This is a genomic window from Erythrobacter sp. W302b (assembly GCF_046452395.1).
In the GTDB taxonomy this organism is placed as follows: domain Bacteria; phylum Pseudomonadota; class Alphaproteobacteria; order Sphingomonadales; family Sphingomonadaceae; genus Erythrobacter.
The window spans coordinates 215,962-443,228 of the sequence record NZ_JBKFDH010000001.1 but is presented as its reverse complement, the minus strand read 5'-3'; the positions used below and the strand labels follow the sequence as shown (position 1 = coordinate 443,228).

General features: G+C 64.4%; 200 protein-coding genes, 4 tRNA genes, 1 other RNA gene and 4 pseudogenes (2 of these 209 only partly in view). 98 read left to right on the top strand and 111 right to left on the bottom strand.

Annotated features, from left to right (window positions below; genetic code table 11):
- Window positions 1-172, top strand: the 3' portion of a protein-coding gene (locus tag ACLBKT_RS02135; protein ID WP_410181333.1) for a hypothetical protein. The gene continues 143 nt to the left of window position 1, outside the view; 172 of the gene's 315 nt are visible here — the last part of the coding sequence; its start codon lies off the left edge, out of view; the stop codon is at window positions 170-172.
- The gene (locus tag ACLBKT_RS02130; RefSeq protein WP_410181332.1) at window positions 123-1,469 is read left to right on the top strand and encodes a hypothetical protein; all 1,347 of its coding nucleotides are present in this window, start codon (window positions 123-125) and stop codon (window positions 1,467-1,469) included. The genes ACLBKT_RS02135 and ACLBKT_RS02130 overlap by 50 nt, the downstream gene beginning before the upstream one ends.
- A 165-nt stretch (window positions 1,470-1,634) precedes the next feature.
- Here ACLBKT_RS02130 and ACLBKT_RS02125 read toward each other — a convergent pair whose 3' ends face one another.
- From ACLBKT_RS02125 to ACLBKT_RS02110, 4 genes are all read right to left on the bottom strand, one after another.
- Window positions 1,635-1,838 (bottom strand): hypothetical protein, encoded by a 204-nt coding sequence (locus ACLBKT_RS02125; RefSeq protein WP_410181331.1) that lies wholly within the window; start codon window positions 1,836-1,838, stop codon window positions 1,635-1,637.
- Entirely contained in the window at window positions 1,838-2,758 is a 921-nt protein-coding gene (locus tag ACLBKT_RS02120) for an IS1595 family transposase (protein WP_410183628.1), read from the bottom strand. The genes ACLBKT_RS02125 and ACLBKT_RS02120 overlap by 1 nt, the downstream gene beginning before the upstream one ends.
- Before the next feature lie 196 nt (window positions 2,759-2,954).
- Window positions 2,955-3,446: a hypothetical protein gene (locus tag ACLBKT_RS02115; RefSeq protein ID WP_410181330.1), complete on the bottom strand. Its 492-nt coding sequence runs from the start codon at window positions 3,444-3,446 to the stop codon at window positions 2,955-2,957.
- Window positions 3,447-3,511: 65 nt separating this feature from the next.
- Window positions 3,512-3,588, bottom strand: a tRNA-Arg gene (locus tag ACLBKT_RS02110).
- Window positions 3,589-3,663: 75 nt separating this feature from the next.
- Between ACLBKT_RS02110 and ACLBKT_RS02105 the strand changes: the two genes are divergently transcribed.
- Window positions 3,664-4,542 carry a queuosine precursor transporter gene (locus tag ACLBKT_RS02105; RefSeq protein ID WP_410181329.1) on the top strand — a complete coding sequence of 293 codons (879 nt, stop codon included), beginning with the start codon at window positions 3,664-3,666 and terminating at the stop codon, window positions 4,540-4,542.
- A gap of 50 nt (window positions 4,543-4,592) precedes the next feature.
- Here ACLBKT_RS02105 and ACLBKT_RS02100 read toward each other — a convergent pair whose 3' ends face one another.
- The 11 genes from ACLBKT_RS02100 to ACLBKT_RS02050 form a co-directional block, all read right to left on the bottom strand.
- A complete protein-coding gene (locus tag ACLBKT_RS02100; protein ID WP_410181328.1) occupies window positions 4,593-6,122 on the bottom strand; it encodes a Ppx/GppA family phosphatase in 1,530 nt (509 codons plus the stop codon).
- A complete protein-coding gene (locus ACLBKT_RS02095; RefSeq protein WP_410181327.1) occupies window positions 6,119-8,269 on the bottom strand; it encodes an RNA degradosome polyphosphate kinase in 2,151 nt (716 codons plus the stop codon). The genes ACLBKT_RS02100 and ACLBKT_RS02095 overlap by 4 nt, the downstream gene beginning before the upstream one ends.
- Before the next feature lie 178 nt (window positions 8,270-8,447).
- The gene (gene virB11, locus ACLBKT_RS02090) at window positions 8,448-9,473 is read right to left on the bottom strand and encodes a P-type DNA transfer ATPase VirB11 (protein ID WP_410181326.1); all 1,026 of its coding nucleotides are present in this window, start codon (window positions 9,471-9,473) and stop codon (window positions 8,448-8,450) included.
- A 4-nt stretch (window positions 9,474-9,477) separates the two neighbouring features.
- On the bottom strand, window positions 9,478-10,623 hold the full coding sequence (locus ACLBKT_RS02085) for a TrbI/VirB10 family protein (RefSeq protein ID WP_410181325.1): 1,146 nt from the start codon (window positions 10,621-10,623) through the stop codon (window positions 9,478-9,480).
- A 39-nt stretch (window positions 10,624-10,662) separates the two neighbouring features.
- A complete protein-coding gene (locus ACLBKT_RS02080; protein ID WP_410181324.1) occupies window positions 10,663-11,469 on the bottom strand; it encodes a TrbG/VirB9 family P-type conjugative transfer protein in 807 nt (268 codons plus the stop codon).
- Window positions 11,466-12,668 (bottom strand): type IV secretion system protein, encoded by a 1,203-nt coding sequence (locus tag ACLBKT_RS02075; protein ID WP_410181323.1) that lies wholly within the window; start codon window positions 12,666-12,668, stop codon window positions 11,466-11,468. Before ACLBKT_RS02075 ends, ACLBKT_RS02080 begins: the two co-directional genes overlap by 4 nt.
- Complete coding sequence (locus tag ACLBKT_RS02070; protein WP_410181322.1) at window positions 12,665-15,106, bottom strand: VirB4 family type IV secretion/conjugal transfer ATPase; 2,442 nt, start codon at window positions 15,104-15,106, stop codon at window positions 12,665-12,667. Before ACLBKT_RS02070 ends, ACLBKT_RS02075 begins: the two co-directional genes overlap by 4 nt.
- Window positions 15,096-15,380, bottom strand: a complete 285-nt coding sequence (locus ACLBKT_RS02065; protein WP_410181321.1) for a type IV secretion system protein VirB3 — start codon at window positions 15,378-15,380, stop codon at window positions 15,096-15,098. Before ACLBKT_RS02065 ends, ACLBKT_RS02070 begins: the two co-directional genes overlap by 11 nt.
- A gap of 6 nt (window positions 15,381-15,386) precedes the next feature.
- Window positions 15,387-15,698 (bottom strand): TrbC/VirB2 family protein, encoded by a 312-nt coding sequence (locus ACLBKT_RS02060; protein ID WP_410181320.1) that lies wholly within the window; start codon window positions 15,696-15,698, stop codon window positions 15,387-15,389.
- A gap of 38 nt (window positions 15,699-15,736) precedes the next feature.
- Entirely contained in the window at window positions 15,737-16,375 is a 639-nt protein-coding gene (locus ACLBKT_RS02055; RefSeq protein WP_410181319.1) for a lytic transglycosylase domain-containing protein, read from the bottom strand.
- Between the two features lie 195 nt (window positions 16,376-16,570).
- Window positions 16,571-16,969: a tetratricopeptide repeat protein gene (locus tag ACLBKT_RS02050; RefSeq protein ID WP_410181318.1), complete on the bottom strand. Its 399-nt coding sequence runs from the start codon at window positions 16,967-16,969 to the stop codon at window positions 16,571-16,573.
- A gap of 320 nt (window positions 16,970-17,289) precedes the next feature.
- Here ACLBKT_RS02050 and ACLBKT_RS02045 point away from each other — a divergent pair, with 320 nt between their 5' ends.
- The 3 genes from ACLBKT_RS02045 to ACLBKT_RS02035 all read left to right on the top strand — a co-directional run bounded on the left by ACLBKT_RS02045 (window position 17,290) and on the right by ACLBKT_RS02035 (window position 22,387).
- On the top strand, window positions 17,290-18,855 hold the full coding sequence (locus tag ACLBKT_RS02045; RefSeq protein ID WP_410181317.1) for a hypothetical protein: 1,566 nt from the start codon (window positions 17,290-17,292) through the stop codon (window positions 18,853-18,855).
- 98 nt (window positions 18,856-18,953) lie between these two features.
- Complete coding sequence (locus ACLBKT_RS02040) at window positions 18,954-21,674, top strand: TonB-dependent receptor domain-containing protein (protein ID WP_410181316.1); 2,721 nt, start codon at window positions 18,954-18,956, stop codon at window positions 21,672-21,674.
- A gap of 155 nt (window positions 21,675-21,829) precedes the next feature.
- Window positions 21,830-22,387 carry a GNAT family N-acetyltransferase gene (locus ACLBKT_RS02035; protein WP_410181315.1) on the top strand — a complete coding sequence of 186 codons (558 nt, stop codon included), beginning with the start codon at window positions 21,830-21,832 and terminating at the stop codon, window positions 22,385-22,387.
- 605 nt (window positions 22,388-22,992) lie between these two features.
- Here ACLBKT_RS02035 and ACLBKT_RS02030 read toward each other — a convergent pair.
- From ACLBKT_RS02030 to ACLBKT_RS01995, 8 genes are all read right to left on the bottom strand, one after another.
- Window positions 22,993-23,667, bottom strand: coding sequence for a response regulator transcription factor (locus ACLBKT_RS02030; protein WP_410181314.1), 675 nt, complete (start codon window positions 23,665-23,667; stop codon window positions 22,993-22,995).
- Window positions 23,668-23,758: 91 nt separating this feature from the next.
- Complete coding sequence (locus tag ACLBKT_RS02025) at window positions 23,759-24,784, bottom strand: aldo/keto reductase (protein ID WP_410181313.1); 1,026 nt, start codon at window positions 24,782-24,784, stop codon at window positions 23,759-23,761.
- 13 nt (window positions 24,785-24,797) lie between these two features.
- Window positions 24,798-25,538 (bottom strand): SDR family NAD(P)-dependent oxidoreductase, encoded by a 741-nt coding sequence (locus tag ACLBKT_RS02020; protein WP_410181312.1) that lies wholly within the window; start codon window positions 25,536-25,538, stop codon window positions 24,798-24,800.
- A 122-nt stretch (window positions 25,539-25,660) separates the two neighbouring features.
- Window positions 25,661-26,803 (bottom strand): acyl-CoA dehydrogenase family protein, encoded by a 1,143-nt coding sequence (locus tag ACLBKT_RS02015; protein ID WP_410181311.1) that lies wholly within the window; start codon window positions 26,801-26,803, stop codon window positions 25,661-25,663.
- 135 nt (window positions 26,804-26,938) lie between these two features.
- On the bottom strand, window positions 26,939-27,475 hold the full coding sequence (locus ACLBKT_RS02010; protein WP_410181310.1) for a contact-dependent growth inhibition system immunity protein: 537 nt from the start codon (window positions 27,473-27,475) through the stop codon (window positions 26,939-26,941).
- A gap of 215 nt (window positions 27,476-27,690) precedes the next feature.
- A complete protein-coding gene (locus ACLBKT_RS02005) occupies window positions 27,691-28,506 on the bottom strand; it encodes a ferredoxin--NADP reductase (RefSeq protein ID WP_410181309.1) in 816 nt (271 codons plus the stop codon).
- A gap of 160 nt (window positions 28,507-28,666) precedes the next feature.
- Complete coding sequence (locus ACLBKT_RS02000) at window positions 28,667-29,710, bottom strand: Fe(3+) ABC transporter substrate-binding protein (RefSeq protein WP_410181308.1); 1,044 nt, start codon at window positions 29,708-29,710, stop codon at window positions 28,667-28,669.
- A 65-nt stretch (window positions 29,711-29,775) separates the two neighbouring features.
- Window positions 29,776-30,795, bottom strand: a complete 1,020-nt coding sequence (locus ACLBKT_RS01995) for an ABC transporter ATP-binding protein (protein WP_410181307.1) — start codon at window positions 30,793-30,795, stop codon at window positions 29,776-29,778.
- A gap of 47 nt (window positions 30,796-30,842) precedes the next feature.
- Between ACLBKT_RS01995 and ACLBKT_RS01990 the strand changes: the two genes are divergently transcribed.
- From ACLBKT_RS01990 to ACLBKT_RS01970, 5 genes are all read left to right on the top strand, one after another.
- On the top strand, window positions 30,843-32,495 hold the full coding sequence (locus ACLBKT_RS01990) for an ABC transporter permease (RefSeq protein WP_410181306.1): 1,653 nt from the start codon (window positions 30,843-30,845) through the stop codon (window positions 32,493-32,495).
- A 122-nt stretch (window positions 32,496-32,617) separates the two neighbouring features.
- The gene (bchI, locus tag ACLBKT_RS01985; protein WP_410181305.1) at window positions 32,618-33,619 is read left to right on the top strand and encodes a magnesium chelatase ATPase subunit I; all 1,002 of its coding nucleotides are present in this window, start codon (window positions 32,618-32,620) and stop codon (window positions 33,617-33,619) included.
- On the top strand, window positions 33,616-35,316 hold the full coding sequence (locus tag ACLBKT_RS01980) for a magnesium chelatase subunit D (protein ID WP_410181304.1): 1,701 nt from the start codon (window positions 33,616-33,618) through the stop codon (window positions 35,314-35,316). The genes bchI and ACLBKT_RS01980 overlap by 4 nt, the downstream gene beginning before the upstream one ends.
- Window positions 35,313-36,203: an alpha/beta fold hydrolase BchO gene (gene bchO / locus ACLBKT_RS01975; RefSeq protein WP_410181303.1), complete on the top strand. Its 891-nt coding sequence runs from the start codon at window positions 35,313-35,315 to the stop codon at window positions 36,201-36,203. The genes ACLBKT_RS01980 and bchO overlap by 4 nt, the downstream gene beginning before the upstream one ends.
- On the top strand, window positions 36,196-36,372 hold the full coding sequence (locus tag ACLBKT_RS01970) for a hypothetical protein (protein ID WP_410181302.1): 177 nt from the start codon (window positions 36,196-36,198) through the stop codon (window positions 36,370-36,372). Before bchO ends, ACLBKT_RS01970 begins: the two co-directional genes overlap by 8 nt.
- Window positions 36,373-36,600: 228 nt before the next feature.
- Here ACLBKT_RS01970 and ACLBKT_RS01965 read toward each other — a convergent pair whose 3' ends face one another.
- A complete protein-coding gene (locus ACLBKT_RS01965) occupies window positions 36,601-37,416 on the bottom strand; it encodes a hydroxyneurosporene dehydrogenase (RefSeq protein WP_410181301.1) in 816 nt (271 codons plus the stop codon).
- Between the two features lie 23 nt (window positions 37,417-37,439).
- A complete protein-coding gene (gene crtD / locus ACLBKT_RS01960; protein WP_410181300.1) occupies window positions 37,440-39,008 on the bottom strand; it encodes a 1-hydroxycarotenoid 3,4-desaturase CrtD in 1,569 nt (522 codons plus the stop codon).
- Between the two features lie 94 nt (window positions 39,009-39,102).
- Here crtD and ACLBKT_RS01955 point away from each other — a divergent pair, with 94 nt between their 5' ends.
- From ACLBKT_RS01955 to pufM, 9 genes are all read left to right on the top strand, one after another.
- Entirely contained in the window at window positions 39,103-40,227 is a 1,125-nt protein-coding gene (locus ACLBKT_RS01955; protein ID WP_410181299.1) for a methyltransferase, read from the top strand.
- A gap of 128 nt (window positions 40,228-40,355) precedes the next feature.
- Window positions 40,356-41,303 carry a chlorophyll synthesis pathway protein BchC gene (bchC, locus tag ACLBKT_RS01950; protein WP_410181298.1) on the top strand — a complete coding sequence of 316 codons (948 nt, stop codon included), beginning with the start codon at window positions 40,356-40,358 and terminating at the stop codon, window positions 41,301-41,303.
- Window positions 41,303-42,292, top strand: a complete 990-nt coding sequence (locus ACLBKT_RS01945) for a chlorophyllide a reductase iron protein subunit X (RefSeq protein WP_410181297.1) — start codon at window positions 41,303-41,305, stop codon at window positions 42,290-42,292. Before bchC ends, ACLBKT_RS01945 begins: the two co-directional genes overlap by 1 nt.
- On the top strand, window positions 42,289-43,818 hold the full coding sequence (gene bchY, locus ACLBKT_RS01940; RefSeq protein WP_410181296.1) for a chlorophyllide a reductase subunit Y: 1,530 nt from the start codon (window positions 42,289-42,291) through the stop codon (window positions 43,816-43,818). The genes ACLBKT_RS01945 and bchY overlap by 4 nt, the downstream gene beginning before the upstream one ends.
- Window positions 43,815-45,275, top strand: coding sequence for a chlorophyllide a reductase subunit Z (bchZ, locus tag ACLBKT_RS01935; RefSeq protein ID WP_410181295.1), 1,461 nt, complete (start codon window positions 43,815-43,817; stop codon window positions 45,273-45,275). The genes bchY and bchZ overlap by 4 nt, the downstream gene beginning before the upstream one ends.
- Before the next feature lie 171 nt (window positions 45,276-45,446).
- Window positions 45,447-45,587: a light-harvesting antenna LH1, beta subunit gene (gene pufB / locus ACLBKT_RS01930; protein ID WP_160761937.1), complete on the top strand. Its 141-nt coding sequence runs from the start codon at window positions 45,447-45,449 to the stop codon at window positions 45,585-45,587.
- A gap of 76 nt (window positions 45,588-45,663) precedes the next feature.
- Complete coding sequence (gene pufA / locus ACLBKT_RS01925) at window positions 45,664-45,858, top strand: light-harvesting antenna LH1, alpha subunit (protein WP_160761936.1); 195 nt, start codon at window positions 45,664-45,666, stop codon at window positions 45,856-45,858.
- A gap of 99 nt (window positions 45,859-45,957) precedes the next feature.
- A complete protein-coding gene (gene pufL, locus ACLBKT_RS01920) occupies window positions 45,958-46,782 on the top strand; it encodes a photosynthetic reaction center subunit L (protein ID WP_410181294.1) in 825 nt (274 codons plus the stop codon).
- A 14-nt stretch (window positions 46,783-46,796) separates the two neighbouring features.
- On the top strand, window positions 46,797-47,771 hold the full coding sequence (pufM, locus tag ACLBKT_RS01915) for a photosynthetic reaction center subunit M (protein WP_410181293.1): 975 nt from the start codon (window positions 46,797-46,799) through the stop codon (window positions 47,769-47,771).
- A 128-nt stretch (window positions 47,772-47,899) separates the two neighbouring features.
- Here pufM and ACLBKT_RS01910 read toward each other — a convergent pair whose 3' ends face one another.
- The 7 genes from ACLBKT_RS01910 to ACLBKT_RS01880 all read right to left on the bottom strand — a co-directional run bounded on the left by ACLBKT_RS01910 (window position 47,900) and on the right by ACLBKT_RS01880 (window position 54,791).
- On the bottom strand, window positions 47,900-48,181 hold the full coding sequence (locus ACLBKT_RS01910; protein WP_410181292.1) for a hypothetical protein: 282 nt from the start codon (window positions 48,179-48,181) through the stop codon (window positions 47,900-47,902).
- A gap of 13 nt (window positions 48,182-48,194) precedes the next feature.
- Window positions 48,195-48,677 carry a TspO/MBR family protein gene (locus ACLBKT_RS01905; protein WP_410181291.1) on the bottom strand — a complete coding sequence of 161 codons (483 nt, stop codon included), beginning with the start codon at window positions 48,675-48,677 and terminating at the stop codon, window positions 48,195-48,197.
- Window positions 48,678-48,732: 55 nt separating this feature from the next.
- On the bottom strand, window positions 48,733-49,926 hold the full coding sequence (locus tag ACLBKT_RS01900) for a geranylgeranyl diphosphate reductase (protein WP_410181290.1): 1,194 nt from the start codon (window positions 49,924-49,926) through the stop codon (window positions 48,733-48,735).
- A complete protein-coding gene (locus tag ACLBKT_RS01895) occupies window positions 49,923-51,281 on the bottom strand; it encodes a BCD family MFS transporter (protein ID WP_410181289.1) in 1,359 nt (452 codons plus the stop codon). The genes ACLBKT_RS01900 and ACLBKT_RS01895 overlap by 4 nt, the downstream gene beginning before the upstream one ends.
- Window positions 51,281-52,219, bottom strand: coding sequence for a chlorophyll synthase ChlG (chlG, locus tag ACLBKT_RS01890; RefSeq protein WP_410181288.1), 939 nt, complete (start codon window positions 52,217-52,219; stop codon window positions 51,281-51,283). Before chlG ends, ACLBKT_RS01895 begins: the two co-directional genes overlap by 1 nt.
- 241 nt (window positions 52,220-52,460) lie before the next feature.
- Window positions 52,461-53,882, bottom strand: a complete 1,422-nt coding sequence (gene ppsR / locus ACLBKT_RS01885; protein WP_410181287.1) for a transcriptional regulator PpsR — start codon at window positions 53,880-53,882, stop codon at window positions 52,461-52,463.
- Between the two features lie 12 nt (window positions 53,883-53,894).
- Window positions 53,895-54,791: a B12-binding domain-containing protein gene (locus ACLBKT_RS01880; protein ID WP_410181286.1), complete on the bottom strand. Its 897-nt coding sequence runs from the start codon at window positions 54,789-54,791 to the stop codon at window positions 53,895-53,897.
- A 251-nt stretch (window positions 54,792-55,042) separates the two neighbouring features.
- On the opposite strand from ACLBKT_RS01880, the gene bchF reads away from it, so the two are divergent.
- The 14 genes from bchF (at window position 55,043) to hemA (ending at window position 70,768) form a co-directional block, all read left to right on the top strand.
- Window positions 55,043-55,591 (top strand): 2-vinyl bacteriochlorophyllide hydratase, encoded by a 549-nt coding sequence (gene bchF / locus ACLBKT_RS01875; protein WP_410181285.1) that lies wholly within the window; start codon window positions 55,043-55,045, stop codon window positions 55,589-55,591.
- A complete protein-coding gene (locus tag ACLBKT_RS01870) occupies window positions 55,588-56,901 on the top strand; it encodes a ferredoxin:protochlorophyllide reductase (ATP-dependent) subunit N (protein ID WP_410181284.1) in 1,314 nt (437 codons plus the stop codon). Before bchF ends, ACLBKT_RS01870 begins: the two co-directional genes overlap by 4 nt.
- A gap of 4 nt (window positions 56,902-56,905) precedes the next feature.
- On the top strand, window positions 56,906-58,543 hold the full coding sequence (gene bchB, locus ACLBKT_RS01865; RefSeq protein WP_410181283.1) for a ferredoxin:protochlorophyllide reductase (ATP-dependent) subunit B: 1,638 nt from the start codon (window positions 56,906-56,908) through the stop codon (window positions 58,541-58,543).
- Entirely contained in the window at window positions 58,533-62,174 is a 3,642-nt protein-coding gene (locus ACLBKT_RS01860) for a magnesium chelatase subunit H (protein WP_410181282.1), read from the top strand. The genes bchB and ACLBKT_RS01860 overlap by 11 nt, the downstream gene beginning before the upstream one ends.
- Window positions 62,175-62,193: 19 nt before the next feature.
- Window positions 62,194-63,090 (top strand): ferredoxin:protochlorophyllide reductase (ATP-dependent) iron-sulfur ATP-binding protein, encoded by an 897-nt coding sequence (gene bchL, locus ACLBKT_RS01855; protein WP_410181281.1) that lies wholly within the window; start codon window positions 62,194-62,196, stop codon window positions 63,088-63,090.
- Window positions 63,090-63,794: a magnesium protoporphyrin IX methyltransferase gene (bchM, locus tag ACLBKT_RS01850; RefSeq protein WP_410181280.1), complete on the top strand. Its 705-nt coding sequence runs from the start codon at window positions 63,090-63,092 to the stop codon at window positions 63,792-63,794. Before bchL ends, bchM begins: the two co-directional genes overlap by 1 nt.
- On the top strand, window positions 63,791-65,230 hold the full coding sequence (locus tag ACLBKT_RS01845; RefSeq protein ID WP_410181279.1) for a BCD family MFS transporter: 1,440 nt from the start codon (window positions 63,791-63,793) through the stop codon (window positions 65,228-65,230). Before bchM ends, ACLBKT_RS01845 begins: the two co-directional genes overlap by 4 nt.
- A gap of 73 nt (window positions 65,231-65,303) precedes the next feature.
- Window positions 65,304-66,110, top strand: a complete 807-nt coding sequence (gene puhA, locus ACLBKT_RS01840; protein WP_410181278.1) for a photosynthetic reaction center subunit H — start codon at window positions 65,304-65,306, stop codon at window positions 66,108-66,110.
- Entirely contained in the window at window positions 66,101-66,868 is a 768-nt protein-coding gene (gene puhB, locus ACLBKT_RS01835; protein ID WP_410181277.1) for a photosynthetic complex putative assembly protein PuhB, read from the top strand. The genes puhA and puhB overlap by 10 nt, the downstream gene beginning before the upstream one ends.
- The gene (puhC, locus tag ACLBKT_RS01830; protein ID WP_410181276.1) at window positions 66,865-67,353 is read left to right on the top strand and encodes a photosynthetic complex assembly protein PuhC; all 489 of its coding nucleotides are present in this window, start codon (window positions 66,865-66,867) and stop codon (window positions 67,351-67,353) included. The genes puhB and puhC overlap by 4 nt, the downstream gene beginning before the upstream one ends.
- Window positions 67,353-67,655, top strand: coding sequence for a hypothetical protein (locus ACLBKT_RS01825; RefSeq protein WP_410181275.1), 303 nt, complete (start codon window positions 67,353-67,355; stop codon window positions 67,653-67,655). The genes puhC and ACLBKT_RS01825 overlap by 1 nt, the downstream gene beginning before the upstream one ends.
- Window positions 67,652-68,713: a magnesium-protoporphyrin IX monomethyl ester (oxidative) cyclase gene (gene acsF / locus ACLBKT_RS01820; protein ID WP_410181274.1), complete on the top strand. Its 1,062-nt coding sequence runs from the start codon at window positions 67,652-67,654 to the stop codon at window positions 68,711-68,713. The genes ACLBKT_RS01825 and acsF overlap by 4 nt, the downstream gene beginning before the upstream one ends.
- A complete protein-coding gene (puhE, locus tag ACLBKT_RS01815) occupies window positions 68,707-69,516 on the top strand; it encodes a putative photosynthetic complex assembly protein PuhE (RefSeq protein WP_410181273.1) in 810 nt (269 codons plus the stop codon). The genes acsF and puhE overlap by 7 nt, the downstream gene beginning before the upstream one ends.
- A 31-nt stretch (window positions 69,517-69,547) precedes the next feature.
- A complete protein-coding gene (hemA, locus tag ACLBKT_RS01810) occupies window positions 69,548-70,768 on the top strand; it encodes a 5-aminolevulinate synthase (RefSeq protein ID WP_410181272.1) in 1,221 nt (406 codons plus the stop codon).
- A gap of 406 nt (window positions 70,769-71,174) precedes the next feature.
- Here hemA and ACLBKT_RS01805 read toward each other — a convergent pair whose 3' ends face one another.
- Window positions 71,175-72,011 (bottom strand): oxidoreductase, encoded by an 837-nt coding sequence (locus tag ACLBKT_RS01805; protein ID WP_410181271.1) that lies wholly within the window; start codon window positions 72,009-72,011, stop codon window positions 71,175-71,177.
- Window positions 72,012-72,084: 73 nt separating this feature from the next.
- On the opposite strand from ACLBKT_RS01805, the gene ACLBKT_RS01800 reads away from it, so the two are divergent.
- The gene (locus ACLBKT_RS01800; RefSeq protein WP_410181270.1) at window positions 72,085-72,519 is read left to right on the top strand and encodes a MerR family transcriptional regulator; all 435 of its coding nucleotides are present in this window, start codon (window positions 72,085-72,087) and stop codon (window positions 72,517-72,519) included.
- A 396-nt stretch (window positions 72,520-72,915) separates the two neighbouring features.
- Here ACLBKT_RS01800 and ACLBKT_RS01795 read toward each other — a convergent pair whose 3' ends face one another.
- Genes ACLBKT_RS01795 through ACLBKT_RS01785 form a run of 3 tightly spaced genes read right to left on the bottom strand, consistent with a single transcriptional unit; the run spans window position 72,916 to window position 77,965 of the window.
- Window positions 72,916-74,988 (bottom strand): glycoside hydrolase family 97 protein, encoded by a 2,073-nt coding sequence (locus ACLBKT_RS01795; RefSeq protein ID WP_410181269.1) that lies wholly within the window; start codon window positions 74,986-74,988, stop codon window positions 72,916-72,918.
- 32 nt (window positions 74,989-75,020) lie between these two features.
- Entirely contained in the window at window positions 75,021-76,385 is a 1,365-nt protein-coding gene (locus ACLBKT_RS01790; RefSeq protein WP_410181268.1) for an alpha-amylase family glycosyl hydrolase, read from the bottom strand.
- Complete coding sequence (locus ACLBKT_RS01785) at window positions 76,385-77,965, bottom strand: MFS transporter (RefSeq protein ID WP_410181267.1); 1,581 nt, start codon at window positions 77,963-77,965, stop codon at window positions 76,385-76,387. Before ACLBKT_RS01785 ends, ACLBKT_RS01790 begins: the two co-directional genes overlap by 1 nt.
- A 312-nt stretch (window positions 77,966-78,277) precedes the next feature.
- On the opposite strand from ACLBKT_RS01785, the gene ACLBKT_RS01780 reads away from it, so the two are divergent.
- Genes ACLBKT_RS01780 through ACLBKT_RS01765 form a run of 4 tightly spaced genes read left to right on the top strand, consistent with a single transcriptional unit; the run spans window position 78,278 to window position 84,362 of the window.
- Entirely contained in the window at window positions 78,278-80,128 is a 1,851-nt protein-coding gene (locus ACLBKT_RS01780) for an alpha-amylase family glycosyl hydrolase (RefSeq protein WP_410181266.1), read from the top strand.
- Window positions 80,128-81,810: an alpha-glucosidase gene (locus ACLBKT_RS01775; protein WP_410181265.1), complete on the top strand. Its 1,683-nt coding sequence runs from the start codon at window positions 80,128-80,130 to the stop codon at window positions 81,808-81,810. Before ACLBKT_RS01780 ends, ACLBKT_RS01775 begins: the two co-directional genes overlap by 1 nt.
- A 6-nt stretch (window positions 81,811-81,816) precedes the next feature.
- Entirely contained in the window at window positions 81,817-82,848 is a 1,032-nt protein-coding gene (locus ACLBKT_RS01770) for a LacI family DNA-binding transcriptional regulator (RefSeq protein WP_410181264.1), read from the top strand.
- Entirely contained in the window at window positions 82,845-84,362 is a 1,518-nt protein-coding gene (locus ACLBKT_RS01765) for a tryptophan halogenase family protein (protein ID WP_410181263.1), read from the top strand. Before ACLBKT_RS01770 ends, ACLBKT_RS01765 begins: the two co-directional genes overlap by 4 nt.
- Before the next feature lie 117 nt (window positions 84,363-84,479).
- Here the strand turns inward: ACLBKT_RS01765 and ACLBKT_RS01760 are convergent, their stop codons facing one another.
- Window positions 84,480-87,305 (bottom strand): TonB-dependent receptor, encoded by a 2,826-nt coding sequence (locus ACLBKT_RS01760; protein WP_410181262.1) that lies wholly within the window; start codon window positions 87,303-87,305, stop codon window positions 84,480-84,482.
- A gap of 336 nt (window positions 87,306-87,641) precedes the next feature.
- Here ACLBKT_RS01760 and ACLBKT_RS01755 point away from each other — a divergent pair, with 336 nt between their 5' ends.
- Both ACLBKT_RS01755 and ACLBKT_RS01750 read left to right on the top strand, forming a co-directional pair.
- Window positions 87,642-88,433, top strand: coding sequence for a DUF6445 family protein (locus tag ACLBKT_RS01755; RefSeq protein ID WP_410181261.1), 792 nt, complete (start codon window positions 87,642-87,644; stop codon window positions 88,431-88,433).
- Entirely contained in the window at window positions 88,430-89,953 is a 1,524-nt protein-coding gene (locus ACLBKT_RS01750) for a tryptophan halogenase family protein (protein ID WP_410181260.1), read from the top strand. The genes ACLBKT_RS01755 and ACLBKT_RS01750 overlap by 4 nt, the downstream gene beginning before the upstream one ends.
- A 101-nt stretch (window positions 89,954-90,054) precedes the next feature.
- Here ACLBKT_RS01750 and ACLBKT_RS01745 read toward each other — a convergent pair whose 3' ends face one another.
- Window positions 90,055-90,564: a c-type cytochrome gene (locus ACLBKT_RS01745; RefSeq protein WP_410181259.1), complete on the bottom strand. Its 510-nt coding sequence runs from the start codon at window positions 90,562-90,564 to the stop codon at window positions 90,055-90,057.
- Window positions 90,565-90,767: 203 nt separating this feature from the next.
- Here ACLBKT_RS01745 and ACLBKT_RS01740 point away from each other — a divergent pair, with 203 nt between their 5' ends.
- A complete protein-coding gene (locus ACLBKT_RS01740) occupies window positions 90,768-91,580 on the top strand; it encodes a DUF1499 domain-containing protein (protein ID WP_410181258.1) in 813 nt (270 codons plus the stop codon).
- 20 nt (window positions 91,581-91,600) lie between these two features.
- Here the strand turns inward: ACLBKT_RS01740 and ACLBKT_RS01735 are convergent, their stop codons facing one another.
- The 4 genes from ACLBKT_RS01735 to ACLBKT_RS01720 all read right to left on the bottom strand — a co-directional run bounded on the left by ACLBKT_RS01735 (window position 91,601) and on the right by ACLBKT_RS01720 (window position 96,921).
- Window positions 91,601-92,206 carry a CDP-alcohol phosphatidyltransferase family protein gene (locus ACLBKT_RS01735; RefSeq protein WP_410181257.1) on the bottom strand — a complete coding sequence of 202 codons (606 nt, stop codon included), beginning with the start codon at window positions 92,204-92,206 and terminating at the stop codon, window positions 91,601-91,603.
- Window positions 92,207-92,329: 123 nt separating this feature from the next.
- A complete protein-coding gene (locus ACLBKT_RS01730) occupies window positions 92,330-93,601 on the bottom strand; it encodes a NupC/NupG family nucleoside CNT transporter (RefSeq protein WP_410181256.1) in 1,272 nt (423 codons plus the stop codon).
- A 6-nt stretch (window positions 93,602-93,607) separates the two neighbouring features.
- A complete protein-coding gene (locus tag ACLBKT_RS01725; protein WP_410181255.1) occupies window positions 93,608-95,749 on the bottom strand; it encodes an FAD-dependent oxidoreductase in 2,142 nt (713 codons plus the stop codon).
- 41 nt (window positions 95,750-95,790) lie between these two features.
- Complete coding sequence (locus ACLBKT_RS01720) at window positions 95,791-96,921, bottom strand: FAD-dependent oxidoreductase (RefSeq protein WP_410181254.1); 1,131 nt, start codon at window positions 96,919-96,921, stop codon at window positions 95,791-95,793.
- Window positions 96,922-97,189: 268 nt separating this feature from the next.
- On the opposite strand from ACLBKT_RS01720, the gene ACLBKT_RS01715 reads away from it, so the two are divergent.
- Genes ACLBKT_RS01715 through ACLBKT_RS01705 form a run of 3 tightly spaced genes read left to right on the top strand, consistent with a single transcriptional unit; the run spans window position 97,190 to window position 101,471 of the window.
- Window positions 97,190-98,935, top strand: a complete 1,746-nt coding sequence (locus ACLBKT_RS01715; RefSeq protein ID WP_410181253.1) for an ABC transporter transmembrane domain-containing protein — start codon at window positions 97,190-97,192, stop codon at window positions 98,933-98,935.
- Between the two features lie 2 nt (window positions 98,936-98,937).
- Window positions 98,938-99,969 (top strand): HlyD family secretion protein, encoded by a 1,032-nt coding sequence (locus ACLBKT_RS01710; protein WP_410181252.1) that lies wholly within the window; start codon window positions 98,938-98,940, stop codon window positions 99,967-99,969.
- 2 nt (window positions 99,970-99,971) lie between these two features.
- Window positions 99,972-101,471: a TolC family protein gene (locus tag ACLBKT_RS01705; RefSeq protein WP_410181251.1), complete on the top strand. Its 1,500-nt coding sequence runs from the start codon at window positions 99,972-99,974 to the stop codon at window positions 101,469-101,471.
- A gap of 88 nt (window positions 101,472-101,559) precedes the next feature.
- On the opposite strand, the gene ACLBKT_RS01700 is transcribed toward ACLBKT_RS01705, so the two are convergent.
- The 7 genes from ACLBKT_RS01700 to rpsU all read right to left on the bottom strand — a co-directional run bounded on the left by ACLBKT_RS01700 (window position 101,560) and on the right by rpsU (window position 106,540).
- Window positions 101,560-102,018, bottom strand: a complete 459-nt coding sequence (locus ACLBKT_RS01700; RefSeq protein WP_410181250.1) for a tRNA (cytidine(34)-2'-O)-methyltransferase — start codon at window positions 102,016-102,018, stop codon at window positions 101,560-101,562.
- Between the two features lie 12 nt (window positions 102,019-102,030).
- Window positions 102,031-103,527 (bottom strand): Asp-tRNA(Asn)/Glu-tRNA(Gln) amidotransferase subunit GatB, encoded by a 1,497-nt coding sequence (gene gatB, locus ACLBKT_RS01695; protein WP_410181249.1) that lies wholly within the window; start codon window positions 103,525-103,527, stop codon window positions 102,031-102,033.
- Window positions 103,524-103,682, bottom strand: coding sequence for a glutamyl-tRNA amidotransferase (locus ACLBKT_RS01690; protein ID WP_410181248.1), 159 nt, complete (start codon window positions 103,680-103,682; stop codon window positions 103,524-103,526). Before ACLBKT_RS01690 ends, gatB begins: the two co-directional genes overlap by 4 nt.
- Window positions 103,679-105,160, bottom strand: coding sequence for an Asp-tRNA(Asn)/Glu-tRNA(Gln) amidotransferase subunit GatA (gatA, locus tag ACLBKT_RS01685; RefSeq protein WP_410181247.1), 1,482 nt, complete (start codon window positions 105,158-105,160; stop codon window positions 103,679-103,681). The genes ACLBKT_RS01690 and gatA overlap by 4 nt, the downstream gene beginning before the upstream one ends.
- A gap of 104 nt (window positions 105,161-105,264) precedes the next feature.
- Entirely contained in the window at window positions 105,265-105,567 is a 303-nt protein-coding gene (gatC, locus tag ACLBKT_RS01680) for an Asp-tRNA(Asn)/Glu-tRNA(Gln) amidotransferase subunit GatC (protein WP_160761893.1), read from the bottom strand.
- A 14-nt stretch (window positions 105,568-105,581) separates the two neighbouring features.
- Window positions 105,582-106,196 carry an FKBP-type peptidyl-prolyl cis-trans isomerase gene (locus tag ACLBKT_RS01675; RefSeq protein WP_410181246.1) on the bottom strand — a complete coding sequence of 205 codons (615 nt, stop codon included), beginning with the start codon at window positions 106,194-106,196 and terminating at the stop codon, window positions 105,582-105,584.
- A gap of 137 nt (window positions 106,197-106,333) precedes the next feature.
- The gene (rpsU, locus tag ACLBKT_RS01670) at window positions 106,334-106,540 is read right to left on the bottom strand and encodes a 30S ribosomal protein S21 (protein ID WP_067402220.1); all 207 of its coding nucleotides are present in this window, start codon (window positions 106,538-106,540) and stop codon (window positions 106,334-106,336) included.
- A 239-nt stretch (window positions 106,541-106,779) separates the two neighbouring features.
- On the opposite strand from rpsU, the gene crcB reads away from it, so the two are divergent.
- The 6 genes from crcB to ACLBKT_RS01640 are packed head-to-tail and all read left to right on the top strand — an operon-like array spanning window position 106,780 to window position 110,617.
- Window positions 106,780-107,193 carry a fluoride efflux transporter CrcB gene (gene crcB, locus ACLBKT_RS01665; protein WP_410181245.1) on the top strand — a complete coding sequence of 138 codons (414 nt, stop codon included), beginning with the start codon at window positions 106,780-106,782 and terminating at the stop codon, window positions 107,191-107,193.
- Window positions 107,190-108,413 (top strand): RluA family pseudouridine synthase, encoded by a 1,224-nt coding sequence (locus ACLBKT_RS01660; protein ID WP_410181244.1) that lies wholly within the window; start codon window positions 107,190-107,192, stop codon window positions 108,411-108,413. Before crcB ends, ACLBKT_RS01660 begins: the two co-directional genes overlap by 4 nt.
- Complete coding sequence (locus ACLBKT_RS01655; RefSeq protein ID WP_410181243.1) at window positions 108,413-109,012, top strand: FMN-binding negative transcriptional regulator; 600 nt, start codon at window positions 108,413-108,415, stop codon at window positions 109,010-109,012. The genes ACLBKT_RS01660 and ACLBKT_RS01655 overlap by 1 nt, the downstream gene beginning before the upstream one ends.
- Window positions 109,009-109,668, top strand: coding sequence for an HAD-IA family hydrolase (locus ACLBKT_RS01650; RefSeq protein WP_410181242.1), 660 nt, complete (start codon window positions 109,009-109,011; stop codon window positions 109,666-109,668). Before ACLBKT_RS01655 ends, ACLBKT_RS01650 begins: the two co-directional genes overlap by 4 nt.
- Window positions 109,665-109,904 carry a hypothetical protein gene (locus tag ACLBKT_RS01645; protein ID WP_410181241.1) on the top strand — a complete coding sequence of 80 codons (240 nt, stop codon included), beginning with the start codon at window positions 109,665-109,667 and terminating at the stop codon, window positions 109,902-109,904. Before ACLBKT_RS01650 ends, ACLBKT_RS01645 begins: the two co-directional genes overlap by 4 nt.
- On the top strand, window positions 109,904-110,617 hold the full coding sequence (locus tag ACLBKT_RS01640) for an ATP12 family chaperone protein (RefSeq protein ID WP_410183627.1): 714 nt from the start codon (window positions 109,904-109,906) through the stop codon (window positions 110,615-110,617). Before ACLBKT_RS01645 ends, ACLBKT_RS01640 begins: the two co-directional genes overlap by 1 nt.
- On the opposite strand, the gene ACLBKT_RS01635 is transcribed toward ACLBKT_RS01640, so the two are convergent.
- From ACLBKT_RS01635 to ACLBKT_RS01610, 6 genes are read right to left on the bottom strand one after another with little or no spacing between them, the layout of a single operon-like run.
- A complete protein-coding gene (locus ACLBKT_RS01635) occupies window positions 110,607-110,894 on the bottom strand; it encodes a hypothetical protein (protein ID WP_410181240.1) in 288 nt (95 codons plus the stop codon). The two genes, ACLBKT_RS01640 and ACLBKT_RS01635, sit on opposite strands and share 11 nt — an antisense overlap.
- A 17-nt stretch (window positions 110,895-110,911) precedes the next feature.
- Window positions 110,912-111,112, bottom strand: coding sequence for a hypothetical protein (locus ACLBKT_RS01630; protein WP_410181239.1), 201 nt, complete (start codon window positions 111,110-111,112; stop codon window positions 110,912-110,914).
- 57 nt (window positions 111,113-111,169) lie between these two features.
- Window positions 111,170-111,769 carry an ABC-type transport auxiliary lipoprotein family protein gene (locus ACLBKT_RS01625; RefSeq protein ID WP_410181238.1) on the bottom strand — a complete coding sequence of 200 codons (600 nt, stop codon included), beginning with the start codon at window positions 111,767-111,769 and terminating at the stop codon, window positions 111,170-111,172.
- A 14-nt stretch (window positions 111,770-111,783) separates the two neighbouring features.
- A complete protein-coding gene (locus tag ACLBKT_RS01620) occupies window positions 111,784-112,734 on the bottom strand; it encodes an MlaD family protein (protein ID WP_410181237.1) in 951 nt (316 codons plus the stop codon).
- Window positions 112,735-112,784: 50 nt separating this feature from the next.
- Window positions 112,785-113,579: an ABC transporter ATP-binding protein gene (locus tag ACLBKT_RS01615; RefSeq protein WP_410181236.1), complete on the bottom strand. Its 795-nt coding sequence runs from the start codon at window positions 113,577-113,579 to the stop codon at window positions 112,785-112,787.
- A 15-nt stretch (window positions 113,580-113,594) separates the two neighbouring features.
- A complete protein-coding gene (locus ACLBKT_RS01610) occupies window positions 113,595-114,707 on the bottom strand; it encodes an MlaE family lipid ABC transporter permease subunit (protein ID WP_410181235.1) in 1,113 nt (370 codons plus the stop codon).
- Window positions 114,708-114,818: 111 nt separating this feature from the next.
- Here ACLBKT_RS01610 and ACLBKT_RS01605 point away from each other — a divergent pair, with 111 nt between their 5' ends.
- Window positions 114,819-117,563, top strand: coding sequence for a valine--tRNA ligase (locus ACLBKT_RS01605; RefSeq protein WP_410181234.1), 2,745 nt, complete (start codon window positions 114,819-114,821; stop codon window positions 117,561-117,563).
- Between the two features lie 170 nt (window positions 117,564-117,733).
- On the top strand, window positions 117,734-118,468 hold the full coding sequence (locus ACLBKT_RS01600; RefSeq protein ID WP_410181233.1) for a 7-carboxy-7-deazaguanine synthase QueE: 735 nt from the start codon (window positions 117,734-117,736) through the stop codon (window positions 118,466-118,468).
- 44 nt (window positions 118,469-118,512) lie between these two features.
- On the opposite strand, the gene ACLBKT_RS01595 is transcribed toward ACLBKT_RS01600, so the two are convergent.
- The 10 genes and pseudogenes from ACLBKT_RS01595 to ACLBKT_RS01550 all read right to left on the bottom strand — a co-directional run bounded on the left by ACLBKT_RS01595 (window position 118,513) and on the right by ACLBKT_RS01550 (window position 130,605).
- Complete coding sequence (locus ACLBKT_RS01595) at window positions 118,513-120,207, bottom strand: ATP-binding protein (RefSeq protein WP_410181232.1); 1,695 nt, start codon at window positions 120,205-120,207, stop codon at window positions 118,513-118,515.
- 102 nt (window positions 120,208-120,309) lie between these two features.
- Window positions 120,310-121,068, bottom strand: a complete 759-nt coding sequence (locus ACLBKT_RS01590; protein WP_410181231.1) for a TIGR02186 family protein — start codon at window positions 121,066-121,068, stop codon at window positions 120,310-120,312.
- Between the two features lie 16 nt (window positions 121,069-121,084).
- Entirely contained in the window at window positions 121,085-122,002 is a 918-nt protein-coding gene (locus ACLBKT_RS01585; protein ID WP_410181230.1) for a sulfite exporter TauE/SafE family protein, read from the bottom strand.
- A 109-nt stretch (window positions 122,003-122,111) separates the two neighbouring features.
- Window positions 122,112-123,263, bottom strand: a complete 1,152-nt coding sequence (locus tag ACLBKT_RS01580) for a hypothetical protein (protein ID WP_410181229.1) — start codon at window positions 123,261-123,263, stop codon at window positions 122,112-122,114.
- Window positions 123,260-124,039: pseudogene (locus tag ACLBKT_RS01575) on the bottom strand (glycosyltransferase family 2 protein); the annotation flags it as partial. The pseudogene ACLBKT_RS01575 and the gene ACLBKT_RS01580, both read right to left, overlap by 4 nt.
- Window positions 124,040-124,333: 294 nt before the next feature.
- Window positions 124,334-125,968 (bottom strand): tetratricopeptide repeat protein, encoded by a 1,635-nt coding sequence (locus tag ACLBKT_RS01570; RefSeq protein ID WP_410181228.1) that lies wholly within the window; start codon window positions 125,966-125,968, stop codon window positions 124,334-124,336.
- The gene (locus tag ACLBKT_RS01565; RefSeq protein WP_410181227.1) at window positions 125,958-127,610 is read right to left on the bottom strand and encodes a glycosyltransferase family 2 protein; all 1,653 of its coding nucleotides are present in this window, start codon (window positions 127,608-127,610) and stop codon (window positions 125,958-125,960) included. Before ACLBKT_RS01565 ends, ACLBKT_RS01570 begins: the two co-directional genes overlap by 11 nt.
- Before the next feature lie 236 nt (window positions 127,611-127,846).
- A complete protein-coding gene (locus tag ACLBKT_RS01560) occupies window positions 127,847-128,845 on the bottom strand; it encodes a sugar-transfer associated ATP-grasp domain-containing protein (protein ID WP_410181226.1) in 999 nt (332 codons plus the stop codon).
- A 4-nt stretch (window positions 128,846-128,849) separates the two neighbouring features.
- Window positions 128,850-129,620, bottom strand: a complete 771-nt coding sequence (locus tag ACLBKT_RS01555) for a 7TM domain-containing protein (RefSeq protein WP_410181225.1) — start codon at window positions 129,618-129,620, stop codon at window positions 128,850-128,852.
- A complete protein-coding gene (locus ACLBKT_RS01550) occupies window positions 129,610-130,605 on the bottom strand; it encodes a hypothetical protein (protein WP_410181224.1) in 996 nt (331 codons plus the stop codon). Before ACLBKT_RS01550 ends, ACLBKT_RS01555 begins: the two co-directional genes overlap by 11 nt.
- Before the next feature lie 374 nt (window positions 130,606-130,979).
- Here ACLBKT_RS01550 and ACLBKT_RS01545 point away from each other — a divergent pair, with 374 nt between their 5' ends.
- Window positions 130,980-132,071: a porin gene (locus ACLBKT_RS01545; protein WP_410181223.1), complete on the top strand. Its 1,092-nt coding sequence runs from the start codon at window positions 130,980-130,982 to the stop codon at window positions 132,069-132,071.
- 76 nt (window positions 132,072-132,147) lie between these two features.
- Here ACLBKT_RS01545 and ACLBKT_RS01540 read toward each other — a convergent pair whose 3' ends face one another.
- Both ACLBKT_RS01540 and ACLBKT_RS01535 read right to left on the bottom strand, forming a co-directional pair.
- Window positions 132,148-132,942, bottom strand: a complete 795-nt coding sequence (locus tag ACLBKT_RS01540) for a hypothetical protein (protein ID WP_410181222.1) — start codon at window positions 132,940-132,942, stop codon at window positions 132,148-132,150.
- Window positions 132,939-133,460 carry an RNA polymerase sigma factor gene (locus tag ACLBKT_RS01535; RefSeq protein WP_410181221.1) on the bottom strand — a complete coding sequence of 174 codons (522 nt, stop codon included), beginning with the start codon at window positions 133,458-133,460 and terminating at the stop codon, window positions 132,939-132,941. Before ACLBKT_RS01535 ends, ACLBKT_RS01540 begins: the two co-directional genes overlap by 4 nt.
- A 198-nt stretch (window positions 133,461-133,658) precedes the next feature.
- Between ACLBKT_RS01535 and ACLBKT_RS01530 the strand changes: the two genes are divergently transcribed.
- Both ACLBKT_RS01530 and ACLBKT_RS01525 read left to right on the top strand, forming a co-directional pair.
- Complete coding sequence (locus ACLBKT_RS01530; protein ID WP_410181220.1) at window positions 133,659-135,266, top strand: S8 family serine peptidase; 1,608 nt, start codon at window positions 133,659-133,661, stop codon at window positions 135,264-135,266.
- Between the two features lie 20 nt (window positions 135,267-135,286).
- A complete protein-coding gene (locus ACLBKT_RS01525) occupies window positions 135,287-135,943 on the top strand; it encodes a hypothetical protein (protein ID WP_410181219.1) in 657 nt (218 codons plus the stop codon).
- Window positions 135,944-136,430: 487 nt separating this feature from the next.
- On the opposite strand, the gene ACLBKT_RS01520 is transcribed toward ACLBKT_RS01525, so the two are convergent.
- The 4 genes and pseudogenes from ACLBKT_RS01520 to ACLBKT_RS01505 all read right to left on the bottom strand — a co-directional run bounded on the left by ACLBKT_RS01520 (window position 136,431) and on the right by ACLBKT_RS01505 (window position 143,519).
- A complete protein-coding gene (locus ACLBKT_RS01520; protein WP_410181218.1) occupies window positions 136,431-137,882 on the bottom strand; it encodes an amidohydrolase family protein in 1,452 nt (483 codons plus the stop codon).
- Between the two features lie 325 nt (window positions 137,883-138,207).
- Window positions 138,208-141,672 carry a M10 family metallopeptidase C-terminal domain-containing protein gene (locus ACLBKT_RS01515; protein WP_410181217.1) on the bottom strand — a complete coding sequence of 1,155 codons (3,465 nt, stop codon included), beginning with the start codon at window positions 141,670-141,672 and terminating at the stop codon, window positions 138,208-138,210.
- A gap of 408 nt (window positions 141,673-142,080) precedes the next feature.
- The gene (locus tag ACLBKT_RS01510; protein WP_410181216.1) at window positions 142,081-142,737 is read right to left on the bottom strand and encodes a phosphatase PAP2 family protein; all 657 of its coding nucleotides are present in this window, start codon (window positions 142,735-142,737) and stop codon (window positions 142,081-142,083) included.
- Between the two features lie 149 nt (window positions 142,738-142,886).
- A pseudogene (locus ACLBKT_RS01505) lies at window positions 142,887-143,519 on the bottom strand (tyrosine-type recombinase/integrase).
- A gap of 351 nt (window positions 143,520-143,870) precedes the next feature.
- Here ACLBKT_RS01505 and ACLBKT_RS01500 point away from each other — a divergent pair.
- The 3 genes from ACLBKT_RS01500 to ACLBKT_RS01490 all read left to right on the top strand — a co-directional run bounded on the left by ACLBKT_RS01500 (window position 143,871) and on the right by ACLBKT_RS01490 (window position 146,132).
- Complete coding sequence (locus tag ACLBKT_RS01500) at window positions 143,871-144,440, top strand: sigma-70 family RNA polymerase sigma factor (protein ID WP_410181215.1); 570 nt, start codon at window positions 143,871-143,873, stop codon at window positions 144,438-144,440.
- Window positions 144,433-145,140, top strand: a complete 708-nt coding sequence (locus ACLBKT_RS01495) for an anti-sigma factor domain-containing protein (protein ID WP_410181214.1) — start codon at window positions 144,433-144,435, stop codon at window positions 145,138-145,140. The genes ACLBKT_RS01500 and ACLBKT_RS01495 overlap by 8 nt, the downstream gene beginning before the upstream one ends.
- Before the next feature lie 179 nt (window positions 145,141-145,319).
- Complete coding sequence (locus ACLBKT_RS01490; protein WP_410181213.1) at window positions 145,320-146,132, top strand: outer membrane protein; 813 nt, start codon at window positions 145,320-145,322, stop codon at window positions 146,130-146,132.
- Window positions 146,133-146,523: 391 nt separating this feature from the next.
- Here the strand turns inward: ACLBKT_RS01490 and ACLBKT_RS01485 are convergent, their stop codons facing one another.
- The 3 genes from ACLBKT_RS01485 to ACLBKT_RS01475 form a co-directional block, all read right to left on the bottom strand.
- Complete coding sequence (locus ACLBKT_RS01485) at window positions 146,524-146,787, bottom strand: hypothetical protein (protein ID WP_410181212.1); 264 nt, start codon at window positions 146,785-146,787, stop codon at window positions 146,524-146,526.
- 142 nt (window positions 146,788-146,929) lie between these two features.
- A complete protein-coding gene (locus ACLBKT_RS01480; protein WP_410181211.1) occupies window positions 146,930-148,612 on the bottom strand; it encodes an alkaline phosphatase D family protein in 1,683 nt (560 codons plus the stop codon).
- Window positions 148,613-148,749: 137 nt separating this feature from the next.
- A complete protein-coding gene (locus ACLBKT_RS01475) occupies window positions 148,750-151,086 on the bottom strand; it encodes a TonB-dependent receptor (protein WP_410181210.1) in 2,337 nt (778 codons plus the stop codon).
- Window positions 151,087-151,548: 462 nt separating this feature from the next.
- Here ACLBKT_RS01475 and ACLBKT_RS01470 point away from each other — a divergent pair, with 462 nt between their 5' ends.
- From ACLBKT_RS01470 to ACLBKT_RS01455, 4 genes are all read left to right on the top strand, one after another.
- Window positions 151,549-152,784 (top strand): glycosyltransferase, encoded by a 1,236-nt coding sequence (locus ACLBKT_RS01470; RefSeq protein WP_410181209.1) that lies wholly within the window; start codon window positions 151,549-151,551, stop codon window positions 152,782-152,784.
- A gap of 98 nt (window positions 152,785-152,882) precedes the next feature.
- Complete coding sequence (locus tag ACLBKT_RS01465; protein ID WP_410181208.1) at window positions 152,883-153,890, top strand: YbhN family protein; 1,008 nt, start codon at window positions 152,883-152,885, stop codon at window positions 153,888-153,890.
- A 121-nt stretch (window positions 153,891-154,011) separates the two neighbouring features.
- A complete protein-coding gene (locus ACLBKT_RS01460) occupies window positions 154,012-154,839 on the top strand; it encodes an FkbM family methyltransferase (protein ID WP_410181207.1) in 828 nt (275 codons plus the stop codon).
- Between the two features lie 186 nt (window positions 154,840-155,025).
- Window positions 155,026-160,038, top strand: a complete 5,013-nt coding sequence (locus tag ACLBKT_RS01455; RefSeq protein ID WP_410181206.1) for a Calx-beta domain-containing protein — start codon at window positions 155,026-155,028, stop codon at window positions 160,036-160,038.
- A gap of 521 nt (window positions 160,039-160,559) precedes the next feature.
- Here the strand turns inward: ACLBKT_RS01455 and ACLBKT_RS01450 are convergent.
- The 3 genes from ACLBKT_RS01450 to ACLBKT_RS01440 all read right to left on the bottom strand — a co-directional run bounded on the left by ACLBKT_RS01450 (window position 160,560) and on the right by ACLBKT_RS01440 (window position 164,090).
- Window positions 160,560-162,122, bottom strand: a complete 1,563-nt coding sequence (locus ACLBKT_RS01450) for a recombinase family protein (RefSeq protein ID WP_410181205.1) — start codon at window positions 162,120-162,122, stop codon at window positions 160,560-160,562.
- Window positions 162,123-162,406: 284 nt separating this feature from the next.
- Window positions 162,407-162,811: a hypothetical protein gene (locus ACLBKT_RS01445; protein ID WP_410181204.1), complete on the bottom strand. Its 405-nt coding sequence runs from the start codon at window positions 162,809-162,811 to the stop codon at window positions 162,407-162,409.
- Window positions 162,812-163,829: 1,018 nt separating this feature from the next.
- Window positions 163,830-164,090, bottom strand: a complete 261-nt coding sequence (locus tag ACLBKT_RS01440) for a hypothetical protein (RefSeq protein WP_410181203.1) — start codon at window positions 164,088-164,090, stop codon at window positions 163,830-163,832.
- A 638-nt stretch (window positions 164,091-164,728) separates the two neighbouring features.
- On the opposite strand from ACLBKT_RS01440, the gene ACLBKT_RS01435 reads away from it, so the two are divergent.
- Window positions 164,729-164,815, top strand: a tRNA-Val gene (locus ACLBKT_RS01435).
- Window positions 164,816-164,827: 12 nt separating this feature from the next.
- Here the strand turns inward: ACLBKT_RS01435 and ACLBKT_RS01430 are convergent.
- Complete coding sequence (locus tag ACLBKT_RS01430) at window positions 164,828-165,628, bottom strand: glycosyltransferase (RefSeq protein WP_410181202.1); 801 nt, start codon at window positions 165,626-165,628, stop codon at window positions 164,828-164,830.
- Window positions 165,629-165,806: 178 nt separating this feature from the next.
- Window positions 165,807-166,244: a VOC family protein gene (locus ACLBKT_RS01425; RefSeq protein ID WP_410181201.1), complete on the bottom strand. Its 438-nt coding sequence runs from the start codon at window positions 166,242-166,244 to the stop codon at window positions 165,807-165,809.
- 179 nt (window positions 166,245-166,423) lie between these two features.
- Between ACLBKT_RS01425 and ACLBKT_RS01420 the strand changes: the two genes are divergently transcribed.
- The 3 genes from ACLBKT_RS01420 to ACLBKT_RS01410 all read left to right on the top strand — a co-directional run bounded on the left by ACLBKT_RS01420 (window position 166,424) and on the right by ACLBKT_RS01410 (window position 169,442).
- On the top strand, window positions 166,424-167,074 hold the full coding sequence (locus ACLBKT_RS01420) for an SIMPL domain-containing protein (RefSeq protein WP_410183626.1): 651 nt from the start codon (window positions 166,424-166,426) through the stop codon (window positions 167,072-167,074).
- Window positions 167,075-167,270: 196 nt separating this feature from the next.
- Window positions 167,271-168,065: a metallophosphoesterase gene (locus ACLBKT_RS01415; RefSeq protein ID WP_410181200.1), complete on the top strand. Its 795-nt coding sequence runs from the start codon at window positions 167,271-167,273 to the stop codon at window positions 168,063-168,065.
- A gap of 54 nt (window positions 168,066-168,119) precedes the next feature.
- The gene (locus ACLBKT_RS01410) at window positions 168,120-169,442 is read left to right on the top strand and encodes a UDP-glucose dehydrogenase family protein (RefSeq protein WP_410181199.1); all 1,323 of its coding nucleotides are present in this window, start codon (window positions 168,120-168,122) and stop codon (window positions 169,440-169,442) included.
- Between the two features lie 56 nt (window positions 169,443-169,498).
- Here the strand turns inward: ACLBKT_RS01410 and ACLBKT_RS01405 are convergent, their stop codons facing one another.
- From ACLBKT_RS01405 to ACLBKT_RS01380, 6 genes are all read right to left on the bottom strand, one after another.
- Window positions 169,499-171,025, bottom strand: a complete 1,527-nt coding sequence (locus ACLBKT_RS01405) for a pentapeptide repeat-containing protein (protein WP_410181198.1) — start codon at window positions 171,023-171,025, stop codon at window positions 169,499-169,501.
- A gap of 159 nt (window positions 171,026-171,184) precedes the next feature.
- Window positions 171,185-171,594, bottom strand: an RNA gene (gene rnpB, locus ACLBKT_RS01400) — RNase P RNA component class A.
- A gap of 63 nt (window positions 171,595-171,657) precedes the next feature.
- The gene (aqpZ, locus tag ACLBKT_RS01395) at window positions 171,658-172,389 is read right to left on the bottom strand and encodes an aquaporin Z (RefSeq protein ID WP_410181197.1); all 732 of its coding nucleotides are present in this window, start codon (window positions 172,387-172,389) and stop codon (window positions 171,658-171,660) included.
- A gap of 61 nt (window positions 172,390-172,450) precedes the next feature.
- Window positions 172,451-173,164 (bottom strand): N-acetylmuramoyl-L-alanine amidase, encoded by a 714-nt coding sequence (locus ACLBKT_RS01390; protein ID WP_410181196.1) that lies wholly within the window; start codon window positions 173,162-173,164, stop codon window positions 172,451-172,453.
- Between the two features lie 10 nt (window positions 173,165-173,174).
- Entirely contained in the window at window positions 173,175-173,828 is a 654-nt protein-coding gene (locus tag ACLBKT_RS01385) for a histidine phosphotransferase family protein (RefSeq protein ID WP_410181195.1), read from the bottom strand.
- Window positions 173,829-173,837: 9 nt separating this feature from the next.
- Window positions 173,838-174,236, bottom strand: coding sequence for a M67 family metallopeptidase (locus ACLBKT_RS01380; RefSeq protein WP_410181194.1), 399 nt, complete (start codon window positions 174,234-174,236; stop codon window positions 173,838-173,840).
- A gap of 165 nt (window positions 174,237-174,401) precedes the next feature.
- On the opposite strand from ACLBKT_RS01380, the gene ACLBKT_RS01375 reads away from it, so the two are divergent.
- Both ACLBKT_RS01375 and rpoH read left to right on the top strand, forming a co-directional pair.
- A complete protein-coding gene (locus ACLBKT_RS01375) occupies window positions 174,402-175,367 on the top strand; it encodes an RluA family pseudouridine synthase (protein WP_410181193.1) in 966 nt (321 codons plus the stop codon).
- 114 nt (window positions 175,368-175,481) lie between these two features.
- Window positions 175,482-176,402, top strand: coding sequence for an RNA polymerase sigma factor RpoH (gene rpoH / locus ACLBKT_RS01370; protein ID WP_410181192.1), 921 nt, complete (start codon window positions 175,482-175,484; stop codon window positions 176,400-176,402).
- A gap of 150 nt (window positions 176,403-176,552) precedes the next feature.
- Here rpoH and ACLBKT_RS01365 read toward each other — a convergent pair whose 3' ends face one another.
- Window positions 176,553-177,887 (bottom strand): amidohydrolase, encoded by a 1,335-nt coding sequence (locus ACLBKT_RS01365; RefSeq protein WP_410181191.1) that lies wholly within the window; start codon window positions 177,885-177,887, stop codon window positions 176,553-176,555.
- A gap of 100 nt (window positions 177,888-177,987) precedes the next feature.
- Here ACLBKT_RS01365 and mtgA point away from each other — a divergent pair, with 100 nt between their 5' ends.
- The 6 genes from mtgA (at window position 177,988) to ACLBKT_RS01335 (ending at window position 182,322) form a co-directional block, all read left to right on the top strand.
- Entirely contained in the window at window positions 177,988-178,656 is a 669-nt protein-coding gene (gene mtgA / locus ACLBKT_RS01360) for a monofunctional biosynthetic peptidoglycan transglycosylase (protein ID WP_410181190.1), read from the top strand.
- 6 nt (window positions 178,657-178,662) lie between these two features.
- Window positions 178,663-179,607, top strand: coding sequence for a cation diffusion facilitator family transporter (locus ACLBKT_RS01355; protein ID WP_410181189.1), 945 nt, complete (start codon window positions 178,663-178,665; stop codon window positions 179,605-179,607).
- Window positions 179,607-180,194, top strand: coding sequence for a sigma-70 family RNA polymerase sigma factor (locus ACLBKT_RS01350; protein ID WP_410181188.1), 588 nt, complete (start codon window positions 179,607-179,609; stop codon window positions 180,192-180,194). The genes ACLBKT_RS01355 and ACLBKT_RS01350 overlap by 1 nt, the downstream gene beginning before the upstream one ends.
- Window positions 180,191-180,970 carry a hypothetical protein gene (locus tag ACLBKT_RS01345; RefSeq protein ID WP_410181187.1) on the top strand — a complete coding sequence of 260 codons (780 nt, stop codon included), beginning with the start codon at window positions 180,191-180,193 and terminating at the stop codon, window positions 180,968-180,970. The genes ACLBKT_RS01350 and ACLBKT_RS01345 overlap by 4 nt, the downstream gene beginning before the upstream one ends.
- Before the next feature lie 141 nt (window positions 180,971-181,111).
- Window positions 181,112-181,669: a fasciclin domain-containing protein gene (locus ACLBKT_RS01340; RefSeq protein WP_410181186.1), complete on the top strand. Its 558-nt coding sequence runs from the start codon at window positions 181,112-181,114 to the stop codon at window positions 181,667-181,669.
- Between the two features lie 281 nt (window positions 181,670-181,950).
- On the top strand, window positions 181,951-182,322 hold the full coding sequence (locus tag ACLBKT_RS01335; protein WP_410181185.1) for an endonuclease domain-containing protein: 372 nt from the start codon (window positions 181,951-181,953) through the stop codon (window positions 182,320-182,322).
- 159 nt (window positions 182,323-182,481) lie between these two features.
- On the opposite strand, the gene clpX is transcribed toward ACLBKT_RS01335, so the two are convergent.
- Both clpX and clpP read right to left on the bottom strand, forming a co-directional pair.
- Window positions 182,482-183,747: an ATP-dependent Clp protease ATP-binding subunit ClpX gene (clpX, locus tag ACLBKT_RS01330; RefSeq protein WP_410181184.1), complete on the bottom strand. Its 1,266-nt coding sequence runs from the start codon at window positions 183,745-183,747 to the stop codon at window positions 182,482-182,484.
- Between the two features lie 209 nt (window positions 183,748-183,956).
- Window positions 183,957-184,661, bottom strand: coding sequence for an ATP-dependent Clp endopeptidase proteolytic subunit ClpP (gene clpP, locus ACLBKT_RS01325; RefSeq protein WP_410181183.1), 705 nt, complete (start codon window positions 184,659-184,661; stop codon window positions 183,957-183,959).
- Between the two features lie 174 nt (window positions 184,662-184,835).
- Here clpP and ACLBKT_RS01320 point away from each other — a divergent pair, with 174 nt between their 5' ends.
- Window positions 184,836-186,374 carry an amidase gene (locus tag ACLBKT_RS01320; protein WP_410181182.1) on the top strand — a complete coding sequence of 513 codons (1,539 nt, stop codon included), beginning with the start codon at window positions 184,836-184,838 and terminating at the stop codon, window positions 186,372-186,374.
- 86 nt (window positions 186,375-186,460) lie between these two features.
- Here the strand turns inward: ACLBKT_RS01320 and tig are convergent, their stop codons facing one another.
- Together tig and ACLBKT_RS01310 are read right to left on the bottom strand one after the other, a co-directional pair.
- Window positions 186,461-188,038: a trigger factor gene (tig, locus tag ACLBKT_RS01315; protein WP_410181181.1), complete on the bottom strand. Its 1,578-nt coding sequence runs from the start codon at window positions 188,036-188,038 to the stop codon at window positions 186,461-186,463.
- A 61-nt stretch (window positions 188,039-188,099) separates the two neighbouring features.
- Window positions 188,100-188,184: transfer RNA gene (locus ACLBKT_RS01310), tRNA-Leu, on the bottom strand.
- Between the two features lie 136 nt (window positions 188,185-188,320).
- Between ACLBKT_RS01310 and ACLBKT_RS01305 the strand changes: the two genes are divergently transcribed.
- The 3 genes from ACLBKT_RS01305 (at window position 188,321) to ACLBKT_RS01295 (ending at window position 190,618) form a co-directional block, all read left to right on the top strand.
- Window positions 188,321-188,632: a DUF3297 family protein gene (locus ACLBKT_RS01305; RefSeq protein WP_410181180.1), complete on the top strand. Its 312-nt coding sequence runs from the start codon at window positions 188,321-188,323 to the stop codon at window positions 188,630-188,632.
- Window positions 188,633-188,696: 64 nt separating this feature from the next.
- Complete coding sequence (gene der, locus ACLBKT_RS01300; protein WP_410181179.1) at window positions 188,697-190,109, top strand: ribosome biogenesis GTPase Der; 1,413 nt, start codon at window positions 188,697-188,699, stop codon at window positions 190,107-190,109.
- 5 nt (window positions 190,110-190,114) lie between these two features.
- Window positions 190,115-190,618, top strand: coding sequence for a DUF2721 domain-containing protein (locus ACLBKT_RS01295; RefSeq protein WP_410181178.1), 504 nt, complete (start codon window positions 190,115-190,117; stop codon window positions 190,616-190,618).
- Window positions 190,619-190,687: 69 nt separating this feature from the next.
- Here ACLBKT_RS01295 and bfr read toward each other — a convergent pair whose 3' ends face one another.
- The 4 genes from bfr to ACLBKT_RS01275 form a co-directional block, all read right to left on the bottom strand.
- A complete protein-coding gene (gene bfr, locus ACLBKT_RS01290; RefSeq protein ID WP_410181177.1) occupies window positions 190,688-191,170 on the bottom strand; it encodes a bacterioferritin in 483 nt (160 codons plus the stop codon).
- A gap of 138 nt (window positions 191,171-191,308) precedes the next feature.
- Entirely contained in the window at window positions 191,309-191,509 is a 201-nt protein-coding gene (locus ACLBKT_RS01285) for a bacterioferritin-associated ferredoxin (RefSeq protein WP_234031848.1), read from the bottom strand.
- Window positions 191,510-191,657: 148 nt separating this feature from the next.
- Entirely contained in the window at window positions 191,658-192,956 is a 1,299-nt protein-coding gene (locus tag ACLBKT_RS01280) for a DUF418 domain-containing protein (RefSeq protein ID WP_410181176.1), read from the bottom strand.
- A 96-nt stretch (window positions 192,957-193,052) separates the two neighbouring features.
- Window positions 193,053-194,081 carry an SPOR domain-containing protein gene (locus ACLBKT_RS01275; RefSeq protein WP_410181175.1) on the bottom strand — a complete coding sequence of 343 codons (1,029 nt, stop codon included), beginning with the start codon at window positions 194,079-194,081 and terminating at the stop codon, window positions 193,053-193,055.
- 249 nt (window positions 194,082-194,330) lie between these two features.
- Here ACLBKT_RS01275 and ACLBKT_RS01270 point away from each other — a divergent pair, with 249 nt between their 5' ends.
- Genes ACLBKT_RS01270 through ACLBKT_RS01260 form a run of 3 tightly spaced genes read left to right on the top strand, consistent with a single transcriptional unit; the run spans window position 194,331 to window position 197,206 of the window.
- A complete protein-coding gene (locus ACLBKT_RS01270; protein ID WP_166546098.1) occupies window positions 194,331-195,053 on the top strand; it encodes a ParA family protein in 723 nt (240 codons plus the stop codon).
- 21 nt (window positions 195,054-195,074) lie between these two features.
- Window positions 195,075-195,779 (top strand): hypothetical protein, encoded by a 705-nt coding sequence (locus tag ACLBKT_RS01265; protein ID WP_410181174.1) that lies wholly within the window; start codon window positions 195,075-195,077, stop codon window positions 195,777-195,779.
- Window positions 195,780-195,832: 53 nt separating this feature from the next.
- Window positions 195,833-197,206, top strand: coding sequence for a tetratricopeptide repeat protein (locus tag ACLBKT_RS01260; protein WP_410181173.1), 1,374 nt, complete (start codon window positions 195,833-195,835; stop codon window positions 197,204-197,206).
- Between the two features lie 69 nt (window positions 197,207-197,275).
- Here the strand turns inward: ACLBKT_RS01260 and ACLBKT_RS01255 are convergent, their stop codons facing one another.
- Together ACLBKT_RS01255 and ACLBKT_RS01250 are read right to left on the bottom strand one after the other, a co-directional pair.
- Window positions 197,276-198,511 carry a dihydroorotase gene (locus ACLBKT_RS01255; RefSeq protein WP_410181172.1) on the bottom strand — a complete coding sequence of 412 codons (1,236 nt, stop codon included), beginning with the start codon at window positions 198,509-198,511 and terminating at the stop codon, window positions 197,276-197,278.
- The gene (locus ACLBKT_RS01250; RefSeq protein ID WP_410183625.1) at window positions 198,508-199,527 is read right to left on the bottom strand and encodes an aspartate carbamoyltransferase catalytic subunit; all 1,020 of its coding nucleotides are present in this window, start codon (window positions 199,525-199,527) and stop codon (window positions 198,508-198,510) included. Before ACLBKT_RS01250 ends, ACLBKT_RS01255 begins: the two co-directional genes overlap by 4 nt.
- Before the next feature lie 116 nt (window positions 199,528-199,643).
- On the opposite strand from ACLBKT_RS01250, the gene sppA reads away from it, so the two are divergent.
- From sppA to ACLBKT_RS01235, 3 genes are all read left to right on the top strand, one after another.
- The gene (sppA, locus tag ACLBKT_RS01245; RefSeq protein WP_410181171.1) at window positions 199,644-201,536 is read left to right on the top strand and encodes a signal peptide peptidase SppA; all 1,893 of its coding nucleotides are present in this window, start codon (window positions 199,644-199,646) and stop codon (window positions 201,534-201,536) included.
- Between the two features lie 100 nt (window positions 201,537-201,636).
- Window positions 201,637-201,711: transfer RNA gene (locus ACLBKT_RS01240), tRNA-Val, on the top strand.
- 212 nt (window positions 201,712-201,923) lie between these two features.
- Window positions 201,924-202,103 (top strand): hypothetical protein, encoded by a 180-nt coding sequence (locus tag ACLBKT_RS01235; protein ID WP_410181170.1) that lies wholly within the window; start codon window positions 201,924-201,926, stop codon window positions 202,101-202,103.
- Here the strand turns inward: ACLBKT_RS01235 and ACLBKT_RS01230 are convergent.
- The 7 genes from ACLBKT_RS01230 to ACLBKT_RS01200 form a co-directional block, all read right to left on the bottom strand.
- Entirely contained in the window at window positions 202,100-203,230 is a 1,131-nt protein-coding gene (locus ACLBKT_RS01230) for a tyrosine-type recombinase/integrase (RefSeq protein ID WP_410181169.1), read from the bottom strand. The two genes, ACLBKT_RS01235 and ACLBKT_RS01230, sit on opposite strands and share 4 nt — an antisense overlap.
- Before the next feature lie 215 nt (window positions 203,231-203,445).
- Window positions 203,446-203,769, bottom strand: a complete 324-nt coding sequence (locus ACLBKT_RS01225; protein WP_410181168.1) for a hypothetical protein — start codon at window positions 203,767-203,769, stop codon at window positions 203,446-203,448.
- A 166-nt stretch (window positions 203,770-203,935) separates the two neighbouring features.
- Window positions 203,936-204,115, bottom strand: coding sequence for a hypothetical protein (locus tag ACLBKT_RS01220; protein ID WP_410181167.1), 180 nt, complete (start codon window positions 204,113-204,115; stop codon window positions 203,936-203,938).
- Window positions 204,102-204,659: a hypothetical protein gene (locus ACLBKT_RS01215; protein ID WP_410181166.1), complete on the bottom strand. Its 558-nt coding sequence runs from the start codon at window positions 204,657-204,659 to the stop codon at window positions 204,102-204,104. Before ACLBKT_RS01215 ends, ACLBKT_RS01220 begins: the two co-directional genes overlap by 14 nt.
- Window positions 204,656-205,984 (bottom strand): hypothetical protein, encoded by a 1,329-nt coding sequence (locus ACLBKT_RS01210; RefSeq protein ID WP_410181165.1) that lies wholly within the window; start codon window positions 205,982-205,984, stop codon window positions 204,656-204,658. The genes ACLBKT_RS01215 and ACLBKT_RS01210 overlap by 4 nt, the downstream gene beginning before the upstream one ends.
- Window positions 205,985-206,127: 143 nt before the next feature.
- A complete protein-coding gene (locus ACLBKT_RS01205) occupies window positions 206,128-207,132 on the bottom strand; it encodes a phage late control D family protein (RefSeq protein ID WP_410181164.1) in 1,005 nt (334 codons plus the stop codon).
- Window positions 207,129-207,530 carry a phage tail protein gene (locus ACLBKT_RS01200; RefSeq protein WP_410181163.1) on the bottom strand — a complete coding sequence of 134 codons (402 nt, stop codon included), beginning with the start codon at window positions 207,528-207,530 and terminating at the stop codon, window positions 207,129-207,131. Before ACLBKT_RS01200 ends, ACLBKT_RS01205 begins: the two co-directional genes overlap by 4 nt.
- A gap of 102 nt (window positions 207,531-207,632) precedes the next feature.
- On the opposite strand from ACLBKT_RS01200, the gene ACLBKT_RS01195 reads away from it, so the two are divergent.
- From ACLBKT_RS01195 to gpM, 4 genes and pseudogenes are all read left to right on the top strand, one after another.
- Window positions 207,633-207,800, top strand: coding sequence for a head completion/stabilization protein (locus tag ACLBKT_RS01195; RefSeq protein ID WP_410181162.1), 168 nt, complete (start codon window positions 207,633-207,635; stop codon window positions 207,798-207,800).
- The gene (locus ACLBKT_RS01190) at window positions 207,800-208,009 is read left to right on the top strand and encodes a tail protein X (RefSeq protein WP_410181161.1); all 210 of its coding nucleotides are present in this window, start codon (window positions 207,800-207,802) and stop codon (window positions 208,007-208,009) included. The genes ACLBKT_RS01195 and ACLBKT_RS01190 overlap by 1 nt, the downstream gene beginning before the upstream one ends.
- Before the next feature lie 220 nt (window positions 208,010-208,229).
- Window positions 208,230-208,499: pseudogene (locus ACLBKT_RS01185) on the top strand (P2 family phage major capsid protein); the annotation flags it as partial.
- A 166-nt stretch (window positions 208,500-208,665) separates the two neighbouring features.
- Window positions 208,666-209,145, top strand: a pseudogene (gpM, locus tag ACLBKT_RS01180) (phage terminase small subunit); the annotation flags it as partial.
- 116 nt (window positions 209,146-209,261) lie between these two features.
- Here the strand turns inward: gpM and ACLBKT_RS01175 are convergent.
- From ACLBKT_RS01175 to ACLBKT_RS01165, 3 genes are read right to left on the bottom strand one after another with little or no spacing between them, the layout of a single operon-like run.
- Window positions 209,262-212,576 (bottom strand): phage tail tape measure protein, encoded by a 3,315-nt coding sequence (locus ACLBKT_RS01175; RefSeq protein ID WP_410181160.1) that lies wholly within the window; start codon window positions 212,574-212,576, stop codon window positions 209,262-209,264.
- Window positions 212,577-212,586: 10 nt separating this feature from the next.
- Window positions 212,587-212,709 (bottom strand): GpE family phage tail protein, encoded by a 123-nt coding sequence (locus tag ACLBKT_RS01170; RefSeq protein WP_410183624.1) that lies wholly within the window; start codon window positions 212,707-212,709, stop codon window positions 212,587-212,589.
- An 8-nt stretch (window positions 212,710-212,717) separates the two neighbouring features.
- Window positions 212,718-212,966 (bottom strand): phage tail assembly protein, encoded by a 249-nt coding sequence (locus tag ACLBKT_RS01165; protein WP_410181159.1) that lies wholly within the window; start codon window positions 212,964-212,966, stop codon window positions 212,718-212,720.
- Between the two features lie 18 nt (window positions 212,967-212,984).
- On the opposite strand from ACLBKT_RS01165, the gene ACLBKT_RS01160 reads away from it, so the two are divergent.
- The 6 genes from ACLBKT_RS01160 to ACLBKT_RS01135 all read left to right on the top strand — a co-directional run bounded on the left by ACLBKT_RS01160 (window position 212,985) and on the right by ACLBKT_RS01135 (window position 219,505).
- Window positions 212,985-214,898 (top strand): terminase large subunit domain-containing protein, encoded by a 1,914-nt coding sequence (locus ACLBKT_RS01160; RefSeq protein ID WP_410181158.1) that lies wholly within the window; start codon window positions 212,985-212,987, stop codon window positions 214,896-214,898.
- Window positions 214,891-215,931, top strand: a complete 1,041-nt coding sequence (locus tag ACLBKT_RS01155; protein ID WP_410181157.1) for a phage portal protein — start codon at window positions 214,891-214,893, stop codon at window positions 215,929-215,931. Before ACLBKT_RS01160 ends, ACLBKT_RS01155 begins: the two co-directional genes overlap by 8 nt.
- Window positions 215,932-216,076: 145 nt before the next feature.
- A complete protein-coding gene (locus tag ACLBKT_RS01150) occupies window positions 216,077-216,898 on the top strand; it encodes a DNA adenine methylase (protein ID WP_410181156.1) in 822 nt (273 codons plus the stop codon).
- 276 nt (window positions 216,899-217,174) lie between these two features.
- Entirely contained in the window at window positions 217,175-217,390 is a 216-nt protein-coding gene (locus tag ACLBKT_RS01145; protein WP_410181155.1) for a hypothetical protein, read from the top strand.
- 819 nt (window positions 217,391-218,209) lie between these two features.
- A complete protein-coding gene (locus ACLBKT_RS01140) occupies window positions 218,210-218,986 on the top strand; it encodes a phosphatase PAP2 family protein (protein ID WP_410181154.1) in 777 nt (258 codons plus the stop codon).
- 159 nt (window positions 218,987-219,145) lie between these two features.
- Window positions 219,146-219,505: a hypothetical protein gene (locus ACLBKT_RS01135; RefSeq protein ID WP_410181153.1), complete on the top strand. Its 360-nt coding sequence runs from the start codon at window positions 219,146-219,148 to the stop codon at window positions 219,503-219,505.
- A 53-nt stretch (window positions 219,506-219,558) separates the two neighbouring features.
- Here the strand turns inward: ACLBKT_RS01135 and ACLBKT_RS01130 are convergent, their stop codons facing one another.
- The 3 genes from ACLBKT_RS01130 to ACLBKT_RS01120 form a co-directional block, all read right to left on the bottom strand.
- Window positions 219,559-219,807 (bottom strand): hypothetical protein, encoded by a 249-nt coding sequence (locus ACLBKT_RS01130; RefSeq protein ID WP_410181152.1) that lies wholly within the window; start codon window positions 219,805-219,807, stop codon window positions 219,559-219,561.
- 171 nt (window positions 219,808-219,978) lie between these two features.
- Window positions 219,979-220,275: a hypothetical protein gene (locus ACLBKT_RS01125; RefSeq protein WP_410181151.1), complete on the bottom strand. Its 297-nt coding sequence runs from the start codon at window positions 220,273-220,275 to the stop codon at window positions 219,979-219,981.
- A gap of 155 nt (window positions 220,276-220,430) precedes the next feature.
- Window positions 220,431-220,850 (bottom strand): hypothetical protein, encoded by a 420-nt coding sequence (locus tag ACLBKT_RS01120; RefSeq protein WP_410181150.1) that lies wholly within the window; start codon window positions 220,848-220,850, stop codon window positions 220,431-220,433.
- 370 nt (window positions 220,851-221,220) lie between these two features.
- Between ACLBKT_RS01120 and ACLBKT_RS01115 the strand changes: the two genes are divergently transcribed.
- From ACLBKT_RS01115 to ACLBKT_RS01105, 3 genes are all read left to right on the top strand, one after another.
- Complete coding sequence (locus ACLBKT_RS01115; RefSeq protein WP_410181149.1) at window positions 221,221-222,639, top strand: hypothetical protein; 1,419 nt, start codon at window positions 221,221-221,223, stop codon at window positions 222,637-222,639.
- A gap of 462 nt (window positions 222,640-223,101) precedes the next feature.
- Window positions 223,102-225,690, top strand: coding sequence for a M14 family zinc carboxypeptidase (locus ACLBKT_RS01110; RefSeq protein ID WP_410181148.1), 2,589 nt, complete (start codon window positions 223,102-223,104; stop codon window positions 225,688-225,690).
- A gap of 43 nt (window positions 225,691-225,733) precedes the next feature.
- Window positions 225,734-226,468, top strand: coding sequence for a hypothetical protein (locus ACLBKT_RS01105; RefSeq protein WP_410181147.1), 735 nt, complete (start codon window positions 225,734-225,736; stop codon window positions 226,466-226,468).
- Here the strand turns inward: ACLBKT_RS01105 and ACLBKT_RS01100 are convergent.
- On the bottom strand, window positions 226,442-227,119 hold the full coding sequence (locus tag ACLBKT_RS01100) for a Fe2+-dependent dioxygenase (RefSeq protein WP_410181146.1): 678 nt from the start codon (window positions 227,117-227,119) through the stop codon (window positions 226,442-226,444). The two genes, ACLBKT_RS01105 and ACLBKT_RS01100, sit on opposite strands and share 27 nt — an antisense overlap.
- Before the next feature lie 99 nt (window positions 227,120-227,218).
- Window positions 227,219-227,267 carry the final stretch of a DUF6607 family protein gene (locus ACLBKT_RS01095; RefSeq protein ID WP_410181145.1) on the bottom strand. The gene runs 953 nt beyond the window's last position, so the window shows 49 of its 1,002 coding nt (coding positions 954-1,002); its start codon lies off the right edge, out of view; the stop codon is at window positions 227,219-227,221.

The following is a 227,267-nucleotide window of genomic DNA, read 5'->3' as shown; positions in this document are numbered from 1 at the left end:
GAGCGCTGACATATCCATGATCGTCGTGCAGCAGCAAGGAATGGGTAAGACGCACGCGACGAACGCTGCGAACTTTCTGCTCAGCCAGTACGATGTTGGCCTGATGATTTGCTTGGGTAGCCGTGGACGGGTTTCTCACCTTCATCGTCGCAGGAGACAAGTCCGACGTTAATCTAGGGCGGACGACGCGCGCGCGTTTCCTCAGAAGCCTCGCATACGAGATGCGACTTGAGAAGCGTACGTTCGGCCAGGCTGATCTGATAGCCTTCACGAAGGAGTTCGCGGAGCGGCACGACTTCGACATCAATCCACTCAATTTCATCCGGGGCTTCGAGGACCAAGGTATCCTGCACTTCGAAGCCGATAGGGTGCAGATCTCGCTGCCGTTTATCGAAGCCTATCTCTTGGCCGTCGAATTGGCTTCCCGACCGGAAGATGCCCAACGCCACTTTGTGATCGGGGAAGACTTCGACTTCGTGACCTTTGACCTTTACGCTGAGATCGGAGCCTCACGATCGATGTTCAATCGGGTCTGTGAGTCATTGGAAGCGTCTATCACGGAGTTGAGGGACAAAAACGGCACGGCCCACATCCTTCTCGGTGAAGACATCGCGCCTATGAGGGTTCGCGACCGCAAGGCTACGGACCGGCTGAAGAAACGTCTCCAAAACGCCATTGAAGCCGTCAAGAAGGGCGCTAGCGATCTAGAGGATAAGCAAAATCTTCTCGATCTTCAGGATCGTGTCCGCGAAGAAGCTGGGCGCCAGCGAGAAACTCAGGATAATGAAGAGAACGTCGCCTGGTCGGAGCGGATAGCACCGCTGGATCGGATGGGGACGGCCTGGACTATTGCCACAGTGCTGCTCGGTGCGGGAGCCGAACATCTCGAGGCGAGCGAGAAGAGGCGCCTGAGTGCTCTGCTAATCGAAGGTGCGGCGGCTTTCACAGACGAATGGAGCCGAATCCAATCCGAATTCGACTTCAAGGGCCTCAAGGAGGCGATCACGACAGACCAGGCCTTAGAAGACTTGCCAGGTCCTGACGACATCGAGGAGAAGAGGAAATTCGTCGCTGCGCTTGTGGACCTCTTCGAATACCAAGCGATGGCTAGTCCGATCCACCGGACGCTAACCTTCCTCTGCGAACAGGCGAGGCACAGGGTTTTGTCGACCAGCGTCGAAGCGGCGGTGTCCGACGGTTTGATCCAGAACCTGATCAAGGGGACATGGCTTATTGACATCGACCCAGCAAAAGGTCGCAAGCCCCTGCGTGAAGCCATGAAAGCATTGCCGCGCTCTACTTTCCTAAGGATGACGATGGTGAGCCATTACATGACGAGGATGTACTGGGCGCACGGCAAAAAGGAGGACAAGCTTGCACTCCTCGACGCCGCCGACGACATGTTGAAGCCGCTGGAGATTGACCTGGACAAGGCACGGTTGAAACGAATGATCGAAAGCGAGGGCTAGATCAGCCTCATTGAAACTGCACGACCAAATTGACGAACGGTCTGGCGGAATTTGGGCTTGCGGTGTCGGCTTCCGCGTCGCACTCGCCCTTAACTGTGCGGTTTGCAGACGGACCTGTGCAGTATCAGTTAGCGTGGTCAGATCGGTGAGTGTCAGTTGTAGTGGTCAACTCACTTCAATAGCGCAGGAGATCCGTCCCGCTGCGATCATGACCCTTGGATTGCAGCCTTGTTCGTCCACTGAGACCAGATTACCAATAAGAAAGCGAGATTGGGCGGCCAACTCGGCCAGATGATCGACGTTGGGGCAATCAAGCTCGACGTGGATTGGCTCCCGCTGTCCCTGCAATTGTATCAGGTAGAGGGTCATCAAGCCGCCTCCTTCCGGCGCTGCCAGTAGCCCTTCCAGAGCCGTGACACCGGATGCTTGCATCCAAGCGCAACCACCTGTGCGTAGCGCGTCGCAGAGTCAGTCCTGCGATTGTCTTCGCGCCAGCACGCATCGTTGGCGTAATAGAGTGTGTAGGCCCCTGCGATCTTGTGGTGTGTACCTAGCTCAACGCGCCGGAGGCGGGAAAAGAAGGACTCGGCATGATTGGTTGAAATCCACCCGTCAGCATACTGCTTCGAGTGATTGACCCTGAAGGCTTGGTAGCGCGCTCCGATCTTGGATGAGCCGCTAAATGAGTCGGAGAAGATAAACGATCCCTCCTCCACCACGTTCGGCAGAATATCGGGCATCTTGCTCTCATGGGCCACCATGAATGCGCGCGAGCGCCCGTGCCGCTCGCGAGCCACCATCACGACTTTTGCCTTTTCCTTGTTCCGGTTGAGCTTACGGCGGTTGCGGCGTGCGGGATTATCAGTTCCGGGCTTGATGTATCCGCCGCAATGCATCGCATCGATCTCTACCTCGCCGCTTAAGCGGAAGCTGGACTGATGCGCAGTAACTACCTCACGAAGCTTGTGGGCGATGACGAAAGCGCTCTTGTAGTGAATTTCAGCATCTTGGCTCAGTTCGATCGCAGAAATGCCTTTGGCTTTCACGACGAAATGCGCAACCACGAGCAGTAAACTCTTGTACGAGAGCTTGCGGTCTTGGAATACGGTGCCCGATGTAGCGGAGAAGCTTGCTCGGCAAGACTTGTCCGCGCACTTCCACCGGCGACGCGAAGAAATCTGATAGAGGTGTGTGCTGCCGCATTTGGGGCAGAAGGGCTCGCCGTTGTTCTCCGCGAAGCGAAGAGAGACGAACTCGGCGTATGCCTCGTCGTCGGAAAGGGCATAGATACGCCTGAAGCTAAGCGTCCTTGCCTTTGGCGAGAGAAGAAAATGCTGCGACGTAACCTCCTTTGCTCGATCGCAGCGCAGGAAGAATACAGATTGGCAGCCAAAGGCAACAGGTTTGTTTTCTCAGTTAACTTTCGGCAGATTTGTGCGGGGTTCCACATTAACCATGCGGTTATTCTCAGATTACTTTCTCAGATTAGTCGACCCCCTTGCGAATCACTCTCCATTCCTTGGGATAGTCGCGCCGCGATTCGACCAACTCATCCTCATACTTTTTCAGGTAGGTCGTGACGCTGTTGGCAGTCCGATCAAGCGTGTCCTTGTCATCGGTATCGTGCCCGATCTTCTTGAGCATCCGCTCGGCGATCTCACGGGCACGCAACCAATCGCTCGCTTCGCGCAGGACGGCCAAGGCCGTCATGCCGAGATCGCCTGCGGGGAATGGGCTGGACCAACTCCCCTTGCGCGCCGGCTTGATGTGGCCGCCAGACCAACTCGCGTCGTCAAGCTTCAGGATCGTCTCCGCGGCGGCAATCAGTGCTTGCTGCTCGCGGACCTTCTCACGGAGCGAGATCATTCGCTTGAGCCCTGCCTGAATTTGAGCGATCTCTTTCTGAGCGGCTTCAAGCTCGCCCAGCGCCTGAGCGATCTTGCGCTCCAAGCCGTACTTGATGTTCGTCTTTCCCATGCTGGGAAATATAGCGACGACAGGCACTTATCGCTTGGTGCAATTGCGCCATAATACCGAGAAATTGGCGCGCCCGGCAGGACTCGAACCTGCTGCCTCAAGATTAGAAGTCTCGCGCTCTATCCAGATGAGCTACGGGCGCGCACCCGAAACATGGGAGACGGCTGCCCAATAGCGCGCTTTGCCGCACAGGCAAATCGCGCTAATCGGTCAAGCGATGGAAAACACCGCTCCTGCTGATCCAGCCGCCGCCTTTGACCGCGATCCGACCGACGGCATTGTCGCCACCAGCCGTCCGCCGATCACCTTCCGGTATTACGATCTGGTGATGGCGGGTTTCGTCGCGATCCTGCTTCTGTCGAACATCATCGGCGCGGCCAAGCTGACCTTTGTCGACGTGCCGTTCTGGCCGCAAGGCTGGTGGCCCGCGCCGGACGGCGTGTTCATCTATGGCGCGGGGATTCTGTTCTTCCCGCTGGGCTATGTCATCGGGGACGTGCTGACCGAGATCTATGGCTTTGCCAAGGCGCGCCGGGTGATCTGGGTGGGGACGGCAGCGATGCTGTTCCTTGCCTTCATGTCCTATGTCGTCACCGCCCTACCGCCCTTCGCCGGATGGGAATGCGCGGCCAGCGGGTTCGGCGGCCCCCGCCCGGACACCGCCACCGCCAATGCGGCCATCACCGGCGGCCAAATCTGCCAGAGCACGTATGAAAGCGTGTTCGGCAGCACCTGGCGGATCGTCGTCGCCTCGATCACCGCCTTCTGGGCGGGCGAGTTCGTCAATTCCTTCGTCATGGCCAAGATGAAGGTGCTCACCAAGGGCCGCGCCTTGTGGACCCGCACCATCGGCTCGACCTTCGTGGGACAGGGCGTCGACAGCCTGATCTTCTACCCGGTCGCCTTCTACGGCATCTGGACGACCGAGGCGGTGCTGACCGTGATGGTGACCAACTGGGCGCTGAAAGTCGCATGGGAAGCGTTGCTGACCCCGGTGACCTATGTGGTGGTGAACCGGCTGAAGGCCGCCGAAGGTGTCGACCTGTTCGACATCGACACCGACTTCTCGCCCTTCGGGAGCGCGCAAAAGGGGTGACAGCCCCGCAGTCCCTCCCCGTTGCGAAGCCATGGGAAGTGACGTGAGGGCTACATCACGATTTCATCGACGATATCGACCCGCCAGCCGATCCCCAGCCGTCCGGCGAGCAGTTTCATGTCCTTCTCCGTCGGCGAGCCGAACAGCGCCGCATGGCTGGCAGCGAGTTCGAGCACCAGCGTGCCCTCCTCCACCCGCAGCCGGCTCACCTCAAGCGAACGGGCCGATTGCCCGCCGAGCCGCCGCGCGAGGCGCAAAGCGAGGCCCCAGCACACGGCTTCATCGATCGCTTCGGGACAGGCCAGCGCGCGCACCTCTGCGGGGAGGTTCAGCTGGTTGCCATTGGCCGCAATCGCCGCGGCCAGCATCGCCCGGCCCTTGCCATCAATCCCGACCCAACGCTTGTGCAGCGCCCAGTTGATCGCCTGCGGCAGGCGGATATTGGGTTCGATCTGCATCGCGGCGAGCGCGAGCATGGTCGCCGCCAGCCGCAGCCGCTCGCTGCCATGTTCGCGCGCGGGGGCGGCATCCAGCGTCCAGGCTGCCATCCGGGTGGCGAGCGTCGGGGCAGAGCCGCGCTGGCTGGCGAACACCGCCACCCCCGCCAGCAGCGGGTCTTGCGCCTTGGTGTGCGCCGGCAGACGATCATAAAGCAGCCCCTCGCGCAGACCCCAGGACGAGAACACCACCTGCTCCGGTGCCAACCGCGTCAGCAGTGCTTGCAGCAGCACGGCGGCATCGGGGAGCTTCTCGGCCCGCATCGCCGAAATCCGCTCGCGGCCCTTCAGGACATCGGCTTCACTCAGCGCAAGGCCGGTGGCGAGTTCGAGTGCCGCGGCGCCTTCGATCGCGAAGCCGTGCGGATCGCTCAGCGGATAGCCGCGCGCCGCCATCGCATAGACCGCCATCGCCCGCCACGTCCCGCCGACCAGATAGAGCGTGCCATTCTCCGCCGCAGGCGTCGCTGACAGATCCCAGCCAGCCTTGCGGATCACCTTGTCGAGGCTCTTACGCATCTCGCCCCGCCCACCCTTGCGGTGTTCGGGCAGGCGCAAGGTGCCGAGCGGGAGGGTGCTGGCGCTGTCGGTCTGGCCTCCTGCCACGCGGACCAGCTCAAGGCTGCCGCCGCCAAGGTCGGCCACGATCCCCCGCGCATCAGGGAAGGCTCCGATCACACCGTGGGCGCTCAGCAGCGCTTCTTCCTCGCCCGAGATCACGCGCGGGTTGAGGCCGATCGCCCGCAGGCTCTCGACAAACTCGGGGCCGTTGGCCGCCTCGCGCACAGCGGCGGTCGCCACGGTCTCGATATCTTTGATCCCGAGATCGGCGAGCAGCAGCGCAAAGCGTTTCAGTCCGCGCAGCGCCAGCGCCATCGCCTCGTCCGCCAACCGGCCGGTCGCCGCAATCTCGCGCCCGAGCTTCGCTGTCACCTTCTCGTTGAGCAGCACCGTGGGCGCGCGCATCGTGCCGCCATAGACCACGAGGCGCACCGTGTTCGAACCGATGTCGATGATCGCGCGCTCGGCGGAGTTGCCGCCAAACGCACTGTCGCGGCTTTCGCGCCGCCAACGCCAGATCATGCTGCTGCTCCCCGGCGCAGCGAAAGCTTGGGAACGGCCCCCGCTTCCAGCGCTCCGCCGCGCCCGGAGAGCGACGGGTTGGTCATGAAGTACCGGTGGCAGTTGAACGGCTTGCGCCCCTCTTCAACCGTAAAGCGGGAATAGCTGCCGTCAGGATGCAGCCACCAGCTTTGTTCGGTATCGAGCATATTGGCGAGCAGCACCTGCTGAAGCACCTGATCGTGCACCGTGCGGTTGAGGATGGGGATGAGCGCTTCGACCCGCCGATCGAGATTGCGGCTCATCATGTCCGCCGATGCGATGAACACCGCCGCATGGGCGCTCGGCATGGCGTGGCCATTGGCGAAGGCGTAGATGCGACTGTGTTCGAGGAAGCGGCCGATGACCGATTTCACGCGGATGTTCTCGGACAGGCCCGCGATGCCCGGCCGCAGGCAGCAGATGCCTCGCACCACCAGTTCGACCTGCACGCCGGCATTGCTGGCGGCATAGAGCCGGTCGATCACGCCCTCATCGGTCAGCTGGTTGCACTTGAACCAGACCGCAGCAGGCTTTCCGGCTTGCGCATTGGCGATTTCGGTATCGATGCGGCTGTAGATTTCCTCGCGCAGATCAATCGGGGCGATGTGGATGCGTTCGAGCGCGTGGGGCTCGACATAGCCGGTGACGAAATTGAACATCTTGGCCGCATCGCGCGCCAGCTTGGGATCGGCGGTGAAGAAACTGAGATCGGTGTAAACCTTGGCCGTGACCGGGTGATAATTGCCGGTGCCGAAGTGGCAGTAGGACCGGAACCCGTCGCCCTCGCGCCGCACCACCATCGCGACCTTGGCGTGGGTCTTCCAGTCGGTGAAGCCATAGATCACCTGCACGCCCGCGCGTTCGAGCTTGCTCGCCCACTTGAGGTTCTGCTCCTCGTCGAAGCGGGCCTTCAGCTCCACCACGGCGGTGACGGACTTGCCCGCTTCGGCCGCCTCGATCAGCGCGCCGACCACGGCCGACTGCGACCCGGCGCGGTACAGCGTCTGCTTGATCGCCACGACATCGGGATCGGCCGCGGCCTGCCGGATGAAATCGACCACCACTTCGAAACTTTCGTAAGGGTGGTGGATGATGATGTCCTTTTCCCGGATCGCGGAGAAGGCGTCGCCGTCATGCTCGCGGATCCGTTCCGGGAAGCGCGGGGAATAGGCATCGAACTTCAGGTCGGGCCGGTCTTCGCGGACGATTTCCGCAAGGCCATCGATCCCGATCATGCCATCGGTCTTGATCACCGCGGCCTCGTTGATGCCGAGCTGTTCGAGCAGCAGCTGTTCGGCGGCGGGATCGAAATCCTCCTCGATCTCCAGCTGGATCACCTGCCCGCGCCGCCGCCGCTGGATCGCGCTGCGGAAGGTGCGGACGAGGTCCTCGGCCTCTTCCTCGATCTCGATATCGCTGTCGCGCAGCACCCGGAACAACCCGTCGCCCTGAATCGTGAAGCCGGGGAACAGCGCCTCGGCATAGCGCTGGATCAGCCGCGCAATCGAGATGTAGAGCACGCTGCCGTCCCCGCTGACCGCATCCGGCACCCGCACGAAGCGGGGCAGCGCGCTGGGGATCAGCACCATCTCGATCAGCTGCTCGCCGCCAGTATTGCGGGTCAGCGTGAACAGCAGACCCATGCCCTCGTTCTGGACGAAGGGGAACGGGTGCGCCGGATCGAGCGCCTGGGGCGTGATGATCGGCAGGATCTCGTTGAGGAAATAGGTCTTGAGCCACTTGTGCGCGGCCGGGCTGACGCGCTGTTCGTCGGCAATGTGGATATCCGCGCCTGCCAGCCCTTCCTGCACCGAGCGCCAGATCGTCTGCTGGATGGCGCTGAGTTCGGCCAGCTTCTCACGGATCGCGGCCAATTGCTGCGAGGGGCTGCGCCCGTCGATCGACGGGATCGCCATGCCGCGCTGCACCTGCCCCACCAGCCCGGCGACGCGGATCATCATGAATTCATCGAGATTGCTGCCCGAAATTGACAGGAACCGCAGCCGTTCGAGCAGCGGGTAGGCCGGATTGCAGGCCTCTGCCAGCACGCGCTGGTTGAATTGCAGCCACGACAGTTCGCGGTTGAAATAGGGGGATTCGTCATGAGCCAGCTCGGCCATCTGCATGGGGGCCGCGCCTGCGGAAACATCCGCGTTGCCTATCGGTGACGTGCTCATCGCTTTCCTGTTCTGCCCTGCGCCGGTTCACGGGACGCGGCGCTTGACCAGCGCATGTGTTCGCTCGGCCCAGGGGTGTAAATCAGGAAGATGGGCTTGTCACACCAATGTCAATCTGACGGGCGGTTCACACCAGTTCGCGGCTCTCGGCAATCTGGGTGATGCCGCGCTTGCCATTGGCGTCGCGGCCCAGTTGCACGATCACGTCGATCACGCTGGCGGCATAGGCGATGGTGTCCGAGCGGGTGAGGCCGATGCCGGTCTGCATCACCATCAGCGACAGCTGTTCGAGCGCGCCGCGCAGGGAGTTGGCGTGGATGGTCGAGAAGCTGCCCGGATGCCCGGTGTTGATCGCGCGCAGGAAGCTGACGCTCTCCGCGCCGCGCAGCTCGCCCAGCACGATGCGGTCGGGGCGGAGGCGCAGCGCGGCTTGCAGCAATTCGTTGGCGGTGACCTTGGCCTCCCCCAACTCGCCCTTGACCGCAACCAGGCCGACCGCGTTCTCGCCGGGGAACTTCAGTTCGGGCGTGTCTTCGACCAGCACCACACGCTCCTGCGCCGGAATCTCGCCGAGCATGGCGTTGAGGAAAGTGGTCTTGCCGGTGCTGGTTCCGCCCGAGATCAGGATCGTGCGCCGCGCGCGGATCGCGGCGCGGAGGTAGGCGATGGGCTGGCTTTGCGGATCGGGCAGAGCGCAGGGCATCTCGCCCGCGAGCGGGCCGGTGTCATAGGCGTCGAGCGGCAGGTCGAGCCGGCGGTGGCGGCGGATCGCCATGACCCAATGCTTGCGGCTGGCGGGCGGCCCGCAGAACTGCACACGCGCACCGTCCGGCAGGGTCGCGCCCAGCAGCGGGTGTTCGCGATTGATCCCCTGGTGCGAAACCCGCGCGACCTGTTCGGCGAGGCGCTGCACCAGCCGGTCGTCGATCTCCGGCGTTTCGATCCTTTGCATTCCGGGGCTGGCGGCATCCTCGATCCAGACCTCGCCCGGGCGATTGACCATGATTTCGGTTACAGTGTCACGGTCGAGCCAACGGCGGAACGGCGCGAGATAGGCGTCGAGATAGACGCTGCGTTCGGCCGAAAGCGGCACCGCCCCCTCGGCCGGGGTCTCGCTCTCTCCCATGCCGAGCCGGTGGATATCCGCGCTCATGCCGTCAGTTGCCGACCATGCTGAAATCGAGATCGCGGGCGGTGTAGACCTTGATCGGCTCCCCGGCGCGGACCCTGATCGTCGGGCTGATCTGCCCCTGCGATTGCACAGCCGAATTGGCCGCACCTTGCGCGCCGCCCGCGACGATCACGCCGCCCACGCCGCCGGTTGCCAGCGCGCCGAGGCCGCCGACCACCGACAAAAGCAGGCCCGAACCAAAGCGCTTGAGGAAGTGGCTGTTGACGTCGCCCTCAAGCCCGGTCGTCCCGTCGAACCCGATCGCGGGGGATGCAATATTGACCGAGACGCCATCGGGCCGGATCAGCCGTGTCCAGATCACATAGGCGCGGCGCTGGCCCTGTTCGACGCCCGCCTGATACTGCCCGATCAGGCGCGACGAACGCGGGACGAGCACGCGCTTGCCATCGAAGCTGCGGATATCCTGGCTCACCACCGCGCGGACATAGCCCGGCACGTCGGTGTTGATCGCGGTTTCGAGCACGGCCGGGATCAGCGTGCCTTCTGTCACTGTGGTCGAAGGATTGGTCATCGCCCGCGCCTGTGCGGGCCCGCCGCCGACGCCGCCGATCTGGCCTGCGAAAGCGGCCGCACCGCCAATGCCGGCCACATTTCCTGTCGTCCCAGCCGCCGGAACGCCCAGCGGCGCTTCGGCAAGGCGCGCGCTGCCCGCGGCACGGCTCGCATCGAACACCAGCTGCGGGGTGGCATAGGGATTGACCGCCATGCCGGGCACGACCGAGGGATTGTTGGCGAGAACCGGCATCGGCGCAGGATCGCCCTGCGGTGCCATCGGCACGGCACCGGGCTGCTGCGCGGGATTGCCCACGGGCGGCACTGCCGCAGGCGCGGCAGGCGGCGGCGGCGCAACGGCGGGATTGCCGATCCCCTGTGGCTCAGGCGTGCGCGCCGCGTTCATCGCCCAGAAGGTCACAGCGCCGAGCAGGCCAACGACCGCGACCCCAGCCGCCATCTGGAACCCGTCACCCTTGGCCTTGCGGTCAGTAACAGCGGGAAAGGCCGCGCGGCTGGCGAGATCGATGATCTCGGCGGATTCCCGCTCGCGCGGATCGCCGCTTTCGCCGGTTGAACCTTCGCCCTTCCTGGGCGGCAAACGCATGGCCAGACGCATCAGATGCTCTCCTTGGCGGATTCGATGGCAATGATCATGTTACGACCCCCCCTTGCGCGGCGCGGCCAGCTCCGCCTGCCGGGCCGAAGGCGCCATCGGGCCGGTGTTGGTGAGGGTCGCGCTATCGCGGCCAGCGCGCAGGATGATCTGCGGCGGCACCCCGTCCACCACCAGGGTATCGCCGCGCACGGTGTAATTGATCGGCCCTTCTTCACCCGCCGCATTGGTGACGAGGATCGCCGGAATCGCGACGCCTTTCGGCCAGGTCAGAAACACCGCATTGCCATTGTCATAGGCGCGTGACGGCAGCAGGTCGCGCGCGCCTGCGCTGGCCCAGGCGAAGTTGAGACTGGCCGGATCGCTCACCGCATAGGGATCAGCCGCAAGCGCCACCTCCGCCGGAGCCTCCAGCGCCCGCACGGCCTGCGCCTCGGCTTCGGCGATGGCGGCAAGACGCGCTTCCTCGGCCGCCCTCTCCAGCTCGGGATAGCGGAATTGCAGCACATAGAGCGCGGCGTTTCTCGGGGACGCAACCAGATCGAACAGGTAGGTGCGCTTGTCCGTCACCACGGTCATATTGGTGCGGGCCTCGGGTTCCAGCGGCTTCACGAACAGAATCGACTGCGCCTTGTTCGGCTGCACCTGCCACGCGGCGGAATCGCCGATCGCGACATTCTCGATCACTTCGTCGGGCCCGAACTTGATCGTGGTCTGGACCTTCACCTTGCCGTCGATTCGCACCACCGCGTTCTCGTCGAACACGCGTGTTTGCAAGCGGTTGTCCTGCGCCGCGACAGGCGCGGAGAGGCAGAGAGCGAGGCTCGCGAAGAGCACGGCGCGGGTCATTGGTAGGTCTCCGAAGGGGGGGCTTTCGGCGCAGGCGCAGGCTTGGCGGGCGATGCCGAACGGAAGCGGTTGCCGATGCCGCGGGTGCGCGAGGTTGCCGGATTGAGCGGCACCACCTGCCCGCTTCCCCCGCCGCCGGTCGCATAAACCCGGGTCTCGCGCGCCACGGTGCCCGCAGGCCCGGTATCATTGGCGGCGGCCACGGTCTGGAGCGCGCCCAGATCCACCCGGCGCGGGGCCAGACCGGGGCTTGGCGGCGCGACGTTGGTGTTGCGCGGCACCGAGCCGACCGCTTGCGGCACCGCTACGGAGCGCGCGCTGTCATGGCTGCGGCTGTGTTCCTTGTCCGGCACCAGGCCGAACACCTGCCAGCCCGCCACCATGCTGGATGCGACCTTGAGCGACAGCAGCATCAGCGCCATGTGCACCGCGCCGATCACGAAGAACGCCATCGCGGCCTGCTGGTCGATCTGCCCCGGCACCGCCACCAGTGCGGCGAGCACCGGCACGGCCATCTCCAGCATGATCGACCCGCCCAGCACCGCAAACAGCGGCGCCAAAGCCATCATCGTCAGCCCTTTGAGCCAGCCGGTGAACAGCTCGCGCGTGCCTTCGAACAGCGCCAACACGACGAAGATCGGTCCCACGGCGAGCAGCAGCGCCAGCGCGATCCGCGCCGTCACCAGCAGCCCGACCGTGCCGAGCAGCAACAGCATCGCACCCATCCACATCATGCCCGGCGGCGAAAAGGCGGAGATATCCTTGGTATCCCCGCTCGCCCGCTGGATCGCCATGAACACCACGTCGAGCTTCTGCGCGAACACCGCCGTTGCACTCTCGCCCTGCGTCCCGGTGAGGATGCCGGCGATCTGGTCCGGCCCACCGATGAAGATGTTGTAGAAGATGGTCGAGAAGGCGACGAAACTGGTCGCGAAGGTCAGCACCAGCCCCAGGGTTATCGCCTTGGGCAGCAGCGCGCGCACACCCAAGCTCGAACGACCCAGCATAAGGGAGATCGCGAAGAAACTGACATACAGCCCCAACAACACAGTCAAGGCAAAGGCCAATTGCCCCTCGGTCCCGAACAGGCGGTTGAAGGCCTGTTCCGAGACGGTGGCGGCGATGCAATCGACCGCGCTCAGCGCCGCGGCGACGCCCGTGCCCATCGACTGGGCGGCAAGATCACAGGTGGTCGTCATTCGGCGGCCTGCCACATCGGCTGACCGTCCTGATCGCCGTCGCCATCTGGCCAAGCGCGACCCGTGAGCGCCGGGAACCATGCCGCAGGCGCATCGCCCACCGCCTCGCGCAGCAGATCGAGCCGCCGCACCGCGCTTTCGCGGCCCGAGAGGATCGTCAGCACCTCCGGCGCGCCCGACAGGTCGAGGCGCACCACCACGCTCGCATCGGGCTGGCGCACGAGGAAACACCGGCTGTGCGCAGGCAGCGAGCGGATCAGCGCGAATTCGTGGCTGGTGAGGCCGAAGCCGTCGCAATAATCCTCAGGCCGGGCGCGGCTGTTGGGCATGAACACCATCGTCGCGGTCTGTTCGACCAGCGCGGTGGAAATACGGCTGTCGAGCGCATCGCGCGCCGATTGCGTGGCGAACCCGACCAGCGCGTTGCGCTTGCGCAGCGTCTTGAGCCAGTCGCGGATGCGCGCGGCAAAGACCTCGTCGTCAAGCGCCTTCCAGCCTTCATCGATCAGGATCATGGTCGGCTGCCCGTCCAGCCGCTCGTCGATGCGGTGGAACAGGTACATCATCGTCGGCGTGCGCAGGCGCGGGTTTTCCAGCAGCGCGGTCATGTCGAAGCCCAGCACCCGCTCGGCGAGGTCGAGCCGGTCGCGTTCATTGTCGAACAGCCACGCGTGCTCGCCGCCATCTCCGCTGGGCGATCCGATCCACGCCGCCAAGCGATCCGCCAGATCACCCGGCTGCGGGCGGCGGGTGCCCGAAAGCAGCTCCTTGAAGTGCCTGAGGCGGCGCAGCGAAGGATCATTGGCATAAGTCGCATCGACCGCCGCGCTGATGGTCGAAAACTCCTCCGGGCCCTCGGCCTTGAGCAGCACGGCCAGCCAATCTCGCAGGAAGGCGCGGTTGGCGGGGGTGTCGGGGAGCGAGAGCGGATTGAACCCGGTCGAGTCGCCGGGAGCGATGCGGCTATACCGCCCGCCGATCCCGCGAATGAACAGCTCCGCGCCGCGATCCTTGTCGAACAGGATGGTGCGGGGGCGGAATTTCTGTGCTTGCGCCGCAAGGAAGTTCATCACCACGGTCTTGCCCGAGCCGCTCGGCCCGATGACCGAGAAATTGCCCAAGTCGCCGTGGTGGAAATTGAAGAAGAACGGCGTGGCGCTGGTCGTCTCCAGCAGCGTCACCGCATCGCCCCAGTGGTTGCCGGACGCCTGCCCCAACGCAAAGCCGTGGAAGCTCCCGAAGCCCGCCATGTTGGCCGAGGAGATCAGCGCGCGGCGCACGATATATTCCTCGTTCCCCGGGAACTGCGCCCAGAAGGCGGGTTCGAGATTGGTGTCCTCGCGCACCGCAATCGCGCCGGTGTCCGCGAGGGCGGCGGCACAGGCCGCCATCGCATCATCGAGGCGCGGCAGCGTGGTCTCGCGCACCAGCACGGTCAGGTGATGGTCGCCAAAGCCGACCGCCCCGTTACCCAGCGCATCGCGCGCCGCGAGCATGTCGGCGCGTTCGGCGGCAGCCTCTTCATCGACCGAGCGCGAGCGGCGCAGCGCGAGGTCGATCCGCTCCTTGGCCGTGGTGCGCTCGTTGGGGGCGTAGCTTTCGGTGACGACCATCTCGAACGGCAGGCGCAGCAGATTGTCGAGCAGGCCGGGCGAGGTCGCCTCGGGGTAATCCTTCAGCCCGAGGATCGCGGCGAAATCGGGCGCAGCCGAGCCGCGCAGCTCCATCGCATCGAGCCCGAAGGAGGCGCGGCGATAGGGGAGCATGTGGCCGATGTCGGTATCCTCCGACGGCCGCCTGACGGGGCGCATCTCGCCGTTATACAGCGCGGAGAGCAGCTCCAGCATCTCCGAATTGGTGCCGCTCGAACCGGGTGCCTGATAATCTCCCAGCACAGCCGCGCCATAGTTCTGCAAGCTGGCGACGAGCCCGGTAATCGCGGCCTTGAGGCTGCGGATATCCTTGGGATCGGCCTCAAGCTCATCCTGCCCCGCCCGCGAGAAGAACTTCGAGAACCGCTCGGGCAAGCCGGTCTTGCCGCGCGCAGGGCGGCGGATCAGGGTGACGAACTGGTCGTTGATGAACAGCGAACCACCCGCCAACCGCTGTTTCCAGCGCGCGTCGATATGGCGGCTGAGGGGATCGGGAAACTCGGCCTCCAGCTCCACCTCCACCCGGCGGCGGATGACGTGGTGATACATCACGAAGCGCGCATCGAGCGTCGAGCGCAGCATCACCTCGCGCGTGGCGGCGTGGGCGTTCAAGGCATCGCTGTCCTCGGTCTCGAACAGCAGGCCCGGCACCTGGATCGCGCTCATTACCGAGCCGTCACGCAGCAGCACGGTGTTCTCGTCGATCAGGCGGGCATAGGGCAGGCGGTCGCCAACCTTGGCTTCCTTCGCACTCCACGCGGCGGCGCCGATCCATTTACGGGGCATAGGAATTGCACCCCCAGCGATTGAAATTGGGCACCCGCGGGCACTTCGAGACCTTGGTGATCCACAGATCGAAGATGCGCGGTTCGCGCAGCGAAGCGAAGTAGCCGATCCCGTGCATCACCATCGGCACCGGCAGGATCCACCAGCTCTTGAGGATCAGGAAAGCGATCGTCGTCACCATCAGATTGATGATGAAAAAATTCATCGTCACGCCCGCAAACATCTGCGGGCGGGTGAGCGCGCGGTGCACCGGGTTGCGGATGAGCTCGCTCACGGACGCTTACCCCGCGGCTGACTGAATACCGGCGACGATGGTGGTCGCGCCGAAGAGAATGAACACGCCGATGATCACGGTCGCGCCGAAGCGCCAGTTCATCCGGCCCGTCAGCATCATGAAGCCGATCGCCGCAACCGCCATCACCGCAATCGTGGTCGCCACCGTCCCGAGCAGCGTGCCTTGCAACCACAGCAGGGCATTGTTGATCGGGCCGGAGCCGGCCGGATCGGCAGTTTGCGCAAAGGCGACGCTCGGCGTGAGCGCCAGTGCGAGGGCAGCAGCAAGACGGGCAGGAAGGCGGAACAGCGACATCATTTCTCGGTCATTCTTTCATGTGATCTGAACGCAGCCGGTCACTGGCCGACGATACGCGAATGGTTGGCAAGCCGCCCCATGATGGCGGCGACATATTGCTTTGTCTCACGGATATTGGGGATGCCCCCGGCCCGCTCGACCCGTCCCGGCCCGGCGTTGTAGGCCGCCAGCGCCTTTTCCAGATCGCCGTCAAACCGGTCGAGCTGTTCGCGCAGATACCGCGCGCCGCCTTCGAGATTGGCGAAGGGGTCGCGCGGGTCAACGCCGAGATAGCGGGCCGTGCCCGGCATCAGCTGGGCGAGGCCCTGCGCGCCGACCGGCGAGCGGGCGTTCTCGTTCCAGCGGCTCTCCTGCCACACCAGCGCTTCGAGCAAGCTGGGTGACAGATCGAACCGGGCGGCGAGTTCAAGGATCTTGGCGTGATAGCGCAGCGGAATCCCGGCAGCATGGCGCGCCGGATCGGCAATGGCGTGTTCGGGGATCGAAGGCGCCCCTGCAAAGTCCAGCTCTGCCGCGGTGAGCGGCATGGAAGAGGCAGCCCCGGGATCGACCGCAGTAGCGGGGGCGAGCGACTGGCCCGCAAGCGGCCCTGCCACCCAGCGCGCGCCGTCAGCACCCAGTTCGAGCACATCTGCCTGAGCCTGGGCGGCCAGCCCGAGTGCAGCAGTCCCAATCATGACGCGGCAAGCCGCGGCGAGAATCATGTCTCGGCCCTCCAGAATGTCTCCCTTTGTCTATCCTAAATGACACGCAGGTGACAGTCTTGCGAAAGCCCCGCCTTCAGTCTCCGGCGCGCGCAGCAAAACGGGCGGGCTGCTCCCCTGCAGCCCGCCCGTTTGCGGCTTCAGTGCGACCCGAGGGCCACACGGCAATCAATCGCGAAGGGTCAGCTGTTCACCGCGCATCGCGGGCTCGCGGAACTCGCCGCGCTCAAGCATCTTGATCGCCTTGCGGGCCAGACGGCGCGAATCGGTGGCAGTGCCATCGGCGGTGTCGAGCTCGACCACTTCGTGACAGGCCAGCGCCGCTTCAAACGCGTCCCGTGCTTTCACATCGTCGCCCGCCTGCGCATAGGCGATGCCGAGATTGATCAGCACCGCGGCGTCATGCGGATCGGCCGCGCTTGCCTTCTGAAGCGTCGCCAAGGCCTGTTCGGCCCGGCCAGCGGCCAGCGGCTGCACCGCCAGTTCGGCATCCTTGATATGAGCGGCAGGGGCCCCTGCCAACGGGGTCGCAGCGATCAGCGCGAGTGCGAAAGCGGTAACGGACATCGGCATGGCTCCTGTGTGAACGCCGCAGAAGATGACTCACTTGCCGTGCCGATGCAACAAAACTGAAACATTGTAATTTATTTGTAATCTAAGCCGCCATCTCTCTGCTTTTGCGCCATTTTAATGTTACGGTCGTGCGCGCAGCATCCCGCCGCGTTTCGCGCGGCTTTGTCGCATTTGTCTTTCTTCGGTCATAATCGCCGAACTGACACACGCCTGTCATCATGCAAGAATTCTGTCACGACCGCCCCCTAGCGAGCCCCCAGCGCAACAAGCTTCGCGCCTAACTCGATTCTCGGCTCAAGAGGGGACCGCTCGCTGTGAAAAACTTTCAACGCACTCTGATCATGGGTTGCAGTCTGGTCGCTCTGGCTGGCTGCGGCGCGGATGAAATCGTCTCGCCGGGCACCAGCGGCGATGTCATCATCAACAATCCGGCCCCGACGCCCACCCCGACGCCGACCCCGACCCCGACTCAGTCGCTGGTCACCCCGGCGGCTGGCTGCCCGACCATCGCGACGGCGGGCGGGCTGGTCGATGCCAGCACCATCTCCGGCCCGACCGGCACCTACCGCGTCTGCCAATTGCCCGCACGCTTTACCTCGACCGACACCCTGCCCTACATCCGCGGGCTGGTGTACCAGATCAACGGCCGTGTCGAAGTGGGCGCGGATCGCGGCTTTTCCAGCACCGGCACCACTGTCACCCTCACCATCGAACCCGGCGTGATCCTGTTCGCGCAGCAGGATTCCTATCTGGTGGTGAACCGTGGCAACGCGATCCAGTCGAACGGTACCGCAGACCGCCCGATCATCTGGACCAGCCGCGACAACATCCAGGGCGTCGCCAGCGACAACAGCCAGCAGCAGTGGGGCGGCGTCGTGCTGCTCGGCCGCGCGCCGGTTTCCGACTGCTCGACCGGCGTGTTCAACACCACTGCCAATCCGACCGCCAACCCCACCTGCGAAGGCCGGTTGGAAGGCGCGGCGGTTGCCACCCCGTTCGGCGGTGCCAACGCGGCTGACAGCTCGGGCTCGTTCCGCTTCAACCAGATCCGCTTCTCGGGCTTCGAACTGGCGCCTAACAACGAACTCCAGTCGCTGACCACCGGCGGCGCGGGTTCGGGCACCACGATCGAGAATCTCGTCTCGTTCAACAGCTCGGATGACGGCGTCGAGTTCTTCGGCGGCGGGTTCAACGCCCGCAACTTCGCGATCATCGGCGCGTCGGACGACTCGCTCGACGTCGACACCGGCGCGATCGTCAACCTCGACACTGTGATCGCGGTGCAGCGTTCGACCACGGGTGACCGCCTGATCGAGCTCGACTCGCCCAACGTCGCCGATCGCACGCCTTCCAACGCGATTCCCCAGACGCGCTTCCAGGTGAACAACTTCACTTTCGTCACCCGCGACGGTGCGCCGCAGGTCGTGCAGGCGCGCGGCGGTGCGGCGCTCGGCCTCACCAACGGCGTCATCAATGCCGGCACCAACCACTGCTTCCAGATCGACGAGCCCACCACGCTCGCCGCGATCATCGGCGTGGATTCGGTGGTCGGCGATTGCCCGGCGACCGATCCGATCCGCGGCGGCGCAGGCGTGACCAACGCTGACGCGGCGGCGCGCATCAATGGCGGCACCAACAACAACCTCGCCTTCGCGATCACGCTCACCAATGGCGTGGTCAATGGCACCGGCGAAACCGGGCGGACGGCCTTCAACGCCAACACCCGTGCGACCTTCTTCCCGACCCGCACCTTCGTGGGCGCGATCCAGAACGCCGCAGCGCTGACCACTATCTTCGGCAACTGGACCTGCAACTCGTCGATCCAGAACTTCGGAAGCGCGACCGGCGCCTGCACCTCGCTGCCGGTCTATCCGGCCTAAGCGGCGATCATGACACGTTCGGGGGAGACGCAGCTTCATCGCCGCGCCTCCCCCATTTTCACATACAGGCTGACCAATTCATGAGGGGGTCCTCACCTATGTCGACCGGCACGCGCCTGGCAGGGCTGCTGCTTCTCACCACGTCGCTTACCTTGCCGTCCGTTCTGCACGCGCAGGATGTGCCGCAGGAAGAGGAAACGGCGCAGGACCCGATCGCCGACGCGGTGGAGGGCGAGCCTCCGGCTGAGGAGCTGCAGGAAACCGATATCTCGGTGCCGGGCGGCGGGATCATCGTGACCGGACGGCGCAACCGCGATCCGGCGCGCAATTCCGGCCAGGTGCTCAGCGTCCTCAGCGAAGCCGACATCGCCCGCACCGGCGAAGGCGATATCGCCGGCGCGCTGGCGCGGGTCAGCGGCCTGTCGCTGGTCGGCAATGGCCGCGTCTTCGTGCGCGGTCTGGGCGACCGCTACTCGCTCGCGCTGCTCAACGGCCTGCCGCTCCCCAGCCCCGAGCCTTTGAGCCGGGTCGTCCCGCTCGACATCTTCCCGACCAGCGTGATCGCATCATCGCTGGTGCAGAAGACCTATTCGGCCAACTTCCCGGGCGAATTCGGTGGCGGGGTGATCAACCTCACCACCAAGGCGATCCCGACCGAGGATTTCCTCACCATCGGCGTCTCTGGCAGCGGCGATACCGAGACGACCTTCCAGAACGGCCTCACCTATTTCGGCAGCCGCTGGGACACCTTCGGTTTCGACAATGGCAACCGCGATTTTCCGACCGCGCTGCAAGGCCTGATCGCCAGCGGCACCCGCATCAACGACGCGCCAATCGCCGTGCAGCGCCAGCTCGCCGGGCAGATCATGCCGCTCAATCTCGTCACCCTGCAGAAGAATGATGAACTGCCGATCAACTTTAGCGCCAACCTCACCGGCGGCGCGTCGTTCGAGGTGGGTGATGGCAATTACCTCGGCGTGATCGCGACCGCGGGGATCACCAACACCTGGCGCAATCGCAATGTCACCAGTCAGCAATTCGGCGACGCTGAAGCGGGCCAGATCCTGTTCGATTCGCGCAACTTCATCACCGACAACAAGGTGCTGGTGAACGGCCTCATCGGCCTCGGGTTCGACATTGGTGAGCACACCATCCGCTGGACCAATCTCTACATCCGCGACACCCTCAAGACCGCGCGCCTGGCAACCGGCACGGACAGCTTCACCGACGTTGCCCGTCCGTTCGACTTCCAGACCCAGCAGACCGGCTGGTTCGAACGCCAGCTGATGGATTCGCAGATCGTTGCCGAATTCAACTTCGACGCCTTCGAGCTCGATCTGCGCGGCGGCTATGCCCGCACGGACCGCGAGGCGCCCTACAACGCCATCGTCCCTTACATCCGCACCAACATCCCCGGCGATCCCTTCGGCGACAAGTTTGTGGTCGATGTCGGCGCGCAGGTCGGCGGGACCGAGCGGATTCAGGTCGGCTTCGAAGGCCTGACCGAAGAACTGTGGTTCGGCGGCGCGGACGTGACCTTCGAGGTCTCCGACACCCTGTCGCTGACCGCGGGCTATGCCTATTCAGACACCACCCGCCGCTCGCTGTCCTTCATCATCCGCCCGCTGCTCGGTTCCTCGGCGGAGCTCAACACCGCGCTGCGGGCGCTGGGCCTGCGCCGTCCAGGGGACATCATCAACGGGGCGGTGCTGGCCGAATTCCCCGATGGCACCCCGTTCTTCAACGTCACCGTGTCCGATCCGACCCCCTTTCCGGTGTTCGATGCGGCGCTGACAGTGCACGCGGGCTACGGCCTGGCGCGGTACCGCCCAACCGACCGTCTCAGCATCGAGGCGGGCCTTCGCTATGAGGACGGGCTGCAAGTGGCCGCCCCCGATCTCACCTTCGGCGGCGGCAATCTCGCCAACCCGACGCGGATCGCCAACGACTATTTCCTGCCGTCTGCCACCATCACCTGGGAAGCGATCGACGATCTCCAGCTGCGCCTCTCGGCCTCGCAAACCATCGCCCGCCCGCAGTTCCGCGAGCTGGTCGAACAGACCTATTTCGATCCTGAATCGAACCGCCGTTTCCGCGGCAACCCGTTCCTTCAGGACAGCGAGCTGATCAACGTCGAAGCGCGCGCCGAATATTACCTCGGCGGCCCGAAGAAGGTGAGCCTCGCCGGGTTCTACAAGAAAATCGACAACCCGATCGAAAACTTCCTGATCACCGCGCCCGGCATCATCGAGACAAGCTATGCCAATGCGCCCTCCGCCGAGCTTTACGGGGCCGAGCTTGATGCCTCTTACGGCATTGATCTGGCCGATTGGGGCGGGTTCTTCGAGACCAAGCAGTTCCTGATCATCGCCAACTACACCTACACCCAATCGAGCATTTCGGTGGGTGCGGCCGATCTCGCCCCGATCCCCGGCGCAACCGGCCAGCTGGCGAGCCAGCTGTTCGACGATGGCTCACCGCTGGTCGGCCAGTCCGATCACGTCGCTAACCTCTCGCTCGGGATCGAGGACCTCGACAAGGTCCAGCAGTTCACGGTGCTGTTCAACTATGCGAGCGAACGGGTGACCCTGCGCGGCGGAGCGCTGCCCGATGTGGTGGAAGACCCCGGCCTGACGGTCGATCTGGTCGCCCGCTCCGAGATCAAGCTCGGCGGGTTGCCGCTCGAATTGTCGCTGGAGGCCCGCAACATCTTCGGGCGCGACAATTTCGAATTCCAGGAAGTGAACGGCAACCGCGCCGAACTGAATACCTTCGACGTCGGCACCAGCTTCGCCATCGGCGTGAAGGCGGAGTTCTGACGCGTCCACGTTCCTACGCCGAAACCAAACGAGGCCGCCCTTCACCGGGCGGCCTTTTTCGTTGAAGCGTCCGCTTTTGGGGGCGCTGGCTCTTTGCACGGATGGCGGAAGGTGGGTGGGGAGCGGAATGGCTTCCCGCGAGTCGACCAAAGCCAATGGACAGCCAAGTCACGCGATGGCAACGCCAAGTCGTGAGAACGCGCCGCCTCATCGTCGAACCCCTCCTCGCGCATCATGCAGATGAGCTGATCGACTTGCTCGACGAACGCGTGAACCGATACTTCCCTTCGCAGGACGTGCCTTCATCGCAGGCCGCCCTGCGCGAGCAGTTCGCAGAAATGGAAAGGGCCGCCAACAGCAGAGATGATGGCCGCCGCTTCCATCCCTTCGTGGTGAGGACGGCGGTGGGTCAGACCTGCATCGGCAGGTTGGAAGTTCTGATGCACGACAGGGACGCAGAGATCGCGTTCGTCTTTGTGCCGAACGCTTGGGGCAAAGGCTATGCGAGCGAGGCTGTCAAGGCGATCATCAATCACTTCGAGCTTGCCGGGGTGCAGCGCTTCTGGGCCTGCGTTACCCGAGGCAACGCGCCGTCTCTGAGGCTGTGCGAGCGCCTGGGGTTTGCACTTGCGGAAGTCCCTCAGGATCTTGAGCTGTGGACATATGACGACGGCGACATCGTCTTGACGTTCGAGAGCGCGGGCAATTTATGAAGGCGATCTTATACGCTTCCCGGTTCCGTTTCTGGAACGGGGTCGAAAGCCGAAAGGCAGGAATTTTTCGCGACCGGAGCAAAGCCCACATACCGCTTTCGGGATCGCCGCCTCGTTGCGAGAAGGGCGGGAGATGGGGTGGATTGTTGTCACCTCTCTGGAGACCGTCGCCCCGTGCTTGACACGGGGCTTGGCTTTTCTTGGTTCGAACTTGGCGCAACAGCTTGCGCAGGGGAGAAGGGGACTTTGAACCCGAGACCGGGCAGAAGTATCCAAGCCCCGTGTCAAGCACGGGGCGACGAGGGAGGAGGCATCACAAAAGGGCTCGTTTCCAGAACCACCGCACCCGGCCAGCGTCTGACGATTGCCGACATTTCCTACACGCCCCGCCGCCGCTATTTTGGGCGCGGCTCTTTCTCATTGCTGTACCCGGCCTGAGAGGCCGTTCTGTCACCGGGACGCGAAACAAGTCCCTGCTCCCCTGTCCGTCCGCTTGACGAAGCCGGGTTCAGATCATTGAATTATCACAATAAATAGAGAGAATGCAAAGCGGACACGGTGTCCGCTTTGTAACGCTTATTTCCGCAAACCGCTGTGCCGAACCGTCACCCCAGATCGAAGACATACCCCAATGATCGCACCGTGCGCAGCGGGTTGCCGCCGCCCGCGGCCTTGATCGCGCGCCGCAGACGGCCGATCCACACATCCACCGTCCGCTCGTCAATCGGCGGTTCGCGCTTGCCGAGGCCGCTGATCAGATCCTCGCGGGTCAGCACCCGGTTGGGGTTTTCGGCGAGGAAACGCAGCAGGCGGAACTCGTTGGGCCGCAGCACGATCGGCGTCTCGTCCCAGCGCGCCTGAAGCGCCGCCATGTCGATCGTCAGCGCGCCGAGTTCGAACCGCCGTGTGGCGTTGCGCTCCGACCCGCGTGATTGCAGCGCCAGCACCCGGTCGAGCACGGCCGTGCGGGTCAACGGCCCGATCACATAATCATCCGCTCCGGCCCGCAATGCGCGGCGGCGATCCTCGGCATCGTCTTCTTCCAGCACCATCGTCACATGCGCGTCAGCCGTGCGCGGATCGGCCCGCAGGCGGCGGCACAGCTCAAGCCCGGCCAGTTCGGGCATGACCCAATCGACAAAGGCCCACATCGGCCCCTCGACCAGCCGCCGCGGCCCTTCCGGGCCGAGCCGGTCAAAAGTGAAACGTCGCTGATCATGGACGAAATCCTCCAGGCTCTCGCCCAGTTCGCCAGTCAGGAAGATATTGACGACATCCATGCTCTGTCAGCCCCGGTTTGATGCCGGAGTGGCGCAGGTGTGTGACGCGTTTGTGACTGGATTTCAGTTGTATGTAACAATCCGCTCGCAATCATCCGCCAAGCACGGAAACCTTGTCCATGGCGGGCATCGGCATTCCCATCCCGGTCGGGAATTTCGGCCGGTAGGGCGCTTCGAGCGCCGCGATGTCCTCCGCCGACAGCACGATATCGAGCGCGGCCACCGCGTCGGCGATGTGCTGCGGCTTGGTCGCGCCGATGATCGGGGCCGCGACTTGCGGCTTGGTGAAGTGCCACGCCAACCCCAGGCTCGCCATCGGCACGCCGCGCCGGGCAGCGAGATCGGCGAGCGCGCCGATCACCGCCCGGTCCGCGGCGTCCTCCGCCTTGTAGAGCGCCTTGCCGACCACATCGGTCTCGCTGCGCACCGTGGTCTCGCCGAAGGGCCGGGTCAGCCGACCGCGTGCGAGCGGGCTCCACGGGATCACGCCCACGCCCTGATCCGCGCAAAGCGGGAGCATCTCGCGCTCCTCCTCGCGGTAGAGGAGGTTAAGCTGGTTCTGCATGGCAATGAACCGCGTCCAGCCGTTCGCGCGCGCCACCTCCTGCGCCTTGGCGAATTGCCATGCGAACATCGACGACGCGCCGATATAGCGCGCCTTGCCCGCCTTCACGATATCGTGCAGCGCCTCCATCGTCTCCTCGATCGGGGTGTTGTCGTCCCAGCGATGGATCTGGAACAGGTCGACATGGTCCATCCCGAGCCGCGCGAGGCTGTCGTCGATCGCGGCGAACAGCGCCTTGCGGGAGAGCCCGCCGCAATTGGGCGCGTTCCGCCACACGCCGAAAGCTTTGGTGGCGACCACGATCTCGTCACGCCGCGCCATTTCCTTGAGCAGCTTGCCGGTGATCTCCTCCGAGGTGCCGCCCGAGTAGATGTTGGCGGTGTCGAAGAAGTTGATCCCCGCCTCCAGCGCCTCGCGGAAGAAGGGCCGCGCGGCGTCCTCACCGAGCAGCCAGTCGCCGTGCCAGCCCTTGGAGGTGTCACCATAGGACATGCAACCGAGGCACAGGCGCGAGACGGTGAGGCCGGATGTGCCGAGGCGGGTGAATTGCATTGGGCCAGTCTCCTCAGGCCAGCGTCAGGCCGCCGTCGACCACCAGCGTCTGCCCGGTGATGTAGGCACTGAGCGGCGAGGCGAGAAACAGCGCGGCGCCGGCCATGTCCTCGGGCGTTCCCATGCGCCTGAGGGGGATGCGTTTCAGGCTGGCTTCAAGGCGTTCGGGGTGGTCGGTGGTGACGGAGGTCAGCTTGGTCGGCACCAGCCCCGGGGCGATGCCATTGACGCGGATGCCGTCGCGCGCCCAGGCCTCGCCCAGCGTCTTGGTAAGGCTCGCCGCGCCCGCCTTGGAGGCGGCATAGGCGGGCGTCCCGATGGTCGATTTGAACGCGGCGACGCTGGAGACGATGATGATCCTGCCCTTCGCTTCGGCGAGCGCGGGGTGGAAGGCGCGGGCAGCGTCCATCACCGAATTGAGGTTGATGTCGACGACCTGATCCCACCCCTCGCGGGTGAATTCCTGCCGCCCGTAGCGCACCGTGCCCTGGCAGAGCACCAAGACATCGAGGGGCCCGAAGGTGGCCGCTAGCCGGTCGGCAGCGTCGCGATCAGTAAGGTCGAGCTGGTGATAATCGAGGCCGGTGAAGTCGCTGTCCTCGGCCTCCAGATAGTCGCCGAAATCGGGCCGGGTGCCGGTGACGATCACGCTCGCCCCGCGCGCGCGGAAGCCGTGGGCGATGCCGTTGCCGATCCCGCTCGACCCGCCGATGACGAGGACGCGCTGGCCGGTGAAGTCGAGAGGGTCGGTCATTAGGCTTGCTCCGCTTGAAGCCCCTTCCCCCTGGGGAAGGGGTTGGGGATGGGGGTTCGACAGCCGAGGGGGCAGAGCCCCCACCCCCGCCCCCTCCCCGCCGGGGGAGGGGAGACGTGAGCTCAAATCGAGCGCGAGATCACTTCCTTCATGATCTCGTTCGTGCCCCCGAAGATCCGCGTCACCCGCGCGTCGCGCCACAGCCGCGCGATGGCATATTCGTTCATGTAGCCCGCCCCGCCGTGGAGTTGCAGCGCGGTGTCGCAGCATTCCCACTGGAGGTCGGTGTGCCACAGCTTGGCCGCCGACGCCTCGTCGGTGGTGAGCTCGCCCGCGAGATGCTTGCGGATCGCCCAGTCCAAGTGCGCCCAGCCCACCTGGAGCTTGGCCTTGAGGTCCGCGAGCGTGAACTTGGTGTTCTGGAACTCGAACACGGTCTTGCCGAAAGCCTTGCGGTCCTTGGTGAACTTCACCGCCTCGTCAAACGCCCGCTGCGCGGCCGCCTGCGCGCCGACCGCGATGCCGAGGCGTTCCTGCGGCAGCTCCTCCATCAGGTGCACAAAGCCCATGCCTTCCGCGCCGAGGATATTGGTCATCGGCACGCGGCAATCGTTGAAGAACAGCTCGGAGGTGTCGGCGGCGTGCTGCCCGATCTTGTCGAGATTGCGCCCGCGCTCGAAGCCGGGGGTGTCGGCGTCGACCAGCACAAGGCTGATGCCCTTGGCGCCCCGCTCGGGATCGGTCTTGGCGACCACGATCACGCAATCGGCGTTCTGGCCGTTGGTGATGTAGGTCTTGGAGCCGTTGATGACGAGGTGATTGCCGTCCTTCTTGGCCGTGGTGCGGATGCCCTGAAGATCGGAGCCCGCGCCGGGCTCGGTCATGGCAATGGCGGTGATGATGTCGCCGCTGACCATGCCGGGCAGGTACTTGGCGCGCTGTTCGTCGTTGCCCAGCCGCTCGAAATAGTTTGCCGTGATATCGTTCTGGAGCGTGAAGCCGGCTGATGAGCCGAGGTAGGAGAGTTCCTCGGTCAGCACGCAGTTGAAGCCGAAATCGAGGCCGAGGCCGCCGTTTTCCTCCTTCACCGTCATGCACAGCATCCCCGCGTCGCCCATCTTTTTCCAGACGTCGCGCGGCACGATGCCGTTGGCTTCGTGCTCGTCCATATGCGGGGTGAGGTGCTCGGCAAAGACCTTGCGGACAGTGTCGCGGAAGGCCTCGTGGTCTTCGTTATAGGCGGTGCGATAGGAGGTCGCGAGCATGGGGGTTCTCTCCGGCAGATGGGTTTTGATTTGCCACGATAGAACAGGGCGGGCGCGCGGGGGTCAAGTGTGAAAGTGGGGGTGGGGATGGCCTTGTGGCGCTCGCTTACAGCACCTTCATGCTGACAATCGCAATTAAGCGCAGCGCAGAAAAGCCTGACGCGCCGCGGCACCTATCATCGCCGGTGGCTGAAACTTGCTGATCACTTCCGGCTCATGACCGACAAATTCATCGCTAAACCCTTCCCAAGCCTGCAATTTAACATGGCGTCTAGGAGTGAAATAAAGATGATTATTTCTTAGTTGGACCGAAACGCGTATCATATTTTTATACATTCTACGCAATGATTTATATCCCAAAATTTTTACCTGCTCAGCATCCCAGCTTTTACAATTCTCTATCAATGACCGTGAAAGCTCAAACCTGATTTTTCTGCTCTTCTGCAACGCCGATAACACACAAACTCCGAGATCTTCGTCAGAACACTGCAAATCCAATCGAAACCGTTCGCCATCGAAGTCGGGCATATAAACCATATCCCCGCTCTCCGTTATTACCCAGATGTACTCTTCGTTGAAGTAAATCGCTGACTGCTTTGTAAAATTTCGAGACTTGAGGAACTTTGAGAGTATCATCTCGAGATTCCCCTGTTTGGCAAAACCCGCGTTCAAACTGACACTTAGCCCGCCTCGTCATCCCAGCGCAAGCTGGGACCTGGGGCGGCAGGCGCTGCCCTGTAAGGCTCTAGGCCCCAGCTTGCGCTGGGGTGACGGAGGACCAGACAAAATTTGCCCCCGTCCCGGGCTTGACCCGGGACCCAGCTTGTTTTGTCCAAATGCGGAACTCGAAGGGCAGCGGGGCCCCGGGTCAAGCCCGGGGCGGGGAACTACCCCACAAACGCCCGTTCGATCACGAACTGGCCGGGCTTGTTGTTCGCGCCTTCCTCGAACCCGCGGCGTTCCAGATCGGCGGCGTGGTCCTTGATCATCGCCATCGAGCCGCACAGCATCACGCGGTCTTCCTCGGGCACGAAGCGCTGCGGGCCCTTCGATTGCTCGAACAGGCGGCCATCGTCGATCAGCGCCTGGATGCGGCCCTGTGTGCGGAAAGGCTCGCGGGTCACGGTGGGGACGTAGATCATCCGCGCGCGGTCTTCGTCTTCGAGCAGCGGGTCGCCTTCGAGCTTCGATTCCAGCAGCTCGCGATAGGCGAGTTCGTTCACGTTGCGCACGGAATGCACCACGATCACTTCCTCGAACATCTGGTAGACATCGGGGTCGCGCACCAATGACATGAAGGGGGCAAGGCCGGTGCCGGTCGAGAGCATGAACAGCCGCTTGCCCGGCAGCAGCGCGTCGGTGACGAGAGTGCCGGTCGGCTTCTTGCCGAGGTAGATCGGGTCGCCGACCTTAATGTGCTGAAGCCGCGAGGTCAGCGGGCCATCCTGCACCTTGATCGACAGGAATTCCAATTCCTCGTCATAGCTGGGCGAGGCGACCGAATAGGCGCGCAGCAGCGGCTTGCCGTTGTCCCCCGGCAGGCCGATCATCACGAACTCGCCCGAACGGAAGCGGAAGCTCGGCGGACGGGTCATCTTGAGCGTGAACAGCCCCTCGCACCAGTGATGGACATAGGTGATGGTCTCGACAGAGAGCGCCGCGCTTTCGGTGAACTGGTCGCGGTCGATGATGGGCTGGTTCAAAGCGGGCCTCGGATGTCAGGTCAGCGCCGCCCCCACGGGCAGCCGGAATGCGGGCGCAAATGGACGAGTAGCGCGCCCCCTTCAAGACAGTTTAGTGTTAAGGGGTGAAAGCGGGCCTTGATCTGCCGCAATTCGCGCGCACCCTTTTGCCCTGCCCGCGTCAGTTCCAGCCGGCGCGGTCGAAGATCCTGACCGCTTCGGCCTGCCCCTTGCCGATCTCGGCCACGCTCAGCGTATCGGCCTTGAACGTGCCGAGCGCTTCGACGGCGGAATTGGCCTTCAGCCCGATGCTGGCGGGATATTCGTTGTTGCCGTCCGCGAAGTACCGCTGGGCGCTCTCCGAGGTCAGGTATTCCAGAAACTTCACCGCGTTGTCGCGATTGGGCGCGGTCTTGACGAGGCCCGCGCCACTGACATTGACGTGGGTGCCGACCCCGCCCTGATCGGGGAAGATCACGCCGACCTTGTCGAAGATCGCCTTGGCGGCCGCATCGCCCCCGGCATAGCGGGCGAGGTAATAGGTGTTGACCACCGACACGCGGCACTGCCCGGCAGCGACCGCTTCGATCATCGCGGTGTCATTGCCTTGCGGAGCCTGCTTGAAATTGGCGACTACCCCCTTGGTCCATGCCTCGGCTTCGGCGGCGCCCTTGTGAGCGATAATGCTGGAGAGGAGCGAGATGTTGTAGATATTTGAGGACGACCGCATGCAGATCGCGCCTTTGAGCGCGGGATTGGCGAGATCGGCATAATTGGCAAGGCCCTGCGGTGCGCCTTCGGCCTTGTTGTAGATGATGATCCGCGCCCGGGTCGACAGGCCGAACCACAGCCCATCGGGATGGCGCAGATTGGCGGGCAGGCGCTCCTTCAGCACCGGCGAATCGACCGGCGCGAGAATGCCCGCCTCTTCCGCCCGCCACAGCCGCCCGGCATCGACAGTGATGAGGATATCGGCAGGGCTGAACTCGCCCTCGGCCCCGATCCGTTCGATCAGCGCATCGGCATCGGCCTCGATCCGGTTGACCTTGATCCCGGTTTCACGGGTGAAATCCTCGTAAAGCGCCAGATCGGTGTCGTAGTGGCGCGAGGAATAGATGTTGACCTCGCCCGTGATCGGCACCGCCGCGTCGCCCGCGTCATCGGCGCAGCCGGACAGCGCACCAAGGCTGACAAGAGCGCAGGCGGCAAGGACGAGGTTCTTCATGGGTGAAACGGCTTTCTGTGACTACTTGCGAATGACTTGCAATATAATCGGAGGCCGCGCAAGCCCTATCTGCGCGCAAAGGCCCTGACGCTCTCCGGGTCCGGCAGCACGCTATAGGTCTTGTGCAGATCGATCGGCAGCGCGGTTTCGACCGTGATCGCCGCCCCATCCGCACCTTGAAGCAACACCCGGCTGCGCGCCCCCATCGGATGCACATCCCGCACGCTGCACCCCCGCCCATCTGCCACCGGCACCAGCCGGTCGGCCTGCACCAGCAGATCGAAGGCGGGTGCATCGGGCAGCGCGCCGATCAGGCTGGCGAGCGGCCACAAGCCGAACGGCGTATCCAGCCCCTCTGCCCCGCGCGTGCCCGAGATAATCTGCGCCCCGCTGAAAATCGCCCCGACCGAGGCGGTGGCGGGTGCGTGGTGAAGCTCGTGCGGGGTGCCAAACTGGATGATCCGCCCGCTCTCCATCACCGCGATCCGGTCCGCGATGTCGAGCGCTTCGGCCGGATCATGCGTCACCAGCACCACCGTTGCCCCCGCCTCGCGCAGCAGGATGCGGCATTCGCGGCGGAGCTTGCGGCGCAGCACGATGTCGACGCTGGCGAAAGGCTCGTCCATCAGCAGCACCTGCGGCTCGGGCGCCATCGCGCGGGCGAGTGCAGCGCGCTGTTGCTGCCCGCCCGAAAGCTCGTGCGGATAGCGCGCGCCCATCCCGGCAAGGCCGACCTTGGCGAGCCAGCTATCGGCCTCGGCGCGCCGCGCCTTGGGCAAGCCGAAGGCGACATTGGCGGCCAGTGTCATATGCGGGAACAGCGCGCCGTCCTGAAACACCAGCCCCACGGGCCGCGCCTCAGGCGGCGGGTTGCGCTGCGCGTCGGCCAGCACCTCGTCCCCCAGCGCAACCTCGCCCTGCTGCACCCGCAGCAAGCCTGCCGCAAGCCCAAGCAGTGTTGACTTCCCGCAACCCGACGCGCCAAGCAGACAGGTGATCTCCCCCGCGGGCGCGGTAAAGCTGATATCCTCCAGCGCCCGCACCTCACCGTAAGCATGTGCAATATGACGAAATTCGAGGCTCAATGGCTGATCCTGCCCTCACGGCGCGTGGGTTTCGGGGGAAACTCCCGGTGAGCCGCCTTAGGCAAATTGCAGGCCATGGTGCAAGCGGTGGCGGTTGGGGCGCGGCCGCGCTGCTCATTGCCGCGCTGGCCGGATTGCCGATTGCCGCGATCGCCTCGGCGTCGCTCACAGGCGGGGGAGAGGCAATTGCCGATCTCGCCGCGACCGTCCTGCCGACCTATGTCGCCAACACCGCGCTTCTGATGCTGCTCGCAGGCGCTATCGCTGCGGTGGTGGGCACCGGCTGCGCGTGGCTGGTCGCCGCGACCCGTTTTCCGGGACGCCGCGTGTTGAGCTGGGCGCTGGTGCTGCCGCTCGCCCTGCCCGCCTACCTGGCGGCCTATATCTATGCTGACCTGCTCGATTTTGCCGGGCCGCTGCAAAGCGCCTTGCGCGCGACCATGGGCTGGGGGGCGGAGGATTACGCCCTGCCCGACATCCGCTCGCTGGGCGGCGGGGCCTTGGTGCTGGGCCTTGTGCTTTACCCTTACGTCTACCTGCTCGCGCGCACCGCCTTTGCGACTCAGAGCCTCACGCAATTCCGCGCCGCCCGCAGCCTTGGCGCTGCGCCTGCACGCGCGTTCTGGCGCGTGGCGCTGCCCGCCGCCCGCCCCGCCATCGCCGGGGGCCTTGCACTGGTGCTGATGGAGGTGCTCGCCGATTTCGGCGTGGCCGAATATTTCGCGATCCCCACCTTCTCGACCGGAATCTTCCGCAGCTGGTTGGCGATGGGGGACAAGGCCGCCGCCTTGAAGCTTGCCGCGATCATGCTGATCTTCGTCATCGCGCTGGTCGCGTGGGAGGCGCAGAGCCGGCGCGGACGCAGCGACAGCCGCGATGGCCTCGCCGCGCGGCGGGACGAGGAGCCGCTGGTGGCGCTGACGCCGCTAGGCAAGGGTCTGGCCTGCCTCGCCTGCGCCGCGCCGGTGCTGCTCGGCTTCGGGCTTCCCGCCGGATATCTCGCCTCCCTTGCACTGACGCCGATCGCGCAGGCGGCTGCGGGCGATCTTCCCACCTATATCCGTGGGAGCCTGTGGCTGGGCCTTGCCGCAGCGAGCCTGTGCCTTGTCGCCGCGCTCCTGCTCGCCTTTGCCCGCGCGCGCTCGGCCTCGCGGGTCACGGCGAGCGCGATCCGGCTGGCGACGCTGGGCTATGCGCTTCCGGGGGCCTTGCTGGCGGTCGGCCTGCTCGCGCCGCTCGGCGCTTTCGACCAGAGCCTGACCCGCTTCGCCCGCGACAACCTCGGCTGGAGCGGCGGCTTGCTGCTGACCGGCACCAGCGCGCTGCTGATCTATGCGCTGTCGGTGCGGTTCATGACGGTCGCCTATAACAGCGTCAGCGGCGGGCTGGCGCGCATTCCCCCTGGCCTTGATGCCGCCGCGCGGAGCCTTGGCGCGGCCCCGTCCCGCGTGCTCGCCCGGATCTATGCCCCGCTGCTGGCCCCCAGCCTCGCAGGCGCGGCGGCGCTAGTGTTCATCGACACCTTGCGCGAACTGCCCGCCACGCTGATCCTGCGGCCCTTCAACCTCGAAACACTGGCGACCCGCACCTATCGCCTCGCGAGTGACGAACGACTGGTCGAGGCGGCGATCCCGGCGCTGATCCTGCTGGCGGCGGGGCTGCTGCCGGTGCTGGTGCTCAATCGGCTGGGAAAGCGGTAGAGGGGATCTGACGGCGTCTGCCCCCTTTCCCCTTAGGGGAGGAGCTGCTTGGCCCCAAGTGTAATGCCAGCTTGTCACTTTCCCTTGTCCAAACCCTCCCGAAGGTTCACAAGACGCCCCACATGGCACGCTTCCCCTTCTCCGCAATCGTCGGTCAGGACGAGATGAAACAGGCGCTTCTGATCGCCGCCGTCGACCCCAGCATTGGCGGGGTGATGGTGTTCGGCGATCGCGGCACCGGCAAGTCCACCGCCGCGCGGGCTTTGGCGAGCCTGCTGCCGCCGATCATGGCCGCGGATGGCTGCGCCTATGGCTGTTCGAAGGAGGATCAAGCGCGCTATCCGGGCGTCTGCGGCACGGGCAAGATGGTGAAGCGCGCGGTGCCCTTCGTCGACATGCCCTTGGGCGCGACCGAGGACCGGGTGATCGGCTCGCTCGATCTGGAACGCGCACTGCGCTCCGGCGAAAAGGCGTTTGAACCGGGTCTGCTGGCCAAGGCGCATCGCGGGTTTCTCTATATCGACGAGATCAACCTGCTCGAAGATCATCTGGTCGATCTGTTGCTGGACGTGGCGGCCTCGGGCGAGAACGTGGTCGAGCGGGAGGGCCTGTCGGTCCGCCACCCGGCCAAGTTCGTGCTGATCGGCAGCGGCAACCCCGAAGAGGGCGAACTGCGCCCGCAATTGCTCGACCGCTTCGGGCTTTCGGTGGAAGTGCGCAGCCCCAAGGATATCGAAACCCGCATCGCGATCATGCGCCTCGTCGCCGAGAACGAGCGTGATCCCGAAGGCTTTGCTGCGCGTTGGGCGGGCGAGGACGAGGCGATCCTCAAGCGCGTGGCCAAGGGCAAGGCGCGGCTGCCGAAGCTGGAAGCGGGCGATGATGTGCTGCGCGATGCCGCCAACCTGTGCCTCGCCGTGGGCGCGGACGGGCTGCGCGGCGAGCTCACCCTGATGCGCGCCGCCCGCGCGCTGGCGGCGCTGGAGGGGGCGAAGGCCGTCACCCGCAAGCACATGATCGCCATTGCCCCGCTGGCCTTACGCCACCGGCTGCGGCGCGATGTGCTGGACGAAACCGGCTCCACCGTGCGCATCACCCGGGCGATTGCCGAGCTGTTCGGATGACCTCCCCCGACCTCGCCGACCCGCTTGACGATGCGGTGCTGGCGGCGCGGCTGTTTGCTCTGGCTCCGGCCACCTTCAAAGGCATGGTTCTGCGCGGCAGCAGCCCGGCGCGGGAGGCGCTGGTAACGGCATTGAGCACGGGCGTAACGCTGAGACGGATGCCGGGGCATATTGATGACGAGCGGCTGCTGGGCGGGATCGATCTCGCCGCCAGCCTCTCCGCCGGTCGCCCGGTCCGTCAGACGGGTCTGATCGAGGAAGCGCGCGGCGGCGCTCTGCTCGCGGGCATGGCCGAGCGGATGGATGGCGGCATTGCCGGGCGGTTGGCGCAGGCTCTCGACGACCCTTTGCATGAGGGCCAGGCCGCGCTGGTGCTGCTCGACGATGCGACCGAGCCCGAGGACGCGCCGCCCGCCAGCCTGACCGAACGCCTCGCCTTTGCCTGCGACCTGTCGACCTCACGGCGTTGGCAGGGGGTGGCGCTGGCCCCTGCGGCCGGTGCATTGGCCGAGGTGGCTCCTCTGGACGATGACGCCCTGCGCGCGCTCGCTGCGACGGCTGACGCGCTTGGGGTGGAAAGCGTGCGGGCGCTGATCTTTGCGGGAGAGGCCGCGCGCGGGCTTGCCGCACTCGACGGGCGCGGCCTTGCCGAGCGGGGCGATTTGACCGGTGCTGTCAGGCTGGTGCTCGCCCCGCGCGCCACGCGCCTGCCGCCGCAGGAACAGGATACTCCGCCCGAAGATCAGCCGCCTCCCCCTGACAGCGAGCGGGATGACCCGTCCGACAGCGAAGAGCAGCAGCAGGAGCTCGACCTCTCCGACATTCTGGTCGAAGCGGCCAAGGCGGCGATCCCGGCGGACCTGCTCGCGCAACTCGCCCAAGGCAAGGCCCCGCGCCGGTCCAGCAGCAGCGGCACCGGGCAGAAGCGCAAGGCCGCCACGCGCGGCAAGCCTTTGGGTGCGCGTCCCGGCATGCCACGCGGCGGGCACAAGCTGGCGCTGATCGACTCGCTGCGCGCGGCCGTGCCGTGGCAGGCCGTCAGGCGGCGTGAGGTGGGCGCCAATGACGCCTCGGCGATCCTGATGCGGAAGGAAGACCTGCGCATCCGCCGGTTCGAGGAACGCGCCGCCCGCGTCACCATCTTCGCGGTCGATGCCAGCGGATCGGCAGCGGCAGCGCGCCTCGCCGAGGCCAAGGGCGCGGTCGAGCTGATGCTGGGGCAGGCCTATGTCACCCGCTCCGAAGTCGCGCTGGTCGCGTTCCGGGGAACGAGTGCCGAGCTGATCCTGCCCCCCACCCGCTCGCTGACGCGGGCACGGCGGACGCTGGCGGAATTGCCCGGCGGTGGGGGAACGCCGCTCGCGATGGGCCTCAACGCCGCCCGCGAGGTGGCCGAGGCGGTCATCGCCAAGGGGCGGAGCGCGGCGCTGGTGATCCTCACCGATGGCCGCGCCAACATCGCCGCCGACGGCGCGCCCGGAAGGCCCCAAGCCACCGCCGATGCCGAGACCGCCGCCAAGGCGATCGCCGCACGCGGGATCGACGCATTGGTGGTCGACATCTCCGCCCGCCCCGGCCCCGAAGGCGCAGCCCTGGCCGCTGCGCTGGGCGGACGCTTTCTCGCCCTTCCCCGCGCCGACGCCCGGATGATCACGGCTGCGATCAACGCCGTCCAGCCCATCGGCAAGGCGGCATGAGCAGCCTCGACTGGAACCGCGAAGGTCTGATCTGGCCGCATCGCGAGGCGAGCGCGTTCGTCAGCCTCGGCGCGAAGCGCTGGCACGTGCAGCGCATGGGAAGCGGCCCGCCGCTGCTGCTGCTCCACGGCACGGGTGCATCAGTCCATTCGTGGCGCGGGCTGATGCCGCTGCTGGCGCAGACCCACACCATCATCGCCCCCGATCTGCCGCGCCATGCCTTCACCACGGGGCATGATGCCTATGCGATGAGCCTGCCTGCGATGGCGAGCGAGATTGCCGGGCTGATGCAGGCGCTCGACGTGCAGCCCACCGCCATCGTCGGCCATTCGGCCGGCGCGGCGATTGCGCTGCAACTGGCGCTAGACCACGGCTACACCGGCCCGATCATCGGGCTCAATTCCGCGCTGCGACCCTTCCCCGGTGCGCTCGCCCAGATTTTCCCGGCGGTGGCAAGGGCGCTGTTCGTCAACCCGCTGGTGCCGCGGTTCTTTGCCGGGAGCATCGATCTGGTCGGCGGCGCCAAGACATTCCTGTGGCGATCGACCCACTCGCATCTCGATGCCGAGGGGCTGGCCTGTTACCGCACCCTGTTGAAGCACCCCGCGCACGCGGGCGGCGCGCTCGCCATGATGGCGAACTGGGACTTGCCGGGCCTGCGGTTGCGGATGGGCGAGGTGCGCAATCCGGTGCTGCTGATCCACGGTGCGAATGACCCCGCCATCCCGCTCGACTGGGCCAGGGACGCCCATAGCTGGCTGGCGAATGCGCGGCTGGACGTGCTTCCCGGTCTCGGCCATCTTGCCCATGAGGAAGCGCCCGGGAAAGCCGCTGCGCTGATCGCAACCTTCCTCGCCGAGCAAAGCCAGGAGGCGCGCCATGGATAGCGGCACATTCGGATGGATCGAGCTGGTGCTGTTCTATGGCATCGCCATCGGGTTAGGCGTCTGGCAGTGGGTCAAGATGGACCGGATGCTGAAGAAGACCCGCGCCGAAAAGGCAGCAAAAGAGGCGGCCGAGCGGAATGGCGAGACTGAGCGCAACGCCAGAGAGTGAATGTCCGCTTTGCTGCGCGTCGGCCAAAAGCTGCCGCTAGGCTAGCGACCCCGTAGCGGCCCTTACCGTCACCCCAGCAAACGCTGGGGCCTAGGGCCATCACATGCAGCGCTTGCCGCTCTGGGTCCCAGCTTTCGCTGGGATGACGAGAGTGGCACACATGCACCCAAACCCCGCCCTTAACATCTCGTTAGGTTACGCCCGGAAGCGGACACCCTCAAGGCGCCTCTAACCCTTCCGACGCGGCATCCGGTAGGGCAGCATGAACTGCACCAGCGGCGAGGAGAAGCGCCGCATGTCGAGGCTCTCCTGCACCGCTACCACCTCCTCGCCCGCGAAACGCGAGGCGAGTTCGGAGCGGGCGTAGAACGGCGTATCCTCCCACGTGCGGCGCACTTCGGCGACGCCGATATCGGAGCGGGTGCGGCGATCAACACGCCACTTGCTCGGCGGCAACTGGGCGATGGGCGGCAGATCGACCGGCTCGGGCACGCCATCGGCGCCGAACCGCAGGGCGCTGGCAAACAGCGAACCGTCACCGCGTTCGCCCTCGTAGCAGACCAGCGCCCCTTCGTTCAGATGCGCGCGCGACCAGTGCCAGGTGTTGAAGCCGGCCTCCAGCGGCTCCGCGCCGCGGTTGTGATCGAGATAGGCCTTGCCGCTCCACGCAATGCCGGGCGAGCTCATCTCCACTTCGATCCGTGCGCGCGGGGCGAGGCAGTGCCAGATGTGGCTTTCGGCCCCGTCGAGCGCGAAGGCGGTGCGGTTGAGCGCTTCAGGGAACACCCGGACGCGTCCGTGCACCGGGCGCTGCCACGGGACGAACAGGCGGGTGTCACCCTCGACGATGTCGATCGTCAGCGCCTCGCCATCCCAGCGCACCGCGCTTGGCCCGATCACGAGATTGCTGGCATCCCGCTCCACCGCGCCGCGCCCGCGCTCGGTCATCACCCAACGGTGTTGCGGGCCATAGAGCGCGACGTTGAGGCAGGCGTGGTCGAGCGGGTCGTGGCGGCCGGAGCGCTTGTAATAGGGGGAGAACACGCTCCCGAGGAACGCGATGATCGTCAGCCCGTGCTGCCCGTCGTCACTGATCGCGTCGACATACCACCAGGAATAGCCACCGGGCGGGATGTCCTCATCGAAGCGAGGTCCTTCGCGATGACCCGCGCTACCAGCTGCCCGGACAAGGCTGCCATGGGCACCCCAGCTGCCGGGTGGGTCGCCCCGCCCGTGCAATAGAGACCGGGCAGTCGGGTCTTGGGCCCCTGCCGCTGGAAAGAGGCCGCCCAGCCGTGCGACGCTCTGCCATAAAGGGCGCCGCCCGTGGCCGGGAACAGACCCTCCCAGTCCTGAGGGGTCATGAGCTGATGCGGCAACGGCTCCTCCAGCTGCAGGCCGCAGCGTTTCAGCGTGGCCATCATGGCTTGCGTGCATCGGGCTCTCTCCTCGGGTGTATAGGCGTGGACGTCTCCGTTGGCGGGGGCGTTGACGATGATCTGGATTCGTTCGCGGGTGCCGGGCGGGGGTGCCGGGTCGCCGATGCGTGCGCCGCGGTCGATGGCGCAGACATAGACGGTCGGCTCTGACGGCGTACCGCCCTGGCCGATTTGGCGGAACTCGCGGGCGTAATCGCGCGAGAAGAAGACATTGTGGTGGGTGAGATCAAAGCCGCTGGTCTCGGCATGGGCATACCACACCAGCGCGGACAGCGAGCGCTTGGCGCGCGGGATTGCGGGCACCGCGCGCGTCGCGTCTTGCCCAAACCGTCCGGCGGCAAGCGCGCCCGGATCGCCGTTGCAGATCACGATATCGGCGGGGAGCACCTCGCCCGAGGCGAGCCTGACGCCGCTGGTGCGCCCGTTCGCGGTGAGCACTTCGGCGACAGCGGCATTCGTCCGCACCCGCGCGCCTTGCTGCGTGGCAAGGCCCGCAATCGCCTTGGCCAGCGCATGGATTCCGCCCTCAATCAGCCACACCCCGCGCGCCTCGACATGCGCGATCAGCATCAGCGTGGCGGGCGCGGCGAAGGGGGATGATCCGCAATAGGTGGCGTAGCGGCCGAACAATTGCTGGAGGCGCGGGTCTTTGAAATGGCCGCCCAGCGCGTTCCACATCCCATCGAACGGGCGCATCGCGAGCATGTCGCCCAGCTTCCACGGCCCGATCCGCCACATCATCGGCAGCGGGGTCGACGCCTTGTCGCCGCGCAGGAAGGGCTCTTCGAGCACTGCGAAGATCCGTGCCGCCTCTTCTGTAAAGCTGCGATAGCCGCGCGCCGCTTCCGCCCCGGCGAAGGCACCCACGGCATCAATGCTGCGGTCGCGATCCGCGTAGAGGTCGAGGTGGCCGCTATCGTCCCACGCATGACGTGCGATCACCTCGGCGCGATTGACGGTGACATGATCTTCCAAAACCGCGCCACAAGCCGCGAAAACCTCGTCGAAAACCTTGCGATAGGTGAACACGGTCGGCCCGCCGTCGATCTCCGCGCCGTCCACCACGACCCGCCGCGCCTTGCCGCCGACCCACGCCTCTTTTTCGAGCACGGTCACATCGGCCCCGCGCGCGGCGAGCAGGGCGGCGCTGGTCAGCCCGCCTATCCCTGCCCCGATCACGACGACTCGCGCGTCCACCTGTCTCAGCTCCCGTCAACCCGGCGATTATCATTGACCTTACGTACGTGTCTGTCCAATTATTTAGACATATGGCCAGTGAAACACCCCGACAGTGAGCAAATGGGCCGCATTCAAGGTCGGATATGTCACGCGCCGCAACCGCGTGTTTGCCTCGCCGAAGTTCCAGCACTGGGCCGCGCGTCTGCCGGTCATCAAGTGGATCGCCCGCTCCCGCGCTGACGCCGCTTTCGATCTGCTGGCTGGCTTCGCCTATTCGCAGGTCTTGCGCGCCTTTGTTGAAAGCGGGCTGTTCGATGTGTTGAAGAACGGCCCGCTCAGCGCTGCCGAGATCGCCACGCGGATCGACCTGTCGGAAAGCGCCGCGCTGACCCTGCTGCGCGCGGGCCGCTCGCTGATGCTGTCCGAGGAACCTGCGCCTGATCAGTGGATGCTCGGCGAACAAGGTGCTGTATTCGCGAGCAATCCGGGCGTTCAGGCAATGGTGCGCCACCACCGCTTGCTCTATGCTGACCTTGCCGATCCGCTCATGCTGTTACGCGCCGATCGGCAGGAGCCCACCGCACTGTCGCGGTTCTGGACCTATGCGGGCGCGCTCCACGGGGCGAGCGAGCGCGGTACGGATACGGCGGAGTATTCGCAGCTGATGGCCGCGTCACAGCATTTCGTGGCTGACGAAGTGCTGGCCTCGGTCGGTTTCCGCGATGTCGAGCGGCTGCTCGATGTCGGCGGCGGACATGGCGCGTTCCTGCGCCATATCGGCGCGGCCTGGCCGCATCTCAAGCTCGGCCTGTTCGACTTGCCCGAAGTGGCCGAGACCGGCGCCAAGATCCTCGGCGAGACGCTCGGGGCCAGCCGTGTGATGGGGCATCCGGGAAATTTCTTCAAGGATTCCATACCCCAAGGCTACGACATGGTCTCGCTGATCCGTATCCTGCACGATCACGACGACGCGCCCGCGCAAGGCCTGCTCGCCAATATCCGTGCCAGCCTTGCCCCCGGCGCACAGCTGCTGATTGCCGAGCCGATGGCGCAGATTCCCGGCGCAGAACCGATGGGCGAGGCGTTTTTCGGCCTCTACCTTTGGGCGATGGGCTCGGGGCGGCCCCGCAGCCCGGCCGAGATCATCGCCATGCTGGATGCAGCCGGGTTCGCATCGGCTCGGGTCGTCGCGACAGCACAACCGGTCAACGCAAGCATCATTATTGCCACGGCCTGAGCATAAATTGTCCAAGTTGTTTGACAGTCAATGTTGTAAGGCGTAGCAAACAGATGGGAGAACGTTTTTTTCGGACTTTCGAGTCGGCGTTCGCGCTGCGGAATCCGGGAAAATGGGAGCACGAAGCGATGAACACCCTGGCCGTCATTCTTGAAGCTCCGGAGCGCCTTGCGCTTCGGTCGCTCGAGATGAAGCCAGCGGAAGCCGCAGACGTTCTTGTCGAAATTGCCTTCAGCGGAATCAGTACCGGCACCGAGAAACTGCTGTGGAGCGGGCGGATGCCGCCCTTTCCCGGGCTCGGCTATCCGCTGGTGCCCGGCTACGAATCGGTCGGTCGCATCGTCGATTCCGGACCCGAAGCCCGCGCCCGGATCGGCGACTGGGTCTTCGTCCCCGGTGCCAATTGCTATCAGGACGCACGCGGATTGTTTGGTGGGACGGCGAGGCGCGTGATCGTGCCTTCGGCGCGCGCGCTCCCCATTCCCGAACATCTGGGCGAATCCGGCGTATTGTGCGCGCTGGCTGCGACGGCGCTCCATGCGATCAAGGGCGGCTTTGCCCGGCGCGAGGCGCTGCCTGACCTTATCATCGGTCATGGCGTGCTCGGCCGTCTGCTGGCCCGCCTGACGCTGGCCTTGGGCGGTGCAGCGCCGACCGTGTGGGAAACCAACCCCGCCCGCCGCCTTGGCGCGGTTGGCTACAACGCCATCGACCCGACCACGGACGACCGCCGCGATTATCACGCGATCTACGATGCCAGCGGCGACGCCGGCCTGATCGACGATCTCGTCATGCGTCTGGCCAAGGGCGGCGAGATCGTCCTCGCGGGCTTCTATTCCGAACGGGTGAGTTTCGCCTTCCCTGCGGCCTTCATGCGGGAAGCGCATTTCCGCGTCGCCGCCGAATGGCAACCCGGCGACCTCGCTGAAACGCGGGCACTGATTGAATGCGGGAGGCTCGATCTGAAGGGCCTAGTCACCAACCGGCGTCCTGCCGGAGAGGCGCTCGACGCCTACCCCCAAGCCTTCAGCGATCCCGATTGCCTGAAGATGGTCCTCGATTGGAGCGAATGCTGATGTCCGTGCTTGATACCCAGGCCGCCGACCTTCGCGAAGAAGCGAGCCACGAACCCGATCCGGTCCACACCGGCGAGGTGAAGAGCGAAACGCAGGTCATTGCGATCTACGGCAAGGGCGGCAGCGGCAAGAGCTTCGCGCTCTCCAACCTCAGCTACATGATGGCCCAGCAGGGCAAGCGCGTGCTGCTGATCGGCTGCGATCCCAAGAGCGACACCACGAGCCTGCTGTTCGGCGGCAAGAGCTGCCCGACCATCATCGAAACCTCCAGCCGCAAGAAGCTCGCCGGTGAGGAAGTGCGCATCGAGGATGTGTGCTTCCAGCGCGACGGCGTTTTCGCGATGGAACTCGGCGGCCCCGAAGTCGGGCGCGGCTGCGGCGGGCGCGGGATCATCCACGGCTTCGAACTGCTCGAAAAGCTGGGCTTCCACGATTGGGGCTTCGATTACGTCTTGCTCGATTTCCTCGGCGACGTGGTGTGCGGCGGGTTCGGCCTGCCGATCGCGCGGGACATGTGCCAGAAGGTGATCGTGGTCGGCTCGAACGACCTGCAATCGCTCTACGTGGCGAACAATGTGTGCCAGGCGGTCGAATATTTCCGCAAGATGGGCGGCAACGTCGGCGTTGCTGGCATGATCGTCAACAAGGACGACGGCACGGGCGAGGCCAAGGCCTTTGCCGACGCGGTCGGCATTCCGGTGCTCACCGCGATCCCCGCCAACGAGGATATCCGCCGCAAGAGCGCCAATTACCAGATCATCGGCATCCCTGGTGGCGAATGGGCGAGCTTGTTTGAAGAGCTCGCGATCAACGTCGCCGAAGCTCCGCCGCTACGTCCCAATCCGCTGTCACAGGACGGCCTCCTCGGCCTGTTCAGCCCTGACGAGACCGGCGGCAATGTCGAGCTGGTCCCGGCCACGCAAGCCGACATGCGCGGCGGCGTGTTCGAAACCCGCCCCAGCCTCGAAGTGGTCTACGACGAGGCATGAGCGACCATAACGCCTTTGACGCCGTCCCGCGCGCTGCTGACCGGATCGACCTCGATCCGGCCGCGGGGGCTTGCGCGTCGAAGGACACCATGAACCAGGCTGCCCGCGCCGCGGGCAAGAGCGAGATCCTCGATCAATATGCCGCCGACTACCCCGTCGGCCCGCACGACCAACCCCAATCCATGTGCCCTGCGTTCGGGTCACTTCGGGTGGGCCTGAGAATGCGGCGCACCGCGACCGTGCTCTCAGGTTCGGCCTGCTGCGTCTATGGCCTGACCTTCACCTCGCACTTCTACGGCGCGCGGCGGACGGTGGGCTATGTGCCCTTCTCCTCGGAAACCCTCGTCACCGGCAAGCTGTTCGAGGACATCAAGGAAGCGGTCGAAGGCCTCGCCGACCCCGAGCTCTATGACGCGATCGTGGTCACCAACCTGTGCGTCCCCACCGCGAGCGGCGTGCCGCTGCGGCTCCTAGGCAAGCAGATCAACGGCGTACGAATCATCGGCATTGATGTCCCCGGCTTCGGCATCCCGACCCACGCCGAGGCGAAGGACGTTCTCGCGGGCGCGATGCTGCAATATGCGCGCGAGGAAGTGATGAGCGGGCCGGTTGCGGCCCCGCGCGAACGTTTCGACCTGCCTTCGGTGGCGCTGCTGGGCGAGATGTTCCCGGCTGACCCCGTGGTGATCGGTCAGATGCTTGCGCCCCTCGGCCTTGCTGCCGGGCCGGTTGTCCCGACCCGCGAATGGCGCGAGCTCTATGCCGCGCTCGATTGCGCGGTGGTCGCTGCGATCCACCCCTTCTACACCGCCTCGATCCGCGAATTCGAAGCGGCCGGACGACCGATCATCGGCTCGGCCCCGGTCGGCGCGGACGGCACCGCCGCCTGGCTGCAATCGCTGGGCGATGTGATGGGCCTGCCGCAGGCCAAGGTCGACGGCGTCAAGAACGCGATGGTCGCCGCCTGCAAGGGCGCGCTCGCCAATATGCCGATCAAGGGGCGGATCACGGTCTCGGGCTATGAAGGCTCCGAGCTGCTGGTTGCCCGCCTGCTGGTCGAAAGCGGCGCGGACGTGCGCTATGTCGGCTCGGCCTGCCCGCGCACCCGGTGGTCGGACGCCGACCGCGAATGGCTCGAAGCGCGCGGCGTGCAAGTGCAGTTCCGCGCCAGTCTCGAGCAGGACATTGCCGCGGTCGAGGAATATCGCCCCGATCTCGCCATCGGCACCACGCCGGTCGTGCAGCACGCCAAGGCAAAGGCGATCCCGGCGCTCTATTTCACCAACCTCATCTCCGCGCGGCCCCTGATGGGCCCGGCGGGTGCAGGCAGCCTCGCCACCGTCATCAACGCCGCGATGGGCAACAAGGCCCGCTTCGATGCGATGCGCGATTTCTTCGAAGGTGTGGGCACCGAGCACGCTGCGGGCGTGTGGGAAGACCTCCCCGTCGACCGGCCCAAGTTCCGCAAGAAGTACGCCGCCCTCAACGAGGCTGCGCGCAAGGCATCGGAGGCGATCGGCACATGACCCTCGTCCTCGACCACGATCGCGCCGGGGGCTACTGGGGCGCCACCTACGTCTTCACTGCGGTGAAGGGGTTGCAGGTCATCATCGACGGCCCGGTGGGCTGCGAGAACCTGCCCGTCACCTCGGTGCTGCATTACACCGACGCCCTGCCCCCGCATGAGCTGCCCATCGTCGTCACCGGCCTTGGCGAGGAAGAGCTGGGCAAGACCGGCACCGAAGGCGCGATGAAGCGGGCGTGGAAAACGCTCGACACCGAGCTGCCCTGCGTGGTCGTCACCGGCTCGATCGCCGAGATGATCGGCGGCGGCGTCACGCCGGAAGGCACCAATATCAAGCGTTTCCTGCCGCGCACCATCGACGAGGATCAGTGGCAGAGCGCCGACCGCGCGCTGACCTGGCTGTGGACCGAATTCGGCCCCAAGAAGATGCCGGAAAAGCGCGAACGCAAGGATGGCGAAAAGCCCCGCGTCAACATCATCGGCCCGTCCTACGGCATGTTCAACATGCCGAGCGATCTGGCCGAGATCCGCCGACTGATCGAAGGCATCGGCGCAGAAGTCGGCGCCGTGTTCCCCTTGGGCAGCCACCTTGCCGACATCCGCGATCTCGCGACATCGGACGCGAACGTCTGCATGTACCGCGAGTTTGGCCGCAACCTGTGCGAAACGCTCGAACGGCCCTATTTCCAGGCTCCGATTGGCCTCACCCAGACCACCAAGTTCCTGCGCGCCTTGGGCGCCGAGCTTGGACTTGATCCTGAGCCGTTCATTGAGCGCGAGAAGCACACCACGATCAAACCCTTGTGGGATCTGTGGCGTTCGGTGACGCAGGACTTCTTCGGCACCGCAAGCTTCGGCATCGTCGCCAATGAAACCTATGCGCGCGGTATCCGCCAGTTCCTTGAAGGGGACATGGGCCTGCCCTGCACCATCGCGGCCTCGCGCTGCGCCGGGGTGAAGACCGACAACCATGCGGTGCGCGAGTCCCTGCACAGCAACCCGCCACTGGTGATGTTCGGGAGCTACAACGAACGCATGTATCTGGCGGAAAAGTCCGGCAGCGGATACGGACCGAGCCCGCAGTTCATTCCCGCCAGCTTCCCCGGCGCGGCGATCCGTCGCCACACCGGCACACCCTTCATGGGCTATGCCGGCGCGACCTATCTGGTGCAGGAAGTGTGCAATGCGCTGTTTGACGCGCTGTTCCACATCCTCCCGCTTGGCACCGAACTCGACAGGGTCGACCCCACACCGACGCGCAATGAAGCGCAACTGGCTTGGGACGACGATGCCAAGACCAAGCTTGACCAGCTGGTGGAAGCCCAGCCCGTGCTGGTTCGGATTTCCGCGGCCAAGCGCCTGCGCGATCTGGCCGAACGGACCGCGCGGCGCCGCGGGCATGCCACAGTTACCGCAGACTGCCTGGCCGAGGCGCTGCTTGAAGGTGCGGGAGCATGACGATCATGCCGGCCCTTCCCAACTCTTTGTCGCTGACGCGGAGCCTTTTCGCGACGGCACAATCCCATGCCCCCTTCGAGGGGGCTCTCCAATCCACGTGGGGGATCACGCGGGGACGCCGAAGGGAGCTTTCGGGCTCTCAATCAAACCCAACTGAACGGAGAAAACCCGATGAACGAACGTATCGGAACTCACCTGACGCCTGAAGAGGCTCAGGAAATCCACAAGGGCTTCATGGGCACCTTCACCCTTTATGTGGTGATCGCGCTCGTGGCTCATGCCCTGATGTGGGCCTACAAGCCCTGGCTCTAATTCCGTCATGATTGCGCGCTGCCTGCAATCGGCAGGCCGTGCAGATATCTGATCGGTAAACGAAAGGAATTTTCCCATGTGGAGAGTTTGGTTCTACTTTGACATCCGTCGCGCCCTCGTCGCGCTCCATGTTGGTCTCGCCGTGTTGGCGTTCACCATCCACTTCATCCTGCTCAGCACGGATCGCTACAACTGGCTCGAGCGCGCTCCCGGCGCACCCGCACCGGCTCAGGCAGCTATCGAATCGTCGGAAGCTCCGGCGGCGGGATAGTTCCTGCTTGAAATGTGAGGGGGCAGGTTCGCCTGCCTGCCTCCTAACACTTTTTGGCAAACCTATAGCACCCGCCTCGCTGGCGGGGAGGATGGACCTATGGCGCTCCTTAGTTTCGAGCGGAAATACCGCGTCCGCGGTGGCACATTAATCGGCGGCGACCTTTTCGACTTCTGGGTCGGGCCGTTTTATGTCGGATTCTTTGGAGTGACGACGGCGATCAGCGCCCTTCTGGGCACCATGCTGATCTTCGCCGCCGCTACACAGGGTCCGACCCTCAACCCGTGGCTCATTTCGATCAATCCGCCACCGATCGAATATGGCCTCAGCCTCGCGCCGATGGCGCAGGGTGGATACTGGCAGATCATCACCTGCTGCGCCGTTGTCGCCTTCGTTTCGTGGGTGCTGCGGCAGGCGGAAATCTCCCGCAAGCTCGGCATGAGCTACCATGTACCGATCGCCTTCAGCGTGGCCGTGTTCGCCTATGTCTCGCTCAACGTCATCCGTCCCTTGTGGATGGGCGCATGGGGCAACGGCTTCCCTTACGGGATCTGGACGCACCTCGAGTGGGTCTCGAACGTCGGCTACGCCTTCGGCAACTTCCACTACAACCCCGTGCACATGCTCGCGATCACGTTCTTCTTCACGAACTGTCTCGCGCTCGCGCTGCATGGCGGTCTGGTGCTGTCGGCGGTCAATCCGAGCGGGGGCACCGACGTCAAGTCGCCCGAATACGAAGACACCTACTTCCGTGACTTCATCGGCTATTCGGTCGGCACGCTCGGCATTCACCGGGTGGGCCTGTTCCTGGCGCTCAATGCCGGGTTCTGGAGCGCCATCTGCATCGTCATCTCCGGCACTCTGTATGTCGGCAGCTGGATCGAATTCTGGGATTTCTGGAAGAAGATTCCGATCTGGTCGTAAGGAGCACCTGAACCATGGCGACTTATCAAAACATATTCACACAGGTCCAGGTGCAAGGGCCGCCCGAAATGGGCGTCCCGCACCTCGACGGCAGCGAAGGGCGCATTGCCCTGGTCGGCCACAACTACTGGATGGGCAAGCTGGGCCAGGCCCAGATCGGCCCCGTCTATCTCGGCACCACCGGGGTGATCAGCCTGGCCTTCGGGACGCTGGCGATCATGATCATCGGGCTGAATTTCTGGGCGCAAGCCGGATGGAGCCCGCAGACCTTCATGCGTGAATTCTTCTGGCTCTATCTCGCGCCCCCGGGGCCGGAATATGGCTTCAGCCCGTTTGTCCCGCTGGACAAGGGTGGCTGGTGGATTCTCGCGGGGTTCAGTCTGACGGTCTCGATCCTGATGTGGTGGGTGCGCACCTATAACCGCGCCAAGGCGCTGGGCATGGGGATGCACATCCCCTGGGCCTTCGCGTCGGCCATCTGGCTCTACCTGGTGCTGGGCTTCATCCGCCCCATGCTGATGGGCCAGTGGTCGGAAGCGGTGCCTTTCGGCATCTTCGAGCACCTCAATTGGACCAACAACTTCTCGCTGGTCTACGGTAACCTGTTCTACAACCCGTTCCACGCGCTCTCGATTGTCTTCCTGTATGGGTCGGCCGTCCTGTTCGCGATGCACGGGGCAACGATCCTTGCCCTCGGCCGCTACGGCGGGGAGCGCGAGATCGAACAGATCACCGATCGCGGCACCGCGGCTGAGCGCGGCGCCATCTTCTGGCGCTGGGTGATGGGCTTCAATGCCACGTTCGAATCGATCCACCGCTGGGCATGGTGGTTCGCGGTGCTGACGACGCTTACGGGCGGGATCGGCATTCTGCTGACCGGCACCGTGGTCGATAACTGGTACCTGTGGGCGCAAGAGCATTACTACGCACCGGATACGGTCAACTATGATCCGACCGGCGCGGCTCAGGCCTCCGCTGGTCAGAAATAAGGACCCGGGCCCTGGTGGCCCGGCTCCTCCACTTACCGCACAGACACAAGCCCGGCGCGGACCTCACGGTCCGGCCGGGTTTTGCTTTGGGGGTGTTGGGGTATCTGGAAATTGGCCCGGCGCGCGGATTACTGGGGTGATCCCGCCTTGAACCGCATGCGCAGATCCATCAGGTGGAGCGGCAGCGACGCCGCCAAAGGCAAGGCGATCCACCACCAGTCGGCTTCCACGAGCGCCGCACGCAGGCCGAGGACGATCAGCGCCGCCGGGCCCAGCAGACCGGCAATCGCCCTCCAGCTCCAGCCTTTCGCAGAGCGCAGCCAAGCCGCCTCGATCGCGAGCACACCGAGAATCACGTCAGCGGCGTGGCCGTTATCGAACAGGATCTCGGTGAGCCCTCCGCCTGGCATGGCGCACTCAGCCTCAGCCGAACGGGGCGTTCAGCTGCACCACCGCCCAATTGAGCGCCCCGGCAAAGGTCACCCAGCCCAGATAGGGCACCAGCAGCAGCGCGGCGGCTTTGGAGAAGCGCCCGCAATAGAGGATGATCGCAAGGATCGAGAGCCACAGCACCGTGACCTCAAGAAACGCCCAGTCGGGCCGCTGGAGGCGGAAGAAGATCAGGCTCCAGCTGATGTTGAGAAAGCCGTTCAGGGCAAACAGCCCCACCACCCACTCCGCCGCCGCCGATGTCGGCGCGGTGCGCCAGGCGGTGATCCCGGCAACCGTGATCAAGGCATAGATCACCGTCCAGCCCATCGGGAAGACCACATCCGGTGGGTTCCAGTCAGGCTTCGCCAGCGCCTGATACCACGGGCCCAGATCGGTAACAGTCGCGCCAAGGGCAGCGACACACAGCGCCGCGACCGTCGCAACGGTCACGGGAATGATCATCATCCGGTTCATTGCACGAGCCTAGAGTCGCACCTGCCAACCTGCAACGGAAAGCGCGCCGATATGGTCAGGTCGCAGGACGCAGGCCCAGCAGGTGAGCGGTGTCCTTGAGGAAAATCTTGATGTGCGCCATCGGTTTGGCGCGTACCAGTTTCTTGTGCATGTAGGCCTGCCAGGTCAGCTCCTGCACATCCTTGTCATCGCACATGGTGACGAAGCGTTCGCGCCGCTTGTCGGACGAATACCAGAAATACTGCATGATCCCGAGCACCCAGAAGACCTTGCCATGCTCCTTCATGAAGGCCTTGCGCGCGGAGCGCAGGTGTTTGGCGTCCCCGGTCTTGAGGAAGGCCGCGGCCGCCTCGCCCACCAGCCGCCCCCCGACCATCGCGTAATAGATGCCCTCGCCCGATGCAGGCGCGACAACCCCCGCTGCATCGCCGGCAACGATCACGTCAGCGCCGTTGTCCCAGCGCTTCAGCGGTTTCAAGGGGATCGGCGCGCCTTCGCGGCGCAAGGTCTCGCAGCGGTCCAGCCCCAGGTCATCGCGCATCGTGGCAATCGCCCCGCGCAGGCTGAAGCCCTTGTTGGCGCTGCCCACCCCGATGCTCGCCGTGTCGCCATGCGGGAACACCCAGGCGTAGAAATCGGGCGAGAGGCGGCCCTGATAATAGACATCGCAGCGTGAGGCATCGAACTGGTCGGTGTTGCGCGGCGGTGACTTGATGATCTCGTGGTAGGCGAAGACGCAGGGGATGCGCTCGGCACCCGGCAGGCATTGCTTGGCCACGGCCGAGCGCGCACCATCCGCGCCGATCACCACCCGGGCGCGCACGCTTTCAATCGGCGCGCCGCGGCTGCGGCGGAAGGTGACGATGGGGTGAGCCTTGTCGTCACGCTCGATCTTCTCGAAGGTGGCGGTCAGGCGTTCGGCGCCGGAGTGGCGCGCGCGTTCCCGCAAGGCTTCGTCGAATTCCTCACGGTCGACCATACCGACATAGCCGATTTCGCCGACCGGCATATCGACCGCGCGGCCGGAGGGCGCAATCATCCGGGCGGAGCGCGCCTTGGCGACGAGCAGGCTTTGCGGAATGTCGAAATCGGCGAGCAGCCGCGGCGGAATGGCTCCGCCGCACGGCTTGATCCGCCCACCGCGCTCGATCAGCAGCACCGAATGTCCGGCAAGCGCAAGGTCGGTCGCCGCAGTCGAGCCGGACGGACCACCGCCGATGATGACCGCGTCATAGATTGTCTGGTTCATGCGAAGACCTCCCTCTTCTGCTTGATCATGGCGGCGCGCATCGCTGCCCCGCCCGTGGCCTTCACTGCCAAGAGAGCAGCAAGCACGAAGGCGGCCGCTTCCACGGCAAAAACAACTTGGAACGCTGCGCCATCGCTCTCGAGCGTCCGGCGCGCGACATCGAGACCCAGCGCGCCAATCAGTCCGCCCAGCCCGAAGGCAATCGCTTGGCTGGCCCCCCACACGCCCATGCGCACGCCTTCGCGGGTTTTCTCGCCCGCGCCGGCCAGACCCATCATCGACCCGATCGCGGCAACCGCGAACACGCCATTGCCGAAGCCGAGCACGAAAAGGTTGATCCCCAAGGGCCACGGCGGCCCGTTGACCGCTGCCAGCCCGAGCGCGCCCAGCCCCAGCCCAGACGCAAGGCAACCGCCCACCACCCACGGGCGCAGACCTTCCGCCCGCTTGCCCGAAAAGGCGCTGCCGCCAATCCCGGCGATGATCATGCCGATCAGGATGCCGCCCTGATGGAACTGTCCCACGGTCTTGGTCGATTCCCCCGGTGACAGGCCGAAGATCAGACCTGCGAAGGGTTCGAGGATCAGGTCCTGCATCGAGAACGCGATCATCGACACGAAGATGAAGATGGTGAATCGCCGCGCCGCGGCTTCATGCCAGATTTCGGCAAGGGCAGCGCGGAAATCGGGCGCGGGCGCGTCCTCGTCGCTATCGCGGAACTGGCCCGCCTGCCGCTCCAGCCGGAAGGTTGCCAGCACGGTCACGGCAATCGTCACCGCCGCCAGTCCGCCCGCCACTTCGAGCAATCGCTCAGGCGAATAGGGCTTGAGCAATTCGCCCACGGTGATCGCCGAGACGACAATGCCGCCCACCATCATGATCCACGTGACGGCGGCGGCCGCCGCGCGCCGTTCCGGCGCAACGCCGGACGCGAGCAGCGCCAGCGCCGACGTCCCGCCTGCACCCACGCCGACACCGATCAGCGCATAGGCAAACACGGCCAGCGCGAAGGCGGCGGGGAAAGTGCTCGCCATCATCAGCGTCGCTTGGGTCGCCAGCAGCGCGCCAGCGGCCAGCACCACCAGCCCGCCAATGATCCACGGCACGCGGGAGCGCCCTTTGTCGGAACCATGTCCCCACAGCGGACGGCCGAGCTGCACCGCATAATGCCATGCGACCAGTCCGGCGGGGATGGCCGCTGCCAGCTGGAACTCGACGATCATCAGCCGGTTGAGCACCGCGGTGGTCAGCATCACCAGCGCGCCGATCGCGGCCTGCACAAGGCCAATCCGCATGATCCCCAACCAGCCGAACCCGGGTTTGGTTGTCACCGGCGCGGCGAGCGGGGCGTGCATCAGATATAGCCTCCGATGCCCAGCGCCGCTGCCAGCATTCCCAGCACATAGAGCGTTACGCCCACGCCGTTATACCACGGCGCATATCGGGCCGGATCGCGGATCAGCTTGGGCATCGCGGCGATCTGCGCGGCGAGCACGCCAGTCACGATCAGCGCGGACAAGCTATAGCCCCACGCGGCCAGAAGCGCGATCACCGCGATCTGCGCGGTGGCCATCGTGACGCAGGCCAGCTTTGCCGCAGGACCCACGCCCATCACGACCGGGAGCGAGGTCAGGCCGGTCTGACGGTCACCCTCGACCGCCTTGAAATCATTGAGCACCATGATCCCGTGCGCGCCGAGCGAATAGAGCACCAGCACGCTGATGACGTGGACCGAAGGCATCGCGCCGAGCATGACGGCAGCGCCCGTGAACCAGCTCAACCCTTCATAGGTTAACCCGCATACCAGTGGGCCGAGCCAGCCATTGGCCTTGAAGCGCAGCGGCGGCGCGGAATAGGCCCAGGCAAAGGCGAGACCCACCAGACCGGCCATGAACACCAGTGGGCCGAGCAGCCAGCCAATTCCGGCCGATATCAGCGTGGCGATGATGGCGATGTAAAGCCCCCACCGCCCCGGAATCCGGCCCGAGGGGATTGGGCGGTGCGGTTCGTTGATGGCGTCCACATGGCGGTCGAACCAATCGTTGACCGCCTGGCTCGTCCCGCACACCAGCGGTCCTGCCAGCAAAACGCCGCCCGCCACAAACCACCAGCGGCCCTCCAGCCCGGCACCGGACGATACCGCGCCGCACATGAAGGCCCACATCGGGGGAAACCAGGTGATCGGCTTGAGCAGTTCGAGCACATCGCGCGGCCCGGGCGCCGATCGCGGGCGCGGGCCTGAACTTGGCGCCGGGCTGGGCACTGTGCGAGTCGAAGGTACCGAGTGCTCCATGATCGAAGGCTATGCCTGACAACCATAGGCGTCAAATTATTTTGACACTTATATCCCGCGATAACCCGATTTTTTCGTTCATTTAAGTCAATGCGTCCGACCTATGTCCAATTCGGACATGTCAGGTTCGCGATCGGAATCATTGCCAGAGCGCGCCTTGCCCGACCTCAGCGTCAGATTGACCTGCTTCGGAGGCACGTGTTCCGAAGTGCCGAGGCTCAAGGCCCTACCGGGCCCGCCGTTACTCGCCGTCGCCGGCGAGGTTACCAAGCCCGTAACGGTGCAGCTTGGAATAGAGGCTCTGGCGCGAAAGGCCGAGAATTTCCGCGGCCGATGCCCGGTTATCGGATGTATAGGAGAGCGCCGCCTCGATGCACAATCTCTCAATGAGATCAGTACTTTCGCGCACGATATCCTTCAGTGACATCCGCCCGACCAGTTCGGTCAACTGCTCGACGGAGCGCGGCATATCCTGCGCACCGGGCGGCAGGTCGCGCAAACGGCGTCCAATCGGACGGATCACGAAGGCATAATAGCCATCTTCGCCCGAGGTACGCACGGCTGACAATTCAACCGCTTCGCCTTCGATATCATGGCCAACCCGCAGGATCGTCGCGACGTTGCGCGCGGCGCCATGCTGGTCGATCTGGCCTTCGATCAGATCGAGGTCGATCCCGGGCCGACCGATCGATTCCGACAGATGCCGCCCGCGCAGTTGATCGACGCTAGCGGCCTGCAAAAGCTCGACAAATGCGGCGTTGGCGGTGACGATTTCCAGATTGCTGTCAGCCACCACAAAGGCATCGGGCATCTGATCGACCAGCGTCAGGACCGGTGAGGATTCGAGCGGCGGACGATCGCTTGCCGGGACCAGCCGCACGAGCAGAAACTGGCCGCGATCCTGGGTGAACCCATTGACCGTCGCCATCACTTCGCGTGCACCGCGAGCGATGCGGATCCGAGCCGGACTGACCGTGTCCGAAACCAGCGCCGCGCCGACCAGCGACTGGACCGCATCATACGAATTTTTGTCGATGAAAGTCAGGAGCTTCTTACCGGGCAGCCCCCCGATGCGGGTGCCGACCAGCATATGCGCTGCCGGGTTCGCCTCGCGGATCCGCAGCGTGCCGGCCTCGACAATCATCACCGGCTCGGTCGAGCGTTCGAACAGCATCCGGTAGCGCGACTCAAGCTGGCGCATCCTGAGGTAATCGCGTTCAAGCGACTGCTGGACCTGCAGCAACCGCTGCTGCAACTTGCCCGCTTCCCGCAGATCGCGGCCAAAGGCGATGCGGTGCTCGCCACCATTGACGCTCAGCACGGCATAGCGGATCGGCACGTCACCATCGCGCGACGGGTGATTGACCTGCCGCCAATGCTGCACTTCGCCGCGCCGGGCGGCGGCCAGCATCTCCATGATTTTCGGGCGACTTTCGTCCGTCACCGTCTCGATCCAATTGGTCCCGACCCATTCCGAAAAGGCCGGAAACTCGCGCGGATCAAACGCCGCATCAAGGATCGTGCCCGTATCGTCCAGGACCAACGTCACGTCACCCGCGACCATCGCCAGCTTCATCGCCGCGTCGGCATCAAGGGTGTTGAACAGCTCGGCCGCCTTCCCGAACGGGTGCTTGCCTTCAATGCTGTGTTTGCGGGTGAGCATCGCTGATCGAACCTACAACAGGTTCAGATGACGGGTAGCAGCGGTCTTAATCAGCGAATTCGCCAGTTCGAGCGCGGCCAGCGCGTCCGCTCCTGTACCATCGGCACCCACTTCAATCGCAACTCCGGGGTTTTCGTTGATCATTCGTCCGCCGACAAGCACGATGATGTGAGGGTTAGCCGATACGTTGCGCATCGCCTTGATCAGGTTGCCAAGTGCGGTGCTAGGACAATCGCGGGCGAGGGTCAATCCGATGAGATCGAAGGGTTGGCGCGCAAGGCGATCAAGCAATTCGCGCCGCTCAGGCTTGACCAGCGCTTCGCTGCGCCAACCGCCGCGAGCGAAGACTTCCTCGATCATCAGCGTGCCGAAATTGTGGTTGTCACCCGGCATCGGCGAGAACAGCGCGGAGTAAGGCAGGGTAACCCCACCCATCACGGCGGGCGAGCGTGCCGCAACCTCGCGCATCACTTCCTGCAATCGCCACAAGCCCATTGTAACATCGAGGAAATCGCATTCATCCGCTTCCCACATTTCGCCCAGCCTGCGGGCGGCGGGGGCAAGCAGATCGAGGCAGATCGTCTCGACACTGGCGCCTTTGGTGATGAAGGCATCGACCTCTTCGAGCAGGCTCGCCGCTTCGAGCCGCAGCGGCAAAACGGCGAAACGCGAAGCCTCATCCGCGGAAATGGTTCGGGATCGCTTCGACCGGGGCTGAGCGTCGGTGCTGGCATGAGCCATCAACAGGCGAGGAATGATCTCACCCTCGATGATCGCATTGACGGAATCCGGCTGATCAGGGCTGGCGACAGAACCGCGTCGGCGCACCGCTTCAAGTGGCGCCGAAATGACCCCCCGCAGGACTGCCGATCCTGCACCAAACATGCTCGAAGCCTTGGACTCTCCCATTCGTCAGACCCTCCAAGGTCTTGCGGACGAACCTTCCGCAGGAGGTGTACCAACCCAACACAACCCAACATCGATCGGCTGCAGACCTGATCCCGAAGGACCGGCGACTCTAAATACGCTTTTTCCCGGCGTGGCGCAAATGACCTTACCGGGGAATCCGTAATCGTCAACAAAACTAAACGTCCAATCCAGTTGACACTTAAGTTGGAAAGGGTAATCTCCGAGTCTGAGAGAAAAGGCTAACGCATCACATGACTCGGACGGATCAAGCATCCCCGGTCGAACCCGGAACCACGGCGAAGGGGGCGGGCCACGATAGGGGCAATACCGGCGCGCTTTACACCGCCGAAGAACGGCAGCGCCGCGACCAGTCCGTCTGGACCATTGTTCAGGGCGTCTTGGCCCCGGTGCAGTTTCTGGTGTTTCTCGTTAGCCTCGGCCTTGTAATCCGCACGCTCACCACGGGTGACGGCGCCTTCGCGGCCGATGTCTCGATCGTCATCAAGACCCTGGTGCTCTACACCATCATGATCACCGGCTCGATCTGGGAGAAGGTGGTGTTCGGCAAATGGCTGTTCGCCCCCGCGTTCTTCTGGGAAGACGTGTTCTCGATGCTCGTGCTGGCCCTGCACAGCCTTTATCTGGTGCTGCTGCTGGGCGAGATCGGCACCCTGGAGCAGCGGATGCTGGTCGCGTTGGCGGGCTATGCCGCTTACGTGATCAACGCCGGGCAGTTCATCTGGAAGCTGCGGATGGCGCGCCTACAGGGCAGCCTTTCCAACACGGCGGTGGCCGCATGAGCGTGGCTGACATCCTCGATGGCTGCGCGGCCGAACTCGCCCGCGACACTGGCCCCGCAGTCGCGGCTGCGCGCCCGGTGCTGCGCGAACGCGGCCAGCGCGAAGTCTTCTGCGGGCTCACCGGCATCATCTGGCTGCACCGCAAGATGCAGGACGCCTTCTTCCTCGTGGTCGGCTCGCGCACCTGTGCGCACCTGCTGCAATCGGCCGCCGGCGTGATGATCTTTGCCGAGCCGCGCTTTGCCACCGCGATCATGGAAGAGCGCGACCTTGCCGGCATGGTCGATGCACAGGACGAGCTTGACCGGGTGGTGAACCGCCTGCTGGAACGCCGCCCCGACATCAAGACGCTGTTCCTCGTCGGCTCGTGCCCCTCGGAGGTTATCAAGCTCGATCTCGCCAAGGCCGCCCAGCGCCTCGGCGCGGTGCACATGCCGCGGGTGCGCATCCTCAACTATTCGGGCAGCGGGATCGAGACGACCTTCACGCAAGGGGAAGACGCTTGTCTTGCCGCGCTGGTGCCGGTGATGCCTGCCCTGCCCGCCGATGCTCCGGCCGAGTTGCTGATCGTCGGGAGCCTGCCCGACATCGTCGAGGACCAGTTCCTGCGCCTCTTCGCCGATCTCGGCATCAGCCGCGTCGGCTGTCTGCCCGCACGCAATGCCCGCGAGCTTCCGAGCGTCGGGCCGAACACCCGTTACCTCCTCGCCCAGCCCTTCCTTGGCGAGACCGCGATGGCGTTGGAAGGGCGCGGCGCGAAGCGGATCGAGGCGCTGTTCCCCTTCGGGGTCGAGGGCACCTCAGACTGGCTGCGCGCCGCCGCCCGCGAATTCGGCGTCGATGCCGCGCTGACCGAACAGGTGCTCGCCCCCGGCCGCGAACGGGCGCGCATCGCGCTCTCCAAGCTGCGCCCGCAGCTCGAAGGCAAGCGCATCTCCTTCCTGCCCGACTCGCAGCTTGAAGTTCCCCTCGCCCGCTATTTGCAGGACGAGCTGGGGATGGAGCTGGTCGAGGTCGGCACGCCCTATCTCCACCGCGCCCACCTTGCCCGCGAGCTCGAAAGCTTCGGCCCGAACGTGCGCCTCTCCGAAGGCCAGCATGTCGAGCGCCAGCTGGACCGCGTGCGCGCCGACCGGCCCGATATCACCGTCTGCGGCCTCGGCCTTGCCAACCCGCTTGAGGGCGAGGGCCTGACCACCAAGTGGGCGATCGAACTCGTCTTCTCGCCGATCCACGGCTTCGACCAGGCCGCCGATCTCGCCGAACTCTTTGCCCGTCCGCTGCGGCGGCGCGACCTTCTGGAGGTATAGCGCCATGCAGCTCGCCGTCTGGACATATGAAGGCCCCCCGCACGTTGGCGCGATGCGCGTGGCGACGGCGATGGAGAAGCTCCACTACGTCCTGCACGCACCGCAGGGCGATACCTATGCGGACCTGCTGTTCACGATGATCGAGCGGCGCGGCAAGCGTCCGCCGGTGACCTACACCACCTTCGAGGCGCGCGATCTGGGCAAGGATACTGCGCAGATCTTTCAGGACGCTGCACGCGAGGCAGTCACGCGGTTCAAGCCGCAAGCGATCATCGTCGGCGCGTCCTGCACTGCCGAACTGATCCAGGACGATCCGGCCGGCCTGTCCGAGGCAATGGGCCTGCCCTGTCCGGTCATCCCGCTCGAATTGCCGAGCTATCAGCGCAAGGAAAACTGGGGCGCGGCGGAAACCTTCTACCAGATCGTCCGCACCCTCGCCGACAAGTCGGTGGTGCGCGCGCCGCGTGAAGGCCGCGCCGCCCGCGTCAACGTCCTCGGCCCGACCGCATTGGGCTTCCGCCACCGCGATGATCTGGTCGAGATTCGCAAGATTCTTGCCCTGCTGGGCGTCGAGATCAATCTCGTCGCTCCGCTGGGTGCCACCCCGGAGGACATCACCCGGATCGGTCACGCCGATTTCAACATCGTCCTCTACCCCGAAATCGCAGATGAGGCCGCCCGCTGGCTCGAAAAGACTTTCGATCAGCCCGCAGTGCGGACCGTCCCTATCGGCGTGGGAGCCACCCGCTCCTTCATTGCCGACGTCGCCGAGCTGGCAGGTGCAGATCCCACGCCTGCCCTCGGCGACACCTCTTCCCGGATGCCCTGGTGGTCACGGTCGGTCGATTCGACCTACCTGACCTCAAAGCGCGTCTTCATCTTTGGCGATGCGACCCACGCGGTCGCCGCCGCCCGGATCGCGCGCGAGGAGCTGGGCTTCGAGGTCTGCGGCCTCGGCTGCTACGCCCGCGAATTTGCGCGCGAAGTCCGCGCAGAGGCCGCGCGCTGCGGCATCGAGGCGCTGATCACGGATGATCACCTCGCAGTCGAAGACGCCATCGCCGCCGCCGCGCCCGAACTGGTGCTGGGCACGCAGATGGAACGGCACATCGCCAAGCGGCTCGGCATCCCCTGCGCGGTCATCTCGGCGCCGGTCCACGTGCAGGATTTCCCCGCGCGCCATTCGCCCCAGATGGGGTTCGAGGGTGCCAACGTGATCTTCGACACCTGGGTCCATCCGCTGGTGATGGGGCTGGAAGAGCACCTGCTGACCATGTTCCGCGAGGATTTCGAGTTCTCCGACGAAGCGGGCGCATCGCATCACGCCGCTATCCTCCCCCACCGGGGGAGGGGGACCACCCCGGACCCGATCCGCGGTGGTGGTGAGGCACCCGCCGCCTTTGCAGATCTTGCCCCTTCGGATCAGCCGGGCGTGCCCCTCCACCATCTGGCGGATGGCCCCCCTTCCCTTGCAGGGGAGGACAGACTCTGGACCGCCGAGGCCGAGCGGGAGCTGAAAAAGATCCCCTTCTTCGTGCGCGGCAAGGCGCGCCGCAACACCGAGAATTTCGCCGCCGCCGAGGGGCGCCGTCAGATCGACCTCGAAACCCTCTATGACGCCAAGGCGCATTATGCACGGTAATGTCGCCTCGGCCTCCTCGGTGGACCCGCGCGCGCCCGTCCGGGTGGTGATCGTTACGCTCGACAATCACCTCAAAGGCGCAGTGGACCGGGCCGAGGAGGCACTGGCGGCAGAGGGTATCGATCTCAGCCTGCACGCCGCCTCCGAATGGGGCAGCGACGCGGGCGAGCTTGAACATTGCAAGGCAGCCATCGCAGACGCCGACATCGTCATCGCGACGATGCTGTTCCTGGACGATCACATCCGCACGATCCTCCCCAGCCTCGAAGCGCGGCGCGAAGATTGCGACGCGATGGTGTGCCTGATGTCGGCGGGCGAAGTCGTCCGCCTGACCAAGATGGGCGCCTACCGGATGGACGCGCCGGCCAAGGGCCCGCTCGCGCTGCTCAAGAAGCTGCGCGGCAATGCGGGGAAGCCCGGCGGCAATTCGGGCGCGGGGCAGATGAAGATGCTGCGCCGCCTGCCCAAGCTGCTGCGCTTCATCCCCGGCACCGCGCAGGATGTGCGCGCCTATTTCCTCACCCTGCAATATTGGCTGGCCGGTTCGGACGAGAACGTCGTCGCGATGGTCCGCGCCCTGATTGATCGCTATGCCGCCGGTGAGCGGCTCTATCGTCGCGGGATCACCAAGGCCGAAGCCCCGCTCGAATATCCCGAAACCGGGGTCTATCACCCGCGCACCCAGCAGCGCATTTCCGAAAGCCTGCGCCTTCTCCCGCGCGAGGATGGCCAGCACGGCACGGTCGGGCTGATCCTGCTGCGCTCCTACCTGCTCGGCCGCGACTGCGCGCATTATGACGGGGCGATTGCCGCCTTTGAGGCCGCTGGTCTCAAGGTTGTCCCGGTGTTTGCCAGCGGGCTCGATGCGCGCCCGGCGATCGAAGCCTTCTTCGTCGGCCCGGATGGCAAGCCCACGGTGGATGCGGTGGTGAACCTCACCGGCTTCAGCCTCGTCGGCGGGCCCGCCTATTCCGATGCGCAAGCCGCACGCGACGTGCTGGGCAAGCTTGATCTGCCCTACCTCGCCGCTCACGCGATCGAGTTCCAGACGATCGAGGATTGGGCGCACCGTCCGCAGGGCCTGTTGCCGCTCGAATCGACCATGATGGTCGCTCTGCCGGAGCTTGACGGCGCGACTGCGCCGAGCGTGTTCGGCGGTCGTGCGGGGAATTCGGACAAGGGCTGCACCGGCTGTGATCGCAATTGCGCGCGTCCTGCCTCGCACAAGGCCCGCCCGATGCAGGCCTGCCCGGAACGCGCCGAGGCCTTGGCCGCGCGCACTGTCAAACTGATCCAGCTGCGCAAGAGCGAGCGGGCCGCCCGCAAACTCGCGATCGTGGTGTTCAACTTCCCGCCCAATGCCGGGGCCACCGGCACGGCCGCTTTCATGGCGGTGCACGAATCGCTCTACGCCACGCTCCAGCGCCTCAGCGCCGATGGCTATGCCGTCGACGTTCCTGAAAGCGTCGATGCGATGCGGGACGCGCTGCTGAAGGGCAACACGGATCGCTACGGCACCGATGCCAACGTCGCCCACCGCATCCCGGCCGATGAACACGTGCGGCGCGAAAAGCACCTCGCCGAAATTGAGGCCGCATGGGGCCCCGCCCCCGGCAAGCAATTGTCCGATGGCGGCAATATCCTCATTCAGGGCGCGCATTTCGGCAATGTCTTCGTCGGCGTCCAGCCGGGCTTCGGCTACGAAGGCGATCCGATGCGGCTGCTGTTCGAGGGTACTTTCGCCCCGACCCATGCCTTCAGCGCCTTCTATCGCTGGATCCGCGAAGACTTCGGCGCCCATGCGATCCTCCATTTCGGCACGCACGGCGCGCTCGAATTCATGCCCGGCAAGCAGGCGGGGATGAGCGGGCAGTGCTGGCCGGACCGGCTGATCGGCGAAATGCCCAATTTCTACCTCTACGCCGCCAACAACCCGTCCGAAGGGATGTTGGCCAAGCGCCGCTCGGGCGCGACGCTGGTGAGCTATCTCACCCCGCCGCTGGCGCAGGCCGGATTGTACAAGGGTCTGGTGGAACTCAAGGCCACTGTCGAGCGCTGGCGGACCACGATCGACGATGCCGACCATGCCGCCGAGCGTGCCGACCTTGCCCAACTGGTCGCCGATCAGTGCGAAGCGCTCGACATCACCTATGCCGACATCGGCGAGCTGCCCGCGCGGCTTTACGAGATGGAAGCGGCGCTGATCCCGCATGGCCTGCACATCCTCGGCCGCAACCCGCAAGGGCTTGAGCGCGAGGACATGCTCGATGCGATGATGGAGGCCGGGAGCCTTGATGGCCCGACGCCGGAGCGCGCGGTGCTGGCGGCCAAGCTCGATTCCTCGGATGAACTGGGCGCGCTGATCCACGCGCTGGATGGCGGTTATGTCCAGCCCGCCCCCGGCGGCGATGTGGTGGTGAACCCCGATGTGCTGCCCACGGGCCGGAATATCCACGGCTTCGATCCGTTCCTGATGCCCTCGGCCTATGCCTGCCGCCTGGGCACGGAACAGGCCGAACAGCTGATCGCGCGCCATGTGAACGGCGGCGAGCCCTTCCCCGAAAGCATCGCGATGGTGCTGTGGGGCACCGACAACATGAAGTCCGAAGGCGTCCAGATCGCGCAGGCGATGACGTTGATGGGCGCACGGCCCCGGCGCGATTCCTATGGTCGTCTGGCCGGCGCGGAACTCATCCCGCTGGCCGATCTCGGCCGTCCGCGGATCGACGTGGTGATGACGCTTTCGGGCATCTTCCGCGATCTGCTGCCGATGCAGACCCGGATGCTCGCCGAAGCCGCGCTGCTCGCCAGCCGCGCGGAAGACGAGACGATTGAGGCCAACTTCGTCCGCAAGCACACGCTGGCGCAAATGGAAAAGCACGGCTGCGACCTCGAAACCGCTGCGCTCCGCGTCTTCTCCAATGCCGAGGGCGCTTACGGCGCCAACGTCAACCAGATGATCGAAGGCGGTGTCTGGGCCGATCCCGACGAACTCGCCAATGCCTTCGAAAGCAACAAGGGCTTTGCCTACGGGGTTTCGGGCAAGCCGGTGCAGCAGCGCGAATTGCTGCAAAGCGCTCTGAGCACGGTGGATTTCACTTACCAGAACCTCGAGAGCGTCGAACTCGGCATCAATGATGTCGACCAATATGTCGACGGGCTTGGCGGCGTGACCCGCTCGGTCGCACGGGCCAAGGGGGCGGAAACGCCGGTCTATATCCTCGATGCGACGCGCGGCAGCACCAAGGTGCGCACGCTCGGCGAGCAGATCGACCTTGAAACCCGCACCCGCACGCTGAACCCCAAGTGGTTCGAGGGCCTGCTCGAACATGGCTACGAAGGCGTGCGCCAGATCGAAGGTCATGTGACCAGCACGCTCGGCTGGTCCGCCACGACCGGCCAGGTTGCGCCCTGGGTGTACCAGAAGATTTCCGAGACCTTCGTGCTGGACGCCGACATGCGGCGGCGGCTGTCGGCGCTCAACCCCAAGAGCGCGGGCCGCGTGGCGAACCGGCTGCTGGAAGCCTGCGACCGCAACCTGTGGGCGCCGGACGAGGCCACGCTGGCCGCCTTGCGCGAAGCCAATGACGAGCTGGAGGACCGCCTCGAAGGCGTGTTCCCGGCAGAATGAATTCAAGGGATAGATCATCATGAACCTGCACAGCCCCTCATCCTCCTTCAGCCCGCCCGATGGCGACGGCTCGGTCCAGGTCCAGCTGGACCCGGCAGACAAGATCAAGGGTGCCAAGGTTTTTGCGGTCTATGGCAAGGGCGGGATCGGCAAATCGACCACGTCTTCCAACCTGTCGGCCGCCTTCTCGAAGCTCGGCCACCGGGTGCTCCAGATCGGCTGCGATCCCAAGCATGACAGCACCTTCACGCTGACCAAGAAGCTGATGCCGACCGTGATCGACGTGCTGGAAACGGTCGAGTTCCACGCGGAAGAACTGCGGCCTGAAGACTACATGTTCGAAGGCTATAACGGCGTGATGTGTGTCGAGGCGGGCGGGCCTCCGGCAGGCACCGGCTGCGGCGGCTATGTCGTCGGGCAGACGGTCAAGCTGCTGAAGCAGCACCACCTGCTCGAAGAAACCGACGTCGTGATCTTCGATGTGCTGGGCGATGTGGTGTGCGGCGGCTTTGCGGCCCCGCTGCAACACGCCGAACGCGCGCTGGTGGTGGCGGCGAATGATTTTGACTCGATCTTCGCGATGAACCGGATCGTGGCGGCGATCGCGGCGAAATCGAAGAACTACGATGTGCGTCTGGCCGGCGTCGTCGCCAACCGCAGCAAGGACACCGACGAGATCGACCGGTTCTGCGAAAAGGTCGGGATGCCCCGCCTCGCGCACTTCCGCGATGTCGATGCGATCCGCCGCTCGCGCCTGAAGAAGTGCACCTTGTTCGAGATGGGTGACGATCCCGAGGTCGTCGCCGCGCAGGACGAATATCTGCGCCTCGCCGCGATGCTGTGGGCCGGTGTCGATCCTTCCACGGCGCAGCCGATGAAGGACCGCGACATCTTCGACTTCCTGGGGTTTGAATAATGGCGACCCGGCACTCATCCGAATATGATCACCGGCGCGAGGCGCTGGCGACCTATTTCGACAGCACTGCGCGTCAGGCGTGGATCGATCTCACCTCCGACGCGAAGGTGAGCGGCATCCGCGCGACCGTGCGCGCGGGGCGCGATGCGATGCGTGCCAATCTGCTGGACTGGTTGCCGACCGACCTGCGCCGCACCAAGGTGCTTGATGCCGGATGCGGCACCGGCTCTCTGGCGGTTGCAGCGGCGTGCCGCGGCGCCGAGGTCACCGGGATCGATGTCGCCGCAGGCCTTGTCGAAGTCGCCCGCCAGCGCACGCCTTCGTTCATCGGCCATGGCCGGATCCACTGGCGCTCGGGCGACATGCTCGATCCGCAACTGGGCGCCTTTGCCCATGTGGTGGCGATGGACTCGCTGATCCATTACCAGCCCGAAGATCTCGTCGATGCCCTGACCCAGCTGGCACAGCGCACCACCGGATCGATCCTCTTCACCTTCGCCCCGCGCACGCGCCTGCTGAGCGCGATGCACGAAGTCGGCAAGTTCTTCCCCAAGTCCGACCGCTCGCCCGCGATCGTTCCAACGGCGGAGGGTGATCTGCGCGAACGGCTTTCCCGCCTGCAAGGCTGGAGCATCGGCCGCACCCAGCGCATCAGCAGCGGGTTCTACACCTCGCAGGCTCTGGAACTGGTGCGCCACGGATGACCCAACCCGTCCGCCCTCCCCCACCGCATTGGACAGCGCTGGTTTTCCAGCTGCTGCCGTTTGCGGATGCGGCGAGTGTGGACCTGCCGCTGCCGCGCCTGCTGCGCCTCGCGCTGTTTCAGGTGAGCGTCGGCATGGCGATGGTGCTGCTCAACGGCACCTTGAACCGGGTGATGGTGGTGGAGCTTGGCACGCCCACCTGGCTGGTCGCCCTGCTCATCGCCGTGCCCCTGTTTGCCGCGCCGTTCCGCGCGCTGATCGGCCACAAGTCCGACACGCACCGTTCGGTGCTCGGCTGGCGGCGCGTGCCCTATATCTGGTTCGGCACGCTGATGCAGTTCGGCGGCCTAGCGATCATGCCCTTCGCGCTGCTGCTGCTGGGCACCACCGACCGCTTCGAAATCGGTCTGGTCGCGGCGACCGCGGCCTTCCTGCTGACCGGCGTCGGCTTCCATGTCACGCAAACCGCTGGCCTCGCGCTGGCGACCGACCTTGCGCCGGAGGACAAGCGCCCCCGCGCGGTCGCGCTGCTTTACGTGATGCTGCTGGTCGGCATGATGTTCGCCGCCTTCGTGATCGGCGGCGTGCTGTCGGATTACAGCGAGACCAAGCTGGTGCAGGTGATCCAGGGCTGCGCGCTCCTGACGGTCATTCTCAACGTGGTCGCCCTGTGGAAGCAGGAGGCGCGCAACCCGGCCGTCACCGCGCCTGATCGCGAGACGGCGACGTTCCGGGAAATCTGGCAGGCCTTCATCACCGATGGCCGCAACGCGCGGCTCCTGACCGCGATCGGCATTGGCGCGGCGGGCTTCGCGATGCAGGACGCGCTGCTGGAGCCCTATGGCGGCGAAATCCTCGGCCTTTCGGTCGGCGCGACCACGGGACTGACGGGCGCATGGGCGCTCGGCTCGCTGTTCGGGTTCATGCTGTCGGGCCGGGCGCTGGCACGCGGCTGGGATCCGCTCCGGCTTGCCGGGGCCGGACTGGTGATCGGGATCAATGCCTTTCTGCTGGTGCTGTTCGCCGGCCCCTTCGGCGCGCCGCTGATGCTCTATGCCGGTGCGCTGACCATCGGCGTCGGCCTCGGACTCTTCTCGGTCGGCACGCTGATGGAAGCGATGAGCCTGGCCAAGCACCAGACCGCAGGCCTTGCATTGGGCGCATGGGGCGCGGTGCAGGCGACCTGCGCGGGCTTCGGGATCGCCATCGGCGGCCTGCTGCGCGACGGCATCGCAGCCCTGCTGCAAAGCGGCGACCAGACCGCCAGCATCGCCATGCGCGCCACCGGCTATGGCACGGTCTACATCCTCGAGATCGCTCTTCTGCTTATCGGCCTTGCCGCCATCGGCCCGCTGGTCAGCCACCAGCGCCGCCTGCCGGACGACGCCGAAGACCCGCTCGCCCAGCCCTTTGGGCTCGTTGAGTTTCCGACATGATTACCTGTGCCCGCCCGTCCCGATCCTTGCCCGGCTCCGCCTCAGCCGGATTGTTCCATGAGAGGAATATGAAATGAACGCTGCCTATATCGTCGGCACCTTCGATGTTGCCGAACTCACCTTCCTGCTGTTTTTCGGCTTCTTCATCGCTCTGGTGTTCTACCTGAACCGCGAAAGCCGCCGCGAAGGCTATCCGCTCGAAGACGAGGGCACCGGCAAGATTCACCCCGGCAGCCTGTTTGATGCCGGCAAGAAGACCTTCCAGCTGCCGAACGGCCGCGGCACCTATGTGCCGGAAGACGTCGCCCGCGATGATATCAACGTCCCCGGCGTGCCGGCCTTCCGCTCCGCAGGCGCGCCGCTGGTGCCGACGGGCAATCCGATGCTCGACGGCATGGGCCCGGCCGCCTTTGCCAACCGCTCCAAATATCCCGACCTCACCTTCGATGGCCGTCCGCGCATCGTTCCGATCGCCCAAAGCCATGAGATCATCGTCTCGCCCAACGATCCGCAGCTGGTCGGCTGGCCGGTGGTTGCTGCCGACGGCGTGACCGTGGGCAAGGTCAGCGATATCTGGGTCGATCAGGCCGAACACCTGATCCGTTACCTCGAAGTCGAAACCACCACCGGCAAGAAGGTGCTGGCGCCGATGATGGTCGCCAAGGTCCACGGCAACGGCCTGATCGACGCGCTGCTGCCGATCATCGACGACAAGCCCAAGTTCGTCGAGATCGACGCCATCACCGCCGCGCAGTTCGAGACTGCACCGACGCTCGAAACCGCCGGCATCATCACCCGCTACGAAGAAGACCGCGTCCAGGCCTATTTCGGTGGCGGTTACATGTATGCGACTCCCGAAAGGTCTGAAGCATGGATCTGAACCCAACCGCAGGTGCAGCGGCGACGGAAACGTCGCTGCTGCCCGGCCTCGATCACGCCTCGCTTGAGAATGACGGGCCCAAGGCATTCGGCGACCGGATCGGCACGCCGGCACCTGAGGAAAAGGTTTTGTGGAAGGGCCGTCCTGCGGTCGGCCTGCTGGCGCGCTCGGCGTTCCATGCGCACAAGGCCGGTGCCTACATGGCGGCCCTGGCGGTGATCGCGGTGCTGACGGGCAACACGACCGCGGCGCTGGTCGCGGCCGGGCTGGGCCTGGTGCTGGTCGGATTGCTCTATCTGCTCGCCTGGACGAGCGCGCGCACCACGCTCTACATCCTGACCGACGCGCGGATGATCATGCGCATCGGCATGGCGATCGAGACGCGGATCAACCTGCCGCTGAAGCAGATCACGGCGGCGAACTTGCGCCTACGCGGCAAGGGCTACGGCGACATCGCCTTTGCCTTGGCCGGTGAGCGCTTGCTCGGCACGCTGCTGCTGTGGCCGCATGTCCGCCCGTTCCACTATGCGATGCCTCAGCCGATGCTGCGCGCCGTGCCTGACGCGGCGCGCGTGGCACAGATGATCGGCGATGCCCGCGCACAATATGGCGCGATCGAACGGAATTTGACCGAGATCAAGGAAGCCGCCCCCGCCGGCGTCCAACACGCCGGTCAGGGCGCAGGTGCGGCTGCGGCCGGACGTCTCGCCCCGGTGATGGGCCGGACCGGACAGGGTCTTGAGGGAGCACCAGCATGATCGTTCGCGAATACGAGAAGGACGAAGTCACCGTCCACAAGGCGCCGCTGCTGCTGATGGGCGGGATGGTTGCGATCGCGCTGGCCTTGACCTCGGCTGTCTCCCTCGGCTTCTTCGAACGTCAGTCGGTTCCGGCCGAGGCGCGGGCCGCAGCCGGAATCAAGGCCGCAGACGTGGTGACACTGCGCTTTTTCGACGAGGAGGACGGCACGGTCCGCGTCGAAGACGGCGCCACCGCGCAAGTGCTCGGCCGCTTCGGCCCGGGCGAAGGCGGCTTCATCCGCGCCACTGTGCGCAGCCTCGTCCACCAGCGCCGCATCCGCGGGGAAGGACCGGCGGTGCCCTTCACCCTCACCCGGTGGGAAAACGACACGCTCACGCTCAGCGACCCGGTCACCGGGCGCAGCGTGGAAGTCAGCTCTTTCGGGCCGGACAACCGCGCGGTCTATGCCAACCTGCTCACCGCGAAGACCACGGCGCAGTAATGCCATTTGCCTTCATCACCGCACGCTCGTTCGAAACGCCCTGCACGATCACGGTCGAGCAGAGCTCCGAGCATTTCCACGCCCATGTCGAACTCGCCGACGATGTCGAAATGCAGCCGGGCGACAAGGTCCGCGTTCACGGAGCGCCGATCCAGATCCCGTTTGGCACGCGCCAGGTGTTTGAACGCCGCGCCACCGTGACCCGCGCCAGTCCGCTGGCCCGCGGGCTCACGCGCTTGGCCGCCTATTTCGATCTGGCGGAGCTTTACGAAGTCAGTTTCAATGCCGGGAGGATCAAATGAACGCCTACAAGCCGATGACCAGCGAAGAGGCGATGGCGATCGCGACGCAGGACACGATGCTGACCCCGCGTTTCTACACCACCGATTACGACGCGCTCGATGCCATCGACATCAGCCCCGTGCGGCGCGAATGGGACCAGCTGATCGCCGACATGGTGGGCGATCCCAACAAGCTGCACTTCAAGCATTCCGACCGCTTCAAGGGTGTGATCGAGGGTCTGGAACCTGCGCTGCGCAAGGAGTTCACCGATTTTCTCGTCAGTTCGATGACGAGCGAGTTTTCGGGCTGCGTGCTCTATGCCGAAATCGCCAAGCGCACCAAGAACCCGGACGTGAAGCAGCTGTTCCGCCTGCTCGCCCGCGATGAAAGCCGCCATGCCGGCTTCATCAATGAAAGCCTCAAGGATGCGGGCATCGGCGTCGACCTCGGCTATCTGACCAAGACCAAGAAATACACCTATTTCAAGCCGAAGTTCATCTTCTACGCCGTCTATCTCAGCGAGAAGATCGGCTACGCGCGCTACATTACCATCTTCCGCCACCTCGCCGCCAATCCCCAGCACAAGTTCCACCCGATCTTCGACTGGTTCGAGGAGTGGTGCAACGACGAGTTCCGCCATGGCGAGGCCTTCGCCATGCTGCTGCGCGCCGATCCCAAGCTTCTGGAAGGCGCCAACAAGCTGTGGGTGCGCTTCTTCCTGCTCTCCGTTTACGCCACGATGTATGTGCGCGATCACAACCGCCCGCTGTTCCACGCCGCGCTCGGCGTCGATCCGACCGAATATGGCTACAAGGTGTTTGCGATCTGCAACCAGATCAGCCGCCAGGTCTTCCCGGTGGAACTGGACATTGATGCGCCTGCCTTCCGCATTCAGATGGAAAAACTGCGCCTCGCTGCCGGTCGCATCGAAGAAGGCAAGGCGCGCGGGGGGATCGGCGGCCTGATTCAGCGCGCGTCCGGCATGGCCGGGGCCGGCCTCGCCTTTGCCAAGATGTATCTGCAAAAGCCCAAGCCGAACGCGCTGCCCGCTTCGATCCGGCTTCAGCCCGCGTGGTAAGCTGGAGCGGCCATATTGTGCCGTTCATCGTGACGGTCGCGATCTGGTTTGTCGCAACCGGGCTGATTGCCTGGGCGGACAACCGTGAGCGCGCGACCTTCTCGACCAGCCTTCTGGTGGGCAGTGTGGTGGGGATTGCCGGGCTGCTGGTGATCCTTGTTGCCTCGCTTTCGACCGAGGTCTGGGCGGTGTATCTGGCCTTCATCGGTGCGCTGATGGTGTGGGGCTGGCACGAACTCTCCTTCCTCACCGGCGCGTCGGCCGGACCACGCCGGGGCGTGAGCGACCCGTCGCTGACCGGCGCTGCCCGCTTCCGCCAGGCTGCCGCAACCGTGATGCATCACGAGGTCGCCTTGGCGCTCACCGCGCTGCTGCTGATCTCGCTGTCATGGAGCGTGCCCAACCAGATCGGCGCGACCGTGTTCGTGCTGATGTTCGCGATGCGGCTGATTTCGAAGATCAACCTGTTTGTCGGCGTGCCCAATTCCACCGCGGAAATGCTGCCCGAACAGCTCGCTTACCTGAAGACCTATTTCGGCCCCAACCGCATGACGGTGCTGCTGGTGCTGTCGGTCGTGGGCATTGCAGCCGTGACCGCGTGGTTCGCAAGCCTCGCGCTCGCAGCGCCGGTGGGCAGCGCCGAGATGGTCGGCGCGAGCCTGCTGACCACGCTGAGCCTGCTCGGCGTGCTCGAACACCTGTTTCTCGCCCTGCCCTTCCGTGACGGGATGCTGTGGGGCTGGGCCATGCCAAAACGGACGGGGCCGCAGCGGAAGGCCGCGGCGCAGATCAATCAAGATTGAAAGCAAGACAATGACGACAGAGGGAACCCCGATGGACTTCGAAGCTTTTTTCGCCGGCGAGCTGGACACGGTACGCGCCGACGGCCGTTACCGGGTGTTCACCGACATCAAGCGCCATCGCGGCCGCTTCCCGCAAGCCACCCGCTTCGTCGAAGGCGAGACGCAGGCGGTTACGGTATGGTGCTCGAACGACTATCTCGGCATGGGCCAGCACCCCGCCGTGCTCGAAGCGATGCATGACTGCCTTGACGAATGCGGCGCTGGTGCCGGGGGCACGCGCAATATTTCGGGCACCAACCACTACCATGTGGAACTGGAAGCCGAGCTTGCCGACCTTCACAACAAGGAAGCCGCGCTGCTGTTCACCTCCGGCTATGTCTCGAACTGGGCGGGCCTCGGCACGCTGGCGAGCAAGATCCCGGGCTGCGTCGTGTTTTCGGATGCGCTGAACCACGCCTCGATGATCGAGGGCATCCGCCACTCCCGCGCGCCCTACAAGGTGTGGCGTCACAATGACGCGGAGCACCTCGACGAGCTGCTCTCCATGTATGGCCCCGAAGTGCCCAAGCTGGTCGCCTTCGAGAGCGTCTATTCGATGGACGGCGACATCGCCCCCATCGCCGACATCCTCGACGTGTGCGAAAAGCACGGCGCGATGAGCTATATCGACGAGGTCCATGCGGTCGGCCTCTACGGCCCGCGCGGCGGCGGGATTGCCGAGCGCGAAGGGCTGATGGACCGCATCACCGTGATCGAAGGCACGCTGGGCAAGGCCTTCGGCGTCATGGGCGGCTACATCGCGGCCAGCGCCAACCTCGTCGATTTCGTGCGCAGCTTTGCCAGCGGCTTCATCTTCTCGACCGCACTGCCCCCTGCCATCGCGGCGGGCGCAGCGGCCAGCATCCGGCACCTCAAGACCAGCAGCGCCGAGCGTGAGCTTCAGCAGAAGCGCGTCGCGCAGGTCCGCCGCGCGCTCGACATCATGGGCATCCCGCACTTGGACAACCCCAGCCACATCATCCCGGTGATGGTGGGCGACGCCAAGAAGTGCAAGATGATCAGCGACTGGCTGATGGACAACCACGGGATCTATGTGCAGCCGATCAACTACCCGACCGTGCCCGTCGGCACCGAGCGGCTGCGCGTCACACCCTCGCCCGTGCACACCGATGGCGACATCGACCGGCTGATCAAGGCGCTGTCCGAGATCTGGTCGCATTGCGAACTGGCGCGGATGGAACAGGCCGCCTGAGCGCGCTTTCCGACTGACAGCAATACCGGCTCTCCCTTGGACGGGAGTGAGGGCGGACGCCATGGGGGTGGCGGCCGCCCTCTTTGTGCGGGGCGCGGCGGATGGCGGGACGTGGGTGGGGAGCGGACCCGTTCGTCATCCCAGCGAAAGCGGGGACCTAGTGCGGCAGGCGCTGCACCATGAGGCGCTGGGCCCCGGCCTTCACCGGAGTGACGGTTAGGGCAAAATCGGGATCGTTTCCTGTCAGACCACTTTGGGCACCAACGCTGCGCTAGCCGTCTGTCGGCTTCCAGGATTGGTCGAGGCACTCGCGAACGGCAGTTTGTGGGTGGATTGCGGAATGGCGGCTTCTCAATTCATCTTAGCGGACACAAAGCAAACCGGGTGATGCGCATGCAACGATTATTCAACCTGCGCGATGGGCCATTAACTTGGCAGTGCAGTTCATTATCCAATCAAATCCGCGGTCAGTCGCAAGCCAGCGCAAGGCGATCAACGGCCTTGCTCCCCCACCAACGACATAACGGGTTTTGGGCCTGCGGGCGGCCAGCGCGCTGATGACCGCGTCCGCGACCACTTCAGGAGGTGAGCTGTTGCTCTTATCGGCGGCGGCCAGCAAGCTGGCGGTCTGGCGGGCCAGTTGAGCATATGCGCCGGCGCCCGAGGTCGAAAGCAGGCTAGCCCGAGCGATGCCGCTCCACTCGGTCTTGATTGCGCCCGGCTGAACCACGACGACGTGGATTCCGAATGGTGCTAATTCCATCCGCAGACAATCTGACAGCCCTTCCACAGCGAACTTGGTCGCGTGATACCAAGCACCCATCGGCTCGTGGATTTTTCCGCCAATCGAACTGATGTTGACGATCCGTCCTCCGCCTTGCTGCCGCATGGCGGGTAGGGCCAGCTGGATCAGCCGCGCAAGGCCGAACAGATTGACCTCGACCTGCCGCCGGGCCTCGGTCAACGGCATATCCTCCAAGGCACCATAAGCGCCGTATCCGGCATTGTTGATGAGCGCGTCGATCCGTCCCGACTGATCGCACAGCATCGCCATGGCGGCCTTGATGCTGGCGTCATCTTCCAGATCGAGCGAAACCAGTCGCGCGCCTTTTTGGCCGAGGGCGCTCATGCGCTCCATCCGCCGCGCTGCCGCAAACACCGTCCAGCCCTGCGCGATCAGTCGGGTGGCGATAGCCTCGCCGATCCCTGATGATGCGCCGGTGACGAGTGCAACCTTGTTCATGCCAAGCTCCTTGTCTTGTGGAGCTTCGCCGATAAGCTATGGACCATAGTCCACAGTCAAGGCCTTTCATTCCATGCTGATCAAGCAATTCTGCGAGGCGACGGGGCTGCCTCGCGACACTGTCCGCTTCTACGTCAAGCGCGGCCTGCTCAAGCCGACCATCGGATCGGCCAGCGGCAATCGCTATCAGCACTTCGATGCCGCTCAGGTCGAGCGCGCCATGTTGATCCGGTCTGGGCAGAGCCTCGGGTTCACGCTCCGCCAGATTGCCGAGCTGGCGAAGGACTACGAACACGAGGCGTTCTCGGTGAAAGACAAGGCCGGTGTGCTCCGTGACCAACTGGCACAGATCACTGCGCGCGAGCGTGATCTGCGCGAGATGCGGCGATATCTCGAGGCCAAGCTGCGCTGGCTTGAAGCTGGTGCGTCAGGTGCTCAACCAACGTTTCTCCCGCGGCTGAGCAAACCAAGCGCTGAAATCCGCGCGCGGCGGGGCAAGAGACCCTGATGGCAATCATGGGGTCGATACCTGAATGCCCGTTTTCGGCGGCAAGATGACGTAAGCTGCCATCCTCTCCACCGTCGCCCCGTGCGTGACACGGGGTTAGGCTTTTCTTCGTCGCCAGCACTAAAGGGAGCCAAGCCCCGTGTCACGCATGGGGCGACGAGCAAGGAATAGGTCGCGCCGTTTTCCTACACGAACGCCAGCCGCTAGCCTCCGCCTCGGCTCTTTCCCATCGTTCTGTCTGGCCCGCGCGGCCGTTTGCTCGATCGCGGCGCGAGAAAAGGCCCTCTCTTCCTGTCCGTCTGCGTGGACGATAGGGCATCAAGACTCTGTATTTATTCGCTAAATTGAGAGCGGACAAAGCGGACACGGTGTCCGCTTTGTAACGCTTAATCATCCTCACCTCGCCGGAATGAACCGCACTGCGACCCCGCCTGACGCCGCCAGCCGCACCGCGAAAGTGTCACCGCCGGTCACGACCTTTTCCTCGATCACCATGTCATAGGGGTTGTAATCCCAATGGGCATGGGGGCCGTCGCGATAGATTTGCGCGCGATACTTGCGCCCCGACTCGAGGAAGCTCAGCGGCACCGAAAGATCGCGCGGATTGGCGTCCGTGACCGCGCCGAGGAACCATTCCTTCGACTTGCGCCCCTGCCGCGCCATCACCACGAATTCGCCAACTTCGCCTGCGAGCGCGATCGACTCCTCCCAATCGGCTTCCACGTCCTTGATGAACTGGAAGGCTTCGGGCCGGGCCTCGTAGTTCTCCGGCAGATCGGCCGCCATCTGGAGCGGCGAGTAGATCGTCACATAGGTGGCGAGTTGCTTCGCCAGCGTGGTCTGCGGGCGGTTCTTGGGGTCGCCGCGCGGCATGTCGGGGCGGACCGGCGGGCGCTCATTGGGGCGCAGGTCGAAGATGCCGGGGGTGTAGTCGAAGGGCCCGGCCAGCAGCGCGGTGAAGGCCAGCATCGGCTCATGGCTCGGCGGGTTGGGCGGCGTGCCCCAGGCGTTGAACTCCATCCCGCGCGCACCTTCGCGAGTCATCCAGTTGGGATAGGTGCGCCGGAGGCCGGTGTCCTTCACCGGCTCGTGGGTGTCCATGGCGATCTGGCGCGCGGCAGCGGCCTTGATCACGGTCATGTGGTGGTCGATCATCCGCTGACTGTCGTAATATTCGTAGTGGCGGATGCCCTTGTCATCGACCCACACCGCATCCCCCGCGTCCGAGACATAGCCCGACTTGACGTAGTTCGAGCCGATTGCCTTCACCAGGTCGAGCCCGGCTTCGAGCTGGTTCTCGTAATTGGTGAGATTGGCGGAGGTTTCATGGTGGACGATGAGCTGGACGCCTTTCGCCTTGGCGTATTTGCTCAGGGCCTTGATGTCGTAATCGGGATAGGGCTCGGTGAAGCTGAAGAGATCGCCATTGTTGAACCAGTCGCCGTCCCAGCCCTTGTTCCAGCCTTCGACCAGCACGCCGGAAAAGCCATGCTTGGCGGCAAAGTCGATATAGCGCTTCGTCTCGGCGGTGGTGGCGCCGTGATACTTGTCGCTCGCCCAGGTGCGGTCATTGATGTGCATCGCCCACCAGATGCCGATGTATTTGCCGGGCTTGGCATAGGAGACATCGCCCAGCGCGTTGGGTTCGTTGAGGTTGAGGATGATGTCGGAGTTGATCAGCCCCACCGCCTCGCGCGCGATCTGGATGGTGCGCCAAGGGGATGTGAACGGCGCCTTGGTCTTGACCTTGGGGCCGCCCGACCAGTTGCGCAGGTTCGCCTGAAAGTTGCCGGGACGCAGCTGATCGAGCGACATCGAGGAGTAATCGACCAGCGCCGCTTCGTGGATCGCGAAGTGAATGCCGGTGGTGGTGCGGAAGGTGGAGGGAGTGTGTGCGTCATCAACCTCGCCAGCCGGGGCGACGCGGTAGATATATTCGTTGCGGTTGTATTCGTCGGACGGGGTGTACCACATGGTGGTTTTGTCGCCGACGCCGAATTGGGTCAGCTCCTCGACGATGGCGATATCGCCTTCGAGCGCGGGCTGTTCGGCCAGCTCGTAGCGGAAGCCGATGCCGGTATCAAAGGCGCGGAAGCGGACCGTCATCTGCCGGTCGGGGCCCTCGGCGGGCTTGAAAGTGACGGCGAGCTCGTTGTGCTGGTCACGCACCACCCGGCGCTCGCCCCACGGCTGTTCCCAGGTCGTGTCGGTGCTCGCGCGGGTCGATCCGGCGATGGCGAGGCCGCGTTCGAACCCGTGGTGGTCGGCGAACAGCATCCCGAGCTTGGACGGGGCGATCACCTGCTCGCCCTCGAAGCGCACGGCATAGGTCGCCTGCCCGCCATCATCCTTGACAGTGACGGTGATCTTGCCGTCGGGCGAGGCGAGCTCCAGCGTCTCGGCCTGGGCAGGCGCGGCGGCCCATGCGATGGCGGCCAGCGCGACCAGCGACTTCCAATGCTTCGTCATAGTCCCTCTCCTGCGGCTCGGTGGCGGCCGCCTCACTTGGTCTCGGTGTAAATGCGGTAGCCCCATGCGGGCAGGTCAAGGCTTTCCCCGCCCTTGAAGCTTGCGGGCGCGCCAGTCAGAGCGTCGGCATAGGTGCCGTGATGGCGGGCATGGCTGAGGGCGATGCGGTGCGGCCGGGGTGAGAGGTTGAACACCGCGAACACCCGCGCGCCCTTGTCGCCCCGCGTGAACGCGAAGACATCCGCCGTCTCGCTCGTCGGCACTTCCACCAGCGCCGCGCCGAAGCGCCCGTTGTGGAGCGCGGGGTTGTCGGTCTTGAGCGCGATCAGCCTGGCGATCAGCGCGGCGTGCTTGCCTTCGCGCCAGATGATCGGATCGCGCTCGAAGAACTTGAGCTGCCGGTCATTATCCGCCTCTTGCCCATTATAGATCAGCGGCAGGCCGGGGCCGATGAAGGACAACGCCATCGCCGCCTCGTAAGCTGGGCCGTAGATCTCGGCCGCCACACCGTCCCAGGAATTCTGGTCGTGGTTCTCGGTATAGACCATGCGCATCGCGGCGTGGGGCCAGGTTTCGGACTGCCCGGCATAGTAGCCGCGCATCGCCCCTGCCCCGCCGCCGTCCTTGACGAGGCGCTGCATCGCTTCCTTCCAGCCCCAGCCATAGGTCGCGTCGAAAGCGCGGGCGTGGAGATCGCGCTGCTCCCATTCGGCGAGCATGAAGACCGGCTTCACCTTGTCCAGCTCCGCGCGGGCGGTCTCCCAGAAATCGGTCGGGACGTAGCCAGCCACGTCCGCGCGGTATCCGTCGATGCCGAACTCGCGCACCCAGTAGGTGAGGCTTTCGGTCATGTAGCGGCGCAGGCCGGGCTGGCTGTAATCGAAGTCTGCCACGTCCGACCAGTCGGTGCCCGCCGGCGACATCAGCGCGCCCTCCGGCGTGCGGGTGTACCAGTCGGGATGGCTGAGGGTCAGCGGATTGTCATAGGCCGAATGGTTGGCGACCCAGTCGAGGATCACCTTCAGCCCCAACCGGTGCGCCTCGTCCACGAAGGCGCGGAACTGGGCCTCAGTGCCGAGCTCGGGATTGACCGCGCGATAGTCACGCACGGCATAGGGGCTGCCGAGGCTGCCCTTGCGGTTCGCCTCGCCAATCGGGTGGATCGGCATCAGCCAGACGATATCGACGCCCATTGCGGCGAGCCGCGCAAGCTGCTTCTGCGCCGCGGCAAAGGTGCCTTCCGGTGTGAACTGCCGGGTGTTGAGCTGATACAGCACAGCATCGCGCGTCCACGCGGCGTTCTGCACCTGCACCCCATCGCGCGGCGTGTAATCGGGTTGAGCCAGAACCGGGGTCGCGACCAGCGCGCCCGCCAGCAGAGCAGTGACAAACCGCATCACGCTTCCCCCGCCCGCAGAGCGGCAACGCCCCGCGTCTCGCCATCCTTCACCAGCAGAGTCGCCGCTGCCGCAAGCACCAGACTGACCGCGCCGATCACGAAGGCATTGATCGCCGCGCCGCCGAACAGGTTGGTGACGAGAAAGCCCAGCAGCGTCGCTGCGAGCAATTGCGGCACGACGATGAAGATGTTGAACACCCCCATGTAAATGCCCATCTTTTCCGCCGGGACGCAGCCTGCAAGGATCGCATAGGGCAGCGCCACGATCGAGGCCCAGGCGATGCCCATCCCGATCTGCGGGATCCACAGCAGCGCCGGATCGCGCACCAGCAGCATCGCGGCAAAGCCCACCGCGCCCAGCGTCAGGTTGATCGCGTGGAGGCGGCAGCGGTCGATCTTCGCGGCGATCATCACGAACCCGAGCGCGGCGGCAGCGGCTAGGCCGTTGCGCACCGATCCCATCAGGCTCCACCAATCGGCCCCGTCCTGATAGGCGGCGCTCGCCGCATCGCTCGCGCCGAAGTGGTATTCCGTCACCCCCGGCGTGCCATAGATCCACAGCGCGAACATCGCGAACCAGCTGAAGAACTGCACCACGGCCAGCTGGCGCATGGTCTTGGGCATGGCGAACAGATCGCTCACCACCTCCATGAAGCCGCTCGTCTCGCGGCCCTGCTGGCGCAATGACGCCGCGACCAGCTGGATCACGCCGAACCCGGCGATCAGCACGGCAAGGACGTAAAGCTCCTGCGCGACCTCGATTTCGCCGAGAAAGGCCAGACGCGCCTCGCCCCGCGCGATGGCGACCAGCGCGGCGACCAGCGCCCCGGCGATGATCCATACCACGCCGCCGCGCGCGAACTGGCTGGCGCTGCGCAGGACCGGCGCATGGCCCGCGCCCGCCCCGCGCCCGGTCGAGGCTTCGAACCGGGCAAGCTCCTCGGGCGAGTATTCCTTGGTCGAGAAGACGGTCCACGCGACCGCTGCCGCCAGCGCCGTTCCGCCGATGTAGAAAGCCCAGCGCACGGTTTCCGGAATCTCGCCCGCAGGCGCGATGTTGCTGAGGCCGAGCCAGTTGGTCATCACCCACGGCAGCGCGCCCGCCATCACCGCGCCGGTGCCGATGAAAAAGCTCTGCATCGCATAGCCCATCGTGCGCTGGCGATCGGGCAGGTTGTCGCCGACAAAGGCGCGGAACGGCTCCATCGTGATGTTGAGCGAGGCGTCCATGATCCACAGCATTCCGGCTGCAACCCACAGCACCGGGGCATTGGGCATGACAAACAGCGCCAGTGTCGCCAGCAAAGCGCCGATGAGGAAATAGGGACGGCGGCGGCCGAAGCGGGGGCTCCAAGTCTTGTCCGACAGGTGACCGATGATCGGCTGCACCACCAACCCCGTCATCGGCGCGGCAATCCACAGGATCGCAAGTTCGCCAACATCGGCGCCCAACGTCTGGAAAATGCGGCTGACATTGCCGTTCTGAAGCTCGAACCCGATCTGGATTCCGAGGAAGCCGAAGCTCATGTTCCAGATCTGGCCCGCGTTCAGCGCAGGCTTTAGGCCGGCTTGCGTCATGATCGTATCATCCCTCTCCCCCACGCCACCATCCGCCCGGAGGTGACGCAGCTCCCGGCATCGCGTAGGCTCCCGGATCTATCGCCGGATGACGCATTGCACGATGCCGGGCCCTAGTCTGGACGCCTTGCAAAAATTTGCAAGAAACTTTCCGACAATCTCATTAAATTTTGTCGACCATCTCTTGATTTGGTCATTTAATTCAACTTTTTCAGATGTTTGAAGCGCAGTCGAACGACCCACTCGACTTTTCACAAAGATTTGCAAAATCTCTTGCGAGGTGTCAGAAAAGCGGCCGGAGGGAGTTGGGTCATGACGCGAATCTTCGTGAGCTTAGCGGCTGTGCTGTGCGCGGGCACCGCCTTGGCGGGAGGGCCGGTTGCGGCCGAATCCCCCTTCCCGACATCGGGCCCCGCGCCCATTTCCGAGCGCCAGCTTGAAGACGAGATCATCTATTTCGTCCTGCCCGACCGCTTCGAAAACGGCGACACCTCGAACGACCGCGGCGGGATCAAGGGCGACGTGTTCGATCACGGCTTCGATCCTACCCACAAAGGCTTCTACCACGGCGGCGACCTCAAAGGGCTGACCGCAAAGCTCGATTACATTCAGGGCATGGGCGTCACCGCAATCTGGTTTGCGCCGGTGTTCAAGAACAAGCCGGTGCAGGGGCTGCCCGGTCAGGAAAGCGCGGGCTACCACGGTTACTGGGTGACCGACTTCACGCAGATTGATCCGCATTTCGGGACCAATGCCGAGTTCAAGGCCTTCGTCGATGCCGCCCATGCGCGCGGCATGAAGGTCTATATGGACATCATCATCAACCACACCGCAGATGTGATCGACTATGCCGAAGGACCGGCGAATGGCTACGCTTACCGCAGCAAGGGCGATTATCCCTACGGGCGCAAGGGCGGCCCGAACGGCGCACCGATCAACCCGGGCTTTGCGGGGGACGACAACGCCGATCCCGCCAGCTGGGCCAAGCTCACCGATCCTGCCTTCGCCTATACCCCCGTGGTGCCCGAGGCGGAAAAGAACGTGAAAGTGCCCGCGTGGCTCAATGACGTGACGCTCTACCACAACCGCGGCAATTCGCAGTGGGTGGGGGAAAGCAGCGTCTATGGCGACTTCTCGGGCCTTGATGATCTGGCGACCGAGAATCCCCGCGTTGTCGAGGGCATGATCGCGATCTTCGGCCAGTGGATCGACGATTACGGGATCGACGGCTACCGCATCGACACCGCCAAGCACGTGAACCCGGAATTCTGGCAGGCCTTCGTCCCCCCCATTCTGGCCCGCGCCAAGGCCAAGGGGATCGACCACTTCCACATCTTCGGTGAGATCGCTTACGAGGAACCCACCGCCACGCTCGCCGCGCAGGTGATGGCGGAAAGCCAGCTTCCCTATGCGCTCGACATGGGCTTCGCGAAGGCGGCGCAACTGGTTGCGAGCGGCAAGGCTGGTCCGCGGCTGATGGCCGAATTCCTCCAGCAGGATGCGATCTACCCCGGCGGCGCCAAGACCGCGCTCGGCCTGCCGACCTTCCTCGGCAATCACGATTTCGGCCGCTTTGCGATGTTCGTGCGCGACATCAGCGGTTCGGATGATGCCGAGACCCTGCTGGCGCGGGTCAAGCTCGGCCATGCGTTGATGTTCCTGCTGCGCGGCGTGCCGACCGTCTATTACGGCGACGAGCAGGGCTTCATCTCCGACGGCAATGATCAGCTGGCGCGCGAGGACATGTTCCCCAGCAAGGTCGCGGCCTACAACGACAACACCCTGATCGGCACCACAGCCACCACGGCGCAGAGCAACTTCGACACCGCTCATCCGCTCTACCGCCTGATCGCCGAACTGTCGGCGGCGCGCACCGCCAGCCCGGCGCTGCGGCGCGGCCTGTCCGAGGTGCGCGCTTTCACGGAAACCGCCCCCGGCCTGCTCGCCATCGAGCGGCATGATCCCGAAACCGGACAGCGCGTGCTTGCGGTGTTCAATACGAGCGCATCGCCGCTTTCGCACAATGTCGAGGTAAGCTACCGGGCGAGCGGTGTCGCGCCCTTGGTTGGCACGTGTCCGGCCGAGCTTACCGCGCCGGGAACGCTTGCAATCGCGTTGCCCGCTTTCGGCTTTGCTGCCTGCATTCTGGAGACTGACGACTAATGGCATCCGCCCAGTCCTGCGCTGGCCCGCAAGCCGCCGCCGAAACCGCCGCCAGCGACACTGTTCGCTTGGGGGCCTGGTGGCGCGGCGCTGTCATCTACCAGATCTATCCGCGCTCGTTCCGCGACACCAATGGCGACGGGATCGGCGACCTTGCCGGGATTGCCGAGGGGCTCGACTACATTGCCGATCTCGGCGTGGACGGTATCTGGATCTCGCCCTTCTTCACCTCGCCGATGAAGGACTTTGGCTACGACGTGGCCGATTACTGCGGGATCGACCCCAGCTTCGGCACCTTTGCCGATTTCGACCGGATCATCGCCAAGGCCCATGCGCTGGGGCTGAAGGTGATCATCGATCAGGTCTATTCGCACACCTCCGACGAACATGCGTGGTTTCAGGAAAGCCGGCAGGATCGCACCAATCCCAAGGCCGACTGGTATGTCTGGGCCGACCCCAAGCCCGATGGCTCGCCGCCATCGAATTGGCAGTCAGTATTCGGCGGTTCGGCGTGGCAGTGGGACGGGCCGAGGAAGCAGTATTACCTGCACAATTTCCTGACCTCACAGCCCGATCTCAACGTCCACAATATCGAGGTGCAGGACGCGCTGCTGGATGTGGCGCGGTTCTGGTTGAACCGGGGCGTGGACGGGTTTCGGCTCGATGCGCTCAATTTCTCGATGCATGACCCGGACCTGCGCGACAATCCGCCCAGCGGGCTGCCGATGGAACTGGTGACCCGCCCGTTCGACATGCAGGTCAAGCAGTACAACCAGTCGCACCCGGATATCACCGGCTTCCTGGAACGCATCCGGGCGACGATCGACGAGTTTCCGGGCCGCTTCACCGTTGCCGAAGTCGGCGGGCCGGAGCCGCTGGCGGAGATGAAGGCCTTCACTGAAGGCGGCAAACGGCTCGATTCCGCTTACAACTTCGATTTCCTCTACGCCCCGCGCCTGACTGCGGGCGTGGTCCGCGCCAGCCTGTCGCAATGGAGCGGGGAGCCGGGGGAAGGCTGGCCTTCGTGGGCGTTTTCAAACCATGATGCGCCGCGCGCCGTCACCCGCTGGACACTCGACGGCGACATGGCGCGGGCCGCGCGGCTCAACCTGCTGCTGCTGCTGTCCTTGCGCGGTAACCCGATCATCTATCAGGGCGAGGAACTGGGCCTGCCGCAGGGCGAGGTCGCTTTCGAAGACCTGCAAGACCCCGAGGCCATCGCCAACTGGCCGCACACCTTGGGCCGCGACGGCGCGCGCACCCCGATGCCGTGGCAGGCCAATGCGCCCCAGGCGGGGTTCTCGAACGCCAACCGCACCTGGCTCAAGCTGGATCCGGTTCACACCGGCTTTGCGGTCGACAGTCAGGCCTCGGACCCGGCCTCGACCCTCGGTTACGCGCGCCAGCTGCTGCGCCTGCGGCGGGCCCATCCGGCGCTGGTGCGCGGCGATATCGCGCTGATCGACAGCCCGGACGACATCCTCGCCTTCCTGCGCCGGGACGAAAGCGGCGCTGTGCTCTGCGTCTTCAATCTCGGCGAAGCGCCAGTCCGGTGGAGCCCTCCGGCGGAACTTGGCAGCCTCAGTGCGATCGCTACCCAAAACACAGTCGACACGGCCGCTGCCTTGCCGCACGATCTTGCCCCCGGCACCGGCTATTGGGCCGTCGTGGCGGGCAGCTGAGGACGAATGACCGATACACTCTCCCCCGCATCCCGGCGCAGCGCGACGCTTGAGGATATCGCGCGCGAGGCAGGGGTCTCGATCTCCACCGTCAGCCGCGCGCTGAACGACAGCCCCTCGGTCAAGCGCAGGACCAAGCAGCAGATCTGGCAGATCGCCCGCGCGCATGACTACGAGTTCCGCTCCTCCATGCCGAGCGGGCCGATTGGTGCAGACGCAACCATCGCGGTCGTCGTCCCCGCCCCGCAAGCGCGCGACAGTCGGGTGTCCGACCCGTTCTTCCTAGAACTGCTCGCCGGGATCGCCGAAGCCGCGCGCGAACGGAACGCGGACCTGATCATCAGCCACCTCAGCCCGCGCGCAGGCCTCGATCTCGATTACGCGATGAGCACGAGCCGGGCGACCGGGGTGATCTTCATCGGGCAAAGCTCGCTCCACCACGAATTCAACGCGCTGGCCGCGCGCGACAATCGCTTTGTGGTGTGGGGCGCGGAGTTTCCCGATGCCCAATATTGCGTGATCGGATCGGACAATGTCGCCGGCGGCCGGCGGGCAACCGCGCATCTCGCCCGCCTTGGCCGCCGCCGCATCCTGTTCCTCGGCGATACCGAAGCGCCCGAAGCCGAACAGCGGTTCCGCGGCTACAAGCAGGCGCTCGATCAGGCGGGGATCGCGCTGGATGACGAGCTGATCGTGCCCGCCCATTTCGAAGTCCACTCGGCCGAAGCGGCTGTGCGCAGCGCGATCGCGCGCGGGCTCCGGTTCGATGCTGTGTTCGCCGTCAGCGATCTCATCGCCATCGGCGCGATCCGGGCGCTGACGCGCTCGGGAATGCGGGTGCCGGAGGACGTGTCGGTCGTCGGCTACGACAACATCCCCGCCGCGCGGCTCGTCACCCCGCAGCTGACCACCATCGATCAGGATGCCAATCTTGCCGGAAGGATGCTGGTGTCGAAGCTGATCGACAAGGGTGACGGCCCAGCCATTTCGCAGCGGCTGGAAACCAGCCTGCTGATCCGCGAAAGCTGCGGGGGATGAGCCAGCCCGCCCCGCTCACACACATCGTGATTGTCGGCGGCGGCAGCGCGGGCTGGATGACGGCGGCGGCGCTTTCCCATGCGGTCGGACGGTCCTGCGCGATCACGCTGATCGAGAGCGAGGCCATCGGCACCGTGGGCGTTGGCGAGGCGACCATCCCGCCGATCCGCAACTTCAACCAGCGCCTCGGCATCGACGAGGCGACCTTCGTGCGCGAAACGCAGGGGTCGTACAAGCTCGGGATCGAGTTCGTCGATTGGGGGCGCAAGGGGCATTCCTATTTCCACCCCTTCGGCCAGCATGGCGCCGAGTTCGACAGCGTCCCCTTCTACCACCACTGGATGCGCGAGAGCCTCGAAGGCCGGATCGGCGGCCCGATTGACGATTTCTCGATGTGCTGGGCGATGGCCAAGGCCGGCAAGTTCAGCCACCCCTCGTCCGACCGCCGCATGATCCAGTCGACCTTCGACTATGCCTATCACTTCGATGCGGGGCTCTATGCCGCCTACCTGCGCCGGTTCGCCGAGGCGCGGGGTGTGGTGCGCAAGGAGGGCAAGGTCGTTGACGTGTCGTTGCGCTCTCATGACGGGTTCGTTGACAGCGTGTTGCTTGATGATGGCACGCGCGTGGCGGGCGAATTCTTCGTCGATTGCAGCGGTTTCCGGGGCTTGCTGATCGAAGAGGCGCTGGAAGCGGGTTACGACAACTGGCAGCATTGGCTCCCCTGCGACCGGGCCGTGGCGGTCCCTTGCGAGAAGGGCGAGTTCACCCCCTACACCCGCTCCACCGCGCGTGAGGCCGGGTGGCAGTGGCGGATCCCGCTCCAGCACCGCACCGGCAACGGCTATGTCCATTGCAGCGAATTCATCTCCGAGGACGAGGCCAGTGCGACGCTGCTCGCCAACCTTGACGGCAAGGCGCTGGCCGACCCGCGCCCCTTGCGGTTCGTCACCGGCAAGCGCCGCGAATTCTGGAAGAAGAACTGCGTCGCCATCGGGCTGTCGGCGGGCTTCATGGAGCCGCTCGAGTCGACCAGCCTGCACCTCATCCAGTACGGCATCCTGCGTCTGATCGCGCTCCTCCCGGACAGCGCCATGTCGCCGCTGCTCGCCCGGGAGTACAACGCCCAGACCGCGCGCGAATACGAGCTGATCCGCGACTTCCTGATCCTCCACTACAAGGCCACGGAACGCGACGACTCCGAACTGTGGCGCTATTGCGCCGCCATGCCGATCCCCGACAGCCTGCAGTACAAGATCGACCATTTCCGCGCCCACGGGACGCTGGTGGCCGAGCCGCAGGAACTGTTCGCCAACCCAAGCTGGATTGCGGTCTATCTGGGACAGGGGATCGTGCCGCAGCGGGCGCCCGCGCTCGCGGCGATGCGCGAAGGCGTGCCGGTGGCCGAACGGCTCGCGCAGATCCGCGCGGCCATGAGCGAGGCGGTGGCGGCCATGCCGAGCCACAGCGAATTCGTTGCCCGGCATTGCGCCGCGGCTCCCCTCGCAGGCTGACGTACCCGTCGCAAATGTTCCGCAAGGAACAATGACCGAGCGCCCTCCCGAAAAGAAAGGGCCCGCCGTTTCCGGCGAGCCCCATTGCGACCCAGGAGAGACCTGAACGCCTTCGCGTCAGAAGCTCTTGCGGATCGTGAACTGGAATGTCCGTCCGTAGAGTTCGTGCCGGCTCGGGAAAGACGAGCCGAGCGGCTGGCGCAGCGGATCGTTGTTCGGACGGTCGAACAGCGGGTTCTCGGTCACGAACGGCTCGTTGGTGAGGTTGAACACCTCCGCCAGCAGCTGCACGCCGTTGAGCACGCTGCCTTCCTTCTCGAAGGTGTAGCCGATCTGCGCGTCGAGGATCGTCTCGCTCTGCGCCTCGGCGCCTTCCAGCCCGCCCGAGAAGTTCGGCACTTCCGAGAGGAATCCGCCGCGGTAGCGTGCTGCCAGCTTGGCGCGGAAACCGTACTTCTCGTAGAAGATGTCGCCCGACCAGGTCAGATCCGAATAGCCCGGGATCGAAATCGGGGCGTTGCCCGGCGGGGTGATCTCGGCGTCCGAATAGGTGATCGAGTAGAACCCGCCGAACCCGTCGAGCGCATCGCTGAAGTCGCCGAAGTTGAAGCGCAGCGTGCCTTCGATCCCGGTGATCTTGCCGTCGGAGAAGTTGACCGGACCGTCGAAGGCACCGACTGCGATATCCGGCGACGACTGAAGGATCGAGCCGAACCCGGCATTCTCGATCTGCTGGGTGAAATCGATCACGGCCGGCTGATTGACCACCCAGTCCGACAGGTCCTTGTGGAACGCCGCAACGATGATCGCGGTGCCGGGCGAGAAGTACTTCTCGAAGGAAACGTCGAACGAGGTCGAGCGGTAAGGCTGTAGGGTCGGGTTACCGCCGCTCACGGTGAAGCACACGTTGGCGGGAGGGTTGAAGGCCCCGGGGACGATCGAATCGGGCACCTGATCGCCATTGGTGTCGCGGCAGACCAGCGGATTGAACGTCAGGTTCTGGTTGGCCGCCAGCTGATCCAACCGCGCGCGGGTGATCGTCTGGGCGAATGCGACACGGATGAAGGTATCCTCCATCACCTCAAAGGCGAGGTTCGCGCTCGGCAACCAGTTGTCGTAGCTGAACTCCACCTCGTTGACACGGCCACCGCTGAGCGTGCCGATCGACGACTGCTTGGTATCGACATAGCGAAGGCCGATATTGCCGCGCACCGGCACCGAGCCGAGCTCGCCGTCGAGGTTGGCCTGGATGTAGAAGTTGTGGACCTGCTCTTTCACCTGCCATTCGGTGTCGTCGGTCGCGGCCTGCTGCACATAGGTGCCATTGGTCAACAGCGGAGCGGGGTCATAGGCGAGGATGTCAAGCCCGATGCCCTTGGAATTGCTCGAACCGATGATGAGGTTGCTGGGGATCGGCGCCCTGTTGCCGCCAACACCGTTGGTGAAGCCCGAACCTGCCCGCAGGAAGATGCCGTTGTTGTCGAAATCCTTGTTGCGGTCGGTATAGAGCCAGCCGGCGACGATGCGGTCGATGAAGCCGCCGTCGAACTCCCAATAGGTCTCGGCGCGCAGCTGGTGCAGCTCGTCATTGGTTTCCGGGACACGCAGGAATCCGACCTGACCCCAGCCGCCCGGATCGATCAGCAGGAGGTTGCCCGGATCGGTGTAATCGAGTTGGGTGTCGATGGTGTACTGCCCGTCCTGCGGGAAGGTGAAGGTGAGCGTATCCGCGGGGCCGGTGCCGTTGGGGCCGGTGCCGGCATAGGATTCATAATCGACGTCGTTGCGATTGAGCGTCGAGTAGCCGTAGTCGAGGACGAAGCCGAGGTTGTCGGTCGCCTTCCACTCCATGTTGCCGCCGATCGCGAAGATCTCCGAATCCGCGCCCTCGGTGTCGGTGCGCAGGATCGGATAGACGTTGGAGTAGGTCGCGCTCTCGGCGAAGGGACCGCTGCCGGTGACGTTGGCGACCTGCGCGCCGCCATCGAAGCTCCACGAAGCGATCGGGGTTTCGGTGCCGCGAAAGATGCCCGCGTCCTCGGTCTTGGTGTAGAAGGAATCGACCGTCAGCGAGAAGCGGTCGGTGGGCTCGAACTGGAGGCTGCCCGCGACCGAGGTCCGCTTGAACTCGCGGCTCTGCGAACCCTGACGCGGGTTGTCGCGCGGAAAGACGGTGCCGCCGGGGGTGGTGACGCGGTCGACCTGGCCGTTGTTGGTCTTGAGCTCGCGCTGGATGATCTGGGTCGGGATCGATTGGGTCGTCGCACCGATCGACCAGCCGATCGTGCCATCCGCATTCTGATCGATATAGCTGGCGAAGAGGCGGTAGCCATCCGAGCCGAAATCGGGGTTGAGCGAGCCATTGTCGTTAATGGTGTAGGTGCCCGACACGGTGATCTGACGCTTGCTCGAATCCAGCGGCTTGACCGTGCGCAGGTCGACCGCGCCGGCGATGCCGATGGCGGCGAGTTGGGCATCACCGGTCTTGTAGACGACGCCGGTGCCGATCAGTTCAGAGGGGAACTGGTCGAATTCGATCCCGCGGTTGTTGCCTGCCGAGACAACCTCGCGGCCGTTGAGCAGGGCAAGGCTGAAATCAGGGCCGAGGCCGCGGATCGAAACCTGCTGCGAACGGCCGCGCACGCGTTGGGCGGTCACGCCGGGCAGGCGCGCGAGGGTGTCGGCGATTGACAGATCGGGCAGCAGACCAAGATCTTCGGAGGAAATGACTTCGACAATCGAGGTCGCGTTGCGCTTGGCATCGAGGGAGGACTGGATCGATCCGCGAATGCCGGTGACGACGATGTCTTCGCCTTCGCCTTCGACGGCAGCCGGCTCTTCAGCCTCTTGCGCCATGACCGGCGTGCCGGTGACAGCCAGTGCCAGGAATGTCGCGGCCCCGCACAGCAGGCGCGCGCTTGCATTGATCCCATTCGCTTTCATCAGAAATCCCCTCCCGCAAGCGCCCCTGAACGTGCGCTTTTGCAGATTTTTTCATAGCCCAACATGAACCTCAGGTAAATCGCCAAAAAGCAGATGCGCGGGAACAACCGCAATTTTCGCAAATTTACTGATATTCCAATATGTTGAGCTGTTTTTGGCAACGTTCACATCGGTTTTCGCGCACGTCGGCAAGGTGAAATGTTGCCAGTTTGACACAGTTTTTGTCGATGCCGCATTGCAGCATCGGCGTGAGCGCGATCACCCGGTGGCTGGATCGCGTTAGACCCCCGGAATGTCCCTTATTTCCTCGCTATTTCATTGCCATAGCCTTTCCAGATGGACTGCCTCACGGAGTTTGATAGGCTTATCCTCATGGTCGTGCCGTCCACTTCTATGCAGCAATCAGCCCCTGAAGGATGGGGCATCTCCCTCGCGCACGCGCAGGCTGGGACATTTTCAGCGTCCAATCAGATGCTTGCCAGCATCGATGGATTTCTCGAAGCGCCCGCGCAGGTCATTTTGCAGGCCGGTTTGCAAAATTTTGCAAAGATCACGCCGCAATATCCCGGGGTGCGGGCGCCGCTTGATCCGGCAATCTGCCGCGCTTGGCTCAGGCAGCTGACACCGCTGCTGGATCAGTGGTTTGGGCCCTATGGCCGCCCGTGGGAGATGCAGGCGTGGTATTCGCTGGTGACCACCCCGCCCGCCCAACTCGCGCCGATTCAGCGCCTCCCCCATGTCGACGGCACCGATCCGACGCAGATCGCCATGATGCTGTACCTCCACCGTACAGGACATGGCGGCACGGCGTTCTTCCGCCACAAGTCGACCGGCCTCGAGTCGCTGACCGCCAATGACTTCGCGCGCTATGCCGCCGCGCTGCAGGCCGAGGTCGGGCGCACGGGCCTGCCGCCCGCCGCCTATCCCACCGATGGGGCCCCGCATTTCGAGCGAGTTCACACGGTCCCCGGTGCGTTCAACAGCGCGGTATTCTATCGCGGCAATATTCTGCACAGCGGCGTAATCGACAACGCCGCGCCATTGAGCGCCGACCCTGCCGAGGGTCGGCTGACGATCAATGCCTTCTTCCGCCCGGCGGCGGGAGCGGGCGCCACAGGGACGGGATGATGCAACCAGAGGTCAGAAAACTCGTGATTGTCGGCGGGGGAACGGCGGGCTGGATCACCGCCGCCGCTTTCAGCCGCCTGCTGGGCCAGCGCCTTACCATTGAACTGGTCGAGAGCGAGGCCATCGGCACGGTCGGCGTAGGTGAGGCGACGATCCCGCAGATCATCCGGCTGAACACCATCCTCGGCATTGACGAGCATGAATTTCTGCGGGCGACTTCGGGCACCTTCAAGCTCGGGATCGAGTTCGTCGACTGGGGAAAGAAGGGCAGCCGCTATCTCCATACCTTCGGCGATACGGGGATGAACCTCGGCAATGTCGCCTTCCACCACTATTGGCGGCGCAGCGCAGGCGACACGCCCGACCCCAAGGGGTTGTGGGATTACTCACTGCACCAGCAAGCATCCAATCAAGCGCGCTTCGGCAAGCTCGACCGGGTCGGCAATACCGCGATGACCGGGCTCGCCTATGCCTATCACTTCGACGCGAGCCGCTATGCGCTGTTCCTGCGCGCTTACAGCGAAAAGCGCGGGGTGACGCGGACCGAGGGGATCGTCGAAACCGTAGAGCGCGATGGCGAAGCCGGTGACATCACTGCGATCACCCTGAAGAATGGCCAGCGCGTTGCTGGCGATTTCTTCATCGATTGCACCGGTTTCCGCTCGCTCCTGCTGGGCGAGTCGCTCGGGGTGGGTTACGAGGACTGGTCGCGCTGGTTGCCGTGTGACCGCGCGCTGGCGGTCCCGAGCGAGCGGCTGCCCGTGCTGGTGCCCTATACCCGCGCCACGGCAAAGGACGCAGGCTGGCAGTGGCGCATCCCCTTGCAGCACCGCACCGGCAACGGCCACGTCTATTCGAGCGGGTTTACCAGTGATGCGGCGGCAGCCGATGTGCTGCTGCAAGGTCTCGACACCAAGGCGCTGGGCGATCCGCGCCCAATCCGTTTCACCACGGGGCGACGTGAGAGGTTCTGGGCCCACAACTGCGCGGCGATCGGTCTGTCGAGCGGGTTTCTCGAACCGCTCGAATCGACTTCGATCCATCTGATTCAGGCGCATGTGAGCCGGTTGATCCAGCTCTTCCCGCGGGCCAGCAATCCGGCCGCGATGCGCGACGAATACAACCGCCGCTGCAGTGCCGAGTTCGCTCAGATCCGCGATTTCCTGATCCTGCACTACCACCAGACAGACCGCGAGGACTCGGAATTCTGGCGCTATTGCAAGCATATGGACGTGCCCGACAGCCTTACGCACAAGCTGGAGCTGTTCGCCGCATCGGGCCGCGTGGGGCGTGACCACGATGATCTGTTCCGCGATGCGAGCTGGGTGCAGGTGATGCTGGGCCAGGGCATCGTGCCGGCCGATTACGATCCGATGGCAGACCAGATTGCGCCACAGCAACTGACCGAATTTCTCGCCAACCTGCGGACCTTGATTGCGCGCGGGATCGCTAGCTTGCCGACTCACGAGGACTATCTGCGCCAGCACTGCCCCGCCGACCCAAGCCTGCTGGCCGCCTGAGGCGTCCCCGAGCGGGAGCGCTTTGCATCACCGCGCCGCCCACGAAAAAGGGCGGCGCAGTGTCCCGCGCCGCCCCATCATTCTCGCCCGGAGGCGATGAATTACTTCGACTGGGCTTCCAGATAGGCGACCAGGTCAGCGCGCTTCTGCGCGTCCTTGACGCCGGGGAAGGCCATCTTGGTGCCCGGCACGTAGGCCTTGGGATCTTCGAGGTACGCGAACAGCACGTCCGGCGTCCAGGTGATGCCGCTGTTCTTGTTGGCGTCCGAGTAGCTGAAGCCAGCGACCGAACCGGCCTTGCGGCCCACGATCTTGTGCAGCGACGGGCCGACGCGGTTCACACCTTCGTCAAACACGTGGCAGGTGCGGCAAGCCGCGAACACCTTTTCGCCGGCAGCAGCGTCGGTGGTGAAGCTGGCATACTCGACCTTGGCACCGTCAGCGGCAGCAGCCGCCGGAGTTTCTGCCGCAGCCGGGGTTTCGACGGCCATGGCATCTTCGGTAGCTGCCGGAGCCGGAGCATTGGCATCGCTGCCAGCACCGCCGCCGCAAGCCGAAAGGGTAACGAGGCTCGCCAGCGCGGCCGCGCCCATCAGGAAATTACGCTTCATGGTTATCTGTCCTCTGAACAACTTGTTCCTCCCGCATCCCAGCGGGCTTTAAACCAGATTTTCGGGCATGGAAAGCGGGACTTCACGTCGCGCCAAGACCCTCTCCCCAGATACCGTAATCCCGCAACGCACAGGCTCGCAAAGGGTTTCAGGCCCGAGCCAGAAAGATTGCCATGCGCGCACCCGGCGTTATGACTGCGGGCATGACAAACCTGCCCAAGCACACCAAGCTCGTCCTCGCCCTGTTGGCGTTCATCCCGCTCTATTTCGCGATTGCCGCGCTGGGCACCAAGGTCGGGATATGGAGTTGGCAGATCGGATTGATGACGCTGACCTTCAAAGGCGGGATGGTTGTGCTGGGGGTGACCGCGCTGGTTGCGCTGGTATCGCTGATCCTGTCGGCCCGCGCCAAGCCGCGCCGCAACGGCCCGCTGGCCGCAGCGATCCTCGGCCTGCTGGCACCGGGCGCGGCGCTGGTGATGTTCATGAGCGCCGGCGGCAAGGCCGAACAGAACCCGATCCACGACATCGCCACCGATACCGGCAACCCGCCGCTGTTTTCCGCCGCAACGCTGGATGCGCGCGCTGAGGCGGGGGCCAATCCGCTGAGCGATTACCAGATCCCGCTGGGCCAGCTGGAGCTTTACCAGGGCAAGGTTTCACCCGAGCTCGCGGTCAAATCCCACGCGCAGATCATCACCGATCGCAAGGATCGCCCTGCCCCGCTGCCGCTGGGCGGCGCGAGCAAGCAGGAGGGACTCGCCGCCGTCGCCGCCGCCATGGCCGCAATGGGGCTGACGGACATTCGCACCGATAGTGAAATCGGCATCGTCGAAGGCGTGGCGAGCAGCTTCTGGTTCGGCTTCAAGGATGATGTCGTGGCCCGCGTGGGTGACAGCCAGATTGACTTCCGTTCGGTCAGCCGCGTCGGGATCAGCGATCTGGGCGCGAACACCGCGCGGATCATCGACCTGCGCGCCCGGACCGAAGCCTTGCTGGGCGCGGCCAGTCGCTAACGCCTAAACCGTTTGCGTCGTTAATCCCGGAAAGCCGCTACCGCCATCGCGCTGCGCTGGATCACGGTCAGCACGCATAGGCTGGCATAGGCGTAGGCGATTGTCCCGAACCACGCGGGCACGGCGCACATGGCGATGAAGACGATGATCGTCTCGGTCCCTTCGGCGAGCCCTGTGGAATAGAAGAAGCTTTTTGCGCCATGCGCCTCGGTTGTCGCCCCGCGCTTGGCAGCGATGACGGCGAAAGCGAGGAAGCTCACCCCCGTCAGCACAAAACTCGCCACCAGCACCAGCGCGGGGAGCGTGTTGGCGGTGCTGAGAAGGCCAAAGCCTAGGGGAATACTGACATAGAAGGCGAAGTCCGCGACAATGTCGAAATAACCGCCGAAGTCTGAAGGCCCCCGCACCCGCGCCACCGCGCCGTCGAGCCCGTCGGCAATGCGGTTGGCGATGATGAGGGCGAGACCCCAGCCGATGTGGCCGAGCGCGATCGACGCGGCTCCGGCTAGGCCAAGCGCAAGGCCGGTGCAGGTCAGGGCATTGGCGGTGACCCCTGCGCCTGCCAGCACACGACCGATGGCGTTGAGCGGAGGGTCGATGAGGGGGCGGAGCTTAGCGTCAAGCATCTGATTCCCCCCCCGTCCCGGGCTTGACCCGGGACCCAGCTTCTTTGCCCGATACGTCTTGAACCCGAAGAATAGCGGGGCCCCGGGTCAGGCCCGGGGCGGGGGAAGATGATGGCTTTAGCCTCACCACGTCACCAGCCCGATCCACGCCCCCGTCATCGCGCTGGCGAGGTTGCCGGAAATCCAGCTTTTCATCCCCAGCCCCGCAGCCTCCGCGCGGCGTTCGGGGCAGAGCGTGCCGATGGTGGAGACCAGCAGGCCGACACTGGCGAGGTTGGCGACGCCGCACAGGGCGTAGGTGACGATCAGCAGGCTCCTCGGCCCCAGCGTGCCATCCGGCAGCGCGGCGAGTTCGAGATAGGCGACATATTCGTTGAGCACCGCCTTGGTGCCCATCAATCCCCCCGCCGCCTGCGCCTCAGCCCAAGGCACGCCCAGTAACCACATGAAGGGCGCCAGGCCCCAGCCGAGCAGGCGCTTGAGGCTGAGCGCCTCGCCATCGATGAACGGCAGCGCGGCCAACATCCCGTCCACCAGCGCCACCAGCGCAAACACGGTGATGATCACCGCGATGACCGCGAGGAACAGCTGCATCCCCTCCATCGTGCCTTTGACGATCGCATCGATGCTCGATTCGTAGCGCAGACCGGGGTCTTCCTCATCCACCTCGGTTGCGACATCATCGGCGCGGCCCGGCACCATCATCCGCGCGATCAGCAACGCAGCGGGAAGCGAGATCAGCGAAGCTGAGATCATGTGGCCCACCGCGTCGGGCACGGTGTTGCGCAAGGTGGTCGCATAGAGGATCAGGATTGCGCCACTGATCGTCGCCATCGTCAGCGTCATGATCTGGAACAGCTCGGTCCGGCTGATGCGCGCGAAATAGGCGCGGGTGACCAGCGGCGCCTCGACCACGCCGAGGAACACGCTCGCCCCGCCCGACAGGCCGACGACGCCCGAGACGCCAAGGCTGCGGCGCAGCAGAAAGCTCAAACCGTTCACGATCCAGCGCAGCACGCCCCAGTGCCACAGCAGCGCGGCCAGCGCAGAGAAGACGATCACCAGCGGCAGGATCTGGAAGGCGATCACCAGCGGCGGCTGCGCGCCCTCTTTGAGCGCGAAGGGCAGCTCGGCCCCGCCGAGATAGCCGAACATATAGGCCGAGCCTTTGAGCGTGGCCGCCTCGACCGCGCTCACCGCATTGTTGACCAGCCCGACCGCCGCCCACACCGCAGGCACCCGCACGATCAGCACGGCAAGCACGCCCTGCAAGGCGAGCGCGCCCGCGATCCAGCGCCAGCCGGGATGGGCCCTGCGGTTCTCGCTTATCGCCCATGCCATCCCGATCAGCACCGCAATGCCGATGATGCCGCGCAGCTGGTCGAACAAGTCCACCCTGCTCTAGCCCCGCATCCAGGTGTGATAGCGTTCCACCCACCTCAGCAGGCCTTCGGGCTTGTGCGCCTTCTTCCAGTTTCCGGCCGCAAACTTGTTGGCTTCGACCATGGTGGGATAGGCGTGGATCGTGCCGAGAATCTTGTTGAGACCGATCCCGTGCTTCATCGCCAGCACATATTCGGCGAGCAGTTCGCCCGCATGGGCGCCGACGATGGTCGCGCCGAGCACCGTGTCCTTGCCGCCCGCGGGGGTGAGCACCTTCACGAAACCCTTGGTCTCGCTCTCCGCAATCGCGCGGTCGAGATCGTCGAGGTCGTAGCGGGTGACTTCCACCGCAATGCCCTGCTCCGCCGCCTCGCGTTCGTTGAGGCCAACGCGGGCGAATTCGGGATCGAGGAAGGTGACGGCGGGGATCACGCGGTAATCGGCCTTGAACTTGCGGAAGGTGCCGAACAGCGCGTTGACGCTCGCATACCACGCCTGATGGCTGGCGGTGTGGGTGAACTGGAAGGGCCCGGCGACATCGCCTGCGGCGAAGATATTGGGGAATTTGGTGGCGAGGAATTCGTCGGTCACCACAGTCTTCGCGGTATCGACGCCGATATCCTCCAGCCCGAAACCGGTGAGCCGCGCCTTGCGCCCTACTGCGACGAGCAGCACATCGAACGGAATACGCTCCTCCTGCCCGCCCGCATCGGCGATCAGAGTGCGGTCTTCGATCCGCACCGCCTTGTGTCCGGTCAGCACGCGCACCCCGTCGGCCTCGAGCACGCTGCGGGCGAGCGCCGATACGTCCGCATCCTCGCGCCCCAGCAGCGCATCGGCCATCTCGACCTGCGTCACCTGCGCTCCCAGCCGTGCCAACGCCTGCGCCAGCTCGCAGCCGATTGGCCCGCCGCCCAGCACCGCGACGCGCGCGGGGACTGTGTCCATCTGCGCAAAGGCCTCCCACATCGTCTCGCTGGTGAGATAGCCGCTGCTCTCGATACCCGGGATCGGCGGCACCACCGGCTCGGCCCCGCTGGCGATCACGATGCTGCGCGTGGTGAAGCGCTGCGTGCCGCCGTCATTGCGCGCGATTGCGACCGTCCACGGGTCGATGATCGTCGCATAGCCCTTGACCACATCGACGCCGAGACCTTCGTAGCGCTCGACGCTGTCATGCGGCTCGATCGCCTTGACCGCCTCCCGCACCCGCGCGATCACCGCCTTGAATGGCACCTCCGGCTCGGTCGGCGTCAGGCCATATTTGTCGGCGTGGCGCATCATTGCGGCGACCTTGGCGCTCTTGATCAGCGCCTTGCTCGGCACGCAGCCGGTGTTGAGGCAGTCGCCGCCCATCTCGTTCGCCTCGACCAGCGTCACCTTGGCCTTCACCGTCGCTGCAATCAGCGCCGATACGAGGCCCGCGGAGCCAGCCCCGATCACCACCATGTTGCGGTCGAAACGCTTGGGCCGCGTGAAGCCCGCATAGACCTTGCGACGCTTGATCAGGCCGATCACCAGCTTGGCCAGCCACGGCGCGATGCCAAGCAGCACAAAGCTGCCCAGCACGGCGGGCGAGGCAATGCCTGACAGGCTGTCGATCTGCGCCAGCTGCGTGCCCGCGTTCACATAGACCACCGTGCCGAGCAGCATCCCCAGCTGGCTCACCCAGACATAGGTCCAGACGCGGATGCGGGTCAGGCCCATCACCAGATTGACCACGAAGAAGGGGAAGGCCGGGATCATGCGCAAGCTGAAGAGGTAGAACGCCCCGTCGCGCTCCACCCCGGCGTTGATCGCCTTCAGCCTTTCACCGAAGCGTGCCTCGATACTGTCGCGCAGCACATAGCGCGAGGACAGGAAGGCCAGTGTGGCTCCCAATGTGGAGGCGAAGGAAACGAGGATCGTACCCGTCACCACCCCGAACAGCGCCCCCGCCGCCAGCGTCATGATCGCCGCACCGGGCAGCGACGCCGCCGTCACCGCGACATAGGCCGCGAAGAACCCGGCGATGACCATCACGGGGTTGTCGGCGTAGAACGCCTCCCACTGGGCGACCAACTGCTTGATCCCCTCCAGTGTCAGATACTGCCCGAGATCGAAGACAAAATAGGCCGTGATGATGGCGGCCAGCACGGCGAGGATGGCAAGCTTTTTCACATGATCTCCTGCCCGCACATTCGCGCAGGCTGCTGCGAGGGTTACGCCATCTGCGCAAGGCGGACGTATTGCGCAATCCAGCGCTTGTCGATCCAATGCTTGAGAGCGAGCACCCAGCGGCCCTCGGCGGCGAGCGAGCCATGGCTGGCAATCGCGCTGCCGTCGCCGGTGTTCATCAGGTAGAGATTGTTGCGGCGCGGGCGATAGGTCCGGCGCGGCGCCTCGCCCGCCAGCACCGCGCGCAGGTTGGCGGCGAGCACCGGGCCGGCAAACACCGCATGAACGCCGGAATGGGCCAGCGGTCGATCGATGCGGACGGCAACGTCTCCGGCGGCGAAGATATAGGGGTGCGAGGGGGAACGCTGGTGCGCGTCCACTGCAAGGAAGCCCGCCGCATCGGTGGCGATGCCGCTCGCCCGCACCCATCCGGGCGCAGCGCTGCCGGTGGCGGCGATGATGCAATCGGCGGGTTCCAGCGATTGCTCGCCCGCGCAAATCGCGCCGCCTGCGAAACGCGCTTCGGCGGCCAGCAACTTGATGCCCTGCCGCGCCAGCGCTCGGGCGGCGCGCGCCTGCACCGCGGGCGCAAAGCCGGGGAGCACCCCGCCCGCCCCCGCCACAAGTGTGACGTCTGGGGCCACGGGGGCTCCGGCGCGATTGCGGAGCGCGAAGGCCAGCTCCACGCCCCCCGCCCCGCCGCCCACCACCACGATCCGCCTCAAGGAGCCAAGCGCGGCAAGGCGATCAACGAAAGCGCCGATGGGGCGGATATCGAGCAGGCGGGGATCGTCCCCGAGCAGCCTCGTCGCCTGCCCCTCCCCACCGGTATCGAAGGACGCGACGTCAAAGCCAATCGCCTCGCCCTGTGCGGTGCGGACCACCCGCGCCTCCGGGTCGAGGCCGGTGCAGCGATCCAGTACCAGCGCCACGCCCGCGCGCGCCGCCAGTGCGGCCAGATCGACCAGCCCGTCATCCCGCGCGTGCTGCCCCGCGATCCAGCCGGGCACCATGCCGGAATAGCGAAAGTGCCGCTCCGGCGTCAGCAGCACCCCCCGCACGCCCGTTGGCGCGCCGCGCGTCGCCCAGTCCGCCAAGACGGCGACATGCGCATGGCCGCCCCCTACCAGCAACATCACGGTTTCCGCACCGAGCGAGGCATTATGCCGTGTCATCACGCTCGCTTCATCGGCCTTGGTTCAGCTATCCGCAAGCTTTGGTCGCTAACGGGGCGGTCAAACGACATTGCTTCGCATTAGCCTTCAATACTTCATATCTTCAAGAAGTTGCAGCACCTTTTTTGTCGCTGGAACCGTCGGCGTGTTGGATGATTGATCGCTTGCGGCGCGGCAATGTTGCATTCGTTGCACTCACGTTCAGGTGCGTGTTGTCCAAGCCAGACAACGCGGTCCCTGAACGCAGATTTCGGATTGAAAGGCTGCCATGGCAGGAGAAGGCCAAAGTTACGGCTCGCAGATTTCGCTGGCAAAATTCTTCAGGATTTTCTTCGACATCCTGAAGCCCGAAGCGAATTTCTACTGGCTCGCGGCCGTCTACGGGATCGGCATCAGCTTGCTCAGCCTGGCAACGCCGATTTCGGTGCAGATGCTGATCAACACCATCGCCAACACCGCGCTCACCGCGCCTTTGGTGGTTCTGTCGCTCACGCTGTTCGGCCTGCTGTTCATATCCAGCATGCTCTACGCGCTGCGGGTCCACCTTATGGAGCTGTTCGCACGGCGTTTTTACGCCCGCATGGTGGCCGAGATTTCGCTGATCTCGGTCTACGCGCAGAACCCGTTCTTCGACGACGCGAAGAAGGGCGACCTGTTCAACCGCTATTTCGACGTGGTCTATGTCCAGACCGCGATCCCGATCCTGTTCATCGGGGGCTTCACCACACTCTTGCAGATTGCGGTCGGGTTTGTGCTGGTGAGCCTCTATCACCCCTATTTCCTGGGCTTCACCCTGATCATGGTGGCCCTGATCTGGGTGGTGTGGCTGACCTGGGGCAGCCGCGCGCTGCGCACCGGGGTCGATCTCAGCCACGCCAAGCACAAGACCGCCGCCTGGTTGCAGACCATCGGCGGATCGAACGGCTTCTTCAAGTCGCAGCGCCGGATCGACTACGCGCTCGACAAGACCGATGATTACACCCGTCAGTACATCACCGATCGCAAGCGCCATTTCCGCCACCTGTTCGCGCAGACCATCGCCTTTCTGCTGATGTATGCTGCCGCCAGTGCGGCGCTGCTGGGCCTCGGCGGCTGGCTGGTGATCCAGAACCAGCTCACGCTCGGCCAGCTGGTGGCGGCCGAACTGGTGCTGTCGGCGGCGTTCTTCGGCGTGGCGCAGCTGGGCAGCTATCTGGGCTATTTCTACGATCTGTTCGCCGCTGTTGAGGAAATCTCGCAGTTCTACGATGTCGAGCAGGAACAGCCCAAGGGCGCTGACCCGTTCGAGGGGCCGGATCACGCCATCGTGATGAAAGGTGTGCGCGGCAAGGCACGGCATGAAGAGGCACAGTTCGATCTGGAGGTCCCCTCTGGCTCGATCATCATGGCCGCGGCCAGCCAGCACGGGGTGCAACGCCTGTTCACCAACCTGCTCAAGATGCACGCCCTGCCGGAATCCGGCTTTGCGACGCTGGGCGGCGTCGACATGAAAGCGATCGAGGCGCACCACCTGCGCAAGAACGTCCATGTGCTCGACCGGCCGAGCATCGTCGAAATGACGATCCGCGAATATCTCGCCCTGTCCTGCCCCGACACCGCCCCGCAGCGCATGATCGGCGCCCTGGAGACGGTGGGGCTGGCGAAGATGATCTCGGCGCTGGACAAGGGCCTAGATACCCCGCTGGCGGCGACGGGCTATCCACTGTCGGCCGTGGAATTGCAGCAGTTGAAACTCGCTAACGCTTTGCTGGAACGCCCGCGCATTCTGGTGCTCAGCCGCTTGTTTGACCTGATCGATCCCGAACCCATCGCCCGCGCCGTGACGGAGCTGCGCGCGCAGGCCTATTCGACTGTGATCTACTTCTCTAACCGGCGCATCGATCTGGGCTTTGACCGCTTCCTCTATCTCGAAGCGCACCAGCAGCGTTACTTCACCAATTTCGAGGAGTTCAGCGCCGCGATGAACCGCCCCGCGCCCTCTGCTGCCGCCCCGACTGACAAGGGAGGCGCATAATCATGGCAACGCTCAAAGAGGACATGGCGCATTTCACCACGCTGGCGTCCATCAAGACGCCGCGCGTGATGCGGGCGGTGTTTTTCATGCTGCTGGCCGCGATCGTCATCACCTTGGCTTTCCTGATCTACGTGCCGTGGGTGCAGACCACCTCGGGCCGCGGGGTGGTGACAACCCTCAGCCCCAACGAACGCAAGCAGGATATCAACGCGCTGGTGCCGGGCCGGATCGAGGAATGGTACGTTCGCGACGGCAGCTCGGTGAAGAAGGGCGATCCGATCGTCCGCATCGCCGATATCGATCCGCAGCTGCTCGACCGGTTGCAGGCCGAACGCGGGCAGATGGAGCTGCAGTTGCGAGCCGCCCAATCCGCACTCGCCACGGCGCAGATTGACGAGCGCCGGTCTCGCGAATTGTTTGAAGCCGGACTTGCCGCACGCCGCGATTATGAATTGGCGCAGATCAAGGTTGCCGACATGCAAGGGCGCGTGGCCGCAGCCCAGGCCGATCTCAACCGCGCCGACACCAACATCGCCCGCCAGTCCGAACAGATCGTGCGCGCGCCGCGTGACGGGTTCATCCAGAGCCTCAATGCGGGCGACGCAGCCACCTATATCAACGCAGGCGACGTGCTCGCGACCTTCGTGCCCGATGGGGCCGAGCGCGTGATCGAGATTTTCATCGACGGGCGCGATGTCGCGCTGGTGCGTCCCGGCGACAAGACCCGCATCCAGTTCGAAGGCTGGCCTGCGGTGCAGTTTTCGGGCTGGCCCTCGGTCGCGGTCGGCACCTTTGGCGGGCGGGTCATTTCGGTCGACCAGTCGGCCCAGATCAATGGCCGGTTCCGCGTGCTGATCGCCGAAGACCGGAGCGAGCAGCACCGCTGGCCGGAAGAACGCTACGTCCGCTTTGGGGCTGTGGTGCAGGCCTGGGTCCTGCTCGAAACCGTGCCGGTGGGTTACGAAATCTGGCGTCAGCTCAACAATTTCCCGCCTGAACTGCCGGTGGCGGAAAGCACCGGGTCGGCGAACTGACGATGACACGCAGGACGGCCTTGATGCGGCTGGGCACGGTGCTCAGCCCCGCCGCTTTCGGTGCAGCGCTGCTGGCGCTCGCCCCCGTGGCGGCGGCGGCGCAGGATATCGCGCCGGTCGGCGATCCGCTCGACGTGGCGCTGACCACCGGACCGTTGCTCCCGGACGAAGTGCTCCGTTCCTCGGCGCTCACCTTTCCGTCGATCCTCGAAGCCTTCGAGCGTGAAGCCGCCGCCCGTTCCGACCAGCTCAGCGCCGATGGTGCTTTCGACCTGATGCTGAAGGGCGAATATTACGACCGCCTCACCGGCTTTTATTCGGGCGGCTTCGGCAAGGTCGAGGCCCGTCAGCCATTGCGGCCCTACGGAGCGGAGGTGTTCGGATCCTATCGCGTTTCCAGCGGCAATTTCCCCACTTACGAAAATTACAATTACACCAATGCGCTGGGCGAGGCGAAAGTCGGCGCGCTGTTCTCGCTGCTGCGCAACCGCGACATCGACAGCCGCCGCTTCGCGATCGAGGACACCCGCCTCGCCGCCAGTCAGGCGCGGCTCGATGTCATGCTGGTGCAATTGAACGTCCAGCACGAAGCCCTGCGCGCCTATTGGCGCTGGGTCGGCGCGGGCGAGGAAATCCGGGTGTTCGAGGAACTGCTCGAAATCGCCGAAGCCCGCCAGATCGGCCTCACCCGCGAAGTCAACGAAGGTGCCCGCGCCCGCATCGCGCTGACCGAGAACGAACAGAACCTGCTGCGCCGCCGCTCGCTGCTGGAAGAGGCCAAGCGCAACTTCCTCACCGCCGCCAACAGCCTCGGCTTCTATCTGCGCGGCAGCGACGGGCGGATGGTGATCCCAACCCGCGAGATGTTGCCCGATCTGTCGCGCATGAAGGCAATTGCACCGGTCGAACAGCTGGCGGCGACGCCGCTGAGCGACGTGATCCAGAGCCGCCCGGAACTCCAGACCTTCAAGCTGGCGCTGGAACGCGCCACCAACCGCGTCGCTTTGCGCCGCAATGATCTCGAGCCCTCGCTCAACGCCAGTGTCGAATTGTCGCGCGATTTCGGCCAGATCGGGCCGGGCGGGCCGGGCTTCGATTCGACCGACACCGTGGTGGGCCTGACTTTCAGTGTTCCGCTGCAACGCCGCACAGCGCGTGGCGCGGTGCAGCGCGCCGAGGCTGAACTGCGTGAGACCGAACTGCGCCAGCGCCGCATCGCGGACCAGATCACCACTGAGGTGGGCAACATCCTCGTCAATCTCAACACCGCGCTGAAGCAGGCCGATCTGGCCGATGCCGAGGTCAAGCAGGCCAACCAGATGGTGCAGGCCGAACGCACCCGGTTCCGGCTGGGCGCGGGCGATTTCTTCTTCGTCAACCAGCGCGAGGAAACCGCCGCCAACGCGCAGATCAACGCGATCCGCGCCGAACTCGCCGGGCGATTGGCCGAAGCAAGCTACAACGCGGCAACGATGAACCTTGGCGCGCTGGGACTGGAGTAGCGGCCTACCGCTCCGTGACGTCGAACGCGCGGGCGCCTGCGACCAGTCACCCCGACCTCAGCCGCAGGCACGGACAGCAAGGGTTGGATTACAGCTTGCCCCGCAGCGCCTGATAGGCCGCCGCGGTCACTGTGTTGGCCAGGTTCAATGACCGGATCACGTCCGAGCGCATCGGCAGCTTGAACAGCCGGTCGGCGTGGCGGTCGATTATGGCCTTGGGGATGCCCTTCGTCTCCTGCCCGAACACGAGAAAGGCATCCTCCGGGTAGTCCGGCTCGTAGAAGCTCCTCGCGCCGAATTCCTCGAACAGGAAGAGCTGATCGGCGCGCGGGGTGCGGGCTTCGAGAAAGGCATCCCAGCTCGCATAATCCGTCAGGCGGACATGCGGCCAGTAATCAAGGCCCGAACGCTTCACCCGCTTGTCCGAAATCTCGAAGCCCAGCGGGTGAATCAGGATCAACTCCATCCCCAGCGCCACACAGGTGCGCCCCACCGCCCCGGTGTTGCCGGGGATCTCGGGCTGAATAAGGACGATGGAAAGACCCATGCGGGCCTCGGATCAGCCCAGCTTGCCCTTCAGGAGCTGGTTCACCAACTGCGGGTTCGCCTTGCCCTGCATCGCCTTCATCGTCTGGCCGACGAAGAAGCCGAACAGCGCTTCCTTGCCAGCGCGGTACTGTTCGACCTTGTCGGCATTGGCGGCGATGATCGCGTCCACGGCGGCTTCGATCGCGCCGGTGTCGGAGACCTGCTTCAGCCCCTCGGCCTCGGCGATTTCAGCAGGATCGCGGCCGGTCTTGAGGACGATTTCGAAGATCTCCTTGGCCTGCCCGCCGCTGATCTCGGCCTTGTCGGCCATGGCGAGGATGGCGGCCTGCGCGGACGCCGTGGCGTTGGCGGGGTCGGCTTCGTCGCCGAGCGCCTTCAGCACCCCCGGCGCGACCGAGAGCGACCAGTTGGCGACCTGCGTGGCGACGTCCGCATCGCCCTTGCCGGTGGCCTTGGCGGTCTCGGCCAGCAGCGTCTCGAACCGCGCGAAGGTCTCGACCTCGGCGGTCAGCTCGCGCGCGTTGTAGGGGGTGAGGCCGAGCGCTTCGACATAGCGCTTGCGCTTGGCATCCGGCAGTTCGGGCAACGAGGCGCGGCATTCGGCGAGGAAATCCTCCTCCAGCACCAGCGGCAGCAGGTCGGGATCGGGGAAGTAGCGGTAATCGTGCGCGTCTTCCTTGCTGCGCATCGTGCGCGTGGTGCCGGTGCCGGGATCGAACAGGCGGGTTTCCTGCACCACCGTACCGCCGCTCTCGAGCACATCGACCTGGCGCATCGCCTCATGCTCGATCGCCTGCATGACGAAGCGCACGGAGTTGACGTTCTTGGTCTCGGTCCGGGTGCCGAAGGGCTCGCCGACCTTGCGCACGCTGACGTTCACGTCGGCGCGCATCGAGCCTTCTTCCATGTTTCCATCGCACGAGCCGACATAGCGCAGGATCGCCCGCAGCTTCCTGAGGTAAGCCCCTGCTTCGGCGGGCGAACGCATATCGGGCTTGGAGACGATCTCCATCAGCGCCACGCCGCTGCGGTTCAGGTCGACATAGGACATGGTCGGGTGCTGGTCGTGCATCAGTTTGCCCGCGTCCTGCTCGATGTGGATGCGCTCGATGCCGATGACCTTGTCCTCGGGGATGCCCGCCTTCTCGTCCGACTCGATCAGGAGTGAACCTTCGCCCACAATCGGATGATAAAGCTGGCTAATCTGGTAGCCCTGCGGCAGGTCGGCGTAGAAGTAGTTCTTGCGGTCGAAGCGCGACCACGCGTTGATCTGCGCCTCGATCGCCATGCCGGTGCGCACCGCCTGACGGATGCACTCGCGGTTGGGCACGGGCAGCATTCCCGGCATCGCGGCATCGACGAGGGAGACCTGCGAATTCGGCTCCGCGCCGAACGCGGTCGCCGCGCCCGAGAACAGCTTGGACGCGCTCGTCACCTGCGCGTGGACTTCGAGGCCAATCACGACCTCCCATTCACCCGTGGCACCCTGAATGCGGTAGTTGCTCATTTCACTTCCTCATCCTCGATCACCTTGCCGTCCGGCCCGAAGCGCATCTCGCCGTGATCGACGTTCTTTCTCACCCAGTTGGCGACCATGAAGGTCACCGGCACCGCGAAGGCAATCGCCAGACCGGCGATCGTCAGCGGCAGGTCGGCGGTCACCACCACTTCTCCGGCTTGGCGGTGAAGCCGGCGCGCTGCTGGATCGCGAGACCGGCGTTGAGCACGCCCTGCTCGTCGAACGGGCGACCGACCAGCTGGAGACCGAGCGGCAGCCCGTCGGCGTTGATCGTGGCGGGGACGCTCATCGCGGGCAGGCCAGCGAGGCTCGCAGGCACGGCGAAGACGTCGTTCAGATACATCGTCAGCGGGTCTTCGTTCATCGAACCCAGCGGGAAGCTCGCCGTCGGCGTGGTCGGCGCGAGGATCACGTCGCACTGCTCGAAAGCACGCTCGAAATCGCGGGCGACCAGCGCGCGGACCTTCTGCGCCTGCGTGTAATAGGCGTCGTAGAAGCCCGCCGAGAGCACATAGGTGCCGATCAGGATGCGGCGCTTGACCTCGTCGCCGAAGCCCGCAGCGCGGGTGGCGGCGTACATGTCCTGAAGGCCGACACCATCGGGCAGATCGCGCAGGCCATAGCGCACGCCGTCATAGCGCGCGAGGTTGCTCGACGCTTCGGCGGGGGCTACGATGTAATAGGCCGGCAGCGCATATTTGGTGTGCGGCAGCGAGACGTCGACGATTTCCGCGCCCGCGTCCTTCAGCCATGCCTTGCCCTGCTCCCACGAATCGAGGATCGCCTGATCGGTGCCCTCCATCCGGTATTCGCGCGGGATGCCGACCTTCTTGCCGCGCAGGTCGGCGTTGAGGGCCGCTTCCCAATCGGGCACGTCCATCTGGAGCGAGGTCGAATCCTTCGGATCGAACCCCGCCATCGCGCCGAGCATGATCGCGCAATCTTCTACCGAGCGCGCCATCGGCCCGGCCTGATCGAGCGACGAGGCGAAGGCGACGATCCCCCAGCGCGAGCAGCGGCCATAGGTCGGCTTGATCCCGCAGATGCCGGTGAAGGCGGCGGGCTGGCGAATCGAGCCGCCGGTGTCGGTGCCGGTCGCAGCCGGCGCGATGCGCGCGGCGACGGCGGCGGAGGAACCGCCCGAAGAGCCGCCGGGGCTCATCGGCTGGTTGCTGCCAGCCTTGCGCCATGGCGAGGAGACGTTGCCGAAATAGGAGGTCTCGTTCGACGAACCCATCGCGAACTGGTCAAGATTGAGCTTGCCGAGCATCCCCGCGCCCGCATCCCAGAGTTTCTGCGAGACGGTGGATTCATAACGGGGCGTGAAGCCTTCGAGGATGTGGCTCGCGGCGGTGGTCTGGACGCCGTGGGTGGCGAACAGGTCCTTCATGCCGATCGGCACGCCCGCCATTGAGCCAAGCGTCTCGCCCGCAGCCCGCGCGGCGTCGACCTTCTCGGCAGCGGCAAGCGCGTGGTCGGGGGTGGTGACGATGAAGGCATTGAGCGCGGCAGCCTCGGCCACTGCGGCGTTGAACGCTTCCGCCACTTCGCACGCGGTGAAATCGCCCTTCGCGACACCGTCGCGGATGTCCTTTACGCCGAGAGAGGTAAGGTCAGTCATTTGTTTTCTTCCGTCATCCCCGCGAAGGCGGGGATCCAGCTAAGGTTTCCCGTCCAGCCAGTGGTCAGCTGGGCCCCCGCCTTCGCGGGGGTGACGGGGAAATGCTACTCGATCACCTTGGGCACGCCGAAGAACCCGTGCTCGGCCGCGGGCGCATTGGCAAGGATATCGCCCTGCCTGCCCCCGCCGGTCAGCGGATCGGCATCGATCACGTCAGCGCGCAGGCGGAGCGTGTTGGGGATCACCGCCGCCATCGGCTCGATCCCGGTCACGTCCACTTCGCCCAATTGTTCGACCCATTGGAGGATGCCGTTCAGTTCCGGCACCATCTGCTCCAGCGCGGCGTCATCCATGCGGATGCGCGCCAGCGAGGCGATCTTGGCAACGGTTGCCTTGTCGACCGACATTGCGCGTCCGCCCCTTACTGGCCCGGCGCGACCGGAGGCGCACCCTCTGCCGCGCCGCCCGGCGCTGCGCCACCGGGAGCACCGCCCGGAGCGGCGCCCATCTGCTGCTGCATCGTCTGCTGGAGGATCTGCAGATTGCGGTCAAAGGTCGCGCGGCTCATGATGTCCATCACCTCGATCTCGAATTCGAGATCGGCGTTGGGCGGGATCGGCGTGCCCGGAGGCGGCGTCGCGCCGTATGCGAGATCGGCCGGGATGAAGAGCGTGTACTTGCCGCCCTTCTGCATCTGCTGAAGCCCCTGGAAGAAGCCCGGAATGGTCGCGCCTTCTTCAACCGGGAAAGGATTGCCTTCGGGGAACAGGCCCTGAACCGGCAGCGGGATGTTCTGCGATTCGTCGAACACCGTGCCATCGGCGGCCAGCTTGCCCTTGTACTTGACGAACACGACATCGCCCTTGGCCGCGGTCTTGCCCGTGCCTGCGACTTCGACATCAAGGTCAAGCCCGCGTGGCACGGCCGACCAGGCAAGCCCGCCGCCAACCGCGATCGCAAGCGCGACCCCGATCCACAGCTTGGTGAGCGAGCCCTTGGCCACAGGCTTGATCGGAACGCGGGTAATCTCGGTCATGGGTACGGTCCTGATGGGCGGCACATTTGCGCCACGTTATGACGGCAAAAGGGCGCGGGAATAAGCCGCGCCCTGATGACTGATCGGAAAAGGGGTTTCAAGCGGTTCTGCGAGGCAGAACGCGCTTGGCAGCGGGATTATTTGCTCCCGTCACGCTCCATCCGCTTGCGCTCCATCTTGCGGGCGCGACGCACAGCCGCAGCCTTTTCACGGGCGCGCTTTTCGCTGGGCTTTTCGAAGTGACGACGCAGCTTCATTTCGCGATAAACGCCTTCGCGCTGCAGCTTCTTCTTGAGCGCGCGCAGGGCCTGATCGACATTGTTATCGCGAACCATGATTTGCATAAACGACGAATACCTCAATTTTCCAAACGCCAGAGCCCGCCCGAATCACGCGGGGATACGCGGTGAATTGCCTGTGAAACACCAATGATACGCGGGCGATTCCCTTGCAGGACCGCCCACCAAACCGCGCCCCGATAGTCCAACATCGTCCCAAAGGCAACCCGCCAGCGTGCGCGCATTGGCGCAATCGTTCTTCAGCCGCGCTAGGCAGATCGCGCGCCGCTCGCTATGGCCGCGCCATGTCCGGTGAAATCTCCCCTCTCATGGCCAGCCTCAATGTCGCTGTCGGCGGCGCGGCGGGCTCTGTGCTGCGCTATCATGCCGGCCGCGCCGTTGCGCATCTGGCCGGGCCGGACAACGCCTTCCCGTGGGGGACGCTCGGCGTCAATATCCTCGGCAGCCTGCTGATGGGCGTGTTGGTGGGCTGGCTCGCGCGCGGCAGTGCGGAGGCGCAGACGGCCGAAAATGTCCGGTTGCTGATCGGCGTCGGCCTGCTTGGCGGGTTCACCACCTTCAGCGCTTTCAGCGCCGAGCTTGTGACCCTGCTGCATCGCGGACAGGCGCTGCTCGCCATCGGCTATGCCGCCGCCTCGCTGGTCGCCGGAATGGCAGCGGTCATCATCGGCCTTGTCGCCGCCCAGAGTGCATCATGACCGAGACCCCGACCGATAACGTCCGCCAGTTCACCGTCAGCGAAGATGACGACGGCATCCGGCTGGACCGCTGGTTCAAGCGCAATCTGCCGCAGATCGGCTTTGCCACCGTGTCGCGCTGGGCGCGCACCGGGCAGATCCGGGTGGATGGCAAGCGCGCCAAGCCGGAAGATCGGCTGGAACAAGGTCAGGTCCTGCGGGTGCCCCCCGGCGGCGAGGACACGCCCGCCGCCAGGAAAGCCGCGCCGCGCCTGCGCAGCCTCAGCCCCGAACAGATCGCCGAGGCCAAGGGCATGGTGATCCGCCAAACGGCGAGCGCGATCGTGCTCAACAAGCCCCCCGGCCTTGCCACCCAAGGCGGCAGCAAGACGACCAAGCATATCGACGGGCTGCTCGATGCCTTTGTCGAGGGCAATGCGCCGCGCCCGCGCCTGGTCCACCGGCTCGACAAGGACACCTCGGGCGTGCTGCTGATCGCGCGCACGCCGGGGGCTGCTGCGAGTTACTCGAAGCGCTTCGCCAGCCGTTCGGCGCGCAAGGTCTATTGGGCGCTGGTTGTCGGCGTGCCGAAGCTGTCCGAAGGCGTGATCGACGCCCCGCTCGCCAAACAGCCGGGCACCGGCGGCGAAAAGATGCATATCGACGAGGAGAACGGGGCGGCTGCCAAAACCCGTTACCGCGTGGTCGAGCGGGCGGGCCAACGCGCCGCATGGGTCGAGCTTGAACCCCTGACCGGCCGCACGCACCAGCTGCGCGTCCACATGGCCGCGATCGGCCACCCGATTGTGGGCGACGGCAAATATGGCGGGCCGGATAGCTTCCTCACCGGTGCGGTCAGCCGCAAGATGCACCTGCACGCGCGCCGCCTCATCATCTCCGAACCCAAGGTCGGTGAAGGCACTGGCGGCAAGCTGGATGTGACCGCCGAGCTCCCGCCGCACTTTGCCATGAGCATGGAAGTGCTGGGCTTTGACCCGGGCCTGTCCGACGCTTCACCCATGGGTGACGAGGCGCCCGAACGGACGGGTGAGGAAAAGAAGCAGGCCGCCCGCCGCCACTTCAAGCAGGCGCGCAAGGAGGCCCGCGCACCGCGCCGTGCGCGCGGGGATGCGAGCGCCAAGCCGAAGGCCAAGGGCAAGCCCAAGGCCAAACCGGGCCTCAAGCCGGGAGGCAAGCCCAAGCCCAAGCCCAAGGGAGCAGGCCGCAAGCCGACTCGCTGATGCACCCCAATCCGCTCTACCGCACCGATGACCGCGCCCTGTGCGAAAGCCTGATCGACGAGATCGGCTTCGGCATGGTCTTCGCCCAGACCCCCGACGGGCCGAGGGTGGCACATACGCCGCTGCTCTCGACCGGCGACGGGGCGGTGCAGTTTCACCTTGCGCGCGGCAATGCGCTGGCGCGGCACTTGGAAGGCAGCACCGCCCTGATCGTGGTCAACGGGCCGGACGCCTATGTCAGCCCGCGCTGGTATGCCAACCGCGACACCGTGCCGACCTGGGACTACATCGCGCTTGAGCTCGAAGGCCGGGTGCGGCGCATGGATGACGAGGGGCTGGAAGCCTTCCTCCACGCCGCGATCGAAAAGCACGAAGGGCGGCTGGACGGCGCGCCGTGGCTGGCGAGCGAATCCTCGGACAAGGTCTGGAGCGGGCTGTTCCGCGGCATCATGGGATTCGAGCTGGAGGTGCAGGCCTGGCGCCCGACGCTCAAGCTTTCGCAGAACAAGCCCGCCGAAGAGCGCGCGGCGATTGCGGACGGGCTTGATGCAGCGGGCCACGCCGCGCTCGCCCATCTGGTGCGGGGTTTTGCCGCATGAGGCTCGCCGTGTTCGATTGCGACGGCACGCTGGTCGATGGGCAGGCGGATGTCTGCTGGGCGATGGCGCGCGCCTTTGCCCGCGCCGGCCTGCCCGCGCCCGAGGTGTCCGCCGTGCGCCGCGCTGTCGGGCTGAGCCTGCCGCAAGCCGTGCGGACGCTGTCGCCCGATCTCACCGAGGATCAGAACCGCGCCGTTACCGAATTCTACCGTTCGAGCTTCCGTGCGCGGCGGGAGGAAGGCTTGCTCGACGAGCCGCTCTATGATGGCATCGCCGAGCTGCTCCGCAATCTGCACGGCGCGGGCTGGAGCCTTGCGGTCGCCACCGGCAAGTCCGACCGCGGGCTCGCCGCCTGCCTCGCGACCCATGGGATCGCCAATCTGTTCGTCTCGCTCCAGACCGCCGACCGCCACCCGTCCAAGCCGCATCCCGCCATGCTGGAGGCCGCGCTGTTCGAGGCGGGCGCAACCCGCGAACAGGCTGTGATGATTGGCGACACCAGTTTCGACATGCTGATGGCGCGCAGTATCGGGGTCGCAGGGATTGGCGTTGGCTGGGGCTATCACGCCGCGCCCGAATTGCTGGCGAGCGGCGCGGCGCGGGTGGTCAGCACCGCCGAGGCGCTGGCCGCTGCGCTTGAGGAGGCCTTGCCATGAGCCGATCCGACCGCGACCTCGCCGAAGCGCGCGCCCGCACCGGCTTCATCATCATCAACCTCGTGCGGTTCAGCGGGGTTGCGCTGGTGATGCTGGGCTTTGCCATCGTGCGCGGGGTCATCGACCTGCCTTATGCGGTGGGCGCGGTGATCGCGGTCGTGGGCTTTATCGAGGTGTTCTTCCTCCCGCGCTTCATCGCGCGCCGCTTCAAGGCTGGAGATGGGACGCCCAAATGATCCGCCGGTTCTACAAGGAGGCAACGCTCGGAGTGCAACCGGGTGGCTATCAGGTGCTGCTTGACGGTCGCGGGGTAAAGACCGTCGGCGGCGCGGCGCAGATCGTTCCGACCGCGGCGCTGGGCGAGGCGCTGGCGGCGGAATGGCGGCAGCAGGGCGACACAATCGATCCCGCCAGCCTGCCGCTGCGCGACCTGGCCGACTATGCGATCGACGTCGTCACGCCCGATCCCGCGGCGATTGCGGAAGGCCTCATCGCCTATGCCGAGACCGATACGCTCTGCTACCGCGCCGATCCCGACGAGCCGCTCCACGCGCACCAGCACGCGGTGTGGGAGCCGCTGCTTGCGGCGTTCGAAGCGGCGCATGGCATCACCTTGGTCCGGGTCAACGGCGTGCTCCACCGCCCGCAACCCGAGGCGTCTCTGGCCGTGCTGCGCCAGCGGCTCGCGGCGCTGGATCCCTTTGCGCTGGCGGGCGTGCAGACAATGACCACGCTTGCCGCATCGCTGGTGACCGCGCTTTCCGCGCTCGATGCCGACCACGCGGATGAACCGCGCGCGCTGTGGCAGGCGGTGTGCCTCGAAGAGGAATGGCAGGCCGACCTGTGGGGCCGCGACTGGGAAGCCGAAGAACGCCGCGCCCGGCGCGAGGCCGATTTCCTGCGCGCCTATGGCTTTGCGCGGTTGGCGCGGGTTGAGCCTAAGGGTTGAGGGCTCGAACCAATGAGAAGATCGCCGCGATAAGGCTGATGATCATGGCCGGAACGATAGTACCCAGGTTCTCGCGAACCTCTTTGCCGAATTGGGCGTTCGAGGCGCTTTCCGACCGATAGAATATCGCGAACAACGCAACCAAGGCGACAATGTTGAAGCCAGCAATTGCGACTGTTGCAATGCCCTGTTCAGTCCATGGCGGGGGCACAAGCCACAAATAGGCAATAGTAGCCAACGCGGCCCCAAAGACCGAGATCGTGATTGAACGCGACACTCCCGAAAAGCGACCGACTAAGGTTCTTTGCGAATTTGATTGGTGACAACATAGGTCAAACTGGCACCAAGCGCTCCGACAAGGAGAGCGGGAAACAAGGCACCGGTCGCAGCCACGATGGCCGCGCCAGCACCCACGCCCGAGAGAGCAGAATTTGCAGCGAGGCCGGTCTGGGAGAACAACATCCCCTGCCGGTCATCTGAGCGGACTTTTTCCATGTCTAAGTATTAGCAAAAATTCTCTGGATTTTCAAGTCCATCAGTGACGCTGGGCCTTCACCCTCCCGCGACCCAATCCGCCACTTCGGCAGCGACGCGGTTCGCCGCGACATTCAGCGCCGCGCCGACCGCGCGGGTATCGGCGGTCACGCCCCCCTCGCGCGCTTCGAAACGACGGGTGGTGACTGCCCCTTCCTTGTCCACCCGCACCGCATCGAACCGCACCACCGCCTCCGATGTGCGCGCCTCGTAGCCCATATCGATCAGCGTGCCGCGCAAGGTCACGGTTGCCAACATCGCCGTATCGTCGCCATCGACCACCATTGCCGCGCCGCGCGAACGGATGGTTTCCCCCACCAGCCGCCGGAACAGGCGGGCAGGCTTTTCCACCCAGAACGCCTCTTGCAGATAGGCCAGTTCGGTTGCGCTGACCTCGACCGGCACCCGCAGCACGTCGAGCTTGGCAGGCGTATCGAAGGTCAGCACCGCGACAACCGGGCGCTCCCCACCTTGAGCGATGCCCTGCCCGGCCGGCGCGCGGACTTCGGGGTTCAGCGTCAGCAGGCTTTCAGGCGGCTCTCCGCCAAGGCTGATGCAGCCGGGCAGCGCCAGCAGAAGGAGCGGAGCAAGCAGGATTGGCCGGGTCAGGAAGGTCATGGCAGCGGTCATCCTCATTTCGGCTTGTAGTCGGGCAGCGACTTGCCGCCCACCAGCGCGCCCGCACCTTCGCTTTCGAGCTTCTCGGTGATCGCGCGCAGCGCGCGGCTGGTGGCACGCAGGTCCTGCAGGGTCGCCTCGGCATTGGGCAGCGTGCTGGTGCGCAGCTGACGCGCCGCCGGGCGGGTGTCCTCGAGCGTCGCCGCGAGCGACGCGAGCGCGGCATTGGCCGACTTCAGCGTCTCCCGCAGTTCGCGCGCCAGCGGCTCGCCTTCCTTGCTCATCAGCGTGTCGGTGGTGAGCGCCAGCTTTTCAGCGGCATCCAGCGTCTGGTTGAATTCCTGCATCGTGACGCGGAATTCCTTGAGGTTCGCGGTCAATTCCGGCGCCGCATCGGCCAGCCCGCCAGTCAGGCGGTTGGTGTTCTTGAGGATGCCCGCCAGTTCTTCCTGGTTCTCTGGGCCGAGGATCGTGTTCAGCTGTTCGGTCAAGGTCGCCAGCCGTTCGAGCAGCAGCGGCGCATTCGCCACGATCTCGCCAAAGCCGCCGCGTCCCGGGGGGATCACCGGGCGGCCTTCAGGGCAGGCGGTGGTCTCACAGGTGATCGGCGGATTGTCCTTGCGCGCGCCATCCAGCAGGATCGTCGACACGCCGGTAAAGCTCGCCTGAATAGTTGCCTGCGTGCCGACAAGGATCGGTACATCTTCCCCGACCTTGATCCGCACCCGGACGAATTCGGGATTGTCCTTGGCCAGCGCGATTTCGGTCACCTGGCCCACCGGCACACCCGCAAAGCTGACCTGACTGCCCTTGGCGAGGCCGGAGACCGACTGGCCATAGAAGATGTCGAATTCGTCCTGCTTGCCTTCGCCCAGCCGCGCGATCCAGACGATGAAGGCGGCCAGCACCGCCAGCAACACCAGCGTCACCGCACCGACCCACAGATGATTGGCTCTGGTTTCCATGTGCGTTTCCTATGCGGCGCAGGCGGCGCGCTTGTCCATTACTATCCGGCTCATGCCTGGCTCCTGAGGTGCGCGTCATGAGCAGAGCGGCCGCGCGGACCGCCGAAATATTCTTCGATCCAAGGATGCTTCGTCGCGATCAGTTCCGGGATGGTGCCAACCGCGATAATCTTCTTCTCCGCAATCACCGCCACCCGGTCGCATATCTCGTAAAGCGTATCGAGATCATGGGTTATGAGAAATACGGTCAGGCCCAGCGTTTCCTTCAGTTCGCGGGTCAGCCGGTCGAACTTCGCCGCGCCGATCGGGTCGAGCCCGGCGGTCGGTTCGTCCAGAAACAGCAATTCAGGATCGAGCGCCAGAGCGCGAGCGAGGCCCGCGCGTTTCTTCATGCCGCCCGAAAGCTCGGACGGGAACTTGGCCACCGCATCTTCGGGCAGGCCGGTAAGGATCACCTTGTAGCGCGCGATCTCGGTCCGCAGGGATTGGTCGAGATCGGGGTAATATTTCCTGAGCGGAACTTCGACATTTTCTCCCACGGTCAGCGTCGAAAACAGCGCCCCGCCCTGAAACAAGACGCCCCAGCGGCGGCGCACGCCGATGCCCTGTTCCAGATCGAGTTCGGTGATGGTGCGGCCCAGCACATCGATCCGCCCCTCGCTCGGCCGTTGCAAGCCGATGATCGAGCGCATCAGCACCGATTTGCCCGTGCCCGAGCCGCCGACCACGCCCAGGATCTCGCCGCGCCGCACCTTCAGATCGAGTCCGTCGTGCACCGTCACATCGCCGAAGCGGTTGACCAGCCCTTCGACCACGATGGGGTAGTCCGCGTCCTCGTGATGCATGTCGCCCGCCATCGCTCAGCCCCACCCGACTTCGGTGAAGAACACCGCGAAAAACGCATCGAGCACGATCACCGCAAAGATCGCCGAGACCACGGCCATGGTCGTGCGGCGGCCCACTTCCTCGGAATCGCCGCGCACTTGCATCCCGTGATAACAGCCCGCCAGCGCCACGATCAGCCCGAACACCGGAGCCTTGATTAGCCCGACCCACAGGTCATGGGTCGGGACCACCTCCTGAATACGGAGCAGGAAGGTCACAAACGGAATGCCGAGCGTCAGGTCGCCCACCACCGCGCCGCCGATGATCGCCATCAGCGAGGAATAGAAGCCCAGCAGCAGCATCATGAACGTCGCCGCCAGAATGCGCGGGATCACCAGCACCTCGATCGGCGAGACGCCGATGGTGCGCATCGCGTCGATCTCCTCTGTCAGTTTCATTGTCCCGATCTGCGCGGCGAAGGCGCTGCCGGATCGGCCCGCGACCATGATCGCGGTCATCAGCACGCCGAGCTCGCGCAAGGTGATGCGGCCGACAAGGTTCACCGTCAGCGCCTCGGCACCGAATTGTTCGAGCTGGACCGAGCCCTGCTGCGCGATGACAATGCCGATCAGGAAGCTCATCAACCCGATGATCGGCAAAGCGGTCACGCCGACCAGTTCCATCTGGTGCACCAGCGCCTTGATCGGAAAGCGGGTCGGGTGGCGCAGCAGACTGGCCCCGCCGAGCAGGATCTGACCGAAGAAACCGACCACGCCGTAAATGCCGCGGCGCGCCCCGAACACCTTTTCACCCAACGCCGTGGGCACACGTTCCCACACGGGCAGGCGGGGGGCGCGGGTATCGCCGCGCGCGTCGATCCCGCGCATCGCAGTCAGCAGCCGCTCGGCCGCCTCGCTCGCGCCGGTGATGTCGCAATTGTGTTCGCGTGCGAGCCGGCACACCACCCAGGCACCGACCGTGTCGATCTCGTCCACCGCGGCCAGATCAATGCTGGCGAGCGGGCCGTTGATGCGCTTGAGGTCGGATTCGATAGGGCCGATATTGGCCAGCGTCAGCCGCCCTGACAGCACCAGCCGGGCGGTGTCCGCGCCTGCTTCCTCCAGCGTATATTGCGCGGCGTCCTGCATCGGATGGCAGCTATGGGGTGATTTTTCGCCCCCGGCAAGGCTCTCGCGCCGAACCGCAATTGCCTTCCATCATTGCATCGCAACATAGGTGCTGGCATGGCGCGGGGCATCATGAGCGACACTGTGCAACCCACTCTCCCGACCACGTTTGACCCCGCCGAAATCGAGGCGCGCTGGTATTCCCATTGGGAGGCGAACGGCCTGTTCCGGCCCGAGCGGCCCGATGCCGAGGCCTTCACCATCGTCAACCCGCCGCCAAATGTGACCGGCTCGCTCCACATCGGCCACGCGCTCGACAACACCTTGCAGGACGTGGTGATCCGCTATGAGCGGCTGCGCGGCAAGGACGCGCTGTGGGTGGTCGGCACCGACCATGCGGGCATCGCCACGCAGATGGTGGTCGAACGCCAGATGGAAGCGCGGCAGGACAAGCGCACCAATTACTCGCGTGAGGCCTTCGTCGAGAAGGTGTGGGAGTGGAAGGCTGAAAGCGGCGGCACGATCACCAACCAGCTGCGCCGCCTTGGCTGCTCGATGGACTGGAGCCGCGAGCAGTTCACGATGGACCCGCACTTTACCAAGGCGGTGATCAAAACCTTCGTCGACCTCTACAACGACGACCTCATCTACCGCGACAAGCGGCTGGTGAACTGGGACCCGAAACTCAAGACCGCGATCAGCGACCTTGAGGTCGAGACGCAGACGATTGCGGGGAGCTTCTGGCACTTCAAATATCCGCTCGCCGACGGCGCAACGCTCGACGACGGGCGCGACTATCTCGAAGTCGCCACCACCCGGCCCGAGACGATGCTCGCCGACATGGCCGTGGCGGTGAACCCCGCGGACGAGCGCTACCAGAGCGTGATCGGCAAGCACGTGATCCTGCCGCTGACCGGCCGCCGCATCCCGGTGATTGCCGATGAACACGCCGATCCGGAGCTGGGGAGCGGCTGCGTCAAGATCACCCCGGGGCATGACTTCAACGACTTCGAAGTCGGCAAGCGCGCCGGCATCGCGCCCGCCGAGATGCTCAACATGCTCGATGCCGAGGCGAACGTGTGCCAGACGGCGGACGGGCTGGTGCCGGATGAATTCCTCGGCCTCCACCGCTTCAAGCGCGACGGCGTCGACGGTGCACGCGAGCTGGTGGTGGCGCGGATGAAGGCGCTCGGCCTCCTCATCCCGCATGTCACCAAGGACAAGGAAGGCAACGACGTCGAGCACGACGCCGAGCCGCGCCAGATCGCGACCCCCTTCGGCGACCGCGCCGGCGTGGTGATCGAGCCGTGGCTGACCGACCAGTGGTATGTGAACGCAGCGGAACTGGCGAAGAAGCCGATCGAAGCCGTGCGCTCGGGCGACATCCAGATCGTGCCCAAGACCTGGGAGAAGACCTTCTTCAACTGGATGGAGAACATCCAGCCGTGGTGCGTGTCGCGCCAGCTGTGGTGGGGGCACCGGATTCCGGCGTGGTTCGCCGAGGATGGCCGCTGCTTCGTCGCCGAAACCGCCGAGGCCGCGCAGGCCAAGGCGGGTGAAGGCGTCGCGCTGACGCAGGACGAGGACGTGCTCGACACGTGGTTCTCCTCCGCGCTGTGGCCCTTCGCCACGCTCGGCTGGCCGGAGGACGGCGCGCCGCTCCTGCAGAAGCACTTCCCCAACTCGCTCCTCATCTCGGGCTTCGACATCCTGTTTTTCTGGGATGCCCGCATGATGATGATGGGCTTCTACAATATGGGCCAGAAGCCCTGGGACACGCTCTATCTCCATGGCCTCGTGCGCGCGGCGGATGGGGCGAAGATGTCGAAGTCCAAGGGCAACGTGGTCGATCCGCTCGGCCTCATCGACCAGTATGGCGCCGACGCCCTCAGGTTCTTCATGGCGGCGATGGAGAGCCAGGGCCGCGACATCAAGATGGATGAAAAGCGGGTCGAGGGATACCGCAACTTCGCCACCAAGCTGTGGAACGCGGCGCGCTTCTGCCAGTCGAACGGCATCGGTGCCTCGGACACGATCAAGGCTCCGGCAGCGCGCCTCGCGGCCAACCAGTGGATCATCGGCGAGGTGCAGGCCTGCGTCACCGAGATCGAAAAGGCGATGGCCGACCTGCGCTTCGACGCGGCGGCCAATGCGATCTATCAGTTCACCTGGTCGAAGTTCTGCGACTGGTATCTGGAGCTCATCAAGCCGGTCTTCGCCGGGGACGCCGACAGCGCGCCCGCGGTGGAAACCCGTGCGGTCGCCGGGTGGGCGCTCGACCAGATCCTCGTCATGCTTCACCCCTTCATGCCCTTCATCACCGAAGAGCTGTGGCACAAGCTGGGCGCGCGCGATTACGAGCTGATCCTCGCCCAGTGGCCCGCCCCGGAAGCGGAAGTCTCGAAAGAGGCGACCGACGCGATTGACTGGGTGATCGACCTCACCACCAACACCCGCAGCGCCAAGAACGAGCTCGGCATCGCGCCGGGGGCCAAGCTGGCGGCATTCCTTGCCGCGCCATCCGATGTGGCAACCCGCACCATCGAGCGCAGCAGCGCGGCCATCGAGCGCCTCGCGCGCCTCACCCCGGTGACCATCGGCGAGGCCCCCGCTGGCCCCGCCATGCAGGTGACTGCGGGTGAGGACGTGTTCGTGATCCCGCTCGAAGGGATCGTCGATATCGCGGCCGAAAAGGCGCGGCTGGAAAAGGCGCTGGCGGCCAGCACCAAGGAGGCCAAGAGCCTCGACGGGCGCCTCTCCAACCCCGCCTTCGCCGAGAAGGCCAAACCCGAAGCGGTCGAAAAGGCCCGCGCCGATCTCGCCCACCACACGGGCGAGGTCGAGCGGCTGACCGCGGCGCTGGCGCGGCTGGGGTGAGCTTGCTTACCCCTCCGTCAGCGCTTCGCGCTGCCACCTCCCCATCCCTTCGGGACGGGGAGGGACGTATTTGTCGGCCTACCGCTTCGCTGCTTGAGACCGGAAGTCCCTCCCCGTTGCGCAGCAATGGGGAGGTGGCAGACGCCGCAGGCGGCTGACGGAGGGGTGCCATGACCCTCACCCTTGCCACGGACGACACCGGCGGGCCGGAGATCTTCGCCTCGCTGCAAGGCGAAGGGCCGAGCGCCGGGATGCCGGTCGCCTTCGTGCGGCTGTCGCGTTGCAACCTCGCCTGCACCTGGTGCGACACGGCCTATACGTGGCGCTTCGAGGGCGACAACCGCCCGCATCGCGACGGGATCGCCTTTGCGCGCAAGGCCAATCAGGTGACGCTCTCGCCTGCGGAGACAGCTGAGCGGATCGCCGCGCTGGGCCAGAAGCGCCTCGTCATCACCGGAGGCGAGCCGCTGTTGCAGGCGGGCGCGCTGGCCGAGATGCTGGCGCACCTGCCGGACATTGCGGTGGAGATCGAGACCAACGGTATGGTCGCAAGCCCTGCACGGCTGGATGTGCGGGTCGACCAGTACAATGTCAGCCCGAAACTGGCGCATAGCGGCAACCCGGCCGACCTCGCGCTGATCCCCGAACGCCTCGACGCATGGGCGGCGGACCCCCGCGCCTTCCTGAAGTTCGTGATCGCCGCGCCTGAGGATGTGGACGAGGTGCTGGCATTGCAGCGACGCTACCGCTTCAAACCCGAACGCGTGTTCCTGATGGCCGAGGGGACGGACAGCGCCACACTGCGCGCGCGGCAGGCGTGGCTTTCGGAGCTATGCCTCAAGCACGGGTTCCGCATGAGCGACCGGCTGCATATTCACCTCTATGGGGATACGCGGGGCACCTAGTTTGCCTGCGTGACCGCGGAGGCGCGGGCGCAAGCAGCAGCCCCTTAACCCTGACTTCTCCAGCGCATCACCACGCGCTCGACCAGTTCTTCTTCGCCGCCGTCCTTGCTCCACAGTTCGACGAAGCTGGGATCTTCGGAGGCCGGGCGCTTGTGTTCTTCGAGATTGTCGAAGGTCACGCGGATCGGGATCGCCACGCCTTCGCCGCAGATGATGCATTCGCGGTTGCGCAGCGCCGGGATCGAATCGAGAAAGCCGCGCGCGCCTTCGGGCATCGCGGCGCGCACGAAGGCCTGGTCGCGGTCGTTGTTGAGGCGCATCGCAATGATCGTGCCGCACTGCGACAGCACGCCTTCGGCGAGGTCGGAGGGACGCTGCGTGATCAGGCCGAGGCTGATGCCGTATTTGCGGCCTTCCTTGGCGATCCGGCTGAGGATCTTGCCGACGGATGATCCATCGGCGTTCTTCTCGTTGGGGACATAACGGTGCGCTTCTTCGCACACCAGCAGCACGGGCCGGGTCTTTTCGTCGCGGCTCCAGATCGCAAAGTCGAACACCAGGCGCGACAGCACCGCCACCACGGTCGAGGTGATATCGGAGGGCACGCCCGACACATCGATGATCGAGATCGGGCGGCCGTGACCGGGCATGCGGAAGATCTTGCCGATGAAATCGACCATCGTGTCGCCCACCAGCATGCCTGAGAACATGAACTGGTAGCGCGGATCGGCCTTGATCTCGTCGAGCTTCTGCTTGATCCGCATATAGGGCGCGGACGAGGTGGCCTTGTCGAGCTTGCCCATCTCATCCTGAAGGATGTTGCTGAAGTCCGACAGCAGATAGGGAATCGGCGAATCCACCGTGATCTTGCCCATGGTCTGCGCCAACCGGCTTTTCGAGCGCGCGGCGAGCAGCACCTTGGCGAGAATGTCGGCGTCGACCTGACGTTCGTTCCCGCTGCTCGACAGCAGCACTTCGCAATGCTCCTCGTAGTTCATAAGCCAATAGGGCATCTGAAGGTTGGAGACATCGAGGATCTGTCCCGTGGTGCGGAAAGCGGCGCTGTATTCGCCGTGCGGGTCGATCATCACGATATGACCCTTGGGCGCGGCCTCGCAGATGCGGTGCAGGATCAGCGCGGCGCTGGTCGATTTGCCGGTCCCGGTCGATCCGAGCAGCGCAAAGTGCTTGCCGAGCATCGCGTCGATATAGAGCCCGGCGCGGATGTCCTTGGTCGGGAACACCTTGCCGATGGTGATGCTGGCGCGGCCATCGCTGGCGTAGATCTGTTCAAGATCGCGAGTGGTCGCGGGATAGATCATCGCGCCGGGGATCGGATAGCGGGTGACCCCGCGCTTGAAGCCATTGATCCGCCCGGTCAGCTTTTCCTCGCCGCCTTCGCCCAGAAAATCGATATGGGCGATGATCCCGCCATCACTGCGGCGGTCCTTGCGCTGGTCGCGGACGTTGGCGAGCAGCCAGGCATCGCCGACGCGGATCTTGATCTGGCTGCCGACCTGTCCGGCCAGCGCGATCGAGGGATCGGCGTCCTTCATGCAATCGTTGAGACGCTGAAGATCAAGCGCGATCTGCGAGCCCGAGCCCGAAATCTCAAGCACCACGCCGATAGGCAGCCGCGCATTGTCCTGGCTGATGGCGTGGGCCGATGCCCCCTCTTCCGCACCCGCCGAATTGGGGCCGGTGAAGCGCTCGAAATCTTGCCTGCCGTGATCGGTCATCCGCGCATTCCCTTGACGCTCCCGTTGGAGCAGGCAGGAGATAAGAGAGACGAGGTTAAGATCGCGTCAACATTGCGGGGGCCTGTCGGTGCGCTGGCGGTATCAGGCGCGGGCGAACAGCCGGCCGGCGAGCCACCCCATCCCGAGCGAAAGCGCAATCGCGCCAAGGCCATAGAGGAACGACCAGCGCTGGGCCGCCGACACCACCTGTCCTTCCAGCCCGGCCTTGACCACCTCGATCCGCGCCGTCGCGCTCGCCAGCACCCGGCCGCGGGCGATGGCGAAGGTTTCGGCGGTATAGCGTCCGGTGGTGACGTTGGAGGGCAGATCGATGCGCGCCTGATAAAGCACCTTTTCCGCGATGCTCACTCCGCGCGGGTTCTCCTGATAAAGCCCCTGCCGCCGCCGCAATTCGACCAGACCTTGCGCAAAGCGGGCCTGTTCCACCGGATCGATCTGGCCGGAGGGCGAAAGCTGGATGAAATCCGTGCCAAGCTCGTAAATCGCCGCCGTGCGTTGATCGACGATCTCGCCGACCGGGCGGGAGGAGGCGACCGCGAAGAACGCGGGAGCGGAACGAAAGTCGCTCGACCCGGCATTGGCCCAGATGCCGATGATGCGTTCCTTCTCGCGGATGCGCACCGGCTCGGTCGGGCCCTTGAGGACGACGACGATGTCATAATCCCCGGCGCGGCCGGTGCCCGACGGATCGATCACCGCGCCGTAGAGCAGCAGCCGCGCACCGGTGAAGCCCTGCCGCACCTCGATGCGCGACTGGCTGACAGCGGGCACCAGAATGGGTTCTCGCTGCGCTGACAGCGTCGCCCAGGCGACCGCCAGCAGGATCAGCCGCCCTGCCATGCTCACCGCGCAGCCCTCACAGCGGAACCACGGTGTAGATTTCGTCGGGCTGCACGCCGAGCCCATAGAGCATCCTCAGCGCAATCAGCAGCACCAGCGCTGCGAGCGCGAGGCGCAGGTATTCGGGTTTGGCCTTGAGCGCGATCTGGGTGCCGAACTGCGCCCCCAGCACCGATCCCAGCAGCAGCAGCGCCGCCAGTACGAGATCGACCGCCTTGGTCGTCAGCGCGTGAGTCATCGTCGTCACCATCGTCACGAACAGGATCTGGAACAGCGAGGTGCCCACGACGACATTGCCGCTCATGCCGAGGATATAGAGCATCGCCGGCACCAGCAGAAACCCGCCGCCCACGCCCATCAGCATGGTGAGGATACCGACCAGCATCCCGAGGATCGCCGGGGCCAGCGGCGAGATATACAGCCCCGAGGCATAGAACCGCCAGCGATAGGGCAGGCTCGCGACCAGCGGGTGGTGGCGGCGCTTTTTCACCTGCACGCCCGCTCTGCCGAGCAGGCCGGGGCGCAGCGCGCTCACCGCCTCGCGCATCATCAGCATCCCGATCGAGCCGAGCATCAGCACATAGAGGATCGAGATCACGACATCGATCTGCCCGAGCGATTGCAGCACCCGGAACAGGCCCGCTCCGATCAGCGCGCCGACAATCCCGCCGCCAACCATCACCCCGCCCATGCGGTAGTCCACCCCCTTGCGGCGCGAATGGGCGAGCACGCCCGAAACGCTCGCGCCGGTCACTTGGGTCGCCGCCGACGCCGCAGCCACTGTCGGCGGGATGCCGTAGAAGATCAGCAGGGGCGTCGTCAGAAAGCCGCCGCCGACCCCGAACAGGCCCGACAGGATGCCGGTCAGCCCGCCCAGCAGCACGATATAGAGGCCGTTGACCGAGAGATTCGCGATGGGCAGGTAAACGTCCATGCGCGGGAGGGTAGACCAGCGGCGAAGGTGATGAAAGTCAGCGGCAGCGCGTTCCTGTTGGTGAGGCGGCGGTTTTGCGTGTTTCGGCGGCTTGATCGGCCCGCAGCGATCAGAACCGGGTCGATAATGTCGCGGCCAGCCCGGAATCCGGCCCGGCATCGCCCGCCACACGCTCCCGCCAATCGACCGAAAGGCGCGCGGGCACCTCGCCCAGCATGAGATCGAGCCGCACAGTCGGGCCGATGTCGATCCGCTCTGCATCTTTCTGTGCCCCGCCCCATGCCGCCGCGCCAAGGCTGAGGTGCACCGCATCGCCGGTCAACCCGGCGACCTTGGGCCATTCGCCGGTTACGCTCGCTTGCCCGTCGGCAAAGCCGGTGGGGTCCGGGCCGCCCACCCAGCCCGCCTGACCATAGGCCTCCAGCCGCGCACCATAGGGCAGCGGCATCGGCGCCAGGTCGCTGACGACATAGGCGGCCGGTCGCCAAGAGTCGCTGAACGCCCCGTCGGTATAGCGCAGCTCGCCCGCCAGCCGCAGGGGGGCGCGGCCCAGCGGGCGGGCCGAAGCGCCCAGCGCCAGCTCGCTTTCACCCCTGCGCACCAGCGCGCGATAGGCCCGGGCGTAGAGCCGCGGGTCATGCGGGGAGGCGGGGGTGAGGCGATATTGCAGCACCGCGCCCGCCTGGCTCGCGCCATAGATCGGCACCCGCCCCTGCGAGATCGGCGCGGCGTTCGAACCCTGACGCCAGAACGCCCAGGCATCGACCGACCACCGTCTGGCCGGAGCAGGCGGGGGCGCGGCGGGGCGTGCCGGGACGAATGGCGCGGCAGCGGGCCAATCGCGATGGCCGGTCGGGAGTGTGACTTCGATCCCGGCGATCACGGCGCCGTCCCGGGTCAAATCGCGCAGAGTGGCGGGCCTCAGCCCTTGCTGTGCCACCGCAATCTCGCCGTCGCTACCGCCGCCCCCGGATACGTCAGCGCGCCAGACCATTGCGGTGGAGGCAATCGGCAGCACGCCTGCTCCCCGCCGTTCTGGCGCAAGCGGCAGCAGCGGCGCGGGTGGCGCGGCGATCAATGTCGCGGTCGGCGGATTTGGGGTAAGGACGGGCAGATCGCGGCCGGGGACTGAGGGCAGAAACGGATTGTCCCACCACACCGCCCGCGCCGCGCTCCATCCGCTGACCAGCACCACCAGCATCACCAGCGGTCCGCCCCGGACGTGCACATGGGCGTGCGCGGTGTTGCTCCCCGCCGTCATGATCGCCCGGCCGGTATCCCCACCAGCGAGACCGGATGGGCATCATGCTCGGTCTTGTCCCACACCGCCGCCCGGCCGCCGAGCGTGCGGGCATAGGCAAAGACCGCGCGGCGGCCGGCGATGATCGCGATGACGTTGGCCAGCGGCAGACGCAGCACCGCCCGCAGCCCCTCGCTGATGCCATATTCGCGCGCGGTGAACGCGAACCGCATCGCGATCCGCCACACGAAGGCGGCGCTATCGGCGATCAACACCGCCCTCAGCGCCGGGGTCAGCGGTGCGGGTTCGGCAATGCCGGTCACGACGATGGCCCCCATCACGCCGGTCAGCAGCACCAGCGCATAGCCCACCAGCATCACCAGCGCCGTCAACGGCCCGCGCCGGTCGCGCGCGCGCATCCAGAATTCGCTCGCCCCGCCCGCCCAGCCGACGCGGTCCCAGCCTTGCAGCGCGATGCCGAGCACCCAGCGGCTCTTCTGCCGCACGACGGTGTCGAAGCGGTGCGGGAAAAAGGCGCGGGTCGCGATCAGCCGCCCATCCACGCCGCGTGCCCGGATGAAGCGGCAGCGCCCGCCCGCCGCCGCAATAGCGAGCCCCAGCTCGTAATCCTCGGTCAGCGAGTCGCTGGCAAAGGGCAGGCCCCCGCCGCCGCCGGCGCTGTGACGCTCCACCAGGCGGTCAAGCGCGCGGCGGGAGACAGCGCAGCCCACGCCCGCCCCCGGAATGCCCGCGCCCAAGGCATCGCGCACCACCAGCGCCTTGCCGTGGGCTTCAACGAATGATGCGTTATCGCAACTAAGATGTCCGCTTTCGGGAAGCGAATAACCTCAGCTCAATGACCGAAACTGGAGGGGGAGCCGCCTGACCGCTTTCGGATGATAGAACGCAATAGCTGCCGTCGAACGCAGCCGAGCAATGCGTCGCCATTCGACCAGACCCAGTCACTCACGGCCGCCGAACTGAATGTCTGGTTTCACCAGAAGCCGACATAATGCTTTCGGAAACGCGGTTCGTTCATACTCACTCAGGACGGTAGCTGGAATCCAGAACGCCGCATCTGCGGGCCGGTCTCAGAACCGTGCGATCAGACTGATCCGGCCGATGCCGCGTTCAAAACCGGTCGAGGAAGCCGCGCTCGACGAGCTGTAGTCGTAAGCTGCCTCGATATCGACGGCGGGCGTGAGCTGCTGGCGCAGGTAGGCGCTGGTGCTGAGAATGAAGCGCTCGGCGCTGCCGACGTCGCGCTCCGCCCCGGCGCTGGCGCGCAGGCCATACCAGGTTCGCGGGCCCGCCTGCCCGTCGATCCGCAGCGTCGCCTCGAGCGCGTGATACTCTCCGGGGCTGAAATAGCCCGGCTGACCAACGAGGCGGAAGCTGGTGCCGGTGTAGCGCGCCCCGACATGGACGCGCGGCGCGAGCGCGAGGCGCTGCTCGAACTCAGCCTGCCACCACCATTGGCGGTTGCCGTCATTATAATCGGCGGTGGCGGCGCGGGCGGTGAGACGGCTGCGCTCGGTCGGCAGGACATCGGCCGAGGCCTTGATCTGGTTCGCGATAACCCGATTGCGCAGCGTCGGCTCGCTGTCGAGCGTGAAGCGCTGGACGCCGAGGTCGATCCGCACGCGGTCTTCGGCGAAGAACGAGGCATAGGCATCGTACGTCAGGAATTCCTCCGCCCCACCGGGGCCCGGCGCAACGATGCTGTCGACGCCGATCGTAGCATTGAGATCGACCGCGTTCGACAGGCGCCACCCGCCGTTCGCCGCAATGCGGGTGACGGTGAACGTGTCGCCGGGGGCGTCGGTGGGATCGAAGGTGGCATGTTGCAGCCGCGGCCCGATCCGCCCGCGTCCATCGGCAAAGCGGTAATCTGCACCGAGGTTGATTTGTGCGACATTGAGCCCGTCGGACTGATCGAAGCGGCGGGCATCCAGACGGACCTCGCTGCGCATGTCGCGCTCCAGCCGGCCCATCAGCCAACGGGCGCGATCATCGCCCGGTGCCTCGGCGAGGCGAGCGCGCAGCGTGGCCGCGGCGCGGTCAGGCCGGCCCAGCCATTGCTGCGCCTCAGCGGTGATGGTGACGGCCTCGGTCGCATTGGCGGGCGCATCGGGGAGCTGCGCGAGGGTCGCGAGCGCCGCGCGCTGCCGCCCGCGCCAGGTCTGCACCCGCGCAAGGCCGAGCAGTGCGCGCTCATCGGCCGGGTCCTTGGCCAGCAGCGCACGATAGCCCGCCTCGGCCTCGGCTTGGCGGTTGTCCCACGACAGCGCCTGCGCGCGCAGCAGCGCCGCCTCGAGGTCGGCGGGATCTAGCGCCAGCGCGGTATCGAAGGCAGCGACCGCGGGAGCATGGTCACCGCGCCGTGCCAGCACGCGGCCGAGACCGGTCTGCGCCTTGCGCATCAGATCGCCCCGCCCGCTGGCGATAACCGCGCGATATTCTTGCACCGCCGCATCGAGATCGCCCGCCCAGGTCAGCTGGTCGGCGAGTTCGAGCCGCCAGTCGGGACGCTCCTCGCGCGCCTGACGCATTGCCTCGCGATAGGGCGCGATCGCCTCGGCCGAACGTCCGGCGTCGGCGGCGCCGCGGGCCTCGGCGAGCGCCGTCTCGGCGGCATCCTGCGCCAGCGCCGGGGCAGCGGGCAGGGCAGCGGCAAGGGCAGTGCCCAGCAGCAGCAGGCAAGCGAGGGGGGTCTTAGCGAGCATGGGCAGCATCCTTGGCAAGCAGGGCTGAGAGCGCAGGCGCGGCACGCAGACCGACCACGCAGGCGAGGATCCATAGCGACCAGAAGGCCGCTAAGGCCTGTCCGGCGTGGACGAAGAACCCTGCCCAGGCGACGAGGGTGAGGCAGAAGAACAGCTCGAACTTGAGATAGGCCGTGTCCTTCATCCGGGCCTTGGGGCGCGCGGCCCTAGTGGTCCTCGCTGTGCCCGCCCTATCGGTCGCGGCGGTCTTGGGTGTGCGCACGAACTCGGCATGGAGCGGTCCGAACATCCCCTCGAGAAAGGCGCAGAAGTGATGCGGCATCATGCCGGTGTTGAGGATCATGTAGGGCACCACGCGGGCCATCCGCATTAGCCGCGCGCGCCAACCGTTGCGGCCGTGGAGCGCATAGGTTGGACGCGCCTCGTTGGCGGCGATCATCCCGGCAAGCACCGCAAAGAACAGCGGCGGCAAGACATAGGCAGCCACCGCCAGCTCCATCCCGAGCGCGCCCAGCCACAACCCTGTGGCGATGAGGAAGGGCAGCACCATGATCCATGCGGTCCACAGGAACCACTGCCAGCAGATCCCGGCGAAATAGGTAAGGTAGAGGCGGCGGGCGAAGGGCGTGGGGTAGCGCGTCAGCAGGGTGCGCATGTGCAGCCGCTGAAGCTGGGCCCAGCCTTGGGTCCAGCGCTTCTGCTGCGAGCGGTAGGCGGCGATGGTCGAGGGCAGCTCGGCCGGGGCGACAATGGTGCCCACGAACCGCGTGCGGTATCCGGCAAACAGGGCGCGGATCGACAGCTCGCAATCCTCCACCAGACTGGCTGCGCGCCAGCCGCCCGCCGCCTCGATCGCCGCGCGCCGCCACACCCCGGCGGTGCCGGTGAAGTTGACGAAGCCGATCACCCCGCTGCGCCAGGTCTTCTGGAGCGTATGGTGATCGTCCACCCACAGAGCCTGTGCGCAGGTGAGCAAGCTCTCGCGGTCGTTGAGGTGGCCCCATTGTGCCTGCACCACGGCAAGGTCGGCGATGGCGCGGCCGGTGATGTCGTAGAAATGCGGGATCGCACGGGTCAGGAAATCGGGCGGCGGGATGAAATCGGCATCGAAGATCGCGAAGAATTCGGCGTCGGTCATGTGCCGCCCCGCCTCGAGCGCTCCGGCCTTGTAACCCTGTCGGTCGGTGCGGTGGATCCAGCGGCAATCGACACCGGTGCTCGTGGCGATGGCCTTGCAGAAAGCGCGCACCCTCAGCTTGGTTGCCTCGTCGGTGGAATCGTCAAGCACCTGCACCGTGAGGCTTGCGCGCGGCCAGTCCAGCGCGCAGGCCGCGGCGATGACGCGCTCAGCGACGGCATCCTCGTTGAACATGGGCAATTGCACGCAGACCTTGGGCGTGCGGCGCGGCAGATTGCCAGGGCGTGGCGGACGGGCGGCGATGCGGAAATAGTCGAAGCGCTCGATCAGGCCGAAGAAAAGGAAGGAGAGGATCGCGACGAATGGCAGGTGAAGCGCGGCAGCCAGCAGCCATTCGCGCCAGCTCACGGGGCGCTCGCCCGGCTCGTATTGCACGATCGTGAGGGCGAACAGCGCGCACCACAGCGCAAGGGCGGCGAAAATCGCGACATCTGCGCGCTTCATGGCCGGCCACCGGCGATAGGCTTGCTCTCCGGAGGGACGGAGGGGGTGTGGGCGCTGGGCATGGGGGATCGGCGTGACATGCACGGTCTTCTCCTGAACATGAGGGAAGACCCGCCGCCGACCCGCGACGGGAAGTGAGGGTGCCAGCCGGTCGGGTCGTTCCGGCTGGCATAGGGTTAACGGTTCAGGCCGGTGGCCTATTCCCGGCGCTCTCGAAAAACTTCGCCGCCCGGCGATTAGGCTGCGAGCGTCGCGGGCCGCGCCAAAGCGCCGGCCACTCGGTTAGTGATCTTGCGGGCGGCGTCCCGCAGTGCGGCGCGCCAATCATGGACCGGCCGCACCGCAGTCCTCGGTCCCGCCCGCCGCGGGGCGCGGGCGCGCTCGCGTTGCAGGCGCTCGATCAGAGCGATCCGCGACCCTAGCCCGGCACCATTGATGTTCTGGATCTCGAGCCCCGGGTAGGCATTGCATTCGAGCACCTGCACGCCGCGCGTGGCATCGATCACCAGATCGACCCCGACATAGCCTAGTCCCAGCGCACCCGAGCAGCGCCTTGCGGCGGCGACGGTCTCGTTCCAGAACGGCAGCCGCGCACCGATCAACGCAGCATCGGTAGAGGGGTGGTCGAACACCTCGTTCTTTCCCAGCACGGCGCGGAAAATCGTCCCGTCGCGAAAGTCGATCGCTGCGCCCACCGCACCCTGGTGGAGGTTCGCCCGGCCCCCGCTCTCTTGCGTCGGCAGCCGGGTCATCGCCATGAGCGGGACATCGCCAAGGCAGATGATGCGGATGTCGGGGAGGCCGAACGGCACCAATCGCGCAAAATCGGTGTGGGTTCGGATCAGCGGCTCGATCAGCGCAGTGTCGCTATTGCCGCCTTCGAGCGATAGCTCTCCGGCGAGGATCCGTGTGACATGCGCGCGCAACGCCTTTTCGGTGAGCACATCGCCATTGAGCTTGCGCCAGCCGCCTTCACAACGGCCGTCAACGAGGATCACGCCCTCCCCGCGCCGCCCGCGATTGGGCTTGATCGCGAAGGCATCGGGTAGGCTGGCATAGTCGAAACCCGCCGCCTCGGCCTCGCCCGCGATCAGCGCGAGGGTCGGCGGCACCGGCACCCCAGCAGCTGCGAGGCGCTGCTTGGTCTCGAACTTCTGGTTGACCCCCTTGATCGCCTCGCGCGGGTTGAGACGGGCGATCAGGGCATTGCGGCGGTTCATTCCTAGGACGGTCATGATGTCAAACTCCTGCCTGTGCAGCCGCGCGGAAGCGCGCAATTTCGGAGAGGCGCAGGCCCTGATAGCGGCCCAGCACGATCATCAGCGCGGTGCTCGCCAGCGGCAGCCCCAGCGGCAATTCGGTAGCCAGCCACACCACCGGCGGAGCAGCGACCAGCAGCTGGATCGCGATGGCGACACCGAGCGTCGCGATAGTCATGCGCACGGCCTTCTTCGGACCATCGGCCTCGTAAGCGTTCCACCACCGCTCGACGATCAGCGCGGTGACCACCACCGGGAAAGCACTGACGAGCGCGGGCTGGTCGAACTTCAGGGCCATCGCCCCGAGCGCCGAGACGACAATCGCAATCAGCGTGCCGAGAAAGCCGACGCGCGAGAGGTTCAGCAGCTTGAGGAAAGGCACCGCCAGCATCCCGACTAGGATTGCGCAGGTCGAAACAACCGGCCCGGCAATCGGCCCGGATTGCAGATAGGCCAGTGCCAGCAGCATCGGGGTGAACAGACCAAACGTCTTCCACCCCAGCACAGAGCGCACAAACACCACCACCGTCGCGCCCAACGGCATCACCAGCAGCAGGTGCATCCCCGGCAGGTCCCACGGACGCGAGGGATCGCCGAACATCGCGATCACCGCACCGGTGACGATGTTGTCGGAAGGATCAAACAGCGCCCAGACAATCGCCCCGAAGGTCGCGGCCAGAGAAGCGGCAAGGGCATAGCCCGCGCGCTGCAATGCAATATCGCCCGGCAGGGTCAGATCATCAGAACGCATGGGAAACCTCCACTTCGAAGCGGTAGCCCGACCGGTCGAACGCCGGATCGGTGGAATTGCGGACAACGTAACGGGCCTCTCCGGCGATACGCCACGGGCCGGGGCTCCAGACCAGGGTCAGCTCGGGCCAGAACAGTTCGTCCTCGCGCACGCCGCCGCCCGCTACCGGTCGGCCGCCGAAGTCGAGCCGCTGGTAGCTGAGCTCGCCGCGCAGGCGCAGGTCGCTGGCAATCGGGCGCTGGTAGCTCGCCTCGGCCAGCCAGCGGGTGAGGTTGCGGCGCGCCTCGGACGAATTGATTGCGTCATAGCGCCCGCGCAGGAAGGCATAATGGTTCGGCCCGAAGCGGTAGCGGTATTCGCCGTCGACGCGGATGCCGTCACCGCTGGAGCCCGCCGCATCGTCATAGCTGCGCGTCCGCCAGCTGGCGCCCAGCGCTAGGCGGTTCGCAGCATCGAGACTGTGCATGATCTCCCCGCCGAATTCCCATTCGTCCGTCGAGGTGAATTCCGCGGCGAGGATATTGTCGCTGCGCTCGCCGAAAGCGGTGAGGCGGGTTGCGTCGGAAAGGTCAAAGCTGATCGCGGCGCGCGCGGCGTTCTGCCAGCGGTCGGTGCGGCCTACGTCCTCGAATTCGAGCCTGGTCGTCGCATTGCGCAGCGTCACGGTCACTTCGTCCTTGGCGAGCACCACTGAAGGGGTGATGACCACGGCGAGCGCGTTGCCATCGACCACCTCGTCCTCGGCAGGCGCAGTCGAGCGTGCGGTGACGCCGCGCGCGGTGAGCCTGAGACCGGGATCGAGGCTCCAGCCGGAACCCGCTTTGGCGGCAGCGACGTCATCGATCTCGTCATCGATGGTGCTACCTTGAGAATCCTGGTCTGGCACGGCGGTCTCGGCGAGGGCGGCGGTGGCGAAGCATACCAAGGGAACCGCCAGCGCGATGGCTTGCAGGAGTCGGGGGGGCACGGGGTTGCGAGAGGTCACGAAAGGCTCCTGTTGCGGCTCGGCGATAGCGCCGGTTCGCAAGCCAAACGGAGCAGGCAGTGGGCTTATTCCCTAAACCCGGCCAGAAAAATTTTGCCTCTCATGGGGGGAATTTACGCAGGTCCCAGCCCGTTAACGCAGGTCAGTCCTGCAACAGGAGGAGCCCCGTGTCGCAGCCATGCCCCCCCGATCCTTTGCATAATCCGCGCTATGGGGATCACGGCGACGTCGCATCGCTGGCGCACACCTCGCTGCTGCGCGACCACCTCGTCGGGTGCGAGCGGAGCAATTCTTTTCAGGAACCGGGCACAAAATCTAAAATAGGTTATTTTATGTTGCAACGGCCAAGCCGGCCATTTCCTGAAGGTTTGAAGATGACAATTAACGCAAAGATCCTAAGCCTTTACAGCGTAGCGACACTCGGCACGGCGATCGCGGGCGCAACGGCGGCACAGGCGCAGGCCGACGAGCAACAGGAAACCAAGGCACTGCCCCGGCTCGAAGTGCAGTGGGAGGGGATCGACATCCGCCTGACTGCAGGCGCCGCAGCGCAGGGAGCGGTGTTCGACGATGATGATCCAGCTACCGATTCTCCCGACGCCAAGGTCGACCTGTTCGCCCGGCTCAACGCTCAGTGGACCTCGCCCGGCGGGATCATCCTTGGCGTGAACGCGGAACAGAACAGTCGCCGTCGCGCCTCCGAAGTGCTCGAAGCGGGCGAAATCTACGGCTTTGCGGCGAGCGACTATGGCCGCGTCGAGGTGGGCCTACAGGACGGGCCGGCCGATACCCTCGCCTTTGCCGCACCGCTGGTGGCGCTGGGGCAGGTGCGCGGCGAGTTCTCACGCTATGCCGGGACACAGGCATTGCTGCGCGCGCTCGACACACAAGACGCCTTCAAGGTGATCTACCTCTCGCCTCCCGTCGGGGGCTTGCGCGGCGGGGTGTCCTATTCGCCCAAAGTGCGCCGCAACGCTGTCGCGGTGGATTCGCGCGACCGCATCGAGGTCAACGATGCCTTTGAATTCGGGGTGCAGTACCAGCAGCCGGTGGGCGACTGGATCCTCGGTGCGAGCGGTGGCTATGCCACGGGCGACGCCGATCCGGTCACCACCCGCGCCGATCTCAACAGCTGGAGCGTAGGGGCGGAGGCCCGCCGTGGTCCCCTGCGGATCGGTGCGGCTTACGTGGACCGCGGCGATTCCAACCGGCTCGACCGCGGGTTCGACCAGTGGGAAGTGAACGGCGGAGTGGGCTGGGTGACGCCAGAGTGGGGCGCTGCTGGCAGTGTCGCCCTCACCAGGGCATCCGACCGAGAGAACCGGCTGATCGGCGTCGGCGGCTTTTATCAGCTGCACCCCAACATCCAAATCCGCGCAGATATCGTCTCGATCCGCGAGGAGCGGTTCCTTATCTCTACCGACAGCGGCATCGCCACTGTGGTCGAGGTGCTTTTCACGATCTGACGCGCTGTTGCTGGAGCAAGCGCAAAAGCCCGGGCGCTCAGGCGACCGCCCGGGCTTTTTGCTGCGGCAGCTGCGGCTATTTCTTCTCGAGTTCGGCGAGTTCTTCGGCACCCGTTAGGGGATCGCTGTCGATCATCGCATCGACCGCGGCGACTACTGCGGGTGCAGCCTCGCCGCTGGCGAGCTTCATTTCGCCGACCGAAGCCGCACGCCGCCCATAGGCCTCGATCTGCCACTTGGCCGCGCCGCCCGTGCCCGTGCCAGCGCAGGCGAGCGCATCGCTGGTCGTCCCGCCTGTGCCTGCGATCAGAAATTGGCGGCACAGCTGGCCCTCGGCGTTGCGGAAGGTCAGCACCACCTCGCCCTCGCCCAGCGCGGCGAGATCGGTCGTTTGACCACTCGGCGCAGAATCGAGCATGGCGGTGAGATCAGCGCTGGCGAGCACCAGACTGCCGCCCGAGGGTGCCTCTGTTCCGCCCTTGAGCAGCGGGCCGCCGATCAGCACGCCCAGTACCAGGCTCGCCGCCATCGCGCCGAATTGGGGCCAGCGCCAGTTGCTGCGGCCGGTGTCATTGGCAGGTGTCGGCAGCGCAGCCGACTTCGCTGCGCGCGGGGCGGCGAGGTCGACCATTTCGGCCTCTAGCGGGGTTGCCGCAGCGATCAGCCGCTCAGGCACGCGCGCATCCAGCACTGGAGCGAAGGCATCGCGCACTGCGGTGTCCACAGGCTCGGCCACGGCCAGCGCTTCGACACGTTCGGCAAGCGCCGGGTCCGCATTGATCGCCGCCTCGATCCCATCGATCAGCGCCTCGTCCTCGAGCGTTCCGCTTAGGAAGGCGGCGAGCTGCGCATCAGTGAAGCCCGTGCTCATTGCATCGCCCCTTCACCTGCGATCCGCTTTGCCAGCGCCGCTTTGGCGCGGGAAAGCCGGCTCATCACCGTGCCGATCGGCAAGCCGAGCAGATCAGCCGCCTCGCGATAACTCAGCTCCTCAAGCATCACCAGTGCGACCACATCGCGCTGTTCGGGCGGCAGGCTGTCGACCGCCGCTCGCACCATCCGCGCTTCGGCACTCGCCTCGACCACCGTCACACCATCGTCGCCAACCAGATCGAGCATCTCACCGATGTCGTCATGGCCCATGCGGTTGTGCATACGGCGCCGGTCATCGATCCAGTGGTTTCGGGCGATTCGAAACACCCAAGCGTCAAGCCGGGTGCCGGGCTGGTATTGACCAAGGTTGACCATTGCTTTCTCCAACGCCGCCTGCACGACATCGTCGGCATCGGCGATCGACCCCGTCAGCACGCGGGCGAAACGGCGCAGGCGAGGGATTAGCGCGATCAGCGCCTGCCTTGTCGTATCGTCCGGGTTCATCGGGCGGTTCATGGGCTCAACGGTTCAGCAAGTGGCAATATTCCGCCCATAGACAGGACAAGGGAATAAAAGAAAAGCTAGTTTCGTATATAGCGAGGTAAGGAACGAAACAGTCCTCCCAGCTTTGTTGTTGGGGCGGTCAGGGGGCATTCGATGCAAACGCGGGTCATCATTGCATATTTGCTGATGCTAGGGCTGACGCTCGGCTCGGTGACAATCTCTTTGCATGCCCCGCTCGCCGCGCAGGACGCGGGCGATGATGACGACGACGATAATGACGACGAGGATGACGACGACGTTGAGGACCCCGATGATCAGGATCCCGGCGGGGATGATGACGTCGGCGGGGACGATCCCGGTGATGATGCTGGCGGCGACGATGTCGGCGGCGACGACCCGGGCGGCGGCGACGCTGGCGGCGATGATGACGCTGGCGGCGATGATGACGCGGGCGGAGACGATGACGCGGGCGGCGGTGATGACGCGGGCGGAGACGATGACGGCGCGGCGGGTGGCGATGACGACGATGATGGCGCCGCCGGCGGCGATGACGACGATGACGGCGCGGCCGGCGGCGGCGGCGGCGACGATGACGGCGCTACCGTTGGCGGCGACGATGATGACGACGGCCCAGCCGCTGGCGGCGATGATGGCGACGACATCACCGATGATCGCGGCGACACCGATGACGGCGCAGACGATCTCGACGATGACCCCGGCCAGTGGCTGCTCCCCAGCGGCGAGACCGAAACCGAACGCACCGCGAATGACGAACGCGACCGGATCGACATCGACGGTGACGGCTTCCGCTATCGCCGCGGCGAATTCGTCGCGCTCGATCTGACCGCTGCCGACCTTGCCGAGCTCAAGGCGGGCGGCTTTCAGTTGGTCGCCAGCGAGAATCTCGCCTCGGTAGAAGGCACGGTGTTGCTGCTGCGCGGCCCGGCCCAGATCACCGACGAGGCCGCGCTCGACACGCTCGAGACGATCGCCGACCCCGACACCATCGGCTATAATCACCTGTTCGACAGCTCGGCGGTGCAGACCAAGCGCCGCAAGAGCGCGAGTGTGCAGCAGCGTGCGGCCTGCGGCTGCCAGATCGGGCTGATCGACACCGGGATCGCGACGGGCCTCGCCTATTTCAAACATGTCACGCTGAGCCAGCGCGCTTTCAACGGCAAGGCCGCCGAAGCGCGTCTGCACGGCACCGCGGTGGCCCACCTGATGGCTGGCACTAAGGCCGATCCGGCGGCGCGCACGAAGATCTTCGTCGCCGACATCTTCTCCGGCCCGCGCGAATCCGCCGGGTCGAGCTTCGCGTTGATCAAGGCGCTCGATTGGCTCGCGGCGCAAGGCGTCCCGGTGATCAACATCAGCCTGTCCGGCCCGCGCAACCCTGCCGTGGCCGGCGCAATTGCGCGCATCACCATGCGCGGCCATGTAATCGTGGCAGCGGCGGGCAATGATGGCCCCGCCGCCCCGCCGGTGTTTCCTGGGGCTTATGACAATGTCGTCGGCGTGACTGCGGTCGATGCCCAGAACCGCGTTTATCGCTACGCCAATCGCGGCGCGCATGTCGATTTCGCGGCGCGGGGCGTGGCTGTCCCGGCGATCGACGCCAAGGGTGAAGTGCGCGATGCCACCGGCACCTCCTTTGCCGCACCGCTGGTCGCCGCGCGGCTGGCGCGCCAACTTGGCAAGGCCGATCCCGCAGCCGCCAAGAAGGCGATCCGCGCGCTCGAAGCCGAGGCGCGCGATCTCGGCCCGCGTGGGCGTGATCCAATCTATGGAGCCGGTCTGGTCGAGGCCAGCCAGTGACCTGGCCAAACTCGCTCAGCATGGCAGCCGCAACGGCCCTTGCAGCCGTGTTCCCAGCACCAGTGCCGATGCCGGAATACGAGCCCGGCGATGCCTTCGTTTTCTCCGACGGCCGCGTCGAGCGGGTTATCAATTCCGATGGCGAACGCCTGACTTGGGCAGGCCTGTCAGGAGCGAGCTACAAGCGCAGCCGCAATTTCGTGGTGCCAGTGCTGGAATGGCGCAGCGGCCGCGCGACGGGACGGCGCGAAGTGCGCGGCAGTCCCGATGCGCTCTGGCCCATCGGCGATGGCAAGGGTAGCGGAAAATCGGCGCGCTTCAGGGTCGTGACTGAAACGAAGGCCAATGCTCAGGCCTCGGCGAAGCGGTCGGTCAGCCTATGGGTTTGCAAGACGGGCAAACTCAAGAGCTTTACCGTGCAGGCGGGCACATACGACGCGATCCCAGTCAAGTGCGACCGCTATTCCCCCACCACAATGCGCCTCCTTGAGCAGCGCGAGTGGGATTATGCGCCCGAAATCGGCCACTATGTTCGGCGCGTCACCGTGAACTACCTGCGCGGCACCACGCGCACGGTCGAACTTGTCGCAGCTCTCTCGGGCCCGTCGGCGAGCAAGGCCCGCCTGACCGCCCTCGCCCGCGCAGCGCGCCAGTCAGACAAGACCGCGAGGCAATAGGGGGGTGGCAAATGCAGCGCCGATGACCTGCTCCGCTAGCGGGAGCGTCGAGAACCTGTACTCCAAAGCAAGGTAGCAAGAGCCAGGCTGGCTCCAGCAAGTCAGGTCGTCATGAAGCGAACCTTGAGCCGCCATCCCCCCACGGGCCAGGCGAATGGTCGTTCAGCTTCTGGCAAGACCCGTTATTCGCCAATCCGCTTTAGAGCGGCTGCCAAGTCCCAATTCTAGCTGCTTCTAGCCCCATCCAGACTTGGCCGTTTTCAGGAAGTCGCAGGTCGCAACCGAACGTCTGACTTGGGGTCGTTTGCGGAAGGTCTGCTTTTGGCGCAGGTGAGGCGATAGCTGCCCGTCCGCTATCGGGGCCACACAATGATGTCAGCCATGACCGCAAGTGGGTGGAAAGGCGAATGGCAGCTATTGCCGCTCTGCCATAGGGGTATCCAGCTCGCATTCTGCGGCTCTGCAAGGCAGGCCTCAGTCAACCAGACTAATGGCTCTCCTCGCGGCTAAAGCCGGAAGCCAGAATGCTGACAAGCCCGTTCATCACAGTCTCGTAATAGGCTCCGCGGAAATGCTGGTCGTAACTCTCGACCGCAGCATCGATCTGTGCGCGCGGATACATTCGTCCGCCGACCGTCAGGAACTGCCAGTCCCGCACCGCTGCCAGATCGGGACGCGAGCCCTTGCGCAGGATCAGCAGGTCGGCAAAGTTGCCAACCGCGATCCGGCCAACCATGCCACGGTCGACATGGCGACCATTGACCTGCGTCGCAGCGGCGAGCGCAGCTTCGTCGCCGCCGAAGGCCTGGGACAGCATCGCCAGTTGGAGATGCAGGGACTCGCCCGGCACGACATAGGGCATGACGACATCCGTTCCCGCCAGCACATCGATACCTGCCAGACGGGCCTTGCCGACGAAGGCGACTTCTGCCGCGATGCCATCAAGGTCGGCTGCGACGGCTTCGGCGGATTCCGGGTGCGCGACGATCATAGGCCAGGCCTGCTCCCAAAAGGACGGGAGATGCCGCAGGCCTTCTGTGGGAGGAAAGCGCTTTCGGTCCGATGCCGTCAACCGGGCTTTCTGGTTCGCCTGCGTGGGCAGGATCGAAATGCGGTTGGCCTTCATCAGCGCGATCACTTCGGCAATGTCAACCTCGCTCATGGCGGACACATCCTGGCTGCGATAATCGGCATCCTCGGGCGGCGGTTTGTGGAGATAAGGGATCCCGTTGAAATGCTGGACCTCGAAATCGGACACATCGCGCAGGTTTACCGCGTGCGGCGTATGACCTACGAGCGGCAGGCCTTGCCGCCTCGCTTCGGTGGCAGCTGCGCTGAATGCTTCCTTAGGCAGGCCCGTGTAGGTCTTGATGCAGCTGGCGCCGCTCGCCTTAAGAGTCTTCACGGCGCCAATCGCCTGCGCCCCGTCAACGATCCGCAAGGCGCTGGGCCAGCTTGGCCGCTCGCCGTCCAGGACCGGGCCACAGCGATACATCCTCGGGCCGGCGATCCGTCCTGCCGCAATCTCGGCTTGCAGATCGGCAATACTATCATCGGTCTGCCCAAGATCGCGAACGCTGGTCACCCCATATTTCAGGTAGAGCAGCGAAAACAGGCGCTGGTTGCCGATCGCGGCTTGGGGTGGTGTATGGACATGGGCGTCAATTAGGCCCGGCATGACGATGCAGCCCGGACAGATCGGCGGATCGTCATCTGGTCGACTTGGTCGGATTTCGGCGATGCGCCCGTCTTTGACGATGATGGTCTGATCGGGCTGGGAGGGCTCGCCAGGATTCCAGATTGTGACCCCGGCGATCATCCGGTCGGAACTGGGGGGCACCGCAACATCGGGCGGGAACAGCATCCAAAAGCCGAGCGACCCGGCAAGGCCAAGCACCCCAAGAATACCCAGCGACCACAAGCCAATCCGTCGAACCATAAAGCTCCGCAGCGGACATGGCGAATGATCGGCTGCCGCTCACGTTTTATCTCAGCAACAGTGACTTGAGCGCAAGAGCTATAGTGAGGGACACCCTATTCTGACCGGTAACCGGATATCAGTCTCTGCGCTTCCAATGTCCGCTTCGGGGTCGCGAATCGGCGCCGCTCATGACCACTCATGGGTGAATTCCTGCCGGTTGATCTTGGCCTGCTGTAATCGGCTCCTGGGCCGGTTGCGCCCCGTAAATTATTGTTCGTCGCGATGTGACAAGCAGCCCTTCGGCGGCCGCACCGTAAGGTAAAGTCCTGCATTTCGGCCCTTTTCACCCTCCTGCTGAGAAGCTGTCGATTGAGAGGTTGAACACGAGGTGATTGGGAAGTTCGCCGGTAAGGCTGCCGGGGTTCCCTAGACCGTAGTAAATGTCAGCAAAGTCACCAAACTGACCTCTACCATGCCGATGGAACTCCATAAGCGCTTCATCATCGAGTGCCAAATAGGCTTGGGCATACAGGCCAGTGTAGGCCGTGGCGTAGTACAACCGCAGCATGTCGGCCGGGCCCAGCGGGTCGAACCCGCTGTCATCGGACAGCAGAAGTTGCAAGTCTGTTTGGGTGTCTGCAAGGCTTCCGCCTTCGGCCAGGTCGACCAGACGCTGCAGACCAGTAGAGCTGCCGGCGCCAGCAAAGGCTAGCATCTCGCCAAACGAAGATGGCGCCAGAGCCATGAGGTTGCCGCCGCTGGGCGAGATAGAAGCAGTGACGTCGTTGGCATCAATCGAACTGGTTTGCATGCTACCAGCCAGAGTTGCCTGTGTGGAGCCGAGCTCTTGGTCGCCGAGAAGAACCTTGCCGGTGACTGGGTCGATGCGGAGCAGGCGCTCGCCGTCGGCAAAGGTAAGCCTGGTGCCCCCGGGACTGACCGGGATGCTAACCCTTGTGCCACTCGTCTCAATGAACACCGCGCTACCCGAACGCACCGCCGTGTAGTCGCTTGCCGGTCCATTAAAGCCGACCGTATCCATGCCGCCGGTGAAGCCACCGCGGATGGCAATGTCCCCGCCAGCCGCCACAAACAGCTCGTTGTCGAAGCTGGTACCAAAGACATCGATCTTGCCAGCGACTTTAACCTCCAAGCCTTCGGCCACAATAAGCCGCCCGCGGACCGCAGGATCGGCAAGGTTAGGCAGCGGGTCTGTATCGGCCGGTATAGTGATCGCGGCTGGAGTATTGTTCGCAAGCTGACTGCCTAGCCGTATCTGACCGGCTACTATCGCCAGTGTGCGTGGACCGTCACCAAACACCACGTTGATGCCTATGGGGCTCACCGGGATGCTGACAACCGTATCGCCATCTGCGATCTCGACCCGCGAGCCCACTCGGGCGATGGTGTAGGCGCTGGCAGCGCCAGCAAAGCGAATAATGTCATCGCCGCCTGGAGGGCCACTTAGCGTTATCGTGCCGGGACCGTCGATGATGCGGAGGTCCTGGAAGCCCGAGGTCAGGAATACCGCTGTGGTGCCGCCAATCCCGCCAGCAAAGCCATCCGGTGTGATCAGCCGTGGCGCCACGCTGCGGTCGGCAACACTCACGTTCAGGGTCTGGATATCGGTCAAGCTGCCATCGCTGGCGCTGACTATTACGTCGTAGAGATTATCGCCATCGCTATCGTCCGGCTGTTCAAAGTCAGGAGCCGTCACAAAGCTCAGCTGACCGGTCACGGGGTTGATCGCGAAGCGGCTCGCATCCGCACCGCCTGTGATAGTGTAGGTGACTGCGCCAGGTGAGGGTCCTTTTGCAAAAACCTGGGTGACTTGGCTCTGCCCCTCCGGAACAACAATAGCTGCGGTGTCGCCTCCCCCATTCGAGGTGATGACGGGAACCTCGTCGAGGTTCGTAACCTTGATCGTCACTGCCTTAGTATCGCTCAGCGCGCCATCCGAAGCATTCACAGAAATCTGATACTCATTGTCGCCATCAGCATCGTCAGGAGCCTCGAAGTCTGGCTCTGTCTTAAATCTCACCACGCCTGTGGTGCCGTCGACGTTGAATAGTCCGGCATCTGTACCTGCGATACTGTAAGTGATCGCTGCCTGTGCATCCGGGTCATACCCGGTAGCAAAGTAGGCCAAAGTCTGGTTCTCCACGACGCTAGCGATCGCCCCACTTGTGATCGTTGGCATCTCATTTTTATCGGCCACCTTGATGCTGACGGCAAAATCACTTCCAAGCCGACTTTCATTGGTTGCCCTAATTACAATATCGTAGCGATTGTCGTTGTCTGCGTCGGCTGGATTCTCGAAGTTAGGAGGAGATCTAAACGATACTGCGCCACTCAATGCATCGATCTGAAATAATGAGGCATCATTTCCAGATAATGAAAATTTGACCGTCTCGCCGTTGGGGTCAAATGCCGACGCGGCATAAACATAATTGTCATTCTCAAAAATTTCTGCAGTCGGATTTGACGTAAATACTGGAATGTTGCCAATCAGTATATTTTCAGCTTTGAATACGACATCAGAAAATGAAATGAATTCAACTCCAATAACGCTATCCTTCCCGCCATCTGGAACAATATCAATACTTTCAACAAAAATCTCTTTTCCAGAAATTGAAATACTGTATTGATCGGAGCTTCCTAAAAACCTTGCTGTATCAATGCCGTTCCCACCTGATAGAACATCATCACCCTCTCCGCCGGTTAGGTCATCGTCTCCGTCTCCTCCTTGGAGAGTGTCATTGCCCGCCCATCCAACCAAGATGTCAGATCCGCCATTGCCCGCGAGAAGATTATTTGCGGCATTGCCGAATATTTGATCATCGCCTGAACCTGAAATCACATCTTCAATTAGTGAGCGTTCATCGCCTTGATACAAAAGGGCGTTTACAATATTTCCGGGTTTGAGAGTCCAGTCGATACCGCCTACGTCATTCAATTTGCCATACTGCTGCTGCAGCTGATCTTGAGAGAAAGTTGACCAACCGCCAGGTTTGAGATCTATTTTTTGATTCTGGGAAAAATTCGAGAGGTCATACTGGTCTCTGCCTCCCCCGTCCCAGATGGTCCGAAATATATAGCCTCCCGCCACAAGACCTTGAGAGACCCCATTTACAAAAACTTCGCCGGTGCTTTCGTCGAAAGTATATCTTGTATCTGAGTCATTATGCGAGAAATTAGCGCCATAGAGATGCTGAAGCGCCGCCATGTCCAGCAAAGGTAAGGTTTGCTCCCAACTACCAAAATTTGGAGAAAAAACCTGCGAACCATCCGGAGCGAGAGAATAGGACATTGCCGTGTAAACGCCGATGTCAAATTCGGCTGGCATGACCAACGGGCCTTCAAATGGATGCTTGAGGCCTAAAGCATGGCCGATTTCATGGAGCGTTATGTGATAAATCACATCACCCGGTAGCTCGGGGATGTTGCCGTTGTTGGCAAACCACATGTCGCCGCCAGCCCCTGAGCCGGGATAGTATGCATACGCAAGATTTTGGGGATCATCAAAGCGGGCAAACCTAAGATCGCCGCTTCCATTTTCCTGAAGCGTGAATTTCAATCCGGTTATGTCGCTGATATGATTGAGCCAATACACGGCCTTGGTGCGGTATTCTTCAGAGAACCCCTGAACATTCACCAAGAATTGCGAATCCGCTGGATAGTCAGGAAGATATGGCTCGGAGCTATCTGGAAAAGAGAAGGTCAGTGCATTTTCCGCCCACTGAGAACCGATCATCAACGAATCAATCAATAAGTTCCCCGAATACTCGGATTGCTTTGACCTATTCATCGCCCTCTCCCCCTAGACGAGATTACAAATTCAGCACTTGCGAGAATTTCACATCAAACTGCGAGATTGCGAAGCGCTAAGTCATCGGTGGAATTATGCCTATACTCGTGCGACTATGCAATGTAGGATTCAGCATCATATTGCAGCGATGACTTCATTGGTTGCGACTGAAGCCGCACCGGCTCCCACCGCCGCAGGTTGCTGGCCGCTGACTTGGGATTTTCGACGCTCTAGCCGCTCCTCAATTTCGCCCGCTTTCGGGACCTAATCTATAGGGCTCGCATCACAGGGATTAGGCTACATAGCTGACCCGGCGCTCACGGCTGCTTAGGGGTCGAAACCTGAAGGGCAGATTTTTCGCAATCGCAGCGATTTCCTGCCGTTCAACAAGCGACCCGTTCCTGACATTTAATGGACGTTTGCTCTCTCGCGACGTCCAATCAGATTTGTCATAGCAAGGGCAGCCGCAGCCACCGCCAAGCCAAGCAGGATCGATGCCAGCATCTGGCTGGCCCAGTGTCCGCCCAGCACCACCCGCGCCGCTGCGCCGATGATGATCAAGGCTACGGCGAAGGCTCGCGTCGCCAGCGCGATCTTGCCGTTCGCCGTTGCGAGCAGCACGGCTCCAAAAATGCTTCCGTAAACAAGCCCAAAGGTCGAGGGCAAGCCGCTCGAACTGCTGGCGCTCGCGACTTCGACCAGTTCGGTTGCTGGACGCGGCGCAAAGATCACGGCCCTCAGTGCTTTGTCAAGCAACCAGCCGAGGCCAAAAGCGAGCGGTATCGCCACTGCCCCACGCCAGCCCGCTACCAGCCCTGCCAGCCCCGCACCCCCGGACATCGTCGCAACCACCAGCGGAGGCTTGGCCATGTCGGTCACCCATTCGGCCCATTGCGGCGATGGGCCGAAAGCCGATTGCAGAGCAGTTGTGACAGCAACATCTCCCAGCAACGGCCCCGACACGGCAAGGCAAGCTGCGCCCACCACAAGTGCAGACAAGGTAAGGACGACAGTTCGAAGCATGATTTCCACGCTTTCCTTTGGCAACGAGGAACGAATGGTCATCGATAATCTTGCTCCTGAACCGAGCCCCCTATAAACCACTTAGGGATGATCAGGAAATAGCAAGAAACCACCCAGTTGTTGCCGGTTCGGCGACTTTTGCTCGTCACCAAAAGCGGCCATCGGAGCCTGCCCGAGGGCCGCCATGATGTTCAGATCTCAATAACCTCAGCCAGAACAAGGGCATCTTCCACGTCGACACCGAGATAGCGGACGGTATTTTCGATCTTGGAATGGCCCAGCCGGATCTGCACGGCACGAAGGTTTCCGGTTGTGCGGTAAATCATCGCTGCTTTAGTGCGACGCATGGAGTGGGCGCCATAATCTTCGCGCCGCAGCCCCGCTGCGGTGACCCATTCATCGACAAGGCGCGCATACTGCCGGGTGCCTAACGGTTGTCCCGAATGGATTCGGCTTGGGAACACGAATTCATCGATGGTGCCGCTCCGCCGAAGAAGCCACGTAGCAAGGCTAGCGCGAGCATCTGCGGTGATTTCAAATTGAACTGGTCGCCCTGTCTTCTGCTGAATGACCATCGCACGGCTGCAGACTTCAGATCCGGCCACAAGGTCGCCGATCCTGAGCTTCACCAGATCGCAGCCGCGCAGCTTGCTGTCGATCGCAAGGTCGAACAATGCGCGGTCGCGGAGCCGCACTTCCCGGTCGAGGAAGAAACGGATTGCCCAAATCTGCTTCTGGGTCAGTGGCCGCTTTGTACCTACGGTTCTGCCAGCATTCTACGAGACCCGATTTTGCATGGCAGGGTCGAGGTGAGAGTGAGTCATCATTTTTCTCCTTGGCCGTGATTGGCCAGGAAGAAGAACGTTCGTCAAACCGAGCGCATCTAGTTAGCCTCACCTAGGCATCGACATAAGGCCCGGCCGGGGGCACCTGACCAAACAGCCGCTCCCCCGAGGGCAGATTTCGGGATCGAGCCGGGTCGTCAGTTATGGCTGGAGCTGGGTGGATTCCGGATGGGTAGCTTCTACAAAAGCCGCGGGATCTGCGTCATTTCACACCGGTCAACCGACGATAGTTCCACGCGCCCGAGCGGGGGGAGCCAATGCATAAGGATCCTGCCTTGGCCCCCAAGATAATGACTTGCAAGGTCGGGCAGCTCTCAATACTCCCCAGCAATGCCGACAGCCAACAATGACGACGTCCGCCGTGCAGAGCTGTCCGGCCTAATTGCTCGGGTCGCGCGCGGGGACCGAAGAGCGCTCAACGCCGTCTATGATCGCACATCGGCAAAACTCTATGGCGTTTGTCTTCAAATCGCCCGCGATCGCGATGCGGCAGACGACATCCTTCAGTCGGTCTATCTTAAAGTCTGGAACCGAGCTGGGCGCTTTAATCCCGATTTTGCCAGCCCGATTACCTGGCTTTGCGCCATTGCCCGTAATACGGCCATTGACTGGGTGCGCAAGCATGGCAGCCCTGCCTTGGTAGCGCCCGGCACGGCAGAAGGCGGCGACGCGGGGTTCGATGAAGCGCTGGCAGTGATGGCAGCCGATGAGGATCGTGCGCAGATCTTTGACTGCCTCGAGGCACTGTCGCCCCAACAGCAGCGGGCAATCACCCTCGCCTTTTTCGACGGGTTGAGCCATTCGGAACTTGCAACCACGATGCGAACACCGCTCGGTACAACCAAAAGCTGGATTCGCAGAGGCTTGCTAGAGTTGCGGGGGTGCCTCCAAGGTGACTGACGAACTCACACCCGAACAAGCCGCTTTGGCAGCCGAGCTAGCTCTCGGTGTGCTAGAAGGTGAGGAGCGGGCCGAAGCCTTGAGGCTCTCATTGGCCAACCCTGGCTTCGCTGCGCAGGTTATGGATTGGCAGCAACGCCTCGATCCGCTCAGCGAAGCGTTTGAAGAAGCTCCGCCTCCCGACATGTGGGCGGCGATTGACGCGCGGCTCGACGATAACCCGAACACCGCCAAGGTTGGCACGCTGCGTCTTTGGCAAGGTGCCGCCGCAGTTTCCGGAGCAATGGCGGCGAGCCTCGCTGCGATCATGCTGTTCGGCACCTCCCCTTTGCGCGACGCCAGTGCCCCGCCCGCGGCCATCAGCCCCGCACCCGTAATCATCGCCCAGCTTGCAGGGGGAGACGGAACCTTGCTCGCTGCCAGAATCGGGCCGGACAGCCGGTATCTCGACATTCGGGCAGTCGCCCTGCCTGATACCGATCTGACGCCAGAACTCTGGGTCATTCCTGGCGACGGCGTGCCTCGCTCGCTGGGCCTGATCGCACGCAACGGCACGACGCAGGTGATACTGCCTGAAAGCCTGAGGCCGCTGGTCGTTGACGGCGCGGTTCTCGCGGTTTCACTAGAGTCTCCGCTAGGCGCACCTCACGCTGCGCCTAGCGCCACGCCGATCGCGTCAGGAAAAATTTCCGCGATCTGAGCTTGCTGCATCTGATCGTCTTCAGATCCTCGTATCTTCACCAGAGAATGCGGGCTGCGACGCTCTAGGCGCTGACGTCGATTGGACCGATCGGTGCCGACAGGATGATTGTCTCAGCAATCGCTCCGCTTTCTCGCGCACGTGAAGTTCACAAGAATCGCGATTTGCAGGAGTATCCCATGAAAGCAATTTTCCTCGCCGCCACCGCTTCGACCATTCTGGTCGCCGTGCCTGTCAACGCTGAAGACGAGTTCGAGGGCTTCTATGCCGGCGCCTCGATCGGCTATGACTTCCAGGCGAGCGACGGCGATGAATTCATCTCCTTCGACCGCGGATCAAACGGTAGCTTCGGCGAAACCGTGACCACCGCTGCGGGCGCCAATGCCTTCTCACCGGGGTTCTGCGGCGGTGCCGCGACCTCGCCGCAGAACGCGAACTGCGAGTCCGACTCTGACGGAGTCTCTTTCAATGGCCACCTCGGCTATGACAGCCAGATGGGGAAGTTCGTCGTGGGTCTGGTGGGCGAGGTCGGCACCGCCAATGTGCGCGATGCTGTGTCAGCCTTCAGCACGACACCGGCGTTCTACTATATGGAGCGCGAGATCGATTATACTGCCGCGCTGCGCCTGCGCGCCGGGTACACCCCGGCCACCTCGACCCTGCTCTACCTCACGGGCGGCCTTGCCTATGCCAAGCTCGACCAGGAGTTCGAGACGAGCAACACCGCCAATTCCTTCACCGTGATTGCCGACGACAAGGCCTGGGGCTACCAGATCGGCGCTGGCATCGAGCAGAAGGTCGGCAAGCAGTTCTCGATCGGCATCGAGTATCTTTACACCGGTTACAATGATGACGACACGCTGATCCGCGTCGGCCAAGGCACAGCCCCGGCCACCAACCCGTTCGTGCTGGCTGGCGGTGTCGACTTCAAGCGGGCCAATGACGACTTCAACCTGCAAACCGTCAAGGCAGTGGTGCGCTACGGCTTCTGATGATCCTTGTGCACGGGAGCATCGGCAACTTGCTCCCGTGCCCTTATGCTCGACGCTCAAACCAGAACATGATCAATTTGTGATGAGCGTTCCGAAAGTGCGTAGAGCGGAGTTAACGGGGGCACCGGTTTTGTCCGCACTGGGGTCGATTGCAGAATGGCAGGAGTTTTCCGGATGCCAGACAAAGCTGTCATCCGCTGCCCGTGTTGCCCCTTGTCGGCTGTCGACCCAAAGTTGGTCGTTCGCATCCACCACGATGAATGTCCGGTTCGGACAAAGCAACGAGTAGAAACTTCCAATTGGGTTTTCGAGCCGCAACAGCTGAACCTTCGCCGGCAAAGCAACCGCGGAAAGGGAAGACACAACCGGTTATCGACGCAATGGGCCGACCCTAAATCCGATAATCGCAGAAGCGCATCTGAAGACAGGCCAGGAGATGCCTGAGTCTTTCAGTGCGCCAACGTTCCCAACGACGATCCGATGTCCTCAGATGAGCATCCTCGCTCCAGAAAAACAACTCAATCCAGGCGGCTTTTTCCACCGCGTCCAACGTGCGCGGGTCGGGTAGGCCTGATTCCAACTCGGCCGCCCAATTCTGGCTGTTCGCCAACGCGAGCCGAATCAGGCGCTCAAGACTGTTGCGGTGCTCCCCCATGCATAATTGCTGCGCTAGCAAGCTGGCATGAGCAAGCGATTTCGGTGGCACAATATTCAACTAACAGCATCGGGGTCGGCCAAACATACCGGAACATCGCGACCACGCCACTGATTACCGATGCCGTCGCGTGCGACCAACTTCATCCAAAGCGAAGTCCATCGCTGCCTCGCGTGATCCTGAAGCGGTTGACTATGAAGGGACGGAAGGCGCGGCTGCGGATGGTGTCGACTGCGATGAAGGTCGCCTCGGCGGCGCTGCGCCCAAGATCGAGGCGGACGTAACCTTGATGCATATTGTCGGTCCACACCACCTCGGGGACGTAATCGGCGAAGGCCTTATCGAGCATCCGTGACAGGTCATCGCCGAACCCGCTTTCAACGAAATCTCCAGGCGAGGTGATACCGGCGGTGCCCAATTCAAGGCCCGCCTTGCGGCCTTGCCCATCCTTAAGGCTATTGGCCCAGAAGCTGTGGCTGTCTCCGGTCAGGAAGATAAGATCGGCCGCGCCGGCCATGCGCGACAGCTCATACAAGCGCTCTCGCGCCCATGGATAGCCGTCCCAGGTGTCGGGATAGAACGGCAGGCCGGCCCGGCCCTTGGCCGCCAAGGTTTTGGCGTTGTTGCGCGCAGCAGCGGTGTAGGGCGCGCCGGGTGTGTCGGGATCTGGAAGGATGCCGAGCCCCACCAGATCGGGAACATCGGTGCGCGCGATCGGGACAGCATTGCCGATCAGTCGCCACGGCTGCTTGCCCGCCACGGATTGTTCGAGCGCGCGTGCCAGCTCCGTCTCGCATTCAGGCGAAATCATGCGCCGACCAGGTGCGCCGAGCACGTCACTGCGGAACCGCCCCACGGCGTCAGTGTTCGAGATCTCGTCGCCAAGCTGTGCGTAATCGATCTGCTCGGCGCGTGCGGTGTGGCGGGTTTCGAGTGTCACCAGCGTCGCCAAATCGCCGAAGCTGTAGCTGCGCCAGAATTCGTTCCGGGTCATGCCTGGGCGGTCCAGCCATTCCGGCTCGCGCACAGGCATCCACTCGAAATAGGCCCGGATCGACGCTGCCCGGCGGGCCTCCCAATCACCTTCACGTTCCGGCTGGTGGTTCTGCGCTCCACCGGTCCAAGGGTTGTTAGCGCTTTCGTGGTCGTCCCAGCAGGCCATGAAAGTGTGCGCGGCATGCATCGCCTGCGATCCGGCGTCGGTCTTGTATTTGGCGTGGCGGCGGCGATAGTCAGACAAGCTGACGATCTCGTGCGCGGGATCATGCCGGCGGCCCAGATCACGGGCAACCTCATCGCCCCAGCCGTCCTGACCATACTCGTAAATGTAGTCGCCAGTGTGCAGCACGAAATCTACGGCAGAATCTTGGGCGATGGCTTCATAGGCGTTGAAGTAGCCAAAGGCATAATTGGAGCAGGACGCCAGCGCGATGCCCAGCCGGTCAAGCCTCCCGTCCGGGAGCGTGCGCGCCCGGCCGACCGGGGATGGCTCGCTGTCCAATCGGAAGCGGTAATAGTAGGTCCGCCCCGGCTCCAGCCCTCGCACCAGCCATTTGGCGGTATGATCGCGGTTGGGCCCAGTGGTAACCTCGGCGCGGGCGACGATACGGGTGAAGCCAAGATCCTCTGCGACTTCGCCGGTCAGAATGACCTCACCGCTGATCGTCACCCGGGTCCACAGGACAACGCTCGTCGCATTGGGATCGCCGCTGGCAACCCCATGGCGGAATGGACCATCGCTGGATGCATTCGCCCGGCGAGGAACCGTGAGCGCCGCTGTCCCTGCCGCCAGGCTGCCCAGCGTAGTGCGGCGCGTAATAGGCATTGGAAATAGCGTGCGGATCACAGGCGGCTCCTCGCCGGGGCGATATCGATTGGTCTCAGGTGAATGGTATCAGGTATTGTCACGAAAAGAGCCGACCAGCTTTCGCTGACCGGCCCTGGTCGTCAGACCTTTCGAGCTCAGAAGTCCTTGCGCAGGGTCACGAAGAACTGCTGCGGCGCGCCCGGCAGCAGGGTCTGATTGTCACCGCTGAAGCCGAACCCGTTTGAACCGATGGTCGAGACGTAACGCTCGTCGAACAGGTTAGTCACCGTGCCTTCAAGCGCCAGCCCGTCGAGCCAGCGATTGTCGCTTTGCAAGCGCACCCCGATCAGCGCATCGACCAGCACCCGACCATCGACCGATTGATCGTTGGAGAAGGTGAAGAACCGCTGCGAGGTGTAGTTGGCATTGCCGCGCGCGTAGAACATGCCGTCGTCATAGGCGAGTTCGAGGTTGGCGATGCTTTCCGGGCTGTCGACCACGGTGCGTCCTTTGATCGCTTGGATCACGGTGCCGGCCTGGTTGACCACGTCATTGCGGTAGGTGTTCTCGTTATAAGCGTAGCTGCCGGTCACGGTGAAATCGTCCACCGGTCGCCACTGGAGGCCGATTTCCGCCCCGATCGAGCGGACGTCACCCACGTTCGACAGCAGCGGCGCATTGCCGACGATGCCTGGACCCTGCGGGATCGCCAGCAGGCGGTCCGAGAAATTGACCAGATAGGCCGCGACCACCCCGGTCAGCTGACCTTCGCCGAAGCGGAACCCGACTTCGTAGGTGTCGGTCTTTTCCGGCTCGATCTGTTCGCGCAGCGCGGCAAATCCAGCGGCTGACGTGGCGAACGGGCCCGAGGTCGCGGAGGCGATCAGAGCGCGCTGGTTCTGGGTGAAGCTGGCGAAGATTTCATTGCCGCCGCCTAGCTTGTAGAGCACGCCGACCTGCGGGAGAAGTAGGTCTTCATTGTCGATCTCGCCCACCGCCAGCGGGCTGGGGTTGGGATTGATCGCGGTCGCTTCTAACTTGACGATCTGGCCCTTGAACCCTGCTGTGACCGTGAAGGCATCGGTCACGTCCCACTGATCTTGGATCGCATATTGCAAGGTGCTGGTGTTGTAATCGTTGTTCCACTGCGTGAAAAACGGGTTCGATTGATAGGTCAGCGCATTGGTTGACGGCGCGGTCAGGCTGCTGCCGATGGTGTAGAACCGACGGGCTTGTTCGAAATCATTGTTTTCGTACCACAGATTGGCCCGCACGGTGTGCGCGCCAAGCTCGGCCACGAGATCGCCCAGCACGCCGATGCGCTCCATCTGGTATTCTGTGGTGCGGAAGCTAAGCGGCAGGCCCCCCGGGCTGGCGCGGTAGGGCGTGATCCACGAACCCTGGCCCTTGTTGGTATGATAGTAACCTTGCAGGCCCAGCTTCACGGCATCGCCTAGCTGTTGGTCGATCCGCCCGCTGGCGACCCAATCGCGGCGCAGGCCGCCGGCGTCGAAATAGGCATCGTCAGCGTTGGTGAAGGGCGCGGGATAGGTGGTGCCAAAATTATTCGGACCAACCGCCACGCCGGTGTAGCCGGTGTTGGCGCCGACAAAAGCCACCTGCACGGCAAGCGGCCAATTGTCAGAAACGTTGTCCCAGAAATACCCCAGGCGGTCTAGCATATCGAGGCTGAAATCGTGGTAGTCATTCTCCTTGCGGTCGGAGAAATTGACAAAGGCGGTGAAGGTGGTCGAGGGCGAGACATCGGCCACCAATTTGGCATTGACCTGGGTCGAACGCTGTGTGCCGAAGCCCTTCCACTTGTCGGCATCGATGTGCGCGGCGCTGATATAGGCCTTGAAGCCGCCCAGATCACCGGTGTCGAGCGTGCCGTATGCGCGGATGGTGTTGCTGTCACCATAGGTGATGTTGCCAGCGATCCCGAGTTCGTCTTGCGGATCGCGGCTGAAGAATTCGATGGTGCCGCCGAGGTTCGAGGTCGAAGCGGTGCCAAGCGCGCCGGCGCCTTGGCTCACGCGAGTCGAACCGATGTTATCGGCGATGATCGCGCGGCTGATGTGCAACCCGTTGGTGTTGCCATAGCTCATGTCACCGAGCGGCACGCCGTCAAGCGTGAAGCCGAGCTGGTTCTGGTTAAAACCACGCAAGGTGATGCGGGTCGACCATTCATAAACGCCGAAGGGGTCAGCGGACTGGAAGTTGACGCCCGGCAGTTTGCGCAGCGCGATGAAGGGGCTGGAACCGGCAGTGGTCAGCTGGATGTCATCGGCGCTGATCTCGGTAACCTGCCTCACTTCGCCTTTGCCGTAGACCAGGATCTCGTTGCCTTCGGCGTTGTCTTCAACAGAGGAGTCCGTAACCTCGGCGATGGCTTGGGCTTCGGCCTCAGCAGCGATAGCCGACGACGGGATTGCGATGCCAATCAGCGCCGCACTCGAGAGGAAGGCGGTGCGTAAAGAAGTGGATTTCATGTCGGTGCCCCTGTTTGTTTTGTAGTTGCAGGGGCGCGCCTAGGCGCTTGATGTTGCATTTCTGGAACGGTTTGGTTTCAGGAAATGGAAGGAAAAAAGACCGATCGCGGTCGTTGCAATTGCAACACACAGCAGTCCGCTCGGTCCAGAAGAACCGAAACATAGAGGACAGCTTGAGAGCAGTTGAACTTGCGACTCAAATAACCAGAAATTTGTGAGTTAGCCGCTTCTCGGACAACGTCACTGTGACAAAGCGCGTGTGCCGTAAGCCCAATTTTCGCGCCTGCGCGCGATTGTGACCGGAAGGCGCTCAACATCCGACAGGTTGGCAAGAAATCCTTCCGCATTCTGACTTCATACCATCACGAGCATTTCACCGAAGATCACCATGGAACCAATTCCGCCCGGGGGATCCCGTGCGGCGCATTCAAGAATTGCGTTCCAAGTCGATGGGGAAGCTGCGTGACCGAGAGCTTGCTGATCTGCGATCTGACCCAAAGCTGGTCGCCGACGGGGGGCGGTGGCATTTCCACCTACCTCAAGGAAAAGCGCCGCTACATCCAAGATTGCACCGAACACCGACTGCTTCAGATCGTGCCCGGTTTGCAAGACAGGATCACGGTTGAGGGGCGCACGATCCTTGCCGAGGTCGGCTCAGGGCAGGTCTGGGGCAGTCCCAATTACCGCTGGATCAGCCGCAATGACGCCGTCTTTGCGCTGCTGCGCGAATATCTGCCTAACATCATTGAGAGCCTGTGCCCGTGGGTCCTGCCGTGGATCGCGATCCGGCATCGCTGGCGCTTTCCAGAAACTGCACTGGTCGCCGGCTACCGCACCGACTTTCCCAATGCCCATATCTACCGGGTGATGAACGATCTGACCGGCCACTACTCCGCCAGCCTCTTCCGCTCCATCGCCTATGGCTATGCTGCACTGACCTATAGCCGCTTCGACCGCGTCTACGCCCTTAACCGCGATGCCGAGCGGATGTTGCACGGGCTTGGGCAGACCAATACCGGGCTCCTCGGATTGGGGGTCGATATCGGCCAGTTTTCGTCCGATCACCGCGACCCGGAATATCGCGCATCCTTGGGGTTGCCGGAAACCGATGGTCCGCTGCTGATCTATGCCGGACGGATCGACAACGAAAAGCGGGCTGATCTACTCGTCAGCATGTTCAAGGCGCTTCCGCAGGATTTGGGCGCGGTGATGGTGTTGCTCGGCGACGGAAAGCTGCGGGCGCAATTGCAGCAAGAAGCGCGTGGTTTGCCGATCGCCTTCCCCGGGTTCGAGACCGACCGCCGAGCTCTCGCAGTCGCGCTCGCCTCGAGCGACATCTATGTATCGGGCATGGCTGACGAAACCTTTGGGATTTCGGTGCTCGAGGCACAGGCTTCAGGCCTCCCGGTGGTGGGTGTCGCGAGTGGCGCTATGATCGAACGTGTCCCCGAAGGCACCGGTCTGCTGGGCCCGGTGGATGATGCGGCGGCTATGGCGTCCAATGTCGCCAAGTTGTGGTGCAGCGATTATCGCAGCGCTCGCCAACGGAGCATTGCGCTTGCGAATGCACACAACCGCTGGGAGCAAACCTTCGATCAACTGTTCAAGGTTGAATATGCCGCAGCCCTTGCCGCTCGCGATGCGCGACGCGCTGTAGGCTGGGGCCTGCCTGCCAGACGGGCGTTGGACGCTTCTTGAAGCACCCTGCGCTCCCCGACTCCGTCCCTGAGCAAGAGCGAGTTGATGCTCTTGGTCGCCATCTTGCGAGATTGCCGCGCCGAACACTGAGCTTTGCGATGTGGTCGCTTCCGGTCGTTGCGCTCGGCAACGTCGCGGTGCTGATATGGTCGCTGGGCACGATCAATCTTGCCGAGCGCTTGGTCGCCCCGCCGCTGTTGGCGCTGGCGGGGCTACTCGTGTTTGTGCCGATGGTTGCCAATGCGCTGCGATTGATGATCTCGAGCCGGTTCCTGGGCCTCGGTTTGGGCCTTGTTGGCGCGCTGAGAGTTACCACAGGAACCATGGTGGCCAATTCCGTCACGCCTTCGGCCGCAGGAGGGGCGCCGATCAAAGCGCTGTTCCTGATTGGCGAGGGGATCGAACCCCGTCGGGCGGTTTCACTAATCTCTTTCCAAGCTGCCGAGGATGCGGTGTCCCTGTTCGGCCTCGCAGCGGTGGCAGCGGCACTCAGCGGCTTTGCCTTCGCGGACTTACTCCCGCCCGACCCTGATCTCACCCTTGGCATCGAAAATAGCCTTCGGATCGGTGCTGGGATCATGGTCGGTCTGGTTGCGGTGCTAATGGCTCTGGGTGGGGTGATCGGCGCTGGGGTGCTCGGCCACCGGATCCGTGGATCGCTGTGCAAGCTGCTGCGACGCGTACGGGTTTCGCTTGCAATAGTGACGAGCGACTGGGGGAAATTGATGCGCCGCGGCAAAGGTGTGGCGATACTCAATCTCGGCATCGCGTGCGTGCAATGGAGCGTCCGCTTTTCGATCGCTGGTCTGGTGCTGCGTGCCTTCGGCATAGCGTGGCAACCGGCGCTGTTCTGGCTGCTGCAGTATTTGATTCAAACCATCAGCTCGATTGTGCCATCGCCTGGCGGCGTGGGCGGAGCGGAGGCGGGCTTCCTGCTGCTTTTTGCGCCTTTTGTCGAGCATGCGGTGCTCTTGCCAGCGATGAGCACTTGGCGGCTCCTGTTTTTCTACCTTCCCCTAATGGCCGCAGCGCTGATCTACTTCGTCTTGCGTCATCGCCAGCGCGCCGCAGCACCATCGCTGCATGGCCACATGCCTGCCGAATAGGTCGGCGCGCCTGCCTCAAAACTTCATGCTTGCCGGGAGACGCTGATTGGACGCAAAAACGACGGGCGCTGCGCTAACCCTCCACCCCTCTTGCCGATGGCCCGATCACGACCCGCGCCGCATGGCTCGCGACTTTCTGCTCTGGCGCCATTTGCGGGTGTTGCGCGCCCGGACGATGCGGCACATCCGGCGGCTTGTAACAAGCCCGCAAGGTCAGGCTCAGGCGCGCGCAGAGCCCACGGCATATGGCGTGCGCATGATCCCCAACTGGAACGACCGAACCTACGCCTATTGCCGTTATGGCACTTATGGTCCTTACCTCGCCGATCTGATCCTTGCAGTTGAGCAACCTTTCTTGTTTCTCGATATCGGGGCCAATCAGGGCCTGTTCTCGCTGATTGCGTCCCGCAATCCCTTCTGCAAAGCGATAGTCGCGCTTGAGCCCGTGCCCAAGACCCACACCCGATTGTTGCGCAATTTTGCGGCCAATGGCCTCGGCGACCGTGCACAGGCGTTAGCATTCGGACTTTCCGGCAGAACAGGCACGCACCAGATCGCTTGTCGCCGCAGTCATAGCGGTGTTGCGACGCTTGAAGGGCACCTTTCTCAGCGCGAACCGCATGCCATCAGTGTCGCGGTAGAAATGCGTACCGTGGCGGGTCTCGCGCCCCATCTTCCGGCCGATCTCCCAATCTTCGTGAAGATTGATGTCGAAGGTCACGAGGCCCAAGTCATCACGCAGTTGCTGACCTCGCATCTTGCGGGCCGCATCATGGCCCTATTTTATGAGCATGATAACAAGTGGAGTGATGGCGAGGCGATCGCCGCTCTGTTGGCCAATTCAGGCTTTGCGATAAATCGCCAATATGGGCGCGGCCGACACTACGACGTCTTTGCACTTCCGCCTTGCCCGCGCCGCAAATTTGCTGAGCAAATGACTGGGCAATGAACTGTTCAGCCCTACGCCGGCGGAATGCCTTCGCCCGCTTCCCGGTAGCTGGGCAGTCGCCATCTGGAGGTAAATGTCGGCTGCCGCAAATGTATCACTGAAGCGTCACGGACCGTGGCTACGGCCCTGCCTGCTTTAAGCGTACGCCCCAACAAGCGCGTGTGCTCGACCGAAGAGGATACATCCATGCTGAGCCTGAACGCCCTTAGAACCATCTTTCGCCAGAATTTCGACACCTTGGTCAATTCCGGTAGCAGCAGCACGCTGCCAGAGGGCTGGTTTATCAGTGAAGTGGGTACAAGTGGCACGGTGAATGGTCTCTATGCGGCCGGGACGGGGTCGAGCAATACGGGCGACACCTACAGCTTCGGCGCAGTGGGGAGCACTGATCGTGCACTCGGCACCCTGCGCAGCGGCACCAATGCGCCCACCATCGGGGCGCAGTTCTCCAATGATACCGGCGCCACAATAGCGTCGTTGCAGATTGCCTTCACTGGTGAGCAATGGCGTCTGGGCACCGCGGGCCGCACCGACCGGCTCGATTTCCAGATCAGCTTCGATGCGACCAGCCTCACCACAGGCACATGGACCAATGTGGACGCGCTCGATTTCATTTCGCCGAATACCGCTGGTACGGTGGGCGCGCTCGACGGCAATGCTGCGGCCAACCGCACCGCCGTGTCGGGCACCATTGATATTCTGGAGGGCATCCCGGCCGGGGCCACCTTCTGGATCCGCTGGGTCGATTTCGATGCGAGCGGTGCCGATGATGGTCTTGCTATTGACGACTTCTCGATCACCGCCATCGGCGAGACTGCCAATCCGGGTACCTTCTCGGTCGCATCGGCCTCAGCTAGCGAAGCGCAGAGCTTTGTCGATCTGGTGGTCACCCGCAGCGGCGGCAGCAGCGGCGCTGCGACTGTGAGCTATACCCTTGCAAGTGGCACCGCGACGGCCGGGACCGATTTCGATGCGACCGCCGGATCGGTCACTTTTATCGATGGAGAGACGACAAAGACCATTCGGGTCCCGGTGGTCAACGACACGCTGTTCGAAAGCGACGAGACCTTCACGGTCACGTTGACCGGTACGACCGCGGGCGCGATCGGCACGGCAACCGCCACTGGAACGATCGTCAACGATGAGGCCTCGCCGCTTCCACCGTCGCTGTCGATCGCCGATGCTAGCGTCGCCGAAGGCGACAGCGGGACCGCTCAGATCCGCTTCGACATCACCCGCAGCGGAAGCAGCAGTGGTGAGGCTTCGGCCGATTACACGGTTGCGTTCAGCTCAGCCAACTCGGCCGATTTCGCATCCGGCACCGTGTTTTCGGGCCGGGTGACCCTTGCTGACGGGCAAACGGCGGGGGTCGTCACGCTCGACGTGCAGGGCGACACGGTCGTGGAGGTGGACGAGACCTTCACTGTCACTCTTTCGAACGCCAACATGGGCACGCTGATCGGCACAGCTGTCGCCACCGGCACGATTACCAATGACGATATCGCACCCACACCTATCGCAAATGTGTGGGTGAATGAGATCAACTACGACCCCGCTGGGGCCGACGCCAACGAGACCATTGAGGTCGCGGGCGCCGCAGGCACCGACCTGTCAGGCTGGGTCATCGTCCTCTATAATGGCAACGGCGGCGGCGCTTATGCCTCTACTGGAGGATCGGTGAACGGCATTCCGCTTTCCGGCACAATTCCCGATCAGAACAATGGCTTCGGCACCCTCTCCTTCGCCGCTCCCGGCCTGCAGAACGGCGCTCCGGACGGTTTTGCGCTTGTCGACAATCAAGGCCGAGTGCTCCAGTTCCTTTCCTATGAAGGCACTTTCACCGCCGCCAACGGACCGGCGGCCGGCCTGACGAGCATCGATATTGGTGTCGCGCAGGATGGCGACCCCGTTGGTACCTCTCTGCAGCTTATCGGCACCGGTTCGAGCTATGCGGACTTCACCTGGGCGACCGCGCAGACCAACACCTATGCTGCGGTCAACTTGGGCCAGAGCTTCTTGTCGGCGAACGCCCCAGGCGAACTGCGCATCCTGGACGCCGTGGTGGTTGAAGGCGATGCGGGCTTGCGTAACCTCGTGTTCACGGTGCGCCGTGCCGGAGCCAGCGAGCTCACCACCACGGTCGAGTACACGATCAACCTCGGCGGCACCGCCAACGCCGCCGACCTCAGCAACGAGGCAGTGCTTTCGGGCACGCTAACCTTTACGCCCGGTGTCAGCAGCCAGCAGATCATCGTTCCCATTCAGGGCGACACCCTGTCGGAACTGAACGAGACGCTGAGCGTCACGCTCGGCAACGCCGTCAACGCCGCGATCATCGACGGCGATGCCATCGGCACCATCACCAATGACGATCCGATCAATCTTGCGATCTACACCATTCAGGGGCTTGGCCATCGGTCCGACTACGTCGGCCAGACCGTGATCACGCGCGGGATCGTCACGGCGGTCGATTCCAACGGATACTACCTACAGGACGCCGCCGGTGACGGTGATGCCCGCACGTCGGACGCGGTGTTTGTCTTCACCGGCAGTGCGCCGGGCCGCGCGGTGGGCGACGCGGTCGAAGTGCGCGGCACTGTTGCCGAGTTCCTGCCCGGCAACAACACCTCCAACCTCACCATCACACAGATCAACCAGACGGCAGTGGCGGTGACTTCGACCGGCAACTCCCTGCCCGCCGCTACGTTGATCAGCGCAGGCTCCGGTGGGGTCCTGCCTCCGAGCGCGGTGTTCGACGACGACGGCTTCCAGATTTACGATCCCGCAAGCGACGCCGCCGATTTCTACGAATCGCTCGAAGGGATGCGGGTCACCATCGCCGCTCCGCTCGTGACCAGTCCCACTAACGAGTTCGGCGAGACCTTTGTCGTCGCCTCGGGCGGAGTCGGCGCCACCGGCGTTAACGGGCGCGGCGGCATCACCATTTCAGGTAATGCCAGCAACGTCGACGACTACAACCCCGAGCGCCTCCAGCTCGATGACAACTCCAACCTCTTCGCGGGCTTCCTTCCCAATTATACACAGAGCGACATTCTCTCGGATGTAACTGGCATCATCAGCTACAATTTCCAGACATACGAACTGCAGGTCACCGAAGCGGTCACCGTTGCCACCGATGTCGGCCCGCTCCCTCGCGAGACAACGTCGCTCGTTGGGACCGCCGACCGCCTGACGATGGTCACCTATAACGTCGAGAACCTCGATCCGACCGACGGCGCAGTGAAATTCAACCTGCTCGCCAACGACATTGTCTACAACCTGCGCGCGCCGGACATCATCGCCTTCCAAGAAATCCAGGATGCAGACGGCGCGGGCAGCGGATCGAACCTGTCGGGTGCAGACACCGCAAATCTCGTCATCGCGGCGATCAATGCCGCCGGCGGTCCGCAATACGCCTTTGTTGAGGTCGCGCCGAGCGCGCCCAACACAACTGGCGGCGAGCCCAACGGCAACATCCGCAATGGTTTCCTCTATCAGGTCAACCGCGTCGACTATATCGAAGGCAGCGCAACGTTGGTGCCTGGAACGGCCTTTAACAACAGCCGATCCCCGCTGGTTGCCAGCTTCATCTTCAACGAACAGAAGATTACGGCGATCAACGTTCATTCGACTTCTCGAGGTGGAAGCAGCCCGCTGTTCGGCGCGGAGCAGCCACCGGTAAATGCCGGTGAGGGTGCCCGCACCGACCAGTCCGAGGCGATCCTTGCCTATGTCACCGACATCCTTAGTAACAGCCCTGCTGCCAACATTGCGGTTCTGGGCGACTTCAACGCATTCTATTTCGAAAACTCGCTGGAACTGCTTGAGGCTGGCGGCATCCTCACCAACATCCTGCGCGAACTTCCCTCGGAAGAGCGGTACACTTATTACTTCGGCGGCAACGCTCAGGCGCTGGACAATTTCCTAGTCACGCCGGGGTTGCTGCAGAGCATCATGGTCGATGCAGTACACATCAATTCCGAACAGCCCGCCGGACCGAACCGTGTCTCCGATCACGATCCGCTGCTCGTCTCCTTCCTGCTGCCGCCGCCCAATGCAGCGCCCACCGATCTTGTGCTGAGCAATGCTAGCATCGCGGAAAACAGCGCGGCGGGAACTGTGGTCGGTACGCTCAGCGCCACCGATCGCGCCACCGATACGCTGCGCTATGAACTGGTCGACAATGCCGGCGGGCGCTTCGCAGTCAATGCCGTCACCGGCGTGATCACCGCAACTGCCGTTTTTGACTTCGAATCCGCAACTTCCTTCTCGCTGATCGCCAAGGTCAGCGATCAAGGCGGTCTCAGCACCCAGCAGAGCTTCCAGATCGGCGTAACCAACGTCAACGAAGCGCCTGTTGCCACCAACGACACGATCTCGGTCAATGAGGATGAGACCACAAGCAACCTTTGGTCGCTGCTGCTCGGGAATGATACTGATACTGATGCTGGCGACGTGCTTCGCATCGAGGCAATTGATGACAGCCAGACCCTCGGTACGTTGGTGTTCGACCCGATCACCCAGAGCCTGCGCTATATTGCGGACGATATCAGCTTCGATAATCTCGCGACCGGTAAGATCGCGATGGACCGCTTCACCTACACTGTGCGCGATCAGGCGGGCCTCACCAGCACCGCCACGGTGGAGGTCCGGGTCACCGGGATAGCCGATGGTGTGATCCGTTACGGTTCGATTTTCTCCGACACGATCACGGGCACGGCGGGCGAGGACAAGCTGTTCGGCCTCATCGGCAACGACACGCTCTACGGCCTTGGCGGCCAAGACGAGCTGTGGGGTGCCATCGGCAACGACCGGCTGTTTGGCGGCGACGGCAATGACCTGCTTTCGGGCGGTCTGGGCAACGACATTCTCGATGGAGGCGCTGACAATGACCGGTTGTCAGGCGATAGCGGCAACGACACGCTGACCGGTGGTGCTGGCCGCGACATGTTCGCGTTCGGCTTTCTGGCGGGCAATGATACCATCATCGACTTCAATGTTGCGGAGGATACGATCCTGCTTGAAAGCGGCATCAATATTCTGCGTGCCCGCGTGCGTGACGTGAACCGCGATGGCACCGACGATCTCCTGCTGACATTGTCAGGCGGCGGGTCGGTGACACTCTTGGGTGTCGCCGACTTCGACGTCGTTAATTTTCAGCAAGAAAGGCTGCCGATCTTCCTCGAATCGCTGTTCTGATCAAAAAGTGTAGGGGGGGTGAGGCGGATAAGCGTCTCTACCCCCGTAAAGGCAGACCCGGGCGATCCGCTCCTTCCTCGGTGTCTAAGAGCGCCTGTGGGACTGGGACTTTCGTTTTTTGTATACCAAGCCCGTCGACGAGGTTGAGCCAGATACGAATGGCCACAACGGGGTTGCCTCCTGCATGTCGGGTTTCAAGAAGCGAACCCTGCATAGCCGCCACTTAAGCTCCCAAGCGGAATCGTGTCCGCTTTTGGCGAAACCTGTCGCTAGACACATCGCAGGTGAACGACCGCAAAGTCCCAATTTCAGCTGTTCCGAGCCCCATGAACACGTGGCCGCTTTCAGGAAGTCGAAGGTCGCAACTGAACGTCTGACTTGGGGTCGTTACCTGAACAGCCGCTTTTGGCCTACCACAGGCCCTAAGCTGCCATAGAGTGCTGCGAACAATTCGCCTCTCCTGGGCGCAGATCGCTGCGCGTCCACGAGTTATAACTGCAAAATTGAGAGCTTATAGGCGATCAGGCTCGCCGCCGCTCCGCCAACGCTAGCACTTCGTCGATGTGGCGGATCACGTGAAGATCGACGCCACGCTTGCCCTCTGATGGGGTGACCACGATGCGGGCGATCAGCTTGCGCAGGCGGGGGGCTGCCTCCTTGCGGGTCTCTTCGTCAGCCAGTTCTTGGTGCAGGTGCTCGATCGCCTTACGGTATTGTTGGGCAAGACCGGGATGCAGCGCGATGGCGGGCAACGCGTCAATGGCAGCGAGCTGGCGCCGTGCTTCGGCGGCATCGGCCTTGGTGGCAGCCAACGCGGTGCGGATCTCGACGAACTCGTTGCCGCCCGCAGCGATCGCGGCAACGAGGTTGGCGACCTTGAGATCGGCATCTCTCATCCGCCGTTCCAGCTGGCCTCGCTCCCTGGCTGACTCGCGCGCGCGGCGGGAGTGCTCTTGTCGGTATTCTTCTAGGTAGGCTTCTACGACGTCTGGAGCGAGCATCTTGTCCCGTAGTTCGGCGAGGACGCGCTGCTCGTATTCATCCTTTTTGATCAGCCGACGATTGGTGCAAGCACGGCCATCAATCACGCTGCTGCATCCGAAATAGCTGTCTCGGGTGATGATCCAAGTACCGCCGCAAACGCCGCATTCACCCAACTTCGACAGCAGGTGCCGTGGGCGGCGCTGGCGCTCCGTCGGGCCGGTGCTGCGTTCCTCGAGTTGGGCTTGCACTTGCTGCCAAAGTTCATCCTCGATGATCCGCAGTTTCGGGGCCTCACCACTTGCGACCTCACCCTGCCCTTTCCTGGTGCTGCGCTTGCGAGTGCGCGGGTCGGTTATGCTCTCGGTCCGCCCATAGAGCAGCTGGCCGATGTAGATCGGGTTGGCGAGGATGCTCATCCCGTCACGTCTGTGCCCGGCGAGGGTCGATGCACGCCAGATCCCGCCTCGAGGGGCGGGAAGCCCTTCGGCGTTGAGGTCGCCTGCGATCTGCCGAGCGCTGCGGCCATCGGCGTAGTCCCGGAAGATGCGTCGGACAATTGCCGCCTTCTGGGGATCAATCTCGCGCAGGCCGCGTACCGGCTCGCCTTTTTCGTCGAACTTCACGACCCGGCGATATCCGAAGGCAACGCCTGACGGCGAGCGGCCTTGTGCGATTACGCCCTTGTGGCCACGGCGCACTCGCTGGGCGAGATCCTTGCGGTTACGCGCGTCGAAAAGGCTCTTGATGGTGCCGGTGATGTCGTCGACCACCCCGTCCATCAAGGTGAAGAGGCGGGCGCCCGCGTACTCGATCAGCTCGCGCACAGCGAATGCGTCGCCCTGATGGCGGGCAATGCGATCGGTGCTTTCGGTCAGCACCTGGTCGATCCCGCCGCGCTCGACCCGCTCGAGTAGCGCGGCAAGGCCCGGGCGCTGGCTTTCTTCGATGCCGGCAGAGCCACTAATGGCGCGATCGTGGAATTCGCCTAGGATGGTCCAGCCTTCAGCCTCGGCTCGTGCGTGGCAGGCGGCGATCTGATCATCGATAGACCGGGGGTTCTGCAGCTGGCTAGAGTAGCGCGCGTAGATCAGCGTTCGCACAGATTTTCTCTCCCAGTGATTCCCTCGCTGCGGCAATGTCGCGCCTGACATGCGCACGCGCAAGGGCACGCGCGATTTCCAGCACAAGTGGATCCGATGGAGTCTGCGGGGCGGGCTTCACAGCCTACCCCTCTTCAACGCGAAGCGCGAAACGTTGTGCCCCTCGTCATCCTCGAACTCAATGCAGCAAGCGTTTATGGTTACGCGCTCTAGGATGCGGCAGCGCTGCCCCTTGAGGTGAGGCAGAGTCGATCGCCAGTTCAAGATGCGATCAAAGATCGGCATCAGCCCAGAACCAGCTTGATCTGATCCATGAAGGCGCGCTCGCGGATTTCAGCGCGGCACATCGTGGCGTTATAGGTGCTGTGGCAGCGGTGGCAGTAGCCGTACAGGTTATCGCCGCTGCAATGCGCGGGCTGATGGTCGAGGCGGGCGAAGGTGAGGAGGATGATCGATCCGGTGACTGGGCTCACCTTGCCGTTCTCGGCCCTGCAGTCCGGAAAATCGGGCCAGCCTTCGCAATGCCGTTCAGCGAGCGAACGAATGCGCAAGCTGATCGCCTTCCAGTCCTTGGGGTAACGGACGTGATTTTGTGGCCGGATCGCCATCTGCTCGAGCATCTGCTCGTCAATGCTGCGACCATCGCCCGTCGAACCGGTTTTGGCGAGGAGGATGGGCTTAGTTTTCATCGGGCTCTCCGGTCTGGGGCGGCGGACTGACATTGCCAGGGTTGTCAGACGGCAATCGCCCTAGATTGAGGCCTTTGGGCAAGGCGCGCGCTCCGTTGGCGCGCTGTTAACGGGGTAGCGATGGGGCGGCTCCTGCGAGAGCTGTGACGTTTGGTGCTGTGATGACCGTACAGCCCACCATCGATCCTAGCGCCGAGCGGGCGGCGCTTCCGTTCGAAGCGCGGCTGGCGGCGCGTCCGCTCTACTGGCGGAGGCGGCAGCCATTTAGTCAACAAGGTCGTGCCGCACCTGCGGCGCCCGTCTAGTCCGTTACGGCCGTGCGTGATTTTCAGCTGACCAGCCCCGGCCCCAGAAATCCAGCGCCCGACCTGCAAAAAAACCGTCACCGATCAATCGGGCCATACCCCCGCGCAAAGACCCCGCGCGCCGCGCTTGCCCCCACGCCTCGCCCTCATGCTTTCTGCCCGTTTTTTATGCAGTCGGGGCGCTGCCGTTGCAATCTGACAGACGGGGGTATGTGCGGGAAACACGGTACATTTGGAATATTGGCTGAAGTCGTCACACAACGCACTGACTTTACTGGGAGAAAATATACCGTCAGCAATGGAATATGATGGAATATTTTAGAGCCTTCGACGGTACATCATTGAAAACATTGAAGTCGTAAAAGTGAAAATATTCCATTGGTCCCACGGTATAATGTTCCATCGATATTCCAAATATATACCGTTCTAAATAATTGAATTTGTGAGAATGTTCCAAATGTACCGTGTTTCCCGCACATACCCCCCTCTTCAAAACGGCTGACGGGAAAGTGCCATTTTTCGCCTATCACTCGGATCGCCGGTACCAGATCTCGGAACGAAGGGGCGTAATGCAGTCTGATGCACACGGGGGCATCGCAGCCCAGTTCCAAAGGTGCAGCAGGTGGCTGGACTCAGGCATCGCTGAGCTCAGCGAACACCAATCACAGATCCGGCCGCCCTGCATTATCTGCAGGGCGGCCGGACTATGGTCGTTAGGCGAGCTTCTTTGCGAGCCAGTCGTGGACGTCTTTCGGCCCCCAACCACGATAAGGTGCACGGAGCGGGATGACGAAGAGGTTGTCGTTGTCATCAATGACCGGCTTCAGCCGGTCATAAACTGCAGTCGAGCTGGTCGCCTCGACAGCATATGAGGACTCCGACAGCTTCGCCCAGTTCCAATCCTGAATGAGCTTCAAGATGTTGGGGCGCTTGACCTCCTTGTTGAGATCATAGGTGACGATAAAAACGGCCATGGGTATTTCCTTCAGTGATTGCTGGAAGGGTTGACCATGGTCCCCTGAAAATGCATTCAGGAGTTGCAGTCCTGACCACCCTTCCGCGGTGGTGGATGATCGGCCCGGCTCGGTGCTGTAACACCTTGCCGGGCCGTTTTCATTTTCCCCTCGTTCGCAGTTCTGGTTGTGAAACCGTCACCACGTTCTCGGGGGTTCGAATAGCGCCGAACCACTAGATGGTGAATCACTGCGGGACTCCCGTCAACGGGCGTTTAGGCACTTAGTTACCATGACGGGTCGGTTTCAGGCCTGTGTCAGACCGGCGTCACACCCGCGACGCGTGGACCAAGCTGGAGTCGCGCAGGCCGCAAGCCCCAAATTGAATCTGCGAAGAAAAATATGGTGATTGAATCATTCGAATCCGCCGGTGCATCTTTTGCACATCGGGTAGCCGGTTTGGTGCGTGCACAGCTTGATCCATCTAGCCGCGGCGATTCGTGTCATGCTGACAGCGAGGCCTCGCAGTGGAGAGCTGGAGTTCGGGACTATTCCGGGACTCGATTGCATTTCACAGTCCGCGCGTTGCCGCTTCGTTCCGTTTTCGCATGCCTTGACCGCCGCGAAATCCCCGCTATTTGCCCCGTAGCGCTAGACGCGGACGGTTAGCTCAGTTGGTAGAGCATCTCGTTTACACTGAGAGCGTCGATCATCTAGCAGAGACCAGCGGATTATCTCCCGTCCCGCTTTACGCTCACTCACAACCATCGCAGCCTTCCATCGATCACTGGCGATGTAAGAATCGTGTACATGCTGCGGCACCCCAAGCTTAAATTGCTCCAAAGGATCAATGCGTAGCTGCATTTAGCCGCCGTCCTTCGCACGGGTGCGTGCACATTTACCTCTCGGTCAGGTTTCGCAAAGCAAGTGCGCGGTTGCGATAACGACCAGTTCGTTTCGGCGAATTCCTCGCAATAGTGGCTGCCGATCTGCCGCGCGAGCCAGCCGCGGTGATGCGGCACCAGCGGTTCGACCGGCAATTGCACGAAGTCCGCGCCCTCGGCGATGGCTTCGTCCAGCAGGCCGAGCGCGCCGGGATCGACCATGTCTTCGGCATCGTGGAACACGACCCCGGTGAAGCGCTTTCCGGCGCGATCTTCATCGATCAGGAGCGCGGCAAAGAGTCGGTTGAGGCAATCGGCCTTGGTGGTTGGCCCGTCGTGACCCACGATGACCAGCCGCAGCCGCGGGTCTCCATGCGCCGTGGCCATGGCCGCCGCCAGCGTTGCCGGATCATTGCGGTAGCACCCGACATAGAGGCGCAGGCGCGGCTGCGGCCAGGTATCGAGCAGGTGGCGGACCGTCTGGCCGATCACCGCGGCCTCCTGCCACGCGGGGATCAGCACGGCGACCGGCCCGGCCAGTGGGCGATGCTGGAGCGCGAGCCGACTGCGTGTCCGGGACCCGCCCCGCCCGGTCAGGCGGAGCCATAGCCACACGCCATCAACCGCAAGATCGTCCAGCGCGCCGATCAGGAAAAATACCCCGGCGAACAGCAACAATTCTCGCTGTAGCAGCGCCATCCACTGCCACAGACCAGGTTCGGTAATGGACAAGGCGACCCCCTCCCCACTCAGGAAGGCAAGCTACCCCGTCCAGCCCCGCCACGCAACCGGGTTTGCAAATTTATCTTGGTTTATTCGATGTTTAGACTCTCACCTCGCCCAAGCCCGTGGCTTACCAGCTGCCCGTATTCGGCATGCTGACCCACGGTTCGGCGGGCGCAAGATGGCCTTCCTGAAGCAACTCGACCGAGATGCCGTCGGGCGATTTGACGAAGGCCATGTGCCCGTCACGCGGGGGGCGATGGATGATGTGGCCCGCATCGGCGAGGCGCTGGCACGTCTCGTAGATATTGTCGACGCGGTAGGCGAGATGGCCGAAATTGCGGCCGCCGCTATAGTCTTCGGCGGCGCTGCCGTCTTCGGGCGGCCAATTATAGGTCAGCTCGACCTCGGCGACGCCCGCCTGCCCCGGCGCGGCGAGGAAGATCAGCGTGAAGCGCCCGGCCTCGACATCGAACCGGCGCACTTCCTCCAGCCCGATCAGCTTGAAGAAATCGACCGTCGCGTCGGGATCCGTGACGCGGATCATGGAGTGAAGATATTTGACCATGGGGACTTCCATTCAAAAACGGTTCATCGACGATGATGCACAACTCGCCGCATCACCTCATTCACGGGAAAGATGGTATGGACGAGTCAGAAGTGCAACCGGCAAACACGGCAAAGAGTGTTCTGCGAGAGCCTGCCGCCCTGCGCTGGTTCGGCACGGCGGCGATCCTGGCGGTCGGCATGGTCGCGGGCGGATACCTGCTCGGGGATGGGTTGCTGCGCGCCAAGGATGCCGATCGCGCCGTGACGGTGCGCGGGCTGGCGGAACGCAATGTCACCGCCGACCTTGCGACCTGGACGATCTCCTACTCCGCCTCCTCCACCAGCCTTGCCGAAGCGCAGGCCAAGGTGCGCGCGGACACGCAATCCATCGAGGCGTTCTTCAAGGAATTGGGCTTTCCTGCCGACGCGCTGCAACCGACCGGCGCGAATGTGACCAGCTTCACCAATGAAGGCATCACGACCTTCACCGTGCGCCAGCGGCTCGCCCTGCGCACGGAAGACATCACCCGCGCGCAGAAGGCCGTGGCGCGGCAGTTCGACCTTGTCGGGCGCGGCGTGTTTCTGGAGGAAGGCTCAGGGATGGCCTACACCTTCACCAAGCTCAATGACATCAAGCCCGAAATGGTGGCCGAAGCGACCAAGGACGCGCGCGCTGCTGCCCAGCAATTCGCCGAGGATTCCAACTCCGGTGTCGGCAAGATCAAGGACGCCACGCAAGGCTATTTCGAGATCGAGGCGCGCGATGGCGAGGCCGGCGGCTGGGGCTCGGCCGACAGCCCGTACAAGAAGGTGCGGGTGGTCACGACTGTCAGCTTCACGCTCGACTGACCAAGCAAGCAGCAACCGGCGCGCCACTGGACGAGGAATCCGCACCGCCCGGCGTGCAGGTCGGGGGGTGTGTTGCGCGGCCACGTCGCAGGGCCTATGCGCACGCCCCTGCGACGGCGGCGGGTTTGGTGCCGCCCGCCGCACGGCCCTATAGGGCTGGCAAAACCGGAACATTGCCTCAACCATGCTTCAGCGATTGCGCGATTTTTTCAGGCCCCCCTCTCCGCCCAAGCTACCGGCGGTGCCGGATGGCGCGCGCTATTACGCGATTGGCGACATTCACGGGCGGCTTGATCTCTACGAGACGCTGATTGCCGCGATCGAGGCCGAGATCGCGGCCGCCCCCGGGCTCGCGCATCACATCATCCTGCTCGGCGATCTGATCGACCGCGGGCCGGACAGCGCGGGCGTGGTGGCCCGCACCCAAGCCTGGCAGCAGGCCCGCAATGTGCAGGTGTTGGCGGGCAACCACGAAGAGATGTTCCTCGCCGCCTTCGAAAAGCCCGAAGCGCTGCGCCACTTCCTCAAGCATGGCGGCCGCGAGACGCTGCTGAGCTACGGCCTGTCGAGCAAGCAGCTCGCCGCGCTGGAACTGGGCGAGATCTTCGAACGGCTGCCGAAGTTCGTGCCGCAGGCGACCCGCGACTACATCGCCGGGTTCGCAACGCTGATCTGCGCTGGCGACTATGCCTTCGTTCACGCGGGCATCGATCCAGGGCGGCCGCTGGACGAACAGAAGCGCAGCGATCTTCTCTGGATTCGCGAGCGTTTTCTCAGCCACGAAGGCCCGCTCGAAAAGGTGGCGGTGCACGGCCACACCATTTTCAGCCACGTGATGGATTGCGGCAATCGCATCGGCATTGATACTGGCGCTTTTCGTTCGGGTGTGCTTACAGCGCTCGTGCTTGAGGGCGATCAACGGCGGATTTTGCAGGCCCGGACAACCGATGGGGGCGCCGCAGAGGTCTTCCATGGCGACCGGCCTCGCTAACCTCGCGGATCAAGGCGCGGGCGGTTTTCGGATTTCGCTTAGAGGCTGTTGTTCATGAAAATTGCGATGGTAGGGTCAGGCTATGTCGGGCTCGTATCAGGGGCGTGCTTCGCCGATTTCGGGCATGACGTGGTCTGCATCGACAAGGATCAGAGCAAGATCGACCGGCTCCACGCCGGGATCATGCCGATCTATGAGCCGGGTCTCGATGCGCTGGTCGACGGCAATGTGAAGGCCGGACGCCTCAGCTTCACCACCGATCTGGGAGAGGGCATCGCGGGTGCGGCGGCGATCTTCATCGCGGTCGGCACGCCCAGCCGCCGGGGCGATGGCCACGCCGACCTCACCTTCGTCTACGAGGTCGCGCGCGAAGTCGGCGAGAAGCTCGCCAATGACGCGGTGATCGTCACCAAGTCGACCGTGCCCGTCGGCACGGGTGACGAGGTCGAGCGGATCATCGCCGAGACCGGCGCGTCCAGTGAAAGGGGCCACCGTTTCGCGGTCGTCTCCAACCCCGAATTCCTGCGCGAAGGCGCGGCGATCGGCGATTTCAAGCGGCCTGACCGGATCGTGATCGGGACGGAAGATGATTTCGGCCGCGAGGTGATGCGCGAGGTCTATCGTCCGCTGTTCCTCAACGAGTCGCCGATCCTGTTCACCAGCCGCCGCACCAGCGAGCTGATCAAATACGCCGCCAACGCCTTCCTCGCGACCAAGATCACCTTCATCAACGAGATGGCGGATCTGTGCGAAAAGGTCGGTGCGAATGTGCAGGACGTCAGCCGCGGGATCGGGATGGACAACCGCATCGGCGCCAAGTTCCTGCACGCTGGCCCCGGCTATGGCGGCAGCTGCTTCCCCAAGGACACGCTCGCGCTGCTCAAGACCGCCGAGGATTATGACAGCCCGGTGCGGATCGTCGAGGCGGTGGTCAAGGTCAACGACAGCCGCAAGCGCGCGATGGGCCGCAAGGTCGTCGACGCGCTGGGCGGAATGGACGAAGCGCGCGGCAAGAAGGCGGCGCTGCTCGGCCTGACCTTCAAGCCCAACACCGACGACATGCGCGACAGCCCGGCAATAGCGGTCGCGCAGACGCTGCTGGACGCGGGGGTGGCGGTCGCCGCCTACGACCCCGAAGGCATGGACCAGGCCCGCCCGCTGCTCCCCGATGTCACCATGTGCGCCAATCCCTATGCCGCGATCGAAGGCGCGGATGTGGTGGTGATCGTGACCGAATGGGACGCCTTCCGCGCGCTTGATTTCAAGCGGGTGAAAGAGCTCGCCAACGCGCCCGTGCTGGTCGACCTGCGCAACATCTACAAGCCCGATGATATGGCGGCGGCCGGGTTCACCTATGTGAGCGTGGGGCGGGGGTAACAGCTTAGTCATTGCGCCTTTAAGCCCCTTCCCTTGAGGGAAGGGGAAATCCCAGCCTAACCCGGCGTCAGATCGACGCCGTCGTCGAAGAACGCCCGCATGCCGCAGCTCATGAACGCGCTCGCCTCCTCGGGCGTGTTGCCGGAATTGCCGCTGTAGCGCAGCACGATCCGCCGACCCTCGATGCGAAACAGCGGCACGGCGACGCCCGTATCGCTCTTCGCACTCCACCAGCCGGTTTTGGGATCGAAGCGGGTGACGGGCGCGCCCAGTTCGCAGGTATGGGCATTGGCGCGCACCGCCGAGCCCTCAACAGCAATGCTGCCATCGCGGTTGCCGGTGAGCGTGATCTCCTGCCCGCTCGCTTCGGCCAGCACCGGCAGGATGCGTTCGTAAAGCGCGCCGCGCCGCATCGCATCGGGCAGCGGGAGGGTGTCGTCTTCATAGGTCACGCTCTCGCCCGGCGCGAGCGTGATGCCGGGGCCGAGCGCGCCCCGCAAAGCCGCGATGCGCACCTGATAGAGCTCGGCAAGGCACGTCCGGTCACCATCGCATGTGTCGCGCGAGGCGAGCCAGCGGCGCTGTGCGGCAAGGTCGCCCTTCCCCGCCGCCCGCGCCTTGTCCCAAGCCTCGGCCAGCGCGCGGTCGAGGCTGCGCAACTCGCTTTCGTATTCGCCGCAAAGGGTCTTTTCGATCGGCGCGGCGGCCTTGCCGCAATCGAAACTCGGGCGATCCTCCTCGGCGCTGGCGGCGAGCGTGCCATCGATGATCGTCCGCGCCTCTGCGGCGCTGATCGTGGCGGTGACGGGGGCGTAGTCCCGGTCGGGATAGGTCGGCGTGAAATAGCTCGCCAGCCGCAGCGGGCCGGTGATCCGGGCACCGCCGAGGTTGACGAGCGAGCGCGGGGAGACCGTGGTGTTGTCAAGGGTCGCGCCCAGATTCATCTGCGCATCCCACAGGCCCAGTCCGCTGATGTCGGCTCCGGTCAGATTGGCGTCGGTCAGGTCGGGAGCGGCATTGATGCACCATTCGTCCACGGTGATCCCGCAGGCGAAGCTCGCCTCGGTGAGGTTGGCCGCCCTGAAGCGGACCGCGCCAAAATCCGCGCCCTGCCACGCCGAAACGAAGCGGATGCCGTAGAGGTCTGCCCCGGTGAAATCGGTCCCGGCAAAGTTCGTCCCGAGCATTGATCCCCACGACCAGTGCGCGCCGCTGGCCTTGGCATTGGTCAGAGCGACCCGCACCAGTCTCAGCCCGGGGACGATGGTGTTTTCCCAATTGGTGCCGTCAAGATCGGTCGCGACGAGGCAGGCATTGGCGAGCAGCGCCGCAGGCTCGCGCATGTCGGCGCCCGTGAAATTGCCGCCCCGCACGATCCGGCGCTGGCCCGCAGGCGCGGCCCGCAGCGCGGCGGCGAGTTCGGCGGGCGCGGTCATGGTGCGCGCATCGATGATCGCCCACTTCGCGCGGGCTCCGGGTGCCTCGCCGGGAAGCGCGCAGGACTCGATGGCTTCGAGCTCGGCTGCGTCGTCCGGTGCAGGGGCTTGGACAGCAAGCGAAAGCGCAGCGGCGAGTGTGAGCATTGGCGGCGGTTCCTCCCGAACAGAAGGTTACGCGAAGGCGGGGCGCGAGACAAATCCCGCTATCATCCCCCACCCCGGGCTTGACCCGGGGCCCCGCTCTCTTTCCCTCGTCGCCAGAAAGATGGGCCCCGGGTCAAGCCCGGGGCGTGGTGAGGTGCATATCAGGGGGCCATCATAAGCCGGGTTCTGTCTCCGCGGGCGGTATCCCTTGCGGGACGGGCCTGCGGTGGCAGCCATTCATCTGCGCGCCGGATTGCTCCGGCGCTCTAGCAGCCAACCCGGGTCTCTCGGGGCGAAACACCCCTGCCCCTCTTGCGAGCGGCGCGAGACCCCTATTCGGCCTTGCTCCGGGTGGGGTTTGCCATGCGGTTGCTGTTGCCAGCCCCCCGGTGCGCTCTTGCCGCACCCTTTCACCCTTGCCTGTGCTCCCGAAGGAGCCATCGGCGGTTTGCTCTCTGTGGCACTTTCCCTTGCCCTGCCCGAAGGCCGGACCGGCGGGCGTTACCCGCCACCCTTGTTTCGTGGAGCCCGGACTTTCCTCGCATGTGCGCGGCTGCCTCAGGCCCCCTGACGTCGCGGGCTATAGGCGTGAGCGGCGGGAATTGCAAAGCGCCCCCGCCGCGCGCCCGGCCTCACGCGGCAGGATCGGTGTCCCGCCCGCCGATATTGGCGAGGCTTTCGTCCGGCGCCAGCAGCAGCTTCCACACCAGCGCGCCAATCGCTGCGCCCGCCAGCGGCGCGAGCCAGAACAGCCACAATTGCCCGACCGCCGCCGTATCCGCGTAGAAGGCCACGCTGGTCGACCGTGCCGGATTGACCGAGGTGTTGGTGACCGGGATGGAAATGAGGTGGATCAAGGTCAAGGCCAGACCAATGGCGATCGGCGCAAAGCCGCCCGGCACCTTTGACGAGGTCGAGCCGAGAATCACGACGAGGAAACCCGCCGTCAGCACCACCTCGGTCACCAGCGCCGCCAGCAGCGAAAAGCCGCCCGGCGACAATTCGCCATAGCCGTTGGAGGCAAAGCCGCCCGCGGCAAAGCCCGGCGCTCCGCTGGCGATCACGTAGAGCATCCCCGCCGCGCAGAATGAACCGATGACCTGCGCCGCCCAGTACGGCGCCAGCTCACCCCACGAAAAGCGCCCACTGATGGCGAGGCCCAGGCTGACCGCCGGATTGAAATGCCCGCCCGAGATGCCGCCGACCGCATAGGCCATCGTCAGCACCGTCAAGCCGAAGGCGAGCGACACGCCCGCAAAGCCGATCCCCAATTCGGGAAAGCCCGCCGCGAGCACCGCCGATCCGCAGCCTCCGAACACCAGCCAGAAGGTGCCGAAAAATTCGGCTGCCAATTTCCTTGTCATCCCACTCTCCCCCGTATGGCCAACCGGATCCCACTCCGGCCAGACGTTGAAAAACCCTTCCTTAGCGCGTGCGCCCCTGATCGCGGTCGAGCAGCAATTGCCACAGGATCGCGGCGATCTCGCCATCGGGGATGCCGGTGATATGTTCGGGCCGCCAGCGCCGTTCGAACGCCTCGACCGCCTTGGTCTGATCGGTGATGTCGTAACCGAAGCGTTCCAGTGCGAGGAAGAACGCGCCTTCGTTGTGAAACGGATTGCCCGCGGCAAGGTTTTGCGGGCGCGGCAGGCACAGCTTGTGTTGCGCCAGCCGGTCCCACGGAAACAGCTCGCCCGGATCGACCTTGCGCATCGGGGCGACGCAGGAATGGCCGACCACGTTGGCGCGGGGAATGTCGTAGTGCCTCACGATCCGGCCCAGCAGCGGGATCAGCGCGTCGATCTGCGCGTCGGTAAAGCCGCGGTAGCCCAGACCGTGCCCGGGGTGATCCAGTTCGATCCCGATGCTCGCCGAATTCACGTCGGGAATGCCGCGCCAGAAGCTCGCGCCCGCGTGCCAGGCGCGCTTGTCCTCCGGCACCAGACGGATGACGCCGCCTTCCTCGGTGATGAGGTAATGGGCGCTGACCTTGGCCTCGGGGTCGGTCAGCCGCTCAAGCGCGGCGCCGACCGGCTTCATCTCGGTATAGTGCAGCACCACCATGCTGACAGGCAGGCTGCGTTCGTCGAAGTTGGGCGAAAGACGTTCCTCGTGAACCAGTTCGTCCTCCCCCTCCATTATCGTTCCCTCAGCCGATCATGCCGTCAGGCTCGGGCAGCACCGCGCCCAGCACCAGCGCTCCATCGCCCAGCTTGTACTGGAGGCCGCCCTCCATCTCCTCGGCCAGCACCGCGATCATGTGCGCAGCGGCGGTGCGGCTGGTGATTTCGCTTTCATCCAGATCGCCTTGCAGCGCCCGGCCGATGGTTTCGTCGAACGCGATCCGCTCCCCGCGCGCTCGCGCCACGATCTCGACCGCGCCGTCGCGCCGCTCCGCCCCGATATCGAGCGTTCCGCCGCGCACCAGCGTATCCAATCCGATCTGCGCGAGGTTGAGCAGCACCTTGACCGCCGGCTTGGGCAGGCTGGGTTCCGCGATCGCCCAATTGACATCGACCCGCTTGGCATCGGAGGCCAGCGCGTCGATCACCGCCTTGGCCTCATCCACCGGGATTGCCTCGCCAAAGCCGCCCGCCGCGCCAAAGGCGAGGCGGAAGAACTTGAGCTTATCGGTGCTGATCCGGGCGGATTGTTCCAGCAGCTCCATGCAGCGCGCGCGCATCTGGGGGTCCTGCTCGTCGGCGAGCAGCTCCAGCCCATTGGCGAGCGCGCCGACCGGGGAGAGCATATCGTGGCACAAACGCGAGCACAGCATCGCGGCAAGATCAGTCTGGGAAATCATGGCGCATTCCTAGCCATCGATCATGGTAAAGGGAAGGGCGACAAACCCTTGTTCCCCGTCCATCCAGAACTTCACGTCGTGTCCGGCGATGATCGCCCACACCCGGCCATCGCCCGAGGCCGAGGCGCGATCCGTGGCCGAAGGCGCGGGCGGGCCTGCGGGATGGGAGTGGAAATAGCCGAGCACCTGCGGCCCGGCTCCGCCCCGCGCGGCACGGTGGGCATCGATCAGCGCCTGCGGGTCGATTTCGAAATGGGTCTGCGGCGCGGGATGGACGTTGCGGGTGTCGCGCGCCTCAGTGATGCGCGCGCCCTCCCCCAGCAACAACCCGCACGCCTCCAAAGGGTGAGCGGCGGCAGCGGCGGCGCGCATGGCGGTGAGAGCTTGCAAGGTGATTTCTACCGCCACTCTTGTCACCCCCTACTCCGGCTTCCGTCACCCCCGCGCAGGCGGGGGTCCAGCTCCTGTCCGCACGTCAGCTGGGTCCCCGCCTCCGCGGGGAGGACGAAGGAGAAAGCGCTAGGTCAAGTGCTGACCTTCGACAAGCCGATAGCGAACGGGTAGGGGGCGCTGGTGAGCGACACAGAAATCATCACCGGCACCATCCCCAATTCACCGGGTTCGCCCGCCCGCCTCGACAAGGCGCTGGCCGATGCCACGAGCCTTTCCCGCGCGCGGGTGCAGGGGTTGATCGAGGAAGGGCGAGTCGATGTCGCGGGGAAGACCGCCACCTCCGCCGCGATGAAGGTCGCGGCAGGCGCGCCGTTCCGCATCATCATCGCCGCCGCCATGCCCGCCGAGGCGCAGCCGGAGGATATTCCGCTCACCATCGCTTACGAGGACCAGCACCTGATCGTGGTCGACAAGCCTGCGGGGATGGTCGTCCACCCGGCGGTGGGCAATATCACCGGCACGCTGGTCAATGCGCTGCTGCACCACTGCCGGGGCAAGCTGTCGGGCATCAACGGGGTCGCGCGGCCGGGGATTGTCCACCGGATCGACAAGGACACCTCGGGCCTGCTCGTGGTGGCGAAGTCGGACGCCGCGCATGAAGGGCTGGCCATCCAGTTCGCCGCGCACACCGTCCACCGCCGCTATATCGCGGTCTGCGCCGGGCACCCCGCGCCATCCGAGGGCACGATCAATGCCCGCGTCGGACGGTCGGACGCCGACAGAAAGAAAATGACGGTGCTGCCCAACAATTCCTCGCGCGGGAAAAGCGCGATCACCCATTATACCTTGCTCGAACGGCTGGATGACGCCGCGGTGATCGAATGCCGGCTGGAAACCGGGCGCACCCACCAGGTGCGCGTTCACTTTGCGTCAATCGGCCATCCGCTATTGGGAGACCCTGCCTATGGCCGTACCCCCAAATCCCTGCGCGCCGATCTGGAGCGACTCGGCTTTGCCCGGCAGGCCCTGCATGCGGCCGAGCTTGGCTTTGTCCATCCGGTGACGGGCGAATCGCTCCGTTTCACAAGCGATCTGCCGCAAGACATGGCGGAACTTATCGACCAACTGCGACTTAGTAATCGATGAAACCCGCATACATCTGAGGCGTTTTCGCGTATATAGTGAACCCGTGGCCCAGTTCGCGGGATGCCCATCAGGGGTCCTGCGCAAGCGGTCGACGCTAGAAAGGTTAGGTAAAACGTGACCAAGTCCCAAAGTGTCCGATCGAAGTCGTCTTCGGTCCCGGCCCTGAGCGGTGAGCAGAGCCTCAACCGCTATCTTGCAGAAATCCGCAAGTTCCCGATCCTCACCGCCGAGCAGGAATATATGCTCGCCAAGCGGTATCAGGAGCATGAGGATCCCGAAGCGGCCGCCCAGCTCGTCTCCAGCCACCTGCGGCTCGTCGCGAAGATCGCGATGGGGTATCGCGGCTATGGCCTGCCGGTTTCCGATCTGATTTCGGAAGGCAATGTCGGCCTGATGCAGGGCGTCAAGAAGTTCGAACCCGATCGCGGTTTCCGCCTCGCGACCTACGCGATGTGGTGGATCAAGGCGTCGATGCAGGAGTTCATCCTGCGCTCGTGGAGCCTCGTGAAGATGGGCACCACCGCGGCGCAGAAGAAGCTGTTCTTCAACCTGCGCCGGATGAAGAAGCAGCTGGAAGCCTATGAGGATTCCGACCTGTCGCCCGAGGACGTGACCCGGATCGCGACCGATCTCGGCGTGCCGGAGCAGGAAGTCATCAACATGAACCGGCGGATGATGATGGGCGGCGATGCGTCGCTCAACGTCAGCCTGCGCGGGGATGAGGAAGGCTCGGGCCAGTGGCAGGATTGGCTGGCGGATGATCGCCCGTTGCAGGACGAAACCGTCGCCGATGCCGAAGAATCGCAGATGCGCATGGCGATGCTGTCCGAAGCGATGGAAAGCCTCAACGAGCGTGAGCGTCACATCCTGACCGAGCGCCGCTTGACCGAAAAGCCGCAGACGCTCGAAGAGCTGAGCCAGGCCTATGACGTCAGCCGCGAACGTATCCGCCAGATCGAAGTCCGGGCGTTCGAAAAGCTGCAAAAGGCAATGCAGCGGATCGCGGGTGAAAGGCTGCTGCCCGGCGTGGCGTAACGATCCATCTGCCGTGGCGGCCTGGTTGGCCCGTCATTGCATCATCATCGCGCAGTCATTGCGCGATTGTGAAGGGGCGCTGCGAGAGATCGCAGCGCCCTTTTCGCTGTCATCCCAGCCAATGTTTCACGTGAAACATTTCAGGAACATTCACTTTTTCTTCCCCGCCAGATCCAGCACCGCCGCCACCATCGCCCGTGTGCCCAGCACCACGCTTTCACGCGGGGCGATCTGGAACAGCGGGGAGTGGTGTCCGGCAATCGGCGGTCCGCCCGCCTTGGCCGCGGCAATCCGCTCCGGCGTGGTCCCGCCAACCGCGAAGTAGTACCCCGGCACGCCGGTATCGGCCGCGACGAAATAGGTGAAGTCCTCGGCCCCCATGTTCTTCTGCTCAAAGGGGACAAAGGCCGACGCCCCCAATTCGCGCTGCATCACCGCGTTGAGACGGCGGGCAAGCGCGGCGTCGTTGATCGTCGTCGGCGTGCCCGGCAGGCGCGTCACGGTGACCGGCATAGAGTCGGGCAAACCATGCGCCTTGCCGATATTGACCGCGATCCGCTCGACCGTAGCAATCACCTGTTCGCGGGTCTCCTCGTCATTGGCGCGCACTGTGACTTGCAGCTTCGCCTCGTCCGAGATGATGTTGTGCTTGGACCCGGCATGGAACGAGCCGACCGTCACCACCACCGGCTTCACCGGCGAGATTTCTCGGCTGTCGATCGATTGCAGCGCGGTCACCACCTGCGAGGCGATGTACACCGGATCGCGCCCCAGATGCGGCGCCGCGCCGTGGGTGCCGATGCCGGGCACGCGGATATCGAGCGAATCCGAGGACGAATACTGGATCCCTTCCGAGGCCGAAACCTTGCCCGTCTCCAGTTCCGCCGCGACATGGAAGGCGAGCGCATAGTCGGGCTTGCCGAAGCGCTCGTACAGCCCATCCTCCATCATCGCTTTGGCCCCGCGCACGCCTTCCTCGGCGGGCTGGACGATGAACATCAGCGTGCCCTTCCACTGGCTCTTCATCGCCACTAGCCGCCGCGCGGTGCCCACCAGCGAGGTGATGTGCACATCATGCCCGCAGGCGTGCATCACCGGATATTCCTTGCCATCCTCACCCACCTGCTTCGCCTTGGAGGCGTAGCCGAGGCCGGTTTTCTCCTCGACCGGCAGCCCGTCCATATCCGCGCGCAGCAGGATCAGCGGGCCATCGCCGTTCTTGAGGATGCCGACCACACCGGTCTTGCCCACACCTGTGGTCACCTCCAGCCCGGCCGCCTTCAGCTCCGCCGCCATCTTGGCCGCCGTGCGGTTTTCGAGGAAACCCATCTCGGGGTTCTGGTGGAAATCGAGGAACAGCGGGGCGAGGTAATTGTCGTACTCGGCCTCGATCGCCGCCTTGGTCGCAGGCGCTTCAGCGAGCGCGGGCTCGGCGGCAAGGACGAGCGCGATGGCGCTGGCGGCGGCGGCGTGGAACAGGCGCATGAAATTCTCCCCTGAGTAAGCCCACAGGTAGCCACGGCGCGGCCCCGCCTGCAAGCGCCGATGCTTCCCTGCGCGGGATTGCTGCGCTAGAGCCAGCGCTGTGATCACGATCCTGCGCCTCATCGCCAAGGCCCTTGGCGCCTTTATCGCTCTCACGCTGGTGCTGGTGGTAGCGTTCAAATGGATCCCGGTCCCCGTCACTGCGACCATGCTGATGGACGACAAGGGCATCACCAAGGATTGGGAAAGCCTCGACAATATCGACCGCAATCTGGTGAGCGCGGTGATCGCGGCGGAGGATTCGCGCTTCTGTGAGCATTATGGCTTCGATGCCGAGGCGATCGAGCAGGCGATGCGCGAGAACATGGAAGGCGGGCGCATCCGCGGCGGATCGACCATCAGCCAGCAGACCGCCAAGAACGTGTTCCTGTGGCAGGGCGGCGGCTTCTTCCGCAAGGGGCTGGAAGCGTGGTTCACCTTCTGGATCGAGACGATCTGGGGCAAGCGGCGGATCATGGAAGTCTATCTCAACGTCGCCGAGACCGGGATCGGCACCTATGGCGCCGAAGCCGGGTCGCAGCGCTATTTCGGCCATTCCGCCGCACGTCTTTCACCGGACGAAGCGAGCCGGATGGCCGCTGCCCTGCCCAGCCCCAAGAAGCGCTCGGTGAAAAGCCCCGGCGGCTGGCTTGCGCGGCACGGCAATCGGATCGAACGTCGGATCGGGATCGTCAGGCGTGACGGGCTCGACGCTTGCGTCTACAACTGACCGGACATGCACGCCCACGCCCATCATCACCAGCACAGCAGCGGTGGCTCCGACTGCCATGGGCTGCATGATTCGCATGGGCACCACCATGCCCCGGCCGATTTCGGCAACGCGTTCCTGATCGGCATCGGGCTCAATATCGTCTTCGTCGTGGTCGAGGGCGCAGCGGGCCTGATCTATGGTTCGATGGCGCTGGTGGCGGATGCCGGGCACAATCTCTCTGATGTGCTGGCGCTGGTGCTGGCCTGGGTTGCGAGCATCGCCGCGCGGCGGCCGCCCTCGGGCCGGTTCACCTATGGGTTCAAAAGCTCCACCATCCTCGCCGCGCTTGGCAATGCGCTGCTGCTGGCGGTGGCCATCGGGGCGATCCTGTTTGAAACCCTGCACCGGATCATGACCCCGCAAGAGCCGCAGGGGATGGCGATGATCGTCGTCGCCGGGATCGGGATCGCGATCAATGCGTTGACGGCCATGCTGTTTCTGAAGGGGCAAGAGGACATCAACATTCGCGGGGCCTATCTCCACATGGCCGCCGATGCGCTGGTGTCGCTCGGCGTGGTTGTGGCGGGGCTGGCGATTGTCCTGACGGGGCTGTGGTGGATTGATCCCCTGGTGAGCCTTGTGATCATCGCGGTGATCGCATGGGGCACGTGGGGCCTCGCGCGTGACAGTCTGACCATGGGGCTGCTCGCTGCCCCCGCCCGGATCGATCTGGCCGAGGTCAAGCAGCACCTTGCCAGCTTTGACGGGGTAAGCGCGGTCCACGACCTTCACGTCTGGCCGATGTCGACCACCGAAGTCGCCTTGACCGCGCATCTTGTGATGCCCGGCCGCCCTGCGCCCGACAGCTTCCTGCGCGATATTGCGGCCTCGCTCGAAACGCGCTTTGGCGTGGGCCATGCGACGCTTCAGGTGGAAAGCGGCGAGAACCCCTGTGGAGGCTGTTGCTGATGGCCGCACGTCCCCGCCCCGCATCGGACGAAGCGCGCGAAGCGCTGCGCGAAGCCATGGCGCGGCTGGCGAGCGGCGATCAGGCGGCGCTGGAAGAAATCTATCGCGCCACGCGGGTGAAGCTGTTCGGCATTACCTTGCGTATCTTGGGGGACCGAAAGGAAGCCGAGGACGCCTTGCAAGACGTCTATGTCAATCTCTGGCAGCGGGCCGACCGCTATGACCCGACCCGCGCGAGCCCGATCGCGTGGCTGGCGGCGTTTGCCCGCAACCGGGCGATTGACCGGCTGCGCACGGGCAAGGTGCGCGGCGGCGCTGTGCCGGTTGAGGAAGCCGCGCCGATCGCCGATGAGACCCCGCTCGCCGATATGCTGATGGTCGATGCCGAACAGGCCGCGCAGATCCACAAGTGCCTGGGCGCTCTGGATGCGCGCACGCAAGGCCATATTCGGGCGGCGTTCTTTGACGGGCAGACCTATGCCCAATTGGCCGAAGCGGCTGACGTTCCGCTCGGCACGATGAAAAGCTGGATCCGCCGCGGGCTGCAACGCCTGCGCGCCTGCCTTGAAGCGAGCGAAGCCGTATGAGCGCGCCCGAAAATTCCGGCCCGGAAGTGACCCGCGACGATCCGATGATCGCCGCCGAATGGGCGCTCGGCCTGCTCGAAGGTGAGGAACTGCTCGCCGCGCGCGGCAAGGCCGCGACCGATCCGCACTTCGCCTGGCGCAAGGAATGGTGGGACGATTGGTTCGCTCCGCTGACCGACGCCATCCCCGGCGCGGAACCGGGGGAGCACGTGTGGGACGGCATCACCGCCCGGATTGCCGCACAGCAGGCCGCTGCCGATGGGGCAGCCGCTTCGCCCGATGCGCCTGCCGTCAACGTGGTGGCGCTCGAAGCGCGGGTGCGGCGCTGGCAGTGGGTGGCGGGGATTTCGTCGATGGCCGCTGCCGTGGCGCTTGCGCTGTTCCTCTCTGCACCCTTGCGTTCGCCCGTCGCACCGCCCGTTCAGGTCGCGGCGGCCGAACCGATGGTGGCAACCGTGCCGATTGGCGATACCGGGCTGAGGCTCGATGTCACCTACATCCCCGAGAGCGAGAAAATGCTGGTCGCGGCCATTGGCCTGACAGCTGACGGCGTGCACGATCACGAGCTGTGGCTGGTGCCTGCCGATGGCTCCGCGCTGCAATCACTGGGGGTGGTCGCGCCGGGCGAAGTGCGCAGCATGGCGCTGCCCGCGACGGTCACCGCCAAGCTCAGCGACGGCGCGAGCCTCGTGCTCACCCGCGAGCCGATCGGCGGCAAGCCCGAAGGCGTAGACGCCGGCCCGGTGGTGGCCAAGGGCGCTTTCAGCCGCGTCTGACGCCCTTTCGATTCGCCGTATGCAAGCGGCAATTCATCCTCATTAGCAACAAGATTGCATCCGCCTGCCGCAGGCCTGCGTAGCTTCGTGGCAAGCGGGAGGGCTTGCAGACGTGACATTCCCTTTACGGAGATCCCCACTGTGACCCCCAAGAACACCCTGACTGCCGTGATCGCCGCCGCTCTGGCTGCCACCACCGGTTTTGCCGCACTCCCCGCTGTCGCCCATCAGCATGGCCACCATGCCAAGGCCGCGCCGAACATCGTCCAGACAGCGATGAGCACCGGCGTCCACAACACCCTGGTCGCCGCCGTGAAGGCCGCGGGCCTCGTCGAAACGCTGAGCGGCCCCGGCCCCTTCACGGTGTTCGCCCCCACCGACACCGCCTTCGCCAAGCTGCCTGAAGGCACCGTCGCCACACTGGTGAAGCCTGAAAACAAGGGCACGCTGACCGGCATCCTCACTTACCATGCGGTGGCGGGCAAGGTGACCAGCGCCGATCTGGTCAAGTTGATCAACCAGCATGGCGGCGAAGCGACCATCGAGACCCTCGCGGGTGGTGAGCTGACCGCGCGTCTTTCGGGCGACAAGATCGTGATCACCGACGAAAAGGGCCGCGCCACCGCCGTGACGCAGGCCGACGTCGTGACGTCGAACGGTGTGGTCCACGTGACCGACGGGGTGTTCCTGCCCGCCTGATCGACCTGACAAGCTGGCGTTGCCCCTCAGCCCCCCATCCCCTCCATCCGAGGGGCAGCGCTTCTCCCGACCCCGTTCGGCCTCCTCCCGAGGCCGGGCGGGGTTTTGATTTGGGGGACGGACCGAGTTTACCCCTCCGTCAGCCCTTCGGGCTGCCACCTCCCCATTCGCGGGGCGAACGGGGAGGGCCTTTTACGTTTTTACACAATATGTTAAGTCCCTCCCCGTCCCGTAGGAATGGGGAGGTGGCGCGCGCCGCAGGCGCGTGACGGAGGGGTAAATTGCGCAAAAGCGACCACAACTACCCCCTCGCCCGTGCGCAACGAAAGGCGCCGAGCCTACCGGAAGGCCTGCTGTGGCGAGAACTGCGCAGCAAGGCGGGCGGCCTCAAATTCCGTCGCCAGCATCCCGTCGGCCGCTACGTGATCGATTTCTACTGCGCGGGCGCGAAGTGCGGGTTCGAGATCGATGGGATTGTACACGACATGGGCACGCGGCCGGAACGCGATGCCGCGCGGGCTGCGTGGTTGGCCGAACACGGCATACGGATTGTCCGTATCCCGGCGCGCGAGGTGCTGGACGATCCGCCAGGCGTCGCCGAGGGCATGGTGCGGCTGTGCAGGGGGATTATTGACGGGGAGGTTTGCGAGTGAAGACCCCCTCCGTCAGCCCTTCGGGCTGCCACCTCCCCATTGCTGCGCAACGGGGAGAGACTTGGCGGGCTGGTCCGTCCCTCCCCGTTTCGTAGGGATGGGGAGGTGGCGCGCGCCGCAGGCGCGTGACGGAGGGGTAAACTCCGCCAGCGCGGTAACCTACGCCGCTTCTTCCTTCTTCTTTTCCAGCCCGATCACGCGGATCGGTTCCTTCTTGCCCGCGACCACATCGGCGTCGATCACGATTTCCGTGACACCTTCCATGTCGGGCAGGTCGAACATCGTGTCGAGCAACAGGCCTTCGACAATCGAGCGCAGCCCGCGCGCGCCGGTCTTGCGCTTGATCGCGCGCTCGGCAATCGCCTGGAGCGCGTCGTCGGTGAAGGTGAGTTCGACATCCTCAAGCTCGAACAGCTTGCGGTACTGCTTCACCAGCGCGTTCTTGGGCTCCTTGAGGATCGTCACCAGTGCCGGCACGTCGAGATCGTGCAGGGTCGCGATCACCGGCAGACGGCCGACGAATTCGGGGATCAGGCCGAACTTGAGCAGATCCTCAGGCTCGGATTTTTCGAGCAGCTCGCCCACGCGCCGCTTGTCGGGATCGGCGACATGCGCGCCGAAGCCGATCGAGCGCTTCTGCAAGCGATCCGCGATAATCTTGTCGAGGCCCGCGAAGGCGCCGCCGCAAATGAACAGGATGTTGGTCGTGTCCACTTGCAGGAATTCCTGCTGCGGATGCTTGCGCCCCCCCTGCGGCGGAACGCTCGCGGTGGTGCCCTCCATCAGCTTGAGCAGCGCCTGCTGCACGCCCTCGCCCGATACATCGCGGGTGATCGAGGGGTTTTCGGCCTTGCGCGTGATCTTGTCGATCTCGTCGATATAGACGATCCCGTGCTGCGCCTTCTCGACATTGTAGTCCGAGGCCTGGAGCAGCTTGAGGATGATGTTCTCGACATCCTCACCCACGTAGCCCGCTTCGGTCAGCGTGGTCGCATCGGCCATGGTGAAGGGCACATCGAAGGTGCGCGCCAGCGTCTGCGCGAGCAGGGTCTTGCCCGACCCGGTCGGGCCGACCAGCAGGATGTTCGACTTCGCCAGCTCGACATCGCCCGATTTGCCGGAGTGCTTCAGGCGTTTGTAGTGGTTGTGCACCGCGACCGAGAGCACACGCTTGGCGCGGTCCTGCCCGATCACGTAATCATTGAGCTGGGTAAAGATATCCATCGGCGTGGGGATCTCGCCGTCTTTCTTGCCGGCGATCCCTGCCTTGGTTTCCTCGCGGATGATGTCGTTGCACAGCTCCACGCATTCATCGCAGATGAACACGGTCGGGCCGGCGATAAGCTTGCGCACCTCGTGCTGCGACTTCCCGCAGAAGCTGCAGTAGAGAGTGCTCTTGCTATCAGATCCGCTCAATTTGGTCATTCCTGTGTCCTCGAATCCAGCCCTGCACGCTGCGCTACGCGGATGGCGGATTCGTCAAGTGTATCCATGGCACCAGATGAATCAACACATGGCGCGATATTTCGTGTTGTTACCATAGCGGCACCGCTGCCGGATGAACGGGAAAAGCAGCCTGGCAAGGCCACTGTCCCGCCGCGGTGCAGGTGGCAGGCAAAGCCTTGATGCTTGCCTTACTCAGGCGCGCCGCCCGAACCGAGCTCGTCGCTGGTTTCGTCACTTTCGGGCCGGGTCTCGAACACCTTGTCGACCAGACCAAAGGCCTTGGCCTCTTCGGCTTCAAGGAAGGTGTCGCGATCCATCGCCCGTTCAATTTCTTCGAGGCTGCGGCCGGTGAACTTCACGTAGAGATCGTTCATGCGGCTGCGGATGCGCAGAATTTCGCGCGCCTGGATTTCGATGTCCGACGCCATCCCGCGCGCGCCGCCCGAAGGCTGGTGGATCATGATCCGCGCATTGGGGAGCGCCACGCGCATCCCCGGCTCGCCCGCGGCCAGCAGGAAGCTGCCCATGCTGGCGGCCTGCCCGATGCACACGGTCGACACGCGCGGCTTGATATATTGCATGGTGTCGAAGATCGCGAGACCCGCCGTCACCACGCCGCCCGGCGAGTTGATGTACATGCTGATCGGCTTCGACGGGTTTTCGCTTTCGAGGAACAGCAGCTGCGCCACGATCAGCGACGCCATGCCATCTTCGACCTGTCCGGTTACGAACACGATGCGTTCGCGCAGCAGGCGCGAGAAGATATCGAAGCTGCGTTCACCGCGGCTCGTCTGCTCGACGACCATCGGGACCAGTGCGCCCGTAACGGGATCGCGCGTGAACTGTCCCTGGGTGCCGTGGGTCTCGCCGGAATTGCCGAACAGATCGATCATGTCAGTGCCGTGTCCTTCGTAGGTTTCGATACGGCTATGTCGGACGCTGGGGGGCAATTTCAAGGGCGTTTACCTTGTCCCTGTGAATTGGTGTGCATTGGCGGCGCATAAGCACTGCTATCCGGGGCGTTTTGCCCCTTGCTGTTGCGGCTGGCCGTGGCAAACCTCTGAACGATGACAACAGCCCACCTTGCCCGCCCGGCCCTCGCCCTGCTGCTCGCCACCGCGGCCAATGCCGCTTTCGCCCAAACCGCAAGCCCGCCCCCGGCCAACAGCCCGCACGACCGGGCGGCGATGAATGAGTTGCTGGCGGCGGACGAGTACATTCTGCGCATTCAGGCGCTCGACGACAACGGCCCGCGCATCAATGCCGTGATCGACTATGATCCCGCCGCTTCGGTCAAGGCGCGGCAATTGCTCGGCACCGGCCCCCTGCGTGGGCGGACCGTGCTGGTGAAGGACAATGTCGAGACCGCCGAATGGGCGACGACTGCGGGCAGCCTCGCTCTGAAAGACAATGCCACGGGCCGCGATGCGACGCTGATCGCGCTGCTGCGCAAGAATGGCGGCGTGGTGCTTGGCAAGACGAACCTGTCCGAATGGGCCAATATTCGCTCCGACAGTTCGACCAGCGGGTGGAGCGCGGTCGGCGGGCTGACGCGCAACCCCTACGCCATCGACCGCAACAGCTGCGGCTCGTCCTCGGGCAGCGGCGCGGCGATTGCGGCGGGCTTCGCCTGGGGCGCGATCGGGACGGAGACCAATGGCTCGATCACCTGCCCGGCCGCCATCAACGGCCTCGTGGGGTTCAAACCCAGCGTCGGCATCGTCAGCCGCACCCATGTGGTGCCAATTTCGAGCACGCAGGACACCGCCGGGCCGATGACGCGCACGGTCCATGATGCGGCGTTGCTGCTGACCGCCATCGCGGGTGAGGACAAGGCCGATCCGGTAACGCTCGAAGCCAAGCGCGTGAAGGACTACACCGCCGGGCTGGAGACCCCATCGCTGCAAGGCGTGCGGATCGGGGTGCTGCGCAGTGCCGTGGGGAGCCGCGCGGATGTGAAGGCGCTGTTCGAAGCGGCGCTGGCCGATCTCACCCGTGCGGGCGCTGTGCTGGTCGATATCGAATATGCCCCGCCGGGCGAGCTGTGGGGCGCCTCGCTCCCGGTGCTGCTCTATGAACTGCGGGTCGAGATGGACAAGTACCTGAGCGGACGCCCCCTCCCCGAAGGCCCGCGCAGCCTCGCCGATGTGGTCGCGTTCAACCGCGCCAACGCGGCGGCAGAGATGCGCTGGTTCGGGCAGGAGCTGTTCGAACAGGCGCTCGAAACGACCGATGCAGAAGCCTATGCCAAGAACCTCGCCACGCTGCGCCGTCTGACCCGCGCCGAGGGGATCGACAAGCTGCTGGCAGACAACAAGGTCAGCTTCCTTGTTGCGCCGACGACCGGCCCGGCCTGGACCACCGACCTCGTCAATGGCGACAATTTCGGTGGCAGGATCGGCGCGGGCTATCTCGCCGCGATTGCCGGCTACCCGCACCTCACGGTGCCGATGGGCGGGGTCGAGGGCCTGCCGGTGGGGATCAGCTTTATGGGCGGCCAGTGGCAGGATCATGCCGTGCTGAAAGCGGGCGCCGCCTACGAAAAAGCGCGGACAGCCAAGCTGCCCGCGCCCACATTCCGTCCCTGGCGACCGCTCGAAGACTAGGATGAGCCCCTGCACAGGCGGGGACCTCGGTCGGCTTCGCGCTTTCGCGCCTGCGGCCCCCGCCAGCGCAGGGGCTCACGGGTCGATTACTTCTTCGCCGCCGCCTTCTTGGCCGGAGCCTTCTTGGCAGCGGGCTTTTCGTCGGCGGCCGGAGCAGCCTTCTTCGCCGGAGCCTTCTTGGCGGCAGGCTTGGCTTCGGCGTCCTCGGCGGGAGCTTCGGCCTTCTTCTTCGGGGCAGCCTTCTTGGCGGGCTTTTCGTCCGCCGCAGGTGCTTCCTCGGCGGCTTCCGCCTTCTTGGCCGGAGCCTTCTTCGCCGCCGGAGCCGCTTCCGCGCCATCTTCGGCTTCAATCGCCGCCTGAAGCTCCTCGACGGTCACTTCGCGTTCGGTGACGTCGGCCTTGTCGAACAGGAAGTCGACGACCTTGTCTTCATACAGCGGCGCGCGCAGCTGAGCGGCGGCCATCGGCTCGGACTGGATGTACTGCACGAACCGCTCACGGTCCTCGTTGCGGTACTGCATCGCAGCCTGCTGGATCAGCATGGACATTTCCTGCTGGGTCACTTCCACGCCATTGGCCTGACCGATTTCCGAGAGCAGCAGCCCCAGACGCACGCGGCGCTCGGCGATGGCCCGGTATTCATCCTTCTCGTCCTCGATCTGCTTGAGCGCGGCCGCCGGATCCTCGTCACGCGCGGCTTCCTGCTGAAGCTGCGCCCAGATCTGGGCGAACTCGGCTTCGACCATGGTGCCGGGGACTTCGAAGCTGTGGCCCGCAGCCAGCTGATCGAGCAGTGCGCGCTTCATCTGCGTGCGGGTCAGGCCGGCGGTCTGCTGTTCCAGCTGTGCCTTCATGATCTCGCGCAGCTTGTCCATGCTGTCGAGCCCGAGGCTCTTGGCGAAGTCTTCATCCAGCGTGGTTTCGGTTTCGACCTTTACCGCCTTCACGGTGATGTCGAAGGTCGCGTCCTTGCCTGCGAGATGGGCGGCCTGATAATCGGCGGGGAAGGTGACGGTGATGGTCTTTTCCGCGCCGGTCTTCACGCCAACCAGTTGGTCTTCGAAGCCGGGGATGAAGGTGCCCGAACCCAGCACCAGCGCCGCGTCCTCGGCCTTGCCGCCGTCGAACTCGACACCGTCGAGCTTGCCGACGAAATCGATGATGAGCTGGTCGCCCTCGGCCGCCTTCTTGGTCTTCGGCGCGTCCTTGTAGCTCTTGTTCTGCGAGGCAATGTTGCCCAGCGCTTCATCGATCTGCGCGTCCGTCACCGGCACGACCAGCTTTTCGAGCTTCAGCCCGTCAAGGCTCGGCGCTTCGATCGCGGGCAGCACTTCGAGGCTGACGGTGATCTGGGCGTCCTTGCCCTGCTCGTAATCGTCGTTAAGGCCGATTTCCGGCTGCATCGCCGGACGCAGCGCTTCATCGCGCAGCAGCTTGTCGACCGATTCGCGGATCGTATCGTTCACCACCTGGCCGTGCAGGGCTTCGCCGTGCATCTTCTTGACGAGGTTGGCAGGCACTTTGCCCGGACGGAAACCGGGCATCCGCACCTGCGGCGCAACCTTCTTGATCTCGGCGTCGATCTTCGCGGTGAGATCGGCGGCGGGGATCGTGATGAGATAGGCGCGCTTGAGCCCTTCGTTGACGGTCTGCTTGGTCTGCATGGTGACTGATTGAAGCCTTCTTGCCATAAATCCGGTGGGCCGGGCTGGTTCGGGGCGAATTTGGTGCGGGCGAAGGGACTCGAACCCCCACATCTTGCGATGCCAGAACCTAAATCTGGTGCGTCTACCAATTTCGCCACGCCCGCATGCCCGAACGAAGCCGCGCGGGGAAACCGATCAAGGCCCCCCGCGCGTATTAGCGAGCGCCTCTATCCCGCTCCGCCGAAAAGGGCAAGCGCAACACGCTTGAAGGGAGCGGCATTGGCGATTAAGGGCGCGCGCATGACCGAAGAAACCTCTGAAAGCGTCCCCGCAGCCACCTCCGGTAGCGACGTTCCGCCCGATCACCTGTCGGTCAATCCGCGCAGCCCGTTCTTCGATGCGGAAAAGCTCCAGCGCGGCGTCGGCATCCGGTTCAAGGACCGGGTGCGCACCGATATCGAGGAATACTCGATCTCCGAAGGCTGGGTGCGGGTCCAGGCCGGCAAGGCGGTCGACCGCAAAGGCCAGCCGCTCACGATCAAGCTGACCGGCCCGGTCGAAGCCTGGTTTGAAGACCTCGGCGAGAACCCCCCGGTCGCCCGCAAGGGCTGACGCGCAAGGGCGATTCTCCCTCCGGCTTGCCAAAACGGGCGATTGCGCCCACTTGGGCGGGGTTATGTCCCTCCCCAAAAAGCCTGAAGTCGTCATCATCGGTCGCCCCAATGTGGGCAAGTCCACGCTGTTCAACCGGCTGGTGGGCAAGAAGCTCGCCCTCGTCGACGATCAGCCCGGCGTCACGCGTGACCGGCGGATGGGCGATGCGGAGATCGCAGGACTGAAGTTCACCATCGTCGACACCGCCGGGTGGGAAGACGAGGACGCCCATACCCTGCCCGGCCGGATGCGGATGCAGACCGAAGCCAGCCTTGAAGGCGCAGACGCTGCGGTGTTCGTGATCGATGCGCGCGCCGGCCTGACTCCGCTCGACGAGGAAATCGCCCGCTACCTGCGCGAACAGGAAGTCCCGGTCGTGGTGGTTGCCAACAAGGCCGAGGGCAAGAGCGGTGAAAGCGGCGCGATGGAAGCCTATGCGCTCGGCCTTGGCGAGCCGCTCGCCATGTCGGCAGAGCATGGCGAAGGCATTGCCGATCTGTTCGGCGGTCTTTGGCCGATCATTGGCGCTGCATCCGAGGAATGGGAGGAATTCAACGACGTTACCCGCGCCGAAATCGCGGCGATGGACGAGGATGATCGCCCCAGCGGACCGCTGAAGCTGGCCATCGTGGGCCGCCCCAATGCGGGCAAATCCACGCTCATCAACCGCCTGCTCGGCGAAGATCGCCTGCTGACGGGCCCCGAAGCCGGGATCACCCGCGATTCGATCGCGATCGACTGGGACTGGACCGACCCCAAGACCGGCGAGACCCGCGAAATCCGGCTGATCGACACCGCCGGGATGCGCAAGAAGAAGAACGTCACCGAGAAGCTCGAAAAGCTCTCGGTCGCCGATGCGCGCCGCGCGGTGGACTTTGCCGAGGTCGTGGTGCTGCTGCTCGATGCGACGCAGGGCCTCGAGCATCAGGACCTGAAGATCGCCAGCCACGTGCTGGAAGAAGGTCGCGCGCTGATGATCGCGATCAACAAATGGGACGTGGCCGAGGACGCGAGCAAGCTGTTCAACGGCATCCGCGCCGCTTTGGATGACGGGCTGGCGCAGGTGCGCGGGCTGCCGCTGTTCGCCGTGTCGGCCAAGACGGGCAAGGGCCTCGATCAGATGCTCGGCGGCGCCTTCGAACTGCGCGAGGCGTGGTCCAAGCGCGTTTCGACCGCCGCCCTCAACCGCTGGTTTGACGATGCGCTGGAAGCCAACCCGCCGCCCGCGCCCGGCGGCAAACGGATCAAGCTGCGCTACATCACGCAGGCTGGCACCCGCCCGCCGCGGTTTGTGATCTTCGGTTCGCGGCTCGACCTCCTGCCGACCAGCTATGAACGCTATCTGGTGAACGGCATCCGCGCCAAGCTCGGCTTTGACGCTGTGCCGGTGCGCGTCACGCTCAAGACCAACAAGAACCCCTACGCCAAGGACTAACCGGGATGGTGTTCGACCTGCTCGCCCCCGTCGCTGCCCTCGCCGCCGAGGCCCGCCTGCCGTTCGCGCTGGAGATTTTCGAGCGCACGGCTTCCACACCGCGCGTGCAGCAAGTGGTGCAATTGAGCCTCGCGCCAGCGTTCCTGCTGTCCGGGATCGGCGCGGTGATGAATGTCATCATGAGCCGGATGATCTGGATCGCGAAGCGGATCGAGACCATCGAGGACAAGATGGAAGAACACCGCACCCCGCGGCAGGTGCGCGAATTCGGCTGGTTGATGCGGCGGCGCAAGCTGATGCAGGGCGCAATCCTGTTCTCCACCGCAGCGGCGGTGATGATCAGCGCCGTGATCATGCTGCTGTTCATCTCGGCTTACATCACCTCCCAGATCGGCACGGTGATTGCCTTCATGTGGGTGCTGACCATGGCGCTGCTGGTGACGGGGCTCGGGTTTTTCCTGTTGGAAACGCGGCTGGCCGCCATTGGCGCGCAGATACCGCGAGACTGACCGAGACAGCAAAAGGGGCAGAGCCGCATCCGGCCCTGCCCCTTTTTTCAGCACCCCTGCGGATAACCCTTAGCTGTCGCCAGCGGGCGCGCTTTGCAGCTGACAATAATTGTGCAGCCCCATGCGCTCGATCATCTCGAACTGGGTTTCGAGGAAGTCGACATGCTCTTCCTCGTTCTTGAGGATGTCTTCGAACAATCCGGCCGAGGTGTGATCCTTGACGCTGCGGGCATATTCCGCCGCATCCTTGAGCAGCGGGATCGCCTCGTGTTCGAGCGCGAGATCGGCCTTGAGAATTTCCTCGACCGTCTCGCCGACCTTCAGCTTGTGGATTGCCTGAAAATTGGGCAACGCTTCGAGGAAGAGGATGCGTTCGGCCAGCTTATCGGCGTGCTCCATTTCCTCGATCGATTCATGGCGTTCGTAAGCCGCGAGCTTCTTCATCCCCCAATTGTCGAGCACGCGGTAATGGAGCCAGTACTGGTTGATCGCGGTCAGCTCGTTCGTGAGCGCCTGATTGAGATAGTCGATGACCTTGGGGTCGCCCTTCATGGGAATGTCCTTTGCGCAATATCAAAGCCGGGTTGCGGCATTGGGCGCAGGATACACGTTGCCGAACCTTGTCCGCAAGGGGGGCGTCAGGGAATATCTTTGCGAATCAGTCGCTTGCGAGACGTTCGCAATCGCGGTTCAGGCCGCTTCTACTGCGAATACCTCGCATGATGCCGCGGCGCGTTCAGCGTCGATAATTTCCTGCGCTTCTTCAAGGCACTGGCCGCAATTGGGTCGCTTGCCGAGACAGGCATACGTCGCTTCAGCGTCGCCTTCGCAAGAAAGCGCGGCCTTGCGCAGATCGGTTTCACGAATGGCATTGCAAATGCAGATGTACATGAGCGTGCGAATCTTTCCTGCGAAGCGTTTGCAGGAACGAATGTATGCGAGTTATTCGCAATAACAAGGAATTTTTTGCGTGCCGCAGCGTGCAGCCGATCGGCCTTCCCCCGTGGCAGGCCGAATCAGCGCCAACGACCGGATTGGCTCACTTCCGCAACGGGAACAGCGTCCGGTAGGTCAAACACCGCCACAGCCATTCAAGCGGACCGTAGCGGTAGCGATCAAGCCACGGCTTCGACCATGCCAGCATCAGAACGCAGGTCAGCGCCACCACGATGTAAAGCTGCGGACGGTTCAATTGTCCGAACAGCCCCAGCGCCCAGCCATGGAAGACGAACATCATCACGATCGACGTGCCGAGGTAATTGGTGAAGGCCGCCCGTCCTGCCGCGCGCACCCGTTCACCCAGCCAGCCCGTCGCCGACGGCGCATAGGCCACCAGCAAGGCGGCGATGCCCAGCACCATCCACAGGCGCGGCAGCGGGCTCCAGCCCATGAAGGCGGCGAGCGTGCCGTAGAATGTGAAACCGCCGGCCTGCGCCACCAGCCCGAGCGCCAGATGCGCTGCGACCCCGGTGATCAGCCCGAACAAGCCCCAGCGGATCATCTTTCGCCGGTCAAACCCGCCTGAAAAGAACCCCATCCGGTAAAGCGCGATCCCGATCAGCATCAGCGGAATCGTCTCGAAGCAGAAGAACAGCGCATTGCTCCACGGCTCCATCCACTGTTCGGCCAGACGGTGCGCTACCAGCGCGGGATAATCACCCGCCACGATTGCGGCATTGGGTACCGCCCCGTGCGCCACAGCCTCATCGATCCCGGCGACCATCTCGCCGCGCATTTCCAGCATCTCAGGCGAGCTTTCGCCAAAGGGCGTGTCGACCACAGCCCAGGGAAAGCTCATCGCCGCAGCATAGAACACCACCCCAAGCATGTAGCCTGCCAGCCCTACCCCGAGCTGGGTTTTCACCTTCCACCGCAGGCAGGCCAGCACGATGAGGCCGAACAGGCCGTAATAGAACAGGATGTCGCCCGGCCAGATAAAGAAGAAGTGGATCATCCCGAAGGCCATCAGGATGATCAGCCGCCACGCCTGAAGCTTGCGCGTCGCGCCGCGCGCCCAGGCTTTCTCCATGAAGAGATACATCCCCGCGCCGAACAGCAGCGTGAACAGGCCGCGCATCTTGCCGTCGATCAGGATGAACTGCGTGATCCACATCCACCCGCCCGGATCGCCAGCATCGGTCATGAACGCGGCCGGGTACATGTAGGCCTCGAACGGTTGGCCGAAGGCCACGATATTGGCGGCGAGAATGCCCATCACCGCAAGCCCGCGGATGAAATCCAGCGTGTCAATGCGCTCGGCAGCGCTGACAGGGGCGACAGCGCGCTCCTGCGTGCCGAAGATTTCCCCTGCCGCTTGTGGCGAAAGCGTCTCATTCATGGCTGATCCCCCGGCCCGAAAACAAGGGGATAGTATCACGTCCTCAGCGCATGGGAAGCGCTGCCTGTCGGGGCCCTTTTGTCTTTGGTCAGACGCTTAGCCCTGACCGGCGACGACGCAGGCTTTCCCGTCACGCTTCAGCGCGGCGCAGGCGCGGGTGGCTTCGGCCTCGCTGGCAAAGCCGGAGGCCAGCAGCCGCGTGAGATTACCGCTGGGCAGCAGTGTCTTCTTCGTGCCGGCGAGCGCGGCGTGCTTGCCAAGCTGGGTCCACAGGCGGTCGGCATTGGACGCGACCCCGAACGCCCCCAGCTGGACGCGCCACTTGCCCTGCTTGCGCATCGGCGCGGGCGCTGCCGCGGCGGGCGGCGGGGACGCAGGGGCAGGCTTGGGCGTCATGGTGAAAGCGACCGGAACGGGCGTCACAGACTTGGCCGCTGGCTGCGTGACCGCAGCAACCACGGGAGCCGGCGCGACGGGGCGCGTTCCCAGGTCGGCAGCGGCCAGTTCAGCCGCACGCTGCGCCTTGGCCCCGGCTTCGATGTCTCGGGCGAGCGACTGGGCCTGGCTGCGCTGAGCTTGCGGGATATACTTGTCCATCTGCGCCAGTGCATCACGCGCCTGTGGCAGGCCCGAGCCGTTCGCCAGCGTCATCAACGCATAGGCGCGCACCCAGTCGCGCGGGGCGTAATCGGCATTGAAGTGTGACAGGCCGAGCACGTATTGCGCGCGCGGATCGCCGCGCTCGGCCGCGGCCTTGATCAGCGGCATCGCCTTTTCCTGCTCGCCTTCCTGAAACAGCAGCAGCCCGTAATTGTCCGCGGCTTTCACATGGCCGAGACTGGCGGCCTGTTCATACAGCTTGCGTGCGCGCGCATTGTCGATCTCGACCCCGCGCCCTAGCCGATAGGCCTGTGCGAGGTTGAACAGCGCATCGGGATCGCCCGCCGCTGCCGGACCCTGCCATTCGACCACGGCGCGCGCAAAATCGCCCGCGCTCCATGCGTCGACCCCGGCCTTGACGTCGGCCACGGCGGGCGCGGCCAGCATCGCCAGCACCGCTACGCCAAGTCCGGTCGTCACCTTACGCGAAAACTCCGCTGCCATCATCCTTACCATTGCTGTCATGCCTCGCCGGGTATGAGAAAAATTCCGTCCCGCACAACGTAGCCGAAACAAGGTTAGCAAATGGTTGCCCGCCCCTCTCGCGGACGGCCGCGCGGTACAACCCATTGCATCAAAGCGATTGCCAGCTTTCAGGAAGGTGAGCGATGTTAACCCTAAATTAGGGGTATCCTGCGATCCCGTGTCCATCCAGCCGTTATCAGGTGTCGCAATAGGGCGGGCCCGGACGGTTCAATCCAGGGGGACCCAGGCGTGCGTGTACTCGCTTTGGCATCGCAGAAAGGTGGATCGGGCAAGACCACCCTGTCCGGACATCTTGCCGTCCAGGCTCAGCGCGCTGGCGCTGGCCCGGTCGTACTGATCGACATCGACCCGCAGGGCTCGCTGGCCGACTGGTGGAACGAGCGTGAGGCGGAATATCCCGCTTTCGCCCAGACCACCGTGGCGCGGCTTGCCAATGACCTTGCGGTCTTGCGTCAGCAAGGCTTCAAGCTGGCGGTAATCGACACGCCGCCCGCCATCACGATGGCGATCCAGTCGGTCATCTCGGTCGCCGAGCTCATCGTCGTGCCGACCCGGCCCAGCCCGCACGATCTGCGCGCTGTGGGCGCAACGGTCGATCTGTGCGAGCGCGCGGGCAAGCCGCTGGTGTTCGTCGTCAATGGGGCGACCCCGAAGGCCAAGATCACCTCGGAAGCCGCGGTCGCGCTGTCGCAGCACGGCACGGTTGCGCCGATCACGCTCCACCACCGCACGGATTTCGCCGCTTCGATGATCGATGGCCGCACCGTGATGGAAGTCGATCCCGAAAGCCGCTCGGCTGCCGAGATCGCTGCGCTGTGGCGCTATATTGCCGACCGGCTCGAAAAGAACTTCCGCCGCACCGTGTTTGCCCCCGCCCCCAATGGGCAGGCGCAGCAACTCGGCGGCTTGCCGCGTCCGTCTGGCGGCTTCGGTCGCCGGGTCGCCCAGTAAGCGCAGCGGAGGCAACAGGCCATGTCCGAACCCGGTTTTGCCTCGCTTGGCCCATCGCTGCTGGCCCGCAAGGGCGGCGCGAAGCCCGCGATGCGTCCGCAGGTCGCGCCGCTGGTGGCTGACGAGACGGCAATTGCCACGCTCGCCGAAGACCAGCTCGAAGACTTGGGCTGGAACGATATGGGCGATTCGGACAGCCAAGGTGGCGGTGCGGATATCGTGCCGATCAACGCCGATGTCTCTGCCGATGATTTCGTGTCTGGCGCCCTTTCGGGCGGGGGTCCGATCGTGCGCCGTCAGCAGCGCCGCCTTGAAGAGCGCGTGCTCGCCGATGCGGTGATGACCGGCCCGGAAGATGCCGACCCCGAATATGACGAAGACGATGAGCCTATTTACGGAGAGGCCTTCGACGACGAGGAAGACTACGCGGACGAAGACGAAGGCGCCGAATACGCAGCCCTCGCCCCTGCCCCTCAGGCTGAGCCTGTCACTGCGGCACCGGCCCCTCGCCCGCGCGCTACGCGCAGTGCCCGCGTGCCGGCCGCGCAGGCTGGACGCCGTGCTGCCTTCACGCTCCGGCTCGATGCCGATCGTCACCTCAAGCTGCGCCTCGCCGCCACCATGCAAGGTGTCAGCGCACAGGCGCTCGTGACCGAAGCGCTCGACCGGCTGCTGGCCGAATATGACGAGCTCGATGTCATCGCCAACCATATGAAACGCCACTGATCGTCAACCTATCACCTTGACCTGAACCAACCGGATTTACGGGGGAAATGACAATGGACCGCAGCTTCAAGACCGGCAGCCGCGCCAAGCCGTATCGGGCGCCGCGCCTCGCGCTCGCCATCACCACCGCTATTGCAGGCCTGACGCTGTCCAGCATGACTGCCAATGCGGCACCGGGCGCGCAGGTTTCCTTCAGCAAAGCGCAGACCGCGCTGAGCAAGGGGCAGGTCAACAAGGCGATCACCTATGCCGAAGCTGCGGTCAGTGCCGATCCGCGCAATCCCGGCTATCGTGCCCTGCTCGGCGCTGCCTATCTTGAAGCGGGCCGGTTCCAATCGGCCGCGACCAGCTTCGGCGACGCGCTCGACCTTGGTGACGAGAACCCGCGCACGGTGCTGAGCTTCGCGCTCGCCAAGATCGCGCTGGGCGATTCGGGCGCCGCCGTCAGCGTGCTTGACGAATATGCGCAGGCGATTGATCCGACCGACCTCGGCTTGGCGTTGGCACTGGCGGGACAGCCAGAGCGCGGGATGCACGTGCTCGTGAACGCGGTGCGCTCGGCTGAGCAGACCACGCCCAAGCTGCGCCAGAACCTCGCTTACACCTATGCGCTGGCGGGCAATTGGCGCGCGGCGCGGGTCATGGCAGCCGAAGACGTGCCGGCCGACCAACTCGACGCGCGCCTGTCGCAATGGGCATCGATGTCCGCCCCGGAGATGTTCCAGCAGCGCATCGCTGCGCTGCTTGATGTAACTCCGCGCGCCGACAGTGGGCAGCCACAGCAATTGGCACTCGCCAACTTCCCGGGCCAGACAATGCTGGCCGCCGTATCGGCAGAGGAAGCCGCGACCGATGTTGCTATGGGCGAAGCTACGCCGCTGAAAATTGCCTACGTCGCACCGACGCCGACCCCTGTCGCCCAGCCCGCGCCGGGCACCGCCTTCGCGCAGGCCTTCGCCGCGTCCGAACCTTCAGCCTCCGGCATCCGCTACGTTTCGAACCCGGTCGTTCAGGAACTTCCCACGCGCGCAGCTCCGGCCGCATCGCGCGTCGCCGCAGCATCGCCGCAGCGCCGCATGGCCCCGGCGGCCACACCGGCACCCGCACCGATCGCCAGCGACAAGGCCGCAGGCACGCATCTCGTCCAGCTTGGGTCCTACAGCAGCAAGCTTGAGGCCGAGCGCGGCTGGAACATGCTGAAGGCGAAGTTCCCGCAGCTCAAGGATCACAAGCCGGTGATTACCGAAGCGGTGGTCAATGGCCGCAATTTCTGGCGCGTTGCTGCCGCTGGCTTCGGCCCGAAAAGCGCGCAGTCGATGTGCGGCACGGTCAAGTCCTCCGGTCGCGGCTGCTTTGCCTATGCCGCTTCGGCGCCGCCCGCCGGCGGGGTGAAGCGCGACGTGCAAATGGCCGCGCGCAGCCGCTGAAATTCCCTGCCTTGGCAGGAATGAGCAAGCCTCGCTCCCGGATCGCGTTCGCGCCGTCCGGGAGTTTTCTTATGCGGACAGGCTGACCCCACCCTTCCACAAACCGAGCACCCGCCCCTGCGCACCCTGCCGGTCGAACGGAGTGTTATCGGCGGTCGCCTCCATCTTGCGGCGGTCGATGATCCATGGCGCGTCGGGATCAATCAAGGCGAGGTCAGCCTCCAGCCCCGCCGTGAGCGCACCGGCCGGAACGCCGAGCAAGCGCGCCGAATTGCGGGCGAGGCAATCGAAAGCGCGGGTCGTATCAATCACCTCGTCGCGCACCAGCCCCAGCACCATCGCGAGCAGCGTCTCGGCCCCGGCCATGCCCGGCGCGGCATCGGCGAAGGGCAGGCGCTTGTCTTCCGGCCCGCGCGGATCATGACCGCTGGCAATCACGTCCACGGTGCCATCGCCAATCGCTGCCCGCGCCGCCTGCCGATCCGCCTCGCCGCGCAAGGGGGGCGAGATGCGGGTGAAGGTGCGGAAATCGGCGGTCGCAAGGTCCGACAGCATGAAATGCGCAGGCGTGATTCCGCAGGTGACCGGCAGGCCCCGTGCCTTGGCCTCGCGCACCAGATCGAACCCGCGCGCGGTCGTGACCTGGCGGATATGGAGCCGCGCGCCCGCCAGCTCAGCCAACGCAATATCGCGGGCAATGGCGAGCGCCTCGGCTTCGGCAGGCGCGGCAGGGAGGCCGAGCCGGGTGGCGATCTCGCCCGCGGTCGCCGCAGCCTCTCCGGTCAATCCGCCATCCTCGGCATGGGTGACGACCACCAGATCCAGCATCGCGGCATATTGCAGCAGCCGCAGCATCACGCCGCTGTCAGCGATCCAGCGCCGCCCGGTCGCAATCCCGCGTGCGCCCGCGTCCTGCATCAGCGCGATTTCGGCGAGCTCCCGCCCCTCAAGCCCGCGCGTGGCGGCGGCGAGCGGGTGAACCCAGAGGTCGGGCTTGCCGCTCTTGGCGATGAAGCCCACCCGGCTCGGCAGATCGAGCGGCGGGGATTGGTCGGGCATCAGTGCCGCGCGGGTGATCCCGCCGAAATGGAACGCAGGCTTGTCGACCGCGAACACGCCCAGATCAATGATGCCGGGCGCCAGCAGTTTGCCGCGCGCATCGACAACCTCGTCACCCGCCTCGGCCGCAACATCCGCTCCCACCGCGGCGATCAGCCCGTCTGCGCAGCGCAGCGCGCCTGACGTCACACCTTCGGGGGTGACCAATTGCGCATTGGTGATGGTGAGCGGACGCGCCTGTTTCATGCGGCCCACCCGTCAACGCCGCGCGCCTCGCGCGTCAGGATATCGAGGCATGCCATGCGGATCGCGACGCCCATCTCGACTTGTCGGGTGATCAGCGAGCGGGGCACCAGATCGGCAACCTCGCTGTCGATCTCGACCCCACGGTTCATCGGGCCGGGGTGCATCACCAGCGCGCCCGGCGCGGCGCGTGCAAGACGCTTGGCGGTCAGCCCGTAAAGGTGGCGATATTCGCGCGGGCTGGGAATGAACTGGCCGCTCATCCGTTCGGACTGGAGCCGCAGCATCATCACGACTTCCGCCCCGTCCAGCGCTTCGTCGAAGTGGTGGTACACCTCCACGCCCATCGCCTCGATCCCGGTCGGCATCAGGGCAGGCGGCGCGCAGACGCGAACATTCGCGCCCATCGCGGTGAGGCACAGGATGTTCGAGCGCGCGACGCGGCTGTGCAGGATGTCACCGCAGATCACGATATTGAGCCCGGTGAAATCCTCGGCCCCCTCGCCCCGCTCGGCCAGCGCATGGCGCAGGGTCAGCGCATCGAGCAGCGCCTGCGTGGGATGTTCGTGCTGTCCGTCGCCCGCGTTGAGCACCGGACAATCGACCTTGTCCGCAATCAGCCCGGTCGCGCCGGACGAACCATGGCGGATCACGATGGCATCGGCGCGCATCGCGTTCAGCGTGATCGCGGTATCAATCAGCGTCTCGCCCTTCTTCACCGAGCTTTGCGCGGCGTGCATGTTGACCACGTCCGCCCCCAGCCGCTTGCCCGCGATCTCGAAGCTGAGCAGCGTGCGGGTGGAGTTTTCGAAGAAGGCGTTGATGATCGTCAGGCCCGCCAGCAGGTCGGTATGCTTGGTGCGCTGGCGGTTGAGCGCGACCCATTGCTCGGCCTGATCGAGCACATAGAGAATCTCGTGCCGCTGCAACCGGCCAATCGCGGTAAGGTCGCGATGCGGAAACGCCAACCGCCCGGCCGGAAAGCGGCCCTGTGCCGGTGAAGTCTCGCGTGCATCCATCAAGTTCATGCCCCTAGTCGAGCCTCATCCGCCGCTCAACCCATCGCGTAAGGTTTCCGATAGCAGTTGGCGTGCAAAGTCCCTAAATCGGCGGGGCAAGCTGAAGGAACGAATGCATGAACTTTGTCGGCAAGGTCTGGAAGATCCTCGTGGGGATCAAGGACGGACTGGTGCTCCTGTTCATGCTGCTGTTCTTTATGGCCCTGTTTGCCATCCTTTCGGCGCGCCCCAATCCCGGTCAGGTGCGCGAAGGGGCACTCCTGATCGATCTGGACGGCATTCTGGTCGAGGAAAAATCGGTACTCGATCCGATCGAGACACTGCTGTCGGGCACCGCCCCGGTCGGCGAATACCGCGCCCGCGACATCGTCCGCGCGCTGGACGCGGCGGCAACCGATGATCGCATCAAGGCCGTGGTGTTCGATCTCACCACCTTCCTCGGCGGCGGTCAGGTGCACCTCAAGGACATCGGCGAAGCGATGGACCGGGTGCGCAAGGCGAAGAAGCCGGTGCTGACCTATGCGGTCGGCTATGCCGATGATCACATGCTGCTGGCGGCCCATGCGAGCGAAGTGTGGCTCGATCCGCAGGGCCTAGCCGTCATCTCCGGGCCGGGCGGCAACCGGCTTTACTATGCAGGCCTGCTCGAAAAGCTGAGCGTCAATGCGCGGGTGTACCGCGTGGGTGCGTTCAAATCGGCGGTAGAGCCCTATTCGCGCAGTTCGATGTCGGACGAGGCGCGCCAGAACCTTGGCGGTCTGTACGGCGCGATGTGGGAGGAGTGGCAGGCCAATGTCAGCAAGGCCCGTCCCAAGCTCGCCCTGGCGCGGGTGACGAGCGATCCGACGGCCTGGATCCAGAGTTCGGGCGGTGATCTGGCGCAAGCGGCCGTCTCCGCAGGGCTGGTCGACAAGCTTGGCGACCGCGTCCAGTTTGGTGCGCGGGTGGCGGAACTGGTGGGCAAGGACCCGTGGAGCGACCTGCCCGGCACCTATGCCACAAGCGAGCTCGGCGCCTTCCTCGCCGATGCCGGTAAGGATCGTTCCGGCAAGGCCATCGGCGTGGTCACCATCGCGGGCGAGATCGTCGATGGCGAAGCCGGACCGGGTATCGCCGGGGGCAGGCGGATCGCTGATCTGCTCGACGAGGCGCTCGACGATGATTTTGCCGCGCTGGTGGTGCGGGTCGATTCGCCGGGCGGGTCGGCCACTGCGGCGGAGGAAATCCGCCGCGCGATCCAGCGCCACCGCGACCGCAAGATTCCCGTGGCGGTGTCCTTCGGCAATGTCGCGGCAAGCGGCGGCTACTGGGTCGCCACGTCGAGCGACCGGATCTTTGCCGAGCCCGATACCATCACAGGCTCGATCGGCGTCTTCGCCGTGGTGCCAACCTTCGAACAGGCCGCCGCCCGGCTTGGGGTCAATGCCGATGGCTATCGCACCACGCCGCTTTCGGGCCAGCCCGACTTCATCGGCGGCTTCAGCCCGGAAATGGACACGCTGTTCCAGACCTCGATCAGCGGCACCTACACGGACTTCATCTCCCTCGTCGCCAAGGCGCGGCGCATGCCGGTCGACCAGGTCGATAGCGTCGCACAAGGTCAAGTGTGGGACGGCGGAACCGCGCGCCAGAAGGGGCTCGTGGACGAATTCGGCGGTTTGGACGCCGCGCTCGGCTGGGCGGCGGCCAAGGCTGGTTTGAAGGACGGCGGATGGCACGCGGTCTACCTCGGTGAGCAGGCCGCCAATTACGATTCGCTTATCCGGCGCCTGGTTGCCAACCAAACCGCCCGGGCGCCTGCGGTGAACAATGGCGATCTGTTCGCGATGGCAGCGGCGCGCAGCGAGAACCTCGGCGCAAGGCTGGCCCGCGATGCCGAGCGTCTGCTGGGAACGCGCGGCGTTCAGGCGTTCTGTGCCGAGTGCCCGCCGAGCGCAGCGCCCCCGCCCTCCCCCACGAAGCGACCTGCGGGGATGCTGGCGCTGCTGGCGTGGCTGGCCGGCAGCTGAGCATCAGCGAAATCGCACGTCACCTCACCGCGAGCGCTTGCCAAGCGCGCAAGGCCCGATTAAAGGCGCCCCCCTGTCCGGGTCATACGGCCCCACGGACGGGCGCGTAGCTCAGCGGTAGAGCACACCCTTCACACGGGTGGGGTCACAGGTTCAATCCCTGTCGCGCCCACCATTTTTCCCAAGGTTTCAGAGGCTTTTAGCTCTGGCTGGAAAGATGGTCGTTGCGGCCGATGCGGAACATTACGCGAAAATGCAGGCCGATGCGGGCCGATTCCGTACAAATCCCGTACACACCGCAGGCCTTTGGTCTCGCCCTGTTCTTGCCGGATAGACTTTGCCGCTTCGCGCAAATAACTGGCTTCGGTCACTTCGGGGGAGACCGTCATGCCAATGGTCTATGCGTTCAAGCAGTTCGACATCATCTCAGGGTACGAGAAGGTCGCTGCCCGCAAAGCCACCCGCGAAGCGATCAAGCACGGGGAATTCACACTTATCGAAAGGACTGGCGAAGAGGTGTCGGCTGACGAAATCGACGGGGACGGGTTTTATCCCGCCAAGGCCTAGCCGGCCTTCCGCTTAGGCGCGGCGGTGCTGAGCTTCCCGCCAGGACCCCTTGCCAGCTGCAGGCCAGTCGCCGCTTCGGCCGCGCGCAGGCCTGCGTAGAACGCGCCATGCACTTTGGCTTTGGTGCCCTCGGCGTGGGTGTATGTGCGGCGCATCAGATTGGTGTCGCTCCACCCGCCCCATTCTCCCGCCGCCTTCTCATCGACGCTCTGGCGTACGTTCATCTCCTGACCGAAGCCGTGACGGCCAGCGCTGTGGAACGGAATGAACTCGATCCCTGCATTGCGACAGGCGGTTTCCCAGCCCTTGCGCGGGCCGCTGCGCGAGCTCCATCCGAAAACGCGCAGGTTCTCCTTCTTTCGCTCCCAGCCCCGCGGATAGAGCGGCGGCAGGTTCGCCAACTCCACCACCAGTTCGGTCGGGATGTCGAGCCAGCGATCGGGCGCGCCTTTCGCGCCTGGTATGCAGGCCTTGCCGTTTTGCAGATCGAGGTGGCGGCCGGGGTGCATCTCGCACGCCTGGCTGATCCGCGCGCCGGTGCAGAACATCAGTAACGCGAGCGCACCGTGGCGGGCGCTAGCGTGCTGGCGGAAGGCGAGCAGCCATTCCCATGATCCTGGCGGATAGCGGCGGCGGCCAGATCTGCCCCGAGCCTTGTCTTGCGCGACTGTCTCGGCCTTCGAGTATCCCTTAATCCTGATCGGCGGGCATTTGCCCAGATCGTGCGCGTTGTTGATCACCGCACGAATCGGGCTGATCACTTGCCGGACCCATGTGGCGGTGCCGCTGGCCGGATAGAACTCGGCGCCGAGCTCGCGCACGAAGCGCGGGGTGATCTGGCCGATCAACATTTCGCCGATCTTCTGGGTCAGTGGAATGAGGTAATCGGCGGTCTTCGGGTCGGCATCGTAAAGCAGCACCGCCTCGGCAAAGGTCAGGCCTGCTTCGTCCCCGAGAAGGTGACGACGGATCCGCCGGGCTTCCTCTTCCCTGATCCACGCCCTTGCGCCTTGCTCGTCAGATGCGCCAGTGCTGCAGCGGTAGTAGGCTGTGATCGGGGTGCCCTGGTGTTCAATCCGGCCGCGGACCCACCAGGTCGCGCCGCGCTGGTAACATTCGAGCGGCATTTTGCGTCCTCCCCTTCCCCTGCACTAAGGATAAATTCCATCTGGGCAGGCGTAATTAGCATAGCGCGGCCAATCTTATGCCGGGCACCGAGACGGTTGGCTTTCTCGCGCAAAGTTCGCTCTGAGATCACGATGCCACGATGGCTGAGCAGTACAATCCATTCAGACGGGGAGCGGGCCTCGTCAAGCGTGCGGCAGCCGGTGTTGATCACGTTTCAATCCTGCCGAAGGGTGATGATGGTGGCGATCGCCATGGCGGCAGCGAGCTCGAGGTGACGGATGACCTTGTCTCGATCCGCCCCAGCGTTTCGCATCTCAAGCATTGCGTCGAGGGCGAGGTTGAGGGTTTCCTCGCACAGGCCCTTGGCGCGCTGATCGGGGGCAACGAAGCGTGTGATCTGCTTTTCGACCAGTGCGGCGCGGGCAGCGATCACGCCGCGGAACGCATCAGCATCTTCGGCGAAGACGCGGACATGCTCGATATCGATCGACATGGCAGCGTGGCTGCCAATGCGTAGGGTCGGGAGCGTGCGGCTCATGCCGCGATCTTCCGGCGGCGATCGCGGGCCGAGGCGGCGCAATCGTCACAGACCGGCTTGCCATCGAGGCCGATTAGCCAGCCTGGCGGGGCGCCGGGTGCTGGGGCCGTGTGGGTCCGACCGCAATGGCATTCGAAGATGTGAGGCGTGTTCATGGCTGGCTCCTTCAGCTGGTGACGTTGAGGACAGTGCAGACCGCCAGGACGAACCCGGCGGGGAAGATGAGTGCGAAGGCGGCGACCTTCAGCCGGTCGCGGGCTTCCTGCCGGCGGATCTCGGCAACCTCGCGCTGCAGCCATCCGGGCAGATCGCGTTCGGTCAGGCTGGATGGATCATGCTTCCACATGGGTCTGGGGCTCCCTCTGCTGGCGCGCCTCGGCGCGGAGTTCGTGGGTGATGCGGGCAAGAGCGACGGTTCGGCGCCCGGGTTCGCAGTGCCAGCGCAAGGCAATCACCCGGTTAGCCTGGTCTTCGAGCTGCTCTGACATGCCGCCGTGCTCGGCCGCGAAGGCGGCAATACGGGTGATCGCCTGGTCGAGCGCGTCGCGGCGGTCCTGTTCACTGGCCGGGCTAGCTGGCTCCCCTTCCCCGTCGCAGATGAATTCCCAGTCTCGGACCAGATCTGCGAATGCGCGCAGTTCGCGCTCGGCCTCTTCAGGGGAGAGCTGACCAGCGGCGATGCGCTTGGGGAAGGATTCCCGGCGTGCGGCCAGCATCGTTTCCGCCATGCGGCGCAGATCGTGAAAGTCGCGACACGCGGGCGGCGGTTCGGGACAGATAATCGCGGGGCGACCGTCTGCAGGCCAGCGACGTTCACCGGGGCCGACCGTGTCGTTGATCGAGGGCGCGGACCATCGGCCCACTGGGCGGGATGCGAGTGCACGGCTCATACGAAGGGTCCTCTCTCGGACGCGGGGATCTGGAAGACCCAACACTTCCGGCTCTTGCCGTCAGCGCAGTTGACTCCCTTGGTTTCCAGCCAGCGGCGCGACTTCGAGGTGCGCAGGTGCTTCTTCAGGAGGTCGAGGTTGGGCGGGCTGAGACCAGCGTTCCGGCACCGGGCTTCGTAATCCGGCAGATTGATCGCGATCTTCTCGTCGGGCTTGCGATGGTGGTTGATGCTCTTGCCCAGCTCGTGATCGCTATCGCTTTCACGGTTGAGCAGGTGTTCGACATTTTCCCAGAAAGCGGCGACGATCGGGTGATCGCCCCCGGTCGACTGCTGGCGGTCGATCGCCATCGCGTCGACCAGCTTCAGCGCCTCTGCCAGCCATTCGGGCCGGGTATTCGGGAACAGCACTGGAAGGGTTTCGATCGCCGCCGCCAGCTGGCTGTGATTAAGGATCACGCGGTCATTCTCGAGCCCATCGACCCGGCGGCGCATGTCCTTTAGATGGTGGTTGAACTTGGCGGTGTGCGTGGTGAGATAGGCGTCTTCCTTGCGCGCGACATGGATGATGGTCCCCGACACATCGGCGAGCGGCATTTGTTTGAAGCGCGATGCGGCTTCCCGCCCGGCTTCGCTGAAATGCGCCTTGTCGAAGTGGAGCGACATGAGGCGTTCCAGCACGGCCGGGATCGCCGATATCCGCTCATTCTGCATGAGGTAAAGCGCGCCCTGGAAGGGCTGGGAATCGGTCTCGTAACCGCCACTGCGCCGCCCGATCGTGCGGGGCGAGCGGCCATTGAACAGCACCAGCAATTCGTTGGGATCGAACTTCTTGGAGTGGTTCCTGTCGTCCTCGCGTCCGCTTTCGATCAGGCCGACCGGCAGGTTGGAGAACTTCACCAGCTCGCGCGCCAGACCGGCTGCGCTGGTCTTCACGGGGTCAAGCCCTTCGAAGTCGGCCCGGCCGAGCAACCGCCACAGGGACTCGACCAATGTGGATTTCCCCGCGCCGGGAAGACCGGTGATTTCGAGGAAGCCCAGCGATCCATCGCGCGAACGGATCTGCACCGCAAAGACCGCCATCATGAAGAAGGCCAAGACCACGACGCCCTTGGGGCCGTAGGCGGTCCACAAGTCATCCAGCCATTGGGTGGCGACACGGTCGGGATCGTAGCGGATCTCGAGCGGGCGCTCGGGGCTGGCGAGCTTGGCCGAGAGCTTGCCGAATTCGAAGTATTCCTCCGCGTTCGGTTCGACCACGCGGCCCTTGTGCACGGCGATATCGCCGAGCAGCCAAGCGGCATGCTTGCGGGAATACCCGAGCAACTTTCCATGTCTGCAATCGAAAGGGTAAACTCCTTCAAATTGAAGAGGCCTCTGCCCCAGCCACCAAGCCCCGAAAGCTACCCCTCGGATTTAGTATCTTCACGCCTCGCGGCGATCGCTCCAGCCCTTAGAGGCTCAGCCCCCTACCCCTTCAGACTCACCAGCTTGACCCGGCTGCCCAACCCGCCGCCGCCATCGAGCCGATGCTCAACCTCGTCCACCAGCCAGCGGATTCCGTCGATCTCGGGATCCCAGCCTTGGAGCGTCACGGGCACGTTCGGTTCGATCGCCGGATCGCCTAGCGCCATTTCGTAATCGAACTCGTACTTCCCGCGCGCGGCGCGGCGGGCTTCGGCTGCAGCGGCGGTGCGAGCCTCAGCCTCGCTGGCGAACCTGCGCTTGATCCGCTTGGGGTTGTTCGCCTTCCCCTCTCTCACCGTCTTGCGGCGCGCCTCACCGCGATCCTGCCACTGCGCCTCGGCACCATCATGCTCTTCGCGATCGGCGATGCGGAAGCTCCAGCGGCTGCCATCGCGCCGCCGCAACACCAATGCGCCGAAGGCCTCATTGCTGACGTTCTCGCTGGCGCCCACGGGAAGGAAAAGCAGCACCTTGTCCTTCACCGTGGCGATCGCATCGTAGCGCGCCCCCAGATCGCGCAGGAAGGCGGCGTCGCTTTTCGCGTCCTGCTCGATGAGGGCAACCGGAAGACTGGCGAGATCCGATTGCACGCGAGCGGTGTAGCCATTGTCGGACGCAATCTGACCCAGAACTGAGCCAAGGGTTGTGTTCTTCCAGCTGCGATCCTGCCGGCGGCGAAATCCTCCGGTCAGGTCCGCCGATCGCGCGCTGATCCGAAGGGTGTCCGGCGGGCCGGACTTCTCCACCTGGTCGACCAGAAACCGGCCTTTGTCGACCATGCCGACCGTCACCTCTGGCCCTGCGACCCAGCCCAGCGCCAGTCTGGCATCCACCCCGCGCTTGATCGTGGGCAACAGGCCATCATGGTTCGACAAGGTGATCTCGAGCTTGTCGGCTTCCTCGCCCAGCTTCTCGGAGAAGCTCAGGCTCATCAGCCGCGGGACCAGCGTTTCGGCATAATCGATGCCGTCGATCTCCAGCATGAAGCTGGCGGTGTTGTAACTCATGTCACGGGCCGTTCCCGTTCGACCCGCTTCAGATCGACCGCAAAATCTAGCACGCGCGGCCGGCCGCCAGCGATGATGTGGCGCCAGCGTTCATCGACGTTGAGGATCACGAAGTAACCCAGCTCCTCGCCGTTGCCGAGGATAAGGGGCCATGCTTCACCCGATGCAGCCATCTCGCGAAGCCGCTCGATGTCGGAGAAGCTGCCGGCAATTTCGGGCACGAGCACGCCGTTGAGGGTCAGCTTCTCCTCGCCCGGGCCGAGGAATTGCACGGCGGCGCGCGCGCCATAGCGCTCGTTCTCACCCCAGCGCCAAGACGCGCGCCGCTCGAGCTCGTTGTAGGCAAGGCGCGGGATCCCGAACACGAACATCCCGATCGCGAGCAGGTGTTCATTCATCGCGGTACGCTCCCAAGCGTCTCGCCGAAGCTGCCGGTCAAACTGGATAGCGAGCTGCGCCCCCGGCGCCGGGGGGGCGGTGAAGCGGATTCGGGTACAGCCATGGCCTCCGCGCGCCTGATGCAGCGCAACCCCGATCTCACCGCCACCCGCGAAGGCAGCGATCGCGGCGATCAGCGCCGCTCGGTTGCCGATGATCTGCTCGCCGATGCCACCCGCACCATCCGCCAGATGCAGGGCGAAGCGCGCACCACCTCGGAGCTGATCTGATGGCGGCCGTGGTCTCCCGCGAAGGCGAACCGCTCGACCTGATCGTCTGGCGCAATCGTGGCCGCACCGGCGGGTTGGTCGAGGCTGCGCTCGGCCTCAACCCCGGTCTCGCCGCGCTCGGTCCCGAGCTGCCCGAAGGCGTCACCGTCCAGCTTCCCCCCGAAAGCACCGCACCGCCCGTCCTGAAAACCGTGAAGCTTTGGGGGTAGCGCGTGCTCGATCCATTCAAAGACCTGCCCGATGGGGCGAAAGCCGCCGGCGATTTGCTCTCGATCGCAACCCTTGTTGGCTCGCTGGCGAGCCTGCTGCCCGCCGTTGCATCGATCCTGACCATCATCTGGACCGTAATCCGGATCTACGAAACCCGCACGGTTCAGCAGCTGCTGGGCAGACCTTCAGCACCGCGATCGGCGAGCTGCGCGGCGAAATGCGGACCGAGATCGATCAGCTGGCGGTCTGCCGGCGGTGCGCGTGCCGTTCTTCCCTGCCAACGGCTTGCTGATCACTCGCCTCGATAATCTGTCGATCTATTGGCAGGAAGGCACCCGCCGCCGCTGGCTGAAGGATGAGCCCGAGGCTGATCGCATCGCCAACTACGAAAGTGTGAACGAGGCCTTCGTGGTCGAAGATTACGAGCTGGTGGTGCTGGTCGAGAACATCGTGATCGGCGCGGCACCGGCCCGACCGGAGGCACCGTAATACCGAGGGGCGTTGAAGGCGGCTGCTGACATCAGGGTCGGCGCCGTCTGAGCCCGTAGCATAGCCGGGGAGGAGCCAGAGCAAGGGCGGGATGCCCAATCTCTCGCCATAGCGCCCGGCCCCCGCCGCCTGATCGAGCGGGGAATTCGCCAGAAAGGAACCGCAGATGACCAGCCCCGCTCTCATGCATCGCCAGCAGAAGCTCGCGCGTCTCAGCACCCGCGCGCATCTCGATGACATGGCCCGGCGGTCGCGGGCCGGGATGGCCGCCCCGATGCCGGACGAAGGCCCGGTCGCAACCGAATACCAGGGCCTGCTCGCCCAGCTGCACGATGACCTGCGGGCGCTGTCGAACATCCAGTCGATCGAGAAGAAGATCGAGAAGAAGCCCGCATTGCTCGCCAAGTACCGCCCCTGGGTGGCTGGCGCGCTGCAGGTGGCCGACGGCGATGCCGCGCCGCAGGATGAGATCGTCGTCACTGCGCTGATCTGGGCGCTCGACATCGCCGACTGGGGCTTTGCGCTCGACATCGCCGATCACTGCCTGACCCACCATCTGGATCTGCCGGAACGCCACAAGCGCACGCTGGGCTGCATGGTGGTTGAAGAGATTGCCGATGCAGCGATCAAGGCCACCGCAAGCGTCCCGCATGATGTGCTGGAACGGGTGCGCCCGATCGTCAGCGATCATGACATGCCCGACCAGGTGCGGGCCAAGTTTTTCCGCGCGCTCGGCGAAAGCTGGGCTCAGCGTGCCGAGACCTACGACGCGGCCAGCGACAGCGCACCTGCAGGCGGCAAGCCCGCGATGGTCGACGCCGCGCTGACCGAGCTGCGCCGCGCGGTCGAGCTTAACGCCAAGGTCGGCGTCAAGAAAACGATCGAGCAGCTGGAGCGCGAGGCCAACCGGCTGCTGGTGCTGCGACGTTCGATGATGTCGGCAACGCGGCGGGCGAGCTGCTCGCCATCCTCGCCAGGCTGCTGCTGGATCGTGATGTTAAGGGTCACACCAGCGGCAGGGACATTGGGCCGAAGAGGCGCGCGATCCTCGCGATCACGGCCAGTGACCGGCGTCGCAAACTGCGCCTGCGGGCGAAGAGCTTCCTGCCGAGCCTCAAGCGCTGCGACAGGTGCCATCTGCGGCATCACTCGCATCAGAGCATCAGGCAGATCCAGCTGGCGGGCGATGTCGAGATCGACCGGCAGCCGCATTCGGCCTAGCGCCGGTAGGCGTGGGGCAGCGGGCTCCGCGACTTCCGCACCGATTGCCAGATCATCAGGTCGGGGCAGCTGCGGCAAAGCAGGGGAAGCGATCGCCGACCGGATCCGCAGCGCATCTATGGTCGGCAGGCGTGGCCCTTGCGGCGCGGCGATCTCTGCGCCGAACGCCAGATCATCGGGCCGCGGCAGCTGCGGCAAGGCTGGTGCGGTGACCGCCGACTGGATCCGCAGCACGTCCATGGTCGGCAGGCGTGGCCCTTGCGGCTCAGCGATCGCCGCGCCGATCGCCAGATCATCGGGCCGGGGCAACTGCGGCAAGGCCGGGGCGGTGATCGCCGACTGGATCCGCAGCGCGTCCATGGTCGGCAGGCGAGGCGTTTGCGGCGCGGCGATCTCTGCGCCGAACGCCAGATCACCGGGCTGCGCCATAGCGGGCACTGGCAGCGTCGGCACCGTCATGGCGGCCGCCACCGCAACCGCCATTCGCCACGCTGCGCCCACCGCACGCGGCGCACTGCGATCAAGGCCGATCGCCATCCCCTCTGTCATGAAGCCGCCCATTTCGGCGAACAGCCGCGAGGGTGATTTGATACCAAGGAAGGCGCGGATGTTGTCGACCCCGCGCATCACCACCGACTTAAGTGCATTCCACACTGCACCTGGTGCCGCCAGGATGCCCCGGACCAGCCCGTTGATGATCGCCCGCCCATAGGACGCCATCTGTCCGCCCAGTCCCTGCAGCCACGCGATTCCTTCGCCGAAGGCCCCGCGTATCATCTGCCATGCCTGCCCGATCATGCCCGTTCCGGCGGCAAAGGCCGATCGCACCGAAGACCAATGGGTCGTCACCAGCGTTCCGATCAGGCCCAGCGGCCCGAACAGCGCTGGGAGCAGGTGGAGCTTGCCCCTAATCCATTCCCAGGCGGTGCCCATCCAGCCCAAGGCCGTATCAAACCCGGCCCGGATCGCATCCCAGTTGGTGATTACCGCATGCGCCGCTAGTCCGATCGGTCCGAACAGACCGGGGAAGGCCATGAACTTGGCCTTGATCCATTCCCAGACGCCGCCGAGCCAACCGACAGCCGTGGCGAATGCGGCCTTGATCGTGTCCCAGTGGGTGTAGATCAGGTAAGCGGCCACGCCGATCCCGACCGCGATGGCTGTGATCCCGAGCACCATAGGGTTGGCCATCATCATCAGCCCGGCTCGCATTACCCCCTTGGCCATGAACAGCGCCGCCGAGCGCAGCAGCGTGAAGCCTTTGACCGCTGCAGTACCAAGCCCCGATGTCATCGCGCGCGCTGCCTGACGAAGGCGGACGAAGGACCGAGCCGCGTTGGGAAAGGCCCGCACGATGCTGCTGGCGTTCTTCCATTTGGCGTAGATTCCCCAGGCGCTGGCCATCGGCCGGAGAATGGTCCCGAAGACGATCTGTAGCCCGCCCAGCGCCACCTTGGCCGCGCCGGCGCCCGCAACCAGGTAAAGCAACCCAGTGGTGAGTTGCGGGTTCGCGGCCGCGAAATCGCCCACCGCGCTGGCCATCCCTCCGGCAATCGTAAGGAATTGGCTGGCCACCGGCAGCAGCTTGGTCCCCAGGGTCAGGGCAGTGCCGGTGAGTTGCACCTTGAAGGCTTGCCAGGCGATCATGCCATCGTTCAGAGCGCGCTGATCGAAGGCCGCGTCGATCGTGCCGGCAGAGTTAGCAATATCGCCGCGGATCTTACGATACTCTTCCATGTTCTGGATGAGCGCGATCAAGCCTAGCTGGGCTTGCTGGTCCTCGAGCACAAAGCCGAGCTTCCGATCATCGCCGCCTGTCGCTTCATCTGCGATGGTGGCGAACGCCTCCATCGTCGTCATGCCTTGCGCTTCGAATTTGCGAAGGGCGGCCGGCAGATCGATGCCGAAGTTCTTTTGAAACGCGCGGATCGTGGCTGGCGCGTTGATCTTGGCCATCAGGTTGGCGATGTTATTCGCGGCTTCGTCGGCCGACCCGGCGGTTTTCATCGCCACCTGCAGCGCGGCGGTGAGATCCGTCACCGCCGGAACGCCTGTCTGCCCCAGCACCTGCATCCGCGCGGTCAGCGTTGGGAACCACCGCGCCATATCCTTGATCTCGAACGCGCCCGCATTGCTCCCGGCGGCCATGATATCGAAGGCGCGGGCGGTATCCGACAGCGGCACTTTGAGGTTGTTGATATTGGCGTAAGCGGCCGCAGCCGCATCAGCGAGCTCAACTTTGAACGCCGTGCCAAGCCGTCCGATCGGCTCAGCCAGTTTCACCGCCTGGCGGGGATCCATGCCGAAGCCCGCCAGCACGTCGACTGCGGCGCGCATATCCTCAGGCAGCTGGTGCGTGGCACGCGAGGCGGCGAGGATATGACCCTGCATCCGGATCAATTCGGCGTTGGTCAGCCCCGCTTTCTGCTGGAGATCGACCATCCCGCTGGAGAATTCCATCGCGCCCTTGGTCGCAAGGATGAAAGGCGCAAGGATCGCCGCGCCTTCAACAGCGTTTTCCTGACCGGAGGAGATCAGCTCGTCGGCCCGTTGGTGCATGGCGCCGACCTTATTGTCGATCGCCATGATCTGGCGCTGTCGCTCGACCGCGCCGTTCGCGCGGCTCACAGCGTCCTCGAGCGCGCGCTCCCGTTCGATCAGTTCGGTGACGTTCCCTGTTGCGCCTTCCAGCTCCCGGCGGAGATCCGCAAGTTCGCGGTCCGCTGCCCGTGCCGCACGGGTGAGACGGGCGAGCGACTGCCCGCTCCGTTCCCCTAGCCCGACGATGTTCTTCAACGGCCCCGACAGCTTGTCGACGCCATTCAGAAGGATTGTCAGGGCAAGCTTGCGGTCCATTGTTTTCCCGTCAGTCTTCCTTCCCGGCGTGCGCTGCATTCCAGCGCTTGATCGCACGCTCACGCCAGCGCAGCAGTTCCTCGAAGCTCAACCGTTCAAGCTGATCGAGCGGCCAGCGGAACACGAATGCGATGTCAGCGATCAGCTCGTCGACGTCTGATCCTGCCCCATAACCCGGGCCATCATGGCTATGTCCGCCTTCGACATAAAAAAACCGAGCACCACACCGCTGATCACGCCGAGGTCCTCGATGCTCAGATCCTCGACCTCCTGCGAGACCAGCGTCGGCATGCTGATGCGCGGGACCAACGCCATCACGGCATTGACATCACCCTGCACCAGCGATTGCACCTGCAGGCCGCGCAGCTCGCGCGCCTTCGGCTTGCGCAACGCGATCTGGCTGATGACTTGGTCACCGCGGCGGATCGGGGTTTCGAGGGTGATGGTCTCCAGCCCTACCTCTGCGGGGACGGAAGCGGGAACGGGATCTTCGGTAGTGGGCTTCGCGGTGCTCATGGTTGGTTCCTTGTTGCCCTACCGTTCGAAGCGCGGCGGGCGGCGCGTTCGCTCTACTGGCGGGGCTGGTCGATTGGCCAGATCGCCGATGAGCTGGGCGTTGCCTATCCGACCATCGCCAGCTGGAAGAAGCGCGGGGGGTGGGACGAGGCACCCAGCCATGTCAAGATGGGCGATGCGCTGGAGGCACGCTGGGCCACCCTGATCGACAAGCCGGAGAAGACGGGCAAGGACTTCAAGGAAATCGATCTGCTCGCCCGGCAGGCCGAGCGCCTTGCCCGGATTGAGAAGTTCCGCGGCGGCGGCAACGAGGGCGATCTCAACCCCAATGTCGCCAATCGCACCTCGCCAGAGGCGAAGGCGAAGCGCGCGAAGGGCAAGAACCTTCTCACGTTCGAGGAGATCGAGAAGTGCCGGGAGCTGTTCGAAGACAAGCTCTACGGGCACCAGACCAAATGGTGGGAAGCATCCTCCCAGGTCATCCGCTTCATCCTCAAATCGCGGCAGATCGGGGCCACCTGGTACTTCGCCCGCGAGGCGTTCATGCGCGGCATGGACACCGGGAACAACCAGATCTTCCTGTCGGCCTCGAAGAACCAGGCTGAGGTGTTCCGCGATTACATCATCGACTTCGTGTTCGAAGCGACCGGCAAGGAGCTCAAGGGCAACCCGCTGGTCATCAATCGCCTCGATGAAGATGGCAACCAGCTGGACCCGGTCCGGTTCTATTTCCTCGCCACCAACTTCCGCACCGCGCAGAGCTATCACGGCGACGTCTATCTGGATGAGGCCTTCTGGCTTCCCGGGTTCCAGCAGTTCGAGGCCGTTGCCTCGGCGATGGCGTCGCAGAAGTTCTACCGCCTTACCTATTTTTCGACGCCGTCGACCGTCACGCACGGTGCCTATGGCAAGTGGAGCGGCGAGGAATGGAACCGCGGCCGCGCCAAGGGCGAGCGCCAGCATTTCGACACCAGCCACAAGACGCTAAAAGCTGGCGCGGTCGGGCCGGACGGGATCTGGCGCCAGATCGTCACGATCGACGATGCCGAGGAGCTGGGCTTCGATCTGTTCGACCGCGAAGCGTTGCAGCGCCGCTATTCGGTCGAAGAGTTCGGCAACAAGTTCCTGTGCCTGTTCGTCGACGATACCCAGTCGGCATTCAACTGGGCCATGCTGCAGCCCGCGATGGTCGACGCCTTCTACAAGTGGAAGGACTACAAGCCCGCCGAGCTTCGCCCGTTCGGTAACAAGCCGGTCTGGCTGGGATATGATCCGAACGATCAGGGCCGCGACGACGCGCAGCTGATGGTGATCGCGCCGCCCGAAGCCCCGCGCGGCAAGTTCCGCCTTCTCGAAAAGGTCCGACTGTCCGGTGAGGACTACGCCGGGCAGGACCGGGCCATCCACAGGATCGCGATGCGCTACAACGTGACCGACATCGGGATCGAGAACAGCGCCTTCGGATCCGCCGTCTATCAGCTGGTGGTCAAGTGGTTCCCAATGGCCCGGAAGGTCGATTACTCGGTCACCGGCAAGGCCCACATGGTGATGAAGGCGCAGAACCTGTTCCGCGCCGGGCGCATCGAGATGCCGATCGAATGGGGCGACGTGCGCGACGCCTTCATGATGATCCGGCCCAGCCTGACCGCCAGTGGCAAGCAGCTGACCTATGTCTCGGGACGCAACTCGGATCTCGGCCACGCCGATATCGCCTGGGCGACGATGCACGCCCTGATCAACGAGCCACTCGATGCCGGCGAGACCGGCCGCAGCCAATCCACCGTGGAGTTCTTCGAATATGACTGATGCAACCCAGCAGCTCACCGCGGCTCCGGCCGGGATCGAGGCCTTCACCTTCGGCGACGATGTCAGCGTGGTCGACGGGCGCAGCCTGTGGGAATACTTCGACGGCGCGTGGATCAATGCCGACTGGTACGAGCCGCCGGTGCCGTTCGTGGGCCTCGCCAAGTGCTACCGGATGAGCCCGCATCACCAGAGCGCAATCAAGCTGAAGGTCAACCTGCTGAAGAAGCACTTCGTGCCCTCGCGCTGGATGGACGCGGCGACCCATGAACGCGCCGCGCTTGACTTCCTGCAGATGGGCAACCTGTTCCTCGAGATGATCCCCAACGTCGCGCGGAAGCCGATGGCGTACCGGGTCAGCCCGGCGCTCCACACCCGCGTTGGGACCAAGGAAGGGTACTTCTACTGGGTCAAACCCGACACGGTGGGCCTGGGCAGCATCGCCAGCGGGCATGAGTTCGCGCCCGGATCGATCATCCACCTGCGCGAGCCCGATGTCGGCCAGGAGATCTATGGCCTGCCTGAATGGCTGGCGGCGCTCAATTCCGGGCTGCTCAACGAGGCGGCGACCCTGTTCCGCCGCCGTTATTACAAGAACGGGGCGCACGCCGGTTTCATCTTCTACCTGTCCGAGCCCAGCATGAGCGATGACGACGTGAAGAAGATCCGCGACCAGCTGCGCGGTGCCAAAGGCGTCGGCAACTTCAAGAACCTGTTCCTCCACGCGCCGAACGGCAAGAAGGACGGGGTGCAGATCATGCACCTCAGCGAGGTCGCGGCGAAGGACGAGTTCCTCAACATCAAGAACGTGACCCGCGACGATCTGCTGGTCGCCCACCGCACGCCGCCGCAGGTGCTCGGGATCATCCCCCAGAACAACGGCGGCTTCGGCGACGTGCGCACCGCGATGGATGTGTTCTTCAGCAACGAGATCATGCCGCTGATGGACGTCATGCGGCAGGTCAACGACATCACCGGCCTGCCGGTCGTGCAGTACCGCGATTACGCCCCGATGATGGTCGGCCCCGCGTCCTGATATTCACCTCGCCGAGAAGGCGGGGGAACCGGGCGCGCCAACGCCCGAATTCCGACGAAATGCTCTCGTCCTGTCCCCAACCGGTCCCGCCTTGGGATCAGCCCGCCTGCCGACTCGACAGCGGAACAGATATGGAACAAATGCGATGGAGTCGAATCCCTATTCTCCGCTCGAGCCGGTTGATCCGGTCCGCCCTGCCGCCGCCTACATCGGGGGCAAGCGAGCGCTCGCCAAGCGCCTGGTCGCGATGATCGATGCCGTGCCGCATGATGCCTATTGCGAGGGCTTCGTGGGCATGGGCGGCGTGTTCTTCCGCCGATCGGCAAGGCCGAAGAGCGAGACCATCAACGACTGGTCGCAAGACGTGGCGACGTTTTTCCGGGTGCTGCAGCATCATTACGTCGCCTTCCTCGACATGCTCCGATTCCAGGTAACAAGCCGGGCGAACTTCGAGCTGCTGGTGCGACAGGATCCGGCCACGCTCACCGACCTGCAGCGATCGGCGCGGTTCCTTTACCTGCAGCGCCTGACCTTCGGCGGGAAGGTTGATGGCCGCGGCTACGGCGTCGACTATGCGGCGCCCGCGCGCTTCGACGTCACCAAGCTGGGTCCGGTACTCGAGGCGATCCACGAACGGCTCGCCCGGGTGAAGATCGAGCGTCTGCCCTGGAGCGACTTCATCGCGCGGTACGACCGGCCTGGCACGCTGTTCTACCTCGATCCGCCCTACTATGGCTGCGAAGGCGACTATGGCCGGGAGTTGTTTGATCGCGACCAGTTCGCCTTGATGGCCGAGCAGCTGGCGCGCCTGAAGGGGCGCTTCATCCTGTCGATCAATGATCATCCCGAAGTGCGCCGGATCTTCGCGGGCTTTGCATTCCATGAGGAGGCGGTGCGCTACACCGTTGGCGGGATGCACAAAAGCCACCACTTTGGCGAGCTGATCATCACCGGCGGGGCCGATTGATCCCGCGCGCCATGGCGCTATTCAGGGATCTCGACGCGAGCATTGTGCCGCCCGGCCGATAACCGGGAACCGTTCTAGGACGTAGGCGCAGGGGCGCGTCACCGCTTGTACGCTAACCGTGCCAGTGAATTCGGGTGCCGACGGCCTTGGCCATACGTCCGAAACGACAGAAGCATGAACTCCCTGGTGCATGCCATCAGCGCGGCGTGGATAGATACAGACCGCCTGCGCAGCAATGGGCGTTGCGTTTGTTCCGCTCTTGTTCTCTCTGCGCGCATGAGTTCCAAGCGCCTTGATTCGCTGTCCGCCTATTGCCGTGAGGGTCTGCGGCTGCGCGTGCAGTGCAGCTGCGGGCATACCGTGCTGCTCGACCCCGCCACGCTGCTCAAACGCTGCCAGCGGAAGGGCGGCAGCCACTTGGTGGCCAAGATCGTGCCACGGATGAAGTGCAGCACCTGCGGCGCTCGCCCGATCGATTACGGTCCTGCCTGATTGGGATTGACGGCCCGACGCGGTGACCGGCTCATCAGGCTTGCCGCCGATGCCATATTCGTTCGGTCACCGCGTCGAACCTGCGACCTTAGCCTAGGGGCGCGAGCAGAGGTCGGCATCGATATCTCTACGATTGGCATCGCCGCAGTAACCCTATCTTGGATCAGTTTTGGAGGTTCCGGGAGTTGGCCACCTTCACCGGGGACCCACCAATACGACCGGGCCAAACCTGCGCGCCCAGACCCCGAGCGCCGCGCTTGCCCCCACGCCTCGCCCTCATGCTTTCTGCCCGCTTTTTATGCAGTCGGGGCGCTCACGGTGCGATCCGACGGAGGGGGGTATGGTCGGGGAACAGGTAATATTGGTAACCGGCCTCCGAAACGACCCCAGAAATGGCGGAATTCCGCCATTCTTCAGGTTACCTCCAAGGGGTAACATGCGGTAACATTTTCGAAGCCCAGAGGTCACATCATTGATTTTATTGGCTTCTGTTCTTCTCAAATATTACCTCTGGTAGGGGTAATTTGGTTACCCTGAAATTACCAAAATGTTACCCTCTAAGATATTGAATTAAAACATATGTTACCAATGTTACCTGTTTCCCCAATATACCCATCACCTAAGCGAAGCCGACGCAGTTCTGCGGTTTTCCGCAGACGATGCGGCAACCGAGGTTACATGGCTTGGGCTGAGAATCGATTATGCGGTCTGATGCACACGGGGGCATCGCGCCCCACTTACTCCAAAGATGGAGCGGGTGAAGGGAACTGACCTTTAGAGTGAGTGGCTTCGGCGTCTTGCTCGAATTCGCAGCTGCTGGTGGCGGCTTTCGGGAAATGGGCGAGCCCAGCTCAATGTCGGAAGCTGGGTGGTTTTTTGCCATTTCCTGATCATCCCTTCGTGGTTTATAGGGGGCTCGGTTCAGGAGCGAGACTATCGATGACCATTCGTTCCTCGTTGCCAAAGGAAAGCGTGGAAATCATGCTTCGAACTGTCGTCCTTACCTTGTCTGCACTTGTGGTGGGCGCAGCTTGCCTTGCCGTGTCGGGGCCGTTGCTGGGAGATGTTGCTGTCACAACTGCTCTGCAATCGGCTTTCGGCCCATCGCCGCAATGGGCCGAATGGGTGACCGACACGGCCAAGCCTCCGCTGGTGATTGCGACGATGTCCGGGGGTGCGGGGCTGGCAGGGCTGGTAACGGGCTGGCGTGGGGCAGTGGCGATACCGCTCGCTTTTGGCCTCGGCTGGTTGCTTGACAAAGCACTGAGGGCCGTGATCTTTGCGCCGCGTCCAGCAACCGAACTGGTCGAAGTCGCGAGCGCCAGCAGTTCGAGCGGCTTGCCCTCGACCTTTGGGCTTGTTTACGGAAGCATTTTTGGAGCCGTGCTGCTCGCAACGGCGAATGGCAAGATCGCGCTGGCGACACGAGCCTTCGCTGTAGCCTTGATTATCATCGGCGCAGCGGCGCGGGTGGTGCTGGGCGGACACTGGGCCAGCCAGATGCTGGCATCGATCCTGCTTGGCTTGGCGGTGGCTGCGGCTGCCCTTGCTATGACAAATCTGATTGGACGTCGCGAGAGAGCAAACGTCCATTAAATGTCAGGAATGGGGTCGGTTGCAGAAGAGCAGGAATTTTCCAGCAGAGTGGCAAAGCCGACATACCGCTTGCGGGATCGTCCACCGGCCGTGCTTATGACTGCTGGTGGGTGGATAGCTGCCGTTGTCGCGCAGAGAGCAAGCAGCTAAGCTGTGCGTATGGATCAAAGAGAGTTTGTGCGCTTATTGAACGCCGTAGTCCTTGAAGGGCTTTCGAGTGACGTCGTGAGCGCTTGGCAACATCCACCCGGTCGATTGCGTTCCGAGGAGAAGTCGCGGCGCTCCGATTGGCTTGAAACCATGAATTCGGAAGAGCGTGCGCTTCTTGAGGCTTTCGGCGCCGACGTGGCGCGAGCAGCGGTTTTCGGTGTGCTGGCCGTGCTGGACGGCAACCGGAAAGTTGAAGAGCCTGAGATTGGCCACCTTGAGCTTCGTCACGTCTCAGATGGCCGCTCTGAACTTCTCGCCTCCAGCGCCATAGAAATGCCGGTTCTGCCTCTGCACGAGCTACTGCCCTGAGGGTCCGTTACGGTGCCGAATTCGGAACGGCGGCTCGCGAGTGACTTGCCTACTCAGTCCCGGAGCCAGTCAAATTCAGATTTCGCGTCAGCCTCAAGAGCTTCCTCTGTTTCATATAGGCCGGAAAATTTTGCCATGGTCCAGTGGGGAGGATCAGGAAAATCCTCATCCCCTCGGTAGCGGTCGTCGAAGGTGACGTATCGGTAAAGGCCATCGGCACCGCGTTCGACGTCGATGCGGTTTTTGCCGTCACGGCTGATGATGCTTCGAACTATGTCCATTTGCCATTCTTCGCAGAACATGACGGCCGATGTCTATCATCAAGGCCGCGCCGCCTTAATGTCCAGTTCGGGGTCGATTGCCGAATGGCGCTTCTTGGCGAAAATCCTACCTAAGCTGCTCGGCTGCTTTCGTATCCGCCACCTACCCGGCTCATGGCAGCTCGTGGGTGGATTCCGGTAATCAGAATGCCGTCAACGGAGGCGCTGTTCGTCCAAGATAATCTCCGCTCCCGCCGAGACTTCGAAGTTACCGAATTCAGCGAGTTCTACCAATAAATCGATTATTGTAGAACAATCGTAATTTTGAAGACAGTATACCAAGGTTCCGCGATTGTTCACGAGTTCCGGACGCTGAATTAGTTCCACGAGAGGCTGAAAGACTCTTTTGTCTTTCGTATCAGAAAGCTCCAGTGCAAGCGAGTTTCGCTCCAAGTGACTGTCAGTCACTTCAAGGCGACGCAGCTTCTCCAAGATTTCAGTCTCGTTCATGGCGTTATTCTGGCCGAAGGCGCTTATGACCACAATGGGGTCGTTTGCGGAAAGTCAGCTTCTGGCAGAAAATCTCCCGAAGCTGCCGGTCCGCTATCGGGACCGCGCACCTTCGCCGGGACGGGCTGGAAATGGGTGGGAAGCGGACGACAAGCTCAGATCAACTCCACATTTCGTGGCGGACCGCTGGTCATGATGTGGAGCGAGTGGTCTGTAGTTGAAATTACCAAGTGCCGCCATGCCCGGTCGATGCCTCCATTGCGCGACATTACCCGTGCAACCCACGAGGAATGGATCACCTCTTGCAGTGGATATCGCCAGCGGTGGTCCTCTCCGGTCAATTGAGGAAGCGGCAATTGATTGGACATCCAAGGATCCGAAAACTCCTCATAGGATTTGAACGCTTCCACATAGTCGAAATCGATATGAAGCTTGTGATGCGCACCGGTTGACCAATAGCGGGCAGTCACGCTCAGCCACCCGTCATTGAACGTGCAACCAAAAGTCTCAAGTGGAGCTTCCGGCAATCCGGGGATTGGAACCCATCGTTCGTAGCGCTCAACCATTTCGTCCATGCCCAGTAGCTTAAGCAACCAAACTTCGTCCGCAATGGGTCGTTTCCCGAACGGCAGCATTTATCTGAATGGCCCAGATAGCAGCCCACCCTGCCTGGAGCCAGTTGCGGCAATGGGAGGATTGCTCAATTCGACCATTGAGTAGCTGACTGCAGTTTTGCGGTAGGGATTAAAGAGGCGGGCGAGCCACACGTTGGGATTGCTCACTACTCCAGCTAGCAAACCTTCAAGTTATCCGGAGGCATGCTCCGCCATTTGGCTTTGATATGGCTTCTAACGCAATCGCAATTATCTGATATCCCGGTGTCTAACCCTTGCTAAGCGCATTCGGCGATGCCACTAATTGCCTTTCTCAGGGGAGCGGAATTAAATGGTGCGCGTTGCTTCGCGGAGGCTGGTCGCCTCCCTTTTAGTGCTTGGCGTACTGTCCGGCTGCGGCGGTGGTGATAGTGGAAGTGGTAGCGGAGTCCCTGCGCAAATCAACAAAGCCCCGTCTTTCACCTCGGCAACCACCGCTTCGGTAGCTGAGAACTCTAGCACGCCGTTCTATAATGCTGCGGCCACAGATGCCGATGGAGATACGGTCACGATCGCAATCACGGGCGGAAGCGATTCCGCCGCATTCTCATTTGCCGGAGGCGTGCTCGCCTTCGCCAGAGCACCGAACTACGATCAGCCCACCGATGCAAATCTCGATAACACCTACGAAGTCACATTGACCGCAACCGACGGCAAGGGCGGATCGACCAGTCTGACTTTACCGGTTCGAGTTACAAACGACCACGAGGGGGTCAACTTAACCAGACTGGCTAGTGGCCTTGGAACCGATGCGGTTATTGCCGCGCGCATAAGCGGGTCTGACGGGCTGATCGTAGTCTCGCAAGACGGCACAGTTCGTGAGTTCTTTGGCGGTGACGCGACGGGCAATCTTTCGGGCAACGTCTTTGAGCCTGGGGAGACCGGGCGTGTGCTCGCAGTCGCTCACTTCAATGGATACGGTGTGGCCATGCTCCAAATCGCGGGAGTGGGTGTCATCGTGCGCACCATTGTCCTCCAGGATTCCATCTTGCGATATGTCGATAACGATGTGCTCGCTGGACCCTCCACCGAAGCAGTCCGCGGCACCCTTTTCATCGGCGGTGACGGCTTTCTGTTCGGCGCACTGGGCGATCCTTCGGGCGGACTGGCGCAGGATGTTTCATCGGGTTACGGCAAGCTCTACCGGGTTCAAATTGATCCCTTCTGCGGCGCTTCGCTCGGTTCCTATTGTTTGTTTTCAGAACTGTTCGGAGACGGGATACACTCACCGGCCGGGGGCGGTGGCTATGCCTCTCGCAGCTTTCTGCTCGACAGCGGTACGGACCAGCAGGAGGAAGTCGACTACTTCTTCCAAGATGCGCGCCCGCTCGATTTCGGCTGGCCATTTCGCGAAGGTACCTACGTCCGGGTTGCCAATCCGCCGGCGGCTGTGATCGGCCCGTCCATCACCTACACATATGGAGATGGGTTCTTTCAAGGCCAGAGAATGACCGGCGGGGTCCACTATAGAGGTAACATCTCCAGTCTGGACGATCGCATCCTGATCACCGACCGGAGCGGAAAGATTTTCGCTTTCCGCGCCGGTTTCCTGAGTGATGGCATTTTGCATGCGGCGAACGAGATGGAGAACCGAACCGCCGATTTTGCCCCCGCAGACGGAGCAATCGAACGCCCGACCGCCATTGTGCGCGATACGGCAGGTCGTCTTTTCGTACTCGACGGCGACGGCGAGCTTTACGTAGCTCGCTGAGCAGAGAGTAGGCGTGCCCCGCACGCAGACGGGTGGCTCTTGGCGAAAATCTCATACAAGCTGCCTGTCTGGTTGGCTGAAAGGTCTCCATGTCCATCGCCCATTCTAGTGCGAATGCAGACAGATTGGAGTGATCAGGTACAAAGCTCGTACACGCGAATTCGATCTGCGCTCTGATATCCTAGTCGGATTATGACATTAGCGTAAACCGCTAGCGTCCTTCACACGGGTGGGGTCACAGGTTCAATCCCTGTCGCGCCCACCATTTCCTCCTCTTTGCGGCAGAGCGGAAATGGCTTGACTGCGGCCCGCCACGGCCCGCTGCACCGCCTCCTTGCGTCATTCGCCCCTCCTGCCTTGACCGGGCCGCCGTGTTCGCGGCAAGGCTGGTCGCTCACGCCGGTGGGCGATCATGCGAGGTTCTTCATGCGCAAGAGATTCTGGGGCCAGTGCCTTGTCACAATGGCGGCTCTGATAGGTGCGGGCCAGCCGGCTGCGGCGCAGTCGTTCCTTGAGGGCAGTTTTGATCCTGCGATCCCCACGCTGACAGCCACGGTCGGCCATGCGCCGGGGACGCGCATCACCTCGCCGGACCAGACCTATGCCTATCTAAAGGCGCTCGCCGAAGCGGCGCCGGATCGGACGCGGCTGGTGCAATATGCGGTGAGCTGGGAGGGTCGGCCACTATATTACCTCGTGCTGTCCGCGCCTGCGAACATGGCGAATCTCGACGCCATTCGGGCCGATATGGCGACAATCGCTGCGGGACGACCCGGCAACGGCACGGCGATGCCTGTGACATGGCTGGCCTACGGCGTGCACGGCAACGAGATTTCCTCGACCGATGCGGCCTTGATGACCGCCTATCACCTGCTCGCCGCCACGGATGACGCGCGTGCGGCCAAGATCATGGCCAATACCATCGTGGTGGTCGACCCGATGCAGAACCCCGATGGGCGCGCGCGGTTCGTGAACAATTTTCTTGCGTCGACCGGCATCACGCCCGCCGCCGACCGTCAGGCGGCCGAGCATGACGAGCCCTGGCCTTCGGGCCGGGTCAATCACTACATGTTCGATCTCAACCGCGACTGGTTCACGCTCAGCCAGCCCGAAACCCGGGGCAAGGTTGCCGCAATCCGTCAGTGGAACCCGGTGGTGGTGGTTGACCTCCATGAAATGGGCGGGGACGAGACCTACTTTTTCTCCCCCGCCGCCCAGCCCTTCAACCCCAATCTCTCGGCCGCGCAAATCCGCAGTTACGAGCTGATCGGGCGCTACAACGCCGCCGCCTTCGACGCGCGGGGCGAGCCCTATTTCACCAGAGAGGTCTATGACCTGTTCTACCCCGGCTATGGCGACACCTGGAACGCGCATCAGGGCGCGATCGGCAGCACCTATGAACAGGGTTCGGCGCGGGGCCTCGTCTTCGCGCGGCGTGACGGGACGGAGCTGACCTACGCTGACGGCATCACCAACCACTTCACCGCCAGCCTCGCCACTGCGGCCGCTGTGGCTGACAATCCCGAGCGGTTCCTCAGCGACTTTGCCGCCTATCGCAGCGGCAATGCCAGTGGCTCGGCCGGACGCGGCACCTATGTCATCGACCTGTCAACACGGCGCTGGAATGCTGAGCGGCTGGGCCGCCGCCTGGCCGAACAGGGCATCACCGTGCTGCGGCGCGAAGGCAGCGCCAATGTTTGCGGCAAGTCCTATCCCGCGGGCTACCTCGCCGTGCCGCAGGCCCAACCCGCCGCCCGGCTGGTCAAGAGCCTGCTCGACCGCGACACGCCCTTGCCGCCCGATTTCCTCGCCGAACAGGAGCGGCGCCGCTCGGTCGATCTGCCGCACGAGCTGTATGACGTGACCGCATGGTCGGTCGGCCCGATGGCGGGCGTGGATGTGGCGCTGTGCAATGCGGCGGTCAGCGGCGATGCGATGAGTGCCAATGCGCCGATTGCAGCCAAGGCAGAGGGCTCCGGCAGCTTCGGCATCGCCGTGCCGTGGACCGACAGCGGGCAGGCGCGACTGGTCGCCCTGGCGCTGCGCGAAGGGATTGACGGGCGCGTGACCGATCGCGCCTTCACGACCGGAGGCCGCGCGTTTCCGCGCGGCACGGTGGTGTTCCCGGCAGGCTCCAATAGCCCCCAAAAGATGGCCCGCCTTGCCGAGCTTGCCCGCGAGGTCGGTGCCCATACGGTGGCGCTCGAAAGTGGCTGGGTCGATAATGGGCCGAACCTTGGCAGCGAGCATTTCGTGCGGCTGGCAGTGCCGCGCGTCGCTGTGGCGTGGGACGATGGTGTCTCGCAGTTGAGCGCAGGCGCGCTGCGCTATGTACTTGAACAGCGGCTCGGCCTGCCGGTAACGCCGATCCGCACCAGCCGCCTGGGCCGTGCTGACCTCTCGGATTACGATGTGGTGCTGGTGCCCGAAGGTGATCCGTCAAGCGAGCTCGGCGACGGGGGATTGCGGGCGATCCGCAGCTTCGTGCAGCGCGGCGGCGTGCTGGTGGCGATCGGCGAGAGCTTGGAAACCTTCAGCAGCGGCGACAATCCCTTGCTCGCGGTGAAGCGTGAAGCGGCGCTGGGGCGCGAGCCTGCCGGCGGCGATGACGACAAGGCCGCGCTGGCTGAAGCGGTCGCAATCGGCAACGACGCCGAATATCGTGAAGCGATCAAGGATCAGCAGGCACTCCCCGACACCTTGCCGGGCGCTTTGCTGAATGTCGTGGGGGAGCCCGATCATTTCCTCTCCGCAGGTTACGACAATGGCGCGGTGGTTCTGGCAACCGGCACGCAAATCTTCACCCCGCTCGACCGGGCCAAGGGGATCAACGTCCTGCGCTTCGCGGCCGCAGGCAACCTGATCGCCAGCGGCTATGTGTGGGACGAAAACCGGCGGCAATTGGCCTACAAGCCCTATCTGATGGCGCAGCCGCAAGGACGCGGGTTGGTGATCGGCTTTGCCCATGATCCTTCGGCCCGTGCCTATCTCGAAGGGCTCGACCTGATGATCGCCAACGCGGTGATGGTGGCGCCGTCACGGGTGCGGTGACGGGCTCTAGGCGCGGCGCGGCGATTGTGTCATCCTGACCGGGATGGCGTTGTTTGAAGCCCTTGTCGTCCTTCATGTCGCCACCGGAGCAGTGGGGCTGACGGCGTTCTGGGGGCCGATTGTCACGCGCAAGGGTGCTGCCAAACACCGCAAGTGGGGCCGCGCGACGTGCTACGGATTTCTGGGCGCGGGCGCGCTGGCCATCGCGATGGCTCTGCTGTCGCTCTACGGGCCCGAGCATCGCCACCCCGAAGTCACGGACCGCGCGCTCTATGAAGGCCTGTTCGGGTGGATGATGCTGTATCTCGGCGTGCTCACCATCGGCTTTGTCGACTATGGCCTCGCCGTGGTGCGCCACAGAAGCGACCGGCGCGCGCTGCGTTCGGCCCGGTATCAGGCGATGATCGCCGCCGTGGTGATATCGGGCGCGTGGTGCGGGATCTATGGCTTCCGGGTCGGGCATCCGTTGATGATGCTGGTTGCCTTCATCGGCATTGTCGCAATGCTGATCCAGCAGCGCTACATCTGGCGCAAGGTTGATCCGCCGCGCACGACCTACATCGGCGAGCATTTCCGCGCGCTGATCGGCATGGGGATCTCGGCCTATACCGCCTTCCTTTCGGTCGGGCTGATCCGGCTGATCCCCGAACATGTGTTCAACCCCCTGATCTGGGCCGGGCCGAGCGTCATCGGGGTGAGCCTGATCCTCTATTTCACGATAAAGGGCAAACGCACCGCTACCGGCCCGAGCTCAGGACCGCGCCCACATCCGCAATAGGTTGGCGATAGTCTTGTCCAGCGTCAGCAACTCGGCCGATTGGGCGGGCAATTGCTGGCGGAGCGCGGTGCGCAGGTTTTCGAGATCGAACAGCATTTCGCGCTGCGCCGGATCGGCGACCGTGCTTTCGATCCAGCCGATGCAAACGATCCGCGTGCCCTTCGTCACCGGCTTGACCTCGTGGATGCTGCCCGAGGGATAGAGCACCAGATTGCCCGCCTCGCCCTTCAGCTCCTGCGTCATGCCTGCGGCGTGGATGACCAGTTCCCCGCCCTCGTATTCGCCCGGCGGTGTCAGGAACAGGGTGAAGGAAAGATCGGTGCGCAGCCGCTGCGCGCCGCGGCCCATCAGCGCATTGTCGACATGGGCGCCATACTTGCCGCCCACGCCGGTTCGGCTGATGATCACCGGTGAGAACCGGCGCGGCTGCGCGGCGGCCTTCACGACGATATTGTCCGCAATCAGCTGGGACAGCTCGTCCTGCAAGGCCCGGCCCGCAGGCGAGTTCATCGCCGCCTGCTCGTTGCGCTTCACCTGCCGCGCGACCGACCCGGCGGTCTCGCGCCCGTCGCGCCATTCCAGCATCGCGATCCGCTCGGCAATCGCGGCGCGGTGGTCGGCATCTTCGAGCGCGTTGATGACAAGGATCATGGGTCCGCTCTAACGCTTGGGTCGTCACCCAGCAAGAAGGCCGGCGGGAAGCGAGGACACTGCTTCCCGCCGACAGGGCAACCGAGGATGTGGGGACGCTTAGCCGCCCTTGCGGGACGTGCCTTCCTCGATCAGCGCCAGCGCCTTG

Excerpts from the sequence above, each read along its gene's own strand:
- ACLBKT_RS02125 (WP_410181331.1), bottom strand. The coding sequence starts at position 1,838 with ATGACCCTCTACCTGATACAATTGCAGGGACAGCGGGAGCCAATCCAC.
- ACLBKT_RS02115 (WP_410181330.1), bottom strand. The coding sequence starts at position 3,446 with ATGGGAAAGACGAACATCAAGTACGGCTTGGAGCGCAAGATCGCTCAG.
- ACLBKT_RS02105 (WP_410181329.1), top strand. The coding sequence starts at position 3,664 with ATGGAAAACACCGCTCCTGCTGATCCAGCCGCCGCCTTTGACCGCGAT.
- ACLBKT_RS02100 (WP_410181328.1), bottom strand. The coding sequence starts at position 6,122 with ATGATCTGGCGTTGGCGGCGCGAAAGCCGCGACAGTGCGTTTGGCGGC.
- ACLBKT_RS02095 (WP_410181327.1), bottom strand. The coding sequence starts at position 8,269 with ATGCAGATGGCCGAGCTGGCTCATGACGAATCCCCCTATTTCAACCGC.
- virB11 (WP_410181326.1), bottom strand. The coding sequence starts at position 9,473 with ATGAGCGCGGATATCCACCGGCTCGGCATGGGAGAGAGCGAGACCCCG.
- ACLBKT_RS02085 (WP_410181325.1), bottom strand. The coding sequence starts at position 10,623 with ATGCGTCTGGCCATGCGTTTGCCGCCCAGGAAGGGCGAAGGTTCAACC.
- ACLBKT_RS02080 (WP_410181324.1), bottom strand. The coding sequence starts at position 11,469 with ATGACCCGCGCCGTGCTCTTCGCGAGCCTCGCTCTCTGCCTCTCCGCG.
- ACLBKT_RS02075 (WP_410181323.1), bottom strand. The coding sequence starts at position 12,668 with ATGACGACCACCTGTGATCTTGCCGCCCAGTCGATGGGCACGGGCGTC.
- ACLBKT_RS02070 (WP_410181322.1), bottom strand. The coding sequence starts at position 15,106 with ATGCCCCGTAAATGGATCGGCGCCGCCGCGTGGAGTGCGAAGGAAGCC.
- ACLBKT_RS02060 (WP_410181320.1), bottom strand. The coding sequence starts at position 15,698 with ATGATGTCGCTGTTCCGCCTTCCTGCCCGTCTTGCTGCTGCCCTCGCA.
- ACLBKT_RS02055 (WP_410181319.1), bottom strand. The coding sequence starts at position 16,375 with ATGATTGGGACTGCTGCACTCGGGCTGGCCGCCCAGGCTCAGGCAGAT.
- ACLBKT_RS02050 (WP_410181318.1), bottom strand. The coding sequence starts at position 16,969 with ATGTCCGTTACCGCTTTCGCACTCGCGCTGATCGCTGCGACCCCGTTG.
- ACLBKT_RS02040 (WP_410181316.1), top strand. The coding sequence starts at position 18,954 with ATGTCGACCGGCACGCGCCTGGCAGGGCTGCTGCTTCTCACCACGTCG.
- ACLBKT_RS02035 (WP_410181315.1), top strand. The coding sequence starts at position 21,830 with ATGGACAGCCAAGTCACGCGATGGCAACGCCAAGTCGTGAGAACGCGC.
- ACLBKT_RS02030 (WP_410181314.1), bottom strand. The coding sequence starts at position 23,667 with ATGGATGTCGTCAATATCTTCCTGACTGGCGAACTGGGCGAGAGCCTG.
- ACLBKT_RS02025 (WP_410181313.1), bottom strand. The coding sequence starts at position 24,784 with ATGCAATTCACCCGCCTCGGCACATCCGGCCTCACCGTCTCGCGCCTG.
- ACLBKT_RS02020 (WP_410181312.1), bottom strand. The coding sequence starts at position 25,538 with ATGACCGACCCTCTCGACTTCACCGGCCAGCGCGTCCTCGTCATCGGC.
- ACLBKT_RS02015 (WP_410181311.1), bottom strand. The coding sequence starts at position 26,803 with ATGCTCGCGACCTCCTATCGCACCGCCTATAACGAAGACCACGAGGCC.
- ACLBKT_RS02000 (WP_410181308.1), bottom strand. The coding sequence starts at position 29,710 with ATGAAGAACCTCGTCCTTGCCGCCTGCGCTCTTGTCAGCCTTGGTGCG.
- bchI (WP_410181305.1), top strand. The coding sequence starts at position 32,618 with ATGGCACGCTTCCCCTTCTCCGCAATCGTCGGTCAGGACGAGATGAAA.
- ACLBKT_RS01980 (WP_410181304.1), top strand. The coding sequence starts at position 33,616 with ATGACCTCCCCCGACCTCGCCGACCCGCTTGACGATGCGGTGCTGGCG.
- bchO (WP_410181303.1), top strand. The coding sequence starts at position 35,313 with ATGAGCAGCCTCGACTGGAACCGCGAAGGTCTGATCTGGCCGCATCGC.
- ACLBKT_RS01970 (WP_410181302.1), top strand. The coding sequence starts at position 36,196 with ATGGATAGCGGCACATTCGGATGGATCGAGCTGGTGCTGTTCTATGGC.
- bchC (WP_410181298.1), top strand. The coding sequence starts at position 40,356 with ATGAACACCCTGGCCGTCATTCTTGAAGCTCCGGAGCGCCTTGCGCTT.
- ACLBKT_RS01945 (WP_410181297.1), top strand. The coding sequence starts at position 41,303 with ATGTCCGTGCTTGATACCCAGGCCGCCGACCTTCGCGAAGAAGCGAGC.
- bchY (WP_410181296.1), top strand. The coding sequence starts at position 42,289 with ATGAGCGACCATAACGCCTTTGACGCCGTCCCGCGCGCTGCTGACCGG.
- bchZ (WP_410181295.1), top strand. The coding sequence starts at position 43,815 with ATGACCCTCGTCCTCGACCACGATCGCGCCGGGGGCTACTGGGGCGCC.
- pufB (WP_160761937.1), top strand. The coding sequence starts at position 45,447 with ATGAACGAACGTATCGGAACTCACCTGACGCCTGAAGAGGCTCAGGAA.
- pufA (WP_160761936.1), top strand. The coding sequence starts at position 45,664 with ATGTGGAGAGTTTGGTTCTACTTTGACATCCGTCGCGCCCTCGTCGCG.
- pufL (WP_410181294.1), top strand. The coding sequence starts at position 45,958 with ATGGCGCTCCTTAGTTTCGAGCGGAAATACCGCGTCCGCGGTGGCACA.
- pufM (WP_410181293.1), top strand. The coding sequence starts at position 46,797 with ATGGCGACTTATCAAAACATATTCACACAGGTCCAGGTGCAAGGGCCG.
- ACLBKT_RS01910 (WP_410181292.1), bottom strand. The coding sequence starts at position 48,181 with ATGCCAGGCGGAGGGCTCACCGAGATCCTGTTCGATAACGGCCACGCC.
- ACLBKT_RS01905 (WP_410181291.1), bottom strand. The coding sequence starts at position 48,677 with ATGAACCGGATGATGATCATTCCCGTGACCGTTGCGACGGTCGCGGCG.
- ACLBKT_RS01900 (WP_410181290.1), bottom strand. The coding sequence starts at position 49,926 with ATGAACCAGACAATCTATGACGCGGTCATCATCGGCGGTGGTCCGTCC.
- ACLBKT_RS01895 (WP_410181289.1), bottom strand. The coding sequence starts at position 51,281 with ATGCACGCCCCGCTCGCCGCGCCGGTGACAACCAAACCCGGGTTCGGC.
- chlG (WP_410181288.1), bottom strand. The coding sequence starts at position 52,219 with ATGGAGCACTCGGTACCTTCGACTCGCACAGTGCCCAGCCCGGCGCCA.
- ppsR (WP_410181287.1), bottom strand. The coding sequence starts at position 53,882 with ATGCTCACCCGCAAACACAGCATTGAAGGCAAGCACCCGTTCGGGAAG.
- ACLBKT_RS01880 (WP_410181286.1), bottom strand. The coding sequence starts at position 54,791 with ATGGGAGAGTCCAAGGCTTCGAGCATGTTTGGTGCAGGATCGGCAGTC.
- bchF (WP_410181285.1), top strand. The coding sequence starts at position 55,043 with ATGACTCGGACGGATCAAGCATCCCCGGTCGAACCCGGAACCACGGCG.
- ACLBKT_RS01870 (WP_410181284.1), top strand. The coding sequence starts at position 55,588 with ATGAGCGTGGCTGACATCCTCGATGGCTGCGCGGCCGAACTCGCCCGC.
- bchB (WP_410181283.1), top strand. The coding sequence starts at position 56,906 with ATGCAGCTCGCCGTCTGGACATATGAAGGCCCCCCGCACGTTGGCGCG.
- ACLBKT_RS01860 (WP_410181282.1), top strand. The coding sequence starts at position 58,533 with ATGCACGGTAATGTCGCCTCGGCCTCCTCGGTGGACCCGCGCGCGCCC.
- bchL (WP_410181281.1), top strand. The coding sequence starts at position 62,194 with ATGAACCTGCACAGCCCCTCATCCTCCTTCAGCCCGCCCGATGGCGAC.
- bchM (WP_410181280.1), top strand. The coding sequence starts at position 63,090 with ATGGCGACCCGGCACTCATCCGAATATGATCACCGGCGCGAGGCGCTG.
- ACLBKT_RS01845 (WP_410181279.1), top strand. The coding sequence starts at position 63,791 with ATGACCCAACCCGTCCGCCCTCCCCCACCGCATTGGACAGCGCTGGTT.
- puhA (WP_410181278.1), top strand. The coding sequence starts at position 65,304 with ATGAACGCTGCCTATATCGTCGGCACCTTCGATGTTGCCGAACTCACC.
- puhB (WP_410181277.1), top strand. The coding sequence starts at position 66,101 with ATGGATCTGAACCCAACCGCAGGTGCAGCGGCGACGGAAACGTCGCTG.
- puhC (WP_410181276.1), top strand. The coding sequence starts at position 66,865 with ATGATCGTTCGCGAATACGAGAAGGACGAAGTCACCGTCCACAAGGCG.
- ACLBKT_RS01825 (WP_410181275.1), top strand. The coding sequence starts at position 67,353 with ATGCCATTTGCCTTCATCACCGCACGCTCGTTCGAAACGCCCTGCACG.
- acsF (WP_410181274.1), top strand. The coding sequence starts at position 67,652 with ATGAACGCCTACAAGCCGATGACCAGCGAAGAGGCGATGGCGATCGCG.
- hemA (WP_410181272.1), top strand. The coding sequence starts at position 69,548 with ATGGACTTCGAAGCTTTTTTCGCCGGCGAGCTGGACACGGTACGCGCC.
- ACLBKT_RS01805 (WP_410181271.1), bottom strand. The coding sequence starts at position 72,011 with ATGAACAAGGTTGCACTCGTCACCGGCGCATCATCAGGGATCGGCGAG.
- ACLBKT_RS01800 (WP_410181270.1), top strand. The coding sequence starts at position 72,085 with ATGCTGATCAAGCAATTCTGCGAGGCGACGGGGCTGCCTCGCGACACT.
- ACLBKT_RS01795 (WP_410181269.1), bottom strand. The coding sequence starts at position 74,988 with ATGACGAAGCATTGGAAGTCGCTGGTCGCGCTGGCCGCCATCGCATGG.
- ACLBKT_RS01790 (WP_410181268.1), bottom strand. The coding sequence starts at position 76,385 with ATGCGGTTTGTCACTGCTCTGCTGGCGGGCGCGCTGGTCGCGACCCCG.
- ACLBKT_RS01785 (WP_410181267.1), bottom strand. The coding sequence starts at position 77,965 with ATGACGCAAGCCGGCCTAAAGCCTGCGCTGAACGCGGGCCAGATCTGG.
- ACLBKT_RS01780 (WP_410181266.1), top strand. The coding sequence starts at position 78,278 with ATGACGCGAATCTTCGTGAGCTTAGCGGCTGTGCTGTGCGCGGGCACC.
- ACLBKT_RS01775 (WP_410181265.1), top strand. The coding sequence starts at position 80,128 with ATGGCATCCGCCCAGTCCTGCGCTGGCCCGCAAGCCGCCGCCGAAACC.
- ACLBKT_RS01770 (WP_410181264.1), top strand. The coding sequence starts at position 81,817 with ATGACCGATACACTCTCCCCCGCATCCCGGCGCAGCGCGACGCTTGAG.
- ACLBKT_RS01765 (WP_410181263.1), top strand. The coding sequence starts at position 82,845 with ATGAGCCAGCCCGCCCCGCTCACACACATCGTGATTGTCGGCGGCGGC.
- ACLBKT_RS01760 (WP_410181262.1), bottom strand. The coding sequence starts at position 87,305 with ATGAAAGCGAATGGGATCAATGCAAGCGCGCGCCTGCTGTGCGGGGCC.
- ACLBKT_RS01755 (WP_410181261.1), top strand. The coding sequence starts at position 87,642 with ATGGACTGCCTCACGGAGTTTGATAGGCTTATCCTCATGGTCGTGCCG.
- ACLBKT_RS01750 (WP_410181260.1), top strand. The coding sequence starts at position 88,430 with ATGATGCAACCAGAGGTCAGAAAACTCGTGATTGTCGGCGGGGGAACG.
- ACLBKT_RS01745 (WP_410181259.1), bottom strand. The coding sequence starts at position 90,564 with ATGAAGCGTAATTTCCTGATGGGCGCGGCCGCGCTGGCGAGCCTCGTT.
- ACLBKT_RS01740 (WP_410181258.1), top strand. The coding sequence starts at position 90,768 with ATGACAAACCTGCCCAAGCACACCAAGCTCGTCCTCGCCCTGTTGGCG.
- ACLBKT_RS01735 (WP_410181257.1), bottom strand. The coding sequence starts at position 92,206 with ATGCTTGACGCTAAGCTCCGCCCCCTCATCGACCCTCCGCTCAACGCC.
- ACLBKT_RS01720 (WP_410181254.1), bottom strand. The coding sequence starts at position 96,921 with ATGACACGGCATAATGCCTCGCTCGGTGCGGAAACCGTGATGTTGCTG.
- ACLBKT_RS01715 (WP_410181253.1), top strand. The coding sequence starts at position 97,190 with ATGGCAGGAGAAGGCCAAAGTTACGGCTCGCAGATTTCGCTGGCAAAA.
- ACLBKT_RS01710 (WP_410181252.1), top strand. The coding sequence starts at position 98,938 with ATGGCAACGCTCAAAGAGGACATGGCGCATTTCACCACGCTGGCGTCC.
- ACLBKT_RS01705 (WP_410181251.1), top strand. The coding sequence starts at position 99,972 with ATGACACGCAGGACGGCCTTGATGCGGCTGGGCACGGTGCTCAGCCCC.
- ACLBKT_RS01700 (WP_410181250.1), bottom strand. The coding sequence starts at position 102,018 with ATGGGTCTTTCCATCGTCCTTATTCAGCCCGAGATCCCCGGCAACACC.
- gatB (WP_410181249.1), bottom strand. The coding sequence starts at position 103,527 with ATGAGCAACTACCGCATTCAGGGTGCCACGGGTGAATGGGAGGTCGTG.
- gatA (WP_410181247.1), bottom strand. The coding sequence starts at position 105,160 with ATGACTGACCTTACCTCTCTCGGCGTAAAGGACATCCGCGACGGTGTC.
- gatC (WP_160761893.1), bottom strand. The coding sequence starts at position 105,567 with ATGTCGGTCGACAAGGCAACCGTTGCCAAGATCGCCTCGCTGGCGCGC.
- ACLBKT_RS01675 (WP_410181246.1), bottom strand. The coding sequence starts at position 106,196 with ATGACCGAGATTACCCGCGTTCCGATCAAGCCTGTGGCCAAGGGCTCG.
- rpsU (WP_067402220.1), bottom strand. The coding sequence starts at position 106,540 with ATGCAAATCATGGTTCGCGATAACAATGTCGATCAGGCCCTGCGCGCG.
- crcB (WP_410181245.1), top strand. The coding sequence starts at position 106,780 with ATGTCCGGTGAAATCTCCCCTCTCATGGCCAGCCTCAATGTCGCTGTC.
- ACLBKT_RS01660 (WP_410181244.1), top strand. The coding sequence starts at position 107,190 with ATGACCGAGACCCCGACCGATAACGTCCGCCAGTTCACCGTCAGCGAA.
- ACLBKT_RS01655 (WP_410181243.1), top strand. The coding sequence starts at position 108,413 with ATGCACCCCAATCCGCTCTACCGCACCGATGACCGCGCCCTGTGCGAA.
- ACLBKT_RS01650 (WP_410181242.1), top strand. The coding sequence starts at position 109,009 with ATGAGGCTCGCCGTGTTCGATTGCGACGGCACGCTGGTCGATGGGCAG.
- ACLBKT_RS01645 (WP_410181241.1), top strand. The coding sequence starts at position 109,665 with ATGAGCCGATCCGACCGCGACCTCGCCGAAGCGCGCGCCCGCACCGGC.
- ACLBKT_RS01630 (WP_410181239.1), bottom strand. The coding sequence starts at position 111,112 with ATGGAAAAAGTCCGCTCAGATGACCGGCAGGGGATGTTGTTCTCCCAG.
- ACLBKT_RS01625 (WP_410181238.1), bottom strand. The coding sequence starts at position 111,769 with ATGACCTTCCTGACCCGGCCAATCCTGCTTGCTCCGCTCCTTCTGCTG.
- ACLBKT_RS01620 (WP_410181237.1), bottom strand. The coding sequence starts at position 112,734 with ATGGAAACCAGAGCCAATCATCTGTGGGTCGGTGCGGTGACGCTGGTG.
- ACLBKT_RS01615 (WP_410181236.1), bottom strand. The coding sequence starts at position 113,579 with ATGCATCACGAGGACGCGGACTACCCCATCGTGGTCGAAGGGCTGGTC.
- ACLBKT_RS01610 (WP_410181235.1), bottom strand. The coding sequence starts at position 114,707 with ATGCAGGACGCCGCGCAATATACGCTGGAGGAAGCAGGCGCGGACACC.
- ACLBKT_RS01605 (WP_410181234.1), top strand. The coding sequence starts at position 114,819 with ATGAGCGACACTGTGCAACCCACTCTCCCGACCACGTTTGACCCCGCC.
- ACLBKT_RS01600 (WP_410181233.1), top strand. The coding sequence starts at position 117,734 with ATGACCCTCACCCTTGCCACGGACGACACCGGCGGGCCGGAGATCTTC.
- ACLBKT_RS01595 (WP_410181232.1), bottom strand. The coding sequence starts at position 120,207 with ATGACCGATCACGGCAGGCAAGATTTCGAGCGCTTCACCGGCCCCAAT.
- ACLBKT_RS01590 (WP_410181231.1), bottom strand. The coding sequence starts at position 121,068 with ATGGCAGGGCGGCTGATCCTGCTGGCGGTCGCCTGGGCGACGCTGTCA.
- ACLBKT_RS01585 (WP_410181230.1), bottom strand. The coding sequence starts at position 122,002 with ATGGACGTTTACCTGCCCATCGCGAATCTCTCGGTCAACGGCCTCTAT.
- ACLBKT_RS01580 (WP_410181229.1), bottom strand. The coding sequence starts at position 123,263 with ATGACGGCGGGGAGCAACACCGCGCACGCCCATGTGCACGTCCGGGGC.
- ACLBKT_RS01570 (WP_410181228.1), bottom strand. The coding sequence starts at position 125,968 with ATGCTCGCTAAGACCCCCCTCGCTTGCCTGCTGCTGCTGGGCACTGCC.
- ACLBKT_RS01565 (WP_410181227.1), bottom strand. The coding sequence starts at position 127,610 with ATGAAGCGCGCAGATGTCGCGATTTTCGCCGCCCTTGCGCTGTGGTGC.
- ACLBKT_RS01560 (WP_410181226.1), bottom strand. The coding sequence starts at position 128,845 with ATGACCGTCCTAGGAATGAACCGCCGCAATGCCCTGATCGCCCGTCTC.
- ACLBKT_RS01555 (WP_410181225.1), bottom strand. The coding sequence starts at position 129,620 with ATGCGTTCTGATGATCTGACCCTGCCGGGCGATATTGCATTGCAGCGC.
- ACLBKT_RS01545 (WP_410181223.1), top strand. The coding sequence starts at position 130,980 with ATGACAATTAACGCAAAGATCCTAAGCCTTTACAGCGTAGCGACACTC.
- ACLBKT_RS01540 (WP_410181222.1), bottom strand. The coding sequence starts at position 132,942 with ATGAGCACGGGCTTCACTGATGCGCAGCTCGCCGCCTTCCTAAGCGGA.
- ACLBKT_RS01535 (WP_410181221.1), bottom strand. The coding sequence starts at position 133,460 with ATGAACCGCCCGATGAACCCGGACGATACGACAAGGCAGGCGCTGATC.
- ACLBKT_RS01525 (WP_410181219.1), top strand. The coding sequence starts at position 135,287 with ATGGCAGCCGCAACGGCCCTTGCAGCCGTGTTCCCAGCACCAGTGCCG.
- ACLBKT_RS01520 (WP_410181218.1), bottom strand. The coding sequence starts at position 137,882 with ATGGTTCGACGGATTGGCTTGTGGTCGCTGGGTATTCTTGGGGTGCTT.
- ACLBKT_RS01515 (WP_410181217.1), bottom strand. The coding sequence starts at position 141,672 with ATGAATAGGTCAAAGCAATCCGAGTATTCGGGGAACTTATTGATTGAT.
- ACLBKT_RS01510 (WP_410181216.1), bottom strand. The coding sequence starts at position 142,737 with ATGACCATTCGTTCCTCGTTGCCAAAGGAAAGCGTGGAAATCATGCTT.
- ACLBKT_RS01500 (WP_410181215.1), top strand. The coding sequence starts at position 143,871 with ATGCCGACAGCCAACAATGACGACGTCCGCCGTGCAGAGCTGTCCGGC.
- ACLBKT_RS01490 (WP_410181213.1), top strand. The coding sequence starts at position 145,320 with ATGAAAGCAATTTTCCTCGCCGCCACCGCTTCGACCATTCTGGTCGCC.
- ACLBKT_RS01485 (WP_410181212.1), bottom strand. The coding sequence starts at position 146,787 with ATGGGGGAGCACCGCAACAGTCTTGAGCGCCTGATTCGGCTCGCGTTG.
- ACLBKT_RS01480 (WP_410181211.1), bottom strand. The coding sequence starts at position 148,612 with ATGCCTATTACGCGCCGCACTACGCTGGGCAGCCTGGCGGCAGGGACA.
- ACLBKT_RS01475 (WP_410181210.1), bottom strand. The coding sequence starts at position 151,086 with ATGAAATCCACTTCTTTACGCACCGCCTTCCTCTCGAGTGCGGCGCTG.
- ACLBKT_RS01465 (WP_410181208.1), top strand. The coding sequence starts at position 152,883 with ATGTGGTCGCTTCCGGTCGTTGCGCTCGGCAACGTCGCGGTGCTGATA.
- ACLBKT_RS01460 (WP_410181207.1), top strand. The coding sequence starts at position 154,012 with ATGGCTCGCGACTTTCTGCTCTGGCGCCATTTGCGGGTGTTGCGCGCC.
- ACLBKT_RS01455 (WP_410181206.1), top strand. The coding sequence starts at position 155,026 with ATGCTGAGCCTGAACGCCCTTAGAACCATCTTTCGCCAGAATTTCGAC.
- ACLBKT_RS01445 (WP_410181204.1), bottom strand. The coding sequence starts at position 162,811 with ATGAAAACTAAGCCCATCCTCCTCGCCAAAACCGGTTCGACGGGCGAT.
- ACLBKT_RS01440 (WP_410181203.1), bottom strand. The coding sequence starts at position 164,090 with ATGGCCGTTTTTATCGTCACCTATGATCTCAACAAGGAGGTCAAGCGC.
- ACLBKT_RS01425 (WP_410181201.1), bottom strand. The coding sequence starts at position 166,244 with ATGGTCAAATATCTTCACTCCATGATCCGCGTCACGGATCCCGACGCG.
- ACLBKT_RS01420 (WP_410183626.1), top strand. The coding sequence starts at position 166,424 with ATGGTCGCGGGCGGATACCTGCTCGGGGATGGGTTGCTGCGCGCCAAG.
- ACLBKT_RS01410 (WP_410181199.1), top strand. The coding sequence starts at position 168,120 with ATGAAAATTGCGATGGTAGGGTCAGGCTATGTCGGGCTCGTATCAGGG.
- ACLBKT_RS01405 (WP_410181198.1), bottom strand. The coding sequence starts at position 171,025 with ATGCTCACACTCGCCGCTGCGCTTTCGCTTGCTGTCCAAGCCCCTGCA.
- aqpZ (WP_410181197.1), bottom strand. The coding sequence starts at position 172,389 with ATGACAAGGAAATTGGCAGCCGAATTTTTCGGCACCTTCTGGCTGGTG.
- ACLBKT_RS01390 (WP_410181196.1), bottom strand. The coding sequence starts at position 173,164 with ATGGAGGGGGAGGACGAACTGGTTCACGAGGAACGTCTTTCGCCCAAC.
- ACLBKT_RS01385 (WP_410181195.1), bottom strand. The coding sequence starts at position 173,828 with ATGATTTCCCAGACTGATCTTGCCGCGATGCTGTGCTCGCGTTTGTGC.
- ACLBKT_RS01365 (WP_410181191.1), bottom strand. The coding sequence starts at position 177,887 with ATGCGCCTGTTCCACGCCGCCGCCGCCAGCGCCATCGCGCTCGTCCTT.
- ACLBKT_RS01355 (WP_410181189.1), top strand. The coding sequence starts at position 178,663 with ATGCACGCCCACGCCCATCATCACCAGCACAGCAGCGGTGGCTCCGAC.
- ACLBKT_RS01350 (WP_410181188.1), top strand. The coding sequence starts at position 179,607 with ATGGCCGCACGTCCCCGCCCCGCATCGGACGAAGCGCGCGAAGCGCTG.
- ACLBKT_RS01345 (WP_410181187.1), top strand. The coding sequence starts at position 180,191 with ATGAGCGCGCCCGAAAATTCCGGCCCGGAAGTGACCCGCGACGATCCG.
- clpX (WP_410181184.1), bottom strand. The coding sequence starts at position 183,747 with ATGACCAAATTGAGCGGATCTGATAGCAAGAGCACTCTCTACTGCAGC.
- clpP (WP_410181183.1), bottom strand. The coding sequence starts at position 184,661 with ATGATCGATCTGTTCGGCAATTCCGGCGAGACCCACGGCACCCAGGGA.
- ACLBKT_RS01320 (WP_410181182.1), top strand. The coding sequence starts at position 184,836 with ATGACAACAGCCCACCTTGCCCGCCCGGCCCTCGCCCTGCTGCTCGCC.
- tig (WP_410181181.1), bottom strand. The coding sequence starts at position 188,038 with ATGCAGACCAAGCAGACCGTCAACGAAGGGCTCAAGCGCGCCTATCTC.
- ACLBKT_RS01305 (WP_410181180.1), top strand. The coding sequence starts at position 188,321 with ATGACCGAAGAAACCTCTGAAAGCGTCCCCGCAGCCACCTCCGGTAGC.
- der (WP_410181179.1), top strand. The coding sequence starts at position 188,697 with ATGTCCCTCCCCAAAAAGCCTGAAGTCGTCATCATCGGTCGCCCCAAT.
- ACLBKT_RS01295 (WP_410181178.1), top strand. The coding sequence starts at position 190,115 with ATGGTGTTCGACCTGCTCGCCCCCGTCGCTGCCCTCGCCGCCGAGGCC.
- bfr (WP_410181177.1), bottom strand. The coding sequence starts at position 191,170 with ATGAAGGGCGACCCCAAGGTCATCGACTATCTCAATCAGGCGCTCACG.
- ACLBKT_RS01285 (WP_234031848.1), bottom strand. The coding sequence starts at position 191,509 with ATGTACATCTGCATTTGCAATGCCATTCGTGAAACCGATCTGCGCAAG.
- ACLBKT_RS01280 (WP_410181176.1), bottom strand. The coding sequence starts at position 192,956 with ATGAATGAGACGCTTTCGCCACAAGCGGCAGGGGAAATCTTCGGCACG.
- ACLBKT_RS01275 (WP_410181175.1), bottom strand. The coding sequence starts at position 194,081 with ATGACAGCAATGGTAAGGATGATGGCAGCGGAGTTTTCGCGTAAGGTG.
- ACLBKT_RS01265 (WP_410181174.1), top strand. The coding sequence starts at position 195,075 with ATGTCCGAACCCGGTTTTGCCTCGCTTGGCCCATCGCTGCTGGCCCGC.
- ACLBKT_RS01260 (WP_410181173.1), top strand. The coding sequence starts at position 195,833 with ATGGACCGCAGCTTCAAGACCGGCAGCCGCGCCAAGCCGTATCGGGCG.
- ACLBKT_RS01255 (WP_410181172.1), bottom strand. The coding sequence starts at position 198,511 with ATGAAACAGGCGCGTCCGCTCACCATCACCAATGCGCAATTGGTCACC.
- ACLBKT_RS01250 (WP_410183625.1), bottom strand. The coding sequence starts at position 199,527 with ATGGATGCACGCGAGACTTCACCGGCACAGGGCCGCTTTCCGGCCGGG.
- sppA (WP_410181171.1), top strand. The coding sequence starts at position 199,644 with ATGAACTTTGTCGGCAAGGTCTGGAAGATCCTCGTGGGGATCAAGGAC.
- ACLBKT_RS01235 (WP_410181170.1), top strand. The coding sequence starts at position 201,924 with ATGCCAATGGTCTATGCGTTCAAGCAGTTCGACATCATCTCAGGGTAC.
- ACLBKT_RS01230 (WP_410181169.1), bottom strand. The coding sequence starts at position 203,230 with ATGCCGCTCGAATGTTACCAGCGCGGCGCGACCTGGTGGGTCCGCGGC.
- ACLBKT_RS01225 (WP_410181168.1), bottom strand. The coding sequence starts at position 203,769 with ATGAGCCGCACGCTCCCGACCCTACGCATTGGCAGCCACGCTGCCATG.
- ACLBKT_RS01220 (WP_410181167.1), bottom strand. The coding sequence starts at position 204,115 with ATGTGGAAGCATGATCCATCCAGCCTGACCGAACGCGATCTGCCCGGA.
- ACLBKT_RS01215 (WP_410181166.1), bottom strand. The coding sequence starts at position 204,659 with ATGAGCCGTGCACTCGCATCCCGCCCAGTGGGCCGATGGTCCGCGCCC.
- ACLBKT_RS01205 (WP_410181164.1), bottom strand. The coding sequence starts at position 207,132 with ATGAGTTACAACACCGCCAGCTTCATGCTGGAGATCGACGGCATCGAT.
- ACLBKT_RS01200 (WP_410181163.1), bottom strand. The coding sequence starts at position 207,530 with ATGAATGAACACCTGCTCGCGATCGGGATGTTCGTGTTCGGGATCCCG.
- ACLBKT_RS01195 (WP_410181162.1), top strand. The coding sequence starts at position 207,633 with ATGGCCTCCGCGCGCCTGATGCAGCGCAACCCCGATCTCACCGCCACC.
- ACLBKT_RS01190 (WP_410181161.1), top strand. The coding sequence starts at position 207,800 with ATGGCGGCCGTGGTCTCCCGCGAAGGCGAACCGCTCGACCTGATCGTC.
- ACLBKT_RS01175 (WP_410181160.1), bottom strand. The coding sequence starts at position 212,576 with ATGGACCGCAAGCTTGCCCTGACAATCCTTCTGAATGGCGTCGACAAG.
- ACLBKT_RS01155 (WP_410181157.1), top strand. The coding sequence starts at position 214,891 with ATGACTGATGCAACCCAGCAGCTCACCGCGGCTCCGGCCGGGATCGAG.
- ACLBKT_RS01150 (WP_410181156.1), top strand. The coding sequence starts at position 216,077 with ATGGAGTCGAATCCCTATTCTCCGCTCGAGCCGGTTGATCCGGTCCGC.
- ACLBKT_RS01145 (WP_410181155.1), top strand. The coding sequence starts at position 217,175 with ATGAGTTCCAAGCGCCTTGATTCGCTGTCCGCCTATTGCCGTGAGGGT.
- ACLBKT_RS01135 (WP_410181153.1), top strand. The coding sequence starts at position 219,146 with ATGGATCAAAGAGAGTTTGTGCGCTTATTGAACGCCGTAGTCCTTGAA.
- ACLBKT_RS01130 (WP_410181152.1), bottom strand. The coding sequence starts at position 219,807 with ATGTTCTGCGAAGAATGGCAAATGGACATAGTTCGAAGCATCATCAGC.
- ACLBKT_RS01125 (WP_410181151.1), bottom strand. The coding sequence starts at position 220,275 with ATGAACGAGACTGAAATCTTGGAGAAGCTGCGTCGCCTTGAAGTGACT.
- ACLBKT_RS01120 (WP_410181150.1), bottom strand. The coding sequence starts at position 220,850 with ATGGACGAAATGGTTGAGCGCTACGAACGATGGGTTCCAATCCCCGGA.
- ACLBKT_RS01115 (WP_410181149.1), top strand. The coding sequence starts at position 221,221 with ATGGTGCGCGTTGCTTCGCGGAGGCTGGTCGCCTCCCTTTTAGTGCTT.
- ACLBKT_RS01110 (WP_410181148.1), top strand. The coding sequence starts at position 223,102 with ATGGCGGCTCTGATAGGTGCGGGCCAGCCGGCTGCGGCGCAGTCGTTC.
- ACLBKT_RS01105 (WP_410181147.1), top strand. The coding sequence starts at position 225,734 with ATGGCGTTGTTTGAAGCCCTTGTCGTCCTTCATGTCGCCACCGGAGCA.
- ACLBKT_RS01100 (WP_410181146.1), bottom strand. The coding sequence starts at position 227,119 with ATGATCCTTGTCATCAACGCGCTCGAAGATGCCGACCACCGCGCCGCG.